Source organism: Gardnerella phocaeensis (assembly GCF_048545075.1).
GTDB lineage: Bacteria > Actinomycetota > Actinomycetes > Actinomycetales > Bifidobacteriaceae > Bifidobacterium > Bifidobacterium vaginale_J.
Window position 1 is genome coordinate 344,718 of sequence record NZ_JBKQXS010000001.1, and the last position, 230,686, is coordinate 575,403.

Annotated in this window: 185 protein-coding genes, 8 tRNA genes, 4 pseudogenes and 1 riboswitch (1 of these 198 running past the window's edge); of the genes and pseudogenes, 144 read left to right on the forward strand and 53 right to left on the reverse strand. The window is 43.0% G+C overall.

Annotation, left to right across the window (positions count from 1 at the left end; genetic code table 11):
• Positions 1–381 precede the first annotated feature (381 nt).
• A riboswitch (M-box (ykoK) riboswitch) is annotated at positions 382–542 on the forward strand.
• A 104-nt stretch (positions 543–646) separates the two neighbouring features.
• The 9 genes from ACJV2T_RS01535 to ACJV2T_RS01575 all read left to right on the forward strand — a co-directional run bounded on the left by ACJV2T_RS01535 (position 647) and on the right by ACJV2T_RS01575 (position 11,229).
• On the forward strand, positions 647–793 hold the full coding sequence (locus ACJV2T_RS01535; protein WP_004574037.1) for a hypothetical protein: 147 nt from the start codon (positions 647–649) through the stop codon (positions 791–793).
• Positions 794–991: 198 nt separating this feature from the next.
• Positions 992–2,740 carry an ABC transporter permease gene (locus ACJV2T_RS01540; RefSeq protein ID WP_415683335.1) on the forward strand — a complete coding sequence of 583 codons (1,749 nt, stop codon included), beginning with the start codon at positions 992–994 and terminating at the stop codon, positions 2,738–2,740.
• An 81-nt stretch (positions 2,741–2,821) separates the two neighbouring features.
• Positions 2,822–4,336, forward strand: coding sequence for an ABC transporter ATP-binding protein (locus tag ACJV2T_RS01545; protein WP_419398936.1), 1,515 nt, complete (start codon positions 2,822–2,824; stop codon positions 4,334–4,336).
• Positions 4,337–4,583: 247 nt separating this feature from the next.
• Positions 4,584–4,949: a 50S ribosomal protein L19 gene (rplS, locus tag ACJV2T_RS01550; protein ID WP_415687960.1), complete on the forward strand. Its 366-nt coding sequence runs from the start codon at positions 4,584–4,586 to the stop codon at positions 4,947–4,949.
• A 28-nt stretch (positions 4,950–4,977) separates the two neighbouring features.
• Entirely contained in the window at positions 4,978–5,766 is a 789-nt protein-coding gene (gene lepB / locus ACJV2T_RS01555) for a signal peptidase I (protein WP_415687961.1), read from the forward strand.
• 80 nt (positions 5,767–5,846) lie between these two features.
• Positions 5,847–6,626, forward strand: coding sequence for a ribonuclease HII (locus ACJV2T_RS01560; protein WP_419398937.1), 780 nt, complete (start codon positions 5,847–5,849; stop codon positions 6,624–6,626).
• A gap of 13 nt (positions 6,627–6,639) precedes the next feature.
• On the forward strand, positions 6,640–7,743 hold the full coding sequence (locus ACJV2T_RS01565) for a LacI family DNA-binding transcriptional regulator (protein WP_419398938.1): 1,104 nt from the start codon (positions 6,640–6,642) through the stop codon (positions 7,741–7,743).
• Between the two features lie 143 nt (positions 7,744–7,886).
• On the forward strand, positions 7,887–10,469 hold the full coding sequence (locus tag ACJV2T_RS01570) for an ABC transporter (protein ID WP_419398939.1): 2,583 nt from the start codon (positions 7,887–7,889) through the stop codon (positions 10,467–10,469).
• Between the two features lie 49 nt (positions 10,470–10,518).
• Positions 10,519–11,229, forward strand: coding sequence for an HNH endonuclease family protein (locus ACJV2T_RS01575; RefSeq protein ID WP_419398940.1), 711 nt, complete (start codon positions 10,519–10,521; stop codon positions 11,227–11,229).
• 87 nt (positions 11,230–11,316) lie between these two features.
• Here ACJV2T_RS01575 and ACJV2T_RS01580 read toward each other — a convergent pair whose 3' ends face one another.
• The 3 genes from ACJV2T_RS01580 to trxA all read right to left on the reverse strand — a co-directional run bounded on the left by ACJV2T_RS01580 (position 11,317) and on the right by trxA (position 14,592).
• Positions 11,317–12,912 carry an MDR family MFS transporter gene (locus tag ACJV2T_RS01580; protein ID WP_419398941.1) on the reverse strand — a complete coding sequence of 532 codons (1,596 nt, stop codon included), beginning with the start codon at positions 12,910–12,912 and terminating at the stop codon, positions 11,317–11,319.
• 170 nt (positions 12,913–13,082) lie between these two features.
• Positions 13,083–14,069, reverse strand: a complete 987-nt coding sequence (locus ACJV2T_RS01585) for an aggregation-promoting factor C-terminal-like domain-containing protein (protein ID WP_419398942.1) — start codon at positions 14,067–14,069, stop codon at positions 13,083–13,085.
• 181 nt (positions 14,070–14,250) lie between these two features.
• Positions 14,251–14,592 carry a thioredoxin gene (trxA, locus tag ACJV2T_RS01590; protein WP_004110313.1) on the reverse strand — a complete coding sequence of 114 codons (342 nt, stop codon included), beginning with the start codon at positions 14,590–14,592 and terminating at the stop codon, positions 14,251–14,253.
• Between the two features lie 106 nt (positions 14,593–14,698).
• On the opposite strand from trxA, the gene serS reads away from it, so the two are divergent.
• Both serS and ACJV2T_RS01600 read left to right on the forward strand, forming a co-directional pair.
• Positions 14,699–15,985, forward strand: a complete 1,287-nt coding sequence (gene serS, locus ACJV2T_RS01595; protein WP_419398943.1) for a serine--tRNA ligase — start codon at positions 14,699–14,701, stop codon at positions 15,983–15,985.
• Positions 15,986–16,220: 235 nt separating this feature from the next.
• Positions 16,221–16,305: transfer RNA gene (locus ACJV2T_RS01600), tRNA-Ser, on the forward strand.
• A gap of 1,054 nt (positions 16,306–17,359) precedes the next feature.
• Here the strand turns inward: ACJV2T_RS01600 and ACJV2T_RS01605 are convergent.
• The 4 genes from ACJV2T_RS01605 to ACJV2T_RS01620 all read right to left on the reverse strand — a co-directional run bounded on the left by ACJV2T_RS01605 (position 17,360) and on the right by ACJV2T_RS01620 (position 22,641).
• Positions 17,360–18,724 carry a hydroxymethylglutaryl-CoA synthase family protein gene (locus ACJV2T_RS01605; protein ID WP_419398944.1) on the reverse strand — a complete coding sequence of 455 codons (1,365 nt, stop codon included), beginning with the start codon at positions 18,722–18,724 and terminating at the stop codon, positions 17,360–17,362.
• Positions 18,725–18,758: 34 nt separating this feature from the next.
• Positions 18,759–20,117 (reverse strand): hydroxymethylglutaryl-CoA reductase, degradative, encoded by a 1,359-nt coding sequence (locus ACJV2T_RS01610; protein ID WP_419398945.1) that lies wholly within the window; start codon positions 20,115–20,117, stop codon positions 18,759–18,761.
• A gap of 128 nt (positions 20,118–20,245) precedes the next feature.
• Positions 20,246–21,508 carry an acetyl-CoA C-acyltransferase gene (locus ACJV2T_RS01615; RefSeq protein WP_419398946.1) on the reverse strand — a complete coding sequence of 421 codons (1,263 nt, stop codon included), beginning with the start codon at positions 21,506–21,508 and terminating at the stop codon, positions 20,246–20,248.
• A 551-nt stretch (positions 21,509–22,059) separates the two neighbouring features.
• Positions 22,060–22,641 carry a xanthine phosphoribosyltransferase gene (locus ACJV2T_RS01620; RefSeq protein WP_004110321.1) on the reverse strand — a complete coding sequence of 194 codons (582 nt, stop codon included), beginning with the start codon at positions 22,639–22,641 and terminating at the stop codon, positions 22,060–22,062.
• Between the two features lie 188 nt (positions 22,642–22,829).
• Between ACJV2T_RS01620 and ACJV2T_RS01625 the strand changes: the two genes are divergently transcribed.
• From ACJV2T_RS01625 to ACJV2T_RS01750, 26 genes are all read left to right on the forward strand, one after another.
• A complete protein-coding gene (locus ACJV2T_RS01625) occupies positions 22,830–25,877 on the forward strand; it encodes an ATP-dependent helicase (protein ID WP_419398947.1) in 3,048 nt (1,015 codons plus the stop codon).
• Positions 25,878–26,019: 142 nt separating this feature from the next.
• Positions 26,020–26,433, forward strand: a complete 414-nt coding sequence (locus tag ACJV2T_RS01630) for a DUF4418 family protein (RefSeq protein ID WP_415689205.1) — start codon at positions 26,020–26,022, stop codon at positions 26,431–26,433.
• A 38-nt stretch (positions 26,434–26,471) separates the two neighbouring features.
• Complete coding sequence (locus ACJV2T_RS01635; RefSeq protein ID WP_419398948.1) at positions 26,472–27,683, forward strand: FtsX-like permease family protein; 1,212 nt, start codon at positions 26,472–26,474, stop codon at positions 27,681–27,683.
• 2 nt (positions 27,684–27,685) lie between these two features.
• A complete protein-coding gene (locus ACJV2T_RS01640) occupies positions 27,686–28,504 on the forward strand; it encodes an ABC transporter ATP-binding protein (protein ID WP_419398949.1) in 819 nt (272 codons plus the stop codon).
• A 257-nt stretch (positions 28,505–28,761) separates the two neighbouring features.
• Positions 28,762–29,388 carry a 30S ribosomal protein S4 gene (gene rpsD / locus ACJV2T_RS01645; protein ID WP_004105277.1) on the forward strand — a complete coding sequence of 209 codons (627 nt, stop codon included), beginning with the start codon at positions 28,762–28,764 and terminating at the stop codon, positions 29,386–29,388.
• 53 nt (positions 29,389–29,441) lie between these two features.
• The gene (locus tag ACJV2T_RS01650) at positions 29,442–29,651 is read left to right on the forward strand and encodes a hypothetical protein (RefSeq protein ID WP_419398950.1); all 210 of its coding nucleotides are present in this window, start codon (positions 29,442–29,444) and stop codon (positions 29,649–29,651) included.
• Between the two features lie 190 nt (positions 29,652–29,841).
• Positions 29,842–30,516, forward strand: coding sequence for a histidine phosphatase family protein (locus ACJV2T_RS01655; protein ID WP_419398951.1), 675 nt, complete (start codon positions 29,842–29,844; stop codon positions 30,514–30,516).
• Positions 30,517–30,663: 147 nt separating this feature from the next.
• Positions 30,664–31,110: a DUF948 domain-containing protein gene (locus ACJV2T_RS01660; protein ID WP_419398952.1), complete on the forward strand. Its 447-nt coding sequence runs from the start codon at positions 30,664–30,666 to the stop codon at positions 31,108–31,110.
• Positions 31,110–31,355: a hypothetical protein gene (locus tag ACJV2T_RS01665; protein ID WP_004105270.1), complete on the forward strand. Its 246-nt coding sequence runs from the start codon at positions 31,110–31,112 to the stop codon at positions 31,353–31,355. Before ACJV2T_RS01660 ends, ACJV2T_RS01665 begins: the two co-directional genes overlap by 1 nt.
• Positions 31,356–31,561: 206 nt before the next feature.
• Positions 31,562–34,246 (forward strand): alanine--tRNA ligase, encoded by a 2,685-nt coding sequence (gene alaS / locus ACJV2T_RS01670; protein ID WP_419398953.1) that lies wholly within the window; start codon positions 31,562–31,564, stop codon positions 34,244–34,246.
• Between the two features lie 55 nt (positions 34,247–34,301).
• Complete coding sequence (ruvX, locus tag ACJV2T_RS01675) at positions 34,302–34,766, forward strand: Holliday junction resolvase RuvX (protein ID WP_419398954.1); 465 nt, start codon at positions 34,302–34,304, stop codon at positions 34,764–34,766.
• Between the two features lie 45 nt (positions 34,767–34,811).
• Entirely contained in the window at positions 34,812–35,990 is a 1,179-nt protein-coding gene (gene mltG, locus ACJV2T_RS01680) for an endolytic transglycosylase MltG (protein WP_419398955.1), read from the forward strand.
• Positions 35,991–36,408: 418 nt separating this feature from the next.
• Positions 36,409–36,915 (forward strand): peptidase A24, encoded by a 507-nt coding sequence (locus ACJV2T_RS01685; RefSeq protein WP_419398956.1) that lies wholly within the window; start codon positions 36,409–36,411, stop codon positions 36,913–36,915.
• Between the two features lie 49 nt (positions 36,916–36,964).
• A complete protein-coding gene (gene aroC, locus ACJV2T_RS01690; RefSeq protein ID WP_419398957.1) occupies positions 36,965–38,152 on the forward strand; it encodes a chorismate synthase in 1,188 nt (395 codons plus the stop codon).
• Positions 38,149–39,831, forward strand: a complete 1,683-nt coding sequence (locus tag ACJV2T_RS01695; protein ID WP_419398958.1) for a bifunctional shikimate kinase/3-dehydroquinate synthase — start codon at positions 38,149–38,151, stop codon at positions 39,829–39,831. Before aroC ends, ACJV2T_RS01695 begins: the two co-directional genes overlap by 4 nt.
• Before the next feature lie 19 nt (positions 39,832–39,850).
• On the forward strand, positions 39,851–40,306 hold the full coding sequence (gene aroQ / locus ACJV2T_RS01700; RefSeq protein WP_076002657.1) for a type II 3-dehydroquinate dehydratase: 456 nt from the start codon (positions 39,851–39,853) through the stop codon (positions 40,304–40,306).
• A 62-nt stretch (positions 40,307–40,368) separates the two neighbouring features.
• Positions 40,369–42,051 carry a CTP synthase gene (locus ACJV2T_RS01705; RefSeq protein WP_415683362.1) on the forward strand — a complete coding sequence of 561 codons (1,683 nt, stop codon included), beginning with the start codon at positions 40,369–40,371 and terminating at the stop codon, positions 42,049–42,051.
• 623 nt (positions 42,052–42,674) lie between these two features.
• Entirely contained in the window at positions 42,675–44,129 is a 1,455-nt protein-coding gene (gene sufB, locus ACJV2T_RS01710; RefSeq protein ID WP_196218527.1) for a Fe-S cluster assembly protein SufB, read from the forward strand.
• The gene (gene sufD, locus ACJV2T_RS01715) at positions 44,129–45,376 is read left to right on the forward strand and encodes a Fe-S cluster assembly protein SufD (protein ID WP_419398959.1); all 1,248 of its coding nucleotides are present in this window, start codon (positions 44,129–44,131) and stop codon (positions 45,374–45,376) included. The genes sufB and sufD overlap by 1 nt, the downstream gene beginning before the upstream one ends.
• Before the next feature lie 9 nt (positions 45,377–45,385).
• A complete protein-coding gene (gene sufC, locus ACJV2T_RS01720) occupies positions 45,386–46,162 on the forward strand; it encodes a Fe-S cluster assembly ATPase SufC (RefSeq protein ID WP_004110671.1) in 777 nt (258 codons plus the stop codon).
• Between the two features lie 66 nt (positions 46,163–46,228).
• The gene (locus tag ACJV2T_RS01725) at positions 46,229–47,560 is read left to right on the forward strand and encodes a SufS family cysteine desulfurase (protein WP_419399080.1); all 1,332 of its coding nucleotides are present in this window, start codon (positions 46,229–46,231) and stop codon (positions 47,558–47,560) included.
• 78 nt (positions 47,561–47,638) lie between these two features.
• On the forward strand, positions 47,639–48,328 hold the full coding sequence (gene sufU, locus ACJV2T_RS01730; protein ID WP_419398960.1) for a Fe-S cluster assembly sulfur transfer protein SufU: 690 nt from the start codon (positions 47,639–47,641) through the stop codon (positions 48,326–48,328).
• Between the two features lie 32 nt (positions 48,329–48,360).
• Positions 48,361–48,834 carry a metal-sulfur cluster assembly factor gene (locus ACJV2T_RS01735; protein WP_064340461.1) on the forward strand — a complete coding sequence of 158 codons (474 nt, stop codon included), beginning with the start codon at positions 48,361–48,363 and terminating at the stop codon, positions 48,832–48,834.
• Between the two features lie 57 nt (positions 48,835–48,891).
• Positions 48,892–49,566: an HAD family hydrolase gene (locus tag ACJV2T_RS01740; RefSeq protein WP_419398961.1), complete on the forward strand. Its 675-nt coding sequence runs from the start codon at positions 48,892–48,894 to the stop codon at positions 49,564–49,566.
• 181 nt (positions 49,567–49,747) lie between these two features.
• The gene (locus tag ACJV2T_RS01745; RefSeq protein ID WP_415687343.1) at positions 49,748–50,371 is read left to right on the forward strand and encodes a type IV toxin-antitoxin system AbiEi family antitoxin domain-containing protein; all 624 of its coding nucleotides are present in this window, start codon (positions 49,748–49,750) and stop codon (positions 50,369–50,371) included.
• Entirely contained in the window at positions 50,364–51,302 is a 939-nt protein-coding gene (locus ACJV2T_RS01750; protein WP_419398962.1) for a nucleotidyl transferase AbiEii/AbiGii toxin family protein, read from the forward strand. Before ACJV2T_RS01745 ends, ACJV2T_RS01750 begins: the two co-directional genes overlap by 8 nt.
• 339 nt (positions 51,303–51,641) lie before the next feature.
• Here ACJV2T_RS01750 and ACJV2T_RS01755 read toward each other — a convergent pair whose 3' ends face one another.
• The 3 genes from ACJV2T_RS01755 to ACJV2T_RS01765 form a co-directional block, all read right to left on the reverse strand.
• Positions 51,642–52,331 carry a DUF4125 family protein gene (locus ACJV2T_RS01755; protein ID WP_419398963.1) on the reverse strand — a complete coding sequence of 230 codons (690 nt, stop codon included), beginning with the start codon at positions 52,329–52,331 and terminating at the stop codon, positions 51,642–51,644.
• On the reverse strand, positions 52,331–54,358 hold the full coding sequence (locus tag ACJV2T_RS01760) for a DUF4037 domain-containing protein (RefSeq protein ID WP_419398964.1): 2,028 nt from the start codon (positions 54,356–54,358) through the stop codon (positions 52,331–52,333). The genes ACJV2T_RS01755 and ACJV2T_RS01760 overlap by 1 nt, the downstream gene beginning before the upstream one ends.
• A gap of 287 nt (positions 54,359–54,645) precedes the next feature.
• Positions 54,646–54,719 (reverse strand) — tRNA-Pro (locus tag ACJV2T_RS01765).
• Positions 54,720–54,992: 273 nt separating this feature from the next.
• On the opposite strand from ACJV2T_RS01765, the gene lysS reads away from it, so the two are divergent.
• Together lysS and ACJV2T_RS01775 are read left to right on the forward strand one after the other, a co-directional pair.
• Positions 54,993–56,690, forward strand: a complete 1,698-nt coding sequence (lysS, locus tag ACJV2T_RS01770) for a lysine--tRNA ligase (protein WP_415683368.1) — start codon at positions 54,993–54,995, stop codon at positions 56,688–56,690.
• 58 nt (positions 56,691–56,748) lie between these two features.
• A complete protein-coding gene (locus ACJV2T_RS01775; RefSeq protein ID WP_004128801.1) occupies positions 56,749–57,489 on the forward strand; it encodes a phosphoglyceromutase in 741 nt (246 codons plus the stop codon).
• Between the two features lie 118 nt (positions 57,490–57,607).
• On the opposite strand, the gene phoU is transcribed toward ACJV2T_RS01775, so the two are convergent.
• Positions 57,608–58,288: a phosphate signaling complex protein PhoU gene (gene phoU / locus ACJV2T_RS01780; RefSeq protein ID WP_415683369.1), complete on the reverse strand. Its 681-nt coding sequence runs from the start codon at positions 58,286–58,288 to the stop codon at positions 57,608–57,610.
• Positions 58,289–58,633: 345 nt separating this feature from the next.
• On the opposite strand from phoU, the gene ACJV2T_RS01785 reads away from it, so the two are divergent.
• Positions 58,634–59,914 carry a sensor histidine kinase gene (locus ACJV2T_RS01785; protein ID WP_419398965.1) on the forward strand — a complete coding sequence of 427 codons (1,281 nt, stop codon included), beginning with the start codon at positions 58,634–58,636 and terminating at the stop codon, positions 59,912–59,914.
• Positions 59,915–60,009: 95 nt separating this feature from the next.
• Here the strand turns inward: ACJV2T_RS01785 and ACJV2T_RS01790 are convergent, their stop codons facing one another.
• The gene (locus ACJV2T_RS01790; RefSeq protein WP_415687357.1) at positions 60,010–60,276 is read right to left on the reverse strand and encodes a DUF2530 domain-containing protein; all 267 of its coding nucleotides are present in this window, start codon (positions 60,274–60,276) and stop codon (positions 60,010–60,012) included.
• Between the two features lie 185 nt (positions 60,277–60,461).
• Here ACJV2T_RS01790 and ACJV2T_RS01795 point away from each other — a divergent pair, with 185 nt between their 5' ends.
• The 3 genes from ACJV2T_RS01795 to ACJV2T_RS01805 all read left to right on the forward strand — a co-directional run bounded on the left by ACJV2T_RS01795 (position 60,462) and on the right by ACJV2T_RS01805 (position 63,697).
• Complete coding sequence (locus tag ACJV2T_RS01795) at positions 60,462–61,613, forward strand: CHAP domain-containing protein (protein WP_419398966.1); 1,152 nt, start codon at positions 60,462–60,464, stop codon at positions 61,611–61,613.
• 188 nt (positions 61,614–61,801) lie between these two features.
• On the forward strand, positions 61,802–62,524 hold the full coding sequence (locus ACJV2T_RS01800; RefSeq protein ID WP_419398967.1) for a C40 family peptidase: 723 nt from the start codon (positions 61,802–61,804) through the stop codon (positions 62,522–62,524).
• Positions 62,525–62,671: 147 nt separating this feature from the next.
• A complete protein-coding gene (locus ACJV2T_RS01805) occupies positions 62,672–63,697 on the forward strand; it encodes a universal stress protein (RefSeq protein WP_004105206.1) in 1,026 nt (341 codons plus the stop codon).
• Positions 63,698–64,209: 512 nt separating this feature from the next.
• Here the strand turns inward: ACJV2T_RS01805 and ACJV2T_RS01810 are convergent.
• Positions 64,210–65,502: a glycosyltransferase gene (locus ACJV2T_RS01810; protein ID WP_472850114.1), complete on the reverse strand. Its 1,293-nt coding sequence runs from the start codon at positions 65,500–65,502 to the stop codon at positions 64,210–64,212.
• A 173-nt stretch (positions 65,503–65,675) separates the two neighbouring features.
• Positions 65,676–66,095: an OsmC family protein gene (locus tag ACJV2T_RS01815; protein ID WP_419398969.1), complete on the reverse strand. Its 420-nt coding sequence runs from the start codon at positions 66,093–66,095 to the stop codon at positions 65,676–65,678.
• 429 nt (positions 66,096–66,524) lie between these two features.
• Between ACJV2T_RS01815 and ACJV2T_RS01820 the strand changes: the two genes are divergently transcribed.
• The 25 genes from ACJV2T_RS01820 to ileS all read left to right on the forward strand — a co-directional run bounded on the left by ACJV2T_RS01820 (position 66,525) and on the right by ileS (position 105,137).
• Positions 66,525–67,397 carry a thymidylate synthase gene (locus tag ACJV2T_RS01820; protein ID WP_004105202.1) on the forward strand — a complete coding sequence of 291 codons (873 nt, stop codon included), beginning with the start codon at positions 66,525–66,527 and terminating at the stop codon, positions 67,395–67,397.
• A 114-nt stretch (positions 67,398–67,511) separates the two neighbouring features.
• Complete coding sequence (locus tag ACJV2T_RS01825; protein ID WP_419398970.1) at positions 67,512–68,177, forward strand: dihydrofolate reductase; 666 nt, start codon at positions 67,512–67,514, stop codon at positions 68,175–68,177.
• A 65-nt stretch (positions 68,178–68,242) separates the two neighbouring features.
• Complete coding sequence (locus tag ACJV2T_RS01830; RefSeq protein ID WP_410294765.1) at positions 68,243–68,791, forward strand: low molecular weight protein-tyrosine-phosphatase; 549 nt, start codon at positions 68,243–68,245, stop codon at positions 68,789–68,791.
• Positions 68,792–69,094: 303 nt separating this feature from the next.
• On the forward strand, positions 69,095–70,462 hold the full coding sequence (locus ACJV2T_RS01835; protein WP_419398971.1) for a dipeptidase: 1,368 nt from the start codon (positions 69,095–69,097) through the stop codon (positions 70,460–70,462).
• A gap of 219 nt (positions 70,463–70,681) precedes the next feature.
• A complete protein-coding gene (locus tag ACJV2T_RS01840; protein WP_419398972.1) occupies positions 70,682–71,320 on the forward strand; it encodes a DUF3043 domain-containing protein in 639 nt (212 codons plus the stop codon).
• A 213-nt stretch (positions 71,321–71,533) separates the two neighbouring features.
• Positions 71,534–72,307 (forward strand): DUF4191 domain-containing protein, encoded by a 774-nt coding sequence (locus tag ACJV2T_RS01845; protein ID WP_419399081.1) that lies wholly within the window; start codon positions 71,534–71,536, stop codon positions 72,305–72,307.
• Between the two features lie 586 nt (positions 72,308–72,893).
• A complete protein-coding gene (locus ACJV2T_RS01850; RefSeq protein ID WP_391496316.1) occupies positions 72,894–73,505 on the forward strand; it encodes an ECF transporter S component in 612 nt (203 codons plus the stop codon).
• A 79-nt stretch (positions 73,506–73,584) separates the two neighbouring features.
• Entirely contained in the window at positions 73,585–76,530 is a 2,946-nt protein-coding gene (locus tag ACJV2T_RS01855) for an ATP-binding cassette domain-containing protein (RefSeq protein WP_419398973.1), read from the forward strand.
• Between the two features lie 983 nt (positions 76,531–77,513).
• Positions 77,514–77,586 (forward strand) — tRNA-Arg (locus tag ACJV2T_RS01860).
• Positions 77,587–78,001: 415 nt separating this feature from the next.
• Positions 78,002–78,256: a DUF4160 domain-containing protein gene (locus ACJV2T_RS01865; RefSeq protein WP_165844139.1), complete on the forward strand. Its 255-nt coding sequence runs from the start codon at positions 78,002–78,004 to the stop codon at positions 78,254–78,256.
• Positions 78,257–78,503: 247 nt separating this feature from the next.
• Positions 78,504–78,944, forward strand: coding sequence for a helix-turn-helix domain-containing protein (locus ACJV2T_RS01870; RefSeq protein WP_415683382.1), 441 nt, complete (start codon positions 78,504–78,506; stop codon positions 78,942–78,944).
• Positions 78,945–79,586: 642 nt separating this feature from the next.
• On the forward strand, positions 79,587–80,642 hold the full coding sequence (locus tag ACJV2T_RS01875; RefSeq protein WP_419398974.1) for an ORF6N domain-containing protein: 1,056 nt from the start codon (positions 79,587–79,589) through the stop codon (positions 80,640–80,642).
• Positions 80,643–81,364: 722 nt separating this feature from the next.
• Entirely contained in the window at positions 81,365–86,407 is a 5,043-nt protein-coding gene (locus ACJV2T_RS01880; protein WP_419398975.1) for a Rib/alpha-like domain-containing protein, read from the forward strand.
• 285 nt (positions 86,408–86,692) lie between these two features.
• Positions 86,693–88,399 (forward strand): SpaH/EbpB family LPXTG-anchored major pilin, encoded by a 1,707-nt coding sequence (locus ACJV2T_RS01885; RefSeq protein WP_419398976.1) that lies wholly within the window; start codon positions 86,693–86,695, stop codon positions 88,397–88,399.
• 422 nt (positions 88,400–88,821) lie between these two features.
• Positions 88,822–89,373 (forward strand): hypothetical protein, encoded by a 552-nt coding sequence (locus ACJV2T_RS01890; protein WP_419398977.1) that lies wholly within the window; start codon positions 88,822–88,824, stop codon positions 89,371–89,373.
• A 675-nt stretch (positions 89,374–90,048) separates the two neighbouring features.
• Positions 90,049–91,176, forward strand: a complete 1,128-nt coding sequence (locus ACJV2T_RS01895) for a class C sortase (RefSeq protein WP_419398978.1) — start codon at positions 90,049–90,051, stop codon at positions 91,174–91,176.
• 698 nt (positions 91,177–91,874) lie between these two features.
• Positions 91,875–94,868: a hypothetical protein gene (locus ACJV2T_RS01900; RefSeq protein ID WP_419398979.1), complete on the forward strand. Its 2,994-nt coding sequence runs from the start codon at positions 91,875–91,877 to the stop codon at positions 94,866–94,868.
• A complete protein-coding gene (locus tag ACJV2T_RS01905) occupies positions 94,865–96,610 on the forward strand; it encodes a SpaH/EbpB family LPXTG-anchored major pilin (protein ID WP_419398980.1) in 1,746 nt (581 codons plus the stop codon). Before ACJV2T_RS01900 ends, ACJV2T_RS01905 begins: the two co-directional genes overlap by 4 nt.
• Positions 96,611–96,703: 93 nt before the next feature.
• The gene (locus tag ACJV2T_RS01910) at positions 96,704–97,756 is read left to right on the forward strand and encodes a class C sortase (protein WP_419398981.1); all 1,053 of its coding nucleotides are present in this window, start codon (positions 96,704–96,706) and stop codon (positions 97,754–97,756) included.
• Positions 97,757–98,729: 973 nt separating this feature from the next.
• Positions 98,730–98,803, forward strand: a tRNA-Lys gene (locus ACJV2T_RS01915).
• Positions 98,804–98,923: 120 nt separating this feature from the next.
• Complete coding sequence (xseA, locus tag ACJV2T_RS01920; RefSeq protein WP_419399082.1) at positions 98,924–100,279, forward strand: exodeoxyribonuclease VII large subunit; 1,356 nt, start codon at positions 98,924–98,926, stop codon at positions 100,277–100,279.
• An 80-nt stretch (positions 100,280–100,359) separates the two neighbouring features.
• Positions 100,360–100,692 (forward strand): exodeoxyribonuclease VII small subunit, encoded by a 333-nt coding sequence (locus ACJV2T_RS01925; protein ID WP_415683393.1) that lies wholly within the window; start codon positions 100,360–100,362, stop codon positions 100,690–100,692.
• Between the two features lie 281 nt (positions 100,693–100,973).
• Positions 100,974–101,046, forward strand: a tRNA-Arg gene (locus ACJV2T_RS01930).
• A 205-nt stretch (positions 101,047–101,251) separates the two neighbouring features.
• Complete coding sequence (locus ACJV2T_RS01935) at positions 101,252–101,392, forward strand: hypothetical protein (RefSeq protein ID WP_419398982.1); 141 nt, start codon at positions 101,252–101,254, stop codon at positions 101,390–101,392.
• A gap of 322 nt (positions 101,393–101,714) precedes the next feature.
• Positions 101,715–105,137: a mupirocin-resistant isoleucine--tRNA ligase gene (ileS, locus tag ACJV2T_RS01940; protein ID WP_419398983.1), complete on the forward strand. Its 3,423-nt coding sequence runs from the start codon at positions 101,715–101,717 to the stop codon at positions 105,135–105,137.
• 92 nt (positions 105,138–105,229) lie between these two features.
• Here ileS and ACJV2T_RS01945 read toward each other — a convergent pair whose 3' ends face one another.
• Positions 105,230–105,433: a hypothetical protein gene (locus ACJV2T_RS01945; RefSeq protein WP_415683395.1), complete on the reverse strand. Its 204-nt coding sequence runs from the start codon at positions 105,431–105,433 to the stop codon at positions 105,230–105,232.
• Between the two features lie 332 nt (positions 105,434–105,765).
• Between ACJV2T_RS01945 and ACJV2T_RS01950 the strand changes: the two genes are divergently transcribed.
• The 5 genes from ACJV2T_RS01950 to murI all read left to right on the forward strand — a co-directional run bounded on the left by ACJV2T_RS01950 (position 105,766) and on the right by murI (position 112,352).
• Entirely contained in the window at positions 105,766–106,698 is a 933-nt protein-coding gene (locus ACJV2T_RS01950) for an ABC transporter permease (RefSeq protein WP_415683396.1), read from the forward strand.
• On the forward strand, positions 106,695–107,885 hold the full coding sequence (locus tag ACJV2T_RS01955; protein WP_415689273.1) for an ABC transporter permease: 1,191 nt from the start codon (positions 106,695–106,697) through the stop codon (positions 107,883–107,885). The genes ACJV2T_RS01950 and ACJV2T_RS01955 overlap by 4 nt, the downstream gene beginning before the upstream one ends.
• Before the next feature lie 172 nt (positions 107,886–108,057).
• Entirely contained in the window at positions 108,058–109,764 is a 1,707-nt protein-coding gene (locus ACJV2T_RS01960) for an ABC transporter substrate-binding protein (protein ID WP_415683398.1), read from the forward strand.
• 6 nt (positions 109,765–109,770) lie between these two features.
• Positions 109,771–111,516 carry a nickel ABC transporter ATP-binding protein NikE gene (nikE, locus tag ACJV2T_RS01965; RefSeq protein WP_419398984.1) on the forward strand — a complete coding sequence of 582 codons (1,746 nt, stop codon included), beginning with the start codon at positions 109,771–109,773 and terminating at the stop codon, positions 111,514–111,516.
• A 62-nt stretch (positions 111,517–111,578) separates the two neighbouring features.
• Entirely contained in the window at positions 111,579–112,352 is a 774-nt protein-coding gene (gene murI, locus ACJV2T_RS01970; protein ID WP_419398985.1) for a glutamate racemase, read from the forward strand.
• A gap of 379 nt (positions 112,353–112,731) precedes the next feature.
• Here the strand turns inward: murI and ACJV2T_RS01975 are convergent, their stop codons facing one another.
• Positions 112,732–113,379: a vitamin K epoxide reductase family protein gene (locus tag ACJV2T_RS01975; RefSeq protein ID WP_419398986.1), complete on the reverse strand. Its 648-nt coding sequence runs from the start codon at positions 113,377–113,379 to the stop codon at positions 112,732–112,734.
• 175 nt (positions 113,380–113,554) lie between these two features.
• Between ACJV2T_RS01975 and ACJV2T_RS01980 the strand changes: the two genes are divergently transcribed.
• A complete protein-coding gene (locus tag ACJV2T_RS01980) occupies positions 113,555–114,412 on the forward strand; it encodes a PHP domain-containing protein (protein WP_415689420.1) in 858 nt (285 codons plus the stop codon).
• Positions 114,413–114,614: 202 nt separating this feature from the next.
• Here the strand turns inward: ACJV2T_RS01980 and ACJV2T_RS01985 are convergent, their stop codons facing one another.
• Both ACJV2T_RS01985 and ACJV2T_RS01990 read right to left on the reverse strand, forming a co-directional pair.
• Positions 114,615–114,833 carry a DUF3107 domain-containing protein gene (locus ACJV2T_RS01985; protein WP_004105154.1) on the reverse strand — a complete coding sequence of 73 codons (219 nt, stop codon included), beginning with the start codon at positions 114,831–114,833 and terminating at the stop codon, positions 114,615–114,617.
• A gap of 120 nt (positions 114,834–114,953) precedes the next feature.
• Complete coding sequence (locus ACJV2T_RS01990) at positions 114,954–116,690, reverse strand: phosphotransferase (RefSeq protein WP_419399083.1); 1,737 nt, start codon at positions 116,688–116,690, stop codon at positions 114,954–114,956.
• A 155-nt stretch (positions 116,691–116,845) separates the two neighbouring features.
• Here ACJV2T_RS01990 and ACJV2T_RS01995 point away from each other — a divergent pair, with 155 nt between their 5' ends.
• Positions 116,846–118,405 carry an ATP-dependent helicase gene (locus ACJV2T_RS01995; RefSeq protein WP_419398987.1) on the forward strand — a complete coding sequence of 520 codons (1,560 nt, stop codon included), beginning with the start codon at positions 116,846–116,848 and terminating at the stop codon, positions 118,403–118,405.
• Positions 118,406–118,613: 208 nt separating this feature from the next.
• Here ACJV2T_RS01995 and ACJV2T_RS02000 read toward each other — a convergent pair whose 3' ends face one another.
• Positions 118,614–120,470 (reverse strand): zinc-dependent metalloprotease, encoded by a 1,857-nt coding sequence (locus tag ACJV2T_RS02000; protein WP_419398988.1) that lies wholly within the window; start codon positions 120,468–120,470, stop codon positions 118,614–118,616.
• Between the two features lie 280 nt (positions 120,471–120,750).
• Between ACJV2T_RS02000 and ACJV2T_RS02005 the strand changes: the two genes are divergently transcribed.
• Positions 120,751–121,638: a YlbL family protein gene (locus ACJV2T_RS02005; RefSeq protein ID WP_419398989.1), complete on the forward strand. Its 888-nt coding sequence runs from the start codon at positions 120,751–120,753 to the stop codon at positions 121,636–121,638.
• 45 nt (positions 121,639–121,683) lie between these two features.
• On the opposite strand, the gene ACJV2T_RS02010 is transcribed toward ACJV2T_RS02005, so the two are convergent.
• Positions 121,684–121,757: transfer RNA gene (locus ACJV2T_RS02010), tRNA-Val, on the reverse strand.
• Between the two features lie 118 nt (positions 121,758–121,875).
• Here ACJV2T_RS02010 and ACJV2T_RS02015 point away from each other — a divergent pair.
• The 3 genes from ACJV2T_RS02015 to ACJV2T_RS02025 are packed head-to-tail and all read left to right on the forward strand — an operon-like array spanning position 121,876 to position 124,967.
• A complete protein-coding gene (locus ACJV2T_RS02015) occupies positions 121,876–123,393 on the forward strand; it encodes a DivIVA domain-containing protein (RefSeq protein WP_419398990.1) in 1,518 nt (505 codons plus the stop codon).
• A gap of 30 nt (positions 123,394–123,423) precedes the next feature.
• On the forward strand, positions 123,424–124,170 hold the full coding sequence (gene recO, locus ACJV2T_RS02020; RefSeq protein ID WP_415683407.1) for a DNA repair protein RecO: 747 nt from the start codon (positions 123,424–123,426) through the stop codon (positions 124,168–124,170).
• A 2-nt stretch (positions 124,171–124,172) separates the two neighbouring features.
• Positions 124,173–124,967, forward strand: coding sequence for an isoprenyl transferase (locus tag ACJV2T_RS02025; protein WP_415683408.1), 795 nt, complete (start codon positions 124,173–124,175; stop codon positions 124,965–124,967).
• Between the two features lie 17 nt (positions 124,968–124,984).
• Here the strand turns inward: ACJV2T_RS02025 and ACJV2T_RS02030 are convergent, their stop codons facing one another.
• Positions 124,985–126,217 carry a M20 family metallopeptidase gene (locus tag ACJV2T_RS02030; RefSeq protein WP_419398991.1) on the reverse strand — a complete coding sequence of 411 codons (1,233 nt, stop codon included), beginning with the start codon at positions 126,215–126,217 and terminating at the stop codon, positions 124,985–124,987.
• 64 nt (positions 126,218–126,281) lie between these two features.
• Positions 126,282–126,647 carry an MTH1187 family thiamine-binding protein gene (locus tag ACJV2T_RS02035; protein ID WP_419398992.1) on the reverse strand — a complete coding sequence of 122 codons (366 nt, stop codon included), beginning with the start codon at positions 126,645–126,647 and terminating at the stop codon, positions 126,282–126,284.
• 730 nt (positions 126,648–127,377) lie between these two features.
• Here ACJV2T_RS02035 and ACJV2T_RS02040 point away from each other — a divergent pair.
• The 8 genes from ACJV2T_RS02040 to ACJV2T_RS02075 all read left to right on the forward strand — a co-directional run bounded on the left by ACJV2T_RS02040 (position 127,378) and on the right by ACJV2T_RS02075 (position 135,379).
• Positions 127,378–128,898, forward strand: a complete 1,521-nt coding sequence (locus ACJV2T_RS02040) for a glycine--tRNA ligase (RefSeq protein WP_415683410.1) — start codon at positions 127,378–127,380, stop codon at positions 128,896–128,898.
• A 69-nt stretch (positions 128,899–128,967) separates the two neighbouring features.
• Positions 128,968–130,122 (forward strand): tRNA dihydrouridine synthase DusB, encoded by a 1,155-nt coding sequence (gene dusB / locus ACJV2T_RS02045; RefSeq protein WP_419398993.1) that lies wholly within the window; start codon positions 128,968–128,970, stop codon positions 130,120–130,122.
• Positions 130,123–130,324: 202 nt separating this feature from the next.
• Positions 130,325–131,536 (forward strand): cell division protein FtsZ, encoded by a 1,212-nt coding sequence (ftsZ, locus tag ACJV2T_RS02050; protein ID WP_116431860.1) that lies wholly within the window; start codon positions 130,325–130,327, stop codon positions 131,534–131,536.
• Between the two features lie 24 nt (positions 131,537–131,560).
• Positions 131,561–132,019 carry a cell division protein SepF gene (locus ACJV2T_RS02055; RefSeq protein ID WP_415683412.1) on the forward strand — a complete coding sequence of 153 codons (459 nt, stop codon included), beginning with the start codon at positions 131,561–131,563 and terminating at the stop codon, positions 132,017–132,019.
• Positions 132,020–132,177: 158 nt separating this feature from the next.
• Positions 132,178–132,996, forward strand: coding sequence for a tRNA (guanosine(46)-N7)-methyltransferase TrmB (gene trmB, locus ACJV2T_RS02060; protein ID WP_419398994.1), 819 nt, complete (start codon positions 132,178–132,180; stop codon positions 132,994–132,996).
• Positions 132,997–133,577: 581 nt separating this feature from the next.
• A tRNA-Glu gene (locus ACJV2T_RS02065) sits at positions 133,578–133,649 on the forward strand.
• 294 nt (positions 133,650–133,943) lie between these two features.
• Positions 133,944–134,624, forward strand: a complete 681-nt coding sequence (locus tag ACJV2T_RS02070) for an ECF transporter S component (protein WP_419398995.1) — start codon at positions 133,944–133,946, stop codon at positions 134,622–134,624.
• 681 nt (positions 134,625–135,305) lie between these two features.
• Positions 135,306–135,379: transfer RNA gene (locus ACJV2T_RS02075), tRNA-Ile, on the forward strand.
• A gap of 80 nt (positions 135,380–135,459) precedes the next feature.
• Here ACJV2T_RS02075 and ACJV2T_RS02080 read toward each other — a convergent pair.
• The gene (locus ACJV2T_RS02080; RefSeq protein ID WP_415683415.1) at positions 135,460–136,362 is read right to left on the reverse strand and encodes a carbohydrate kinase family protein; all 903 of its coding nucleotides are present in this window, start codon (positions 136,360–136,362) and stop codon (positions 135,460–135,462) included.
• Positions 136,363–136,647: 285 nt separating this feature from the next.
• Entirely contained in the window at positions 136,648–138,243 is a 1,596-nt protein-coding gene (locus ACJV2T_RS02085; protein ID WP_419398996.1) for an aminopeptidase P family protein, read from the reverse strand.
• Positions 138,244–138,520: 277 nt separating this feature from the next.
• Here ACJV2T_RS02085 and ACJV2T_RS02090 point away from each other — a divergent pair, with 277 nt between their 5' ends.
• The gene (locus tag ACJV2T_RS02090; RefSeq protein ID WP_415686986.1) at positions 138,521–139,978 is read left to right on the forward strand and encodes a bifunctional folylpolyglutamate synthase/dihydrofolate synthase; all 1,458 of its coding nucleotides are present in this window, start codon (positions 138,521–138,523) and stop codon (positions 139,976–139,978) included.
• An 18-nt stretch (positions 139,979–139,996) separates the two neighbouring features.
• Here the strand turns inward: ACJV2T_RS02090 and ACJV2T_RS02095 are convergent, their stop codons facing one another.
• The 4 genes from ACJV2T_RS02095 to ACJV2T_RS02110 all read right to left on the reverse strand — a co-directional run bounded on the left by ACJV2T_RS02095 (position 139,997) and on the right by ACJV2T_RS02110 (position 144,757).
• Positions 139,997–140,725, reverse strand: coding sequence for an aspartate/glutamate racemase family protein (locus ACJV2T_RS02095; RefSeq protein ID WP_415689305.1), 729 nt, complete (start codon positions 140,723–140,725; stop codon positions 139,997–139,999).
• Positions 140,726–140,761: 36 nt separating this feature from the next.
• Positions 140,762–142,003 carry a carboxylate--amine ligase gene (locus ACJV2T_RS02100; protein ID WP_419398997.1) on the reverse strand — a complete coding sequence of 414 codons (1,242 nt, stop codon included), beginning with the start codon at positions 142,001–142,003 and terminating at the stop codon, positions 140,762–140,764.
• Positions 142,004–142,131: 128 nt separating this feature from the next.
• Positions 142,132–143,952, reverse strand: a complete 1,821-nt coding sequence (locus tag ACJV2T_RS02105) for a UDP-N-acetylmuramoyl-L-alanyl-D-glutamate--2,6-diaminopimelate ligase (protein WP_419398998.1) — start codon at positions 143,950–143,952, stop codon at positions 142,132–142,134.
• A 25-nt stretch (positions 143,953–143,977) separates the two neighbouring features.
• On the reverse strand, positions 143,978–144,757 hold the full coding sequence (locus tag ACJV2T_RS02110; protein ID WP_419399084.1) for an exonuclease domain-containing protein: 780 nt from the start codon (positions 144,755–144,757) through the stop codon (positions 143,978–143,980).
• A gap of 149 nt (positions 144,758–144,906) precedes the next feature.
• Here ACJV2T_RS02110 and ACJV2T_RS02115 point away from each other — a divergent pair, with 149 nt between their 5' ends.
• Positions 144,907–145,593: a sigma-70 family RNA polymerase sigma factor gene (locus ACJV2T_RS02115; protein WP_419398999.1), complete on the forward strand. Its 687-nt coding sequence runs from the start codon at positions 144,907–144,909 to the stop codon at positions 145,591–145,593.
• A gap of 68 nt (positions 145,594–145,661) precedes the next feature.
• Here ACJV2T_RS02115 and ACJV2T_RS02120 read toward each other — a convergent pair whose 3' ends face one another.
• From ACJV2T_RS02120 to ACJV2T_RS02135, 4 genes are all read right to left on the reverse strand, one after another.
• On the reverse strand, positions 145,662–145,736 hold the full coding sequence (locus tag ACJV2T_RS02120) for a 50S ribosomal protein bL37 (protein ID WP_369803150.1): 75 nt from the start codon (positions 145,734–145,736) through the stop codon (positions 145,662–145,664).
• 137 nt (positions 145,737–145,873) lie between these two features.
• A complete protein-coding gene (gene ybaK / locus ACJV2T_RS02125) occupies positions 145,874–146,374 on the reverse strand; it encodes a Cys-tRNA(Pro) deacylase (RefSeq protein WP_004105119.1) in 501 nt (166 codons plus the stop codon).
• A 629-nt stretch (positions 146,375–147,003) separates the two neighbouring features.
• Positions 147,004–148,059 carry a type I glyceraldehyde-3-phosphate dehydrogenase gene (gene gap, locus ACJV2T_RS02130; protein WP_004573912.1) on the reverse strand — a complete coding sequence of 352 codons (1,056 nt, stop codon included), beginning with the start codon at positions 148,057–148,059 and terminating at the stop codon, positions 147,004–147,006.
• Positions 148,060–148,429: 370 nt separating this feature from the next.
• Positions 148,430–149,227: a thiamine diphosphokinase gene (locus tag ACJV2T_RS02135; protein ID WP_415687806.1), complete on the reverse strand. Its 798-nt coding sequence runs from the start codon at positions 149,225–149,227 to the stop codon at positions 148,430–148,432.
• Between the two features lie 299 nt (positions 149,228–149,526).
• Here ACJV2T_RS02135 and asnB point away from each other — a divergent pair, with 299 nt between their 5' ends.
• From asnB to ACJV2T_RS02185, 10 genes are all read left to right on the forward strand, one after another.
• A complete protein-coding gene (gene asnB / locus ACJV2T_RS02140) occupies positions 149,527–151,413 on the forward strand; it encodes an asparagine synthase (glutamine-hydrolyzing) (RefSeq protein ID WP_415683422.1) in 1,887 nt (628 codons plus the stop codon).
• A gap of 253 nt (positions 151,414–151,666) precedes the next feature.
• The gene (gene infC, locus ACJV2T_RS02145) at positions 151,667–152,404 is read left to right on the forward strand and encodes a translation initiation factor IF-3 (RefSeq protein WP_174182727.1); all 738 of its coding nucleotides are present in this window, start codon (positions 151,667–151,669) and stop codon (positions 152,402–152,404) included.
• Entirely contained in the window at positions 152,385–152,579 is a 195-nt protein-coding gene (rpmI, locus tag ACJV2T_RS02150; protein WP_004128670.1) for a 50S ribosomal protein L35, read from the forward strand. Before infC ends, rpmI begins: the two co-directional genes overlap by 20 nt.
• 68 nt (positions 152,580–152,647) lie before the next feature.
• On the forward strand, positions 152,648–153,031 hold the full coding sequence (rplT, locus tag ACJV2T_RS02155) for a 50S ribosomal protein L20 (protein ID WP_004105106.1): 384 nt from the start codon (positions 152,648–152,650) through the stop codon (positions 153,029–153,031).
• 94 nt (positions 153,032–153,125) lie between these two features.
• Positions 153,126–154,085, forward strand: coding sequence for a site-specific tyrosine recombinase XerD (gene xerD / locus ACJV2T_RS02160; RefSeq protein WP_419399000.1), 960 nt, complete (start codon positions 153,126–153,128; stop codon positions 154,083–154,085).
• A 48-nt stretch (positions 154,086–154,133) separates the two neighbouring features.
• Positions 154,134–154,973, forward strand: a complete 840-nt coding sequence (locus ACJV2T_RS02165) for a ParA family protein (protein ID WP_004110398.1) — start codon at positions 154,134–154,136, stop codon at positions 154,971–154,973.
• Positions 154,974–155,694: 721 nt separating this feature from the next.
• Positions 155,695–157,620 (forward strand): translational GTPase TypA, encoded by a 1,926-nt coding sequence (typA, locus tag ACJV2T_RS02170; RefSeq protein ID WP_064621387.1) that lies wholly within the window; start codon positions 155,695–155,697, stop codon positions 157,618–157,620.
• Positions 157,565–158,071, forward strand: a complete 507-nt coding sequence (locus ACJV2T_RS02175; protein ID WP_419399001.1) for an alcohol dehydrogenase — start codon at positions 157,565–157,567, stop codon at positions 158,069–158,071. The genes typA and ACJV2T_RS02175 overlap by 56 nt, the downstream gene beginning before the upstream one ends.
• A 147-nt stretch (positions 158,072–158,218) precedes the next feature.
• Positions 158,219–159,214, forward strand: a complete 996-nt coding sequence (locus ACJV2T_RS02180) for a prephenate dehydratase domain-containing protein (protein WP_419399002.1) — start codon at positions 158,219–158,221, stop codon at positions 159,212–159,214.
• Positions 159,208–160,320 carry a prephenate dehydrogenase gene (locus ACJV2T_RS02185; protein WP_419399003.1) on the forward strand — a complete coding sequence of 371 codons (1,113 nt, stop codon included), beginning with the start codon at positions 159,208–159,210 and terminating at the stop codon, positions 160,318–160,320. The genes ACJV2T_RS02180 and ACJV2T_RS02185 overlap by 7 nt, the downstream gene beginning before the upstream one ends.
• 542 nt (positions 160,321–160,862) lie before the next feature.
• Here ACJV2T_RS02185 and ACJV2T_RS02190 read toward each other — a convergent pair.
• Positions 160,863–161,153, reverse strand: coding sequence for a DUF6725 family protein (locus ACJV2T_RS02190; protein WP_419399004.1), 291 nt, complete (start codon positions 161,151–161,153; stop codon positions 160,863–160,865).
• Positions 161,154–161,238: 85 nt separating this feature from the next.
• Here ACJV2T_RS02190 and ACJV2T_RS02195 point away from each other — a divergent pair, with 85 nt between their 5' ends.
• From ACJV2T_RS02195 to ACJV2T_RS02265, 15 genes and pseudogenes are all read left to right on the forward strand, one after another.
• Positions 161,239–162,207: a tyrosine recombinase XerC gene (locus tag ACJV2T_RS02195; protein WP_415683428.1), complete on the forward strand. Its 969-nt coding sequence runs from the start codon at positions 161,239–161,241 to the stop codon at positions 162,205–162,207.
• A 386-nt stretch (positions 162,208–162,593) separates the two neighbouring features.
• Complete coding sequence (locus ACJV2T_RS02200) at positions 162,594–164,222, forward strand: peptide ABC transporter substrate-binding protein (protein ID WP_419399005.1); 1,629 nt, start codon at positions 162,594–162,596, stop codon at positions 164,220–164,222.
• Between the two features lie 203 nt (positions 164,223–164,425).
• Positions 164,426–165,352 carry an ABC transporter permease gene (locus ACJV2T_RS02205; protein WP_415683430.1) on the forward strand — a complete coding sequence of 309 codons (927 nt, stop codon included), beginning with the start codon at positions 164,426–164,428 and terminating at the stop codon, positions 165,350–165,352.
• A gap of 12 nt (positions 165,353–165,364) precedes the next feature.
• On the forward strand, positions 165,365–166,357 hold the full coding sequence (locus ACJV2T_RS02210) for an ABC transporter permease (protein ID WP_419399006.1): 993 nt from the start codon (positions 165,365–165,367) through the stop codon (positions 166,355–166,357).
• 25 nt (positions 166,358–166,382) lie between these two features.
• Positions 166,383–168,407 (forward strand): dipeptide ABC transporter ATP-binding protein, encoded by a 2,025-nt coding sequence (locus ACJV2T_RS02215; protein ID WP_419399007.1) that lies wholly within the window; start codon positions 166,383–166,385, stop codon positions 168,405–168,407.
• Between the two features lie 179 nt (positions 168,408–168,586).
• On the forward strand, positions 168,587–169,453 hold the full coding sequence (locus ACJV2T_RS02220; RefSeq protein ID WP_415686972.1) for an exodeoxyribonuclease III: 867 nt from the start codon (positions 168,587–168,589) through the stop codon (positions 169,451–169,453).
• Positions 169,454–169,642: 189 nt separating this feature from the next.
• The gene (locus tag ACJV2T_RS02225) at positions 169,643–170,407 is read left to right on the forward strand and encodes a DUF3710 domain-containing protein (RefSeq protein ID WP_415686971.1); all 765 of its coding nucleotides are present in this window, start codon (positions 169,643–169,645) and stop codon (positions 170,405–170,407) included.
• A 24-nt stretch (positions 170,408–170,431) separates the two neighbouring features.
• Entirely contained in the window at positions 170,432–171,301 is an 870-nt protein-coding gene (locus ACJV2T_RS02230) for a DUF3159 domain-containing protein (RefSeq protein WP_419399008.1), read from the forward strand.
• Positions 171,302–171,367: 66 nt separating this feature from the next.
• Positions 171,368–172,783, forward strand: a complete 1,416-nt coding sequence (locus tag ACJV2T_RS02235) for a class I SAM-dependent RNA methyltransferase (protein ID WP_419399009.1) — start codon at positions 171,368–171,370, stop codon at positions 172,781–172,783.
• Positions 172,784–173,185: 402 nt separating this feature from the next.
• Positions 173,186–173,656: a GNAT family N-acetyltransferase gene (locus tag ACJV2T_RS02240; protein ID WP_004111719.1), complete on the forward strand. Its 471-nt coding sequence runs from the start codon at positions 173,186–173,188 to the stop codon at positions 173,654–173,656.
• A 195-nt stretch (positions 173,657–173,851) separates the two neighbouring features.
• Positions 173,852–174,469 (forward strand): SAP domain-containing protein, encoded by a 618-nt coding sequence (locus ACJV2T_RS02245; protein ID WP_004574894.1) that lies wholly within the window; start codon positions 173,852–173,854, stop codon positions 174,467–174,469.
• Between the two features lie 202 nt (positions 174,470–174,671).
• Positions 174,672–175,154, forward strand: a pseudogene (locus ACJV2T_RS02250) (conjugal transfer protein); the annotation flags it as partial.
• A 274-nt stretch (positions 175,155–175,428) separates the two neighbouring features.
• Positions 175,429–175,515 carry a tetracycline resistance determinant leader peptide gene (locus tag ACJV2T_RS02255; protein ID WP_011058339.1) on the forward strand — a complete coding sequence of 29 codons (87 nt, stop codon included), beginning with the start codon at positions 175,429–175,431 and terminating at the stop codon, positions 175,513–175,515.
• A gap of 15 nt (positions 175,516–175,530) precedes the next feature.
• The gene (gene tet(M) / locus ACJV2T_RS02260; RefSeq protein WP_002843300.1) at positions 175,531–177,450 is read left to right on the forward strand and encodes a tetracycline resistance ribosomal protection protein Tet(M); all 1,920 of its coding nucleotides are present in this window, start codon (positions 175,531–175,533) and stop codon (positions 177,448–177,450) included.
• Positions 177,451–177,568: 118 nt separating this feature from the next.
• A complete protein-coding gene (locus ACJV2T_RS02265) occupies positions 177,569–177,736 on the forward strand; it encodes a cysteine-rich KTR domain-containing protein (RefSeq protein WP_000336323.1) in 168 nt (55 codons plus the stop codon).
• 59 nt (positions 177,737–177,795) lie between these two features.
• Here ACJV2T_RS02265 and ACJV2T_RS02270 read toward each other — a convergent pair whose 3' ends face one another.
• Together ACJV2T_RS02270 and ACJV2T_RS02275 are read right to left on the reverse strand one after the other, a co-directional pair.
• Positions 177,796–177,918 (reverse strand): hypothetical protein, encoded by a 123-nt coding sequence (locus ACJV2T_RS02270; protein WP_427876568.1) that lies wholly within the window; start codon positions 177,916–177,918, stop codon positions 177,796–177,798.
• A 112-nt stretch (positions 177,919–178,030) separates the two neighbouring features.
• The gene (locus ACJV2T_RS02275) at positions 178,031–179,212 is read right to left on the reverse strand and encodes an IS256 family transposase (RefSeq protein ID WP_004126753.1); all 1,182 of its coding nucleotides are present in this window, start codon (positions 179,210–179,212) and stop codon (positions 178,031–178,033) included.
• 133 nt (positions 179,213–179,345) lie between these two features.
• On the opposite strand from ACJV2T_RS02275, the gene ACJV2T_RS02280 reads away from it, so the two are divergent.
• Positions 179,346–180,614, forward strand: a complete 1,269-nt coding sequence (locus ACJV2T_RS02280; RefSeq protein WP_419399010.1) for a DNA methyltransferase family protein — start codon at positions 179,346–179,348, stop codon at positions 180,612–180,614.
• A 103-nt stretch (positions 180,615–180,717) separates the two neighbouring features.
• Here ACJV2T_RS02280 and ACJV2T_RS02285 read toward each other — a convergent pair whose 3' ends face one another.
• On the reverse strand, positions 180,718–180,930 hold the full coding sequence (locus ACJV2T_RS02285; protein ID WP_415696784.1) for a helix-turn-helix domain-containing protein: 213 nt from the start codon (positions 180,928–180,930) through the stop codon (positions 180,718–180,720).
• A gap of 497 nt (positions 180,931–181,427) precedes the next feature.
• On the opposite strand from ACJV2T_RS02285, the gene ACJV2T_RS02290 reads away from it, so the two are divergent.
• The 10 genes from ACJV2T_RS02290 to ACJV2T_RS02335 all read left to right on the forward strand — a co-directional run bounded on the left by ACJV2T_RS02290 (position 181,428) and on the right by ACJV2T_RS02335 (position 191,282).
• Positions 181,428–181,607 (forward strand): hypothetical protein, encoded by a 180-nt coding sequence (locus ACJV2T_RS02290; RefSeq protein WP_009994761.1) that lies wholly within the window; start codon positions 181,428–181,430, stop codon positions 181,605–181,607.
• Positions 181,608–181,793: 186 nt separating this feature from the next.
• Positions 181,794–182,072 carry a hypothetical protein gene (locus ACJV2T_RS02295; protein ID WP_419399011.1) on the forward strand — a complete coding sequence of 93 codons (279 nt, stop codon included), beginning with the start codon at positions 181,794–181,796 and terminating at the stop codon, positions 182,070–182,072.
• Between the two features lie 148 nt (positions 182,073–182,220).
• Positions 182,221–182,832: a CadD family cadmium resistance transporter gene (locus ACJV2T_RS02300; protein WP_419399012.1), complete on the forward strand. Its 612-nt coding sequence runs from the start codon at positions 182,221–182,223 to the stop codon at positions 182,830–182,832.
• Between the two features lie 652 nt (positions 182,833–183,484).
• Complete coding sequence (locus ACJV2T_RS02305; protein WP_415686968.1) at positions 183,485–184,186, forward strand: TetR/AcrR family transcriptional regulator; 702 nt, start codon at positions 183,485–183,487, stop codon at positions 184,184–184,186.
• A complete protein-coding gene (locus ACJV2T_RS02310; protein ID WP_419399013.1) occupies positions 184,183–185,928 on the forward strand; it encodes an ABC transporter ATP-binding protein in 1,746 nt (581 codons plus the stop codon). The genes ACJV2T_RS02305 and ACJV2T_RS02310 overlap by 4 nt, the downstream gene beginning before the upstream one ends.
• Complete coding sequence (locus ACJV2T_RS02315) at positions 185,921–187,639, forward strand: ABC transporter ATP-binding protein (RefSeq protein WP_419399014.1); 1,719 nt, start codon at positions 185,921–185,923, stop codon at positions 187,637–187,639. The genes ACJV2T_RS02310 and ACJV2T_RS02315 overlap by 8 nt, the downstream gene beginning before the upstream one ends.
• 68 nt (positions 187,640–187,707) lie before the next feature.
• Complete coding sequence (locus ACJV2T_RS02320) at positions 187,708–188,322, forward strand: MptD family putative ECF transporter S component (protein WP_415683445.1); 615 nt, start codon at positions 187,708–187,710, stop codon at positions 188,320–188,322.
• 2 nt (positions 188,323–188,324) lie between these two features.
• Positions 188,325–189,128, forward strand: coding sequence for an energy-coupling factor transporter transmembrane component T (locus ACJV2T_RS02325; protein ID WP_415686965.1), 804 nt, complete (start codon positions 188,325–188,327; stop codon positions 189,126–189,128).
• Positions 189,107–190,513, forward strand: coding sequence for an ABC transporter ATP-binding protein (locus ACJV2T_RS02330; RefSeq protein WP_419399015.1), 1,407 nt, complete (start codon positions 189,107–189,109; stop codon positions 190,511–190,513). Before ACJV2T_RS02325 ends, ACJV2T_RS02330 begins: the two co-directional genes overlap by 22 nt.
• Before the next feature lie 151 nt (positions 190,514–190,664).
• Complete coding sequence (locus ACJV2T_RS02335) at positions 190,665–191,282, forward strand: hypothetical protein (protein WP_419399016.1); 618 nt, start codon at positions 190,665–190,667, stop codon at positions 191,280–191,282.
• A 178-nt stretch (positions 191,283–191,460) separates the two neighbouring features.
• On the opposite strand, the pseudogene ACJV2T_RS02340 reads toward ACJV2T_RS02335, so the two are convergent.
• Positions 191,461–191,708: pseudogene (locus ACJV2T_RS02340) on the reverse strand (type II toxin-antitoxin system Phd/YefM family antitoxin).
• 115 nt (positions 191,709–191,823) lie between these two features.
• On the opposite strand from ACJV2T_RS02340, the gene ACJV2T_RS02345 reads away from it, so the two are divergent.
• The 3 genes from ACJV2T_RS02345 (at position 191,824) to ACJV2T_RS02355 (ending at position 193,950) form a co-directional block, all read left to right on the forward strand.
• On the forward strand, positions 191,824–192,006 hold the full coding sequence (locus ACJV2T_RS02345) for a hypothetical protein (protein ID WP_415683450.1): 183 nt from the start codon (positions 191,824–191,826) through the stop codon (positions 192,004–192,006).
• A 155-nt stretch (positions 192,007–192,161) separates the two neighbouring features.
• Entirely contained in the window at positions 192,162–193,433 is a 1,272-nt protein-coding gene (locus tag ACJV2T_RS02350; RefSeq protein ID WP_419399017.1) for an ATP-binding protein, read from the forward strand.
• A 220-nt stretch (positions 193,434–193,653) separates the two neighbouring features.
• Positions 193,654–193,950 carry a type II toxin-antitoxin system RelB/DinJ family antitoxin gene (locus tag ACJV2T_RS02355; RefSeq protein WP_019261611.1) on the forward strand — a complete coding sequence of 99 codons (297 nt, stop codon included), beginning with the start codon at positions 193,654–193,656 and terminating at the stop codon, positions 193,948–193,950.
• Positions 193,951–194,332: 382 nt separating this feature from the next.
• On the opposite strand, the gene ACJV2T_RS02360 is transcribed toward ACJV2T_RS02355, so the two are convergent.
• Genes ACJV2T_RS02360 through ACJV2T_RS02370 form a run of 3 tightly spaced genes read right to left on the reverse strand, consistent with a single transcriptional unit; the run spans position 194,333 to position 196,597 of the window.
• Positions 194,333–195,097, reverse strand: a complete 765-nt coding sequence (locus ACJV2T_RS02360; protein ID WP_419399018.1) for an ABC transporter permease — start codon at positions 195,095–195,097, stop codon at positions 194,333–194,335.
• A gap of 13 nt (positions 195,098–195,110) precedes the next feature.
• Positions 195,111–195,836, reverse strand: coding sequence for an ABC transporter permease (locus ACJV2T_RS02365; protein ID WP_119527491.1), 726 nt, complete (start codon positions 195,834–195,836; stop codon positions 195,111–195,113).
• Entirely contained in the window at positions 195,833–196,597 is a 765-nt protein-coding gene (locus ACJV2T_RS02370) for an ABC transporter ATP-binding protein (RefSeq protein WP_419399019.1), read from the reverse strand. The genes ACJV2T_RS02365 and ACJV2T_RS02370 overlap by 4 nt, the downstream gene beginning before the upstream one ends.
• Positions 196,598–196,736: 139 nt before the next feature.
• Between ACJV2T_RS02370 and ACJV2T_RS02375 the strand changes: the two genes are divergently transcribed.
• The 7 genes and pseudogenes from ACJV2T_RS02375 to sstT all read left to right on the forward strand — a co-directional run bounded on the left by ACJV2T_RS02375 (position 196,737) and on the right by sstT (position 203,611).
• Positions 196,737–197,438 carry a response regulator transcription factor gene (locus ACJV2T_RS02375; protein WP_419399020.1) on the forward strand — a complete coding sequence of 234 codons (702 nt, stop codon included), beginning with the start codon at positions 196,737–196,739 and terminating at the stop codon, positions 197,436–197,438.
• Positions 197,439–197,444: 6 nt separating this feature from the next.
• The gene (locus tag ACJV2T_RS02380; RefSeq protein WP_419399021.1) at positions 197,445–198,851 is read left to right on the forward strand and encodes a sensor histidine kinase; all 1,407 of its coding nucleotides are present in this window, start codon (positions 197,445–197,447) and stop codon (positions 198,849–198,851) included.
• A 528-nt stretch (positions 198,852–199,379) separates the two neighbouring features.
• Positions 199,380–200,366 carry a helix-turn-helix domain-containing protein gene (locus ACJV2T_RS02385; protein WP_419399022.1) on the forward strand — a complete coding sequence of 329 codons (987 nt, stop codon included), beginning with the start codon at positions 199,380–199,382 and terminating at the stop codon, positions 200,364–200,366.
• 21 nt (positions 200,367–200,387) lie between these two features.
• A pseudogene (locus tag ACJV2T_RS02390) lies at positions 200,388–200,624 on the forward strand (DUF4097 family beta strand repeat-containing protein); the annotation flags it as partial.
• A 375-nt stretch (positions 200,625–200,999) separates the two neighbouring features.
• On the forward strand, positions 201,000–201,506 hold the full coding sequence (locus ACJV2T_RS02395; protein ID WP_415683457.1) for a GNAT family N-acetyltransferase: 507 nt from the start codon (positions 201,000–201,002) through the stop codon (positions 201,504–201,506).
• 10 nt (positions 201,507–201,516) lie between these two features.
• Positions 201,517–202,130 (forward strand): annotated as a pseudogene (locus ACJV2T_RS02400) (hypothetical protein); the annotation flags it as partial.
• 224 nt (positions 202,131–202,354) lie between these two features.
• Positions 202,355–203,611, forward strand: coding sequence for a serine/threonine transporter SstT (sstT, locus tag ACJV2T_RS02405; RefSeq protein WP_415683458.1), 1,257 nt, complete (start codon positions 202,355–202,357; stop codon positions 203,609–203,611).
• Between the two features lie 196 nt (positions 203,612–203,807).
• Here the strand turns inward: sstT and epsC are convergent, their stop codons facing one another.
• Together epsC and cysK are read right to left on the reverse strand one after the other, a co-directional pair.
• Complete coding sequence (epsC, locus tag ACJV2T_RS02410) at positions 203,808–204,647, reverse strand: serine O-acetyltransferase EpsC (protein ID WP_415683459.1); 840 nt, start codon at positions 204,645–204,647, stop codon at positions 203,808–203,810.
• 115 nt (positions 204,648–204,762) lie between these two features.
• Complete coding sequence (cysK, locus tag ACJV2T_RS02415; protein ID WP_415686957.1) at positions 204,763–205,695, reverse strand: cysteine synthase A; 933 nt, start codon at positions 205,693–205,695, stop codon at positions 204,763–204,765.
• Positions 205,696–206,738: 1,043 nt separating this feature from the next.
• Between cysK and ACJV2T_RS02420 the strand changes: the two genes are divergently transcribed.
• Positions 206,739–208,310, forward strand: coding sequence for an InlB B-repeat-containing protein (locus ACJV2T_RS02420; protein WP_419399023.1), 1,572 nt, complete (start codon positions 206,739–206,741; stop codon positions 208,308–208,310).
• A 167-nt stretch (positions 208,311–208,477) separates the two neighbouring features.
• On the opposite strand, the gene ACJV2T_RS02425 is transcribed toward ACJV2T_RS02420, so the two are convergent.
• Together ACJV2T_RS02425 and ACJV2T_RS02430 are read right to left on the reverse strand one after the other, a co-directional pair.
• Positions 208,478–208,804, reverse strand: a complete 327-nt coding sequence (locus tag ACJV2T_RS02425) for a type II toxin-antitoxin system RelE/ParE family toxin (protein WP_415687772.1) — start codon at positions 208,802–208,804, stop codon at positions 208,478–208,480.
• Positions 208,791–209,063 carry a type II toxin-antitoxin system Phd/YefM family antitoxin gene (locus ACJV2T_RS02430; protein ID WP_415687773.1) on the reverse strand — a complete coding sequence of 91 codons (273 nt, stop codon included), beginning with the start codon at positions 209,061–209,063 and terminating at the stop codon, positions 208,791–208,793. The genes ACJV2T_RS02425 and ACJV2T_RS02430 overlap by 14 nt, the downstream gene beginning before the upstream one ends.
• 404 nt (positions 209,064–209,467) lie before the next feature.
• On the opposite strand from ACJV2T_RS02430, the gene ACJV2T_RS02435 reads away from it, so the two are divergent.
• From ACJV2T_RS02435 to ACJV2T_RS02445, 3 genes are all read left to right on the forward strand, one after another.
• Positions 209,468–209,620 carry a hypothetical protein gene (locus ACJV2T_RS02435; protein ID WP_415683465.1) on the forward strand — a complete coding sequence of 51 codons (153 nt, stop codon included), beginning with the start codon at positions 209,468–209,470 and terminating at the stop codon, positions 209,618–209,620.
• A 20-nt stretch (positions 209,621–209,640) separates the two neighbouring features.
• Positions 209,641–210,627, forward strand: coding sequence for a DUF3137 domain-containing protein (locus tag ACJV2T_RS02440; RefSeq protein WP_415683466.1), 987 nt, complete (start codon positions 209,641–209,643; stop codon positions 210,625–210,627).
• Between the two features lie 80 nt (positions 210,628–210,707).
• Complete coding sequence (locus ACJV2T_RS02445; RefSeq protein WP_419399024.1) at positions 210,708–211,274, forward strand: LemA family protein; 567 nt, start codon at positions 210,708–210,710, stop codon at positions 211,272–211,274.
• A gap of 202 nt (positions 211,275–211,476) precedes the next feature.
• Here the strand turns inward: ACJV2T_RS02445 and ACJV2T_RS02450 are convergent, their stop codons facing one another.
• Complete coding sequence (locus ACJV2T_RS02450) at positions 211,477–213,462, reverse strand: hypothetical protein (protein ID WP_419399025.1); 1,986 nt, start codon at positions 213,460–213,462, stop codon at positions 211,477–211,479.
• A 649-nt stretch (positions 213,463–214,111) separates the two neighbouring features.
• Positions 214,112–215,452, reverse strand: a complete 1,341-nt coding sequence (locus ACJV2T_RS02455) for a Na+/H+ antiporter family protein (protein WP_415687780.1) — start codon at positions 215,450–215,452, stop codon at positions 214,112–214,114.
• Positions 215,453–216,009: 557 nt separating this feature from the next.
• Between ACJV2T_RS02455 and ACJV2T_RS02460 the strand changes: the two genes are divergently transcribed.
• Positions 216,010–216,777, forward strand: a complete 768-nt coding sequence (locus tag ACJV2T_RS02460) for an ATP-binding cassette domain-containing protein (protein WP_415686951.1) — start codon at positions 216,010–216,012, stop codon at positions 216,775–216,777.
• Positions 216,767–218,845 (forward strand): YhgE/Pip family protein, encoded by a 2,079-nt coding sequence (locus ACJV2T_RS02465; protein ID WP_419399085.1) that lies wholly within the window; start codon positions 216,767–216,769, stop codon positions 218,843–218,845. Before ACJV2T_RS02460 ends, ACJV2T_RS02465 begins: the two co-directional genes overlap by 11 nt.
• A gap of 108 nt (positions 218,846–218,953) precedes the next feature.
• Here the strand turns inward: ACJV2T_RS02465 and ACJV2T_RS02470 are convergent, their stop codons facing one another.
• The 3 genes from ACJV2T_RS02470 to ACJV2T_RS02480 form a co-directional block, all read right to left on the reverse strand.
• Complete coding sequence (locus tag ACJV2T_RS02470) at positions 218,954–220,084, reverse strand: 4-hydroxybutyrate dehydrogenase (protein WP_419399026.1); 1,131 nt, start codon at positions 220,082–220,084, stop codon at positions 218,954–218,956.
• A 192-nt stretch (positions 220,085–220,276) separates the two neighbouring features.
• Positions 220,277–221,617, reverse strand: coding sequence for a H2O-forming NADH oxidase (gene nox, locus ACJV2T_RS02475; protein ID WP_415686949.1), 1,341 nt, complete (start codon positions 221,615–221,617; stop codon positions 220,277–220,279).
• 76 nt (positions 221,618–221,693) lie between these two features.
• Positions 221,694–221,906 carry a hypothetical protein gene (locus ACJV2T_RS02480; protein WP_419399027.1) on the reverse strand — a complete coding sequence of 71 codons (213 nt, stop codon included), beginning with the start codon at positions 221,904–221,906 and terminating at the stop codon, positions 221,694–221,696.
• 179 nt (positions 221,907–222,085) lie between these two features.
• On the opposite strand from ACJV2T_RS02480, the gene ACJV2T_RS02485 reads away from it, so the two are divergent.
• Positions 222,086–223,594, forward strand: a complete 1,509-nt coding sequence (locus ACJV2T_RS02485) for a type I restriction-modification system subunit M (RefSeq protein ID WP_419399028.1) — start codon at positions 222,086–222,088, stop codon at positions 223,592–223,594.
• Positions 223,584–224,648: a restriction endonuclease subunit S gene (locus ACJV2T_RS02490; RefSeq protein WP_419399029.1), complete on the forward strand. Its 1,065-nt coding sequence runs from the start codon at positions 223,584–223,586 to the stop codon at positions 224,646–224,648. The genes ACJV2T_RS02485 and ACJV2T_RS02490 overlap by 11 nt, the downstream gene beginning before the upstream one ends.
• On the opposite strand, the gene ACJV2T_RS02495 is transcribed toward ACJV2T_RS02490, so the two are convergent.
• From ACJV2T_RS02495 to ACJV2T_RS02505, 3 genes are all read right to left on the reverse strand, one after another.
• Entirely contained in the window at positions 224,645–225,190 is a 546-nt protein-coding gene (locus ACJV2T_RS02495) for a restriction endonuclease subunit S (protein ID WP_419399030.1), read from the reverse strand. The genes ACJV2T_RS02490 and ACJV2T_RS02495 overlap by 4 nt on opposite strands.
• A 12-nt stretch (positions 225,191–225,202) precedes the next feature.
• The gene (gene xerA / locus ACJV2T_RS02500) at positions 225,203–226,189 is read right to left on the reverse strand and encodes a site-specific tyrosine recombinase/integron integrase (protein WP_419399031.1); all 987 of its coding nucleotides are present in this window, start codon (positions 226,187–226,189) and stop codon (positions 225,203–225,205) included.
• 110 nt (positions 226,190–226,299) lie between these two features.
• Positions 226,300–226,887, reverse strand: a complete 588-nt coding sequence (locus tag ACJV2T_RS02505) for a restriction endonuclease subunit S (RefSeq protein ID WP_419399032.1) — start codon at positions 226,885–226,887, stop codon at positions 226,300–226,302.
• Positions 226,888–227,026: 139 nt separating this feature from the next.
• Here ACJV2T_RS02505 and ACJV2T_RS02510 point away from each other — a divergent pair, with 139 nt between their 5' ends.
• The gene (locus ACJV2T_RS02510) at positions 227,027–230,059 is read left to right on the forward strand and encodes a type I restriction endonuclease subunit R (protein WP_419399033.1); all 3,033 of its coding nucleotides are present in this window, start codon (positions 227,027–227,029) and stop codon (positions 230,057–230,059) included.
• A 314-nt stretch (positions 230,060–230,373) separates the two neighbouring features.
• On the opposite strand, the gene ACJV2T_RS02515 is transcribed toward ACJV2T_RS02510, so the two are convergent.
• Positions 230,374–230,686 carry the 3' portion of a toxin-antitoxin system HicB family antitoxin gene (locus ACJV2T_RS02515; protein WP_415683480.1) on the reverse strand. Its footprint extends 86 nt past the window's final position, so 313 of the gene's 399 nt are visible here — the last part of the coding sequence; its start codon lies off the right edge, out of view — the gene reads right to left on this strand; it ends in the stop codon at positions 230,374–230,376.

Consider the following 230,686-nt stretch of genomic DNA (forward strand, 5'->3'; position numbering starts at 1 on the left):
AAAGCGCTAAATGTGCATGGTGAGCGTATTTCAAATATGAATGCGCTCACCACAATAATCTTGCACTCAACAATGGCATAGAGTGTAGGGCTCTTTGCTCTGGCGGATTTAAGTTTGCTTGTTTTGCTCGCTATGCTGTTTTGCTAAAATTCCTTTTTTCACAGCATTTGCTAGTTCTTGTTTGCTTTTTCTGCTGTTGAGTGTGTTTGGCTTTCGGTTTTGTTTGAGCTACTAGGGGCTCATTCAAAGCCGAAAGCTTTTTTATTGCCTAAAATCCTACTTTTAAATCATAAAGCTGCGCCTTTTGCAGCATTACAATGTGCTTTGCGGCATCGCAATGTGTTTTGATGCATTGACACAAGTGCAGCAATAATTTATAATAAGCACGGTCGGTAGGTAAGGCTACCACGGGGATAAGGGTTGCTGCCGCAACACAGTGGAGACACTGCACGCTGGTTAACAGTCGTTGTCGAATTCAAGGCTTCGACTAATGCAACGCCACCGCCCTGCGAAGCTGAAGCTTGAACGACGTGGCACTCTTAACATGCATTTGTGTGTTTTGATGCGCCTCTGTTATCTTGTAAACCTCCGATTCAATGATGAAGATTTGCGCCGGCAGCGCACTAGCTTAAGGAGGTGATTTGCCGTGAAACATGACAGTAAAAGCCATAATTCTAGTACTCGTACTGATGAAGGCTCCGACACTATTGGCAGTAGTAGTTCGGATGTTCCTCCTGAATATATGAAGCCGGCAATCACCGAATTTAGGTTGCAAAACTTGCGAAATATATAGCTTACGAATACAACTTGCGAAATATAATTTACGAAATACAATTTGCGAAGTTAAAACGTGAGTTCTAGTTATTTGCGCCTGTAACGTAATCAATGGTGATACGGCTACGCAAGAATTTACACAAAAAAAGTTACGCAGGTATTTACGAAAGATTTTACGAAAGAATTTACGAAAATCTAAATATTCGAGGACTTTATTATGACCGTATTTACAACTTCGCGCAAAGAAAGCGCAGGCGCGCAAGTCGACGAGAACACTCGTTTCTGGTCGGATATTATTGTGTGCGTTGGCATTATTGCCGTTTTTGGCGTAACTGCCTTCCTTATTCAGCGCATAAATCAGCCGATTGGTCCAAGTGGCATACCATCTAAGGTTTCCACGGACTTAATCAATCTGCCTTACTACACTTTGCGCTCAGTATTTCGCATGCTGATCGCATTAGTTGCATCTCTTATTTTTACTATTGTTTATGGCTCTCTTGCAGCTCGCAGTCGTAGGCTTAGCAAGGTGCTTATTCCGCTTCTAGATATTTTGCAATCAGTTCCAATTCTTGGCTTCCTTTCGGCAACTGTCACTATTTGGTTGGTGATTTTCCCTGGATCGATGCTTGGTGTTGAAGCTGCTTCGATTTTTGCTATTTTTACGAGTCAAGCATGGAATATGACTTTTTCGTTCCACCGTTCGCTGCTAAGCGAGCCAAAGGAACTGGATGAGGCAGTTCGTAGTTTGCAACTTACGCATTGGCAACGTTTCTGGGTGTTAGACATGCCTAACGCAATGATTCCGCTGCTTTGGAATTGCATGATGTCTGTTGGAGGCGGATGGTTCTTCCTTACAGCTTCGGAAATGATTTCCGTAAATAATCACACTTACGCTCTTCCTGGCATCGGTAGTTTTGTGGCACAAGCTGCTGCCGAAAATAAGCTTGGTCTTATTTGGTGGGCTATTTTGTCGATGGTGATTGTCGTTTTGGCACTTGACTTCTTCTTGTGGAAGCCACTTACAGCTTGGGCTGAGCGTTTCCGCATTACGCAGAGTGCATCTGATAATGAGCGTCACAGTGCTATTTTGACTCTTATTCGTCACTCTCATGCAGATGAAGTTATTAGTAAACTGTTTTTGCCAATTCGCGAGTGGCTTGAAAAAATAACGCGTCCATTCGGTCGCACAGGCTCTAAGTGGCCTCATAAGGCTGCTCAGCATAAGCTTGGTGATTGGGTATTTAACGTTATTATGATAATTATTGTGGCTGCTGGCGCTGCTCATATGCTTTACTTTGTGTATACAACTGCAGGTTTGCATGAGTTTATTACTGCAGGCATGCTTGGTGGCATCACTTTTATGCGCGTTGCTGCGTTGATTTTAATAAGCTCGCTTATTTGGGTTCCTGTTGGTGTTGTAATCGGCATGAATCCTAAGATTTCGCGTATTATGCAGCCTATAGTGCAAATTCTTGCTAGCTTCCCAGCAAACTTCATATTCCCGTTTGCTATGGCTTGGTTTATGGCTTGGCATATTGATCTTGGTTGGGGAAGTATTATTTTGATGGCTCTTGGTACACAATGGTACATTCTGTTCAATGTTATTGCAGGTGCTAGTGCTATTCCTGATGATTTGCGTGAAATGACGCGCAGCTTCCGCTTGGATCGTACTTTGCGATGGAAGACGCTTATTTTGCCGTCTATTTTCGGTTCATGGTGCACTGGCGGTATTACAGCTGCAGGCGGTGCATGGAATGCTTCGATTGTGTCTGAGATTGTGGAATATGGAAAGAACCACATGGAAACTCAGGGTTTGGGCGCATATATTACTAATGCAACCACTTTAGGAGATTCTGCGCGCACTTTAGTTGGCGTAACTGTTATGAGCTTGATTGTTGTTTTAAGCAACCGATTATTCTGGTCGCCAATGCAACGTATTTCCGAAAAACGTTACGTATTGAATTAAATCGACTAACAAATCGACTAATAAAATTTACTAATAAATCGCTTAAAATAACAAAATTTTATGAAAAAGATTGGCAAAATTATGAATACTTTAAAGAGCAACGCAAAAAAAGTGCAATCCTCAATTACAAGCGATATTAGCGACGCAAAGCACATCAGTCAGAGCTTCACTTCTGACAGTGGCACTACTCAGCACGTTTTGCACGATATTTCTTTCACACTTCGCGAAGGTGAAATCGTTGCAATATTGGGACGTTCTGGTGCTGGAAAATCGACTTTCCTACGCACAATGGCTGGTCTTGTGCAGCCAACAGAAGGTACAGTAACGTATCGCGGACGCGAGCTGACAGGCCCAAACCCAGGGGTTGCAATCGTATTTCAAACCTTCGCTCTTATGCCGTGGCTTACAGTACAAGACAATGTGGAACTTGGTTTGCGCGCTAGAGGCGTTAGTAAAGAAAAGCGTACTGAGCTAGCTTTAGCTGCAATTGACGCAATCGGTTTGGACGGCTTTGAAACAGCGTATCCTAAGGAACTTTCCGGCGGTATGCGTCAGCGAGTTGGTATTGCGCGAGCTTTGGTGCTGAGACCGGATGCATTGTTTATGGACGAGCCATTCTCTGCTCTCGACGTGCTTACTGCAGAAAACTTGCGTCAGGAAGTTCTTAAGCTTTGGTCTAGCGAAGAGCGAGATATTAAGTCTGTGCTTATTGTGACGCACAATATTGAAGAAGCTGTGCAAATGGCTGATCGCGTTGTGGTTCTTGGATCTCATCCAGGTCACTTAATTGCTGATGTAAATGTTGATTTGCCTCGTCCTCGAGATAAGCACAGTGCTGAATTTGAAGCGATGGTCGATAATCTGTATGCTATTTTGACTGGTTCTGCTCCAGAAAGTGCTGCAGAGCAAGACACTTCCGAAGATGCTGATTCTCAAGATCAAGCAAATAATGCCACTAATGAAGATGCTGAAGATAACGAAGCTGCGGCAATTGCAGATATGCTTATTCAGCGTCACCATGACGATGAAGATGAAGATAAGCAAAGTGAGGATGAAGCTGAAGCAGGTGAAGCAAAGGCAGAGCCTGTGGCTGTTCGTTTGCTTCCAAACGCTACGCCAGGCGGTATGGCTGGTTTGCTTGACGTGATTTCTGAAAGCCCAGATGGCATTGATTTGGCTGATTTGGCAGCTGATTTGTCGTTTGAGATTGATGATTTGTTCCCACTTGTCGATGCTGGTACGATGCTTAATTTGCTCACTGCAGAAAACGGTCATATTACTATCACATCTGAGGGTGAAGAGTGGCATAATGCCGATATTTTGCACAGTAAGCAAGTTTTTGCTCGTCTTGCGATTGAACATGCGCCTCTTGTGCATGCAATTGATCAAGCTTTGAGTAGGAATCGTAACGGAAAGCTTCGTGGCGAGCTGATTTTGGATTTGTTGCGCAGTAAGCACACGGATGCTTTGGCGCGTCAGCAGTTTGATATTGCAATTAGCTGGGGTCGTTACGGCGAGTTGTTTGATTATGACGCTGATGATGACGAGTTGACTCGTACAGTTGAAACTGCTCCTCTCGATGGAGTTGTGCGCTGAAATAGTGCTAAATAGTGCGGAATTATGCTCAATAATGTCCATTATTGAGCATAAATTTGGTACTTGTATGCTTTCGATAAAGGGATGCCGCATAGTTCTTTTATCTTTTAGGTCTAGTCGCTTCTTATTTAAGATTGCGCGGATCGGAAGCCCCCTAAAAAGCGAACTTTTTGGGGAAAGATTTGCGTAGCACATTTGCTGCTAACGCTTACTATGCGTCGATATGCGGCGGCGATGGAGGAATATTATGGTAAATGCTGTAGAAGCATTTGATGCTAAGCATCTTAAGGCTGCTGAGGAAATCCCAGCTTTCCGTCCTGGCGATACCGTTGACGTCAACGTGAAGATTCAGGAAGGTAATAACTCTCGTATTCAGACCTTTACCGGCGTTGTTATCGCTCGTAAGGGTGCTGGCGTGCGTGAAACTTTCGTAGTTCGTAAGGTGAGCTTCGGAACTGGTGTTGAGCGTCGCTTCCCACTCCATTCTCCAGCTATCGATTCGATTAAGCTGGTTCGTAGCGGTCGCGTTCGTCGCGCTAAGCTTTACTACTTGCGCGCTTTGCGTGGTAAGGCTGCTCGTATTGCTGAGCGTCGCGATAACTCTGCTAAGTAAAATAGAACTTATGTGAAGGGTATTTGTTATGACTGATGACACGCAAATTAGCGATACTCATATCGTTTCAGTAGCGGGTCATGGTATAGATCCTTCACCGGTTCCACCAGAGCCGGAAGGAGATTTACCTTCCGGCTCTCGCATGTTTAAGCGCAAAAATAGAAAAGGTAAGCATTTTGCACATTCTAAGCGTGCTAAAAATGACCGCCTAACTTTGCGCGATGCTATAACATGGTTCGGTATTCCAGTATTAGTAGTGATACTTATTCGTGTATTCCTATTTGGAGCTTACACAATTCCTTCTGGCTCTATGCTAGATACTATTCATATTGGCGATTATGTTATTACGACTAAGCTAACTCCGCGCTTATTCCCATTAAAACGTGGAGATATTGTTGTTTTTGAGGATCCTGCACATTGGTTGAGTGGTGAAAATTCTTCCGGTGCTGTTGGCAAGGATTTAATTAAGCGTCTTATCGGTTTGCCTGGAGATACTGTTGAATGTAAAGGCGCTGGGCAGCCTATTGTTGTGAACGGTGTTCCAATACGAGAATCTTCCTATATTCGTCCTGGTGTTGACCCGAGTGCTTTTCCGTTTAAAGTAAAAGTCAAAGCCGGTCACGTGTTTGTTTTGGGCGATAATCGTTCTAATTCTGCAGATTCACGATACCATCGCAATGATGGCGATGATGGCTTAGTTCCGATTTCCAAAATCGAGGGCGTTGCTGTGTTTAGATCGTGGCCGCTTGATCGAATTGGTCTTTTAGACGAACACCATGATGATTTTAAAGATGTGCCTGATCGTCCTGCAAAATAAAAGTATTAGCGCAATTGTTATCAACGCAATTAGTATTAACGAAATTGTGTTAGCACGACTTGTATCTACTGATTTTAATTATGCCAAATAAATCATCCAATATACCGCTTATTCCATCGTTTAAATATGAGAAAGATCTGCTTTGCGAAGGCTATGATTGGGTTATTGGTCTTGACGAAGTAGGAAGAGGCTCTCTTGCAGGTCCTGTGATGGTAGGAGCTGCAGTTATTGGAATTAAACAAGTAAAAGAAAACTATATGCCTGAAGGCTTAGCTGATTCTAAATTGCTTAGTGAAAAGCGTCGAGAAGAGCTTTATGAACCGTTGCAAAAATGGTGTACAACTTGGGCAGTAGGGTCTTGCACTAATACAGAAATTGATGAGTGGGGTATTAGCTATGCGCTTGGTGTTGCTGCATTAAAAGCAATTTCTAAAGTTGAGGAAGATATTAAAAAGCTAAGTTTTAGCGTAAATGCGAATACGTGTGCGAAGTTGGGTGCGGATTCGGGTGCGAAGTTAGGTGCAAAGTTGGGTGCAAATTCAAACTTTCGTATCGCAGCAATATTGGATGGACCTTGCGATTATATTGACAAAGTCGCAAATACTTTTGACGCTCCTTACGTTCCTGAGCCTGTAAAAGTTCATACTTTAGTAAAAGCAGACAGGGAGTGCGCGAGCGTAGCTGCAGCTGCAGTTTTGGCAAAAGTTACTAGGGATAATCTTATGGTATCTCTTGCTAAAAATCCGCAATATGCAGCCTATGATTGGGCAAGTAATAAGGGTTACGGTTCTTTAGCTCATCGCAATGCCATTAAAAAAGTAGGTCCTAGCGATTTGCATAGACTGTCTTGGCATTTATAAGCGAGGGGTATATATGGCGAAAAATGAAGCAAAACGCGTGTCAATGATCGATGTTGCGCACGCTGCTGGTGTAAGTCATCAAACTGTTTCTCGCGTTATTAATAATTCTCCTGATGTTTCTGCTAGCACGCGAATTAAAGTTCTGCGAGTTATTGAGCAGCTTAGGTATTATCCGAGTAACTCAGCACGCGCATTAGCAACTAAGAAATCGCGTACTTTAGGGCTTATCGTTGGTGCAGAAAATAGAACATCTCGAAACATTATTGCTCCTATAGAAGCGCAAGCAAAATCTCGCGGTCTTTTTCTTTCTGTTAGCATGGTCAACGAAACATTATGTGAACAAAGTGATATTCAAGATTTATGCGAGAGTTTTGAAGAGCAAAATGTCGACGGATTAATAATTGATGCTCCAACAGACGCAATATTTACGTCATTGTGTCGTACGCGTATTCTTAAGCCATGCGTATGCGTTACTGCTACTCATGGTGCAATAAGCGCGCATGAAGGCATGAATATGTTGCGTTCTCATAGCAACGTTGAGTATTCAATGATTGGTATTAATCAATCTCGCGCAATGAACGATATTGTGTCACTTATTGCGCATTATGGACATCGAAATGCCATTTATATAGCAGGTCCTTCGCAATGGAGAGGCGCTGCAACGCGACTCATTGCATGGCGTTCACTTTCAACTGCTCAAGGTATTCATTCGCATATTGTGCAATGTACTTCGTGGAAGTCTTCTGAAAGCTATGCGCGAATGAATCATATGATTGAGAAATTTGGCATAGATGGTATTGCGTTGCCGACTGTTATTGTTGCTTCAAGCGATGAGCAGGCAGTAGGAGTTGTGCGTTCCTTGTATGAGCACGGTTTGAAAATTCCAAATGATATTAGTGTTGTTGGCTTCGGCGATATTCCGGCAATAAGTGATTTTTTCCCACCTCTTACAACTGTAAGTCTAGATATGCAGCAATTAGGGTCGTTGGCAGTGCGTGAAGCTTTGAGATTGATGAATCATGGGCCTGAGCCAGCATTCCCAGATATGTCTCATGGAGTTGGGCAAATACCTGCTAGCTTAAAATTGCGTTCTTCTATTGGTGCCGTATTGAGATAATTTTGCGATGTTGCAAAATGGCTTAAAATCAGCATAATTACGCGGATGCCGGCGTGTTGATGGTGTGTGTGAAGCGTAATCTTAACATCAGTTGGGAGTGTGTGGGTTTTGAATGAATATGGAATAAAGAAAAGGATCGGGAGATGATAAATCGCTGCTTTGCGTTCGTGCCAGGAATTAAGCATCTAGTTGTTTTAAGGTCGGCGTGTCTTGCGATTTCTTATCTTGTAAACATAGCTTTTATCTACGTTTGCGTTGGTATGTTGTCTCCAGTATTAAGACCTGTTCGTTCTACCGGAACTTCTTTAATGAGTTCTGTTGAATTTACGTCTTACATTATTGCTTTAGCTGCGATTATTTTGCTGAAATACGCAGTTTTTTACTGGTCGTGTACTGTTTGTGCAGAAATTGAGTCGCGAATAGCTATGCGTTTGCGTCCTAAAATGTTGCACGCAATGTTATCTCTACGCTCTGTGGATGTTGAAGATTCTAATTACGTTACTTCTTTGCGCGTAAATGAAGATATTTTTGCAATACAAAGTTTTGTTGCTTCTTTAGTTCCACAAATTATTGCAGCTATTCCTGTTCCTGTAGTCGTTTCTGCAGCACTATTTACAGTTAACCCTGCTATAGCTGGTATTTGCGCATTAGCTGCATTGTTTAATGTTGCTTCTCTTATATTCTCGTTGGCTCTAAGCCCAGTATCGTGGCGTTGCGTAAGTGCATTATTTGCATATGTTGTTGCTGGATTTGCAATTGTTGCAACTGTTTGGTTATCTTCTGTTAAAGGTGTAGGTCTTGCTGCAGCTCTGTTAACAATGCCTTTGTTAATGTTAAGCGTCCAACCATTGAGAATTGTTGGTAAGAATATGCATGTAGTTAAACATGCTGTTAATGGTTTGGATCATGTTGAGGCATTGCTGAAAATGGTTACTGATTCTCCTGCTCCAATAGCATTTAGCGACGATGGTTCAACATTATCTTTGCCTGATGGTTCCACAAATGTCGCTTTGCGTATGCGATGCAATATTTCGGAAAATAATGCGAATACTAATGAAGCTCAGCGTTTATCGATAATTGCAAAATCTGGTGAATTGCAAGTTATTCCAAGCAAATATCATCATGTTATGCGTGAGAAAATACTTTCTGGCACAGGTTTTAACAAATCTGCTGACATATTGCTTTCTTATAGCGACCGTTATGATATTCATGAAGATGACGTTTCTCCATTTGTAGTTTCTGAAGTATTTGACGCAAACGATAGTGCATCTTACTTGTCGTTGAATGATGCAAGTTCTGCAGCTTTAGCAGATATTGTTACTATAGTTAGCGAGCGAAGTCATCTATTTTCCACAACATTGCGAGAAAACTTACTTTTGGCTGCTCCAACAGCTACGACTACTGCAATGTGGGATGCATTGCGAGCTGTGCGAATAGATGGTGTTGTTTATGCAGATTACGACGGTCTAGATATGCCGATAGATAGGCTTCTTAATAATCCTGAAGCATCCTATAATCCTGAAGATTTAAAGCGTCGCATTATTCTTGCTAGAGCAATTTTAAGACATACTAGAGTATACGTTTTTGATTATTCTCAATGCGATATTAGCAATAATGAAGCTGAAGAAATTGTTAAAATATTGCGTCGTATAGCGCGTTATGCGAATGTAATAGTTTTAATGCCAAATGATGCTGGCATTAGCTCAAATGACGAAATAGCAACTGTAGAATCGTATCGTCATGTTGCTAATGATAGTTCTAAAAATATTACGCAACTAAATGAATTAAACGAATCGCAGAACTCGCAAAACTCGCAAAACTCGCAAAACGTTGAGCAAACTCAGCAAGATCAGCAAACTCAGCAAGATTCTAATAAAAACAAGCATATTTCTTCTATTGCAAGTATTGCTTACACTTATGAAGTGCGAACAATCTCAAAGTTCAAACGTGCTATTTTTGCTTTTATATCAATGTTTAGTACTGCTCTAAATCTTGTTTCTGCAGTATGTATTCCTGTTGCTATTGTTTCGGCAATGTTTGCTGTTGCAGGACGTCCAATATTTGGTTTTGTAATGCAACAGTGCGTGCTTGTTGCTGTTGCTTGTATGGCAGTTCGTGCATTAACTCTTGTTACAACATTTGCAGGTATAGATATGCATCACGAACGTTGGCATAAAGCGCATATCAGTATGAATGTTGGAATGATATTTGCTGTTGTGCCTCTTATGGTTGTTTTGTACTATTTCGATGCGAATTTGTCTTATGTAGCTATTGCTTCGTGCGTGTTTATTATGTTTATTGTTCCTCGATACTTGCTTATACGCTCTAAGCATATTGCAAATAAAGTGCGCATTGAACAACATGAAGTTGAGAATGAAGTAAGTGATATTGAGCTTGGTATCGATGAAGTACTTGCATTTAGGCAAGGTGAGCATTGCGTTAATCGAATGGTTTCTTCAATGCATAAAGTTTCTCAACAAAGAATGCGTTTGGCTCGTAAAAGTGGAGGCATGTCGGCACTTGTTCTTGCTATATCGTTAATTAGCATTTCTGTAGCAGCACTAGTTGTTTCTCACACTATTCATCCAGTGCCAGCTAATATTCCAGCATGGAGCACGGTTTATGCTGTTATGGCAATGGTTTTGCTTGTAATTATGATTCAGCAAGTTGTAGATGTTGTTTTACAAAGAATACCGTCTGTTATGAGAGTTAAAAGCAGTAACTAACGTTGATTTAAAATATTGAATATGCATAAGTTGGGTTGGGGGACTGAACATGCGTAATCGTTTTAATAAGAGGCAGTTTCTTGCGCTGTTTTGGATGCTGCTGTTTGCTGTTTTATGCGGGATTGTTATTGGCCTGTTGCTTCCTAAAATAAACAGTAGCGTTGGGAAAATTACAGGAGAATATGAAGCAAGCGGAGAAGCTGCGCAAGCATTGAAAAAATTGCGTATATCTAAGCCTTATCGTTACGGGTACGAGCGTCAAGTATTCGGATATCGTACTACTGACGATGACGGTAACGGATGTGACGTTAGGGAAGACGTTTTAGCGCGTGATTTACAAAATGTGAAATACAAGTATGCAAGATCCTGCCAAGTGCGTTCTGGCTTGCTGCATGATCCGTATACTGGCAAAGATATTAACTTCGTGCGTGGGCGAAAAACCAGTGCATTAGTTCAAATAGATCATGTTGTTGCATTACAAAATGCGTGGGAATCTGGAGCGTGGAAATGGAATCGTGCAAAACGATTAAAATTTGGCAACGATATGATGAACCTACTCGCGGTTGAGGGAGCTGCTAATCAAGAAAAAGGTTCCGCGTCCGCAGCTTACTGGCTTCCTTCAAACAAAACCTTCAGGTGCGAATATGTTGCTAGGCAAATAGCTGTTAAATATAAATATGGTTTAACTGTAACTCGCGAAGAAAAGCAAAGTATGCAAAGCGTATTGCATAATTGTTCTGCACAAAAATTACCAAAGTAAGAATTTCGCTCAATTTAGTATTAGTAAAGCACTTGGTAAGCGTTTAGTAAAGCGACTTAGTAAGCTTTAGAAGCGTTTAATAAGTGTTTAGTAATGATTATGAGTGTGATCGTGCATTACGTCGTGATGCTCTGCTGAATGAGGAATATGCAACACGCGCATGCGATCGATAGCTCTACGCGCAAGATTGTGAGCAGAACCCGTGCCTTCGCCCTTGACTCCAAAAATAACGATAAGAGCCATAATTCCTGTAATAATAGCACTAATGCGCAAAGTCCATTGAACTCCGAAAATACTAGCAGCAACATCGGCAGCGTGACCTGTGCCAGAATGGTGAAGAGTTGTCAATACTGTCATTGTAACTACTAAAACAGGTGCTCCAATAGCGCCCCAAAGCTGACGCATAGTATTAGTTACAGCCGAACCGTCGCCAAGCTCTTCCTTACTCAAACAATTAAGCGACCACGTAGTTATTGGCATAAGCAAGAATCCCATGCCAATTTGGCGAGTAAACTGCCAAATGGAAATCCACCAAATCCACGTATCCATATCAATAAGACTCATCATTACAGTGCCAAAAAACAGAATAATAGAGCCTGCCATAGCAACTGGGCGCACTCCAAAGCGATCTAACATACGACCGCCAAAATATTGCGAAATCGCCATGCCGAACGCTCCAGGAAGCAGAATTAAGCCGCTCATAGTTGCTGAAAAACCACGATCCGACTGAATGTAAAGCGGAATAAGCACCATAATTGAGCTGAAAGCAAAAAATGTAAGGCATGCGCAAATAGTGCCCACCATAAAGTAGCGGTTTTTAAGCACATTAAGACCAAGAAGAGGAGTGTGACCGCGCTTTTGCGCTCGCAACTGCCTTATAACAAACCAAGCAATTCCAAAAGCGCCAATAATCATAGGAGCCCAAGATAATGGGTGGGAAATTCCGCATCCTTCAATATTAGTGAATCCAAACATGAGCCCGCCGAAGCCGATAACCGAAAGGCCAACCGAGAAGAAGTCAGCGTGCGCGTTTGGATCGTGTTCTCCAAAATTATGCAAGAAAAATACTGCCAAAACGACTGATATGGCTCCGATAATAGTAAGAGAGCAGAAAATAGAACGCCATCCGTTAATATCAGTTTGCAAACCGCCAATAGTAGGACCGATTGCTGGAGCAATACTCATAGCCATGCCAACGCTTCCCATTGCCATACCTCTGCGAGTAACAGGGTAGACGGAGAATACGGTAATTTGTAAAACAGGCCACATTACGCCAGTGCCAATAGCTTCAAGAGTTCTGCCAACAAGTGCCATCATAAAGTCGCTACTAAGCCATGCAAGTACGGAGCCAAAAGTAAAAAGCGACATGGAAGTGATAACAATTTGGCGAGTAGAAAAGCGTCTTGTTAAAAATGCTGTAAGTGGAACCATAATTGCCATAATCAGCTGGAAAATAGAAGTAAGCCACTGACCAGTTGTGACGCTTATGCCAAATTCTTGAACTATTGTTGGCAATGCTGCAGTAAGTTGTAATTGTGCGAAATTGCCAATAAATGTAATAAACGTAAGAATAGCAAGAGAAATTAAAGCAGGACGTGTAAGACGATTGTTATTGTATGCTTCTTCGCCTGTTAGCGCATGGCTGAGATTTTGGCTTTTATTAGACAGCCATGTTGAGTGCATCAAAATAAAACATCCTTTTTATTCTTAAACGTAGTTTTAAGCGTATTTTAAGCGTAGTTTTAAGCATAGGTGGCAAAAGTCAATCGACTTAAGTCTATTCTCTTATCTATTACAACGAAAAATTGTAAAACTTAATTTGCGCAAAACAATGATATCTAGACTGATTCTAATCAGTAGCTGCGGTAGGAAAGCCAATGATTGTAAGCGCCTTGAATGGAGCCATAACGACCATTGCAATAATTCCAGAACCAGCGGAGCTGAGTTTGATAGTTAGTAGCCCAATCGGCTCCGGCAGAAACCATCTTTGCGCCTGGCAAAGCTTGAGGCAAACCGTAAGCTCCAGAAGGATTCATTGCGTTTACGCGCCAGCCGGATTCATGAGAAATAATAAATACCGTTGCAGTAAAATCAGCTTCACTATAACCGTTAGAAATAAGCCAATCGTGAGCCCATTGTTGCATCTCGCCAGCAGGAACAGTTGTGCCGATAGAAGCAGCTAAGCCAAGTCCTGCAGAAGAGCCACCAGTTCCAACAAGAATAACCTTATCTTTTGGAGCTTTTTTAACATAAGAAGCAAAAATATTAGAGGAAACTATTTTTCCTTTAGCTCGAGTAACTATTTTTGCTGTTTCCATTACGCCGTTAGCGCCTTCACTTTGCACCTTCTCAGTACCTTTTGGAAGTGCAGCAGTTTCCTTTTTAACGACGTTAAACGCGATTGGGTCGTCGGAATTTTCTAATTTTGCGCCTGCGCGATTAATAGTAATAACAGTTGATTCGTTAACTTTAGTTGTAAGAGATGGAGTAACAACATCGTGTGGCTCAAGAGTGATATCTCCTGCATCAAGAACGGATTTTACGTCAGTGAAATTATTGCCCAAAATAGTACGATGGTGACCATTTATAACAACGTTAACATATGAAGTTGCACCATCATGCAACATGCGACGGCTAGCACTACGAGAAACTTGCGAAGAATCGGTTGCCGAATAAGAAGTAACCTGAACAGCGTGACCTTTAGACGAAGCGTAAAAATCTCGCGAGGCAAAACCAAGTATCACCAAAGCAATGAAGCCTAAAATAACCGCGCTAACTTTAGCCCACTGTCGTAAACTGAGTGAACCAAGCGTAACAGTATGCTTACGGTGACTGGCCATAACCCTCCTTATTTCTGCAATTACTCTTCTTGTGTTTGCAAACGTTTTGTACTTGCGAACACTTCGTACTTGCTAACGCTAGCAACGTAAACTAATAAAATATTAGAAACACGCGTTAAAACATATGCGCAAACGTATATGCAAAACCTCACATATTATATCTCGTGGCATAGTCTATGAATTAGGATTCAGAATCATTAGATTCGTAAGATTTAGCTTGTTCAACCAAATCTTCCAAATCAGAAGCTAGTAATGCTCCAGCTTGTCTATAAATAACTTCGCCGCGCTTAATAACCATTACTGTTGGAACAGCTTGGATTTGAGCAGCTGCAGCAATCTCGTTGCTTTTGTCAATATCAACTTTTACGAAAGGAATTTCGGGATATTTTTCGCTGACCTTCTCAAAAATAGGACCAAAAGACCTGCATGGACCGCACCACGTTGCCCAAAAATCGACAACAACTATTTCATTTGTTGAAGCAATCTTCTCAAAATTTTCTGTAGTAGCATGTATTGCTGCCATATTACCCCCTCAATATTTTGCGTATTTGCTCTATTATATGTGTCGCCTTGCATAAAGTTGCCAATAGTGCGCTTATCTGTCGTCTTGCGGCACTAGGCTAGGAGTCATGCTTGATATCCAATTTATTCGTGAACATGCCGACGTAGTTAAGGAATCGCAGCGCAAGCGTGGTGAATCCGTTGAGCTCGTCGATGAAGTATTGCGCAGCGATGACTTGCGCCGTAATGCTCTTAAGGCTTTTGAAGAAGCTCGCGCCGAACAAAAAGCTATTGGTAAGAAGGTTGCAACAGCTAGCGCCGAAGAAAAGGCTGCGCTTATTGCCGAAACTAAAGAATTAGCTTCGAAGGTTGCAGAATACAAGTCTGAATCCGAAAAAGCTACTGCCGACTACACTACAGCAATGTGGAAGCTTTCTAACATCGTTGAAGATGAAGCTCCAGAAGGCGGAGAAGACGACTACGTTGTAGTTAAGAAGGTTGGTACGCCTCGCGATTTTGCAGCTGAAGGTTTTGAGCCAAAGGATCATTTGACTCTTGGAACTGGCGTTGCTGGAATTGATATGCGTCGTGGCGTGAAGGTTGCAGGCTCTCGCTTCTACTTCTTGCGCGGTGCTGTGGCTCGCTTGCAAATCGCAATGCTTACTATGGCTGTCGATCAAGCTGAAGAGCACGGTTTTACGCTTGCGATTACGCCAACTCTTGTGCGTCCGGAAGTTATGCGCGGAACTGGCTTCTTGAATTCTCACGCGGACGAGATTTACCGTTTGCGCGAGCCAGATGATCAGTATTTGGTTGGCACTTCCGAGGTTGCTTTGGCTGGTATGCACGAGGATGAGATTCTTGACTTAAGCAATGGTGCTTTGCGTTATTGCGGTTGGTCGAGCTGCTACCGTCGTGAGGCTGGCGCTGCTGGAAAGGATACTTCCGGTATTATTCGCGTGCATCAGTTCGATAAGGTTGAGATGTTCGTTTATTGCAAGCAGGAAGATTCTCGCGCTGAGCATCAAAAATTGCTCGGTATGGAGCAGGAAATGCTTTCTAAGGTGGAAGTGCCTTACCGCATTATTGATACTGCTGCTGGTGACCTTGGTTCTTCTGCCGCTCGTAAGTTCGATTGCGAAGCTTGGGTTCCAACGCAAGGTCGTTACCGTGAACTTACTTCTACTTCTAACTGCACTGAGTATCAGGCTCGTCGCTTGAATGTGCGCGAACGCATGGAAGATGGCGGAACTCGCCCAGTTAGTACGCTTAACGGCACTTTGGCTACTACTCGCTGGCTTGTGGCTATTTTGGAAAATCATCAGCATGAAGATGGTTCGATTGATATTCCAAAGGCTATGCAGGCTTATATGGGTGGCAAGGAAGTCATTGAGCCTACTAAGTGGGAAGCGTGAGTTTGCTCGTGCATAAACACGGCGTTTGTTTCAAAAAAACCGTTTAATTAACTACAAAGCCCGGGAAATTGCCTGGGCTTTGTTTTTAGTTGATAAGCTTTTTGAATCTGGGTGTTGAGTGTTGTGTTTGTGTGTTGTGTTTGTGTGTTGTGTTTGTGTGTTGCGTTCTATACGTGATGATATGCTTACCACTTGTGCGTTGAAAGCGGCAATTTGATTGCTTTCGTGCACAGATGGATGGGTGTCCGAGCGGTCTAAGGAGACGGTCTTGAAAACCGTTGTAGGGAAACCTACCGCGAGTTCGAATCTCGCCTCATCCGCGAATTAACTAAGCCTAAAGCATGTGAAATTGCTTTAGGCTTTTTTAATTTGCCGAGCTTGCTCAGGGTTGGAAGCACAGTGTGCTTCCAACGCAAGCGAGGTCTTTCTGCGTCAATAAAGACGCAGAAAGTGTGTGCTAGTGTGTTTAACGCAATGTGTCAGGTTTGTGTTGCTGCATTTCGCGCTTGAAGCTTTTTTATTCTGCCGAGCTTTCTCAGGACTGAAAGTGCAGTGCACTTTCAGTGAAAGCTCGGTCTGTCTTCGTCTCTATTGACGAAGACAGGGCAGATTAGTTTGGTTGTTTGTTCTTTAGGCTTTTTTAATTCGCCGAGCTTGCTTGGTGTTGAGCTAGTTTACTTTCTATATTCTTGGCTTTCGTCTATGAGTTTTGACTGGTGTTTTCTGCAAACGGTCTGATGAGCCTCGAAAGTTTTCAGCATCGCAAGTCCCGTCCTTCGGGCGCTCTGGCTGTTAAAGTTGTTTAATGTGTTCGCCTTTCTTTAAAGAATGTAGCTTCTCAGTCCTCTTTTATTGCTCTGCTCGAAAACTTTTGAGGCTCTACCACGCATGTCACAACACAAAACTCATAGACTCGTGCAGAAAGTTACGTAAAGTGCGTGGTTTACTAAGTGCAACTATAGTTGCGCAATTAAGCTGCGGGTGGGTGCGGAGGTAGGAGTTTCTGGTGTGGAGTGTGCAGCAGCAATGACGTTAGTGTTCTTTAAGCGATAAATACTCAGCGTCTGCGGAGCAATAATGCTAAAGTTCACTAAGCAACAAATAGTCGCCGTTAGCAAAGCATAACTGCAAAGTACAGAAACATTTGCAGGGGATTGTTCCGATGGTTTTTAGAGTGCGGAATCGCAAGAAGCGGTAGAAACTTTACAGGCGCGCGCAGTTTATGTCGCCTAGGCGCTAAAAAGCGGCAGAAACTTTACAGCAGCGCGCAGTCTATGTCTCCTACGCGCGGAATAACGGCAGAAACTTTACGTGGGTGTAAAGGAATGGTCGGTTGCGCGCGAGAATCCGATTGAAACGTGCGCGCACTCGCTTTTAGCGCGCGGAATAATGACGCTCTTGAGAAGTGATTGCGTCAAGGAAGAAGTTAGCACCTTCGCGGCAAGACGTGCTACTTTCGAAATCTTCCGGAGCGTAAGGCGCAACGCTTTCAAACATCTCCTCGTAGTCAGCAACGCTTAAACGCACACGCGAATCGAGCATATCCGCATGCTCGCGCGCAAACAGCGCATCTCTAAATCCTGGCGCAATCGTGCCGCTGAAAAATTCACCAACAGCGCCGGAACCGTAAGAAAATAGACCGATCTTATCGCCGCTTTTAAGTGCAGTAAGATCACTATTTTCGCAAGTAAATTCGTCTAACTCAAGTAAAGACAGCAATCCCAAATACAGGGAACCCGTATAGATGTTTCCTACGCGACGGCTGTACTTCGTGCTGGTTTCGTAGCGCGAAAGTAAGCGATTGCGCGACGACTCGCTTAGGTTGCTATTATCGCAAGAATTATCGCAAGAATCAGCGCAAGAATTAGCGCAAGTATTATCGTAAGTATTATCGCAAGAATCAGAGCAAGAATCCATCGCAGCCTTAAGCGCCTTCAAACCCATTTTCGTATACGGCAAATGGAAGCACAATCCGGCAAAATCGTTGAAATTACAACCGTTTTGCGCACAATACTTTTGCCACACGTCGCAGAAAAATTGTATGTACTGCTCAGTCGAAAACTTTCCGCGAGCAAGCGCAGTGTCCTGGTAAACAGGTCGCCAAAAGTCCTGAATATCAGCGGATTTCACAACGCTATCGTCGTTAATTTTAAGCACGTGCGGATTCGCGCTCACAAGCATTGCCACAGCACCTGCACCCTGCGTTACTTCGCCAGGTGTAGCAAGACCGTAGCGCGCAATATCGGCTGCAATAACAAGCACTTGCGGATTTTTTTCGGCGTGCGCGCGCACGTAGTCACATGCAATCATCAAAGCTGCGGTGCCGCCGTAACAAGCTTCTTTTACTTCAATAGAGCGCACCCACGGCGTGAGTTTTAGCAGATTTTGAACGTACAGAGCACTCGATTTACTTGCGTCGACGCCGCTTTCTGTGCCGACGATTAGCATTTTGAGGCGATTGCTATCGATGTGGGGTAGCAGTGGTAGCGCAGCTTGCGCGGCGAGAGTGACGATGTCTTGGTGATTTGGTGGCACAGATTGTTCGCTTTGACCGATTCCGATTGTGAATTTGTTAGGGTCGATTCCGCGGTGTTCCGCCAGTTTTTCGAGGTTTAGGTAATAGTGCGGCGTTGCGAAGGAGATGCGGTCGATGCCGACGGCAAGGGGAGTGGTTGCTGATGTGGTTGCGGAGGTTGTGGTTGCTGCAGCTTCTGATGTTTCGGTATTTTGTGTGTTCATTTGTCCTAAAACCCCTAAATTTTCTTAATTTTTCTTAATTTTTACTTGATTCTCGTAACTTTTGAAGTAATTGCGTAACTTTTTCTGTAGTTCTTTCTGCAGGGCTAAGTTGCAAAATATTATGCGCGATTTCCGCGATTTCCGCATCTTTGGCACCTGCTGCAATTGCCAGATTTGACGACTGCAATGCCATGTGACCTGCTTGAATTCCAGGGCCTGCTAGTGCGCGAAGAGCCGCAAGATTTTGCACCAAACCGAGAGCTGCAAGCGTATTTCTAAAGTCGTTTGCGTGTTTGTATTTGCCGATTTTGATTGCGAGTTTTGCCATTGGAAGCGATGAGATTGAGCCGCCGACAATGCCGATTTGTAGCGGAATTTCAATACTGCCGTGGAGTATGGTCTTTCCGTTTAAAGTTTCGGTGTTCCACTTTGACAGTGGTAGGTAGCGACCGGAGCGCGCCGCCCACGCGTGTGCTGCCGATTCTAGCGCTCGCGTATCATTTCCGGACGCGAGCGCGGCTCCTGCAATGCCGTTTAGGATTCCTTTGTTGTGCGTGGCGGCGCGCGCAGGGTCGCTGGCGGCAAGCGCGCTCAATGCCGCGATTCGGCGCGCAAGGCGCTTTCCTTCGCGCTCTCGCTCAGAGTCTTCCAGCCGCCTGGATGCCAGTGCTTCAACCGGTATATGCACTTCTGCTGTGGTGGCAACGCGGCTGGTGTTTGTGAGTATTGCAACCAGCGCCTGCACGCCGAGCCAGCTTTCCAGCTGGGCTTTGACGGCTTCGCCCATAGTGTTCACTGTGTTTGCGCCCATTGCGTCGCATGTGTCTACGTCAATCTCGAGCTTTGCGAAGCCGTGCAAAGCTGAATCGCGGCATTTTCGCGCGCCGCCACCCCTTTTACTCATTGATGGGTGTGACTCGTTTGCAATGCGCAACAGCTCTGCAACCTTTGCACAATCCTCAACAATCTCGTGCAAGCGCGCCGCCACGCTCCCGTCAGCGTCCTCAAAAGCTATTTGCGCTGTAGTCACGTATTGTGGGGAGTTTGCTACAATTCCGTATACAACACCAGTCTCCGCAGCATATCCAACACCAGTTTCCGCCGCAATCCTCGCCCCATTGCACGCAGCAGCAATCACGGATGGCTCCTCAGTTGCAACCAGCACGTCACGCACTTCGCCGTTCACAATCAGCCCACGCACAACGCCAACCGGCAGCGTATACTTTCCAATTTGATGCTCAATCATATGATTTGCAACGTCTGCAGGAATTGTAGTATCAGAACTTTCCGCAAACTGTTTAAGCAAAAATGCCGCTTCAGCCTCGTTAATTGCGCCCTCATTTTGCAAGGTTTTTATGCGATTTTCTACGCTTAATTCACGAAAAGCAGTCATCGAAATCACCTCATGATTTGTAGACTACGAATGCTTTTGATCGCTTCGCGTTCTAACTTGATCGCTTCGCATTCTAGCTTGATCGCTTTGCATTCTGACTTGGTTGTTTGCATTCTGACTTTATAGTTTTAGATTCTGGCTTGATCGCTTCGCATTCTAACTTGCATCGCAACGCCGATTCCGCCGCCAACGCACAGCGCAGCAACTCCATTCAACTTATTGCTATCTCGCAAAGCGTATATAAGCGTCGTCAAAATCCTAGCTCCGCTAGCGCCAAGCGGATGACCGAGCGCAATCGCCCCACCTCTTACATTCAGCTTTGACTCGTCAATATGAAGTTGCTCCGAAACAGCAATGCTTTGCGCTGCAAACGCTTCGTTTATTTCGAATAAGTCAATGTCGTCAACGTTGCTGCCGGTCGCATTTAACATGCGTTCCATCACGTGCTTTGGAGCATATCCCATTAAATCTGGGTCGATTCCGCCTTCTGCGAATCCCACAATTTGCGCAAGATATTCAATTCCGTGCGCTTGCGCGTAATCTTTGCTCATAAGCACTAGAGCTGCAGCTCCGTCGTTAATTCCGCTTGCGTTTCCGGCAGTTACAGTCGATTCGTGCTTGCAAACTTCGTGCTTGCAAACTTCGTTCTCGCCAACTTCGCAAGTCGCGTCCGCAGTTTCTCCCGACGCTTTAAAAAGCGTGCGCAATTTCGACAACTGCTCTAAGGATGTATCTTCGCGAGGATGCTCGTCGCGAGTTATAACAGTTCCGTTTGCAAGCGTTACCGGCACAATTTCAGAAGCAAAATCGCCTCTTTTAATAGCGGCAACAGCTTTTTGGTGAGATTTAAGTGCAAAAATATCTTGTGCTTCGCGAGTAATGCCAAATTTTGCTGCAACATTTTCTGCAGTAACGCCCATTGCGTCGCCAGTAAAAGCGTCGTTTAAGCCATCTCGTTGCAAACCGTCAATAAGCGCAAAATTCCCGTATTTGTGTCCGCTAAATCGCGAATTAGTTGCGTAAAACGGTACGTTGCTCATGCTTTCAGTGCCGCCTGCAACAACAACTTGCGCATCTCCCATAACGATTGCGGATTGTGCTAAGCGCACTGCTTTTAAACCGGATCCGCATACTTCGTTAATCGTCATTGCGCAGCTAGAAGTATCTAAGCCTGCTTTTAACGCAATTTGGCGAGCAACGTTTTGTCCGCTGCCTGCTTGTAATACGTTTCCAAAAATAGCTTGATCCACGTCGTGTGAACTAATTCCAGCGCGTTCTATTGCTGCTTTTGCTGCGATTGTTCCTAAATCAACTGAGGAAAGCGAAGATAAGCTGCCGCCGAATTTGCCAATAGGCGTACGTACAGCGCTTGCAATCACCACTTCAGTCATATGTTTAGCCACCTAATCAATTGTTTGTTGCAATACGTGTTGAAGTATACCAACCGGACTACTTTATCGTATTTTTCGACAAAATTACCATTTGCGAAAAATTTTTCTCGTTTCCTTCACAATTAGACTTACTTCAGTGAGTTTGCGCTCCCGAATCCGGCATAGACTTTACAGCTGTGTAAAGAAACTGTCGCCTACGCGCCTTAATCCGGCAAAAACTTTACAGTCGCGTAAAATTTCGGTCGGCTACGCGCCTTGATCCGGCATAGACTTTACAGCGGCGTAAAGGAACGGTCGTTTGCGCGTCTTAACCCGACCAAAACTTTACAGTCGTGTAAAATAAAGGTCGCGAAACAGCGAACAAGCGGCAGAAACTTTACAGTCGTGTAAAGAAACTCGCGCCACGGCAAGTAAGAGCGGAGCGCTGTCATCACGGCTAATCGCAGTTCGGCTGAGCTTGCACGGAAAGTCCACTGGACTTTCCGCCTGAGCAAGCTCACGCTCCGAGTTGCTTTCGCGCGCGCAATGCTGCGCGAAAGCAGGTCGGAGCGCTACTTACGGAACGAAATCGACCCGTCAACAGGATCCATCGCGTCAACAATCGCCAGCGAATCCAAATCATATCCGGCTTCACGAAGCGCATCTCCACCACCTTGGAAGCCCTTTTCGATAGCGATTCCAATGCCGGCAACGCTAGCTCCAGCATGATTGCAAATGTCGATTAATCCTTGTAAAGCTTTGCCGTTCGCCAAAAAATCATCCAAAATAAGCACGCGATCTTCCGCACTCAAATACTTACGCGACACAATCACCGGAAACTCGCGCTGCTTTGTAAAAGAAAATACCGTAGATACGTATTGGTCGCCATCGAGATTAATTGACTGAGCTTTCTTCGCAAAAACTACAGGAACTCCGCCAAAATGACGTGCTGCAACACATGCAATTCCAATACCAGAAGCCTCAATCGTAAGAATCTTAGTAATATTTGCGTCGCGGAAATGCTCAGCCCAAGCGGCTCCCATATGATCAAATAAATTCACATCGCACTGGTGGTTCAAAAAAGCGTCTACTTTTAAGACATTGCCTGGTTTTACGATACCATCTTGGAGAATGCGTTCTTCCAATTCTTGCACGATGTGCCCCTTCTTACGAACAATTACATTGCAGTACGCTCAAGCATACCCAAGTTCGTGACACAATACGAGTAAAAACGACTGCAGCATGTGGTAAACCTGATTAAATACGTGCGCAATTAAAACGTGGGGGCGTTTTATTGCTGAGCTAAAACGTAGGTAATTGGCGGCATTAATGGAGTACAAGTATGAGCGTAAGTATGGGCGCAAGTATGAATGCAAATATGAGTGCAAAAGATAGCGATTACGGATATGTAAGTGATTTGTTGGGGAATCCAGTTGATTCGTTCGATTCTGACGATAGTTTTTACGAAAATGTTGCGGATGCGAATGATTATGCCAACTACAGTTACGACGAGTATGCTGACGCTTACGCTAAAGAGCCTGATTTTGCACAGCAAGAATATGCGTCTGATCAAGAAGAAGTGCCTCCTCAAGAAGAAGTGCCTCTTCAAGAATCACAAGAATCACAAGAATCTCAAGAATCCCAAGAATCCCAAGAATCCCAAGAATCCCAAGAATATTCCCAAAATTCCGCACATTCTAGAGTTGCAGTTGACGCGCAAAAACTACTCGACGGTTTAAATCCGCAACAATCTCAAGCAGTCCAATACGACGGACCGGCACTTCTTATTGGAGCAGGAGCTGGAAGCGGCAAAACGCGAGTTCTTACGCGAAGAATAGCTTGGATATTAAGCCAAAAAGGTGCCTGGCCAAGCCAAATTCTTGCTATCACTTTTACAAACAAAGCAGCTGCCGAAATGCGTGAACGTTTAAGCAAACTTATTGGTAGCGAAGCAACTACTATGTGGGTTTCGACATTCCATTCTGCATGTGTGAAAATACTTCGCAGATCAGGACAGTATATTGGCTTAAAATCAGGCTTTTCTATTTACGATACTTCCGATTGCGAGCGATTAGTAAAAATTATTGCAACAGAGCTTAACGTCGATATTAAGCGTTTTACGCCACGTAGCATTTTGGGCAAAATTTCGGATTGCAAAAATAGTTTAATCACTTGGCGTGAGCAACTAGACATGTATGCTAACGATTACAAGCCGGGTGTTGCAGGTCAACAAATTGCGCACGCTGGCAATTCTGAAGCTGTTTACGCAACTATTTATGCGGAATATCAGCATCGTTTATCTCAAGCAAATGCGGTTGATTTTGACGATTTAATTATGCGAACTGTGCAACTCATGCGAGAAGTACCAGAAGCTGCGCAATATTACCGCCATAAGTTCCGCTATATTCTCGTAGACGAGTATCAGGATACGAATCACGCTCAATACGAGCTTATTCGCGAGCTTGCTGGAGTGGATGTAAAGCAAAATAGTGCGTATGCAAAGCAAAATAACGCTCCTGCAACTCAGCAAAATAACACTCCTGCATCAATCACAGTTGTAGGCGACTCCGACCAGTCGATTTACGCTTTCCGTGGAGCAGATATTCGCAATATTCAAGACTTTGAAAAAGATTTTCCAAACGCAACAACTATTATGCTTGAGCAAAATTATCGCTCTACGCAAACTATTTTGGATGCTGCAAACGCAGTTATTTCGCATAATCAAGGACGAAAGCCTAAAAAATTGTGGACGGCATTAGGTAAGGGCGCTCCAATTACCGGTTATGCAGCAGACAGCGCTCAACAGGAAGCAGTTTGGGTTGCTGGGGAAATAGCGCGATTAGCAGGTGAAGAGGGCGTTGCTTATTCGGATATGGCGATTATGTATCGCGCTAATGCACAGTCTCGTTCGCTGGAAGATGCGCTCGTTAAAGCAGGTCTTCCGTATCAGCTTGTTGGCGGCACGAAGTTTTACGAGCGTCGCGAAGTAAAAGATGCGCTCGCATACTTGCAATCTATGGCAAACCCGGATGACGATGTGAATATGCGTCGAATTTTGAATGTGCCTAAGCGTGGGCTTGGAGCGCGTGCGGAGGCTTTGCTAACGCTTTACGCCCAAACACAAGGAGTTAGCTTCTGGCAAGCTTTGGAGCATTTGGAATCAATCGAAGGCATGCCAACTCGCACTGCAACCAAGCTTAAAGAGTTCCGCGAGCTTATGCACAACTTAATTACGTGTATGCAAAACAATGACTCGAAACCTTCTAAAGTTATTGACAGCATACTGAACGACAGTGGTTTGTTGGAGGATTTGCAACGTTCTGAAGATCCTCAAGATGCCGCTCGCGTGGATAATTTGTCGCAATTGCAGTCGGTTGCAGCTGAGTATGAGCAGAATACGCCGGATGCTAGTGTTGCTGGTTTCCTTGAAACGACGGCGCTTGTGGCTGATTCAGATCAATTGCCGGATGAAAATGAGGACACTGGTAAAGTTACGTTGATGACGCTTCACACAGCTAAGGGCTTGGAGTATCCGGTTGTGTTCCTAACTGGCATGGAGCAGGGAACTTTTCCGCATTCTCGCGCTTTGGAAGACGATGGCGAGCTTTGCGAAGAGCGTCGTCTTGCTTATGTTGGTATTACGCGAGCTAAGCAGCGTTTGTATGTTACTCGTGCTGCTGTTCGTGCGCAATGGGGGCAGGCTCAAGATATGCTTCCAAGCCAGTTTTTGGATGAGATTCCAGATAATTTGATTGATTGGAAGCGCAGAGAGTCTGATGTTGAGCGTTGGGGCGCTTCGTCTAGGCGCGGCGATGATTTCGATAGCGATTTTGATGGTGATTTTGGTGGCGATTTTGGTGGCGATTTTGATAGTGATTTCGGCGGCTGGGATGACGATTATAGCGATGCGTTTAGTGAAAAAACAACTTATGGTGGAAGCAGCTACAGTTCTGAAAAATCGCATGGCTCTAAGTCTTACGGAAGAAATAAATCGTATGGCTCGAGTTCTTACGGATCTTCTTACGGAAAGTCTTATAGCAAGTCTTATGGCTCTTCTTATGGCTCTTCTTACGGTTCTTCTTACAGCTCGTCTTATTCTAAATCGAATTGGTCTAAGTCAAGTGCAGTAAAAACGCGCAAAGTTACCGCAAAATCTGCTGCTTCAACAAGCGCAACAAAAGTTGGTTCAACTTCCTCAGTTATGAATAAAGACAATCATCTAAATATTCAAGACTTCCAAGTTGGCGACAAAATTACTCACGATACTTACGGATTAGGAACCGTGCTAGCAACGCAAGATAAGGGCAGAAACTCAATTATTACAGTCGATTTCGGCTCCGATGGAGTAAAGCGACTAATGCTTAGAGTTGCACCAATCGAGAAATTGTAAAATCTTCTATTTATGCACTTTAATGTAAGATAAATTTTTAACAAGGACGTGGCATTCGCGGGTGTGGGTGCCGAGAGGCGTGTTGCATTAACGAAAATGTGACACTAGAAAATAAAAACATACATTTAATGAGGTATAAATTATGAAAAACAAATTATTCGCATCAATTCCTGCAATTATTTTCGGCTTGCTTATTGCCGTTGCACCATTGACGTTTGCAAAGCCATGCTCAACCGGAGGCATGCACAAAATGCATATGATGATGCAACCTATGGCATGCTACTACACAGGTCGTGCAGCCGTTGGAATTGGCTTAGTTATTGCAGTACTTGGAATTATTGCGCTATTTGTTAAAGAAAATGTTCGCATTGGTTTAAATATTGCTGTAGTTGTGAACGCTTTGCTTATGCTTGCTGTTACAACATTCCTTATTGGCGTGTGCAAGAGTCCAATGATGCATTGTGCATCCGTTATGCGCCCAACGCTGATTGTTCTGTCTGTGCTCGCGTTGGTGTTTGCAGCTGCTTCCGTGTATTTGGATAATAAAGAAGACTAATAGTTCAAATAGTTCGAAAAGCTTAATAAAGCAAAATTATGCGCACTATTACGCTAAAGCGATTGCCGCTGGAAAATCTTAAACGCAAGCCATTGCGCACTGCTGCACTTATTGTTGTATCTGCGTGCTTGTCTGCAATATTTTTCGGCGGCTCGCTGATTTCTATGAATCTTGAACGCGGCTTGAACAGTATGCGAGAACGCATGGGAGCCGATATTATGGTTATCCCTCAAGGCACGCACACTAAAGCAGAAGCGTTGCTTACAAACAGTGGTTCAAGCACTTTTTACTTCACTAACGATATTGAGAATTTAGTAAGACGCTCTCCGGGTGTGCAAAAGGCGAGTGCACAAACGTATATTTCTTCGCTTTCTGCAGGATGTTGCGCTGAAAAATTGCAAATTATTGGTTTTGATCCCGATTCTGATTTTGTTATAGGTCCTTGGATTTATTCTCAACATAAGCAGAAGTTACAAAAAGGCGAGATGATTGCTGGCGCAAATGTAATCGTGTCTTATATGAATACTGTTCGTCTTTTTGGACACCAATGGCCTGTAGCTGCGCAGCTTGCAAAAACCGGCACAAGCATTGATAATTCAGTGTTTGTGCGACGTGAAAGTGTGTCGCAAGTAGTTGAGTATTCAACGAAAGTAGGGCACACCGCTATTCCAAAAGAGTATGCTAAAAAAGCAGTTTCTGCAGTACTTGTAAAAGTACAAAAAGGTTACAGCGCGCAAGAAGTTGCAAAAAATATTCGCAAAACAACTGGTCTTTCAAGCATTGGCATAGTTTTTCCGGGCGGAATTACAGCAACTACGCAAGCTAATCTTGGTGTTTTTACTCGCACGTTGACTTTTATAATTGCTGCGTGCTGGCTAGTTGGATTGCTAGTTTTAGTTGCAGTATTTTCAACATCTGTAAACGAGCGCAAAAAAGAGTTTGCTTCTCTTCGCATACTTGGCACAACAAGAAATATGCTTTTAGGCGTTGTCGTTAGGGAATCTGCGATACTTGGCTTAGTTGGTGGAGTATTGGGTGTTGCGTCTGCAAGTCTTATATTGTTCCCTTACAGTTCTCTTATTTCTGAACAATTGCAGCTTCCGTATTTGGAAGTGACTGCTCTACCAGTAGCAGTGCTTATGTTAGTGTCTGTGCTACTTGCGCTTGTTGCAGTTGTTGTAGCTTCAGCGCTTACCACATTGCGTATTGCTATGCGTGAAACGTATTTGACACTTAGGTCAGGTGAGTAAGTATGGAAGATAAGAGTCAAAAATTGCCAAGTAATGAGTTTGATATTTTACCTGTTGTTGAGCTTACTCGTGTAACTCGCGAATTTATGCGCAGAAAGCACAAATTTTTTGCAGTAAATAACGTGAGTTTTGCGCTAAATAGCGGCGATTTTGTGGCAATCGTTGGAAAGTCAGGTAACGGAAAATCTACTTTACTAAATTTGATTGCTGGGTTATTGAAGCCAACGCATGGAAGCGTAAAAGTTTGCGGCGAAGAGATTTCTGAACACACTTTTAGTGATGCAAAAATGTCTCGTTTGCGCGCATGCGATATAGGTTTTGTGACGCAATCGCAGACGCTTTTGCAAAATCTTACTGTGCATGACAACATACTTTTACCTGTGCAAATTGCAGCTAGTGCTTGTGAAGTAAGTAAGTCTGAAGTAAGTAAGTCTGAAGTAAGTAAGGCTGAAGTAAGTAAGGCTGCTAAAAGCAAGTCTGCTGAAAGTAAGTCTGAAATAAGCGAAGATTTAAACGAGACTCGCGCGTTAGAACTTTGCAAGCAATTGCATATTGAAGATTTACTGTGGTGCTACCCAAATGAGCTTTCGGGCGGTGAAATGCGTCGCGTAATGATTGTGCGCGCGCTAATAAACAATCCGAAGCTTCTTATTCTTGACGAGCCTACTGGCGATTTGGATTTAGAGCATACTCGCATAGTGGTGAAAATGTTGCGCGAAGCTGCAAAAAATGGTGTAGCAGTGCTCATGGTAACTCACGATGTTGAGGCTGCTCGCTGCGCGGATCGCACATACACAATGGATGCTGGCTCCCTTCGCTAATTTATTCTTACGGGTGTGTAGAATTAGAAACGATGCCTATTTTGTGTAAGCATCATCTGGAGCCTTAGCCCATCAGTGGGTCGGCGCGCGGTAGTTATGGCGTTATTTCAACGTTTTAATACTTGCGCGTTCGTGTGTTAGCACGAAGAAGCACTGGAGAGGCCGGCTCAGCGTGAATAATTTTTAGGAGATTTTGCGATCGACGAAAAACTTGGTTCACGTTCCGTTCAGATAACGACAGAATTAAAGGATTAGTTATGACTAATATTCAGCGTTCTCGCCGTCAGGTGCGTCTTTCTCGCGCCCTCGGCATCGCTTTGACCCCAAAGGCTCAGCGTATCTTCGAGAAGCGTCCATATGCTCCAGGTGAGCACGGTCGCACTCGTCGTCGCACCGAGTCCGATTACGCAGTACGTCTTCGCGAGAAGCAGCGTCTTCGCGCTCAGTACGGCATCTCCGAGAAGCAGCTTCGTGCTGCTTACGAGAAGGGTACGCACACTGCAGGCCAGACCGGTGACGCAATGCTCACCGATTTGGAAACTCGTCTTGATGCTTTGGTTTTGCGCGCAGGCTTTGCTCGCACCACCGCCCAGGCTCGTCAGTTTGTTGTACATCGTCATATTTTGGTTGATGGCAATCTTGTCGATCGCCCATCTTACCGTGTGAAGCCAGGTCAGACCATTCAGGTTCGTGCCAAGAGCCAGACCATGGTTCCATTCCAGATGGCTGCAGAAGGCGTTCATCGCGACGTTTTGCCAGCAGTTCCTGGTTACCTCGATGTGAATCTTGCCTCTTTGAAGGCTACTTTGACTCGTAAGCCGGAAGTCGATCAGATTCCAGTTGAAGTCAACATTCAGTACGTCGTCGAATACTACGCTCGTTAATTCGCCGATTTAATTCTTAAGGACATACCGCTTGACCCCTGTTGCGCATTCGCGTGGCAGGGGTCAATGCGTTGCGCGACGACCTGCTTGAGCGCAGCACAGCGCGCGCGAAAGCAACTCGGAGCGGAAACTCGCTTAGGTTGGAAGTCCAGTGGACTTCCAACGCGAGTTTCATAGCGAGCGCATATAGTGCGAGCGTTGGCTGGTTTATGGAACATTTGCCGGAATTTTACCTCGGTTTTGTGGACTTGGGCGGTGCATAAGTCCACAAATGCGCGCGCGCTGTCTCGTGTTTGTGTACTTGCAGTGGGTGTAAGTCCACAAATGCGCGCGCTGTCTCGTGTTTGTGTACTTGCAGTGGGTGTAAGTCCACAAATGCGCGCATTTTGTCGATTTCATCGGTTGGTTTGGTGTTTTCGACAGTTATGTACCGCTTAGTGCAATAATGGAGCTATGTTGCTGCATCTTTATTTAGTGCGTCACGGACAGACGCTATTTAATCGTTACAATCGTTTGCAAGGCTGGTCAAATTCTCCGCTTACTGAAAAAGGTTTGAAAGACGCGGACACGGCCGCAAAAAAGCTAGAAAATATTGCTTTTGCTGCAGCTTACTGCTCGGATACTACGCGTGCACAAATCACAGCACAACGTATTCTCGACGCAAATGAAGCTGCCGGTAACGCGCGCCCGACGCTTATAAGTGACATGCATTTTCGCGAGCAATGCTACGGCTATTTTGAAGGTCAAGATATGCAAATGGCTTGGTGGGCTGCAGGAGCACCTCACGGAGCTCACACTTATAACGAAATCGTTGAAAAATTTGGTCTTGCAGCCACTCGTGACATGCTTAAAGAAGCGGATCCTTTCCACGATGCCGAGTCAGATATCGAATATTGGACGCGCGTAGAAGAAGGTTTTGCGTTAATTGCTTCAAATTCTTCGTTTAACGACGGAGATAATGTTTTGCAAATTTCGCATGGCAACACTTTGCTAAGTCTTATGCACCGTTTTGCGCCTGCAGGCTACGATTTAAGCGAACGCCCCCAAAACGGAAGCGTAACCAGACTTGATTTTGACACTACCAAACCTATTGATAATGCCATTACTATTCGAGGCTATAACGAGTAGATTCTACTTTTTAACTTTGTTATATGCGTCTTTACCGTTCGTTAATCTTAAGTCATTGCGAAGGGTTTTAGTACGTAGTTTGATTTGCTGTTGTATGGCTTTTGATACTGCGAAATCTCAGGCAAAATGGTATAGAAAGAGGTTACGATGAGCGTTGGAGACATAGCTGCTATTATTGCTGCGATTGCGTTTGCCGTGCTTTCTGGCTTTTTGATTTATCCGTTAATCAGATTAGGCAGGTTGTTTGATCAGATTGCGAAAACAATTAAAGAGTCGGGCGAGCATGCAATGCCGGCAATCGATGAGTCTGTTACAACTATTAAGCAAGTTAATAAGACTCTTGACGACGTAAACGCTGTTTCAGGAGCTACTCGCACAACCGTTACAAATATTAGTGCTCTAACAGATTTGTATGGTTCTTTCCTTGGAAAACCGCTCGTAAAAATTGCAGCTGCCGGTTACGCTCTAAAAGATACTGTTTCTTCTTTCTTCAATAAGCCGACTGTGCCAACAGACAAGAATAGTGCCAATCGTAACGCTTCAAAAGAATCCTCTGACAAGAATGCAACTAAGAATGCAAGCAGGGGGGAGTAATGTTCAAGCGTTTATTTTGGATGTTTGTTGGCATTGTAATTGGTGTTCTTACAGTTACGAAGGCTCGTGCATATGTTAAAGCAAAAATGCCGTCTTCTGCTAGTCGTTTTATATTTGATGAGGAACCGAAAAATATCACATTGCGCACAGTAATGGGATTGTTTAAAGATTTCAATACTAGCCGTAAAGAGCATGAAGCTGAGCTTAATTCTCGTTATGCTAATCGTAGAAATAGGGAATTTTAAATAAAAAACGAGTTTTTCATAATTTCGTTACTTTGCTAAGTTTAGTTAAGTTAAGTATTGAAGTACTATATTGAATGTTTGCATGATTGCGTCGTGCGTCATGCGGCACGATTTCGTGTGAGCGTTGCATGTGGCTTTTGTTTGTGACGGTTATTTGTGACGGTTTGCGTGGGTCTTGCTAAAAATTACACAAGGAGTTCGTACGTATGCGCACAGCAGAAATTGCAAAGCGTTATCTTGACTATTTTGCCAAGAATGGTCATATGGTTGTTCCTTCGGCTTCTCTTATTTCGCCGAACCCAACAACATTGTTTACTATTGCCGGCATGGTGCCGTTTATTCCTTACTTGCTTGGTGAGCAGACGCCTCCTTCGCGTCGTATGGCTTCGAATCAGAAGTGCGTTCGCACTCTAGATATTGACGAAGTTGGTAAGACTACTCGTCACGGAACCTTCTTCCAGATGGTTGGTAACTTCTCGTTTGGCGATTATTTTAAGGAAGAAGCTATTCACTACGCTTGGGAGCTTTTGACAACTCCTCAAGATAAGGGCGGCTACGGTTTTGACCCTGAAAAGCTTTGGGTTACTACTTATACTGACGATGATGAAGCCCGCGCAATTTGGAAGAACGAAGGCTTCGACCCAGAGCATATGCAAGTTTTCGGTATGGAAGATAACTTCTGGACTACCGGCGGCCCTGGTCCTGGCGGTCCATGCTCCGAAATCTACGTGGATCGCGGTCCTAAGTATGGTCGCGATGGAGGTCCGGCTGCTGACGAATCTCGCTTTATTGAGATTTGGGATTTGGTTTTCGAAAATTACCAGGTAGATAACGTCAAATCTAAGACTGATTTGCATATTGCTGGCGAACTCGATCAAAAGAATATTGATACTGGCGCTGGTTTGGAGCGTTTGGCTTACCTTATGCAAGGTAAGGAAAATATTTACGAAACTGACGAAGTTTACCCAGTTATTGAAGCTGCAGAAAAGCTTAGCGGCGTAAAGTACGGCGATAATAATGATGCTGACGTGCGTTTCCGCGTTGTAGCAGATCACGTGCGTTCTGCTTTGATGATTATGAGCGATGGCGTGCGCCCAAGTAATGTTGGCCGCGGCTATGTGCTTCGTCGTCTTCTTCGCAGAACTGTTCGCGCAATGCGCATGCTCGGCGTTCAAGATCCAGTTTTGCCAACGCTGTTCCCAGTTTCTAAAGCTGCTATGGAACCAAGCTATCCAGAGCTTAACGATACTTTCCATGAGGTTAGCGAAGCGGCTTACGGTGAAGAGGACGCATTCCGTCGCACTCTTGAAAAGGGCACGACTATTCTCGACTTGGCTGTTGAAAAAGCTAAGAAAGAGCACAAGGATGACCCTATGGTTGGCGGCGCAGACGCGTTTACTTTGCACGATACTTACGGCTTCCCAATTGAGCTTACTCTTGAGATGGCAGCCGAGCAGGGTGTTAAGGTCGACGAAACTAAGTTCCGCGAGCTTATGAGCGAGCAGAAAGGTCGCGCTCGCGCTGATGCTTTGAAGAAGCGTCATAACGTGGATGTTAGCGTTTACGACGATATTAAGAAGGCACTCGAAAAGCCAATCGACTTCCTCGGTTACACTGACTTCTCAAGTCGTTCAAACGTTTTGGCAATTGTTGAAGCAGGCAAGGGTTCTGTTAAAAGCGTTACTGCTCCTGCAAACGTTGAGGTTATTCTCGATCGCACGCCATTCTATGCTGAGCGCGGCGGTCAGATTGCAGATCAAGGTGAGATTATTTCCGACGACGGCGCAATTTTGGAAGTCGACGATGTTCAGCGTCCAATCAAGGATTTGATTGTTCACAGCTGCCGACTTACTGAAGGTACCTTGAGCGTTGGTGCTCCAGTGAACACGAATATTGATCAGGTTCGCAGGGCTGCGTTGGCGCGTTCTCACACCGCTACTCACACTCTTCACAAGGCTTTGCGCGAAGAGCTTGGTCCACAGGCAACTCAGCGCGGTTCTGTAGTTGATCCAGATCGTTTGCGCTTCGACTTCCAGTGGCCAAAGGCTGTCGATAAGGATGCGCTTTCTCGCGTTGAAGCTCGCGTAAATGAGCGTATTCGCGACGACTTGCAGGTTGTTCCTAAGGAAATGCCAATCGACGACGCTTTTAAGCTTGGAGCAATGCACTTGTTCGGCGAAAAGTACGGCGACGTTGTGCGCGTTGTTGAAATCGGCGACGGTTGGAGCCGTGAGCTTTGCGGCGGTACTCATGCTAAGAGCACCGGAAAGATTGGTATGGTAACTATTCTTTCCGAGTCTTCTATTGGCTCTGGTGTGCGCAGAATCGACGCTCTTTGCGGTGAAGCTGCGTACGAGTATGGCGCTCGTGAACACACTTTGGTTGCGCAATTAGCGGATATGGTTAACGCGCGTCCAGACGAGTTAGCTGAACGTTTGGAATCTTTGCTTAACAAGATGAAGGATTCTGATCGTAAGCTTGCATCTGTTTACGAAGCTCAATTAAATGAAGCTGTACCAACATTAGTTGATGAAGCAAAGAATAGTAGCGAAAAAGTTAAGTTGGCTCTTAAGAATGTTGGCAACTTTGGCTCATTTGATGCTTTGCGTAAGACAGTTCTAGATATTCGCGCTCGTTTAGGTGAAGATGCTCCAGTGGTTGTTGCACTTGCTGGTGTTAATGAGGACGATCGACCAATGATCGCAGTCGCTACAAACGAAGCTGCTCGCGGTCTTGGTGCTAAGGCTGGCGACTTGGTTCGTACTGCTTCCAAGGTGCTTGGTGGCGGCGGTGGCGGCAAACCAGACTTCGCTCAAGGCGGTGGTACAGACGCTTCTAAGCTTGATGAAGCTCTCGAAGCTGCGAAATCAGAAGTAGCTAAGCTCGCCTAGTGCGTGTCTTACAGCTTAAAAAATTTACGAATCTATACCAAAAGCAACACGAAACATGGTGTGGTTAGGTATTGATTTAGGTGACGCAAGGGTCGGACTTGCACTTTCCGACCCTGGTCTCACTTTTGCGCATCCTATTGGTAATGTGCAAGTGTTTGGGGATTCCTTCCGTGCTATAGATGAAGTGCTTGAAGTTATTGAAAATAACAATGTAGAAAAAGTTGTTATAGGCTTGCCTTTGCAACTCGATGGCACTGAAGGAAAATCTGCTAAAAAAGCTCTGCGCTGGGGAAAGAATCTAATAAAACGCATGCAAATATTGCATGACGAAAAAGATTGGGCGTTGGATTATATGCCAGAAGTAGTTTGGAAAGATGAGCGTTTAACAACAGTAAGTGCTCATCGCCAGCTTTTGCAAGCGGATCTTTCTACTAAAAAGCATCGCCCAATGGTAGATCAGCAGTCTGCAGTGCTGATTTTGCAGTCTGCTCTCGATTCAAAATATGCGCAACAAAACTAGTAAAAGTAAATAAATAAGAGTTAGAAAGTAGAAAAGGAGTGTCAAATGTCTGACAGTTTTGATGAGTTCTTTGACAATCATGCACAATGGACTGAACATGATGATTCTCCTTCTTCTGCTTCTAACGGTTCAGATTCGTCAGGAAAATCTCGCAAACGAGCAAAAGCGCGTCTTGCTGCAAAGAAACGTAAACGTCGAGCAAAAGCAGTTTTAGCTATATTGATTGTGTTCGTGCTATGTGTTGTTGGTTACGTTGGATACAGTGCTGTGCGTGCGTGGCGCTTGTCTCAGAACAGTGAAGCTGTTGCAGATTGGCCAGGCCCTGGTTATGGATCTGTTGAGTTTACAGTCGATACTGGCGAAGGCGCTATTAATGTTGCTGAAAAACTAGTGAAAGCGAATGTCGTTAAATCGCAAGCTGCATTCACTTCAGCTGTTTCTGCAAATAATAAAATTTTGTATCCTGGCGTTTACTCACTGAAAAAACATATGGCTGCTATTGATGTAGTTGATATTCTTTCAGATCAAACAAAAGCAGGCGGATTCCTTGATGTTCGTGCAGGGGATCACGCAGCAGACGTTTTGCAAAAAGCTTCAACATTATCTGGAATAAGTTTAGATAAATTCAAGGCTGCGTTAGCTGATGGTGCCGCAGGAATTTTGCCTGCTGAAGCAAACGGTAGCGTTGAAGGCTGGCTAGAGCCTGGAGTTTATAACGTAAAAGCTATGAAAAGTGCGGATGCTATTCTTTCCGCAATGGTAAAAAAGCGTATCGAAAAACTTGATTCTCTTGGAATTCCTAAAGGCAAAGATAGAGAAAAAGCTTTAATTATGGCGTCTATTGCCGAAGCTGAAGTGAATAATCGCGAATATTATGGCAAAGTTATTCGCGTAATACTGAATCGTTTGGCAAAAGATATGCCGTTAGGAATGGATTCTACTGTTGGCTACGGCGCTGGAGTAGAGCCTATTAAACTTACGCAAGCAATGCTTGACGATGCAAATAATCCGTATAATACGCGTATTCATAAGGGTTTGACACCTACGCCTATTGGTATTGCTGGAGACAACGCTTTGCTTGCAACCATTAAGCCTCAAGACGGTCCGTGGCTTTACTTCGTCACCACGAATTTGAAGACTGGTGAGACGAAGTTTGCGGATAACAAAGACGACTTTTTGAAATTCCGCGACGAGTACAAGCGCAACAATCCTGAAGGCAACTAAACTAAAGCTTGTTTTTGTTTTCCTTGATGTTGCGCGAGTTTTGGGGGATTTCTTTCCTCGCACGTCCCGTCCTTCGTCGCTTTGGCTGTTAGAGGTTTTGCTGTCTGCTTTGTTCTTAAAAGAATGTTGCTTCCTCAGTCCTCTTTTATTGCTCGTAGAGAAATCCCCCAAACTCTGCGTGTTTAATCGTTAATAACCGTGTCTATCGCAGAGATTTTTCGATTTTTCTTCTTCGCTTGGCGAATCAGCAGCCTGCGGCTCTGACGTTCGCCTCGCTCAGTGCGAAAAATCTCAAATCTCTACCACACTAATATCCACACGACTGAATGATGCAAAATTAAACTATTAAAATATAGCTTTTAACCACATAGATGTTTTGGGGTTGTAACAGTTTTGTAGGTTTTCGTAATCTGCTTTAATGAAGCAAATAATTATTACGATAATATCGGCGCTACCAACGCTTGTGTGCTTAATTTCAGTTTGCGCAACCGACATAAAAAGTCGCGTAGTGCCAAGACTTTGGGTTGTTATTGCAGGAATTTTTCAATCTTTTGCGAATCTTATATATTCGATTATCTTGTTTAGAAATATTGGCGTGCTGATTTTTGGCTGGATTTCTTGCGTAATTATTTTTGTAATTTACTGGAGTATGCGAAAAATTTCCGCAAAAAATGCTATTGGTTTCGGAGATGTTACGAGCGCGTCAATGATTGCACAAGCCTTGGTATTATTCGGCTTTGACTGCTTAATTTACTGGTTTGCTTTAGTTGGAGCAGTTGGCTTATTTTGGCTTTTACTATGGAAAATTTACTGCAAAATCTGCTCGCCAACAAACGTATTAATACCATTCGTACCAGTAGAAGCAATATCTGCAATACTCGCAGCATTGCTGTCAATAACAACCCGCTCAATACTTGGTAGTTAGTAGAGTAGAGTATTTAGACGCGTAAATTACTTGAGAATGGAGGAATGGCATGCTTAGATGGCAAACGGCAGGGGAGTCGCACGGTGAAGCGTTAGTAGCCATGATTGAAGGTTTGCCGGCTGGCGTGCATATTACTAGCAACGATGTGGTTTCGGCACTTGCTCGTCGTCGCCTTGGTTATGGTCGTGGCGCGCGCATGAAGTTTGAGCAAGACAAAGTGCGTCTTTTAACTGGAGTTCGCCACGGCGTAACGCTTGGTTCTCCGGTTGCTGTAGAAATCGCAAATACAGAGTGGCCAAAGTGGACTGAAGTAATGAGTGCAGATCCTTTGGATCACGAGGTTGAGCAAGTTGGCAGAAATGCTCCTTTGAGCCGTCCTCGCCCAGGTCATGCGGATTTAACAGGCATGCGCAAGTACGGTTTTAATGATGCTCGCGAAGTTTTGGAGCGCTCGAGTGCTAGGGAAACAGCTTCTCGTGTGGCTTTGGGTGCTATTGCTGATGCGTTTTTGCAGCAAGCTTTGGGTGTGCGCACTGTTGCGCATGTTATCGGCATCGGCGGCGAATACACTAACAAAAGTTTAGCTTTACCAACACCAGACGATGTTGCTGCTCTGGATGCTTCTCCAGTTCGCACTCTCGACAAAGATGCGCAAGAGCGAATGATGGCTCGCATCGACGAAGCAAAAGCAAATGCAGATACGCTCGGTGGAGTAGTGGAAGTACTTGCTTACGGCATGCCTGCAGGAGTTGGCACATACGTTGAGTCGGATCGTCGCTTGGATGCAGCTCTCGCGAGCGCGATTATGGGAATTCAGGCTATTAAAGGCGTGGAAATTGGAGACGGTTTTGCAGAAGCAGATCGCCCCGGATCAGCCGCGCACGACGAAATGGTAACAGACGAAAACGGGAAAATTAAGCGTCTTACTAATCGAGCTGGCGGAATTGAAGGCGGAATGTCGAACGGCGAAATTATTCGCGTGCGTGCTGCAATGAAGCCAATTCCGTCTATTCCACGCGCTTTGCGCACAGTTGATGTGCTTACTGGCGAAGCTGCTCAAGCTATTAATCAGCGCTCCGATTTCACTGCTGTGCCAGCTGCTTCCGTAGTTGCAGAAGCGATGGTAAGGCTTACTTTAGCTAAGTATGCTTTGGAAAAATTCGGCGGAGATTCTTTGCAAGAAACGCGCCGAAATGTGGAGTCTTACATAGCTTCCTGGCCGGAGAATATGAAATGAGCAGCACTAAACTTCCGCTAGCCGTTATTATTGGCATGCCTGCTGCTGGAAAAACGCGCGTTGGCCGCGAAGTTGCGCATCTTATGAATCTGCCTTTTTATGATACAGATGACATGATCGAGTGCGATATTGATATGTCAATACCGCAATATTTCGAAGAATATGGTCAGGATGCTTTTCGCGAAATAGAAGCTCGCATAGTGCGAGAAGCAATTTTAGGAGATACGCCTACAGAAGATTCTACAAAAGGAATAGTTTCGCTTGGTGGCGGTGCGCCTATGCGTGAAGAAACTCAAAAAGTTTTGCGTGAGTATATGCGTAGGGGCGGTCGCGTTGTGTATTTGCAAGCAAATGCTAAAGAGGCTATTGAGCGCGCAAGCTGGAATAATAATCGTCCTATGTTTTCTGGAGAAGACGCGCAAAAGCGTTGGATGGAATTATTTGAGCAGAGAGACCCTGTTTTTAGAGCGGTATCGAATATACACATGCAAACAAAAGGTTCGACTCCGTATATGGCTGCAGAAAAATTAAGGAGCATGATTATGCAACGTATTGTGCACGTAACAGGTGAAGGAATTGAACCATACGATGTGCGAATTGGCGACGGTGCAATGCAACTTCTGCCGCAAATGCTTGGAACTAAGCCGGTTAAAGTGGCGTTAGTTCACACGCAACCTGTTCAGCGTCATAGCGACAAAGCTCGAACTATTTTGCGCCAAGCTGGTTACGAAGTTTTCGACATGCTAATTCCGGATGCAGAAGCTGGAAAAACTATTAAAGTTGCAAGCGGATTGTGGGCTAACCTGGCAGAAGCTGGTTTTACTCGTTCGGATGCAATTGTTGGTTTAGGCGGAGGAGCAGCAACGGATGTCGCTGGCTTTGTTGCTGCAACTTGGATGCGTGGAATTCGCTATGTAAACTGCCCTACTTCGCTTCTTGCGATGGTTGACGCGTCTACTGGCGGTAAAACTGGTATTAATACGGATGCTGGAAAGAATCTAGTCGGCAGCTTTTACACTCCAGCTGGCGTTTTAGCAGATACTTCTACGCTTGCAACTCTTCCAAACGATATTCTTATTGAAGGCTTGGGTGAGGTTGCAAAATCTGGTTTTATTCGCGATGGCGAAATTTTGAAGATTCTTAGCGATGCCAATAACGCGAGGCTTTTGCGTGAATTTAATGGTGATGATTTAGAAAATAATAACGAACTTCACGAACTGCTTGTGGAGCTTATTGAACGAACAGTTAAAGTAAAGGCGTATCACGTATCGAGCGATTTAAAAGAGCAGGGTTTGCGCGAGTTTTTGAACTACGGGCATACGCTTGGTCACGCTATTGAGCAGATTGAGCACTTCCGTTGGCGTCACGGAAACGCTGTAGCTGTTGGCATGGTTTTTGCAGCGGAGCTTGCGCAAATTTTAGGATATTTGGATGCGGGAGACGTTGCGTATCATCGTTCGCTTTTAGATTCGCTTGGATTGCCAACTTCGTGGCAGTGCGCAAAAGACACTGATGCTGCTTTTGAGTGTGTGCTTAACCTTATGCATCGCGACAAAAAAGCGCGCGGCAACATGCTACGTTTCGTAATTTTAGATGGTATTTCGAATCCTATGCATTTAGACAATCCGCCTATTGAAGCTGTTCGTGAAGCTTTTGAGCGCGTTTATAAGCAAAATTAATTAATCTTGCGAGGTAAAAATGGAAAATCAGCATACAAAAAAAGTGCTTGTTGTAAACGGACCGAATTTAGGTCGTTTAGGCGTGCGCCAGCCGGATGTGTACGGTAGTGAGAACTTTGAAACTTTGCGCGAGAAATGCGAAAAGTGGGGAGCGGAGCTTGGGTTTGAAGTAGAAGTGCGCCAAAGTGACGACGAAGCGCAAATGGTTCACTGGATGCATGAAGCTGCGGATACTCATACGCCTGTTGTTATGAATCCTGCTGCTTTTACGCACTACAGTTACGCGCTCGCGGACGCTGCTCACATGGTTTTGGATGCTGGAGTTCCGCTTATGGAAGTGCATATTTCTAATCCTGCTGCGCGCGATGCTTTTCGTAAAATTAGCGTAATTAGTCCTGTTGCAACCGGCACTATTACAGGCATGGGATTGTACGGATATAAGCTAGCTTTGGAAGCCGTTGCGCATCTTGTTTGATTTTGTTCGATTTTTTGCGAATCAACACCCAGCGTCGAGGCTCGAAGATACTATGGAGTTCCATGGTTAGAAGACAACATGGTAACTCTCAGGAGCATATTACAAAGCATATTTTTGTCACTGGTGGCGTAGTTTCGTCCCTCGGAAAAGGCCTTACAGCATCATCTTTAGGCCGACTTTTACGCAGTCGCGGATTGCATGTATTACAACAAAAACTCGACCCTTATATCAATGTTGACCCGGGTACAATGAACCCATTCCAGCATGGTGAAGTCTATGTTACGGAAGACGGCGCAGAAACAGATCTCGATATTGGTCATTACGAGCGATTCCTCGATGTTTTCTTAAGCCAGAAAGCGAATGTAACGACAGGTCAGATTTATCAATCTGTGCTTCGTAAGGAGCGCGCTGGCGAATATTTGGGTCAGTGCGTGCAAGTTATTCCGCATATTACTGGCGAGATTAAGTCGCGTATGCGCGCGCAAGCTTCCGACGATGTAGATGTGATTATTACGGAAATCGGCGGCACAGTTGGCGATATTGAATCCCAGCCATTCTTGGAGGCTGCTCGCGAAGTTCGTCGCGATTTAGGTCCTGAAAACTGCATGTTTGTGCACGTTTCTTTGGTACCTTATATTGCTGCAGCGCACGAGTTGAAGACTAAGCCGACTCAGCATTCTGTGATGATGCTGCGTCAGCTTGGTATTTCTCCAGACGCGCTTGTTTTGCGCTCTGATCGTCCGCTTAATCAGGCTATTAAAGACAAGATTTCGCTTATGTGTGATGTTGATGCTGAAGGCGTTGTGAACTGCGTTGACGCTCCAAGCATTTACGATGTGCCGAAGATTTTGTTCAACGAGGGCTTGGATGCTTACGTTGTTCGTGAGCTTGAGCTTCCATTCCACGATGTTGATTGGAACGAGTGGGAAGATTTGCTTGAGCGCGTGCATCATCCAAAGCATGAGCTGAACATTGCAATCGTTGGCAAGTATATTGATTTGCCGGATGCTTACCTTTCCGTTACCGAAGCTATTAAGGCCGGCGGTTTTGCAAACTGGGCTAAGGTGAACGTGCGTTGGGTTGCTGCCGACAAGTGCGAAACTCAAGAAGGCGCTGCTGCAGCTCTTGACCAAATGGACGGCATGGTTATTCCAGGCGGCTTCGGCATTCGCGGTATTGAAGGTAAGATCGGAGCTTTGCGTTACGCTCGCGAGCACGGTTTGCCAACGCTTGGCCTTTGCCTTGGCTTGCAGTCCATGGTTATTGAGTACGCTCGTCACGTGCTTGGACTCGAGGATGCTAATTCCACTGAATTCGAGAAGGATTGTGGCGATCCAGTAATCGCAACTATGGAAGAGCAGAAGGATATCGTGGCTGGTAAGGGAGATATGGGTCACACAATGCGACTCGGCTCTTACCCTGCAACGCTTGAAGAAGGCTCTATTGTTGCTGAGCTTTACGGCTCTACGCATGTTACTGAGCGTCACCGTCACCGTTATGAAGTGAACGTGGCTTATAAGGATCGTTTGCGTGAAGCCGGCTTGCGTATTAGCGGTCAAAGCCCAGATGGTAACTTGACTGAGTTTGTGGAGCTTCCAAAGGAAGTTCACCCATTCTACGTGGCAACTCAAGCTCATCCAGAGTTTAAGTCTCGCCCAACTAAGCCTCATCCTCTGTTTGCTGGATTGGTTGCGGCTGCTTTGGAACATCAGGAAGCTGCTGCTAGTAGTAAGGCTGATAAGTAAGGCTTAAGTAAGGCTTAAGTAAGGCTTAAGTAAGAATTAAGAAAGCTTAAGTAAGGCTTAAGTAAGAATTAAGAAAGCTTAAGTAGTGCTTAAGTAAGAATTAAGTAAATAGAAATAAGCGGTAAGACTTGGTTTTCCTAAGTTTTACCGCTTTTTCATTCGCAAACGACCTTTTCTTTACACGCGCGTAAAGTTTCTGCCGTTTTTTGGTGTGTAGCCGACTTTTTCTTTACACGCGCGTAAAGTTTCTGCCGTTTTTTGGCGAGAATACGACCTTTTCTTGACAACGCTGTAAAGTTTCTGCCGTTTTGTTTTATTAGATTGTGATAAACATTACGTTTTGCTCATAACACGGCTATACCAAGAAATCGCATTACGCGGTAACCTTAGATAGGTGATAATTGAGTGGGGAGAGTGCAAAAGTAGCGCTTGGGGAGCAGCTTTTGCCAATTGATACGTACCGCGCGCAGGTGTGCGTTAAGTATGGAGGTGTTACAGGCTTTATGAGCGATACTAGCAATATGAGTGATGCTGGCAATATGAGCAATACTGGCGTTACTGGCGATACAAGCGTTGCAGCAAACGATGGCAATCCCGCAAAAAATAAAGCTGCAGACGTTGAAATGAGCCAGTATGTGGCAGATCGCGCTCGCGTAAACGAAGAGAAAATTCGTCAAGACGAGCAGATTGTTGCTGAATTTGGCGATTACAATTACGGCTGGCATGATTCGGATGCTGCAGGCGAAGCTGCGAAGAAGGGTATTGACGAGTCGGTTGTTCGCGCAATTTCCGCTGACAAGCACGAGCCGGAGTGGATGCTAAATCTTCGTTTGCAAGGTTACCGTGCGTTTTTGCAAAAGCCGATGCCGGATTGGGGCGTTGATTTAAGCGGTTTTGACGCGGATGATTTTAAATACTACGTGCGTCCGGTTCACGATCAAGCGAAAACTTGGGACGATTTGCCGGAAGATATTCGCAAAACTTACGATCGCTTAGGCATTCCGGAAGCTGAGAAAAAGCGCTTGGTTTCAGGTGTTGCAGCACAGTACGAGTCGGAAGTTATTTACAATTCGATTCGTGAGGACTTGGCAGCTCAAGGCGTGATTTTTGTTGATACTGATACAGCAGTGCAAAAGTATCCTGAGCTTGTAAAAAAGTATTTCGCAACTGTGATTCCTGTTGACGACAACAAGTTTGCGGCTCTTAACACAGCGGCTTGGAGTGGCGGCTCGTTCGTGTACGTGCCAAAAGGCGTGCATGTGGATATTCCGCTTCAGGCTTACTTCCGCATTAATACGCCAAACATGGGCCAGTTTGAGCGCACGCTTATTATTGCAGACGAAGGCTCTTACGTGCATTACGTTGAGGGTTGCACGGCTCCAATTTATTCCACGGACTCTCTTCACGCTGCAAACGTTGAAATTGTTGTGGAAAAGCATGCGCGCGTGCGATACACAACAGTGCAAAACTGGTCAAATAACGTGTACAACTTGGTAACTCAGCGAGCTTACGTGCGCGAAGGTGGCACAATGGAGTGGGTTGACGGCAACATCGGCTCTAAAGCTACTATGAAGTATCCTGCTTGCATTCTCGCAGAGCCGTACGCAAAAGCAGAAACTATGTCTTTGAGCTTTGCTGGTCGCGGTCAGTATCAAGATACGGGTGCGAAAATGATTCACTTGGCTCCGCATACGAGTTCCACGATTGTTGCTAAGTCGATTTCGCGTGGCGGCGGACGTTCAGCTTACCGCGGTCTTGTGAAGATTATTAAGGGCGCGAAGGGCTCTAGTTCGTCTGTTGTGTGCGACGCTTTGCTTGTTGACGATTTTTCGAGGTCGGATACTTATCCGCATGTTGATGTGCGCGAAGACGACGTTTCGATGGCTCACGAGGCCACTGTTTCCAAGGTTTCTGAGGATCAGCTTTTCTATTTGATGAGTCGCGGACTTGAAGAAAAAGAGGCTATGGGCATGATTGTGCGCGGCTTCGTGGAGCCGATTAGTCGCGAGCTGCCAATGGAGTACGCGCTTGAGTTGAATCGCTTAGTTGAGTTGCAAATGGAAGGATCCGTGGGCTGATGAGCGAAGATTTAAATAAGAATTTAGGCAATAAAATGACGGAAAAAGAAATTAGTATTCCTGTAGCAGACCCTAATGATCCGTACGCGGTTCCTGCAGCAATGCCTTCTAGTGCCGATAAATCCGTGCGCTCGTTCAATGTGGAAGATTTTGCGATTCCAACTCGCAAGCAGGAAGATTGGCGATACACTCCAGTTGAGCGAATCTCCGAGTTTTTCGAGCGTTTCGAGCCTTCTAATAGTATCCAAGTAACGCTTGAAGGCATTGGTGGAGCTGCGTTGGATGATTCTTACGTTGGAAGCGACGGTTCTGTAAGTTTGCAAGTAAAGCTGCAAAACGAGGCGCCTCATACCGACATGAAGCCGTCTGATCGCGCGGCTGCAGTTGCGTGGAATGCAGCGAAACAAGCGCACGTGCTTCACATATCTGGCGAAATCAAAAAGCCAATCGTGCTGAAAATTCAGGGCGATAATGTTAATACGCTTGACGCATTGCACTTAATAATCGAAGCGGATTCTCGCTCGAATGCTGACATTATTATCGAACATACCGGTTGCGCAAAACTTGCTGAAGGCGTGGAAATTATTCTCGGAAAACACGCGCACGTTTCTACTACATTTATTCAAGAGTGGGATTTGGGAAGCAAACACGTTGGAAATCAGCGTATTCACGTGGGTGAGGGTGCTTCGCTTCGCCACACGATGGTCACTCTTGGCGGAGATGTTGTGCGCATTCGCATGGATCAAGATTTTGGAGGCGAGCAGGGCGATTTGAACATGCTCGGCATGTATTTTGTGGATCCAGGCGAGCATGTTGAGCACCGCACGATGGTTGTGCACAACTATCCGGAATGCAAGTCGCGAGTGGTGTACAAGGGTGCCTTGGAAGGGAAGGGCGCGCATTCAACTTGGGTTGGAAACGCGCTTATTAAGCCGGAAGCTCCTGGCACAGATTCGTACGAGTTGAACCGTAATTTGGTGCTCACTCCTGGCGCAATCGCCGATTCTGAGCCGAATTTGGAAATTGAAAACGGAAATATTATTGGTGCCGGTCACGCAAGTTCAGTCGGTAGATTTGACGACGAAGAGCTTTTCTACTTGCAATCGCGCGGAATTAGCGAGATTGAGGCAAGGAAGCTTGTTGTGCGCGGATTCTTTAACGAGCTTATTGAAGAAATTGGCGTTCCGGAAATTGTTGATCACTTAATGAAGGCTATTGAGCGCCGTCTTGCAAGAACGGAAGAATAGGAGAAAATCATGTCAACTTTGGAAATTAAGGATTTGTACGCTTCTGTAGAAACAAAAGAAGGTCGCAAGCAAATCTTAAAAGGCGTAAATCTTACAGTTAATTCTGGCGAAACTCACGCAATCATGGGTCCTAACGGATCTGGAAAGTCTACTCTTGCATACACTTTGGCAGGACACCCAAAGTATGAAGTCGATTCGGGTCAAGTTCTTCTCGACGGCGAAGATATTTTGAAAATGACTCCTGACGAGCGCGCGAAAGCCGGATTATTCCTCGCAATGCAATACCCAGTAGAGGTACCGGGCGTATCTATGACGAACTTCCTTCGCACTGCAAAAACTGAAGTTGAAGGCAAAGCTCCATCTTTAAGAAGCTGGGTGAAAGAACTTAGCGAGGCTATGAAAAAGCTTCGAATGGATCCAAAATTTGCGTCGCGTTCCGTAAACGAAGGCTTCTCCGGCGGCGAAAAGAAGCGCGCGGAAGTTTTGCAACTAGAGCTTTTGAAACCAAAGTTTGCAATTTTGGACGAAACTGATTCCGGTTTGGATGTTGATGCTCTTCGAATCGTGTCGGAAGGCGTGAATCGCGCCAAAGAAAACACCGGTTTGGGCATTATGATGGTCACGCATTACACGCGAATCCTCAAGTATATTAAGCCGGATATTGTGCACGTTTTTGCGCAAGGTCACTTTGTAAAGACTGCAGGACCGGAGCTTGCGGACGAGCTGGAAGAAGAAGGCTACGACAAGTATTTGCCGGAAGGCGCAACTGAGTCGGCACTGGCTTAAGTGCGGCTATAAAGTAATAGTTTTAAATAACGGTTTAATATGACTACAGTGACTACAGAAAATATTATGCGAGAATTTAGCGATTTGCGCTCGCAGTTTCCGATTTTAAGTCGCACAGTTCACGGCACTTCGCTTCACGATACTGTGCACGGAAAACCCTTGATTTACTTGGATTCTGCAGCTACTTCGCAAAAGCCGCAAATTGTAATCGACGCCGAAAAAGAGTTTTACGAAACAATTAACGCTGGTGTGCACAGGGGAGCGCACGAGTTGGCTGCACTTTCGACTGTTGCGTTTGAACAAGCGCGTGCGAAAGTTGCGCGGCTTGTTGGAGCTTGCGCGGACGCTGGCAGTGAGGAAATTGTTGTTGCTCCGGGCGCGACCGGTGCGCTTAATCTTCTCGCAACTGCTATTGGTAACGCTAGTGCGAAGGCGAAAATTTGCAAAAAAGACAGCGATGATTCTGCTGATTTCCGCAAAAATTTCGCGCTTCGTGAAGGCGACTCAATAGTCGTATCTCGTGCGGATCACCATTCTGTTTTGCTTCCATTCCAGGAACTGGCTCTTCGCACTGGAGCGGAGCTTCGCTGGATTGACGTAACCGAAGACGGTCGTGTGCGCGCGGACGCGGATTATTTGCGGACGATTATTGACGAGCGCACGAAAATCGTTGCAGTTACGCATATTAGCAACGTTACTGGCGCTATTACGAACGTTTCGTCGATTTGCAAGCGCGCTCACGAAGTTGGTGCGATTTTTGTGCTCGACGCATGCCAGTCAGTTCCACATATTCCAGTTGATTTTCACGCGTTAGGCGTTGATTTTGCGGCATTTAGTGCGCATAAAATGTACGGTCCTACGGGAGTTGGATTCTTGTATGGTCGCCGCGAGCTTTTGAACGCGCTTCCACCTGCCAATTTTGGCGGTTCAATGGTGGAGCTTGCGTGGCTTAACAAGCCGGCGCAATACATGGATGCTCCTTACCGTTTTGAGGCTGGAACTCAGCCTGTTGCGCAAATGGTTGCTGCCGGAGTTGCAGCAGATTGGCTGCGCGCGTTGGATATGAGCCGAGTTGCAGAGCATGAGCAGGAAATTGCTGCAGAATTGCTAAAATTGCAAGATGTTCCAGGTGTTCGCGTTTTGGGTCCGACTGATTTGAGTCAGCGAATTGGCACGGTTGCTTTTGAAGTTGAGGGTGTGCATCCGCACGATGTTGGACAGTTTTTGGACGCTCAAGGCATTGCGATTCGCGTCGGGCATCATTGCGCTCAGCCGATTCACCGTCATTTTGGCGTGTATGCTTCGAATCGCGCTTCTGTTGGCGTTTACAACACAGTTGACGAGGCTCGCGCGCTTGTTGAAGCAGTCTCGCACGTTCGCGCCTACTTTGGCGCATAATATTGTTAGCGAGCGAGTTGGAGAGTTAGCGAGTTAGCCAAGCGAATCAGTGAGTTAGGAAGTAGGTAAGGAGTGCGTATGTTTGATATGGGTTTTGGTGCGGGCGCTGGTTTTGGTGCAGGTGATGCGGCTGGTGACGGCTTAGAAAGCATGTATCAAGAAGTAATTTTGGATGCTGCGCGAAATCCGCATGGCAAAACTCATTTCGAAAGCACGGACGCGCTCGCACAAGCGGAATTGCAGGAAGAATCTCAAGAATCTGCTGAAAATACAGAATCTGCAAAATCTCAAGAATCTGCAGAAAATACAAAATCTGCTGAAATTACCTTAAATAATGCTCACGAAAGTTGTGCTGTTACATCTGACGAAAACTCTGCTTTAGGTCAATCGCACCAATTCAATCCAACTTGCGGCGACGAAGTTACCATGCGCGTGGAGCTTTCGCGCAACGCGAATAATGACGAAACGCCAATAGTATCAAGTATTAAGTGGGATGGTCACGGCTGCTCTATTTCTCAAGCAAGTCTTTCAATGATGGTTGATCTAGTTGAAGGAAAATCGGTTGACGAAGCCTTGCGATTAGACTCGCTTTTCCACAAACTTATGGAATCTCGCGGCGCAGGTTTTGAAAACGAAGAGGACGAAGATGCGCTGGAAGATGCAATGGTTTTGCAAGGCGTATCGCGCTACCCAATGCGAATTAAGTGCGCGCTTTTGGCGTGGGAAGGCTTAAAAGACAGCATTGCAAAGGCTATGAAAGAACTATAAAATTTTTATGTAACGTAAAAGCAAGGAATATTATGGCAGAAAATCAATCGGCATCTGAGGTGACGCATGAAACGCATCCTGCGAATTTAAGCGCGAATGACATTGGCCGAGTTACAGAAGATGATATTTTAGACGCTTTACACGATGTTGTGGATCCTGAGCTTGGCATTGACGTGGTTGATTTGGGCTTGGTTTACGGCATTGAAATTGACGAGCTTGGGCGCGCAATTATTACTATGACGCTTACCACTCCTGCATGTCCGTTAACTGAATTGATTGAGGATGAGTGTGCGAATGCGCTCGCAGGCTTGGTGGAAGAGTTTCGTATTGATTGGACGTGGAAGCCGCGTTGGAGCGTTGAAAACATTAATGAGGACGGTCGCGCGCAGCTTGAGGCGCTTGGCTACAATCTCAACAGTTTGCAAGCGAGTTTTGCTGCAGGAATGTACGGTTCTGGCGTAGTTGGCGATGCGTCGATGAGTGCTGGTATTCCGCCAACTGTGTGAGTATTTGGTTTGCGTGCTGTTTTGTTTTGAGAGCAACGTATTGCACAAGTGGGAATTATGGGCGCTGAAATAAAAGCAGTTAGTGCAAGCGGTATCTGTGATATTCGCGAAATAAGTGATGTGCGCAATGATGTGCGCGAAATAAGTGATGTGCGCAAAAATAGTATCCGCGAATATGCTTTGCGCGGAATAACTGACGTTGTTTTCGACTTGCAATTGCTTGTAGATTGGGATGCGCGCCGCACTCTGGCTGCAGATTATCCGGATTTTATTGGGGAAGTGCTCTTTAGTTTCGAGCCGGAATGGGGTTTTGAGTTTCACGAGTCATTGCGCGAGGCTGGGTGGAGCTGCAAGCAGGCTTTGGATTCGTTTGATGAGCATCACGGGCCGGCAGTTACATGGCTGTATCGCTTGTATTTTGAGCGTTTCGAGCGCGGTTTCGCCGGCGAGCGCGCGGATGCTTCGGCTGTGGCGCGCGAGTTGATTGCGAGCGGCGTGCGCGTGTGGGCGCTTGGTAACGCTTCTTGCGATTGGCTAAACTGTGCACGCAAAACTTGCCCAATACTCGGCGAGCTTAACGGCGTTTGTGCATCTTACGAATCGCATTTGCGCAAACCCGACGTAATGCTTTACCGCGCGTTTTTGCAACAAACCGGTCTTTCCGCTGCTTCCGCGCTTTTTCTCGAAAGTGACTCTCGCGCAGCTTCTGCAGCGTCGTTGCTTTATTCTTAATCTGCGTCCTAATCGGCATTTTAATCTGCGCGCATTCTGCTGAATCTAAATTATCGCTATGAGTCTGTAGCTAACTTTTTACTTGTATTCGTGCGTTATTTATATAATAATAAAGCACAAAAGCAAGTTTTTTAATAAGCTTTTGTTATTCGTAAGATGGTTTTTAATAGGTTGGTATGTGATGGTAAAAGTAACAGCAAATCAAAAGATAACAAATATTAGTGCGATTAAAGGAATAGTTAAGAAAAATAACGGTATCATCACAGCAAAAGAAGTTTCTTCCGCAGGAATTGACTCTTGGTATCTAACTAGCATGGTCAAAAATAATGATTTGGAAAGAATTGCGCGCGGTGTGTATTTTGATAGCAATTCAAATAATTATGATGAACTTTATTTTTTCCAACTTCGCAATAAAGCTTGCATATATTCTTACCAAACTGCCTTGTATTTGCATAATCTTACAGATCGCATGCCGTTTATAAACGAAGTTACGGTATGTCAGGGTTATAACACATGGCGTATAAAAAATGATGTTGAAGTGCATCAAATTAGGAAAGAATGGTATAAAATTGGCGTTACAAGGGTGCGTACAATTATTGGTAATTATGTGATGTCTTGTGATATGGAGCGCACTATTTGCGATTTGGTTAGAAATCGTAGGCGTCAGGATTCAGAGATATTTGGTAAGGCTTTGCGTGCGTATGTGAGGAATCCTAATAAAAACGTACATAGATTGCGCGAATATGCCAAACAATTTGGTATTCTTCGGCAAGTTGACGATATTTTGGAGATTCTCGATGAATAACAGTAGTAATAAAAGTACTGCAATTAGAGATAGCGTTACGCAGCGTTTGCGTAACAAGTCGCAAGAACTTAGCTTAGATTACAACACTTTGTTAAGTAGATATTTCTTTGATGAGTTTTTGAAGTTGCTTGCAAAAAGTGAGTATAAAAATAATTTCGTCTTGAAAGGCGGAATGCTTCTGAGTTTTGTGCTTGGAATTGATAATAGATCAACCAAAGACATTGATTTTTTGATTAATGGTTTGAAAATGGAGGATTCTTATTTATTTAATGTTATTAAAAGTGTTACAACTTATGATGAAAACCATGATGGTATGTGGTTTGAAATCAACGACTCTACCGATTCTATTAGGCCTGAAGATGAATATGGTGGATATCGTTTTCATATAATCGGTCATTTAGATAAAATTAGGTTTCCTTTTTCGGTTGATATAGCTACTGGAGATCCAATGTATCCAGAAGTTAAAGTGGGAAAATATTCTACTGTTCTCGGAGACGATATAGATTTGCAAATGTATCCACTTGAATCAGTATTGGCTGAAAAATTGCAAACTATTCTCTCTAAGGCAGAAAGTAATACAAGAAGTAAAGACTTTTATGATATTTACGCAATTATGAACTCGCTGAATGCGTCTAATAACGGGAATTGTGGAGTTGCTATTGCGTATTTAACTGATTGTGAGTTTGTGAATCAAATTAATGAAAGTATTGATTTTAGTGTATTAAAAGTTGCCATGTCGCTTACTTGCAAACATAGGAATACGTATTTTTCAAAAGTAAAAGCACGTGAAATACTTGAATACATCTCATGTGATAGTGCTGTAATCGATAGATGGAATAGATATGCTAAGAAGCATCAGTACGCGAAAAGTGTAAATTTTGAGGATGTTATTTCCTCTATCTTAAAATTAATAAATCTTATGCTTGATTAGGTTTTAGCTTTGATTTTTGTAACTTGTAATTGTGCGTTATTTATGAAAATATAACGCACAAAAGCAAGTTTTTTATAAGCAAGATAGTTAGCAAGTGTTAAGTCATGCAATCGGAGACACTCGTGCAGTATGGAATCTGCACCAGTGTCTTAAAACTGCCGATTAGGGACACTAGCGCAGTATGGAATCTGCACGCGTGTCCGAAGAACGCAATTAAGAGGCTCTAGCGCAGAAATCGTACTGCACGCGTGTCTGAAAACAGACAGAATCAGCACTGCCTTCGTTATTAGAAACGAAGGCAGACCTCGCTTGCGTTGAAAGTCCACTGGACTTTCAACCCTAAGCAAGCTCGGCCGCTTCGAGCGAATCGTATCCATACATGTGCACAGTATTCGCAATAATCATTTGCGTAAGATTTAGATTTTCCGCGCGCAAGTTATGTACAAAACGCTGGTATTTAGCGAAAGTTGCGTCAGAATACGTGCTTAATTCGCCTCGCAAATACGTTTCAAAAGACGTATTTTCTGCTGTATCCTCGCTAGTTTTAAGTACGCGCATCGCAAAACCCAAATTCGGGTAGCGCTCGCGAAAATCCGCAGCCCACTCAACTTGCGTTAAAATAATCTGCTCCTGCGCGCTTTTTCTAGGCTCCAAAATCGGCTTAATATAAGGCTTAATCGTGCGCTCAAAAATTTCCGGCGCAGTAGACTCCATCATTCGCGCATACTTTTCCGTAATCAAATTGCCGCCGTCGCTGTTTGCACGCTCAAGATCCTGCTTATAAGACTCCTGCAAATCCAGCGGCCACGCCAAAAACTGACTCATGCGCATAATGCGAAAAGTTGGCCAGTTTCCTTGGCAATTCGCGCGTCCGCCTTCGTTTTCTGTAAGCTGGAACTGATCCCACTCGAGTTGGGTGATTTCTTCCGCAAGTTTTTGCGTTTTCGGCTTTTCTGCTTTCGGATTTTGCGTTTTCGTATTTTCTTCTTCCGTATTTTGCGCTTTTTGATTTACTGATAAATCGCACATCATAAGCTCCTCAAACATGCTGCGCGCGAGTGAATATGCGCTTCAATGTACGGCCGCTGCCATTCCAAAAAAGTTTCGTCGCAATCGCTTAAGCCTTGATATTGCAACTCTCGCACAATATCCTCGCAAATGCTGTCAATTATTTGCGTAACTTGCTTTTGCGCAAGTCCAGCTCCTTTGCCGCCTTCGCCAAAACCGTCTCCGCCGGAACCGTCGCCACCAAAGCATGCAGCGGAAGAAAGTCGCATTACCGACTCAAGTTTGCTGCATACTTCCGGAAGCCTAGATGCCATGCGATTGCTGAGCTTGCGCAATGCTGCAAACTGCCACTTGTAGTAAGGCAAGTAGCCTGCGGTTACAGGATTGTTGAGCAGAAAAACGAGTGAAGCGGTCGCGCGCACGAATTCGTTGATAGAAAGCCATGCTGCGGAAGCGTCTTTTCGCGCGATCATGCGTGGGAAATTGTATTGGCCGGCTTGCGAAATCATGCCAAGTCTTCTGGAGATTAGTGAGATTCGCACGTCGTCCGGCATGAGTTTGAAGCTTTGGCGCGCTTTTGAGAACTCGCCAAGAGGATCCGCGAAAATTTTGCCATTCGTCGCTGCTGCAAGCGTTGACTCGCTTAATGATAGCCATAAGTGCGGCTCGTTTTGGCTTGGAGCAGTGGGGAAGCTGGTTAGATTTTCGAAAAATTCGCTTATGTGAAATACTCCGACGCGTTTGCTGATTTCGCATGATTTTGCGCGCGGCGTTTCTTTGCGGGATCCAAAACCGGCGTATCTCTGCGGAAGTGCGTCGTAAGCGTTTTGCAAATCCGCGCCGATTTCCGCGTAATCTTCGTCAGTAAGCCACAAGCAGAAGCCTGGTCCAAAATCGTGATCGCGCGAAATCTTGTCGTCAAAACCGTAACATTCCGAGCCGTGACCAACTAATCCGGCTGCAATGCGATTTTTGTATTTCGCGAATTTTGGCTGATCGAGTAGTGCTTTTCCGTAAGTTTGCCAATATGATTGCGCTAATTGCATGCCGGTTTTTATGTTTTGAGTTGCTGGGTTATTGTTTGCTGCGTGTTGGGTTTCTGTTTGTTGGGTTGCTGATTCTTGAATTTCTATAGATTCTTCCGTAACTTTTTCTGCCAACTCGCGCGTCTGCTGCAAATTTTCCGACGTAATCGCGTAAGATTCGCTATCTTTTCCGTAGCATCTTGCAATCAAATCAAGCGCTTTACTATAACTTTCCTCCGCCTGAGCGTACTCGCCGCGCGCGCACTGCACTTGCGCAAAACCAGCCAAAGCAGAAGCGTAATGCGGCTGATTTTCGTTATTTCCTGCGATGTACATGCGAACGCTGATCGAAGCATGTTCAAAAGCAGAGTCAAGAGTTGCGGATTTGCTGTTCGGGCTGGTGTTAGGATGCGAGCACTCCTTCGTGCACTCCTTCGTGCACTCCTTCGTACACTCCTGCAAAATCGCAAGCGCAAGATTCGTGTGCGTGGCTGCAATATCGATATCGCGCTCAGGATCAGTGCTCGTATTTTGCAAAATTTCAAGCGCCTGATTGAGCTCCTCAATTGCATCATGCGTGCGACCGGTTTCGCTGTAAAGCATCGAAAGATTGTTGTGAAGCGCGGCAAGCTTGCGATTTTTGGCACCAAGAGTCGTTGCGGATTCGTTAAGAGCCTGAGTGTAAATTTTTTCTGCGCGATTGTAGTCGCCAGCCGCGCGGAGGCTAGTAGCAGCGTTAATTAGCGTGGTTGTGCCAGCTTCGGTGCCAGCTAGTTGCATTTTGTTTGCAAGATTTAGAGCGCGATTGATGATTGGCTGATTTTTTGCGTGTTCTCCGCGCGAACGGTAAAAGCCCATGAGTTCGTTGAGAATAGACAGTTGCAGGGGATTGGTTTGCGCGATTCCGGAATTTACCTGCGTTTCGGCAAGTTTTCGCAAAAGATACGTTTCGATCGTGTCTGCACTTGCGTGATTCGCGAACATTTCGTCAAGCTCGTTATAAAATTGCGCAGCGTCCTCCATCAAAGCCCCCTTGCTATTGCGCTTGTTCACAATCAATCGACTTCAACTTTACAGCCATGTAAAGAAACTGCCGCTTTCACGCCAAATTGCGGCAGAAACTTTACGAGAGTGTAAAGAAAAGGTCGGTTACGCGCGAAAAAACGGCAGAAACTTTACGCACGTGTAAAGAAACTGCCGTTTTCACGTCTTAATCCGGCAGAAACTTTACAGCCGTGTATAGGAAATGTCGAAATTGCGTGTGCGTGTGCGTGTGCGTTGAGGGGGGGCATAATGCCAAAAATCAAAAGTCGGGCTGGCGGGATTTGAACCCGCGGCCTCTTCGTCCCGAACGAAGCGCGCTACCAAACTGCGCTACAGCCCGATGCTGAAACTCGCGAAACGTATGCGCATAAAAGTTCCAACAACGTCCGTAATGTTACAGGTTGGCTAATACAAATTATTGTAAAGCGTGTGCAAGTCGCGCAAAGCAAGCCGCGCAAAGTAAGTCTCGCGCAAGCATATTGCGTACAAGCTGCGGAATCCCTTCGTAAACATATTACAAATTATCGCTACAGCTTTTGTGTAAACATATTACAAATTAGCACTGCAAGCCGCGTACAAAACCTGTATTACCTACTGGCTACAATTAGCGTTTATGACTGACACCAATACTGCAATGTCTGCAGCGCAAAATGCCGCAGAATCTGCCGCTAAAAATGCAGCAGAAAACGAAGCAACAGATACCGTCAATGAAATTGACACTGTTGAACATGCCGAAATGTTACTCGCTCAAGACGAGGCAATCGCCAAGCGCGTAAACGAAGGCGCAAGCCTGGATGAAGCAATCGACCCAAGCAATAAAGAATTTGGTCCACAAGCTCATCCTGAGCAGGTACAGATGCGCGTTGCTAAGCGCGCAATGATGCTTAAGGAGGGCGTGCAGCCTTATCCTGTGCATCTTAACGTTACTGATACTATCGAGCAGGTTCGTAAGCAGTTCGATGGCAAGCTTGAAGCTGGCGAAGAAACCGATACCGAGGTTGGTATTGCAGGTCGCGTGCTTTTCTTGCGTAACGCTGGCGGCTTGTGCTTCGTTAAGCTTTCTGCCGGTGACGGTACTACGATTCAGGCGATGGTTTCTAAGAAGGAAATTGGCGAAGAATCCATTAAAAGCTTCAAGCAGATGGTGGATTTGGGAGATCACTTGTACGTGCGCGGTCGCGTGATTTCTTCCAAGACCGGCGAGCTTTCCGTATTCGCAACCGAGTGGGCGATTGCAGCTAAGGCTTTGCAGCCGCTTCCAGCTTTGCACAAGGAATTAAGCGACGACACTCGTACGCGCAAGCCTTATATTGGCATGATTGCGGACGAGAAGATTCGCGATATGGTTCGCAGGCGTTCGCGCGCTGTGGCTTCGCTTCGCCGCACTTTCGAAACCCACGACTTCTTGGAAGTCGAAACTCCAATGTTGCAAACGGTTCACGGTGGCGCTGCTGCTCGTCCGTTCACAACTCACATGAACGCTTTCGACATTGACCTTTACTTGCGCATTGCGCCTGAACTTTTCTTGAAGCGCTGCTTGGTTGGTGGCATCGACCGCGTGTTCGAAATCAACCGCGATTTTAGAAACGAAGGCGTGGACGCAACTCACGCTCCAGAGTTTACAATGCTTGAGGCTTACCAGGCTTACGGCACTTACGATACGATTGGCGATCTTACTAAGGAGCTGATTCAGAAGGCTGCTATTGACGCTTTCGGTTCCACTAAAGTGACTTTGCTTAATGGCGAAGAGTACGATTTTGGCGGCGAGTGGAAGCAGATTACCATGTACGGCTCGCTTTCTGAGGCTTTAGGTGAGGAGATTACTCCGGAAACTTCCGTTGAGCATTTGGGCGCGATTGCGGACAAGCTTGGAGTTGAGCGCGACGAAGTTGAGAATCACGGCAAGTTGGTTGAGCACTTGTGGGAGCACTTCTACGAGGATAAGCTTTACGCGCCAACGTTTGTGCGCGACTTCCCAGTGGAGACCAGCCCGCTTGTTAAGGGTCACCGCACTAAGCCTGGAATGGTTGAAAAGTGGGATTTGTACGTGCGCGGCTTTGAGCTTGCAACCGGCTACTCCGAGCTTAACGATCCTGTTGTGCAGCGCGAGCGCTTTGTTGCTCAAGCTAAGGATGCTTTGGCTGGAGACGTTGAGGCAATGGATATTGACGAGGACTTCATTGAGGCTCTCGGCGTCGGCATGCCTCCTGCTGGCGGCATGGGAATGGGTATTGATCGCTTGCTGATCGCTCTTACGGGCGCAACTATTCGCGAGACGATTACGTTCCCACTCGTGAAGCCACTTCGCTAGTTGACTCAAAGTCAAAGTTAATGTGTGTAGTCGTACGAAACGAATAGACTAGGTAATTATGACATACAAATTAGTATTGCTCCGACATGGTCAGAGCGCATGGAATAAGACCAATCAGTTCACTGGTTGGGTTGATGTACCGCTGACTGAGCAGGGTGTTGAGGAAGCTAAGCATGGTGGCGAGCTTCTTAAAGAGAAGAACGTTCTTCCAGACATCGTGTTCACTTCTTTGCTTCGTCGCGCTATCAACACCGCGAATTACGCGCTTGATGCAGCCGACCGCCTTTGGATTCCAGTTCGTCGCAGCTGGCGTTTGAACGAGCGTCACTATGGTGCTTTGCAAGGTAAGAACAAGTCTGAGATTCGTCAGGAATATGGCGATGAGAAGTTCATGATTTGGCGTCGTTCTTACGCAACTCCACCTCCTGAGATCGATCCAAACGATGAGTATTCTCAGACGAATGATCCTCGTTACGCAGGTGATCCAGTTCCAGAAACTGAAGCTTTGGCAAACGTTGTGACTCGCGTAACTCCTTACTGGGAGTCGGATATTATTCCAGAGCTTAAGTCCGGCAAGACTGTAATGATTGCTGCTCACGGCAACAGCTTGCGCGCAATCGTTAAGATGCTCGACGGTTTGAGCGAGGAAGAGATTTCCAAGGTGAACATTCCAACCGCTATTCCTCTGCTTTACGAGTTGGATGAGAACTTCAAGCCAATCAAGCCTCGCGGTGAGTATTTGGATCCAGAAGCTGCTGCTGCCGGTGCTGCCGCTGTGGCTGCTCAGGGTCAGAAGTGAGATTCTAATTCGCTGGCTTTGGTTTGCTTAAGTTAGCTTTTAAAATAAAAGTAGGTTTGCAATTAATTTGCAGACCTACTTTTTTAATCAACTACTTTCGCTACTTAATCCATGCGCTTTACGCTACAACCGTGTCTTTATCTGGCTCCGGCTTCTTGGACGGATCGAATCCGGAAACAATAAACACAATTTGCCTTGCGACGGCAACGCAATGATCCCCAATTCGCTCAATAAAGCGGCTAAGCAGAACGACATCAATCAACTGCCTGCGCGTACCCTTCCAATTTTCGCCTTCTACCAGCTCAAAAATCTTCTCGTGCAATTTGTCGAGCGCATCGTCGCCAGCAATAATAGTTTCCGCCATTTGCACATCGCGATTTGCAACCATAGTTGTTAAGCGGCCTGACAGTTCGCGCAAGAAATCAACCATTGCAACAATAGTTTCGCGTCCTTCTTGCGCAATAGCAGATTCAGGCCAGGTTCGTCTAGTAATTTGAGCGATATGACTTGTTAAATCTCCCATGCGTTCAAACGTTGCAGCTAATCGCATTGTAGCTACAACTTCGCGCAAGTCCGTTGCAACTGGGTTTTGGCGCGCAAGCAAAGTCAAGCATTGGTCAATAGTGCTTGCTTCTAAGGCGTCTAAGTCTGCGTCTTTATCGATAACAGTTTGAGCAGCTTCCAAATCCGCGTTTAAAAGCGCGCTTCCAGCATCGTTCATAGCTTTTGCTACAAGTTCTGCCATGCGTTCGAGGTTTGAAGCAATCGCCTTCATTTCTTCGTTGAAAATTACTCGCATGGTGCGTCCTTTCTCAGTGCTGTGAGTTTATTCGAACGCCTAGTTTGCACATCGCTATAAGTCAGGCATCCTATGTAATTATAGACGACGCTGGTAACGAAGCGACCGAAACTTTACAGCGGTGTAAAGAAACTGCCGTTTTTTCGCGCGCAAACGACCTTTTCTTTACACGAGCGTAAAGTTTCTGCCGTTTTCTCGCTTTAATCCGACCGAAACTTTACAGCGGTGTAAAGTTTCTGTCGTTTTTTGGCGCGTAGCCGACCTTTACTTTACAGCCGTGTAAAGTTTATGCCGCTTTTTAGTTGCATAGTTACAAAAGCGCGCAAAGTATGAGATTATAGGAGTATGCCTCAAGGTTCTTCTGCGGTTGTGATCGTTGTATTTGTTGCTTTCGGCGTGCTTGCGTTGTGCGTTGTGCTTTCGTTGTGTGTGTTGATGTCGGATTGGTTTTCTACAGTTTTGCGTCTTTTTAAGCGAGCGTTTAATTATATTCGTGGCGCAAAGTATGGCGCAAAGTATGGCGAAACCGACGACATAACCGACGACATCAGCGACAACCCAAGCGACAACGCAAGTGATGACATCAGCGACGACGCGTCCCAAGTTTTGGCAATGCTCGACATGCCAACTGTTGTAATTGATGCCAACAATGACGTAATTCGCGCAAGCTCCGAGGCTTATTTGCTGGGTGTCGTTAGCGATGATTCGTTATGCCAGCCTCGCGTTCTTCAAGCTGTTAATTCCGTGCGAGCTTCTGGCGGATTCGAGCGCTTCTCTTTGGTTACTTCGACCCCTGAGCGTTATGTGTCAATAACTGCAAATCCTCAAGAGTCAACCACTGTTTCGCGCCCTAATTGGCTTACTGTTACGGCTGGAAGCATTGGAGGCGGTATCGTAGTTGTAATTATTGAGGATACGAGTGCAGCTCACCGTTTTGCGCAAACTCGCGATGACTTTATTTCCAACGTTTCTGAGCAGTTAATGCAATCTACTCGCAACTTAACTCAGCTTACGAAAGTTTTGCAAAACGAACAGGTATCTGCGCAAAAAATTAAAGATATTGCGCAAATTGCCGGTAAATCTTCTAAGAAACTTGAGCACATGCTTGAAGATTTGTTGTGGCTGGTTCGCGCTCAAAATCCTATTGACCTAGATTCTGCGCAAGTATTTTCTTTGAATGATGTTTTGTCGTATGTGCAAAATCAAGTTGCTGCGTTTGCTAAGGATTGTTGCGTACGTGTTGTGTCAAAAGTCGATTCGCGCTTATGCGTGCGCGGTGAAATTTCGCAAATTCAAGCTGCAGTACGGAAATTAGTTGAGAATGCAATTACGTATTCTCCAAAAAATTCTACGGTTTCGCTATCTGCGTCGCTATCTACAGATGGTCAATACGTTGTGATCCGTGTTGTAGATCGCGGAGTTGGCATTGATTTGCAAGATCAGTCGCGAATTTTTGAACGATTCTATCGTGCGAATAATCAAAATAGTCAAAGCCAGGATGGCGTTGGTTTAGGGCTTGCAATTGCTAAGCATGTGGCACTTACGCACCACGGAAATATTACGCTTTGGAGTATGCCGGGGCAGGGTACTACCGTAAGTTTTGCGCTACCGATTGCAAGTAAATAAGCAGCAGGTAAGTAAGTAGCAAGTAGCAAGTAAATAATTCAGCAGGTAAGTAAGTAGTAAGTAGCAAGTTAGCAAATCAGCAAATCAGCAATAAACTATTTTCCTAAGCGCCTGTAGTCCCATCGGTCAAAATGTTCCCAAATTAATAGCAGAATGCCAATAATTGTTCCCGATGCGCAAAACAACACAGGAAACCAAGTCGTAATATGCAATAACGCAACGATAAGCGCAATTATTGTTGCGACTAACCACGCAATCGTTCCTATAGAAAAAACCTTTCGCAAATCAACGCGCAGCGGTTTTGGTGCTGCTTTTCGTGCATCAGGATTAACTATAGGTGCAAATTTCATACTTCCAACCATACAACTTACCGAAGTCTAAGTGTGACAATGGCAGCTTAAGCGCGAAAATTAGCGGATTTAGGCTGTATGTGTTTCTTACATCCTAACCACGTTGTAACCTTTCACATAGAAGATTGAAAGAAAGTCAGTTGGGGGTGTAGCGTTTGTGCGCTGCGTTCCACGTTTAACGTAAGAAAGTGATTAGTATGAGACATGCTGCACATGGTGCCACAAAAGCAAAGAGGCGTGGTGATTCGCCGCTTTCGCTGTTTGTAGCTCAGCATGGAGCGCATGGTGTTCATGGTGCGCATAGTGTGCGCGGTATGCGTTCTGTTCAAGCTAATCGTGTTAGTGAGCGTTTGGCTGCGGTTGCTACTAGCAATGGTGCTGTTGTAGAACTTCCGGAAGCTGTTTCTGAGCGTTTGCAGGAGCTTGTTCCTCAAAGCAGACGTGCGCTTAGGTTGTCTAAACTTGCTAATGAGCGTCGTCGCAATTTAATACTTTCGGCTTCTCTTGTTGCAATGGTTGGTACTGTTGCAGCTACTATGGCTTTAACTAAGGTTAATAGTTTTGATGCTCGCGCTTCTGAATTTGAGCCGTCTATGACTGCAGTTGGCGACGCATCTTCAACTGTTTCGCGTTCTAGCCAGCGCGAGTCGCTTGATCCTATGGCGACTATTAATAACGCTGTTGACTCTATTGAGAATGCTGCTAAAAAATCGCATACGGACTCTGCTGATGCTGCAAATAGCGCGAATGAAAATAGTCCTGCTCGCTCGGATTCGAAGCATGAAAACTTAGCCAATAAGGTTGCTAATTCAGTACAACCTGGCACTTTTTCTACTGTATCTTCAAAGTCTGATTCGTGGAATTTAGGTTCTGATTCAGGCTTTAATATTGCGGAAATGTCGCGTTCTGCTGCGAATAATCCTAAAGTTGCTTTGTTGATGGATAAAGACTTTGACGTTTTGCCGAAGGGCTTTAATCCAAATCACGCAACTGGGGATACCGGTAACGCGTATGAGTTCAGCCAATGCACGTGGTGGGTGTATATTCGCCGCCATCAGTTAGGTTTGCCTGTTGGCTCGCATTTTGGCAACGGAAATATGTGGGCTGATTCTGCGCGCAGTCTTGGCTATTGGGTAGATAATTCCGCTCGTCACGTTGGCGATATTATGGTGTTCCGTTCAGGTCAGGCTGGTTCTGATCCGTTCTACGGGCACGTTGCAGTTGTTGAAAAAATTAATTCAGACGGTTCTATTGAAACTTCTGAATGTGGCGCTTCTTACCAAGGACGAACTTTCTCGCGCAAGTTTGACGCTAAGGAAGTTTCTCAATATCAGTTTATTCATTACTAAAGCTGCATTGCTGAAGCTGAATTATCAAAGCGTATTACTGAAGCTGCATTACTAAAGCTAATTATCAAGGCGCATTACTGAAGCTTTGTTACTAAAGCTGCTTTGTTTGTTACTAAAATCAGTTTGTTTACTACTGGCGTTGCTAATTTCTTTCGTATGTAATACCCCGATGATATACTGCAAAAAGTATGCTAAAACAAAGTAGAATTTTCTCAGTTTTTGTATCAGCTGTCGCAGCAGCTTCAATGCTTACTGTTATGGCGCCATTCGCCATGGCAGAGTCTTCGCATGAGCTTTCCGAGTCAGCTGTCACTTCTACGCGCGCATTTCCAAAGGTGACGAATGTGCGTCGCGATATTTTAACTGAATCCACTTCTACTGATGTCGATGCAAATTCTCATTGGGGTGGCATAGAAAGCTTGAATGTGCCTCAAACTAAGACTCCTAGCGAACAAGCTGCTGAAGTGGCACGCCGTGCTTTTGCTGGAAATGCTGCTGCAAGCCGTTCTGGTTTCCGCAGTGGTGTTGAGCAGGTTCCTCTTGCTTCTGTAGTTCCTCCTGACGATAAGTCTGTTGCTTCTCTTTTGAATTTTGCTACTCAATTCTTAGGCAAAGTACCGTATCGCAGCGGTGGCAATACTCCTGCTGGATGGGATTGCTCTGGTTTTGTGCAGTATGTTTTTGCTAGTGTTGGTGTTTCTTTGCCTCGTACTTCTGGAGCGCAGGCGACTGTCGGAACTCCAATCCCAAGTTTGGCTCAAGCGCAGCCTGGAGACATTATCGCGAATGCGCAGCATGCTTCTATTTATGTTGGTAACGGCATGGTAATTAATTCGCAGCTTGCTGGCACTAAGTACGATCCTATCCGCTACGTGTTCCCAGGCTCATACTCTATTCGTCGCGTTCTGTAGTTTCTGTAGTTTCTGTAGCTTCTGTGGCTTCTGTAGTCATATATCGCAAAACTGCCAACACTCAATCTAAAATTACGCTACAATAGTATTTACAAGTTGTGCGCGAGTGACGCTGCTGTCGCGAGTGCAAGTATGAGGAGGTTGGCAATGATCCCAGAAAAAGCTGTATTGGTTGGAGTTGACGGCTCACACGCGAGCTATAAAGCGGTTTGGTGGGCTGCAAATTACGCAAAGCATGCTGGGTTGCAATTGCAAATTGTTTGCGCTTATTCGTTGCCAAGTTATGCTGCTGTTTCTTTTGATGCCACTTACACTGCGATTGGTGACGATAATGCAGCTCATCACGATGCGCAAGAAATTCTATCTAAAGCAAAAGCTGTTGCTCTTGAGCAGGGTGTTGACGCGACTACGCTAATTGTTACGGGCGATCCTTCTTCGGTTTTCGTGGAGCTTTCTCGTAACTATCAGCTTATTGTGATTGGTAATCGTGGCAAAGGTGGCTTGGCAGAGCGTTTGCTCGGCACAACTAGTTCTTCGCTTCCAGCTTATGCGTATTGCCCAATTGTGGTTGTGCCTTACACTGACGATGACGGTCAGCGTATTCACTTGAATAACACGATTACGCGTGTGGCTGTTGGTTCTGACGAGTCAAAGTGGGGACTTAAAGCTCTTGAAATTGCGGCTGATTTGGCGGATAGCTGGCATGCTGAGCTTGATGTTATTTCCGCAGTGCCAAGAGTGCAAGGTGCTGAGGGTGATACCGCTGTTATGGGCTCGTATATGGAGGATCTTGAGGAGCGCGTGAAGCCAATTTTGCAGCGTTTGCCGGATTTGCAAATTCATCGAACTGTTGTGCCTGGTTCTGCTGTTGAAGCTTTGACTCAAGCTAGTTTGAATCATGATCTTGTGGTTGTTGGTTCTCGCGGTCGCGGTGGCTTTACCGGTTTGCTGCTTGGCTCGATTAGTCAGGGATTGTTGCAGCATTCTTCGAGGCCTGTGTACGTTGTGCCGCGCAAGTATGTGGAATTTAGTGCAGCTCAGGTTGCGGCAGCGCAAAAGCAGCATTCTGAAGCGTCTATTGACGATATTTCCGGAGTGCATGAGGTTGATGTGCCGAAGGCTGGTAAAGAAGCTGCTAAGGAGATTGAGCAAACAATCGATCCGCTGCGATAACGCTACGTCTGCCTGGGATAACGCTCGCGTTGCTGCGCTTGCTGTGCTGCGCTCAAGCATGTCGTCGCGCGCGCAGTCGCTCATCCGCACTAGTAACGAAAAACGGCAGAAACTGTGCGCGTGTGTAAAATAAAGGTCGTCTACGCACTAAAAAACGACCAAAACTGTGCAGCCGTGTACAGTTTATGCCGCGAGCGCAAGAAAATCCGACCAAAACTTTGCAACGGTGTAAAGGAAAAGTCGTTTGCACGCTAAAAAACGACCAAAACTGTGCAGCCGTGTACAGTTTATGCCGCGAGCGCAAGAAAATCCGACAGAAACTGTGCAGCCGTGTAAAGTTTATGCCGCGAGCGCAAGAAAATCCGACCAAAACTTTACAACGGTGTAAAGGAAAAGTCGTTTGCACGCTAAAAAACGACCAAAACTTTACAGCTGTGTACAGTTTATGCCGTCTACGCGTTGTGCTGAGCTCAAGCACGTCGTCGTGCCAGCGTTTGGAGCGCGCAAGTCATCTAGTTTTGCGGCTCTTGCGGCTCTTTCGTCTCTTGCGACTTCGCTTCAGTATTCTCGCGCTTTTTCAGCATAAAACGCGCGCGCCTGGCATCTCGCTTAGCTTTCTTTTCAGCGAGCTTTTCCTTGTTCATCTCAATTGCGCGCTTGTAAATCTTAAGCAGCTCAAGCGCTTGGCTCTTAAAATCGTTATTCTTCGAATACTCGAGCACGTTCGCCTTAAGCTGAGCCTGCTCAGCCTCACTCATATTCAAAACTTTACTAAAAACAGCCTTAAAATCTTCCTTAGTATCCCACTGATACCCGTTTTGACCGCTAATAATCTGCTTCTCATTCGGCACATCATGCTTTACAAGCGCAAACAGACCGGAAGCCATTGCCTCTAACATCGAAAGTGAGTGCATTTCGGAAAGTGAAGCGGTTGTGTAGTAGTCCATTGCGTGCAAATACTTTGGAATTTCCGTGTGAGCAATAGGTCCAAGCAAGCAAATTCTGTCGTCAAAACCATTATCTGCCACGCGCTTGCGCAACGATTCCAAATCAGGACCGCCGCCAATAACAAATAAGCGCGCCTTTTCGCGAGGAAAATCGCAATACATAAAGTTGTCAATTAATTCTGAAATATTTTTTTCAGCGCCGATTCTACCAACGAAAACAAACAGCTTAGTAGAGTCAGAAACGCCATATTTTTCGCGGAAAGCTTTGCGGAATGCAAGTCGCTCAGGCGTTGGTAGGAACTTTTTATATTCCACAGCGTTATTCAGCACAATCACTTTTTTATCAACCTTTTGACGGTCAATATATGCCTGTGCTTTAGGAGACATGCTCGTAATAATTGTGGCATTTTTCGAGAATCGCATAAAATATTTCGCCGAAATATTGCGAGAGAACTCAGTAAAATGCTTTAAGCCAATGTAAAACAGGAATTTATCGTATTCTGTGTGAAGCGTGTAAATAACGGGAATGTGCTCTTTTTTTGCTACTTCCAAGCCGATTTCGCCAATGCCAAATTCGTTTTGAATATGAATAACATCCGGCTTAAATTTAAGAGGAAGTTGCTTTCGCATGTGACCAATCGGAAGCGCAACGCGGTATTTGTAAAGCTTTTTAAGCAATATTCCCGGAACGTAAACAACTCCATCTTCAAGCTTGGTTTTGCGCTGTTTTTCGGAGCCGACCGTGACTACTAGCACTTCATGCCCAAGCTCTTCATACATCTTTTTGAGCATGTAAGACTGTGTTGCGACGCCATTTATGTACGGTGGATACGTTTCGGTAAAAATAGCGATTTTCAAAGTTTCCTCCGGTTGCATACATGCATGCGTAGCGTCATTATTGCGCAAATATCTTGTGTACTCAATTGTGCCACACGTGGTGAATTTTAGTGTGATTTTAGTGTGATTTTAGTGCAAGTTTAGTGCAATTTTAGTGCAAGTTTAGTGCGATTTTTCGCGACTTTTGGCTTATTCTAGCTGCGAACCGTAACGTTTACGCTAACTTGCGCGCCTTTTTCGAGAGTATGTTTAACAGTACAACCCCTGGAAATGTGGCGTTCCATGCGCTCTTTTAGTGCGGACACATCTTCCTGGCTGAGTGCAGGTTTTGCGCAAGTTGCGTCAAGAGTGACGTCTTCTTGAAAACGCAAGTACGTGCCTTCTTCCGCGTCGTACGTGCCGTTTACTACAACTCGCGCTCCAGCGCCCTCGCCAATAGCGTGTTCTGCAGCGTACTGGCTGCTAAGAGCTGTGCAACCAGCTAAAGCGATTTGCATTAATTCAACTGGGTTGAACATGCCTTCGCCGTGACCAAACTTCAAGCTCACACCGTCGTCGCTGTGTGCTTCCCAAGTGCCGTCCTCATTGCGCTCTACCCATAATCTTCTAGACATTTTTGCTCCTTTGCTGTAGTCGTATTTGTTCATGTTATCGTAAGGATTGTAACTTTGCGCTCGATTGTCGCGCTTACAGGTCGTGTAAGTAAACAAAGTCGGGGAGGTGTTCTTGGTTTTGTGGATTTACAGGTCGTGTAAGTAAACAAAGTTGGGGAGGTGTTCTTGGTTTTGTGGATTTACAGGTCGTGTAAGTAAACAAAGTTGGGGAGGTGTTCTTGGTTTTGTGGATTTAGGTACCAGATAGGTAAACAAAGTCGGGGACGTGTTCTTGGTTTTGTGGACTTAGAGGTCGTGTAAGTAAACAAAGTCGGGGAAGATTTTACGCTACGTAACGCTCAATCGTTGAAGCTAGCGTTTTGCGTGGTAAGCATATGGTTTTACGAGCGCGATTCTTTAAATTTATTAGCGCTTTGTTAACATGGCAGCATGGCTTTAACAGAAGAAGAACTTGCCGCAATTCGCGCGCGCGTACCACAAAAACCGCTTTCCAGCATCCCAACTCCTTACGAGGATTTAGTGCGAAAAATCCTTACGGAAGGCACTTTAAAATCTGATCGCACAGGCACTGGCACAATCTCGCTTTTTGGTCAGCAAATCCGCTTCGACATTAGCAAATATTTCCCGCTTATCACCACGAAAACCGTGTTTTTCAAAGGACTTGCGTACGAGTTGCTTTGGTTCCTTAAGGGTTCGAGTAACGTGCGTTGGTTGCAGGAAAATGGCGTTCACATCTGGGACGAGTGGGCGGATGAAAATGGCGATTTGGGCCCTGTTTACGGCGTGCAATGGAGGAGTTGGCCGGCGCCGACCGCGGAAAATCCAAATCGCACAATCGATCAAATCGCAAACGTTCTGGATCTTATGAAGAATCACCCAGATTCTCGTCGCATGATTGTTAGCGCTTGGAATCCTGCGGAAGTTGAACATATGGCGTTGCCGCCTTGCCACTCGCTTTTCCAGTTCTACGTTGCCGACGGCAAGCTCTCGTGCCAGCTTTACCAGCGTTCTTGCGATATGTTCCTCGGCGTGCCGTTTAATATTGCGTCTTACTCGCTTTTGACGATGATGATGGCTCAGCAGGCAGGTTTGGAGCCGGGTGAGTTCGTGTGGACGGGCGGCGATTGCCATATTTACGATAATCACGTTGAGCAGGTGCTTGAGCAGCTTTCGCGCGAGCCATACCCGTATCCGCAGCTTGAAATTCGTAAGGCGGATTCGATTTTTGACTACGATTACAGCGATTTTAAGGTGGTTGATTACAAGCATCATCCGACGATTAAAGCGCCTGTTGCGGTGTGATTGGTTGCGGTGTGATTGGTTGCGGTGTGATTGGTTGCGTATTTGTTTAGCGGTTTCGGCTTTATTTGGCTTGTTATAGAGGATTTTGCTTGATTTAGCGTGTGAGGTGCGTATATGGCAAACAGCGTGTCGCATAATTTCCCTGTGCGACTGATTTGGGGCGAGGCTTTTGGTTTGGACGGCAAGCCCGGCGCGATGGGCGTAAACGGAGGCATGCCGTGGCGACTTTCGCCGGATTTGCGCTATTTTAAGGCGATGACTATCGGCTGCCCTGTGATTATGGGTCGTGGCACGTGGGATGCGATGCCGCCGAAGTTCCGTCCGCTGCCTGGGCGTGAAAATATTGTTGTTACGCATAATCCTGATTTTGTGGCGGATGGTGCGCGTAGTTTTACTAGCATTGACGCGGCTTTGAATTATGCGCGCGAATGGCTGGAAAATAGGGAAGCGCTGGAAAATAGGGAAACGCTTGAAAATCAGGAAAGCGCATCTCAAGACGCATCTCAAGACTTGCCGCAAGACGGACGCGCAATCTGGGTTCTTGGCGGCGCTGCGATTTTGCGCGAAATGCTCGCGAATTATCATGCGGACGCAGCTTACGTAACGCAAATCGATGCGAAAGTTGCAGCGGACACGTTTGCTCCGAACATTCATGCATTGGTTGATGCAGGAAAATGGCATGTTGCGCGCGAAGGCGAGTTTGAGGAAGCGCCGCTGAAGGTTGGTAGCGAAAGCAATCCTGCGCGATACCGGTTTATGGTATATGAGCCTGCGCAGTAAACAAGAAACCGCAAAGTAAACGAGAATCGCAAAATAAACGAAAATCGCAAAGTAAACGAGGAAATATGACTGAAGAATCAAGCAAAATCAAGGTCGACGCGCGTCACCCATATACCGTTATGACGGTTTGCACAGGCAATATTTGTCGCTCGCCAATGGCGGAAATCGTGTTGCGCAACGAGTTTCAATTGAGGGGATTGGGCGACGTCGTTGCCGTGCGTTCCAGCGGTGTAAGCGACGAAGAGTACGGAAATCCGATTGACCGCCGCGCGCAAAGGGAATTAACTAAGCGCGGATACAGGCTTCCTGCTTCGCATTTTGCGCATCGAATTGAAGCGGATGAGATTGCGGAAACGAACCTGTTTTTGCCGATGACGGCTTCGCATATGCGTTCGCTTTTGCGTTTGCTGCCGCCACAAAAGCGCGAACTTGTGCACATGTACCGCGCGTTTGATCCGTCGCTTCCTAAGCCGCAGCCGGGTCGCGAGATGTTGCTCGACTTGGCAGATCCGTGGTACGGAGGTCCTCGCGAATTTGAGGTTGCGATGGATCAGGTTGAGCAGTGCGCGCCTTATATCGTCGATTGGGTTGCCGCGCGCATTGAGAGGGCTTGAAAGCGGCAGAAACTTTACGTGCGTGTGCAGTTTATGTCGTTTGCGCGTCAAATAGCGGCAGAAACTTTACGTGCGTGCGCAGTTTATGTCGTTTGCGCGTCAAATAGCGGCAGAAACTTTACGTGCGTGCGCAGTTTATGTCGTTTGCGCGCGAAAAAGCGGCAGAAACTTTACGCGAGTGTAAAGAAACTGTCTCGCAAGCTGAACAAAGTAGGTCGTCACGTTTGCGAATATAGTTTAAATTTGTAGGTATAGTTTTACAGGCATCAATTACCGCTCTGTTACTTTTAGTTTGGAGGATTTATGGCAGGTTTGGCTGTCGAAGACGTGCGCGCTCGCGTGCAGGACGCTTGGAATGACGTAGTTTCCGTGCTGAATAAGAAGATTTCGCTGGCTGCGGTGTCGGCTAAGGGCATTGCTGGCGAGCATATGCAAAAGTCCGCGCAATACGTGGCTGGGGTATTGCGTGAGGTTGGTATTGACGCGCGCGTCGAGCAGTCCACGAATCCGGACGGCACTCCAGGAGCTTTCGAAGTGGTCGGTTCGCGCATCGTAAACCCAAGCGCGCCAACGGTTTTGCTCTACGCGCATCACGATGTGCAGCCAGTGCCGGACCCATCCGAGTGGGAAACCAACCCATTTGAAGGCACAGAGCGCGACGGTCGCCTCTACGGACGCGGCTCAGCCGACGACGGCGGCGGAATCGCAATTCACTACGGAGCTTTGCGCGCGCTAAGCGACGATTTGCGCGTAAATATTAAGGTTTTCATCGAAGGCGAAGAAGAGATGGGCTCGCCAAGCTTCATCCCGTTCATTGAATCGCATAAAGACGAGTTCGAATCCGACGTAATCATCGTGGCTGATTCGGGTAACTGGTCCGCCGAAATCCCAAGTCTTACAACGAGTTTGCGCGGAAATACAGACGTAGACGTAAAGGTTAAAGTGCTCGGCCATCAAGTGCATTCCGGACAGTTTGGTGGTCCGATTTTGGACGCTTACACGCTCGCTTCCATGCTTATTGCCTCGCTTTACAACGAAGCTGGCGATTTGGCAGTTCCAGGAATTGAAGCTCAGGAGCCGGTTGGCGGTTTGCAGCGCGATTTGGACGAAGCGCAAGTGCGTGCCGACGCTTCCGTGGTCGATTCTTATAAGCTTGCAGGCACCGGTTCACTCGCCGCGCGCATGTGGACTAAGCCAAGCTTGACGGTAATCGGCATGGACGCGCATCCTGTTGAGGGCAGTTTTAATGTGATTGCGCACGAAACTAAGTTGCGTCTTTCGCTTCGTACCGCGCCTTCGCAGCGTCCGGAAGAAGCGCAAAAAGCTTTGTGCGACTTCTTGGTATCTCACGCGCCTTTTGGTGCAGAAGTTACTGCAGAGCCGATTGATAACGGCATGGGCTGGGCAATGGATCCGGATGCTGTTGCAACGAAGGATGCGCTCGCTTCTATGCGTGATGCTTTTGGCGTGGAGCCGGTAAATAAGGGCGAGGGTGGTTCGATTCCGTTTATTCCGGAACTTCAGCGCATCTTCCCGAAGGCGCAGGTGCTGGTGACGGGTCCGGAAGATCCTAAGTCCAATGCGCACAGTCCGAACGAGTCAATTTCGCTTTCTGGTTTGCGCGGAAATATTGTGACGGAAGCGCTGCTTTTGGATCGATTGGGCGAGTAATTCTGGCTAATTTTGCGCGAAGGCGGCATAAACTTTGCAACGCTGTAAAGTTTCTGCCGCTTTTTGCTGCGTAGCCGGCTTTTTCTTTACACAGCCGCACAGTTTTTGCCGCTTTTGTGGTGATTCCCGATCGAAACTTTACGTTACTGTAAACTTTTTGCCGTTTCTGCCGTTTCCGCCGCGTCTGCATGCGTCTAGTCTGTTGAGTAATCTGCAAACATGACATGGAATCCATTTGCAAAGAAAACTGCCAATAACGAGGGCACATCTACTCCTTCGTTGCAAAAGAAAGTAGCGGATGCAGAATCGTCTGTAGCGACGAAATCTCGCGAAAAGAACGCGCCGACTCCTAAGCGCAACGCTGCTCAGGCGCAAAAGCTTCGCCCGCTAGTGCCGGCAGATCGCAAGGAAAGTGCAAAACGCGCGCGCGCTCGTCTTCGCGAATCCGAGAATTTGCAATACAACGCAATGCGCACTGGCGATTTGGCGCATATGCCAAAAATTGAGCAGCTTCCGTGGCGTGTGTATATTCGCGATTACGTGGATGCTCGAATTAATATTGGCGAGTTTTTCATACCAGTTGCAGTGCTGATTATGATTTGCTTGTTTGCGCTATCTAATTTTGTGATTGTTTATTTTGTTTTCGCAGTGTTCTTGTACGCGTATTTGTTTGCATCTGTAATTGACATGTTTGTTATGTGGCGTAAGTTGCGCAAGGAGCTGATTCGTCGTTTTGGCGATGTGGCTGTGTCGCGCAAATCGCGTTCCGGCATGTACGCATTCAGCCGTGCTATGCAGCTTCGTCGCTGGCGTTTGCCTAAGCCGAGTAGCGCAAAGCGTGGTAACTGGCCGAAGTAAGTGCAAAAGTAACTGCACAAGTAAGTGCGCAAGTAATTGCACAAGTAAGTGCGCAAGTAATTGCACAAGTAATTGCAAATTTATTAATATTTGCACAAGCTACTATTATTATTTGAGATACTCAAAATAACGCGAATATCATGGGGTAAACGCATGGCACAAGATAAAGCACAAAGCAAATCGCAAGGCGCATCTCAGGGCGCGACGCAAGGCATGAAGCAGCCTAAGAAAAAGCAGGGCATGTTCTCGCAGATCATACGTATTTATAAGTACACGCATTCTGACGATAAGCAGCTGCCTTTGTTCCTGTCTTGCGCGTTTGCTGCGCCGATTTTGGTTGCTGTAATTCTTGGAATTGTATCTCGTTGGTCCATTTTGATGTGGATTATGATGCTTATTACAGCGGCGATGCTTGGTTTGCTGCTGTTTACTGTTGTGCTTACGAAGCGCGCAGATAAAGTTGGTTACGCAAAGTTGGAAGGTCGCCCGGGTGCGGCTGCCGGCATTATTTCTGCGATTAATAAGGGCGGCTTTACTTTTCCGCAGCAGCCTGTGTGGGTGGATGCGCGCACGAAGGATGCGCTTTGGCGCGGCACTGGTTTTAACGGAATTTTCCTCGTTGGTGAGGGTAATTACGAGCGTTTAATGCATGCTATGGATCGACAGGAGCACGCTATTAAAAGCGTTACTGCCGGATCTAATATACCTGTATACCGTATTGCTGTTGGTAATGGCGAAAATCAGGTGAAGCTTAAAGAATTGCGCGGAAAGGTGTTGCGCTCGAAGACGCTACAGCCTGTGAAGCACAAGTTCTCGTTGTTCGATAAAATTCATCCGAACCGCCGATTCTTCCTTACTAAGACGGAGCTTGCGATTTTGAATGAGCGTTTGCGCACGTTGCAAAGCAAGAGTGGATTTGGCATTCCGAAGGGCATCGATCCAACGCGTCCGCAGCGTATCAGCCGTCGTGCAATGCGCGGTAAGTAAATTATTCTTGCGACGGATTGGCGACAGTTACTTTACGTAAATGTGAAGGAACTGTCGCTTTTTGATGAGATTTCGACATTTTCTGTACGTGGCTGTAAAGTTTTGGTCGGAATCTGGCTGGGAAGCGGCATAAACTGTACACCGCTGTAAAGTTTTGGTCGGATTTTCTTGCGCTCGCGGCATAAATTTTACACGTCTGCACAGTTTCTGCCGTTTTTTAGCGCGTAGGCGACTTTTTCTTTACATGCGCGTAAAGTTTCTGCCGGGATTGCGCACGTAGGCGGCATAAACTGTACACCGCTGTAAAGGAACTGTCGTGCGTAAACAATTAGTCTCGTTGCTGCGTGCGTCTACGCGCTGCCGTACAATCGTCAATCGACACGGGTGCTCTGTGTTCTCGCTTATGTAAGCGTGAACATTCAGAGCTGAGAGAAAACCGCTTGAACGTGAATCCGGGTAATACCGGCGCACGGAGGTCTGTTTTTCCCGTGCCTGGAGAGGTTGTTGCAAGGTTTCGTTGTAACGCAAGGTATTGCATTGCGCACAATGTAACGCATTGCAACACGTAACAAGAAAGGCACATTTTATGTCAGAAGAATTAAAAGAGAAAGCTAAGATTAATTGGCGCTGGACCGTCGCTGATATTACTGTTACGGTAGTTATTGGCGTTGCTTCCGGTGTAATTTTCTGGCTTGGCTATTTTACTCATCATTTCCTCGATGTTCCATTTGCTGCAGTTCCTGGTTTGAATTGCTTGTACTATGGTTTGTTCTATTTCCCTGCCTGCTTGGCTGCGCTTATTGTTCGCAAGCCTGGAGCTGCGTTCTTAGGCGAGTTTGTTGCTGCACTTACCGAATTTCTTATTGGTACCAGCTGGGGTGCAACTGGAGTTTTGATTCCAGGTTTAGTTCAGGGTATTTTTGGTGAGATTATTTTCCTCTTCTTCCTATATCGCGTTTGGAATGTTTGGGTTGCTACTCTTGATGGTGCGTTCACGGCATTTGGTGGCACTGTGATTTCCTACATTCTTTGGGGTGAAGGTGCGTCAATCTTTAGCAATTACATGATTATCAGCACAATTTCTGGACTCATCTCTGGTGCGATTATTTCGGGCTTGTTGATGTGGTATTTGTATAAGGCAATTTGCTCAACTGGCGCGTTGGATCGTTTTGCATCTGGTCGCGTAGCTCGTGCTTAGTTGCAAATTTGCTAAATAGCGAAATTAAAAATTAAATATATTAAAAATTAAAATCTATCATTGCCATAAAGGATTTACTATGCCTGATGCTACTCAATCGCAAGAATCTGAAACTTTCCTTCCAACAGATTTAAGTGATCGCAAGAGTATCAGCAACGCTAGTAACGCTAGTGATTCTAGTAATAACGTTAGTAACGCTACTAACGCAAGTAACGCTGAACTTCGTTTTGAAAACTGGGGTTATCGTCATGCTTCCCGTCGCGCTTTTGCTGTGCGCGGGTTGGACCTCACGATTAAGGCGGGGCAGCGCGTGTTGCTGCTTGGCGCATCAGGCATAGGTAAGTCCACGATTTTAAGCGGCGCGGCAGGTCTTATTGGCAATGATTTTGTGGCGAAAAATAGCGAAGATAGCGCGAAAGATAGCTCGAAAGATAGCGCAAAAAACAGCGCAAATAGCGTAGAAAATAGCGAAAACAGCGCAAATAGCGCAAAATCCCAGCAAACCACTCTCGTCGAAGATGCCGATGGTGGCGTGAGCGAGGGTTGCGTTTTGGTTGACGGCGTGCCGGTTCGACGTGCGCGCGGTCGTGTTGGTTTGGTTTTGCAAGATCCGGATGCACAGGCGATTTTCCAGCGTTTGGGGGATAACGTTGCGTTTGGTCCGGAAAATATGAACGTTCCGCGAGGCGAGATTTGGGATCGCGTGCGCAAAAGTCTTAAAGAAGTTGGGTTGGATGGCTTGCAATTGCATCGCTCGACTTCGCATTTAAGCGGCGGTCAGATGCAGCGTTTGGCGCTTGCTGGCGCGCTCGCTATGCAGCCGAGTGTGCTGCTTTTGGATGAGCCGACTGCGAATTTGGATCCGGATGGCACGCAGCAGATTGTGGGTGCTGTGCGCGCGGTTTTGGATTCGACGCATGCCACGATGGTGCTTGTGGAGCATCACGCGGAGCCGTGGATAGAAATGATCGACCGCGTGGTTGTTCTTGGGCTTGAGAATGATGAAGCTGCGAACAAAAAAGCTGCGAACGAAAAAACTGCGAACAACGAAACTTCTCGCGACGAAACATCTAACGACGAAAGCGTTCACAGCGAAACCGTTCACGACGACGATATTGCGCGCGCGGCTTCTTCGCGCACGGTGATTGTGGCGGACGGTACGCCAGACGAGGTGTTTAATCGCACTGATTTGGACTTTGAGGATCTTGGAATCTGGCTTCCTGAGCGTTACAAGCGCAACGCAAAGTCTTCCGAAAAATCTTCCGTAACTACAAAATCTTCCGGAAATGCGGAATCTCCTGAAAATTCTTCCGCAAGTAATTCTTCCGCAAGTAAATCTTCCGAAAGTAATTCTTCCGCAAACGCGAAATCTTCTGAAAAATATTACGAAAACTGCGATCCAGCAGAAGGCTACGGAGAAGTGCTACTTTCCACGAAAGACCTCGCAATCAGCCATAATAGCGAGCCGATTGCGCGTCACATCAATCTTGAGTTTAGAGCCGGGCAGATTACGGCTTTGGTCGGCTCGAACGGTGCTGGAAAGTCAACGCTTTCGCTCACTTTGGCTGGTCTTTTGCCGGCAGTAAGCGGTGAGGTTGTGGCGAGTGATGCTCTTGCTCAAGGCGCGAACGGCACGGATCCAATGAAGTGGAAGTCGCCTGATTTGGCGAAGCGCATTTCGTACGTTTTTCAGAATCCGGAGCATCAGTTTGCGTGCGGTTCGGTGTTGGATGAGGTTATGTTGGGGCCGCTTCGCACGGGTGTTTCGCCGGATGAGGCGCGCGCGAAGGCTCAGGAGTTGCTGAAGCGATTCCGTTTGGCGCGCTATGCGAACGCGAATCCATACACGCTTTCGGGAGGCGAAAAGCGCCGTCTGACTGTTGCGGCGTCGCTTGCTGCGGCTCCGCGTGTGTTGATTTTGGATGAGCCAACTTTTGGGCAGGACCGCAAAACTTGGTTGCAAATTATTCGCTTGATTGCAAGCCTTCGCAGCGAGGGTGTGAGCATTATTGTGGTGACGCACGACCGTGAGCTGGTTGAGGCGTTGGGTGCGCGCTTGGTTGAGCTTGTGCCGGATGCGAAAGCTGAAGATGCTGGTTCTGGAGCGAGTGCTGCTGAAGTGAGTACTGCTGAAGCTGCTGAAGTGGAATCTACCGAAGCGAAATCTTCCGAAGCGCTTTCCGCAACTACCGGCGCAACAGACATTTCGCGTATCAAAGTGAGCGCTGTAAACAATCGCGACGAGGAAGCGAAACTTTCAAGCAAATCGCCACTTCTCGCGTCAATTAATCCAGTATTTCGCATTTTTGGAGCGTTCGCGGCTTCGATTCCGCTGCTTTTTACGCTTGATTGCGTTTCTGCTTCGGCCGCGTTGCTGTTGGAATTTGTGATTTTTGCGTGCATTAAGCTTCCGCCATGGCGTGTGATTCGCCTTTCGTGGCCTGTGTGGGTGGGCGCGCCGACTTCCGCGCTCACTGTGTTGCTATACGGCAAAAGTGGCGGAAATACTTGGTTCCAGTGGTGGCTGATGCATGCTACGGATCGTTCAGCTATGCTGGCTGTTGCAACTTCGCTTAGGATTTTGGCGATTGGTGTGCCGTCGATTGTGATGGTGATTGGGCTTGATGCTACGGATTTGGCGGATGCTTTCAGTCAGGTGCTACATTTGCCGGATCGATTCGTGTACGGCGGTTTGGCTGGAATTAGGCTGTTTGGCGTGCTGCAGGATGATTGGGCGGCGCTGACTGCGTCGAGGCGTTCGCGCGGTTTGGGTGATGAGCATCGCGTGAGGGCGTTCTTCCCGCAGTCGTTTGCGTTGCTTGTGCTTTCGATTCGACGTTCGACGACGCTCGCTACTGCTATGGAAGCGCGCGGTTTTGGGGGAGTTGGTGCGCGTTCGCACGCTCGCGTGAGTCGTGTGCGTGCGCGCGACTGGTGGATTTTTGCTGTGTGCGCGATTGTGCCTTCGGTTGCTGTTGCGGCTGCGCTTTACTTCGGCGCCTTTGCCTTCCTCGGCGGTGCGTGAGTTTTTCTGTTCGCGCGATGGCTGTTTTTGCTGTGTGCGCGATGGCTGCTTTTGATAGCAGCTTTTGCTAGCGGCTTTTGCTAGCGGCTTTTGCTAGCGGCTTTTGCTAGCGGCGCGTTATTTCCTTTACTCCGCTGTAAAGTTTCTGCCGCTTTTTGCCGCGTAGCCGACCGAAACTTTACACCTCTGCACAGTTTCTGTCGCCATTCCGTCATTTCGCGACCTTTACTTTACTCCGCTGTACAGTTTCTGTCGCTTCTTCCGGCTCCGCACTTTCTGTCCGTGCCTTCTGTCCGCATTCGTGTACAGTTTCTGCCGCTTTTTGGCGCGTATCCGGCTTTTTCTTTACTCCGCTGTAAAGTTTCTGCCGCCTTTTGGCGCGTACTCGACCGAAACTTTACTCCCGTGTAAACTTTCTGCCGCTTTTTGCCGCGTAGCCGGCTTTTTCTTTACACCTCTGCACAGTTTCTGTCGCTTCTTCCTGCTCCGCACTTTCTGTTCGCTCCGCTGTAAACTTTCTGCCGTTTTATCGCGCGTAGTCGACTTTTTCTTTACACGGCTGCACAGTTTCTGTCGCTTTTTGTCTCGCATCCCCGGTCACAATCTAGTTTCTAAAGCACAACCATACTAACCTGCCCTGCCTTCGTCTTTATTTACGAAGGCAGACCTCGCTTGCGTTGAAAGCACACTGTGCTTTCAACCCTGAGCAAGCTCGGCGCTCCGAGTTGCTTTCGCGCGCTACGCTCTAAGCGCGAAAGCAGGTCGTCAGCGCACACAACCACAACCAAATTCCCAATGTGCCCACATGTGAGTCTGCCCTGCCTTCGTCTTTATTTACGAAGGCAGACCTCGCTTGCGTTGAAAGCACACTGTGCTTTCAACCCTAAGCAAGCTCGGCGCTCCGAGTTGCTTTCGCGCGCGCTGTGCTGCGCTCAAGCAGGTCGTCTCGCATCCTCACTAGCGTGTATACTTTCTCGAGTTGCGGGCTTGTAGCTCAGTGGATAGAGCGTCTGCCTCCGGAGCAGAAGGTCGTGGGTTCGAATCCCATTAAGCCCACTTTTGATTTTCTTGCGTATTGCGCTCGCGACATAAACTTTACATGGCTGCACAGTTTCTGCCGGGATTGTGCGCGTAGGCGGCATAAATTTTACACCACTGTAAAGTTTTGGTCGGATTTTGGCTGGGAAGCGGCATAAACTGCGCGCGGCTGTAAAGTTTTGGTCGGAATTTGGCTGGGAAGCGGCATAAACTGTGCGCTGTTGAGTAGTTTTGGTTGCGTCTCGCACCTCCCGTCTCGCACTTCGCCCTTAGCACCTAGCATCACGCACTAAACTTAGCAAGCACTATTTTCGCTTGTTGGCGTGCGTTAAATATCACTGTATCGTGATATAATTACCGGTATGATTTAATGCTTATAAAATAAATCAGAAAGAAACTAGAAATAAATCAGAAAAAGAAAGAGGGGGTGAATGTGCCTGTAATTTCAAGGTTTTATGGGATTGTTATACGAATGTATTTTGCCAGCGCAGAACATAATCCGCCGCATATTCATGCTATTTATGGCAATTATGTTGCTGCTCTAGATATTCAGTTATGCAAAGTCATTGATGGATATTTGCCAAAGCGCGCAGAGTGCATGGTGATTGAGTGGATAAAATTTCACAAAGATGAGTTGATTACTATGTGGAACACTCAAGAATTTAAGAAAATAGAACCGCTGAGTTAATACGCTAGTACGCTAGTACGTTTAAGTTTTTAAGCGCTTTAAGCAGATTAATCAGAAGAATTAGTGCATTAGCGCGTTAGTAGGGTAGCGCGTTAGTAGTGTTGGCAAAGACTGAGCGTTTTGCAATAGCGTTTTGCAATAGCGTTTTGCAATAGCGTTTTGCAATAGTGAGTTTTTGCAATAGTGAGTTTTTGTAATAGTGAGTTTTTGTAATAGTGAGTTTTGCAAATGTGACAAAGGAGAGATTATGAAGTTTCATAAGATTAAAGATGTAAAAGCGTGCGCAAATATGCGTCTTCGTGTGCAGTTTGTAAACGGAACTTTTAAAGAATACAATGTGCGTAATCTGCTGAGCAAGTTTCCAACGTTTAAAGCGTTGGAAGATCCAGAGTTGTTTAATAAAGTTGTTGTAGATGTTGGCGGATATGGCATTGTTTGGAATGATGATTTAGATGTTTCGTGCGACGAGTTGTGGAACAATGGTAAGCAGATTAAAACGCCGTTTGACAATTTAATGTCTTTTGCGGACGCGAGCGATTTGTGGAATTTAAGCGAGTCGACTCTTAGAAAAGCGGTGTTGTATAAGAAGCTTATTAAGGGCGTTGATGCGCAAAAGTACGGCAAGCAGTGGGTTGTTACTCGTAGCGCAATGGTTAGAGAGTATGGGAATCAGGTTGGTGCTGATTGAGTTGTGTTCGCACCTTCTGTCCGCATTCGTGCACAGTTTCTGCCGGGATTGCGCGCGTAGGCGGCTTTTCTTTTACACGGCTGCACAGTTTTTGCCGGATTAAGGCGCGTAGGCGGCATTTCCTTTACATAGCAGCACAGTTTCTGCCGTTTTAGCGCGAGTAGGCGACCATTTCTTTACGCCGCTGTAAAGTTTTGGTCGGAATTTGGCTGGGAAGCGGCATAAACTGCGCGTGTGTGTAAAGTTTTTGTCGCTTTTTGGCGCGTAGCCGGCTTTTCCTTTACGCCGCTGCACAGTTTTGGTCGGAATTTGGCTGGGAAGCGGCATAAACTGCGCGCGGTTGAGTCGTTTCAGTCGCGCCTGTATACTCGTTGCTTTTCCTGTAGTGTTTTGTAGAATAGTTGCATATGCGCTGATGCGTTTAAACGATGCGTTTATATGTGATTTGCGTGATTTTAGTAATCGTGATTTTAGTAACTTAGTGATTTGTTTCTGTGATTTTTTTTTTCTGTGATTTTGCAGTGTTACTTGTGATTTGTTTCTGTGATTTGTTGCATTACTTGCGATTTATGGGTCTTGTGTTAGAAGTTACGTTTTTGTTGCGCTGCGCTAGGTTTTACATACATTTTTAGGAGGTGTTTTATGGTAGAGCAGAATAAAAATTTAATTATCGCGAACGCTAGAAGTGTGCCAGCTAAAGCGCTTATAGATGCTAGAAGCGTACCATCTAAGACGCTTATAGATGCTAAAACGATAAAAGAGAAGATCTATAACATTCGCAATCAAAAAGTCATGCTTGACGCGGATTTAGCTGAAATATATGGATACAGTACAAGAGCGTTCAATCAACAAGTAAAAAATAACATAGAAAAGTTTGATGATGATTTTATGTTTCAATTAAACAAATCTGAGTTGGTATATTTGCAATCAAATTTTTTGACCGCAAATATTAGTTCTAAAAGCAGGTCACTTCCATATGCTTTTACTGAGCAAGGTGTTTATATGCTCATGACGGTGTTAAGAGGCGGACTTGCCATAATTCAGTCGAAAGCGCTTATTAGAACCTTTAAGCAAATGAAGGATTATATTGTTGAAAATAAGGATTTTATTGGTGCGAATGAGTTAGCGCAGCTGGCGATTCAAACGAATCAGAATACTAAGGATATAGCGGAAATAAAATCTCAAATGGCAACGAAGGAAGATTTTAATAAGGTAATGGATAATTTTATTAATCCAGATTCGTATAAACATTTTCTTCTTATGGACGGCAATAAAATAGAAGCGGATCTTGCGTATTGCAAAATATATAAGTCAGCTAAGAAAAGCATTTACGTTGTTGATAATTATATTGGTCTTAAAACGTTGGAACTCTTGCGGTTTGCTGGTGAAGGGGTGGGAATAGTAGTTTTTAGTGATAATTCTAGGAATAAGAATATGCTTACGGAAAGCATGTTGGGAGATTTTGTAAGCGATTATCCTGGTGTTGATTTGAAGTTTAAGACTGCTGGCAGAAAGTATCACGATAGGTATGTGGTTATAGATTATGGAACTGATGATGAGGCTGTTTACGTCTGTGGCGCTTCGTCGAAAGATGCTGGCGGCAAAATTTCGACTATTACGCGGATAGAGTCTTTGAATTTGCGCTTGTATCATGCGATGTTTGATGAGTTGCTGAAGAATCCTGAGTTGGAGTTTTAGGGTTTTGTGTACGCGACGACCTGCTTGAGCGCTGCACAGTATATATAGCAGCACGGTATATAGTGACGAATTGCACACAGTATATATATAGAGACGAAATATACGGCAGCACAGCATGCAGCGACGAATCGCTGCGCAGCACACGGCAATCGCAGCACGCAGCGCACAGCCAGCGCAGCACACAGCCAGCACAGCATACAGTAGCGAATCTCACACAACACACAGCGACGAAGTGCGCGCACATAGACAGCACAGCATATAGCGGTGCGATGCATGCGCTATAACAACATGTAGTGCTTTGGGTTGGGGAAGTGAGCAGTTTTTAGACACGCCGAAGACGCGATTTCGTCGTTTTTGCGTCGGAAATTATTCATTATAAATGCGTTTTGCAGTAGATTTTTTAGCGAGATTCGTGAATTATAGAAATTTTTTATATGTGCGATTATAACTCGTGTTTTACTTGAAATCATTCATGGGGGGGGGGTATAACTGTTAGAGGTTTTCAGCAAATATGCTTGCATATGGGGCATACAGGTATGTTATACTGGCTATCTGTGCTTGGCTCAGTTAGTTGCATTCGTAGTAGCGAGTGCGCAAGGTTTTTGATTTGCCATACATCGGCATCGTATGCAGGCTGAGTGTTTGAAGCTTAACACTTAGAGAGTTGGAATTTGAGATATACTGCGGCTTGTGCAGCAGTTGAGGATTAGGAAGGCGAGAAAATGTTACCAGCAAAGTTCCGTGGATTCGCATCACGCGTGGGTCGTCTTGCGTCGCGCGCTTTGGCTTGGCATAAGACCAGCGAGCGCGATGGCGCCACCGCTCGCACTTCCGGCAACGTCACCATCGCTCGCACCGCTCACACTTCTCGCACCTTCCGTCGCGCGCTCTTCGCAATGCTCGTATCAGCCGCCACGCTTTTCGCGACTTTTGTTGTGCTGCCTGTAAAAGAAGCTAACGCAACTCAGGCTTGGTGGGATTACGCTGGCAATGGATATTTTACTGATGGTGACTATTGGGTTGGTGATGCTGTTCGTGATGTTTCTATTAGCTATCCTAATATTCAATACAATCAGTGGGATAGTGATTATGGCAAAAGTGGAACTAAAATCAGTTGGGATATTACCTTCAATGCGAATGGTATGGGATTAAATTCTTTATCTTTCAATGTGCCTCCTAAAGGAAATGCAAAGTCAGATGGTTCGCCGTGGGATGGTAGGCCAGATTTGACAGTTTTTCTTCCAAAAGGTCTTAGGGATGGTGATGCTTCGCATCAAAGTTCAGTTCGCGTAACTCGCACTGCTATTAAGAGAAAATTTGTATATAATGAAAAAGAAAAAAAGGGCCATTGGGAATTTGAAAGAGAAGTAAAATATAATAGTCAAAGACCAAGTGAATTTACTAATATTGCTAAGCATAATTATACCTACGCTGATGGCGATTATTATTTTAATGAGGCTTGGAAATACTCGTTAGGTAGAGAAAAACTTGGTAAAAGCGATGATGCTACCTGTGGAGACCCCGAAATTAGAAAGAAATACGGTTTTTGTGAGATTCGCAAGTGGCGAGGCAATCCGAATAATTCGAATGATCCCAGCAATAAATTTGGTCGCGTATTTCTTGATTGGGCTCAGGGTGATACAACTTTCTCTTATGAGTGGCATATAGAAGCATTTGTTGAAGATGGTGTTAATCCAGAAACCTTACCTATTATTGCTGGTTGGGATTCTAATAAAACTGGTGTAGGTGCAGGTTATTGGGGGAATAGTGAACGTAACAAGTGGGCTGCTATGGGTCCATTTGATACTGATGGTGATGGTATTCCTGATTACGTTGAGCATCAAGTAAAAATGAATCCTACAAATGGTGATGAGATCTCATACCCTCAATACAATAGTTCGGATGATAAAAAGTATGGGCAAGATAATATTCCTATTACTACATATCATCGCCCTGTTACAGTGAAACCGTTTGCAAGAACCGGTGAGTGGGGAGGTGATTCTTCGCATGGCAGTTTTGAATACGATGGTGGTACGACTACTAATTTGCCTACCAATCTTGGCATAAAATATGAGCTTACCAACAAAATTCCTAATGGTGTAAAAGTAGTTAGTTCTCCATCTAAGATGCCTGAAGGCTCTGTGTATATTGATAGCAGAACTGGTCATGTAACTTATAACCCTAGAAAAGAAGATAAGGGTAAAGTTCTTGAATTTGGTACAAAAATTACTTATCCTGATCCTTCTCGATACCCGTATAACTGTAAGTATTATGATCGCGGCTCTTTCGTTACGGAGCAGCACCCAACTAAAATCAAGGTTGTTTCGCAAGCCTCGCTGTACAACCCTGTTTACACTCCAGTTGATTTGACAGAAAAAACCGGTGACGATCAGGCTCGTGTAATGCCAATTGTTTACGCATCTGTTAAGAGCGTGCGTGATAATTCTAAGAAGAATGCGGATATTATTCAGACTGGTGATCTCCCTAACGATGCTACTTTTGAGCTTAAGCAGTATGTAAGTGGTAATAATAGGAGCGATCCTTTTCTTGATTGGAGCAGTATTGAGAATAAGGATTTACATAGCGGCAAAGTTCGTTTTTATTCCAACAAGTGGAGAGAAGGCGGTCAGTATCATTCACCAGTGATAGTGACTTATGCTGACGGATCTAAATCTACAGATTCAGATGCTGGTAATGCTGATAAGAGTGGCGATTTCAAAAAAAGCGTTATTTACGCTACTGTTAACGTAAAACGTCCAAATCCTTCAAATCCTTACATTGTTATGAATATTCATAATGGTGTAGGCGGTAATAATTTAGGAGATAATGGAACAGTTTACGCTGATATAAATTCTCCGCTTAATCCAGGCTTGTGGATTGATTCGTGGTCTAGATATAAAACTGGTCAAATTTCTTTGAAATCCTTGTGCTGGAAGGAAACTATAGGCAAGGGCGGTAAAGTAGAAAAGAAGGATTACACCTTTAGTAATGTCGGAGAAGATAGTACTAACTCTTTTAGCGGATTAACTTTTAAGCAAACTGAGAAATGGGCTCATGCTAGTGACAAAGATCAGCAGTGCTGGATTAATGGTAAATCTTGCAACCGTCAGAGCCAATTATACGATGATGACCAATACACTATTGAGCGTTCTCGTGGAGAAATTAAAGGAAGTCCTAATAAGGGTGGTAAGTACGTTTGCCGAGTATTTGCGTTGAGCGATGGCAGCGATGCTAAGAAAAAATTCGACGATTTTGTAAAAGCAAACAAACATGATTTTACTTTGCCAGTTAATAGTAAAAATATTGAATGGGTTTCTAAAGACGTTAATATTGTTATTCGTTCACTAGCGCATAAGTATAACCCACGTTACACAAAGGTTGAAGTGCAAGCTGGCGGTAAAGCAAAGTCTGATGCTCCAGAAAGCCATCGTGGTGCTAACGGTGTAAATAAAGACGATAGCAGTCAGAATGATTTGGTGAAGGATGGTACTTCTTTGCCAAAAGGCACATGGTTTGAGCTTAAAAAGTACTCTAAGCATAAGAAATCAGAAGATAAGCTTTACTGGTCTAATTTCGAAGGAAAAGACAGTAATAAAAAGAAGGATGATAATAAGCCAGAAGATACTGATACTGACACTAAGTATGGTCAAGTTACTTTTACGCCGCTTAAAACTACTCCTACTATTGACTATCTTGTTCCTGTAATTGTACATTATTCAGACGGTTCAACTTCAGAAGATGATGATTCTGGTAACAGAGGTATGCCAGTGTACGCTCCTGTGAGCGTGGTAAGTAAGCCAGTTACAGGAAAAGACTTGAAGTTAAATGTTTACTCAGATAGGCAATTGAGCAGACATATTTCTGATAATGATAGTGAAGGTATGCGTTTCCGTAAAGATGAAGTGTTAGGCGACGCTACTGGTAACACTAAGCCAATGTTCTTTGACTCATGGTCAAGTACTAAGCAAGGCAAAATCTATCAGCATATGCTTTGTTACGAGATAAACCAGAAAACTGGCGCGCGTGAAAATTATAAGTTTGATGAAGTTAATGGTTTAAAGCTTGCTGGTAGAAAAGGCAACAAGGATAACGGAGACTTTGAAGATGGGAAGCCTTCTCAGTGGACTAGGTCAGAAAAGACGCGTCAGCAGTGCAATAAAGACAATAGTTGTAATAGTGATCTTTACCTTTATGGCGACGAGTATGACACGACTGAGCGTACTCGCGGTTGGTTGCATGGAACGGTTGCGAAAAATGGTGATTTTGTTTGCACCGTGTACGCTATTAAAGACCTTGAAAATAAAGGTAAACATGGTGGATTACAAACTAAGTTTGAAAAAGCTGTAAAAGGTTTTGTAAAGAATCAGTCTGGTAGGACTTTAGAAAGCGTTATTAATGGAGTTTTGACTAATAAGGAAGATAGTAAAAATCCTCAAAACAATACTATGAGGCATGTTGATTGGGAGTCTGTAACATTCCCAATTCATGTGCATAGTGACGCTCACTATTACAACCCAAAGTATGTTCCTGTTACTGTAAAAGCGGGCAATAAGGTTACTACCGAAAAACCTAAAAGTGTTAAGCCAGAAACTGGTGTAACGGCTGGTGGTATTACAGATTCAGGTCAAATGTATAAGGATATGAAGGTTGGTGACTTGCCACAAGGCACCAAATTCAAACTTAAGCAATATACAAATGACGATAAACATAAAGTCATTCCATGGTCATTTATGAAAGAGTCTTCTGGAATTGGTTATAGCAACTCCGGCGAGGTGACCTTCTATCCAGATGTGACCATTAGTGCTAAAGATTATGAGACTCCAGTGGTTGTTACATACCCTGATGGTTCAACGTCGGAAGATGAGGATGCTGGAAATCAGGGCAAGCCTGTGTATGCGAAGGTTACAGTCAAAGGCTTAGATCAAAGTAATCTTCTGCTTAAATTGTACAAAGATAAGGATCCGCAAACTGGCGAGCCGATGAATGGTGAGTTGAAAGATAGGCTGTATGTTATGAATGGCATATCGTTGCTTAGAAAGCCGTTCATTCGCACTTGGAGTTTGACTAGCAAGAATAAGCTTAACCTTCGTATGCTGTGCCACAAAGATGGTGCAAGTGGTAATTGGACCAGCGATGAAAATCAAAGTGTTGTTTATATTCCTGGCAATGGTAGTAGGTCTACTCAATGGAGCTTTGCTAACGAAGCACAGCAAATGAATTGTCGCGAACGAGGGAATTGCAATGCTGCACATACACTTTATGGATTCATTAATGACCAGAGTGATGTGAATAGTGTTAAGAACGCAATCGCTAGAACAGAAGATATTGTTGACGGCACTCCAAAACAAACTGGCGACTATAATTGCACAGTGTTTACGCTGGATGATGCTGCGCTGAAGAGATTCAATGCTCTTGCTTCCGATAATACGTTTATGAGCAATCCTTCTAATAAGGATGCTAGTAACTTAATGAGTAATAATTCTTTGAAGCAGGGAACCAATTGGGATAGACTCACGTTCAAGATTACTGTTGTCGACAAATTCTCGCTGCCAAAGACCGGCGGAATGAACTGGAACGTGCTGCTTGGTGCGTTTGCTGTGATTGGCACGGGCGTGATGGCGGCTGGGTTCTTCCTTGAGCAAACCAAGTGGGGGCGCGCGATGCTTGATGCGTTGCTGCGTAAGACACTGCTTAAAGATTTTATCTGCAAAACTGCCAAAAAGCTTCGCGCTTTAAGGCAACGTAGCGAAAGGTGGCGATGCTGATGAAAATTTTCTGCAGCTTAAAAACTGCAGTATCAACGTTCCATGTGCTGGCAATGGCATTACGCGTTACGTAGTGATGGTACACAGTGACGTTACACAGTGACGGTACTTATGCCGGAGCATGGTTCGGATTTAATCTTGCTGCGCGCGGCGCAAATCGTAGCCGCCGACAGAGTTCATGCGGCTTTGCGATGACTCCGCCGACCGTGCGCAACACAAAATAAAACAATAAACGTATTTTCCTCAAAACCTGCCCACAAGGGCACTGATATAAAGGAGAAGAAAGTGAATAAATTCACTAAACAATGCGTGGCGGCATTCGCCTCGCTCGCAATGGCTGGCACGCTGTGCGTCGCCGGCGCCGTGGTGGCAAACAACTCTGCTTGGGCTGATAGTACGCCAAGTGTTGATACTACTTTCAATACAAAAGGTGCAGCTGGTTTGACCACCGATTCGCAAGCTGGTGATTACAAATCAGCTCCATGGATGACTGATGCTCCAAAATCTGGTTCCATCACCATCTACAAGTGGAAGTCTGAAACCGATGGCAACGGTAACCAGAAGAAGGAAACTGCTGTTAAGGATGCTGAATTTACTATTAAGAAGGTTAAGTCTGTAAACAGCAAAGACCTTGATTTGACCAAGTATGACTCTTGGGTAGAGGTTGCTAAGGCAGCTGGTGATCTTAATAAGAATGCTGGTACTGTAGCTTTCGATGATACATTTGGTACAAATGGTAAATTAAGTGGCTCTACAAACGCTAATGGTGTTTTAAGGTTTAAGGATCTTCCACTTGGTTTGTATCAGATTCAGGAAACCAAGGCTCCTGCAGGTTATTCTGCTGCGGAAACTAAGCCATTCTATATGACTTTGCCAATGATTCAGCAGGTTACTACTGGTGGCAATAAAGAGACCAAGTACAACTATGCTCCGTTCGTTGATCCTAAGAACGTTGATATCGCTGATAGCGTTAAGAAGACTAAGGATACAACGAAGACTGTAGGTGCTGGAGATGAAATTTCCTACACCATTACTGCAGACCTCGATAAGGTTAAGGCTAAGTCTACTGATGCAAATCTTGTTGCAGATGAATTCAAGGGCTATAGCGTCTTCGATCTTGCGCCAGCTAATTACTTTGTAAGCTATGAGAATGTTGTAAAGACGGTTAAGGCAGGAGACACTACGCTTACACCGAATACAGATTACACAGTTGGAGCACCTACTGATGTTGAAGGTAAGAAGAAGATTGAAATTACGTTCACTGGTTCTGGTCGTAAAGCGCTCGCTACTGCCGCAAATGCAAGTGTTGGCAAGGCTGCAAAGGTAACTGTTGATTTGACGTTCAAACTTGCTGATACAGCTAAACTTGCTACGAACTCTGTTACCAATGAGGGTGGTATGGTGCCATCTCATGGTACCGGAACAACTCCAAGCGAAGTTAAGACTAAAACTAATCCAAAGGTAGATTTCGCTACATTCCAAATTAAGAAGGTTTCTTCTAAGGATGGCAGTGTATTGCCTGGCGCAAAGTTTATGTTGTTCGCAAAGAAGGATGAGGCTACAGCTTGCACCAATGCAATTAAGGCAGGCACAACTGGTGAGGACCTTAACAAAGTTTGCAAGGCGAAAGCTTCCGTTGGTTTTGGTGAGAAGGAAACTTCATCAGATAATGCTACGAAGGGCTTAACTGAAGCTTATTCCGTTAAGCGTGGTGAAGTATTCTATGCAGTGGAAACTGTTGCTCCAACTGGATACATTCGTAACCCTAATGTTCATGATATCACTGTTGATGCAAGTAAAACTACTGACACTTTCTCTGTTGAGAACCTTCCAGATTCAGGCAATGACGGTAAGAGCTGGCTCTTCAACCTTCCAAAGACCGGTGCTGCAGGCGTGATTATCTTCGCGTTGGCTGGCATGTGCTTGGTTGCTGTTGGCATGTTCATCTTCTTGCGCAACCGCAAGAAGGATGAAGAGCAGCAGGCTGCCTGATTCCAAGCAATTCTTAGGAATTGCAATCCGCTAGGCGATTGAGTTTAGGTGCGCATGTTGTTTGCGCGTCGGGACTTTAATCGCCTGGCTTATAACTGAAAACTTAGCAGGCTGCGCTGTGTTCGCGCTAGCCGGCGTGATGCGTGCGTTGCTCGCTTGTGATGCTCACTTGCGGCGTTTGCTGTGGCGTGTGCTGTGGCGCGATGCTTCGGCGTTTATTTCGGCGCGATGCGCGTTGTGTGCGTTTGTGGCGTTTCGCTGCGTGCGTTGTGCGATTGGAGTTTCGCGTTGCTTGCGTTGCTCGCTTGTGCTATGCGCGAGTATCCCTCTTCTTCGCACAGCGCAGTCTGCTGTATTCATTCTTTCCATTCAGAAAGAACATTAATCAATAACAATTAGCCCTTTACAGAGAAGAAGTTGCAATGTTAAACAAAAATGCGGATAAAGAAAAAATTTCTTGCATTGTAAAAAAAATTAGAAAATATCGTGTCAAGAAGATAAATCCAATCCTAGAGAATAAAGAATATACTGAAGAAGAAAAAAAAGAAAAATTAGTGGATCAACTTCGAACTGTAAGATTCAGTTATAATATATGGGATAGTTTCTCTTCAAAATTTGTTCTTTCGTTCCTTTTAGGACTTATTGGATTGTTAGTTGGGCAAGCGAAAAATATATCGGTTGATGGGAACGTTAATATTCTTAAAATATTTGGTATTGATTTTTGTAGTGTGAGTAATAGAATTGGGGATGTTGAACCTAATAAAGCAATTTTATTATTCATTGGTGGTTTCTTCCTAGTCATTCTATTATGTCAAGGGTTGTTCGTTTATGTAGCAAATATATATTATGAGGAAATGGAAGTTGTTAAAGCTGAACTTGAGAAAATAAATAATCTGGCTCAATCAAATCCTGAGAAAATAAGCATACGTATTTACAATCGTAACTTAGTGCGGCGTAGTAATTTCGGCAGGTAGTATTGCGCTAAGCTGAGTACCTGCAAGCGTCGCTTCTGAAGCTTTGCATCAATGCTTTGCAAACATTGCTAATGTAGCTTTGCATCAATGCTTTGCTAAGGTCGATTATGTAGCTTTGCAGTTGTGCTTCTGCTAACAATGATTACTTATTGATTAGTGAAGTTTAACAGTATTGCTCTGCAGACGTTGAGTATTTATCGCTTAGAGAACACTAGCGTCCGTGCTGCCGCACACACCACACCAGACGCACCTACCACACCAAAAACACTAGCGGTTTTACTAGTAGTGGGAGATAGGAATTGCTTGGTCGGAACAAATATTCGTGAGGTGAGATTTGAGATTTTTCGCACTGAGCGCGGCGAACGTCAGAGCCGCAGGCTGCTGATTCGCCAAGCGAAGAAGAAAAATCGAAAAATCTCTGCGATAAGATGAGGTTATTAATGGTTAGCACGCAGAGTTTGGGGGATTTCTCTACGAGCACTAAAAGAGGACTGAGAAGCTACATTCTTTAAAGAAAGGCGAACACACTAAACGCCTTTAACAGCCAGAGCGCACGAAGGACGGGACGTGCGAGGAGAGAAATCTCCCGAAACTCGCGCCACAGTAAAGAGAAACACACAAAACTCGCGCCGCATAAAATAAAATTACGTACATAAACATACAAACGGAGGAAGCATGAAATTAAACAGTGCCGTTACGAAAGTATATGCTTTCCTCAACAAAATCGCCCTCAATACGCCCATCGTAAGCAAGCTTTTCAAGAATCGCACTTCCGAAACTAGCGCTGCTGAAACTACCGTAATCGAAACCGTTACATCCGAAACTAATCCTGCAGATCAAAACTCTTCTACGCAACCTTCTGCAAGCAATCACAAATCCAATCACAAATCTAAGCAAAAATCTAAGCTCCGCCGCATCGTCGAGCCAATCGCATTCGTGCTGGCAGGCATTTTGTGCTTCAGTTACCCTGTTGTTTCAACGCTTTGGAATAATCGTGTGTCGAAGGAAATTTCTAACGCGTACGACAAGTATAACCACGATCAGGCTGGTGACGTGCGCCGCGCTCACATTCGTGCCGCGAAGCTTTACAATAAAACTCGCAAGAATATGCTTACCACGGATCCGTATAGTCCGGATGGTCAAAAGGACGTAACTAACACGCCTGAATACAAGCGTTATCTTAAGGCGCTTGAGGAGCCTATGGGTATTATCGGCATCGTAAAAATTCCGAAGATTGGTGTAAAACTTCCTATTTATCACGGTAGTTCGCAGGAAGTTTTGGCGCACGGCGCTGGTCATTTGTACGGCACGGATTTGCCGGTTGGCGGCAAGAACCGTCACACAGTTATTACCGCGCACACGGGTCTTGCGGATGCAACCATGTTCGACGATTTGGTGAATTTGAAGAAGGGTGACTACTTCTACCTCGACGTGCAAGGCGAAACTTTGCGATACAAAGTGTTCCGCATCAACGTTGTGGATCCGCACGATATCAGTTTGTTGCAGCGCGAAAAGGGGCGCGACTTGGCGACGCTGCTAACGTGTACCCCGTATGGCGTGAACTCGCATAGGCTTTTGGTGACGGGGTATCGTGTGCTGCCGGACCCTGTGAAGCCACCGGAGGACCACGTGCAATGGCCGCTTTGGATGACGCTATTTGTGATTGCAATGGTGTTCTCATTGATTGTTTTGTCCACGATGATTGTTGCTGCAACGTCTAAGCGAGGGCGACAGTTCGACATTCGCGGCAAGCATTTGCTGGTACTTTCGCGCAAAATGCTGCGTAAATTGCGCCGCGAGTAACGCGACGACTGTGCGGTGAGCGCAGTATTGTGCGCGAAAAAACGACCAAAACTTTACAGCGGCGCGCAGTTTATGCCGCTTACGTGAGTAATACCGGCAGAAACTTTACGTGCGTGTAAAGAAAAAGTCGGTTGCGTGCGAAATACCGGCAGAAACTTTACAGCGGCGCGCAGTTTATGCCGCCTACGTGAGCAATACCGGCAGAAACTTTACAGCGGCGCGCAGTTTATGCCGCCTACGTGAGCAATACCGGCAGAAACTTTACAGCGGCGCGCAGTTTATGCCGCTTACGTGAGTAATACCGGCAGAAACTTTACGTGCGTGTAAAGAAAAAGTCGGTTGCGTGCGAAAAAACGGCAGAAACTTTACAGCGGCGCGCAGTTTATGCCGCTTCCCAACTAGATTCCAACCAAAACTTTACGCGCGCGCTAAATCGCAGCGCTCAAGCAAATCGTCGCGCTCGCTGTATGCTCACTATACAAAAATCCACTATTTTGCGAATGTTATTTTGCGAATTGTATTCGAATGTTATTTTTCTATGGTTGCGCATGGACTTGCAAAATGCCTAGGGGGGGGGGTATAGTTGCAAGCACTGTGTCTGCAATTAAGAGAGGTTTTTGCAGCGTTGTGTGGTTTTTGATTTTGTAATGATGACTACGCAAATTTTGAGAGTTTGAATTTAACGAAGGTGATTAGAGATGTTTCCGCAACGTAGTCGTAACAATCTTTCTAAGATTATGCGCGTAATTTGCGGTTTCACGTCCTGCGTGCTGACTCTCGCAACTCTCGCGATTGTGCCTGTTGCTTCGTCGAGTGCATCAACCGAAGAAACAACTAAGACTTCGAAAAGTGCTGATTCTGTGAAGGATACCGGTGCTGCGGAGCAAGGGGATAAGAAGGCTGAGCCTAAGACTGAGCAGCAGCAACCTGGTAGTAAGTCTGAGAAACATACTTCTGTAACGACTAATACAAATCCTCAAAACGAAGCTTCCGATAAAGATAAAAAGGCTAATCAAAACAGTAAAAGTAAAGAAGCTAAAGACGCTGCTGAATCTGCGCAAACTGAAAATCACGAAAACAGAAGCCCTGCCGACAATACCGAAAACAGCGCGCAATACTATAATCCTGCATATCCAATGGATTATCCGAATGTATTTGCTGGTAATTTGTCTACAAGTGCAAAGAATAAGTCTGGTACGCCTAAAAGCAGGAAAATACGTAAAAATAAAAATGTTAGAGTTGGATATCTTCCTGCTGGCACGCGGTTCGAACTTATAAAAGCAAATCCTAGTGATAAAGAAGACGCGTACGACTGGGCTAACTTTGAAGGTGAGCAATGTGCTGCGTCAGGCGATAATACGTCTGGTAATAACGCGTCGAGCAATAATGCATCTGGCAATAATAAACAGTGCAAGAAAACGAAAGCTATTCCAGAAGGTGTTTCAACTCCATCAAAATATGGTGTAATCACATTTAGGCCAAGTAGGTGGACCAAAGATGGGAATTATAAAGTGCACGTACTTGTGCACTATCCTGATGGCACTACTTCCGATGATGCAAATGCTGGAAATAGTAAAGGTGGTAAGCCTTCTCCAGTTTATGCAAATGTAGTTGTCACGCGATTTGATCCTCACGATAGTGATTTGCAACTTTCAATAATTAGCAAAGACAAAGAAGATTTGAAATATGGACAGTCCGATAACTCAGATTTAGTGTTAATGGCTGGTCAAAAGGTTGAAAAAACTACTTTTGATTCTTCTGCGCATCTTGGCATAGGCAATATTAATCAGCGTGTGATTTGCTATGAAAAGAATTCTGATGGCAAGCCTGTCGATGGAAAATACGAATCTGGTGGAATTAACGGGCTTACGTTAGATGAAAAAGACGTAAAAGTTTGGAAGCATGCCAGTTACGATCAGCAAAAGAAGTGCTTTGACGATCCTGCTAACGGCTGCAAGATGGCTGACTTCCTTTATGACGATTACGTCTACAACGAGTATGTTAAAACACATCCGAATTTTGAGCCTAAGAGTGTAAACGAGCGCACAGTAGGGCAGTTTAAGGGAACTGTAAATAAAACCGGTGATTTTGTGTGCAAAGTTTATGCTTTAAGAAATTCTGTTAAAGATGACGGCGTGCAAGACAAGCAAGATGATGCTTTAGTAAAGAAGTTTGATCAAATAGCTGCAGAAAAACACAATAAGATTGATGAAATTGATTCTGCGCTAAAGCAAGATGCTTTATTTAAGTCTGGAATTACTTGGGAAGCTAAAACTTTGAACATTACTGTTCGCAGAATGTCTTATTATTATCAGCCTTATTACGGTGATGGAATTGATACGCTACCTGGTAAAACTCAAGCTTCTATTGTACCGCTTAACCAGTGCGGAGTTGGCAAAAATTGCAGTAAGCAATTAGCTAGGACTCGTCATCTTCCTGACGGAACTTGGTTTGAAATAGCAAATTATCCTAAGTCGACTGAAGAATTACCTGATTGGGCTTCGTTTATTGACGATGAAGATGACAGTGATCAAAGTAACAAGCCTAGCGAAGCTGGGGGTAAAGTCGGAAAAGATAGTAGTGATGGTTCCGGCGCAGTGTATGGAAAAATTACTGTAAGAATGAGCACTTGGATTAAAACAGGGTATTACTATGTGCCAGTGGTTGCGCATTATCCTGATGGCTCTTCTTCAAAGGATGAAGATTCCAGTAACGAAGGCAAGCCTATCTATTTGAAAGTCTCAGTCAACAATTCTCCACGGATTAATAATGATGATTTAAAGTTACGTGTGACGACCGAAAAAGCTTCAGCTGATGGTGAGTCTGACTCGCAAAATGACGATTATGGTGATGTAGATCCAGACCAGGGCATCACAATGATGCGCGGAATGCGCTTTTTGAATCCGTATATTGATGCGTGGTCATTGCGTGAAGTGGGTAAGAAAATTTCGTTAAAAGTTTTGTGCACTAAGGTGAGCAAAGCTGGCAAAGCTAGCAAAGACGGCACTGCTAACGCTAGTGGCTCTAGTGGTGCGAGTGTTTGGTCTAGTAATGTTGATGGTTTGACTGCTCCTACGGAGAATCAAATTCATAAATGGGATCATATTAAAACTGTTGCTGAACTTAAAGGTTGTGAGAAGAACCCAGCTTCGTGCGATGCAAAACGTACCCTATTTAGGCGAGATGTTGAAGCTAGTGATTGGGATGTGTATAACCCGTTCTATGCAGTCGAACGCACGGATTCGATTATTGGCGGTGCGCCTAAAGAAACAGGCGATTACCAGTGCGTTGTGTATGCGTTGAAGCCGACGGCGCTCAAAAAATATGAAGATGCTGTTGCTGCAGCAGGCGGAGAAAGTAAAGCAAAAAACGGCGATACTCTTCTTAATGGCATCACTGGTCTCGAAAAAGGCAAGGACTGGACGATGACCGCGGTCAAAATTCACGTTGTTGAGCCTTTTAGACTGCCAAAGACGGGATTCGCAGGCTGGAACATGATTCTTAGCGTTGCTACAACGATTTTCACAAGTCTTATGGTTCTTGCGTTTGCTCTCGACCAAACACAGTGGGGGCGCGCATTTATGAAAAATTTTGTGTACCAAAATTCTGCTCAAAAGGTCAGTGAAATAGCTGTTCAAAAGGGCACTGAAGTATCTGCTCGCAAGGGCACTGAAATAAAGGAGAAGAAATGAATAATTTCACAAAACGATGCGTCGCCGCATTCGCCTCGCTCGCAATGGCTGGGACGCTGTGTGCGGCGGGTGCTGTGACAGTGTCCAGCGTTGCGTGGGCTAGCAAGCCTGTGGTGAATCCGAGTGGTGGTAGTCAGCCTAAAGGCGGTAAGACTGGTTTTGATACTCCATCACAAGATGCAGTGCTTAAGTCAGCGCCATGGGAGCTTGAAGATATTGATAAGAATGCAACTTATTCCCTCACTATTTTCAAGTGGAAGTACGAGGTTGACTCAACCACCAAAAAGCAGAAGAAGTCAACTCCTGTTCCTGGTGCAGAATTCACTGTAAAAAAGGTGACGAAGATCGACGGTAAGGATATCGATTTAACTCATTACGCAGATTGGGTTAAGGTTGCCAATAATATTGATGGTCTTAATAAAGGCACTGCTACTGGAATAACCACTGAAGCTGTTACTGGTGGTACAAAAAATACTGATGATAATGGTGTTGCGAAATTCGATCTTAAAATCGGTCTGTATCAAGTTACAGAATCAAATCCTCCAAAGGGCTTCTCCGCAGCCGAATCCAAGCCATTCTATATGACAATCCCAAGGATTGAGAAGGATAAACAAACCAACGCAGTGGTCTACAACTATGCTCCATACGCTGATCCAAAGAACAAGGATTTGAGCAACAGCGTTAAGAAGACTGCGGATACTTCTAAGACTGTTGGCGCTGGCGATAAGATTTCCTACACCATTAGCGCTGAGCTTGACAAGATGAAGGCAGCGGATGCTGATGCTACAGCTCTTACTGCCGATGATTTTAAAGGCTATTCTGTAGTAGATCTCGCTCCTGCAAATGCTTTTACTACATACGATGCTAGCGTTGTCACGAGAGTTATCGTTGGTACGGATGAAGAGAATAAAACTAATACTGAATTGAAGAATGAAGATTCAACAAAGTATTATGAAGTCGGTACAGTTACGGATGTTGCTGCAGTGACTTCTGGCAATAACCAAGACGTTGCTCGCAAGAAGATTCCTATTACTTTCACTGAAGAAGGTAGGAAGAAGCTTGCTAAAGCTGCAAACGACAACGCTGGTAATGTAGTAAAGGTATTTGTTACTTTAGAGTTCACTCTTGCTGGTTCGGATGTTCTTGGCAGCAGCACTGTTGCTAACAAGGGTGGCTTAATTCCTTCGCACACAACTGGTAATCCAGACGTTGTTGAAGGTAAAAAGTACAAGGAAGTGAAGTTCTCAAAGTTCAAGATTAAGAAGGTTTCTTCTACGGATCAAAGTCCTCTTGAGGGTGGAAAGTTTGTGATATTTGCCAATAAAACCGATGCACAAGCTTGCGCTACAGCAGTTAAAACAAATACCGATGTAGACTCTAAGTGTGGTACTAGTAGTCCTCGCTCAGCTTTTGGAGAAAAAACATCAGCAAAAACCAGTGGTTTGACTGAAGAATATTCTGTAAAGCGTGATGAAGATTTCTACATCGTAGAAACTGCTGCTCCAGACGGATACATCCGTAATCCTGATGTTGTTACAACTAAGGCAACTATCGCTGATGCAGAATTCACATTCCAGAATCTTCCTACCAAGGATAAAGGCTTCTGGTTCAACCTTCCAAAGACCGGTGCTGCTGGCGTAATCATCTTCGCAGTTATCGGCATGTGCTTCGTTGGTTCCGGATTCTTTGTGTACATGCGTCGTCGCAAGAAGGAAGAGGAGCAGGCTAAGCTCCGCGCTTAGTTAATCCCTTTCTTTAAGCATTAACGAAAATGGGGAGTCGGGCGCGCGTTAACTAACGCTTTCCCGGCTCCTTGTTTATTTATTGGAGGAATCATGAAGCTAGCTGATTTTACAGAGTCTGCTCGCGCGCTATTTAAACGGCTGACTCGTATGCGCGCTAATAAGTCCTCCAAAAGTGCGCATGATTCCGCAAGTGCGCAAAATACGCAATCATCACAAGAGCAATCTTCCCCAAAACCAATGTCCACACTTCGCAAGCTGACTGAGCCGATTGCGCTTGTTACTATTGGCATTTTGTGTTTCAGCTATCCTGTGGTTTCTACTTTGGTCAACAATCATGCTGCCAAGGAACTCTCAATCGAGTACGACAAATTAAATAAGGAAAAGCCTAAAGAAAATCGCGCGGAAATTTTGCGAAAAGCGCGTGAATACAACGCTCGCCACAAGGCGATTATTAGCGCGGACCCGTATAACGGCAATAACGACTACATGGACACTCCCGAATATAAAGAGTACGAAAAAGTGCTTAGCGAGCCGATGGGGATTATGGGCATTGTGAAAATACCGAAAATTGGCGTGAGACTGCCGATTTACCACGGAACTACTCAAGATACTCTCGCAATGGGTGCGGGGCATTTGTACGGCACGGATTTGCCGGTGGGTGGCAAAAGCAGGCACACGGTTGTTACGGCGCATACGGGTATGCCGGATGCCACGATGTTTGACGATTTAAACACGCTGAAAAAAGGCGACTACTTCTATTTTGATGTGCAAGGCAAAACTCTTCGGTACAAAGTGTTTCGCATAAATGTGGTGGAGCCGAACGATATTCGCTTGCTGCGGCGCGAGAAGGGGCGCGACTTGGCGACGCTGATTACGTGTACGCCGTACGGAATTAACACGCACAGGCTGCTCGTGACGGGGTATCGCGTGCTGCCGGATCCTGCAAACGTGCCGGGTGACCATATGCAGTGGCCGTTGTGGATGACGCTGTTTGTGATATCGATGGTGATGTCTGCGGTGTTGATGGCGATGATGCTGGTTGCGTCGTTGCGAAAGAAGAATGGTGTGAGTAGTGTGCAAGGCAGGCATTTGCTGGCGGTTTCGCGCAAGATGTTGCGTAAGTTGCGCAAACGACCTGCCTGAGCGCATATCGTCGCGTGCTTGCGTGGTTTTGGCTTGCGAATTTCTTGCGTGGCTGTGTGAGATAGGAATTTCTTTTAGCCGTGGCGCGAGTTTTGGGGGATTTCTTTCCTCGCGGGCGCGACGATCTGCTTTCGCGCAGCATTGCGCGCGCGAAAGCAACTCGGAGCGTGAGCTTGCTCAAGTTGAAAGCACGGTGTGCTTTCAACGCAAGCTCAGTAGCGAACGCGCTTTGCGCGTGAGCGTTCCTTCGTCGCTTTATTCTTAAACTTTTTTAACGATAAGCTCGCGTTTTATTACGCTCGCTTACGAAACTCGCGTTGGAAGTCCACTGGACTTCCAACTTTAGCGAGTTTCCGCATTGAAGTGCCTTCGCGCGCTACGCTTTAAGCGCTCCGGCAAGTCAATGCGCAGTCCTCTTTTATTGCTCGTAAAGAAATCCCCCAAACTCTGCGTGATAATTCGTTAATAACCGTGTCTATCGCAGAGATTTTTCGATTTTTCTTCTTCGCTTGGCGAATCAGCAGCCTGCGGCTCTGACGTTCGCCGCGCTCAGTGCGAAAAATCTCAAATCTCTACCACACTGGTATTCGTACCTCTCAAGCAACACCCACCCATCGCTACTAGTAAAACCGCTAGTGTTCTTTGGTGTGGTAGGAGTGCTTGGTATGGCGTGTGCAGCAGCGTGAATGCTAGTGTTCGTTAATCAACAGGAATCAGTGTCTGCAAAGCATTGGTGCAAAGCTTCTTTGGTCGTCAGATTGTGCTTTCTTAAGAAATAAAGAAAGCACAATCGTTTGCGCTCCGACGTTGAAAGCACACCGTGCTTTCAACATTGAGTCGTCGCTACCGCATTGTGTCGCTTTTCGCGCTACGCTTGAGCGAAAAGCGAGTCAATGCGACACGCCGGCTTGCGCTCGAGCTCATTCTGAGTATAGTAGTTACTCGGTTCGCGAAACGAACCAAGATAACCAACGCCCCTTTAGCTCAGTTGGTTAGAGCAGCTGACTCTTAATCAGCGTGTCCAGGGTTCGAATCCCTGAGGGGGCACAAGCAAAACCCAAGCTTTACAGCTTGGGTTTTTTCGTATCTAATCTCTCCGCTACGCACATGCAACAGCGCGCGTTTGTCCCTCTTTGCAGTCAAGCTGGAAACATGACCTCGTCAAATATGATGCCGCAATTATTTCAGGATGATGCCCTGCTTGAACAGCCGCAACAACAACCACTGCTTACGCAGCAGCAACCGCTTACTCCGCAGCAAGCTCAGCCGCGCCAGCTCCCTCTAAAAGCTGCCGACACGACTGCAGAAAACCCGTGGCCTGTTGCAATCTTAAGCCAAAAGTTCCACAGCGCCGTAGAACGATGGCCAGCAGCGTGGATTGAGGGCCAAATCGTCGAAATCAACATGCGCCGCGCGTCTTCCGGTTACATCACTCTTCGCGACAGCAATGAAGAAGTGTCGATTTCCGTAATGGGCTTCAGCAATTTCGTGCAGCAGGCGCGCGAACTTCGCCAGGGCGACCGCGTAGTCGTTCACGGCAAGGCGGATATTTGGGTGAAAGCCACGCGTTTGAGCTTCGTTGCAGACGAAATCCGCCGCGTCGGTGCCGGTGACTTAAAAGCGCAAATTGACGAGTTGCGAAAAAAGCTTAAGGGCGAGGGCTTATTTGACGCTGAAAATAAGGTTCCGCTGCCGGAATTTCCTAAGTGCATCGGACTCGTGTGCGCTCCTCAAGCTCGCGCGGAGGGCGATGTTATTACGAACGTGAATTTGCGCTGGCCTGTTACGCGCTTCAAAGTTATTCACGCGCACGTGCAAGGCGTGCAGTGCCCGGCGGATATTATTGCCGCAATCAAGCAGCTCGACGCGGACCCAGAAGTTGACGTTATTATTATTGCTCGCGGCGGTGGCAGCTTTGAGGATTTGATTGGTTTTTCGGACGAAGGCGTGGTTCGCGCTACTGCTGCGTGCGTGACGCCGATTGTGTCTGCAATCGGTCACGAGGACGATTGGACGCTGATTGATTTGGCTGCGGACATGCGCGCTTCGACTCCTACGGATGCTGCAAAGCGCGTTGTTCCGGACGTTCGCGAGCAGTGGCAGCTTATTGATAACGCGTTGCAAACTATGCGCATGCGAATTTCTGCGCGCGTCGACAATGAGATCCGCCTCGTTGAGGGTTATGCGAATCGCCCGAGCCTTACGCGCCCGAGCACTATGCTTGAGCCGCACGAGCGCTTGGTTGAGCAGGCTGTTGAGCGAATGCGTCACGGTTTGGTGAGACTTCTTGACGACGCGAGCTTGACTGTTGAGAAGGCTCACGCGAGCTTGACTGCGTTGAGTCCGCAATCGACTTTGAATCGCGGGTATGCTGTTGTGCAGCTCAGCGGTGGGCGAGTGCTTGACGACGCGGCTTTAGCGAAAGTTGGCGACGATATGACAGTTACGCTTAAAAGCGGCGTGGTGCTTGGCAAGGTGACTGGAACAAAAGTAGCTGGAACGAAAGTAGCTGGCACAAAGTAGCTGCCGGAAAGCCGAGTAAAAAGTCAAGTAAGTAATTTTTTAGATATTTTAGATATTTTAGATACAACGAAAGGTTAGATATGAGCGAGAAAGTAACGAAAAAAGCGGAAGAAGTAGCGGCAGAAAGTAACGAAAGTGCAGAATTTGCAAGCACGCTTACGAAGGAAGAGCGCGCTGCGATTGAGGCGATGCCGTACGAAGAGGCTCGCGAAAAGCTGGTTCAGGCGGTTCAGGCACTGGAAGCTGGCGGTTTGACGCTGGATCAGTCCATGCGTCAGTGGGAGATTGGCGAGGCGCTGGCAAAACGCGCGCAGGGTTTGCTTGCCACTGTTCGCGCCAAGTTGGACGCGGCGCAGGCGGAGCAGTCGGCGACGGCGGCTACAGCCGGCACGCAGTCGAATCTTGAGGATTAAGCGCGTAGCCGACTTTTTCTTTACACTCGCGTAAAATTTTTGCCGTTTTTTGCCGGTTTCCCGACCGAAACTTTACGCGCCTGTAAAGTTTTTGCCGTTTTATCGCCTTAATCCAACCGAAACTTTACACGGCTGCGCAGTTTCTGCCGTTTTTTCGCGCGCAAACGACTTTTTCTTTACGCGCCTGTAAAGTTTCTGCCGTTCCGATCAGTCGCCTAGCCTAAATTGTTGCTCGCATAATTGTGCGCGAATCACGCCATGGTGTATAATTGCCATTTGTTGCCTCGGTAGCTCAGTGGATAGAGCACCACTCTCCTAAAGTGGGTGTCGTCAGTTCGATTCTGATCCGGGGCACTTTTATGTGTGGATGTTGTGCAGTTTATATTTGTGCAATGGTGTTGTGTGCTGTGTGTAGTTTGCCTATTTTTTTGTTGACAAACATTAGTTTCTTTTGTAAAATCGAAATGTGATGAAGCCAGGCAGTGTCTGGTTCGCAAAGAGCCAATCAAGTAATTGATTGGCTCTTTGCGCATCTAATAGCGGGGGATTGGTGGGGATTATGGTTATTTATAAACCGAACGAAGCAACGCTTAAGGCTATGAATCACGCTAATCAAATTATAGATGGCAAAATTTCTGAAGATGGCATTGTTTTTAGCAATGCTAATGAAGCTAAAGCATTTTTGGATAATATGTCATGAAAATTATTCGCGAGTCGCGAGATCCTTCCTAATGTTAGGGGATAGTGTTAGATTATTTCTAACTTAAGCGATGATCCGTTATCGGCGGGGAGTTTTCGGAAGAACGGCGAGGATTTGTAAGGTTCTCGCTTATTAGAACCGACGGGGTTGGCCCGTACAGCCAAACACGAGAGGCTATGAGAATAGTTCGATTGCGTTACGCACTTGCGTTACGCATTGCGCTACACGTTACGTAATCATCTTATAGCAAGCGAGGTGGTACCGCGGCAGTAACTGTCGTCCTCGCAGGGAAATATTCACCCTGTTGAGCGAGGAGAGCACAGTGAGCGAATCCACTAATCCAGCAGCAAACGCGTCCGAAAATACGTCCGAAAATACGTTCGCAAATCACGTATACCCAAAGGTAAGTGTTTCAACATCAACGCAAGAAACCGCCGGCGCGCAAGTTGCACCAAATCCTTCCTTCCCAAAGCTTGAAGAATCAGTTCTCCAATACTGGGATGCAAACAACACTTTCCGCAAGTCAATCGAATACCGCCCGTCCGGCAAAGGTAGCCAAAACGAGTTCGTGTTCTTCGATGGCCCTCCATTCGCAAACGGTCTTCCTCACTACGGCCACCTGCTCACAGGCTACGCAAAAGACGTCGTTCCGCGCTATCAGACTATGCGCGGCCGCAAAGTAAACCGCGTTTTTGGTTGGGATACTCACGGTCTTCCTGCAGAGTTGGAAGCGCAGAAGGAGCTCGGCATCGAGTCGGTTGAGCAAATCGAAAAAATGGGCATCGCAAAGTTCAACGATGCTTGCCGTGCCAGCGTTTTGAAGTACACGAAAGAGTGGCAAAACTACGTGCATCGTCAGGCTCGCTGGGTTGATTTCGAGCGCGGCTACAAAACGCTGAACATTCCATACATGGAATCCGTAATGTGGGCATTTAAGCAGCTTTACGATAAGGGCTTGGCTTACAAGGGCTATCGCGTGCTTCCGTACTGCCCGAAGGACCAAACTCCACTCAGCGCGCACGAGCTTCGTATGGATGCGGACGTTTACCAGAATCGCCAGGATACAACCGTTTCCGTCGCTGTCAAGCTTCGCGACGAAGCCGACGCTTACGCAGTATTCTGGACCACTACTCCTTGGACTGTGCCAACCAACTTCGCAATCGTAGTTGGCGCAGACATCGACTACGTGGAAGTTCGCCCAACTGAAGGCAAGTTTGCTGGCAAAAAGTTCTATATCGGTAAGCCTTTGCTCGGCTCCTACACTAAGGAACTTGGCGAAAACTACGAAGTTGTGCGCGAACTTAAGGGCGCGGAGATGGCTGGTTGGCGCTACTACCCAGTATTCCCATACTTTGCAAGCGAATCTGCGCTCGCAGAGGGTGGCACTCCTGGTCCTAACGCTTTTACGATTTTCACAGCAGATTATGTCGATACCGCTGAAGGTACTGGTCTCGTTCACCAGGCTCCTTACGGCGAGGACGATATGAACACGCTTAACGCGCACGAAATTCGCAGCGTTGACGTGCTCGACGCAGGCTGCAAGTTTACAAGCGACTGCCCAGATTACGAAGGCTTGTACGTTTTTGATGCCAACTTGCCAATTTTGCGCAACTTGCGTGCAGGAGACGGTCCGCTTGCTCAAATGCCGGAAGATCAGCGCGCGTTGCTATTCCAAGAAAAAAGCTACGTGCACAGCTATCCTCACTGCTGGCGTTGCGCAACTCCGCTTATTTACAAGCCTGTTTCTAGCTGGTTTGTGTCTGTTACGAAGATTAAGAAGCGCTTGCTTGAACTTAATCAGGAGATTAATTGGATTCCTGGAAACGTTAAGGACGGCCAGTTTGGTAAGTGGCTTTCTAACGCGCGCGACTGGTCGATTAGCCGTAACCGCTTCTGGGGCTCGCCAATTCCAGTGTGGGTGAGTGACGATCCAAAGTATCCTCGCGTAGACGTGTACGGTTCGTTGGAAGAGCTTAAGGCTGATTTTGGCGACTATCCTCGCGATGACGACGGCAATGTGAATATGCACCGCCCGTATATCGATCGCCTTACTCGTCCAAATCCAGACGATCCTACTGGAAAGTCGCAAATGCACCGTATTACGGATGTTCTCGACTGCTGGTTTGAGTCCGGTTCCATGCCTTTCGCACAATTCCATTATCCGTTCGAAAATAAGGAATTCTTCGAAGAGCACTTCCCATGCGATTACATCGTTGAATATATTGGTCAGACTCGCGGCTGGTTCTACACGCTTCACATTATGGCTACGGCGCTTTTCGACCGCCCAGCCTTTAAGAACGTGATTTGCCACGGCATTGTGCTTGGTTCCGACGGCCAGAAGATGAGTAAGCATTTGCGCAATTACCCGGATGTGAACGGCGTTTTCAACGAGTACGGTTCGGACGCAATGCGCTGGTTCCTTATGTCTTCGCCAATTTTGCGCGGTGGCAATTTGATTGTTACTGCAGACGGCATTAGGGATACGGTTCGTCAAGTTATGCTTCCTGTTTGGAGCTCGTATTACTTCTTCACTTTGTATGCGAACGCTGCAAACGGTGGTAAGGGTTACGATGCTCGTCGCCTTCGCGCGGATGAGGTTGCAGGACTTTGCAACATGGATCGTTATTTGCTTGCTCGCACGCGTTTGCTTGTTGAGCGCGTAGAAAAGTGCTTGAACGAGTTTGCGATTAGCGATGCTTGCGCAGCAGTTGGCGATTTTATTGACGTGCTTACGAATTGGTATATTCGCGGCAGCCGTGACCGCTTCTGGAATGAAGATGAGACTGCTTTCAACACGCTTTACACTGTGTTGGAAGTGTTCATGCGCACTATTGCTTCTCTTGCTCCTATGGAAGCTGAGGCTGTTTGGCGCGGTCTTACCGGTGGCGAATCCGTGCATTTGGCTGATTGGCCTTATTTGGTGGAGCCTGAAATGCTTTCGGATGGCGAGAAGAACCCTAAAGCTGGCGAAGTAACCGAGCTTGGTGCTGTTCTTGCGCATGACGACGCTTTGGTTGCTGCTATGGATAAGGTTCGCGAGGTTGTTTCTTCTGCGCTTTCGCTTCGTAAGGCGGAGCAGTTGCGCGTGCGCCAGCCGTTGGCAAACTTGACAGTTGTTGCAGAAAATACTGCTGCTGTAGAGCCTTACGAGCAGGTGCTCGAGCGCGAGCTTAACGTGAAGAATGTAACATTCTGCACTTTGGAAGACGCAAGTAACCACGGTTTGAAGATTGTTCACGAGCTTAAGGTGAACGCGCGCGCTGCTGGTCCTCGTCTGGGTAAGCAAGTGCAGTTTGCTATTAAGTCTTCTAAGAGTGGCGATTGGCGAGTTGACGAATCTGGCGCTCCTGTTGTTCAGACTCCAAACGGCGAAGTTGCGCTTGTTGAAGGCGAATATGAACTTGTAAATCGCGTTGAATCTTCGGATGCTCAAGCGGCTGCGAATACGGCTTCTGCTGCAATGCCAACTGGCGGTTTCGTTATGCTTGACACTGCTTTGACTAGCGATTTGCTTGCTGAAGGTTACGCTCGCGACGTTATTCGCGCTGTTCAGGATGCGCGTAAGGAGAACGGTTTGGATATTAGTGACCGAATCGCTTTGACTTTGAGCGTGCCAGCTTCGGACGTTGCTAAAGTTGAGCAGTTCCGCGATTTGATTGCGGAGGAGACTTTGGCTACGAGCTTCGAGGTTGTTGAGGCTGATTCTAACGCAACTGAGCTTAGCGTAACTCTTAAGCGTGCGTAAAACACAACTAACAGCTAATTAACTAAACAAAACGTGCCGGCGTACAATTCAATACGTCGGCACGTTTTTGTTTTATCTCTAGTTTTATTTGACTACCGTGTTGTAGCTACTCTAAAGAATTTCATTATTCTCAATATCCATTCAGGCATAATAAAAGTGACGTGCTTTTGTTCGTTCGAGTGGTTCTCTATAATTGGATGCTCTAAATCAAAGTATTCAAGTACGTCTTCACCGTTATCGAATTTTCTATCAATTTCTTTTCCGCTTATCTCTTTACTTTTTGTGGTGTTTTTCATAATATTGTTCCTCCTTCTTTCGTGATCTTCTTACAGAAATAATACGAATTCATATTCAAAATTCGTCTTCATTTTTTATAAGCTATTTTAACCTAAAAGTATTAATCTGAAGCTATTTTTTGATTAAGTAAGCGTAATCGGCGCTCTTGCATCGGTTTGCTTTTTCACGCTACGCTTTGAGTGAAAAAGCAAGGCGATGCGACACCCCGTTTTCTATGGGTTCCTATAGTGTCGATAAGACAACAATACAAATTTTTACTCGATTTGTATTTTGCGTTAATTTATATTGCATGATATTCAAAAAGAAAGTGCAGGTGACGAAATGAGTAAAGATGAGAAGGGTCGGTGTATTTCGTTCACGCTATAAGCGTGATTCATCTAGCGTCACCGTTCCTACTGGAAATAATTCTGGCATTATTGCAGGAAGTATAATTATTGCAATATTCGTGATTTTGGCAATTTTCGCCGATGCTTTTACTGCAATCACTGGCAATAATCCTTATGATGAGCATCCAGAATATTTAGATTTTAATTCTGTTCCAAAAGGCTTTGGTGGAATTAGTTTCCAGCATTGGTTTGGTGTTACGCCACTTCGTGGTCTTGATATTTTTGCAATTGTGGCTCATGGCGCTCGCGTATCTCTTGGAATTGGTATCGCTTCTACCATAATATCGCTATTTCTTGGCATCATAATCGGCATGATTGCAGGGTATTTCAGTGGTTTTGCTGATGCTTTGCTTTCGCGCACAATGGACGTGTTCTTCGGATTCCCGTTCTTGATTTTTGCGATTGCTTTATCTGCTGTTGTGCCACAAGATTTTCCGCGTCCACTTTTGCTAATACTTGTTTTAGGATTTTTTGGTTGGCCAAGTATTGCTCGTTTAGTTCGTGCTCAAACTCTTACGCTTAAATCCCGCAATTTTGCAGTTGCATCTCGCGTAATGGGAGCTGGTACGTGGCATGTTCTTCGTGAACAAATAATGCCAAATATGATGCCGTTGTTGCTCGTAAATATAACGTTCCTTATTCCTGGACGAATTGGAGCTGAAGCTGCGTTGTCTTTCCTTGGCGTTGGTATGAATCCGCCTTCTCCTTCGTGGGGTCGCGCTATTGCAGAAGCTGTGCAATGGGTTTTAGTTGACCCATGGTATTTACTTTTCCCTGGAATTGCACTGTTCTTGCTAACTTTCGGTTTTAATCTTGTTGGTGACGGTTTGGCCAGTGCTCTTCAGCCGCGAGCTTCCAAAAAGGCGGTGACGGAATGAGTAACAAGCAAAATACTCAAAATACTCAAAATACGCAGAATGCGCAAAGCGCGCAACAAAATATAATCAATACGCAGAAAATGAGCAGTAATCAATCTGCTGCCAATTCGCGAATAATCGGCAAGATTTTCGATTTTCTTGTTTTTATTGGCAAGCGTTCAGCAAGCTCGGTACTTGTTTTAACACTGATTGCAGTTGTATTATTCCTTATTTTCTTTATGCTTCCAGCGAATCCTGCGCAACTAGCTTGCGGAAAGCCGTGCACTCCTGAGCGTTTGGCTCGAGTTTCCGCATTTATGGGCACGGACGCGCCTTGGTATGAGCAGCTTGGAAACTATATTCGTGGCATATTTTTTGGACGAGAATTTGGAACTAATTCTGCATTCTCAGGAATTTCAGCAGCTGGTGCTGCCGGTGCTGCTGGTGCTGCTGCTGGTGCCGGTGCTGCAATTATCTGCTCGTCTCCATGCTTAGGCTGGTCATTCACACTTAACGAACCAGTCACAGATCTTATTATGAGCCGTTTTGCCGTGACAGCTTCTTTGGCGATTGGCGCTGCATTACTTTGGGTAATTATTGGTGTAGTAACCGGAGTGATTTCTGCTTCTAAAGAAGGATCGCTTTTTGATCGTGCATTTAGAGCGCTTTCTTCAGTGGGGATTTCGTCTCCTGCTTACCTGATTGGTATGCTTGCAATACTTGCTTTTGCAGTGTATTTGCCGATTTTCCCTACAGGCGGTTATGTGAATTTTTCGGATGATCCTTTAGGTTGGCTGCAGCATTTGCTACTTCCGTGGATTGTTTTGGCGCTTCTTAACGCCGCTTATTATACGCGACTTACTCGTGCTCATATGCTTGACGAGTTGCAACAGGATTATATGCGCACTGCTTTGGCTAAGGGTATGCCGCGAACGAAAGTTATAACTCGTCACGCTCTGCCTAACGTAATGCTTCCTGTGCTAACAATGTTTGGCTTGGATCTAGGCGGTTTGCTTGGCGGTGCTGTGATTACTGAGAGAGTTTTCTCTATGCAAGGGTTGGGTTCGTTACTTCTTGATTCTGTTAAAAATCTTGATTTGCAAGTGCTGGTTGGTGTGACGCTTTTTGCGGCTGCGCTTGTGATTGTTGCGAATCTTATTGTTGACATCTGTTATCGCTTCGTCGATCCTCGTGCCGCAGTCTGTTAGTGCTTTTCGAGTGCAATTGTTAGTGGGAGAGTCCTAGGCGCTTGCGTTTGCTTGATGCTGATTGTGTCAGCTCGCTCACTTTTTTCAAGTTAAAAAACGTTAAATAGCGTATGCGCGAGTTTTAAAGAATTAAATTTTAAATAGAAAAGATTAAAGAAATAAGGGGATTATTATGTTCATTTTCAAAAATACGATTTCAAAGAAAATTCTTGCTTCAACAGCAGCTTTTTCACTACTTACAATTTCGCTACTTTCACTTTCAGCTTGCACAAATTACAACTCTGGGAAAACCAGTATTACGAACGCTTCCGTGCTAAATTCTAATCCTAAAAAAGGCGGAACTCTTACAATATTTACGTCAAATACGAATATGAATTTCGATCCAGCGCGCAGTCAGGGTTTGCCAATTACGTCAAATAATTTCATCTTTCGCGCGCTTACTACTTGGAAAGTAAATCCGGATTTAAGCAAGCAAACGCGCGTAGTTCCAGATTTGGCAACGGATACTGGCACAACAAGTGACGGCGGAAAAACTTGGAAGTACACTCTTAAAAAGGGTGTTAAGTATGAAGATGGAACCGAAATCACTTCGCACGATATTAAATTTGGCATTGAGCGCTCGTTTGCAGATTCGTTAAGCGGTGGTTTTGGATATCACAAAACTCTTCTTGTTGGAGCTGAAAACTATAGAGGACCATTCGACGGAAAGTCGCTTGATTCGATTGAAACTCCAGATAATCAAACGATTATTTTCCATTTGAAAGCACCTTTTGCAGATTGGCCGTGGGTGACATCTTTGGCTGCATTTGTGCCGGTTCCAACTAGTTCAGGCGATGCTCAGACATATAGTAAAAAGCCGAAATCTTCAGGGCCATACAGGATTGTGCAAAACGAAGTTGGAAAGCAAGTTGTAATGCAACGCAATAAGTATTGGGATCCCAAGCTTGACAGCACTCGCACAGCTGCTACAGATGAAATCGTGTGGAAACTTGGTTCGGATACTACTGTTTCAGCTCAGTCTATGATTCAAGGAAATACGGATACAAAAACCGCATTTTTGGCTGATTTTGTGCCGCCTGCTCAGCTTGCGCAAGCTCAAGCGCATCCTCAATCTCGCAAGTTGCTAACTACTAGTAGTGATGGTGCTCTTGAATATTTGGCTATTAATACGCGCAGAATAACGGATATCAATATTCGAAAAGCGATTCAGTATGCTGTTGATAAGCAGTCGTATCGCACTGCGAAGGGCGGCGAAATTGCTGGAGGTTTTGCTACTACGCTTATTACGCCTGGTATTTCTGGCCGAAAGCAGTTTAATTTGTATTCTGAAGATCCTCGCGGGAACGTTGAGAAAGCTAAACAACTGTTGAAAAAATCAGGTAAAACTGATATTAAGTTGAGCCTTATTGCGCGTCCGGATCAAACGCAAGTGGCGTCTTCTGTGCAATCAAGCTTAAAGCGAGCTGGTATTAAAGTGACGATTAAAACTGTTGACGCAGTAAACTTTACGGACGCAATTACGTCAAATTCCGGAGATTACGATTTGGCTTTGGCTTCGTGGCAGCCTGATTTTCCTTCTGCTTTTGCCAATTTGGGACCGCTTTTTGATTCTTCGCAAATTGGCGGCGGTAACTGGAATATTTCTCGTTATTCGAATCCTAAAGTAGATTCTTTAATTCGCGAAGCTGTGCAAACTGTTGACGAGAATTCGGCGCATAAGCTGTGGCAAAAGGCGGATCGCGCTATTATGGAAGATTCTCCTGTTGTTCCGCTTATTTACTCGCATAACACGTTTATTCATGGAAGCAGTGTTGAGAATTTCTACATCGGAAGTTTTCCTGCTTACCCTAATTATGCAGCTGTGTCTTTGAATAGGTGATTGAAGATGACGAATTTGGATGCGCAAGCTTCATATGCTCAAGCTTTGGATAATGCTGTTTCAGATGCTCAATCTTCTGATGTACAAGCTTCGGATGCGCAAGCTTCAGATGCGCGTAAAAAAATTGTTATAAGCGTTGAAGATTTGTCGGTTTCGATTGATGGTAGGCAAATTACGCGCAATGTTTCTATGCAATTGCGCGCCGGAATGGTTTCTGCGTTAGTGGGCGAGTCCGGTTCTGGAAAGTCACTTACTGCGCTTGCGCTTATAGGATTGCTTGAGAATAATGCGCGTGTTGAAGGGAATGCGGCGCTTTTTAACGCTTCGGATACTAACGAATCTTTTATAAATTTGCTTAGCGAAGATGCCCCATATGAGCATATTCGCGGTGGCATGATTGGCATGATTTTTCAGGAGCCGTCCAGTGCGTTTAATCCTGTGAAAACAATTGGCAAGCAAATAGAAGAAGCGCTAATATATCATCCTGAAAAAGCAGGAAAACTTAGCCAAAGAGAGCGTAAGAAGCGTGTAATTTCGCAGCTTCTCGAGGTTGAGTTGAGTGATGCTGAGCGCGTGTATCGTTCTTATTCGCATGAGCTTTCTGGCGGCCAACTTCAGCGTGCGATGATTGCGATGGCTTTAATAAATCGTCCACAAGTTTTGATTGCAGACGAGCCTACAACAGCGCTCGACATCACAACGCAACGAGATATTTTACGTCTTATACGTAATTTGTCGGAGAAATTACATCTTGCTGTGTTAATTATTACGCATGATATGAGTGTTGTGCGCGCGCTCGCGGATGAAATGTATGTAATGCAAGGCGGGAATATTGTGGAATCTGGCGAAGTTCAGCATATTTTTGCGAATCCTAAGCACGAATATACGCGAACTTTGCTGGATTCTGTTCCGAAATTTGATATGCAATATGCTTCAAGTGGTGATTCTTATGAAAGTATAGAAGAAGTAGCGAAAGCGATTGCTAAGAATATTTCTAATAATATTGCTGAAAATATTTCTAAGAATATTTCTGAATCTCCAGAATCTGAATCTCCAGTAGTTGAAGTTCAAGGCGTAAGTGTGAAGTATTCGCATGCTCGTTTTAGCAAAGATTCAAATAAGCTCGCTCTCAGTGACGCAAACTTGCGCATTAACTCTGGCTCTACACTAGCTTTAGTTGGGGAGTCTGGGGCTGGAAAAACCACTATTGCAAAGCTTATTTCTGGGCAAATCAAACCAAATTCTGGATTAGTGCTACTTAATGGAGAAAACTTAAACAGATTAAACAGTAAAGCTCGCCGCCAAGCATTATCGCGAATTGGATACGTTTTTCAAGATTCAGGTTCCGCACTAAATCCGCGTAAAACCATTGGTTGGAGTATTGCAGAACCATTACTTTTACACACGAATCTTGATGCCAATGAGCGTTTAGAGCGCGTTGAAGAAATGCTTAATCAAGTACAAGTGCCAGTCGAATTCGCAAACCGTTTTCCTCACGAGCTTTCCGGAGGCCAAAGACAGCGCGTAGGTATTGCGCGAGCGTTGATTTTGCAGCCTTCTCTGCTTATTGCGGATGAGCCAACTTCTGCGCTTGACGTAACAGTGCAACGTCGTGTACTTAACTTATTACATGATTTGCAACAAAAATACCGTTACGCATGCTTGTTTATTACTCATGATGTTGGCGTTGTGCAGGAAGTTGCTAGCGAAGTTGCCATAATTAGAAATGGCAGCGTTCAATATATTTCGTAGTATGTTTTCCTAGTATGTTGAGGCTCGCCATTACGATAGTAAGCGTTTTTAGGAGGTAGCTTATGGCATCGTCGGCAGCAATTGGTGTGTTTGATTCGGGGCTTGGAGGCATTTCCGTAGCTTGTCAGTTGCATGCTGCTCTGCCGCATGAGCGAATTGTTTATTTCGGCGACTCTGCAAACGCGCCATACGGCATTAAAACTCCTGAAGAAGTTAAAAAGCTAAGCTTTGCAATTGTCGAGCATTTTATTCGCCTAAATGTAAAAGCTGTCGTAATTGCCTGTAATACCGCCACTTCCGCAGCTGTGAACGATTTGCGCGCGCATTACAATATACCTATCATAGGTATGGAGCCGGCGCTTAAATTAGCTTGTGATTTGGGCAAAGGTGAGCCTCAGCGCGTAATCGTAGCTGCAACTCCTCTTACTCTTCGCGAGCGCAAGTTTGCGGATTTGCTGCAACGTTTTTCGCAAAATAACACGATTTTTTCGCAGCCTTGCCCCGATTTAGTGCGTATTGTTGAGCGTGGGGAGCTTAATAATCGTGATGTAGTTTTTGCTGCTCTTCACAAGTATTTCGACGAGTATGATTTAGACAGTATTGATTCGGTTGTGCTTGGTTGCACTCATTTTGTGTTTTATAGGGATTATTTCCGCGAGTTTTTGCCTGAGCGCACGAATATTGTTGACGGCAACGAAGGAACTATTAATCATTTGCGCAAAATATTGGAACTTAATAATGAGCTTGCAAGCGATTCTCAAGAAGGCAGCATAACTCTTACTAATTCGGATACAAGCTTGCGTATGCAAGAACTTGCGAAGAGCTTGTGCAATTAATCTTATAGTTTATATTGCAATTTGCTTAATGTGGTGCGAGTTTCGGGGGATTTCTCTCCTCGCACGTCCCGTCCTTCGTCGCTTTGGCTGTTAGAGGTTTTGTTGTCTGCTTTGTTCTTAAGGAATGTTGCTTCCTCAGTCCTCTTTTAGTGCTCGTAAAGAAATTCCCCAAACTCTGCGTGTTTAATCTTTAATAACCTCGTTTTATCGCAGAGATTTTTCGATTTTTCTTCTTCGCTTGGCGAATCAGCAGCCTGCGGCTCTGACGTTCGCCGCGCTCTGTGCGAAAAATCTCAAATCTCTACCACACGAATATCCACACAACTGAATGTCAACGTAATCAATCTGTAAAATAAACTATAAATTAATGACTAGCTTATCAAAAAATAACTTTAGAATATTGGCACAAAATCAAAGTAAGCAATGCCGCAACCCAAAGCACGTCTATTAGCAAGTCGTATCGCAAACGGTAGTAGCTTTCAACCAAGCGGAAACGCTTAACAAGCAACTTTTGCGAACTTACGCTTGCGTGAGTCAACGATATAAATTGCATTGTTGTGGAGAACATAAGCACAATGCACCACGGGCATAACGCGTGAATTACGAACATAGATTGCGAAAACAGCCAGTAAGCATAGGCGAGCGCGCATAATCCGCCAAGCCAAGTGCAAATTGCGAACCATCGCGGCACGCGTACGCGAATCATTCCAATAACTGCGAGCGTTACGAATACGCTTTCTGCAGCAATTCCAAAGAATGCATTTGGGAAGCTTAATTCGCCAAATTTCACAATTTCTGCCTGCCAAGTTTGCGCAACTCTAGAGCAGGATACTACGGTGTTGAAGTCGCAACTGAGCAGCTTATTAGGTTTGCGCGCTAAAGCAAGAGTTTCAGCAGAAAGTATAAGCGAAGTTACGAGCGCTACCGCAGAGAAAAATAGCATAACGCCATATGTCCATACTGCAGAGTGCCTCCATCCGCTAAGTGTTGTTTCATAGTCTTCTTTAGCGGCGTCAGTTTGCTCCATTGCTGCTCCTAAAATTTACTAATTGCGAACAATGCTAATAATAACAAATAATAGCAAATAATTATGTGTGTATATTCATTTCTCGTTACATGGCACAGTTTACGATGATTATATGACCGCAATAAGCAACAACCAGCGCGACGCATCAAATCATGCTAGCGATAGCAACTCCAGCATGATGAGTTTTGCGCGCGAACGCTGGGATTTGCACTGTCATACTGTTTATTCAGACGGCACTGCAACTCCAGAAGATTTAATTACGCAAGCTAAAATCGTCGGTTTGCAAGGTGTTGCTATTACTGACCACGATACAACTGCAGGATGGCATGATTTTCAAGAGGCTGCTAAGGCTTCGAATATGCCAGTATTATTTGGTTCGGAGATTACTGCGCAAGACTCAAGCGTGTTTGTGCACATGCTCGCATACCAGTACAATCCGCAAAATAGCATGATTGTGAGCATGTTTGAGCTTACTAGGAAGCGTCGTTTTGATCGCACAAAGCGTATGGTTGAACGTATATCGTGCGATTTTCCAATTACTTGGGATGACGTTTTGGCTCAAGCGAAGCTCGGTGACTTAACTACAATCGGGCGGCCGCATATCGCTGATGCTTTAGTAAAAGCTGGCGTGTATAAAACGCGTTCTGAAGCTTTTGCTGGGCCTATTTCTCCGTGCAGCCCGTACTATATACCAACTCCTTCTCCGAATGTTCGTGAAGTTATTGAGGCTGTTAAAGATGCTGGAGGAGTTGTTGTTATTGCGCATCCTGCTGATCCTACGCGTAACCGCGTGCTTCTTTCGGACGATCAAATTATATCGTTTGCTAAAGCTGGTCTTGACGGTTTAGAAGTGTATCATCGCGGAAATTCTAAAGCGCAACGTGAAAGACTGCTTTCTTTAGCGAGTAAGTGCGATTTGCTTGTGACGGGCGGCTCGGATTGGCATGGCTATGGTAAGCCAAATCGCTTGGGCGAAGAAACAACAAGCCGCGAAGTAGTATCGGAAATACTCTTGCGCGGCTATAAGCTCTAAAATGTTGCTGTAAAGTTTTTGCCGTTTTTTCGCACGTAGCCGGCTTTTTCTTTACACACGTGTAAAGTTTCTGCCGTTTTATCGCCTTAATCCGACCAAAACTTTACACACGTGTAAAGTTTCTGCCGTTTTTTAGCGCGTAGCCGGCTTTTTCTTTACGCTCGCGTAAAGTTTCTGCCGCTTTTAGCGGAATTTTGCTATTTTAGTTGAGTGCGCCGAAGCCTACTGAATGCTTTGGCGTATCGCCGATTAGCGCATAAGACAGCGACGAAGCTGAGACCATAATAGTGCGCCCATTTACGTCCGTAAACTCAAGCATATCCTTGGAATCGTTAATCACTTTGCGCACTTCTTCTGCACTTTGGTTGGTTTCAAAATCGATGGAATCAGAAACGTTTTTTACTCCTAAAACAACTCGCATGCATGCTCCTTTTGCTTTATTTTTTATGCTATTTATCGTTTTAATTAGTACTTAGTATCTACTTCAGCGTTTACTTCAGTATTTACTTCATTTAATATTTAGCATTTTTGTGTATTTATTTTAGTCTAAGTCTGCTTGTGCGTCGCGCATCGCTCGTTCTTCACGCTCTAGCAGAGGGATGATTACGGTTTCTGGTTTATCGTAATCTTCTCGCGTATTTTTTTGTGCATCTTCAGAAAGTTTTGAGTCCGAAGAAGTATTTGAGTCCGAAGAAGTCTCGTTTGCGCTATCAACCTTACTATCGCTTTCAGCTATAGCTTCATCCTTACTCTCAGCAACCTCAGCGCCACCAGCGTTACTAACGTTTTCAGGCTTATCATTAGCATCGCTATCAGCAGATTTACTCATTGCAGTTTGCACAATAGTTTCCGCGGTTTCGTGTGCTGTTTGAGTTTCTACATGAGTAATTACTTGAGTTGCTGTGTCGTCAGCGAGTTGTGCTGCTTTTTCAGCTTCCTCAGCGTTAGCTGCGTGTGTGCCAGCATACTGAACTTTGCGCTCATGAGTATCGTCGCTTATAGTTTTGTTGCTATCGTAAGTTTCGTCTTGAGCGTTATTTAATTCAGTATTTCCTTCTGAAGTAATGTCTCGCTCATTAGTTTCGTCGCTATTTCCAGCGTTTAGTTGATTTTCAGCAGAATTATTCTTAGAAATTTGGCGACTTTGCGTATTGTCATTTTCAAGAAGCGTTCCGACTGTAATAGTCGAGGCAGGATTTCCTGCAGCGCGACCAGTTTTAGCAGCTTGTGCATTGCTAATACGACTAAGCTCGTGCGCTAAACGCTCAACTTGAGCCTTAAAACGCATAATACTGGTGTTATCTGCACGTTGCAAAGCTTGAACAAAATCGCCAACTTGTTCCATTTGCAGCCACAAGTTTGCGCGAAGCATAATCAAACTATCTAAACGAGAACCCATAATTCTACCGTATGCAGAAAGCACTGCGTTTCGGCGCTGCTCGTTAAGTTTTGCAAAAATCCAAGCCAAATCGCGCGCAGGATCGTTAATTTGCATTCTTTGCCAATTTGTTACAGCAGTAATCGTTGAGCCGGCAAACAAAATGTCGCCATCCATAAAACCGCCGTGTACTGGGCAAGTTTCAAATGACCACAATCCTTCAGTTTCCAACACTCTCGACCAACTGTCAGTAATTTCGGTTGGAATATGACCGGCTTGACGAAGTCTTTTAATCCAACCGGTTAACTGTGCTCGAATCTGACCAGTAGTAAAAGCAGGGTATTTTCCGCGCGTCACAAAAGTAGGACGCAAGCGATGAATAGCGCCGATTGCAGTTCCAACATTTGCGCAATCGTCGGTAGTGAGAAGACGCAAGTCGCGAGCGCTACCTTCAAGATGCTCGCAAACAAGCACAGTGTCTTCATCGTTGTCGTTGGCAATAATGCTTGACATTCGTGTAGATTGCTGTTGCGTAGGTTGCTGCTGCGCGTATTGCTGTTGTGCATATTGCTGAGTGCCAGCAACTGTAGAATTTCCAGCGCTTACATTATTTGCAACATTTCCAGCGTTATTATTGGCATCTTCGCGTTTTCCTGGCATAAACGTGAGCATAGTGTCGTAGGCGAATCCCAAAGCTGCCAAATCTTTACTGTGCTCAAGAGTCCATGCTGCACGAGCTCGGTCACGCAAACGCTTGCGACCTTTACTATCTGCACTGATAAAAACGTCGTAAAGTTTACCGGAAATATCTTGCACAACGGCGTGAGAAATTCCAGCCGCGGTATCAGTGGCATTAACTTGCTCACTTTGGCGTGTTCCTGCAAACTGTACTTCGGGCATGGCTGCAGATGCCAGTGCTGCCAACTTGAATCTACTGAGTTGTGTCACACTCCCACAGTAATACAAAGCACCGAAATTTTGCCAATTTTTTGTAAGTTATACACATATTTTTATTCTTGTTGCGTAAGCGTTGTTATTGCTGCAACAATAGAATTATGAATTCTTCACCAGAAACTTCGCAAGTGACTTCGCAAGTGACTTCTAAAACTTCGCAAGTAACTTCTCCAGAAGCACTTTTAGACGGGTTGGATGATTCGCAACGCGAAGCTGCTACCGCGCTAGAAGGGCCTGTGCGCATTATAGCTTGTGCAGGAGCTGGTAAAACGCGCACTATTACGCGCAGAATTGCGTATGCTTGCGCTAGTGGTAAGTGGGATCCTGAAAGAGTTTTGGCAGTTACTTTTTCTGTAAAAGCAGCTGCGGAAATGAGATCGCGTATTGAGGCTCTTGGTGTAAGTAATGTTGGATGCGTCTCAACATTTCATTCTGCGGCTTTGCAACAAATTCGCAGCGTGTGGAACGACGTCTGTTCCGCACAATTTCCGTCAATTATGAATGATTCTCAGCAAATCATAGCTTCTGCGCTTAAGCGTTATCCGGATTTTGCGGACATGACTTTGTTGCAAACTCGCGATATCTTGGCAGAAATTAATTGGGCGAAAGTTTCGCTTATTGCGCCTGACGATTACTTGCGTGTGTGCGCTTCTACGCACCGTTTGCCTCCTGCAGGTTTAGAGCCGCAGCAATTTGTCGATATATATGAAGCTTACGAAACCGAAAAAAATGCGCATAATTGCATAGATTTTAACGATATTCTTCTACTTTGCTGCCATATTTTACGAAATTTTCCGGAAGCTGCGAACCGTATTAAGCAATCAATCGGATGGATCACAGTTGACGAGTATCAGGATGTGTCTCCTTTACAGCACGAATTGTTGCGATTATGGATGGGGCAAAACCGCGATATTTGCGTAGTGGGCGATCCTGCGCAAACAATCTACTCGTTTGCAGGTGCGAATAGTTACTATTTGCTTTCATTTCCGCAAGAATTTGCTCCTCTTGGTGCAGATATTAGTTTGAATACTGACTACCGCTCCACAGAACGCATCGTAGGTCTTGCTAATAGAGTGCTTGCTGCTTCTGCGTATAAAAAGGATTACGTAAAAGTTAAAGCTGCAACGAAAGGTGGCGTTCGCGTTAGTCAGCAAGTTTTTGCCACCGATGTTGAAGAAGCTTTGGGCGTGGTTGAGCAAATTGCAAAACTTGTAAAAAGCGGTGCTGCGCATCTTGGGGAGTGCGCAATACTAACGAGAACCAATGCTCAACAACAAGTAGTTTGTAAAGCGTTAAAAGCAGCAAAACTGCCGTATCGCGTGAGAAAAGACGTGGGGTGGCAGCGAAATGTTTTAGAGGATGCGCAAAGCTACGGTTCTCAAGGTATTTCTGACGTTTTTGCATCTTCTAATATTTCAACTGTTACTGTTTCAACTATTCATGCTGTTAAAGGTTTAGAGTTTGCGCATGTCTACGTAATTGGCTGTTCTGAAGGGCTTATTCCTTTTGGCTCTACGGCTGATGACAGTGCTTTGGAAGAAGAGCGCAGACTTATGTACGTTGCAATAACTCGCGCAGAAAAGACTTTGCATCTTTCTTACGCTTCTAGAAAAGACAGTGGAACTGGCATGAATCGCGTGCCTAGCCGCTTTCTTGCTTAATCTCGCGGCATAAATTTTACGCTCGTGTAAAGTTTCTGCCGTTTTTTGGCGCGTAGCCGACCGTTTCTTTACGCGGCTGCACAGTTTCTGCCGGATTGAGTTGCGTAGCCGACCTTTCCTTTACATGGCTGCACAGTTTATGCCGTTTTGTGCGTTGAGGTCGATTATTTAGCTGGATTGTTGTTGGATCAGGAGTTTTACAGGAGTTTTATTCGCCGTCAGCACCAGTTTCTTCGGAATTACCGGTTTCGTTACCGGTTTCGTTACCAGATTCGTTACCAGTTTCGTCGGAATTACCGGTTTCGTTATCGGTTTCGCTGTTTTGCTTCTTTTGGCGCGCATCCTCTTCCAAAAGCTTGCTAAGTTCAGCATCCCAATCATTTGTGCCTAAATCGTCTTCTGTTAATTTTTCAAACGATTTTTCGATAGGCTTATTTTCGATAGCATTAGCAGTATTTTTGTTACTTTCGTGACTGTCTGCACTTTCGTGACTGTCTGCATTTTCGTGACTGTCGCTAGTTTCACTAGTTTTTTCAGTTACTTCGCTAGATTGATTAGACTGAGCTTCTGTTGCATTTTTTGCAGCAGTTTTCGTTGCATCCTCCGCATCGATTTCTTTCGTAACTTCGTCACCTGCGTTACCAGCACCGCCACCTGCGTTACCAGCGTTACCAGTATCGTTACCAGCGCCGTCACCAGCATTACCAGCATTACCAGCTTTACTTTCAGCACCAGCATCCTTCGTAACTTCGCTAGCTTCCGGCAAAGTTGGCAACAAATCTGGATGACTCCACAAGCTATCTCGCTCTTCAATACCGCGCTCGCGAGTCAACTTTTCCCACAATTGCGATGCTTCACGCATACGGCGAGGTCGCAAATGCAAACCAAGTAACGATTCAAACGTCACTTCTGCAGGTCCTCCTGCAGCTCGCTCGCGACGCATCATCTCTCGCAACTGCTCAATGTGCACAATATGAGCCATTCCAGACTGCCATGTAACGCAATCAACCCAACCTTCAACAAGCGCAAGTAGAGTTTCCAAACTATGCAAAGCTTGACGCTGCTCTTCAGAATCATTGCTGCCAATATTTTGCAAATTAACAGCTCCCGAAATTGCTTCCGGATTCATTGTTTCCACGTCGCGAAGCTGTTCTTCCATAGCTTCTAAATCAATGCTTATTCCGTTTGCGTACTTAATAATCAGCGCTTCAAATCGTGGCATAAGCCATGGCACGGATGCAAATAATCTTGCGTGTGCAGCTTCTCGCAAAGCCAAATAATTCATGACCTCTGTAATATCCAACTCCCACACTTTTGCATACTCAATGCAGTTGTATGGAATTAATCCGCCTGCAGGATTTTGTAAAAGCGCAAGACCTTGATCAAAACTGCCGTGCACTTCGTGCGAAAGTGCTCCAGCTGCTTGACCCAGTTGCATAGCAAACGAAGTGTTTCCAAGCAGTTTCATTAGTTGCGCTGGATTATTCATTCCTTCAGGCAGCGGAATCGGCACAACTCCTGCAAATAATCCTTTTACTTCAGCATCATCCACATCACGGAATCGCTCTTCAATAACAGAAGTGAGTGCTTCGTTTACTGATTTTGCAACAGGATTAGCGAATTTAACCCAAGCTTCAAGCGTTTTTTCTACCCAATCAGCTCTAGACAATACTTCTGGCGTTCCAGGAGCAGGATTGAAATTGCACGTTATATCTAGCCACAAGTTCGCTTGGCTTAAAGCTCTTCGTGTGGCATCTGCTACGTCTGCATTTACATTTCCTTGATCGCCATTAGCGTGCTGTAAAGCAATAGATTGCGCTAACTTGCGATTAATTGGCCCTTCTTCAAGTGTTGCTTCCATTTCGTACGGATTATTAAGACCACCTGCGCTGAAAGCTTGCATCATTCCGCGAACTTCGTCTGGTTTAGGAAGCTTATCTGGATTCTGATTTAAGAGTTGTTCGCGTAGCTCAAAAGGAAGCTGATCAAGCTGTTTCCATGCTTCTTCTCCTTGTATTGGCCCAAAGCATTCAATGAGCCATTGGTGAATTGCATCGTCATTCATGAGCGTATCCTTCTCGTGCCACGTGTTGCATAATTTACAGTTTTTATTTTTATACGTTTCGTATCTGCATGTATTTATACGTATTTTATAAGTATTTATACGTATTTTACACGTCTTTATATGCGAGTTTAGCGCATCTTCTTAATAAAAATATTTTTTAATACAAATATTCTACTCGATAATATGGTTTTATGCGCTACAACTTGCACGCAAATATATTTTAAAGCAAAACTATATAGGTCTTGTGTCATGTATATAGGGCTTGTGTCATGATACAAGCATGTTTCGCTTTTCTACAGGTACTAATGTATTCCGTGCGTGTTTTAGATTCTTGCGCTCGCTGCTTCACGCTTTAGTTTCGTACATTACTTCGCATTCTTTGCGATATTTTGCAGGATTCTTTACAGTAATTGTTGCGATTTTTGCGTTGTCGCTTCCAAGCGCATACGTTGTAGAAGAGCCTGGTCCAACGCAGGATGTTTTAGGATCCCTATCAAATACTCCTGTGATTGATATGTCTGGTTCTCGAGTAAAAGAGAATCATGATACTGGTAAGTTATTGTTGATTACTGTAAATGTTTCTGGTGTTCCTGGATATGAGGTTTCAACATTTTATTCATTGATTTCATGGATGGATCCTCATAAAAGTTTGTTGCCTCGTGAAGCTATTGTGCCGGTAGGGCAGAGCGCTGAAGAGTATGAGAAGGAATCAACTAACGAGATGGATGATTCGCAAAGCCTTGCTCAAAATGTTGCGTTACAGTACGCGTCTAAGCATCTTGGAATTAAAAAAGAAGATGTAAAAGTTCGTTTACATATTGAAGATATTGGTGGACCGTCTGCCGGAATGATGTACACTCTAGGAATTCTTGACAAGCTTACTCCTGAACAAGAAACTGGTGGTAAGACGATAGCTGGAACTGGAACTATTGAAAAATCGCAAAAAATTGGCGAAATTGGCGGTATTCAGTTAAAGATGATTGCAGCTAAAAGAGATGGAGCTACTTGGTTCTTAGCGCCTTACGATAATTGCAATGAAGTTGTTGGGCATGTGCCACAAGGTTTGCGCGTTGTAAGTGTAAAAACATTGGATGATGCTTACAAAGCGTTAAAAGCTATTGGTTCTGGTCGTGGGGCAGATAAATTGCCAAGTTGCAATGTGAAATAAAATTACAAACCAAATAAAAAATAGAAAATAAACAAAAGCAGAAAGTGGGCGATGAGGGACTCGAACCCCCGACATCCACCGTGTAAAGGTGGCGCTCTAGCCAGCTGAGCTAATCGCCCGTTCGCAACAAATTAAAAACATACATGATGGTGTGTACGAATGCAACGTGTGGCGCGCGTCGTAACAATCGCGTACAGTATACTGAATAAGAACATGTGCTCAGGAGGTCGATATTCGATGGCTCAGAAACCTGATACCGCTCGTAATGCTTCAGCAATGGAGCGTGTGGGTAAGCGTAAGTTAGGATATAACGTTGCGCAGGTGAATGCTTTTCTAGAGCGCGCTCACACTTTGTATGAAAGCGATGAAGCTCGACTCACTCAGAAAGATATTCAAGAGGTTTCTTTTGACTTGGAGCGTAATGGTTACGTTATTGGTCAAGTTGATGCTGCGTTGTCGCGTTTGGAACGTGCTGTAGTAGATAAGTGCACTGAGCAAGAATTGGCGCAATGCGGGCGAGTTGCATGGAAAGCTCGTGTGGAAGCGCTTTATCGTAAACTTTTGCAACATGCTCAAAGAGATTATCGCGATCGTTTTGATCGTGGTTCTTCGCGTCATCCGTCTTATGCGCGTAAACAAGTGGATATTATGGTCGATCAAGCGTTAGATAAGATTGCTCTTATGCTTGGTCATGAGCTTGAGTGGGAAACCGACAAAGAGACATTGCAAGATATTGATTCTGCTTATGTTTCTAATGTGATTTTTACACAAAAAAATGGTAAGCACGGTTATGATGAGCGCCAAGTTGACTACTATTTAAACGCTTGCGTGCGTTTGCTTAGCAGCTTGGAATCTTTTGAGCGTGTAGAACAGTATGTTGATGCGGATAATAGTAGTTCCTCATACTCTCGAGCAGAATCTGAATCTTATTCTGCTCCTGCTTCTATTCCACCTTCCGTTCCACCTTCTGTTATTCCTGTAACTAAAGCTGAAGAGCCTGCTAAATCTTCAGAATCTACGGAATCTTATAACCATTATGAAGAGCCTGTTCCATCATTTGCTCCTTCAATAAAGCCTGCATCTGACTTCAGTGCTGCTTCTGCATCTGCCGCTGCTTCTGCTTCTGCATCTGCATCTTCTGCTTCTTCAATATTCAAACCTGTTGAGGATGCTGTGGAAGATGAAGACACTGCAGATAGATTGCCTAAGATTGCACCTCGCTCAGTACCTAGCGTGCCAAATCATGATAAACAAAGCATTTTTGCTCCTGTAGATTATGCTAATCAAGATTCTAATGATTCGTTTGAAGCGTTAAATAAGTCTGAGCGCGCAATATTTACACCTCATGCTGCTGCAAGTAAGCCTTCTAATGTTCTTAACGATGCTGATAGCAATGACGAGCTTTTGCAAAGTGCTACAGTAATGCGAAACTCTTCTGAAGCTTCTGTGCTACCTCCTTCTTTCACTCCTGCAGCTCGTAATCGCAATAATTCACCTGCACCTATGCCTGCACCGGCTCCTGCTCCTTCTGAGTCAATTCCATCATTTGCTCCCCAAGATTCTGCACAGCATTCGTCGCAGCATTCCTCGCTTAATATTCCGGAGTTGCATGTTTCTAATTTGCAGCCGAGTAAGCCATTGAGTTTAGATATTCCAGATTTGTCATTCCCAATTATTGGCCATATTGATGAATCTACTAATTTCGGTAGCTCTTCTCAAAGCGACGACGATTCGGAAAATAACGATCGTAATTAATCTAACTATTAAAAAGATATAGTTTGATTTATGCCATTGTATCGCGATGAAGCTGTTGTGCTTCGTACTTTTCCTTTAGGTGAAGCGGATAGGATTGTTGTGCTTCTTACTAAGCGGCATGGCAAAGTTCGTGCTGTTGCAAAGGGAGTTCGTAGGCTTAAATCGCGTTTTGGCGGTCGTCTTGAGCCGCTTATGCGTGTCGATTTGCTTCTTGCGCAAGGTAAATCTTTGGATGTAGTCTCGCAGGCAGTTTCTATTGCTGCTTATGCTGGCGAAATTTGTGCAGATTATACGTCCTATGAGTATGCAAACGTCATGCTTGAAGTTGTGGATTTGCTTGTTTCTAACGAATATACAGATGAATACAGGCGTGAATATCAAGATACGCTAGGGCAGTATCGTCTACTTACTGCGGCTTTACTTTCATTATCTAAGCATAAGCATTCTCCTGATGCTATTGGCATGTCGTATATATTGCGAGCATTGTCATTAGCTGGGTGGTCTCCGCGACTACAAGCTTGTGTTGTATGTGGCAAAAACGAAGATTTATGCTATTTTTCGCCTTGCGCAGGTGGAATGATGTGTGCAAGCGATCACACTCCAGATTCAATAGTTTGTGCTAATTCGACGCGTTTGCAATTGTGTGCGCTTGCGCAAGGAAACTGGTCTGTTCTTGACGGAGTGTCGGTTGATTCTTCTACTATGCGCTGCGTTCAGCAATGGGCTGAATATTATCTTGAGCGACCTATTCGTTCGATGGGGTTGTTACATTCGTAAGTATGGCTTTTGAAAACGTGGATTATAAGTCGCTTGATATTCCAGCGGCTCCTTTTAGTGACCCTTCTCGCATACCAGATTTTCCTAAGGGCAAAGTGCCTCGTCATGTCGGTGTGATTATGGACGGAAACGGACGCTGGGCAAAAGAGCGCGGAATGATTCGAACCGAAGGTCACAAAGCTGCAGAACCGGTAGTTTTTGACGTTATTGCAGGAGCTATAGAAGCAGGAGTTCGCTACTTAAGCTTATACACTTTTTCTACCGAAAATTGGAAGCGCTCTCCGCAAGAAGTGCGCTTTTTAATGGGATTTTCTAGGGAAATTATCCATAGGCGAGTTGCGCAAATGAACGAGTGGGGAGTGCGCGTTCGTTGGTCAGGAAGGCGCCCTCGTTTGTGGAAGTCTGTTATTGACGAGTTGGAAAAAGCGCAAGAAATCACCAAAAATAATAAAACTATTGACGTTGTTTTTTGCATAAATTACGGCGGTCGTGCAGAAATTGCGGATGCTTGCGCGCAAATTGCGAAAGAAATTCGAGACGGCAAAATTAAGGGCGATCGCGTAAGTGAAAAAATGATTGCTGAGCACTTGTATAATCCGGATATTCCAGATTGCGATTTGGTGATTCGCACTTCCGGCGAGCAGCGCACCAGCAACTTTTTGCCGTGGCAAGCATCCTACGCGGAACTTGATTTTGTGCCGGAACTATTCCCGGATTACGGCCGCGAAGCGCTGTGGAGATCGATTGACCGTTATGCGCATCGTGACCGCAGATTTGGTGGCGTAAAAAACGCCTAGTATCTCACTAAGATTTGTTACTTTTCGCTAGTGAGCCAAGCGCAAGCTGCCACAACTGCAGCTTCTAATCCGCGATTAAGAGTGGGCTGCAAATCTGGGGCGAATGCCGGATTGTGATTTCCAGGAGCATTCTGCATATCCGCAAAACCACCTAAGCCCCAGTAAGCGTAAGGAGTTTTAAAAGCGTTCGCGACTATAGAAAAATCTTCCGAAGCAGAAGCGCGCGAAATATCTACAGAATCTTCTCCAAAGTATTCATCAAAAGCTTTACGCACGCGCAAAGATGCATTCTGATCATTATTTGTAAGCGGATAGCGATCATAATACGTAAACTCTGGTTCTTTAGGACATCTTGCAAGCTCGCACTCTCCACGCACAATTCGTTCAATAGCATTGTGCACAAATTTTTGAGTATCTTCGCTATAAGTTCTTGTGTTAATTAAAAGCTCGGCATCATCAGGAATAATATTCGACTTACTTCCTGCATTAAGCGCGCCAACTGTAACAATTGCGTAATCTTTAGCTGCAAGTTCGCGAGAAACAATCGTCTGCAATTTAAGCACAATTGATGAAGCAACAACCACTGGGTCAACGCTCAACTCAGGCATAGAACCATGTGAACCTTTACCAAAAATGTGCACGCGAATCGAAGCTGCAGTAGTTAAGAACGCGCCCGAACGAATACCGACTGTTCCTGCAGGAATAGTGCCCAACACATGCTGACCAAGGTAAACGTCGGGCTTTGCAATCATACTCGTAATGCCATTTTCCACCAAGTCTTTTGCGCCTTGAGCTGTTTCTTCTCCAGGCTGAAAAACGCCAATGTACGTTCCTTTCCAAGCATTTTTATGCTCATTAAAAGCCTTCAAGGCACCAAGTAGGCTGGAAATATGAAAATCGTGACCGCAAGCGTGTGAAACTCCAACCGTTTTGCCATTTTCGTCTTGCGTGCTAACTGTTGAAGTGTAATCTTTTCCTGAATTTTCTTTAATTGGAAGCGCATCGATATCCGCTCTCATAGCAACAACAGGACCTTCGCCGTTTTTAATCTCTGCCACAACGCCTGTTTTTCCAACTCGCTTTGTTTCAATCCCAGCTTCGCTAAGAATATCAATAATTGTTTGAGCTGTATGATCTTCTTTCATTGACAGTTCAGGATGTTGATGAAAGTATTTGTATTGTTTTTCTCGTTCTCTTTGGGTTTCATCTAAATCGGATAATATTTTCTGAACTGCCGTAAGTTGCAGCATAAATTCCTGCTTTCTTTTGTTTTATTATAACTTTTGCGAGTTTTGAGATTATTTGATTTTAACTTTATTCTTCTTTATTTCGTTCGTCGAGAATCTTGTCTACAAGATCGACTTTTGCGTCAAGTTGATTGCTAAAACCAGGGCGAATATCTAATTTTAGGATTACCCCAGTGCGGTATCCTTTGCTGACTAGTGCCATCGTAGCGTCTTTCACAACGCGCATAACGTCATCAAATTCGCCCTCAATATTCGTGAACATTGCGTTAGTTTCGTTTTTTAATCCAGAATCGCGAATTACTTGCACTGCATCCGCCACGTACTCGCTCAGCTCTTCTCCGACTCCGCTTGGAAAGATGCAGAGCGCCGCAACCGTGTTAGTTTTGTGAGCGTTTGCGTGGTCGTTTGTATTCTCGTTATTATTTTCACTCATAGTAACAATTCCTTTAAAATCTTAATCTTACGCAAATTTAGCAAAATGTAACGCAAAACAATGCGTCACCAAACTTATAATTTATATTACCTCTTGATTGTTCCGTTATTCAGTCATGTGGATATTCGTGTGGTAGAGATTTGAGATTTTTCGCACTTATTGGATGCTTGCACGTTTATGAAGTTTTGCAGTTGCGCTTTGCAGGAGCTGATTCCTGTTGATTAGCGAACACTAGCGTTATTGCTGCTGCACACACTACACCAGGCACACAAACCACGCACCACACCGCAGCTTAATTGCGCGACTTTAGTTGCACTTAGTAAACCACGCACTTTTCGTAACAAACTCAACGAGTCTATGAGTTTTGTGTTGTGACTAATGTTGTAGAGACTCAAAAGTTTTCGGGCAGAGCAATAAAAGAGGACTGAGGAAGCAACATTCTTTAAGAACAAAGCAGACAGTAAAACCTTTAACAGCTAAAGCGACGAAGGACGGGACTTGCGATGCTGAAAACTTTCGAGGCTCATCAGACCGACTATAGAAAACATTAATCAAAACTCATAGACGATACTAAAGAATCTCGAAAAGAAAATCGCAAATAAAGAAATCTCACAAAACTCGCGCCACATTAAACGAATTGCAATATTTGATAATTCTACAAGCGTCACAGGGTTTTTCTATAATAGCAACGTTTTCACCCGAATTTTCTAGTTTTACGAAAAGGTGTATTGTGGCTGTTTCAAAGCTTGATGAAGTCGTGTCCTTGGCTAAGCGTCGAGGATTTGTGTTCCCAGCCGGCGAAATTTACGGTGGCACGCGTTCTGCGTGGGATTACGGCCCGCTTGGCGTTGCGTTAAAAGATAATATCAAGCGCGAATGGTGGCGCTACATGGTTACCACGCGTGGAGATGTTGTTGGTGTGGATACTTCCGTTATTCTGCCTTCACAGGTGTGGGTTGCTTCCGGTCACGTTTCCGTGTTTAACGATCCTTTGATTGAGTGCTTGAATTGCCATAAGCGTCATCGTGCAGATAAGTTGGAAGAGTCTTATGCTGAAAAGCATGGCGACAAAATGCCAGAAAATGGCTTAAAAGACATTGCTTGCCCAGATTGTGGTACTCGCGGAAACTGGACTGAGCCACGCGACTTCAACATGATGCTTCGCACGCATTTAGGACCGGTTGAAGACGAAAATAGCTTGCATTATTTGCGTCCAGAAACAGCTCAGGGCATTTTCGTCGATTTTAAGAACGTCATGACTTCTACTCGTCAAAAACCACCTTTCGGTATTGCAAATATTGGTAAGTCTTTCCGTAACGAAATTACGCCTGGAAACTTCATCTTCCGCACTCGCGAGTTTGAGCAGATGGAAATGGAGTTCTTCGTAGAGCCTGGAACCGACGAAGCTTGGCACCAGTATTGGATTGACACTCGCGTGCGTTGGTATGTGGATTTGGGCGTTAAGCCAGAAAACTTGCGCATGTATGAGCATCCTAAGGAGAAGCTCAGCCACTATTCCAAGCGCACTGTCGATATTGAATACAAATTCGGCTTCCAAGGTTCGGATTGGGGAGAGCTCGAGGGTATTGCAAACCGTACTGACTACGATTTGTCTGCTCATGCTAAGCATTCCGGCGAGGATTTGAGCTACTTCAACCAGGCTACTGGCGAAAAGTATGTGCCTTACGTTATTGAGCCTGCGGCTGGTCTTACGCGCTCGCTTATGGCGTTCTTGGTTGATGCTTACGACGTTGACGAAGCTCCAAACACTAAGGGCGGAGTTGACAAGCGCACTGTTCTTCGACTTGATCCTCGTTTGGCTCCTGTTAAAGCTGCAGTTTTGCCTTTGAGCAAGAAGCCAGAATTGCAAGCTGTTGCTCAAGATTTGGCTGCAGATTTGCGTCAGCATGATTGGGTTATCGATTACGACGAAGCCGGTGCTATTGGTCGTCGCTACCGTCGCGAGGATGAAATTGGTACTCCTTTGTGCGTAACAGTCGACTTCGATACTTTGGAAGATCATGCTGTTACAATTCGCGAGCGCGACACAATGCAACAAGAGCGTGTTTCCTTGGACAAGGTTGCAGATTACGTTGCTAGCCGCATTAACGAAAAGCGCGTTAAGTATCCGCAAGGTCCTGTTGAAATCGTTGGTACTCGTGCAGCTGACGGTGCTACGGATATTGCTAAAGAAGCAGGCAAAGACGAGTCTGAGCCTGTTAAAATCGCGACTGCTGGCGGATTGTACTAATACGCATTTAAGTAGCGCTTAAGCATTAATAAACAAAATTATTATTGAAGTGAACGGAGTTAAAGCAATATGAATTTTTCTATAAAACCAGTGGATTTAGGGAAAGTTCATATTGCAACTCCTGTTGTTCTGTCTCCAATGGCAGGAATCACTAACTGGCCATTTCGCGTAATCTGCCGCGAATTTGGTCCGGACGGGCTTTATGTAGCAGAAATGATTACAGCGCGAGCTCTAGTTGCACGAAATCCAAAAGCTCTTAGACTTTGCCGTTTTGCTCCTAGTGAAAAAGTGCGCTCTTTGCAACTTTATGGTGTAAATCCTTCTATTGTAGAGCAAGCAGCTCGAATTGTTGTCGACGAAAACATGGCTGACCACGTTGACTTAAACTTCGGCTGCCCAGTTCCAAAAGTGACGCGACGCGGCGGCGGTTCTGCTCTTCCTTGGAAAACTGATTTGTTGCAAGAAATTTTGCATCGCGTTGTTTCTATTTGTGAGCCAGCAGGAATTCCTGTTACAGCTAAATTCCGCGTTGGAATTGACGAGAATCATGAAACCTTTATTCAAGCTGGTCATATTGCGCAAGAAGAAGGATGCGCTGCTGTAACTTTGCACGCTCGCACAACTGCAGAATATTACGGCGGTCATTCAGACTGGACGCGTATTGGCGAGCTTGTAGAAGCACTCGATATTCCAGTTTTTGGCAATGGTGATATTTGGGGTGCGGAAGATGCGCTCGCAATGTTTAAGGAAACTGGTTGCGCTGGCGTTGCTATCGGTCGAGGATGCCAGGGTCGCCCGTGGTTGTTTGCTGATATTCGCAATGCTTGCGAAGGTAGCGATAATCGTGTGAATCCTACTTTGGCAGAAGTTGGTTCTGTTATTTTGCGTCACTTGAATCTTTTAGTTGAGTTTTATGATGGTGACGAGCGTATGGCTGTTCACGACTTGCGTAAGCATATTGCTTGGTATTTAAAGGGCTTTCCTGTTGGCGGTGGCACTCGTAAAGCGTTTATGGAGTGCGAGTCGATTGAGGATGTTCAACGTAATCTCGATATGCTTGACGGTTCTCTTCGTTTGCCAGAAAAAGTGTTAGACACGCCGCGTGGGCGAGTTAGATTTGCTAAAAAAGTTCATTTGCCGTATGGATGGTTAGATTCTCGTACAACTAGTCACGAAGAGCGAGAGGCGTTATTTGGTGACGATCCAATGGATGCAAGTTACTAGTGTTTTCTAGGGCTTTCGTCATTTTTTCGCACTGATTATTTCGAGAATATTCTATTAAAATCACCTTGTGCTCATATTTGCATATAGCACGGTGTATTATCAAAGCAGTGACATTTTTTCAGTTTATTGTGAAAACGTCGTCAGTATCGAGCGTTTTGCGCTAAAATATTGTGTAAACGTGCGTGAGTGACAGGAGATAACGGTGAGCGAGATTGCCCAGACTGACAATTTCAACGACAAAACCATCATCAAGGTAGTCGGCGTCGGTGGTGCCGGCGGTAACGCCGTCAATCGGATGATCAGCGAGGGCCTACAGAATGTAGAGTTTGTGGCCATTAATACTGACGCTAAAGATTTACTGCGTTCTGATGCTGATGTAAAGATTTCATTATCTGATGCTTCGAGCCGAGGCTTGGGTGCTGGTGCTGACCCTGAAAAGGGTGCTAAGGCTGCGCAGGATCATCAATCAGACATTGAAGAGGCACTCAAGGGTGCTGACATGGTGTTTGTTACCTGCGGCGAAGGCGGCGGCACGGGTACTGGTGCAAGCCCTATTGTGGCTCGTGCAGCTCATCAGCAAGGTGCTTTGACTATTGCTGTTGTGACACGTCCATTCGGTTTTGAAGGACCGCAACGTGCTGCATCTGCAAAACTTGGTATCGAGAATCTTCGCAAAGAAGTTGACGCGTTGATTGTTATTCCAAACGATCGTCTTTTGGAAATTTCTGATCGTACTATTGGAATTATTGAAGCATTTAAGACTGCAGATACTGCATTGCTCGCAGGTGTGCAAGGCATTACTGATTTAATTACCATGAATTCTTACATTCATGTTGATTTCTCTGATGTTACAGCTGTTCTTCGCGGAGCAGGTACCGCATTGTTCGGTATTGGTGCTGCAAAGGGCGAGGATCGTGCAACTCAGGCAGCTGAAATTGCTATTAGCTCCCCATTGCTGGAAGAAAGCATTGAGGGTGCTCATGGTGCTTTGATTAATATCGCAGGTCCAAGTGATTTGAAGCTTCAGGAAGCTTCTGCTGCAACTGAACTTGTTCGTAAAGCTATTCATCCAGAAGCTCAAATTATTTGGGGTCTTTCTTTGGATGATTCTTACGGCGATGAGGTTCGAGTTACGGTTATTGCTGCTGGATTTGATTCCCATCCTAAGGCGGAGGAGTCCTCAGCTAAAGCTGGTCAGTTTGTTGATATGCAAGCAGATGTTAAGCCTGTAGCTCCTGCACAGTCTACGTCATCTTTCAAAGAGGAAGCTCAAGCTGCTCCACAAGTAGAACAACCTGCTTCCATGCCTTCTATGTTTGAGCCTGCAATGAATCAGCAATATTCTCCTTCTGCAGCTCCTGTACAGCAGCCTGCTGAACCTGACGAACTAGATATTCCTGATTTTCTGCGTTAAGCGTAACGAGAGGAGGGTTGCTTCATGGCTGGCTTTATGAAGAACGTGATGTCATACGTTGGTATGGCAGATGTGCCTGAAGACGATGATTATGCTGAATCTGATGTTCAAGAAACGTCATTCGATAATGATCGCTCGGTAACTCCTGCTGTGTCGCAACGTGGCAATGATTTGCGTGGTGGTTCTGCTCGTGCGAATGCTAGTCGTATGAGTCGTATTACTACAATTCATCCTAAGTCTTACGATGATGCGCAAATGGTTGGTCGTGCTTTGCGAGACGGTGTTCCAGTGGTTTTGAACCTTACTGGTGTAACTGAATCAGTTGCGTATCGTATTGTTGATTTTTCTGCTGGAGTTGTGTTTGGCGTTCGTGGATCTATTGAGCGCGTAACTCCTAGAGTATTTTTGCTAAGCCCAGCACAAGTGAATATCAAAGTAGAGGACGCTCCGAACGGCAATACTGCGCGTGACTTGTTCTCCTAAAAATTGTATTTGCTAAAGAATTAATTAAGCAGCGTTTGTTTAACAACTTTCGCTGCTTTTTTATACTCTTTGGTAGCATAAAAGCGATGCGTACGAGCATGACTAAAATCATGCGAATTAAACTAAAGGCGTGTAGCCCAAATAACGAAAGTAATCTCATGAGCACTGAAAATGAAAACGAAAACACTACGCAAGCCAAGCAACGCACTGTATTGTCGTTTGTGCGTCGTTCTGGGCGCTTAGATGCGCGTTTACAGCACGCTCAGGAGCGTTACGCAAGTCAGTACCTATTAGACGTTACTGAAGCGCCTGGCTCATTTAGATTGCGCGAAAATTTGCGAATTACCTCTGATTGGATTAAAGATAAGTGGGGCAATGATGATCCGCTTATTGTTGAAATTGGTTCCGGACAAGGCGAAAACATTGTTGCTGCAGCAGAACGTTTGCCGGAAACTAACTTTTTGGCGCTTGAAGTTTATGATCCAGGTGTTGCTCACACAATGCTTCTTGCTGGAAATCAAGGTTTGACTAATCTTCGTATTGCGCAAATTAACGCTCCTGATTTCTTCGCTGCTTGCGACTGTGGAGTTTTAGAAGAAGTTTGGACTTTCTTCCCGGATCCATGGCCTAAAATGCGCCACCATAAGCGTCGTATTGTGCAACCAGAGCTTGCCTCTACAATCCATCAGGCGTTGCGTAAAGAGGGCGTTTGGCGCATTGCTACAGATATTGAGGATTACGCTTTGCACGTGCACGAAGTTATGGATTCTCGCAATGATTTCGCGAACATTGGCGAATTAAAAGTAAGTCTTCCAATTGAACACGTTGGAAAAGGTACAGCTGACACCGCTGCAGCTCTTCCGCACGCAGATTTTAGTGAGTCTGAGCGCTTTGACGGTCGCGTTCTTACGAATTTTGAGCGCAAAGGCTTAGAAGCTGGTCGCACGATTCACGACTTCACTTACCTAGCTCAATAACACTCTGCCGTCGCTGTTCTCGTATCTTTGAATCAGTGCTCTGCAGACGTTGATTTCCTACTGTCCAAAGAACGCTAACATCCGTGCTGCTGCACGCGTCGCACCAGAAAATCTCAATCTACGCACCCCACCGCAGCTTATTTGCGTAATTTCTTTTATTTTGATTAGTTTGCTGTGAGCAATAGGAATTGCTTGGTCGAGCAATATAAAAGCGGAACGATAGTAATAATCTTGTTGATGAATACTATTTTTGAAAGAAAGTAACTAAAAAACTAAACTTAACTACGCAACCGCTAAGTCCAAATAAGGTATAAGAGCGTAGCGCTGTCCTCACGGCTAATTGCCATTCGGCTGAGCTTGCGTTGAAAGCACACCGTGCTTTCAACTTGAGCAAGCTCACGCTCCGAGTTGATTTCGCGCGCACAATGCTGCGCTCAATCATGTCGTCACGCTAGTAATTCCCATTGCTCACATTTCGCTAAGAAAAAGAAACACACAGCAATTAAGCCGTACTTAACCTCAACACGCCGTAAGTTGCGCGACTCTTTTTTGAGTGTTAATATCATATGGTTTGGTTCGAAGCCCCCTTCGTCTAACGGTTAGGACACCAGACTTTCAATCTGACAACAAGAGTTCGACTCTCTTAGGGGGTACAAATTACAACGCCGCTGGTTTTTCAGCGGCGTTTTCGTTTTTTGTATTTCTGTTTTTTGTATTTCTGTTTTTGCTGCTTGCCTCTATTTTTCGTATTGTTGCGCAGCAATCAGTCTTTCATATTTTTTATAAATCGGTATAACTTCTGACAATGTATTAAATATCACAAAATGTATGTTGTGCTTTTTAGAGATGATACACTTTCTCATTGGTGCTTCTGCCCGGGCTGCGTAGGTCAGGAAGTATTCAATTAAGTAATTTACAATGCGCAGCAGCTTAAAAAAGGATTTCCTATGAGCGATATTTTCAATACAAATAATGATGGATTAGAATCGTCTAATTGTGTAACAGATAAAGTAGATAGTAATGCTGCTTCTAGTATTAATAGGGTTGTAAGCATGCGTTGGCGTGTTGCAGATATCGCATTAGGTGCTGCTCTTGCTGCTGTTTTTGGCGTTATTTTGTATGGCTATGGCTTGGTGTTTATTCCTTTGATTCGTACTTTGAATTCAGCTGTTCTTCCTGGTTTTGCAAGCATAACGCATGGTGTTTGGTATTTGTCTGGAACTCTTGCAGTTTTGCTTATTCGTAAGCCGGGTTCTGCAGTGTATGTAAACGTTGTTGCAGCATTTGTACAGGTGCTTCTTGGAACTCCGTTTAATATGCGGGATACGCTTATTTCCGCACTTTTGCAGGGTGTGTTTGCGGAGATTCCGTTCTTAATTTTCCGTTTGCGAAAGTTTAATTTGACTTTAAGCATTGCATCTGGATTGTTGGTAGCGTTTGAGTATGGAATTTTCTTAACATTTACTAAGTATCAAGCTAAGGCTTCAAGTTATATTACTATTCATATGATTAATGAGCTTATTAGTGGATTGTTGCTTTCTGGAGTGCTTGTGTGGTTTGTGTATTTGGCTTTGCGCAAAACTGGTGCTCTTGATAACTTTGCTTCTGGACGCTCTGACCGAGCTTGAAATCATCGGGATTTCAAGCTCCTTCAGAGCGTCGAGCTTGCTCAGGTTGAAAGCACGGTGTGCTTTCGACGCAAGCGAGGTCTGCCTTCGTCAGTAAAGACGAAGGCAGGGCAGGTTAGTATGGCTGTGCTTTAGAAACTAGGTTGTTCTTTATACGCAAGCCGAAACCGCCGAAAACACCAAATCAACCGATATTTTCGACATTTTCTATTGACTGCAAACACGCGCGTAAAGTTTCTGCCGTTTTTTCGCTCGTAGCCGACTTTTCCTTTACACGCCTGTAAAATTTCTGCCGGCATTGCTCACGTAAACGGCATAAACTGCGCGCGGCTGTAAAGTTTCTGTCTCCATTCCGTCATTTCGCGACTTTTACTTTACACCTCTGCACAGTTTCTGCCGGGATTGCGCGCGTAGGCGGCTTTTTCTTTACACGCGCGTAAAGTTTCTGCCGTTTTTTGTTACTGGTGCAGATTAGTGACTGCGTTAGTAACGACCTGCTTTAGCGCTGCGATTTAGCGCGCGAAAGCAACTCGGAGCGTCGAGCTTGCTTAGGTTGAAAGCACGGTGTGCTTTCGACGCAAGCGAGGTCTGCCTTCGTTAGCAAGGTCAAAAATTCGACTCACTGAGTTGGCGACGTTTATGGGTATGTGCTAATCTAGTCGTTGCTAACTTTGTTAGCGTGGGGCTTTAGCTCAGTCGGTTAGAGCAGCGGACTCATAATCCGTCGGTCCAGGGTTCAAGCCCCTGAGGCCCCACAAGATATAATAATGCCACTTCATTATGGTTTATGAAGTGGCATTTTTGTATCTTATAATTTAAATTTTTATTTTTTGTTTTATTTGTTATTTTCTACCATTGACAAGTAATCTGGTATTTGCTTTGGATACTTAGGCCATGCTCCTTCTTGAGTGCACACGAATGCTGCAGTATTAACAGCTGCGCGATGCGCCTCTTGCAAGCTTTCTCCCTTAAGAATATGCGCTGCAAATGTTCCTGAGAACGAGTCTCCAGCACCAACTGTGTCAAGAACCTCAACGTGTGGCGTTGGGATAGTAGAGCTTTCTCCGGTATTTGTAGTAATCGTGCTAAAAGTAGAGCCGCCTGTAAGAATCACATAATCTAGTCCGTAACGAGCTTGGAACCACTTGCAAGCTTCCTCGTCTGAAGTGTCGCGAATATTGAACATATCGCGCAATAAGAATAGTTCCGAATCGTTAAGCTTAAATACTGTTGCTTCTTGAAGTAATGTGTCAATAAGATCCTTAGAGTAGTGATCGCTTCTAATGTTAATATCGAAGAACTTCATTGCTCCAGGCTTAGTATGCTTTAACAATTGCAAAATTGTGTCGTGAGTTTCTTGAGAACGTAAGCTTAGAGTGCCAAAGCATACTGCATCTGCTCGTTCTACTAAATCAATGAGTTCTCGAGTGTAAAGAATATGATCCCATGCTATATTTCGCAGAATAGTGTACTCTGGTATTCCATTTTTTAGCGTTACTTCAACAGTGCTTGTTGGCCAAGCGTTGCGTTGAATAATTGAAGCGATGCCAGCTTTGTTCACTTTGTCAATCAGCTCATCGCCGAGTTGGTCTTGACCAACAGCGCTAATCATGCAACTTTGCGCCCCGTGACACTGTGCATGATATGCAAAATTTGCTGGTGCTCCTCCAACACGTTTTCCATGTGGGAGCAAATCCCATAAAAGTTCGCCGAGTGAAAGAACAATTGGCTTAGTCATAATATTCCTTTCGCGCGCGTCAGTGCAGCAAGTTTGTAGAGCTATACTTTTACTAAATATCTTCTCGCTTCTTCAAAAGCATTTTGATGCAAATTTTGCTTGTAAAAATGCTACATAAACAATTATGGTGCGCCCTTTCGATAAGTAACATGCGCAATGCGTGTTACGTTTCTATAGAGCGCACCATAAGTGCAATATTGTGTACGTTTAACTTAGCTTATGCTGGCGTACTATATTTATTATTATTCTTTTTTATTATATTTTTCTATTATTTTGATTTATTGCTTAATGCTGAAAAATATCACTTTTGTGAGCTTGTTCAGCCATCCATGCTTCTACGTCATCGATTTGCTTTGGAATGTCAATAGAAAGCCATTCTGGACCGTTTTCAGTCATTAGCACATCGTCTTCAATACGAATTCCAATTCCGCGCATTTCTTCAGGAAGCATCAAATCGTTAGATGCAAAGTATAATCCTGGCTCAATAGTGAATATCATTCCTGGAGTAATTTTTGCGCCCTGATAAGACTCGTAGCGTGCTTGCGCACAATCGTGTACGTCCAAACCAAGATGATGAGCAACACCGCAAGCGTGCCAACGACGATGCTGTTGACCTTCTGGCGAAAGTGATTCTTCAACGCTAACTTTCAAAATTCCCCATTCGTGCAAGTGTTCAGCTAGAACGCGCATGCAAGCATGGTGAATATCTGAGTAGGTTGCACCTGGCTTAGCTGCTTCAAAACCGGCTTGCTGAGCGTCAAGAACACACTGGTAAAGCTTCTTTTGTAAGTCAGTGAATTTGCCATTAGTTGGGAAAGTGCGTGTAATGTCAGCAGTGTAGAGGCTGTTAACTTCAACGCCGGCATCAATAAGTAGCAATTCTCCGCTGGAAACAACGCCAGTGTTGCGCATCCAGTGCAAAATTGGCGCGTGCTTGCCGGAAGCAACAATCGTGTCGTATCCTACTTCGTTTCCTTCCTCGCGAGCAACAGAATTAAAAGCACCCTCAATCATTCGCTCGGAATGCTCATGACCTAAAGCATTAGGCAAACGCGTAAGCATGCGGTCAAAACCAAGTTTTGTGGCTGCAATAGCTTTGCGCATTTCGCGAATTTCATAGTCGTCCTTAAGCATTCGTGCTTCTGCAGCGAATTCGTGCAATTTGTCGTCTGCGCAAGTGTTTGCATCTTCATCAGTAAATCCACTTGCCTCGCGCATTGTTTCAACTTTTGCAGTAAGCTCAGGATCGGTTTCTCGAACAATTCGCACGCGAATGCCTTCGCCATTAGCGTCGTCGCTTACGTTCTTTGCAATAGCGTCGTCAAGTTCTGCAATATCGCGCGTTTCAATGCCGGTCATTGCTTTAAGTTCTTTTAAGCCTGCACGAGGACCAACCCAATATTCTCCATAGTGAGGATCCCTGTAAAATGCTGAAGTGCTGTTATCTGCGCGTGGAGCTACAAAAAGTTCAGGCACATGCGTTTTTCCAGCCTTAGCTTCTTCGCTGTCTTTTTCAACCGGTTCCATAACAAGCACAGCACCAGCTTCGTAATCTTGACCTAAGCCAGTGTAGTAAGCAAAAGTAGTGTCTGGACGGAAAGCATAATCGCAATCGTTATTACGCACCTTTGGTTGTCCTGCAGGAATAACTAAACGTTCGCCTGGGAAACGCTTCGAAAGAGCCTCTAAACGAGCTGGAATGTACTTGCTAGATTCAAGAGCCTTAACTTCTGGCTCCTGGTTATCCCAGTTATTCGTCATAAAATCTTTAAAAGAATCACTGTTTGGACGAAGTGAGCGGTTATTTACGCGATCTTCTGCCTTTTGCGTGCCGTCAGCTTTTAGCTCTTCGCCGTGCTCAGTTGGCGTATATTCTGCCATTATGAGACTCCTTAATTTTTGCTTGTTAATTTTTGCTTGCGCAAATTATACAAATAGTAAATAAACAGTCAATAAACTAACATAGTCTTATTTAGTGTTTTATGCGAGTTTTTTAGTGCAAAATAGCAAGATTTTATACGCAATTTACAAAGTGCGTTTAAACTCTTTTGTTATGTGAATATTGTCACAACATATTTATATGCGTGTGTTGTTGGTATCAACTAATCTAGATAGTTGGAAAATGAGTAAGCGAGCGTAAAAATTAGGGGGAGTAGTTATGTCTATTGAAAATCCAAATCGCAATAATGAGCGAATTGTTGATATTGAACGCAATATTATGAGCCGAGCTCCAGAGCATAATAAAACTAATCTCGACTTGGATCGCATGCGTCTTATTCTCGATATTTTAGGTCATCCAGAGCAGTCTATGCGTGTTATTCACATAACTGGCACGAACGGCAAAGGTTCTACTGCTCGAATGGCTGAGTCAATTTGTCGAGCATACGGTTTGCGAACTGGATTATATACTTCTCCACATTTGGAGCGCGTAAACGAGCGCATTATGATTGACGGACAGGAAATTAGTGACGATCAGTTCGTCGATGTGTGGGATCAAATGAAAGACATTATCGACATGGTTGACGCTCGCATGGAGGCTGACGGTAAGCCGAAAATGAGCTTTTTTGAAGTGCTTACAGCCATGGCAATTTGGGCTTTTGCGGATGCTCCTGTTGACGTTGCTGTTATGGAAGTTGGCATGGGTGGCGAATGGGATGCCACTAATGTTATGAACGCTGATGCTGCAATTATTGGTCCGGTTGATATGGATCACATGCAATGGCTTGGAAACACTGTTGAAGAGATTGCGCGCACGAAAGCTGGAATTATAAAGCCTAATTGCACGGTTATTTTGGGTCCTCAGCCGCATGAAGCTAAGGTTTTGCCAATTATTAAGGAAGTTGCGGAGCGCAACCATGCTACATTATTGCGCGATTCTTCTTATGGTGACGGCGAGCTTGAAGTTGTGTCTCGTACTCCTGCAGTTGGCGGACAGGTTGTTACGTTGCGTACGCCTCTTGGCACTTATGAGGATGTTCCGGTTGACAAGTTTGGCAAGCATCAGGCTCATAATGCTTTGGCAGCTCTTGCTGCTGCGGAGGTTGTGTTGCCTGTAAATGGTGCTTTGGATGGCGATTTAGTTGCAGAGGCTTTAAGCCAGGTTAAGGTTCCTGGCCGTATTGAGCAGGTTCGTACTTCGCCTACGATCATTATTGACGGTGGACATAACGTGAATGCTGCCGAATCTCTTCGCGAAACTATTGAAGAAAACTATCATTTTGAGCAGCTTATTGGCGTTGTAGCAATGATGGCAGATAAGCAAGTTGAAGAATACTTAGGTGTTCTTGAGCCTATTTTGACGAAGATTATTGTTACGCGTAATTCTTGGCGTGACCGTGTAATGGATCCAGAAGAACTCGAAAAGATTGCTGTAGGCGTATTTGGCGAGGATCGCGTAATTCGTGTTGACGAGCTTCCGGATGCTATTCAAACTGCTGTTGATTTAGTTGATGAAGACGATGAGCTTGGTGTGGGCTATGGTCACGGAGTGCTTATTTGCGGCAGTTTCGTCACTGCAGGAGACGCGCGCACAATGCTTGTTGAGCACGTGAATCCGGATTTAAAAAAGCCGAAGGATCAGCGCGTAGCAATCCACCCAAATATTGACGAGTCCTGAAAATTAAGCAATCTTTTGCTACTTAATTCGCAAAAATTTAGCTTTTTCTACAGTATTTTTTACGAGTACTGCTTGAGCGTCAACTAACGGTATTTGCGGAAGAGGGAAAGCTTCATTAAGTACGCTTAATTCTGTGCAACCTAAAATAAGTGCGTCGCAACTGCACGTTCCTGCAGGGTCAAGCATGTCGCTTAAAACGGACTCGTAACGGCGCAAATTAAGATCGCCTGTGCCTTTTACATCATCATAAATAAGTGATGTAATGCGTTTTTGCAAATCGTCGTCTGGTGCTACGAATGTGTATCCCGCTTCTTCTATAGCGCGCTGATACACTCCAGCTTTACGTGACCCTGCAGTACCTAAGAATCCAATACGGTTACATTTAGACTTTGGGTAACGTTTAGAAACTTCAGCTACAGCACCACGCGGCATATGCATAATTGGCACATCGGTGAGTGCTTGGAACTTATCGTAAAAGTAATGCGCAGTATTGCATGTGAGCACAATAAATGAAGCGCCCATCGCAGTTGCTTTAGCTATGTCGTCTGCAAGAGTAGGGAATGGGCTTTCGGATGATTCGCCAACAATATATGCTGTTCTGTCTGGCACAGAAGCATCATTGAACACCACATAATCTAAAAACTCTTGATCGCTATGCGCATGCGTTTCTTTATTAAGTAAACGAATATAGCTTTCTGTTGCAAGTGTGCCCATGCCGCCAAGTACAGCAAAAAACGGACGTTTCATTGTCTCATATTCCCTTTCAAAGTTACGTAATAATTTTCACGCTTTGTTGCGGAAAAATTCTGCGTAACGTCTTGTGTAAATTGAAAACATATGACGAATCATCAACCAGCGTAGCAGATTCATATCTTTTTTATATTCTAGCGTAGTGCCCCAATCGCCACGACGAATCATATTAAGACCGCGCTTCTTTTCATCGCCTTCTGCCACATAATTGCAAAATATCGATCGCGGAATCTCCATCCACAGCTTTTCTCCACGGCCGAACACAGTATTTCCGTCAAAAGGCTTATGATCAATTAAATCTTCAACAAAATATTTAGCAATATTAAATCCGTTTAAAGTGACGAAATAGCTTGAGCGTCCTTGGCGTAAATTGATTTCAAAAAGCTTATACTTTCCGTCTCTTTCATCGTATTTCATATCAAAATTAGCTACGCCAACGTAATGTATATCTTCCAAAAATGCTTTAATATTTTGGAAAACTTCCTCATTGTAGTCTGGAATAATAGCTGCATAATTTCCGATTGCTTCTGGAGTTGGATCCTCCAGAAGAGGGTGTCCTAGAAACATCATGCGCACATGATGGTCGCTATCAACGTATGCATTCAGCACACGCATGCGGCTGTCGTCTCCAGGAATAAAGTCTTGCAAAATCATTTCGTCATCGTAGCCAGCTTTGTACGAGCGTTGAATAAGGGTATCAAGTTCTTGCGGAGTATTGATAATAAAAGCTTTTTTGCGTCCCTCAAAATCAATATCAAGCCATTTAGTGCTATTCGCTGGTTTCATAGCAATAGGGAAGCTGAATGGCAAATCTTCATAAGCATGCGCTGCTACTTCTTGAGCGTTTACAACTTTAGTTTTTGGATGAGGAAGATTGTATTTTTCACAAGTTTTATAGAATGAGCTTTTAAGACTAAGCTGGCGATTGAGCGAATTTGGCAATGTGTGGAAAGCAAAATATTCGTGCAATTCATCACCGCATTGGCTTAAAAGATTCGCGTATACGTCGCCGCAAGGAATAAGCAGAAGTTTGGTATTAGGATGTTCCTCATGCCATGATTTAGCAAAATCAAGCATTGTATTGCGGAATGTAGGAAGTTCTCCAAAGCCTGGAACAATTCTCACATCTACAATTTTGCTAAATTTCGTAGGTGAAAGTTGGAAGTGCGCAAAAGCAATTGAAGTAATGCCATATTCTTCATGGAATGCTCGAGCCATGCCGTATGCGTTTATATCGCTACCAAGTAACACAGGTTGAAATCGTTGATTCTTCATTTGTATCTTCTTCATTTGTTTTAGTTTGTTATTTAGTTTGTCTTAGTTTGTTAGCTAGCTTGTTATTTAGTTTATGTAGTAATTGCGTTTATTTTATTCGTATATTTTCATACTTTCGCATAAGCGTATTACAGACCAAAAAGACGCTTTATTACGAATGAATCACCCTCATACGGCACATGCTTTCGTTTGTTTTTAATCCAACGTTCATCGCCCTTACCAATAGCAAGAAGAATGTTTAATCTTCCATTTTTTTGTTCGCTGTTTGCAGCATCGTTGTAAGCATATTCTATTGCTTCAGCTCTGTCGATAATAATGCGTGAAGAAACATTCGTGTTCGTAACATAACTTTGCATATCCTCGCAAATATGCATTACGTCTTCAGTATCAGTATCTTCAGTAGTGAAAATAAACTGTTCTATGCGGTTTTGCGCTGCTTCAACAATCTCTTTACGGCGGTCGACAGCTTTATCTCCTGTGGAACCAGTTATTAGCGTAATTCGAGGATTAAATTTGCCGTAGCGTTCTTCTACAAAGTCAAGAACTGATTTTGTAGAAATGTAGTTATGCGCATAGTCGACAACTGCAATCATGTTTGAGTGCGTGTCTTTGAAAACTTCCATGCGTCCAGAAATTTTCACGTTCTCAATAGCGTGTAGTGCGTGTAAATCAGTATCTTGATTAATTCCCAATTCTCCTGCAATAGCGATCGCAGCTAAAGCATTTTCGTAGTTAAAATCTCCTGCAATAGACAATGCGAATTCGTCAATAGGGCAGTAGTGCACGTCTTCTTCGTAGTCGCTATCTTCATAGTCGTCGTCTTCGTAGTCGTCGTCTTCGCTTGAGTCTCGCATAGCGATGCAATGTGATTCACTATTTTCTACTGGCATTGCAATGTAGTCAGGAGTAAGTAATTCCGTGTAATCTTCATCGTTAGCAGGAGCGCAATAATTTATGCGATCGTCGTCAAGATCATCGAAATTGTCATTTTCGCAAGCATCGCCTTCTATTTCATCTCTTTTAATGCGCGCAAAAGTTGTTACGAGCACATTGTTGCGTTCTGCATCTTGTAAAAGAAGATCTGCGTGATCTGTATCAGAATTTAGTACTAAACGCTTAGTATTTGCAATAATTTGTCGTTTGCAATACAAGTAATCTTCAAAAGTTGGGTGCTCAATAGGACTAATGTGGTCTGGGCTAATGTTTAAGAATGCTGCAACATCGAATTTAAGACCGTATACGCGATTCACCTTATAAGCTTGCGAAGAAACTTCCATAACAAGATACTTCATGCCGTTATCTACAGCTTCGCGCATCATTTTGAAAGCATCAAAACTTTCAGGAGTAGTTAAATTAGATTCAACGTAATTTTTTCCGTCTACGCAATTATCTACTGAAGAAAACAGTGCTGTTTTACCGTGCGAATGGGAGTTTAGAATAGCGTGAGTAAAGTAGGCTGTAGTTGTTTTGCCTTTAGTTCCAGTAATTCCAACAATAGTGAGTTTTTCTTGTGGATTTCCAAAGAATGCTGCTGCAAGCACGCTCATTGCTTTTTTAGCATCCGTAACAATTAAACCAACAGCTTTTGTGTATTGCGCGTAGCTTTGTTCAGCAACATATGCAGCAAGTCCTTTGTTGTCTGCATCTAAAAGATATTCCGACTTAAAATTGCCTTTAATAAACAGAAGTGTTCCAGGTTTAATATCGCGAGTATCGTAAGTTGCGTTAGTAAAGCACTCATCTGCATCAATATTTGGGAAATAATACGGATTTAAAGACCATATTTCATTACGAGAGTGAGTAGAGTCTACAGTTTTTTCTTTAGTATTAGCACTATTAGCACTATTAGTATCTTCTGCTTTACAATATTGAATCATTTCGCGCAACAAACCATAGTGCTGCAAAATTTCACTTGCGCTTGCTAATGACAACGTGTTATGCATGATCATAATTTACTTCTTTTCACCAAATGTTTTATAGCCATGTTCCAGTAATAGGCTCACGTCCGTGAGATTGCAGCCATTGATTGAAGCTATCTCGCCAATTAATATAAGCTTCGCGCTGCCAATCCATCATAGTGTTCAGCCTCATGCAACTTACTGACTCATATAGTTTGCTCATTGGAGCAATCAAATCAAGAGCTGCAACTGTGTCTGCTGTAGCATCGTGGAAATCTCCGATTGGTTCAACTCCGTAAAATTGAGATGTAATAGTGAGAGTACGCTTGCCGGATCTTCTAGAAACAGCTCTATCGATAACAAGAGGATCAACAGTAAGAATGTCATTAGCGTTTAGTGCATGTATTGAACAAGTTGGGCGTTCTTCTAGCGCAGTAAGATGCCAACGCTTCAAGTCGTGACGTAACATTGAAATATCAAATGGAGCGTTATAAGCAAGTAGTGGAATATTCTTAGCTTGAGCCATGCTTACTGCGCGCGCAAGGAATTCAAGTTCTTCTTCAGGCTCTCCGCCGTGTTCTTTGAGGTATTCGTCTGTGAAACCATTTACTTCGCTTGCCTTAGGATTCATAGGCTTATGAGGGTTAATTAACCAAGTGGATACCACATCTCCAGCGTGAGCTAGTTCAGGATTGCGTAATACTAGAGTTGCAGAAACAATGGCATCTTTACCAATATTTGCACCTGTAGTTTCAGTGTCGAAACCAAGTAACCATGATTCAGCAAGTAATGTATTCTCATCTTGCTTAGGTGCTAAATCTAAAGCATTTAACAATTCTTGAATATGAGTTGGCATAGTCACAATACTACCGCAATGTCACGCAATGTCACACTATGCCGCGCTGCGTTATTGTGCTGCGATGTGTTATCATCTCGCGTTGCGCTACACTATGCAACACGATAAATCAGTAGCTATATGTGCAAAGTAAAAGTATTATTGACTATATGAGTGAGCAAATCGAGAAGACAAATGTTATGTGCTCTAAAAGCGTAAGAGCTAAAAAACAAAGTGCAAAAAATTGTAATGCTCGCTTATTTAGTGATCGTTTAGTAAATACTAAGCAAAGTTCTGCAATAGAAAGTCGACGCAAAAGATTTGAACAACTTGTATCTACTTGCGTTGATCCTTTATACACTCAAGCTATGCGTCTTACGCAAAATGCGCAGGATGCGCAAGATTTAGTGCAAGATACTTTTGAGCGCGCTCTTAAATCTTTTGAAACTTTTCAGCCTGGCACAAATTTTGATGCCTGGATTAACAGGATTGAACGAAATTTGTATTTTAATCAGTACGCGAAAGCAAAACGAAGCCCTAAACGTGCTAACGATGAAACTGGTGACTACAATGATTGGGATATTTATGAAGCTTCTAATCATTGCGCAAAAGGAATGCTTTCTGCTGAACAAGAATATTTAGAAGGGTTTGCTCCACAAGAGATTATTGCGGCGCTTAGTAAGTTGCCGCCTGAGCGCAGAAAAGTTTTTATTGAAGCCGCTATTCGAGGTAAATCTTATAAACAAATTGCGCAAGAAGAAGGCGTAAAAATAGGAACCGTTATGAGCAGACTTAACCGCGCTCGCATGCAACTTAAACGTGAGCTTTCTGATTATTCTGATTATTCTTGTGAATAAAAGTATGCTAAAACGAAAAAGCCCACGATTTACGTGGGCTTTACAGTATGTATAAGCGAATTTATAGCTTAAGCATTTGGCCTTTTGCCATGATTCGCTGCTTTTTTACGACGCGCCTTGCGCTTGCGGCCACGCATACCCATAATGCACTCCTTAACGATTAATGAACAACCTTAGGGATTATCGCACGTTGCCAAGACGTTATATTTGCCAACGTACTAATATCGTGCGAGTAATCACTTTTTGGTAGCAATATTTGCAGTAATAAAGCTTATGTTGCTTATGCTGCTATATCAGCTACAGTTGCGTTTAATAATGTTACGATATCTTGAGGATTAAGAACTACGTCCAATCCTCGTTTTCCTCCAGAAACAAGAATCTCATCAAATTGCATTACGCTACTATCTAGTACTGTTTCATGATGAGTTTTTTGTCCGAATGGTGAAATTCCGCCAACTACGTAGCCGCTTTCTCGTTGCGCAACTTCTGGGCTTGTCATACTTGCTTTCTTTGCGTGTACTGCTCCTGCAATTGCTTTCATATTGAGACGTCCATTTACTGGAACAATTCCAACCACTCGCTTTTCACCAGTGTCAACCATAAGAGTTTTGCAAACTTGAGCTGCGCTTACGCCTAGCTTCTCAGCGGCTTCAATTCCATAGCCGTCGTCCATGTGATCAGCGTCATGCTCGTATTGCGCTATGCGGAAGGTGATGCCTGCGTTTTCGAGTTGTGCAATAGCAGGAGTTGCTTTTCCGGTTTCTGCATGTTTTTTACTCATTTTGTTACCGTGCCTTATATTCAACTATCAAATTGTGTTACATGATATGCTATACCGACTGTTGACTTAATGTATATTAAACATATTGTTGCGCGAGTTTTGGGTCTGGCGTTTGGCTTGCGGGTCTCTGGAGTGACTGTGAGTGGTGGGTGTTACTTGTCTCGCAGCGCTCCGCTCTTATACCTTATTTGGACTTAAAGGTTGCGTAGTTAAGTTTAGTTTTTTTAGTTACTTTCTTTCAAAAATAGTATTCGTCAACGAGATTATTACTATCGTTCCGCTTTTATATTGCTCGACCAAGCAACACCCACCGCTCACTCGTAAATTCACCCACCATTGTTTTTTGGTGTGGTAGGAAGAGTGCCTGGAGTGGCACATGCAGTAGCACGGACGCTAGTGTTCGCTAATCAACAGGAATCAACGTCTGCAGAGCGCAACTGCAAAACTTCATGAACGTACAAGCATTCAATCAGTGCGAAAAATCTCAAATCTCACCTCGCTAATATCCACACGACTGAATATGACGCTAAAAATAAATATAAACCCCTTGTGAGCTTAGAAAGCAGCACAAGGGGTTTTAATATTAAATATTCGCACAATCAGCTATTGCTGATCGATGCTTAGCGAAATCACTCGGAGATTTCAGCGAAGTAAAGAAGGGTGCGAATCATGTTGGAGGTGAAGCCGTACTCGTTGTCGTAGAAGGTAACGGTACGAGCCAAAGTTACACCGTCAACAGTGTTCACATCGGTCTGAGTTGGATCGAAAACGCCACCGTGGGTGTCGCCGATGATATCAGAAGACACGATGCTGTCTGCATTGTAACCGAAGTACTCGCAGTTTTCGAAAGCCTTCTTGAAAGCGTCGTTAATTTCTTCAGTGGTTGCTGGCTTCTCAAGAACAGTAGTCAACTCGGTAACAGAGCCGTCTGGAACCTGAATACGCTGTGCGTGACCCTGGAGCTTGCCGTTAACTTCTGGAACAACCTTGCCGATTGCCTTAGCAGCGCCGGTGGAGTGCTCAATGGTGTTGCAAGCTGCGGAACGGTTGTTGCGTGGCTTGGAGCCGCGTGGGCCGTCGAGAATCATCTGAGTGCCGGTGTAGGCGTGAATTGTGGTCATGAAGCCGGACTTGATTCCCCAGTTGTCTTGAAGCAACTTCACCATTGCAGCCATGGAGTTGGTGGTGCAAGAGCCAGCGGAAACAATGTTGTCAGAAGCCTTCAAGATTTCGTGGTTAACGCCGAACACAACTGTTGGAGTGGTTTCGTCCTTAGCAGGAGCAGAAATAAGAACCTTCTTAGCGCCTGCGTTCAAGTGAGCCTGGGACTTTTCTGCAGAAGTGTAGAAACCGGTGCATTCGAGAACGAATTCAACGCCATCGTTCTTAACCCATGGAATGTTATTTGCGTCTTTTTCGGCGTAAACCTTATAAGTCTTGCCATCTACAACGATTGCGTCTTCGGTGGAGGTTACCTCAACTGGGGTGCCGTCATCGTGGCGGAATGTGCCGTGGGTGCTGTCATACTTGAGCAAGTAGGCGAGCATCGATGGGGTGGTCAGATCGTTGATGGCTGCGACTTCGATGTCACCTGCTTGACCGCCGCGAGCTTGAAGCTCAAAAATACGACGGAATGCGAGACGACCGATACGACCGAAACCATTAATACCAATCTTGACTGTCATGTGGTTCTCCCTTGAGTGAGACCTCGTGCGCAACGTTTAAGCCGCGCTATTTTCGCGATGAAAACTCACGCATTTAGGTCATCGTTATTTGAATTAACGGTGTTCATTTTAGTGTGCGGTATGTACGAAGAGTTGTAATATAGCTCACTTTTATTGCAATAATGCATTGTGAAAACAGTGAGCGTTAACATGCTGTGTTTTATGAGTGTTTTTGTGAATTTTTTGATAGTTTCCAGTTGCGTTTTTGCATAACATTTTACGAATCAATATTGTTCAATTGAACAACGCATGTAATTTTAAAAAGAAAAAAGCTGACGAGTTTTAAAGTAAAAGATTCTCGTCAGCCATTTGTGCAAACTAAAGTTTTCGCCTATTCGTTATACGTCATTGCTTCAGCAGCTGCAGTAGTCGAATATGTTGGAGTAGTCTCGCTTTCAAGAGGAACTGCTAATGCTTCCGATATAGAAGTATCAACTTCGCCTAAATCTCCAATTGGTCTTTTAAACCAGCTCACCTGTGGCAATGGAGTGTTAATAGGGAAGGTTACAATAAGTGTTCCTTCATGAACGTCAATATGAGCCGGCGTATCATTTAATAATTCGTTACTTAAACCTTGTACAGCATCTCCATGCATGGTTGCGTGTTTAAGCTGATACTTTAATCCAACTTCATTTACATCATTAGAAACTGGAGTATGAGAAAAAACGGAAACTATGCGCAAATCATCTCCAGATGATGCTGGAAAATCAAGAGATCCATCATGTATTGCTGTAACAATTTGACCGTCGCCGTACAAGAATCCAATTCCACCGCGACGCGCTAAACGAACCATAAGTTGAATATTAGAAATAGTATGGTCAACTCGACCACCTAATCCGCCAAAAATATGAAATTCTCGAGCGCCTTTAGCCCAACCGACTTTCAACGCAGAAAGTAAGTCCGGATCATCTTTTTCTGCAGGCAATCTAGTAATAACTGCATCAGTAGGGAGTTTTAATCTAACAGAGTCAAAATCGCCGATGAGTGCATCCACATGCAAACCTAATTTACATGCATGATCCCAGCCTCCATCAGCTGCAATTGTTAAAGCGCGATCTGGCACATGCTCACGCGTATGATCGTAATAATCTCCTGCTGCTAATACTACGCAGCGTTGCAAAGGTTCCATAGCAACATAATAACGCTGCATTTGTACTGATGGCATACATTTATAACAAGAGTTTATAAGCGTAGCGTCAACCAACATTTGACTATGTTTTATGCCATTTTTTGGATTTGATATTAGCGTATTTGATTGCTTTTATTTCGGCAAATACAGGAATTTTTAGACTAATACTCGCTTAACATAAAGTGCTTGGTGTAATATTGCATGGCAAGTTAGATTTTCCAAGTTATTATGGATTTTCGTTAATTATTTGCTAGTAGACTAACGTAATGCTGTGTTGTATATTCTACGAGGAGAAATAAATGTGCGGAATTGCAGGGTTCATTAATGACACCCCAATTAACGTCAAAAGCCAAATTGTAAAAGATATGACAGATGTGATTGCGCATCGTGGTCCTGACGAGTATGGAACTATGATTGACGAACACGCAGCACTCGGTTTTCGTCGACTTAGCATTATAGATCTTCACGGTGGATCCCAACCTATGTACAACGAGGATGGGAATCTTGCAGTTACTTTCAATGGCGAGATTTATAACTACAAGCCACTTCGCGAAGAACTTATTAAAGCTGGTCACACTTTCCACACTGATTGCGACACAGAAGTATTAGTGCACGGCTACGAAGAGTGGGGTAAAGGCTTACTTAATCGCTTACGCGGAATGTTTGCATTCGTTATTTGGAACAAGAGTACTCAAGAATTGTTCGGCGCTCGCGATCATTTTGGTATTAAGCCTTTTTATTATGCGCAAATGAACGGTACTTTTATGTACGGATCCGAAATTAAATCTTTACTGCGCCATCCAGATTTTAAGAAGGAACTTAACGAAAATGCGCTTAAGCCGTTTATGACATTCCAATATCCTGCAATTAACGAAACTTTCTTCAAAGGCGTTTTTAAGCTGCGTGAAGGTAATTGCTTTACGTATAAGAATGGCGAAATGAAGATTGAGCAATATTACGATCCTAATTTCAAAGAAACAAAGCAACGCTTGAATGAATTAGTTGATTCTATCGATAAAACAGTTTGTGATTCTGTTAAAGCTCACCAAATTGCGGATGTTGAAGTTGGTTCGTTCCTTTCTTCTGGAGTTGATTCAAGTTATGTTGCCGCTGTTGCGCGCCCTGAACACACATACTCTATTGGTTTTGCCGGTGGAAGATACAATGAATCCAAACAAGCAAGCGAATTGGCAAAAATTATTGGCTTAAACAATAAATCTGAAATTATTGACGCTGCTGACGCATTCCGTTATTTCCCACAAATTCAGTGGTATTTGGACGAGCCTGATTCTAACTTCTCTTGCGTCCCATTATTCTTCCTTGCAAAATTAGCTTCGCAAGATTTACGCGTTGTGCTAAGCGGTGAGGGAGCAGATGAATTATTTGCAGGATACATTGATTATGGTGTTCATACGCGTTCTAAACTTATTAAAGTTGTGACTCGCATGCTTGCAAAGTTGCCAAAAAAGTTGCGTTACGCGATTGGTCGAGCTGCAAAGGGTAAGCATTTCCACGGAGCTTGGCATTTGTACGCTAATTTAGCTCCAGCTGAGGAGCATTTTATCGGTCAGTCAAAGGTTTTCAATGAGGAAGATGCTGTAAAACTTTTGAAGCCTGAGTATCGCAAAGGTCCTAGCGTTCGCAGCATTGTCGATGCTATTTACAATAGAATTGCTGGTAAGGGACTTTCTGAAGTGAAGAAAAAGCAATATCTTGATATGCATCAATGGATGCCAGGAGATATTTTGCTTAAGGCAGATAAAATGACTATGGCTCATTCTTTGGAGCTTCGCGTGCCTTTGCTTGATCGCGTGCTCATGGATGTTGCAGAAAAAGTTCCTACTAAATACTTAATTACTGACGAAAATACGAAGTTTGCTTTCCGACAAGCTGCGTCCCGTCATTTGCCAAAAGCTTGGTATGACAGAGAAAAGCTCGGTTTCCCTGTGCCGGTTAAGGATTGGTTGCGCGAGGAACGTTTTTATAAGATTGTGCGTAAGACGTTTGAAAGTGACGACGCTGCTAAATTCTTCGATAGAGATGCTTTACTTCGTATGATTGACGATAATTATGCAAAGAAAAATGACGATCGTCGTAAGATTTGGACAGTTTACACATTCCTGACTTGGTATGATGTGTACTTTAATCACGATGGATTGAAGCCTGAGCCAATGCAGTTAGCGTAGAAATCGCATAGTTCTAGCTTTGATTTGTGGCAGTCAAAACGCGTTTCGTGTGTTGACTGCCTTTTTGTCAAGGCTTCTAGTAGAATAGACATTCGGCTTGAGTAATCAAGAAAGTGGGATGTCCCCACCTGGAAGCCTACTGTGGTTTCGGGTTCATGACTTCGGTCACGTAAGTTAGCTTCTTGTGCTGCTTGCTGCGCTGTTTATAGCGTTTTATTGATATGAAGTAGTGAATCTTAAGCTCTTGGACTTCTTGGTGTATTGCATCTTACAAGTATTTAGAAGGATTGGAGTCATCATTAGCGACGAACCACGCATTAACGAGGAAATTCGAGTCCCTCAGGTGCGCCTTATTGGTCCAAAGGGCGAGCAAGTGGGAGTTATCGCAACCTCTGTCGCGTTAAACCTTGCAAGGGAAGCTAACCTCGATCTTGTCGAAGTTGCACCTACTGCTAAGCCTCCAGTAGCCAAGCTTATTGACTACGGTAAGTACAAGTACAACGAAAAGATTAAGGCTCGTGAAGCACGTCGTAATCAGACTGTCGCAGAGGTTAAGGAAATTCGTTTCCGCCTCAAGATCGACGATCACGATTTCGATGTGAAGAAAGGTCATGTGCTTCGTTTCTTGAACGGCGGAGACAAGGTAAAAGTAACTATTATGTTGCGTGGCCGTGAGCAATCTCGTCCAGTTGGTGGCGTTGAATTGTTGCGCCGACTTGCAGATGAGGTCTCTGAAAGTGGCACAGTAGAGTTTGCGCCAAAGCAAGAAGGTCGAAATATTATTATGACTCTTGCTCCAAAAGGCAAGAAAATTCATACACAGTCTGAGCAGCGTCGTCGTGGCGCTGAATCTCGCGCTGAGCGTCAAGCTCGTCAGGCTGCTCGTCTTGCGGCTAAGCAAGAGGTTCAGTCACAAGCTGCAGCTGCAGTAAATGCTATGCAATCCGATCAACATCACAAGGAGGGCAGCAATGCCGAAGATGAAAACTAATTCCGCAGCGTCCAAGCGCGTTCGTCTTACCGGTACCGGTAAGGTGATGCACGATGGTAGCGCCATGCGCCACAACTTGGAGCACAAGTCGGCTCGTAAGCGTCGTGCTCTTTCTGAAGATAAAGTATTGGCTACTGCGCAGAGCAAGAAGCTTAAGGGCTTGCTCGTTAAGTAAGTAACAAGTAAGAATTGCTTGTAAACGAATACGCAATCGAAAATTTTTAAGAAAGCTGAGGAATACTTATGGCACGAGTAAAGCGCGCAGTAAACGCTCACAAGAAGCGTCGCGTTGTTCTTGAGAGGGCTTCTGGCTACCGCGGTCAGCGCTCCCGTCTTTATCGCAAGGCAAAGGAACAGCTGCTCCACTCATTTACTTATAACTTCCGCGACCGCAAGGCTCGCAAGGGTGATTTCCGCAAGTTGTGGATTCAGCGCATTAACGCAGCAGTTCGCGCTGAAGGCATCACTTACAATCGCTTCATTCAGGGCTTGCACTTGGCAGGCATCGAATTGGATCGTCGCGCTCTTGCTGAGCTCGCAGTTTCCGATATTGAAGCTTTCAAGGCTGTTGTCGAAGCTGCTAAGGCTGCATTGCCAGCTGATGTAAACGCTCCAGTTGAAGCCTGATTTTGCTTTAATAGAGTTTTATTTTAAGCCCACCAATTTAGGTGGGCTTTTTCTTTTAAATCAACAAATTTACTTATTAGCTATAATTGTTTTTATGCGCTCAAATCTTGATTCTGACAATAAGAAAAATAATATTCCTGAAGAGTTTGCACTTTATATTCAACGCTTTATTGCGCATATTGATATTGAGCGTGGTCTTTCTAAAAAAACAGTATCTGCGTACGCTTCAGATTTGCAAGATTACACATGCTGGCTTTACGACGAACGAAAAATAAAAGATATTACTACTATTTCTCAACTAGATATTGAATCATACATTCGAACTTTGAATGAATTAGGGTTGGGGACTAGAACAGTTGCGCGTCGACTTGCGAGTATTCACGAATGGCATCGCTTTATGCTTGCTCATGGCGACATACAAGCTGACGTTTCAGCGCAAGTAAAAGCTCCAAAACAAGCCGAGTATTTGCCGGATGTTTTAAGTATTGAAGAAGTAAATAGAGTTATTGAAGCTGCAGGGAATTTTGGAAGTTCCGATGCTATTTCGATTAGAGATACTGCGCTTCTCGAGTTTTTATACGCTACTGGAGCGCGAATTTCGGAAGCAGTTGGCGTAAAATTTGAAGATATTGATTTAAACGAGTCTGTTGTAAAACTTACTGGTAAAGGCTCTAAGCAGCGTTTAGTTCCGATTGGTGGGTGTGCTGTTCGTGCTCTTCGTAACTATATGGAGAAATCTCGCCCAGAATTAGCGTTAAAGGGTAAACGTGAATTGCACACAATCTTCTTAAATAAGAGAGGTAATGCACTTTCTCGCCAATCAGCATGGGGAATAGTAACGCAAGCTGGCGAGCGCGCAAAACTTGACAAACCATTGCATCCGCATACGTTGCGGCATTCTCTTGCAACGCATCTTATTGCAGGTGGCGCTGATGTGCGCACAGTTCAAGAGTTGCTTGGACATGCTTCAGTTACAACAACTCAAATTTATACGCATATTAGTCCCGACGCATTAGTTGAAGCTTACGTAATGAGCCATCCTCGAGCTAAATAATTTTATGCTCAGAGTTTCGTGAGTATACCTGTTGATAAAGTGGGGAACATGCCTACTGATTTACTTGGACGCGAATACGAGACTTTTCATGCGCCAGAGCCGTTAACTTCACACGGTCCTGCTCGCATTATTGCAATGTGCAACCAGAAAGGTGGAGTTGGTAAAACTACAAGCTCCATTAATATTGCTGGCGCACTAAGTCAGTATGGTCGTCGCGTTTTGATTGTTGATTTCGATCCGCAAGGTGCAGCAACAGTTGGACTTGGAATTAACGCAAATGCGCTTGATAATACAGTTTATACGGCATTATTTGATTCGTCTGTAGACGTTCACGATGTAATTCGTCATACTGAAACAGAAAATATTGATATTATTCCTGCAAATATTGATTTATCTGCAGCTGAAGTTCAGTTAGTAACCGAAGTAGGACGAGAGCAGATATTAGCAGGCGTATTGCGCAAAGTGCGCGACGAATACGATGTTATTATAGTCGATTGCCAGCCTTCTCTCGGCTTGCTTACTGTAAATGCGTTAACAGCAGCTGATGGCGTGATTATTCCACTTGCTGCAGAATTCTTTGCTCTTCGAGGCGTTGCTCTTCTTATGCAATCAATTGAGAAGGTACAGTCTCGTATTAATCCAAATCTTAAAGTATTTGGAGTTCTTGTCACTATGTATACTCGCACGCTTCATAGTGAGGAAGTGTTGCAGCGCATTTATGAAGCTTTCCAAGATCGCGTTTTGCACTCTGTGATTTCGCGTTCTATTAAACTGCCAGATTCTACTGTTGCTGCAGTTCCTATCACTATTTTTGCTCCTGAACACAAGACTGCAAAAGAGTATCGCGAAGTTGCGCGTGAGCTTATTGCTAAAGGTGTTGTTGCTTAAGTTTTTACGGCTTGATTTGCGCGAGTTTTGGGGGATTTCTTTATTTGCGATTTTATTTTACGCAAAGGTGAGTGATAGGAATTACTTGTCTCGCAGCGCTCCGCTCGTGTTTACTGTTGCGCGAGTTTTGGGGGATTTCTTTCCTCGCACGTCCCGTCCTTCAGTCGCTTTGGCTGTTAAAGACTCTCATGCATACTTTGTTCTCTACGAACGTTGCTCCATCAGTCCTCTTTTAGTGCTCGTAAAGAAATCCCCCAAACTCTGCGTGCTAGCCCCTAATAACCGTGTCTATCGCAGAGATTTTTCGATTTTTCTTCTTCGCTTGGCGAATCAGCAGCCTGCGGCTCTGACGTTCGCCGCGCTCAGTGCGAAAAATCTCAAATCTCTACCACACGAATATCCCTGAAATTAAAGTCGCGCAAATAAGCTGCGGGTGGGTGCGTGGTTTGTAGATTTATTTGTTCTGGTCTCGGCGGAGCATGATTGTTAATGTTCAGTAATCGACGGTAGTCATAGTCAGCAATACGATTGCAAAGCTTCTTATTCAGTGTGTTATTTGTAAAACTGTCTGCGCTCGCTAGTAAAATCGGTGCGGTTTGGCAGTTTACCTATTTGGGTGCTTGTCAATAATGTATATAGCTGCTGTTTTAGCTGATATTTATAGCTTAAGCGGTTGCATGTTAATAATTACTTAAACGCGAAGAAATGGAAGAGGTTTGTGATGACTGTTCGCGGTGATATTCGAAATGTGGCAATTGTGGCGCACGTAGACCACGGTAAGACCACTCTGGTAAACGCCATGCTTCAGCAGTCGCACGTATTTTCTGAGCGCGAAGAAGTTCCAGATCGCGTTATGGATTCCAATGATTTGGAACGCGAAAAGGGCATTACTATTCTTGCTAAGAACACTGCCGTTCAGTACACAGGTCCATTAGCTGAAAAGTATGGCCATCCAGAAGGTATCACTATTAACGTTATTGATACTCCAGGTCACGCTGATTTCGGTGGTGAGGTCGAGCGTGGTATCTCTATGGTTGATGGCGTTGTTTTGTTGGTTGACGCTTCTGAAGGTCCTCTTCCACAGACTCGCTTTGTGCTTCGTAAAGCTTTGGAAGCTAAGCTTCCTGTTATTTTGTGCGTAAATAAGGTAGATCGTCCAGATGCTCGTATTGAAGAAGTTGTTGGCGAATCTACAGATTTGCTTCTTGGCTTGGCTCAGGATGTTGTCGAGGAAGGTATTGACCTCGATCTCGACGCTTTGCTTGATTTGCCAGTGATTTATTGCGCTGCTAAAGCTGGTTATGCTTCTGTTAATCAGCCTGAAAATGGTGGTTTGCCAGATAACGATAATTTGGAGCCATTGTTTGATTCTATTATTTCGAACATTCCAGCTCCTGAATACGAAGAAGGCGCTCCTCTTCAGGCGCATGTTGCAAACATTGATTCCTCTGACTTCTTGGGTCGTCTCGGTTTAGTGCGAATTTACAACGGAACTTTGGAAAAGGGCAAGACTTACGGTCTTTCTCGCGTCGACGGTTCCATTGAAAACTTCCGTGTTTCTGAGCTTCTTCGCACTCAAGGTTTGGAGCGCACTCCTGTAGCTTCTGCAGGTCCTGGCGACATTGTTGCTGTTGCTGGCGTAAACGACATTATGATTGGCGAAACTATCGTTGACCAAAACGATCCAAAGCCGCTTCCATTAATTCATGTCGACGATCCTGCAATTTCTATGACTTTCGGAGTAAACGATTCTCCTCTTGCTGGAACTGAAGGCAAGGATCATAAGCTTACTGCTCGTATGATTAAGGATCGTTTGGATCGCGAGCTTATTGGTAACGTTTCTATTAAGGTTATTCCAACTGAGCGTCCAGATGCTTGGGAAGTTCAAGGTCGTGGCGAGCTTGCTTTGGCTGTGCTAGCTGAGCAGATGCGTCGCGAAGGCTACGAGCTTACAGTTGGTCGTCCTCAGGTTGTTACCAAGACTATTGATGGTCAAATTAATGAGCCTATGGAAAGCACTACGATTGACGTCCCAGAAGAGTACATGGGTACCGTCACTCAGCTTATGGCTGATCGCAAGGGTCGCATGGATTCTATGAGCAACCACGGTTCTGGTTGGGTTCGTTTGCAATTTACTGTTCCTTCGCGTGGCCTTATCGGTTTCCGCACTGCTTTGCTTTCTGCTACTCGCGGAACTGGTATTGCAAGCTCTATTTCCGCCGGTTATGCTCCATGGGCTGGTCAGATTGTGACTCGTCAGAATGGTTCCATGGTTTGCGACCGTAAGGGTGTTGCAACTCCTTATGCTATGCAGCGTTTGCAAGCTCGTGGCGTCTTCTTCGTTGACCCACAAAGCCCGGTTTACGAAGGACAAATCGTTGGTATTAACAACAAACCAGACGAGTTGGATGTAAATATTACGCTTGCTAAGCACATGACTAACATGCGTTCTTCAACTGCTGACGTGCTTGAAACTTTAACTCCACCAATCAAGATGAGCTTGGAAGAGTCTCTTGACTTCGCTAACGAAGATGAGTGCGTGGAAGTTACGCCTGAAGCAATTCGCGTGCGCAAAATTATTTTGAGCCGAGATGAGTGGTACAAGTGGCGTGCTAAGCAGCGTCGTCAAAACAACAACGCTGCGTGATAATCGCAATATACCAATTAGTAATGAAACGTTAGGTTTTATTATGTCGTCGAAACCGTGGTCGCATCGCTTGCCTTCTTGGGGCAGGTATGCGACCACGTGTGTTTCTGCAGTAATATGCGCGTTGATTGGTACTTTTGCTCATCGCTGCGGTTCAATGGATAACATTCCTTACGGATTCGTATTATCTATGCTTTTGCTGTTTTTGTCTGCTTGGTGTGCAAGATCTCGTAGTGGTTGGAGTGGATTACTTATTCACGCAATAGTTTTCTCCGCGTTTGCTTGGATTCTCGCATTAGGTTTTATTGGCAGTGCAATTCTAGTACCTGTTGGTTTCACAATACCGTTGCCATGGTGTTCGCAATATGTGGGATATTTGTGGCTTTACGGCGTTCTTGTTGCTCACGTAGTTTTGCTTTGTATGCCTCAGCGTTGGTTTGTTGTTGAATAGTAAAATAAGTGAAGAATTTGCAATAATTTAAGCGCGACTTCGCTGTGAATTTTGCATACAAAGAAGTATTAATCAGTATTAAGTAGTATTTTTTACAGTAGTCTTGCTTACAATATTCTTAACTGCAACAGTTTTTAAGGAATACTTATGAATAGTAGTAACAGTAAGTTCTCACGTAAATTATGCTATTTAGGGCCGGAAGGTTCTTTTACTCACCAAGCAGCTTTAAAAGTTCAACAGCAGTTACAATCATTTGATAATTTGCAACTTATTCCAACTGCTTGCGAGAATGTTCTTAGTATTGCTAGTGAAATTGAAGAGAATCATCATTGGGGTGTTATTGCGTGGGAAAACAATATTGAAGGCGTTGTAATACCTAATTTAGATTTACTAATTGATGCAAAGAATATGGTTGGTATTGCTCGCGTTGGCGTCGATATTAGTTTTGATGCTGTTGTTTGCAAATCAGATTCAATCTATAACTGTTCTACTATTGTTGCTCACCCGCACGCGTTAGCACAATGCCGTAAGTTTGCTCAAGAACGCGGATTGAAAGAAAAAACTGCGTCTTCAAATGCTGCTGCTTGTAGGGATTTAGTTCCTGGCGAAGTTGCTTTATGCCCTAGAATTTGTGCTGATTTATACAATAGGCAGATTGTGAGCGAAGGCGTTGAAGATTTTTCTGGCGCGCGCACTGAGTTTTTAGTGCTAGCTCCTCGAGATGAGGCTTTAAATTTTGTTAATACTCAGCGCGAAAATTTTTCATCTTTTTCATCAATTATCGCGTTTATTCCGCGTTGCACAGGTGCTGGCGTGTTGGCAAATTTGCTTGATGTTGTGCGCGATCACGGTCTTAACATGACTTCTTTTATGTCTAGGCCAATTAAAGGTCAAGGCGGTTTATACAGTTTTATTGCCACTGTTGATGCTGCTCCTTGGGATTCTATGTGTAAAGATATGATTCAAGAGGTTGTTGAACATGGCGATTGGGTTCGAGCTTTAGCAGTGTATCCTTCCGATAAGCGCAATAATCCGGTGATGAATGATTGGATGTTGCCTAATGGTGGAGTGTGTGTTGAGCCTTCAGTTGATGCTTTGCGTAATTTGAACGTATTGCGTGCAGAAAGAGAATTATTATGGTAGAAGATGCTGAGTTTTCTCAAAAATTTTCTGTCGGTATTGTAGGTCTTGGTCTTATTGGCGGATCTCTTGCAAAACGACTTGCTAAATTGCCGGAATGTAGAGTGTACGCTTGGAATCGTCATCATGATCCGTACGAAGAAGCTAAAAGTTTAGGAATTACTTGCGTAGAAAAAGTGCAAGATTTAGCAAAACTTCGCCCAAATGTTCTGATTTTGTGCAATGCTTTGTTTGCTATGCCAAGTATTTTGCAGGAAATCGCACCTTATATTGACAAATCTCGCACAACTATCAGCGATGTTGGCAGCGTAAAAACTTTAGTTCGAGAGCAAGTAAAAGACGCAGGTTTGCAAGATTGCTACGTTGGTGCGCATCCGATGGCTGGAAGTGAGTTTACTGGTTGGAAAGCTTCTAGTGATGAGCTTTTAAATGGTGCTTTGTGGGCTTTAACTGTTGATGATTCTACTGAGTTTTGGCGAGTTCGCAATGTTTTGCAAATGATTGTTTCGCTATGCAAGAATCGCGCAATAGTTTTGGATGATGCAACGCACGATAATTCTGCAGCTCTTATTTCTCACATGCCTCACGTTGTTGCAACTGCTCTTGCAAATGTTTTGTGCGAACAACCTAATCGTGCAATCGCTTTGCAACTATCTGCCGGTTCTTGGCGAGATATGACGCGAGTTGCTCTTACGGATCCGCAACGCACGCGCGCTATGGTAAGCGAAAATCGGCATAATACTGCGAAATTATTGCGTTCCGTAATTTCTGAGCTAACTTTTGCTGCAAATATGTTAGATAATGATGTTGAAACCGCGGATGCTTTAGAGCAAGAGTTTTTTGCTAAAGCTCAATCGTGGAGAGAATATAAATACCAGCAGCGCAACTCGTCTAAAACTAGTACGCAACAAAGCGACGATGCGAAGCAAAATGATGATGCCAATAGCAGATTATGGAAGTATGATTCCAGAAGCAATTGGCAGAAAGATTTGCTGGATTCTGCGCGCTTAGGTGAGTCTATTGTTGAACTTTCCGGATCCAATACCGACGAATCTTCGCAACTCTTATTGCGTTCAGATGCTTCTCTACCATACAACTCCCATAAGTAATGCGTAAAATTTAACATCTTATAATATTCGTGTGGTAGAGATTTGAGATTTTTCGCACTGATTGGATGCTTGCCCGTTTATGAAGTTTTGCAGTTGTGCTCTGCAGACGCTGATTCTCTATTGCATAGAGAACGCTAGCACTCATGCTGCTGCACACACCACACCAAACAGACAAACCACGCACCCATCCGCAGCTTAATTGCGCGACTTTAGTTGCACTTAGTAAACCACGCACTTTACGTAACTTTCTGCACGAGTCTATGAGTTTTGTGTTGTTGATTAGCGTGTTGAGAGGCTGGAAAAATTGTGTTCAGTGCTAAAAGAGGACTGAGGAAGCAACATTGTTAAAAGATAGGCGAACACAATAAAATGCTTTAACAGTTAAAGCGACGAAGGACGGGACGCACGCAAACACAAATTTTCCAGCCTCGTCAAAACCAAAAAACTAAACCAGTTACAAAACTCATAGACGATACTAAAGAATATCGAAAATAAAATTGCGAGGAAAGAAATCCCACAAAACTCGCGCCACATCAAACAACTTACACGCTAAGAGGTTTTTGAAATTTGCGTTCTGGGATTGGCTTTAATCGGTAAATAGTTTTGGCATCAATGAACATTTCTTCGGCAGCTCTAGTGCCGTTTGCTGCAGGATCTCGAAGTAAATGAAGCATTACCCCGTCCCACTCGAGTACGTGCCCAATTGCATCATGATACTCGATTTTTTGCGTTCCATCGTTATTGTTTTCTATAATTTTGTATGTTCTTACTACTATGCGCGCGCCTGCAGGTATTTGCTGCGGTAGTGTAGTTGATTTTGTACGTGTGTTCATAAACAAGCTCCTTGTTGTATTATGCATGTGACGGGCGCGTATAGCAAACGTTTTGTTTTGAGCTTTTATGGAAGGTGAGTTAAGTATGAGAAACAATAAATCTGTTTCTGAAAATTTCTTAGCCTTACCTTCTAAATATATGAGTTTAATAGATGATTATATTGATTATGTTCGCGCTAATAAGGGCTTGGGGGAGCGCACGCAGCGAGCTTACAAAAGCGATATTTTGCAATGTTTAGCATGGTGTAATCGGCACGGATTCAATAATATTTCGGATCTTACTACGGATGATTTGCGTTCATGGATGGCTGATGAGTCGAGAAGTCATGCGCGTTCAAGCTTGGCTCGCAAAGTAGTTGCGGTGCGTGGTTTTTTTGCGTGGTGTCAGCATGTTGAATACATAAAAAGTGATCCTGCAGAAATTTTAATGACGCCAAAAATTAAGAATATGCTGCCATCTGTCTTGGATGAATATCAAGCAGAATCATTAATGAATAATGTTGATTCTAAAGCTAATGTTTCATCTTCGTGTACCAAAAATCAGAAAGCTGTAGAACTTCGTAATGCTGCAATTCTGGAGCTTTTATATGCGACTGGTATTCGTGTTGGCGAGCTTACTAGTTTAAATATTCAGGATATTAATTTTTCCTCACACACTATAAAAGTTACTGGTAAGGGAAATAAGCAGCGCGTTGTTCCTTTTGGGGTTCCTGCTTATAAAGCTTTATCTGCTTGGATTTCTAAAGATGGACGAGAAATTTTATTGCGAAATTCTGTTGAAGAAGCAGTATTTCTTGGTGCTCGCGGAAAGCGTATTGATCAGCGTTTGGTAAGGCAGATTGTGCATGACGAGGCTAAAAGTGCGCATGTTCCGGATATATCTCCTCATGCTTTGCGGCATAGTGCTGCTACGCATATGTTGAATGGTGGAGCAGATTTGCGCGAAGTGCAGGAATTATTGGGTCATTCATCGCTTAATACTACTCAGCGTTACACTCATGTTTCTATTGAATCTTTAAAACGTAAGTATTCTCAAGCTTTTCCGCGTGCATGATAGTCAATGTTTTTAGATATTTAATTATTCATGTTTAACATGTTTTTTACATAATAAATATTTTATTTACATTTATGTAATATATATGTACATGTAAAAAACAATAAATTTTACTGTTTGTATAATAAAATTTTCGATATTCATAATTAATTTTAGAATAAAATAATTAATTATTAGGAATATAGAATATTTTTTCTCATTTTTCTTTTGCTATTGCGTTGTTTGTAAAAATATGTATCATTGAATTTTAATCAATGAAGAGGCCTCGTAATTGGCTTGCAAGAATCCATCTGGCAATAAAAACCGGGTGGATTCTTACGTTTTAGCCTGTTCCTGACTTTTTCGTGATATGACAATCCTGCCTACCAGACGTTAGGAGAAAATATATGAAGAATAAGGCTTTAGCTTTTGCTGCTGCTGCCTGCTCGCTGGCAATGTTACTTGGTGGCTGTGGCTCTTCCGCTAAGAATGCAAAAACAAACGGTGGCAAGGTTATTATTACCGTTTCAAATTCTGAGCCGCAGAACGAATTAGTTCCTGGAAACATTAACGAAAACGCTGGCGCTCGTCCTGGCATGTTGATTAATTCCACGTTGGTAACTTTCGATGAAAAGGGTAATCCTGTAAATGAGGATGCTGAAAGCATTACTCCAAATGCTGATGCCACCCAGTACACCGTTAAGGTTAAGAAGGGAAAGAAGTTCAGCGATGGTACTCCTATTACCGCTGAGAGCTTCACTAAAGCTTGGAGCTTCGTTGCTAACGCTAAGAACGCTCAGAAGTGCGCTTCCTTCTTCCAGACTATTAAGGGTTATGAGGATTTGCAGAAGAAAGACACCAAGGGTGACGAGCAGCTTTCTGGTTTGAAGGTTGTTGATAAGAATACTTTTACTGTTGATTTGGAACAGCCAGATTCTGTATTCCCAATTAAGGTTGGTTACTTGGCATTCGCTCCACTTCCAGAATCCTTCTACAAGAATCCAAAGGCTTATGGCGAAAAGCCAGTTTCTTCTGGTCCATACTTGTTCAAGTCTTGGGATCACAACAAGCAGATTGAAGTTGTGAAGAACCCAGATTACGAGGGTCCACGTAAGGCTCAGAATGATGGTGTTACTTTCAAGGTTTACACAGATGGCAACGCTGCATACCGCGACGTTCAGGCTGGAAATCTCGATATGACCGATAACATTCCAGATACGCAAACTAAGACTTTCCAGAAGGATACAACTGTTAAGGCTTACAACCGTCCAGGTTCTGTAATTCAGCAGTTCACTATTTCTTCAAGCCTCCCACACTTCGATGTGAATACTGAAGAGGGTAAGCTTCGTCGTCAAGCTATTTCTATGGCTATAGATCGTAAGGTAATCATAGACAAGATTCTTAATGGCACTGCTTCTCCTGCAAACGAATTTACTTCTCCATTGACTCCAGGCTATAAGGCTGATCTTAAGGGTCATGAGAACACTGAATTTAATGCAAAGAAAGCTAAGGAACTTTGGGCTAAGGCAGATAAGATTTCCAAGTATGATGGATCTCTTACTTTCTCCTACAATGCTGATGGAAACGCAAAGTCCGTGTTCGATGCTGTTGTGAATTCTTTGAAGAACAACTTGGGAATCAAGGCTGAAACTACTCCAATTCCTACATTCCAGGAGTTCCGTAATGCTTGCTCCAAGCGTCAGATTAAGGGTGCATGGCGTTCAGGCTGGATGCCAGATTATCCAAGTGCAGAGAACTACTTGACTCAGCAGTTTGCATCCGTTGCAGCTGATGGCAATGGTTCCAACGATGGTGATTATAAGAATCCAAAGTTTGACGATTTGCTTAAGAAGGCTGCATCTGCTAAGCCAGCAGAAGCTACTAAGCTCTATCAGCAAGCAAACGAAATCCTTCTTGATGAACTTCCATCAATCCCATTGTTCTACTCGAACGCTAAGGCTGTGATGGTTCCAACTTTGAAGGGCTTCACAATGGATTGGCAGAATATGGCACTGTACTATCAGCTTCACAAATAAGTTGGTAATCAATCGAGAAAACAGAATAGCGTTACATGCTCTTTAGAAAATTAGTAAGTAACGCTATTTGATTCCTCTCAATAATTTAATATCGCTTATTGCGAGATTGCTGCTCCAGTTGAAGTAAGATTAAGTAAAGCCACTTTAGCTGGAGCGGCACTTTGTTGTTTTTTGAGTAAGTTTAACAATTCAAGGAGAATTCGATGGGTAAGTACATTCTGCGTCGTATTTTGCAGATGATTCCTGTTGTTCTCGGCACAACATTATTAGTTTATGCTTTAGTATTTGCTTTGCCTGGAGATCCAGTAAAAGCAATGTTTGGCGAGAAACCTGTTAATCCTGCAGTTGCTGCACAAATACGAGCCGAGTATAACTTAGATAAACCATTTATTGTTCAATATTTATTATTCTTAAAGAATGCTCTTACCCTCGATTTTGGTAATACTTTTGCAGGTCAACCAGTTATCGATGAAATTGGTCGTGCATTCCCAGTTACTATTCAACTAGCAATTATGGCATTTGCTTTCGAAGCAATATTTGGTGTCGTATTTGGTATAATTTCAGGTTTGAAGAAAGGCAAGTGGTACGACAGTGTAATTTTGGTTGTATCGCTTCTTCTTATTTCTGTTCCAACATTTGTTACAGGTTTCGTTGGACAGTACTTATTCGGTGTTAAATGGCGCATATTACCAGTTACAGCTAGTAACGATCCTGGATTCTTCGATTTGCTTCTTCCTGCAATGGTTCTTGGTTCTGTGTCTATGGCATATATTATTCGACTTACAAGGTCTGAAATTTCTTCAAATATTGCTCTCGACTATGTGCGTACAGCTCGCGCAAAGGGCTTAAAAGAAAGTTCTGTAATTGTTCGCCATATTTTGCGAAACTCGCTTATTCCTGTTGTTACCTTCTTAGGTCAGGATTTGGGTGCTCTTATGGGCGGCGCAATGATTTCGGAAACAATTTTCAATATTCATGGCATTGGATTCATCACATATCAAGGAATTCTAAAGGGAGAAGGAAACCTTGTTGTTTCCATCGTAACGCTTTTGACATTGATATTCGTATTTAGCAATTTCCTTGTTGATATGTTGTACGCGGCTCTTGATCCGCGCATTCGTTACGCGTGAGGTGAGCAAACTATGGAAGATGATTTGATGAAAAATGATTTGATTGCAAATGATGCTTCGAATTGCAATACATTGCCGGGACAAGAACGCTACGTTGCATCATTAGACGATACTCCTATTCAAGCAGTAGATTCCGTAGACGAATCCGCTGCTGCAACAAGTATGTGGGCAGATACTTGGAGAACTTTGCGCAGAAATCCATTGTTTATTGTTTCTGCAGTTTTGATTATTGCAATTATTTTTGTTGCGTTCTTCCCAAGTACTCTTACAAAGCAAAATCCTAATTATTGTGTTTTGGAACATTCACTTGAGCCAGCTTCATCTGCGCACCCATTTGGTTTGGATATGCAAGGATGCGATATTTACGCTCGAGTTGTTTATGGCACTCGTACATCGTTGAGTGTTGGTTTGCTTGCAACGATTTTGGTTGTACTTGTTGGTTCTTTAATTGGTGCACTAGCAGGATTCTTCGGAGGCTGGGTTGATACTATTCTCAGCCGAATAACTGATATCTTTTTGGCTTTGCCAATGCTTCTTGGTGCAATCGTAGTTTTACAAATGTTCCGCACATCTAAGTCAATTTGGAAAATCGTACTTGTTATGGTGCTTTTTGGATGGGTTGGTGTAGCTCGAATTGCAAGAAGCGCAGTTATGGAATCAAAGAATCTTGAGTTTAATACAGCTTCTACTGCTTTAGGATCTACTCCAACACGTAACCTTTTCAAACATATTATCCCAAACTCTTTGGCTCCAATCATTGTTGTTGGAACAACTTCGCTTGGAACATATATTGTGTTGGAAGCAACATTAAGCTTCCTGGGAATTGGTTTGCCAACTACTACGGTCAGCTGGGGTGGAGATATTTCTACCGCTAGAGATGTTCTTACAACAAACCCAGAAGTCTTGTTCTATCCGTCTATTGCGCTCGCAATTACAGTACTCGCTTTTATTATGATGGGCGACGCTGTTAAGGATGCATTGGATCCAAAGAGCCGCAAGGCGTGAAATCATCGTGAAGGAATAGAAACTCATGAATACTACACGTAAAGATATCGACATTCGCGCCATGCAATTAGAGCAAGGGCCGTTGTTGGAAGTGAAAAATCTTCAGGTAGATTTCACAACAGACTCAAAAAAAGCTGTTCACGCTGTTAGAGATGCTAGCTTCTGTGTTTACCCAGGACAGTGGGTTGCAATCGTAGGTGAATCTGGTTCAGGAAAATCTACTTCTGCAATGGCAGTTCTTGGTTTGCTTCCTGGAACTGGTCATGTTACAGGCGGATCTATTAAGCTCAAAGGTAAAGAAATTAGCAAATTAAAGCCAAAAGAATATGCTGCATTGCGCGGTAATACCATGGGCTTAGTTCCACAAGATCCTATGAGCAACTTGAATCCTGTGTGGCGTATTGGTACACAGGTTAAAGAAGCATTAATCGCAAATGGTGTTGACGTTGATCATGAGAGTCGCTCTTCATTGGCTGAGGCTCTTGCAGGCGATTCTGTTAAAGTCAAAAATAACGATGATGAAACATTCCTTGGCTCTAAAGAATTACCAGAATTGATTGAAGCTACTAAAAATGCTTTGAAAGAAGTTGGACTTGATGAGAATAACAATTCTGAAAAGTTCAATGAAGCCATGGAATACTACAAAAAAGAGTGGGTTCCAGGTTCTGAAACTCGTTGGCGCGTAGCAGACGATTTAATCAAGTATGGTGTGAATGACGACAAAGCTTGGGAAATTGCCAAGAAGTATGTTGTTGGCGCAACTATTGAAGATCGTATTGCTGGTTTGCTTGACGAAGCTGGTTTGCCAGATGCTGCAACTCGAGCTCGTCAGTTCCCGCACGAGTTTTCCGGTGGTATGCGTCAGCGCGCTTTGATTGCTATCGGTTTGGCTTGCCGACCAGACTTGCTTATTGCAGATGAGCCGACTTCCGCTTTGGATGTTACTGTGCAAAAGCGTATTCTTGACCATTTGCACACACTAACTGATTCGCTCGGAACTTCTGTTCTGTTCATTACACACGATTTGGGCCTTGCTGCTGCTCGTGCACAGCACGTTGTTGTTATGTATAAGGGTCGTGTTGTTGAATCTGGTCCATCGTTGGAAGTTTTGCAGCATCCTCAGCATCCGTATACAAAGAGACTTGTTGCTGCTGCTCCATCTTTGGCATCTCAGCGAATCATCTCAGTGAAAGAGCATGGTGGTAATGCTGATAGCCTTCTTGAGCATCATGTAGTAGGTGAGCAAACTCTCGAAAAAAGCGAGCACATTATTACTGTGGATCACTTAACTCGTGAGTTTAAGCTTCCTCGTAAGAAGGAACTATTTAAAGCCGTTGACGACGTTTCGTTCTCAATTAAGCGCGGAACTACTTTGGCAATCGTGGGTGAATCTGGTTCTGGTAAGTCTACTGTTGCAAATATGGTTTTGCGTTTGCTTGATCCAACAAGTGGAACAGTGACTTACGAAGGTAAGAATATTGCTGATTTGAAGGGTGCGGATTTGCTTGACTTCCGCCGTCATGTACAGCCAGTATTCCAGAATCCTTATGGATCTCTTGACCCAATGTATTCTATTTATCGCTCTATTGAGGAGCCGTTGCGCATTCATAAGATTGGCGATAAGAAGAGCAGGCAGAATCGAGTTCGCGAACTTTTGGATATGGTTCAAATGCCTGCTTCTGTTATGACTCGCTTCCCGAATGAGCTTTCAGGCGGTCAGCGTCAGCGCATTGCAATTGCGCGAGCTATGGCATTGAATCCTGACGTAATCGTTTGCGATGAAGCTGTATCTGCTTTGGATGTGCTTGTTCAGGATCAGGTTCTTCGTTTGCTTAACGACTTGCAAGCCGAACGTGGTTTGAGCTATTTGTTCATTACTCACGATTTGGCTGTGGTTCGCCAGATTGCAGACGAAGTTGTTGTTATGCAGCATGGAAAGCTTGTTGAGCACGCTACAACAGACGAAGTATTCGATCATCCACAAATGGAATACACTCGTGACTTGCTCGATGCAATTCCAGGTGGAAATTTGAAGCTTGGCTTAGATTAAATAGTACAAGCTGATAAAAAGGTGCAGGTTTTATAGAATCTGCACCTTTTTTATTTTTCTATTAATTCAGTATTTATTTGTGAGAAATCCATAGATCGTGATCTGTGTTGGTTGTGTGATCTGTGTTGGTTGTTGAGTGACTGTGCTGTTTGTGTTGTGTGCATATTAGAGTTGATTACATGATTACAATTACGACTTCGAATTTAAACGGTATTCGTGCAGCTGAGCGCAAAGGTATGCTTAACTGGTCTGACGCGCATACTCCAGACGTGTGGTGCATGCAAGAAGTGCGCGCTCCGCAGGATGCAATCGACCCAATTATGACAAAAATTGAAATGGGGTATCGTGCGTCTGAAAATATCGCAAATCCTATAGAAAACGATAATTTTACTTATACTAACGAAGTTTGCCGTGTAAAAGGTCGAGCTGGAGTAGCTCTAGTTACGTCTCTTCCTGTAGTTGAAAAACGTTACGGTTTGCCTGGCTTAAGCGAGGATGTTGATTCTGGGCGGTGGATTGAAACTGACGTGCGTACCCCCGAAGGGTATGAAATTACTATTGCTTCTGTGTATGTTCATGCTGGAAATGTGGACGATCCGCAGAAAATGCAACAAAAATTCCGCTTTTTAGACACAATGCTTACTCGCTTGGGGGAGCTTCGAAATATTGCTGCAAATGGCGGAAATCAGGCGATTTTGTGCGGCGATTTTAATATTGCGCATACGCCGTTAGATATTAAAAATGCTAAGGCTAATGAAAAAAGTGCAGGATTCTTGCCAGAGGAACGTGCGTATATTGATCGCTGGATTAACGAGTATGAGTTTGTTGACGTTATGCGCATGCTTGCAGGAGATATTCAAGGACCATACACTTGGTGGAGTCAGCGCGGTAAGGCCTTCGACAATAACGTTGGATGGAGATTAGACTACCAGTTCGCAACTCCTGAGATTGCGGAAAGCGCTCGCGGATTTGTAATTGATCGTGCTGAAAGCTATGATGCGCGATGGTCTGATCACGCACCGTTAAGTATAAAGTATGATGTGTGAAGCGATATGTGTGAATCGTGGATATTAATATGCGCAATATGAAATAGCTAGGCAATCTCACGCGTATCTGCATGTAGCGTATGTGCGAATTTTTCAGTGCTTTGCTTGTGATATTCTAGTGAAGTTGAGCAATTTACAATAAGTAAAAATGCATTGTTGTAGATTTGTTGTTTTAAGAAATGAGGAATAATGGGTTGGTTATTTGGCCGACATGAAGAAGAAAAATCTTCAAAAGTTGAAGACGAAATCGTAGAAGAAAAAACTGGTCCATGGGATTTCAATGATGAAGATGCTCCTGATTTTAGCGATTATCTAGATTTTGGCTCAATCTATATTCCATATTTTCAAGGCATTGAATTGCGAGTAAAAAAACAGCGTGAAACATCGCAAGTTCTTGGTATGACAGTAACTTATGGTTCTTCAAGCGTAGAAGTTGAAGCTTTTGCTGCGCCTAAAACATCTGGTATCTGGCTAGAAGTATGCAAAGATTTGCTTGACGGAAATAGTCAAGCATGTACAGTACAAGGTGAATTTGGTACTGAGCTACTGTTGCCTGTAAAAGTTGGAGAAAAAACTATTACAACACGTATTGTTGGTGTTGATGGTCCTAGGTGGATGCTTCGTGGCGTATTCTCTGGACCTGCAGCAACAGAGCTTGCAGATAATAATAACGAAACAAAACAATTAGATGAATGGTTTAAGGGGATTGTTGTAAATCGTGGTGAAGAGCCGCTTGCGCCTCGCGATTTTATTCCTATGCATGATCCAATAACTAGAGAAGAAAAAGAAGCTGCTTTAAATGCAGAAAATAGCGGTAAAGATGGGGAAAATAATACGTCTGATGAAGATGCTAATAATGCCCTAAAAAAAGACGATAAACCATTAGGTTACGACCAACAAGTAGAAGTAAAAACTACGCTTACACGCGGTCCAATGTTTGCTGAAATTAGATAATGCAAGTAGTAGAAAGTTAATTGAATGGATTCACAAGAATCTTTACAGAAATCCGAAGAAGAGTTTTCTTCGCAAGAGTTTTCAAATGAAGTAAAACTCAACGATTCTGCGCAAACCAACGATTCTGCGCAAACCAACAATTTTGCGCAAACCAAAAAACGCTCAGGATTAGCGACATTGGCTTCAATCGGAGCAGAAGGATCTACATTTTCTGTAATTGATTCAATAGGTGGAGTTCGAGGCGTAATCGAATCCATGCTTCCAGGCTTGCTATTTGTTATTTGCTTCGTTGTAACGCGTAACGTGCAAACAACGGTTATTGTGGCAGCTGTGATTGCTGTTTTGCAAGTTGTGATTCGTCTTATTCAAAGGCAATCGCTTATGGGAGCAATTAGTGGACTTTTTTCCATTGGAATCTGCCTTGTTTGGGTGTGGACGAGTCACCAAGCGCGCGACTACTATATGATGGGCTTTATTACAAACGCTGTTTATGGTGTGCTTCTTGCGATTTCGCTGATTGTGCGCGTGCCTGCTTTAGGGCTTGTGATTGAGTCGATTCGCAAAATGCCTACAGAAAACTTTGGATCGTGGCTTCACGAATGGCTCGATTATAAGCCGCTTAAGCGAGCGTATATGTATGTTACTGGATTGTGGATTGCTGTTTTTGCGCTGAGACTTGTTTTGCAAGTGCCACTATATTTGACGAATCACGTTGTGTGGCTAGGTACCGTTCGCTTGATTATGGGATTGCCATTCTGGGCGCTCGCAATTTGGGTTTCTTACTTGATTATTGCAACGCCGTTTATGCGTCTACATCATAAAAATCATGAAGAGAAGCAGAGCGGAGAAAAGCAAAGTGAAGTAAATTCTAGCGAAGAAAATCAGCTTAACTAAAATCAGCTTAACTAAAATTGGCATTAGAAAATCAGCTTAACAAAGCGCAAAATTAAGAGGTAGTTTATGCAAGTGACGATGCGAATCGAGCGATATGCGGATCAGGGCAGATGCGTAGGTCATCTTGACGGGCGTGTTGTATTCGTGCGGTTTGCGCTGCCTGGTGAGCTGGTTGTTGTGCGTATGGATGAGCCGATGCGTGCAAAAGCGCACTTTTTCACCGGTGAAGTTGTGGAAGTTTTGGAGCCTAGTGCTGATCGTGTGGAGCCGCACTGGAAGCTCGCTGGCCCTTTGGCTCAGGGCGGCGGAGTTGGCGGAGCAGATTTAATTCACGTTTCTTTGCCTGGGCAGATTCGTTGGAAGGCGTCCGTAATTGCCAATCAATTCCAGCGTTTAGCGCATATGGATGTTGAAGAAGGCAATGTTAACGTTGAGCGCATGCCGGGGGATGAGGAGCTTAACGGATTTAATTGGCGTACGCGCATGGAGTTGGTTGCGGATGATGAAGGGCGATTGTCTATGCGAAAGCGTGAGTCGCATGATCGCATTGCTATTGATACTATGCCACTTGCGTCGCGCGCGGTTTTGGCTGTTGCGGATTCTTTAGATTTGTGGAATCGAGAATTTGAGCCAAATTCGCAAATTCGTCTTGCTGTTCCAGAGCCTCGGGTTGAGGGTTTGGACTTTAATGATAAGTCTGCGCTCCTTAGTGCGATTGGCGAAAATTATGCGCTTATAGTAAATGATGAGTTGGTTGCAGGCTCGGCTTTGCTGCGAGAGCGCGTGCGAGTTGCGGTTGATGGTGATTCATCGCGTATGCGTACTTTTGATTACGATGTTGACGCGCGTGGTTTTTGGCAGATTCATCGCGCAGCTCCAGAGCATTTGGTGAACTACGTTTTGGGATTAGTTCGTTCTGCGCTTGGTGGGCGCACTAAGAATACGGTTTTGTGGGATTTGTATTCTGGTTCGGGTTTGTTTACGATTCCGCTTGCTACTTTGGCTAATGTTGGCGGAGATTCTTATGGTGCTGCGGGTGCTGCTGGCGCTTTTGGTTCTGCAGAACCAGCTCGCGTGCTTAGCATTGAGGGTGCGCCGATTGCTGTAAAGAATGCAAGGCGAAACATTGGGCGCGCAGGTCTTAGCAGGGATGTTGTTGAAGCGCTTGAAGGCGATGTTGCGCAAACGCTTGAATCGCAGGTGTTTAAGGCGAGTAAGTCGTCTAAGATTGTGCGCCGATTTGCGCATCCAGATGTTGTTGTGTTGGATCCTCCGCGCGCTGGTGCTAAAGCTCAAGTTTGTAAGCAGATTGCGAAGTCTGGAGTAAGAAGCGTTGTGTATGTTGCTTGCGATCCGACTAGTCTTGCTCGCGATGTTGGTACGTTTAAGGAGCTTGGCTACAGTGTTCAGTCTTTGCGCGCGTTCGACATATATCCCAACACTCATCACGTGGAGACTGTCGTATTGATGTCAAGGGCTTAATAGGTGGGTGCAATTTTGCCCTTGTGTAGCAGGGGTTTGCGAGAGTTATCGTTAAAAGGTTTAATGCTTGCCTGTTTTAATCTGAGTTCTCGCGGTTTTTGAGCGTGATTTGGCTGTATGAGGGAAGATGTCGACGCTTTGGGGTCGAGTGCACAGGATGTTAACGTTAAAAAGTGCACCCACTTTGCACCCAGCTGGTGAAGTGGGGAATGTCAATCAACGTTGAAGCTCTAACCCTGCTATCGCGCGATTAGCAAAGCTAATCGATGCGAAGCAGAGGTAGGTCTCATGTCAAGAATCTCCAAGAGAAGCGACCGAATAGGAAGCTTCGATTGGAAAGATTCGACGGCGGAGGCTCTAGTATTGATGACAAGAATAAATTAGAGTTTGTGGAGGACTGGATTGAATATAAAAGTAAAAGAAATTGAGAATAAACTAGAAAAGGAATCTGTATCGAGAGAAGTATTGTATGATCTTCAAGAATGGTTTGGAATGCCAGAAAGTACAGAAGAATATATTCAAGATTCACAGGAAAAGCCTTTTCTTGCTTGTTATATTAATGATAAACTTGTTGGGTTTATTGTGTTAAACGCAACCAGCAAGGATTGTGCAGAGATTTTTGTGATGGGTATAAAAAAGAAATTCCATAGAATGGGAGTTGGCTCGGTACTTAACAAAGCATACGAAGCTATGGCAAGGAAGATGGGTTACACATACTCACAGGTAAAAACTGTTCAGATGGGACACTACAAAGAATATGATATTACAAATCATTTTTATATCGCGATGGGATATAAAGAATTGGAATGTTTTCCAACTTTATGGGATGAGTGGAATCCGTGTCAAATATATATTAAATATCTAGGAGTGTGAGAACTCTAAGTTTATTTGCTTGAAACCTTTTAACGATAGGCAGAGATAATTGTTAAAAGGTTCATGGATATGTTTCTGCATACGAACATGTCGATAAGACATACCTAGTGTTTACTCGTTTAATGTGAAAGCTGCGGCGGAGGCTCTAGTATTGATGACAAACGAATAGAAAAAAAGAGAATTGAGGGAAAGTGTATGTTAGAAAGTAGACCTGAATTTAAAGATATAAAATCATTTGAAGAATTCAACAAATATTATTGGTATCGAGAGGAGTTATCAAAAGTTTGTAAGTCTCTTGGATTAGAATATAGAGGAACAAAAAAGGAACTGAATTATATTATAGAAGAATATTTTAAGGGAAATAAAATAAAAAAATCTTCAAGGAATAAAAATAAAAAGATAACTGATAATATAACATTAAATACTCCATTACTAGAATGTGGATTTTCATTCAATCAAAAATTTAGAGACTATTTTTCAGAGCAAACTGGAATTAAGCCATTTAAATTTAATGCGAATATGGCAGAAGCTTGGCGAAAAGTAAAAAGAAAGAACGACAAAAATTTTACAATTAAAAATATGCTTGATGTATATAATGGAGACTCTGATTACGCAAAATATGATAATACTACTAACCAATGGAACCAGTTTGTAAAAGATTTTAACTTAGATGAACGTAGTGATAAATTTTCTAATAAGATGAAAGTTGCTGCAATTCTTTGGAACGAAGTGAGAGAATCTAACCAAAGTAAAGTATATTCAAAAGAGCTTTTAAGCAAATATGCAGATAAAATAAAAGGATATTGTAAATGAGTAAATTCTACATTATATAATGTGCATTATATATCAAAAATATAAAACTAGATATGTTTCCAAATACGTACTAGTATAAAAAACCTATGATATGTTTACCAATACGAGGAAAACATTAAAAAAAGTCAATGATATGTTCGCGAAAACGAAAAAATGAACTTTTTATCCATAGTGTTGACTCCAGGCAACTGGCGACAATGAGTTTAATGTAACCTACAGTGTAGACCAGCTCATTACAGAGGGAGAAAATACAAAGACCGTCCACTCTGCTTATATAGTGAGTGTCTATGTAGATGGTTCTGGAAATATGGTACTGGTTAAGAATCCGACCATTACCAACATACCTAAGAAATCAAGTTATAAACCAAAAGCCATTGAAAGTGAGGGGACGGTTGATTCCATTACAACCAATGAAATCAATGAGTTTTTAACGACGTTCTTCAAGCTCTATCCTACAGCGACAGCCAGTGAACTTTCCTACTATGTGAATGACGGGATATTAAAACCAATCGGAAAAGAGTACATCTTTCAAGAACTGGTAAATCCTATTCACAATCGTAAGGATAATCAAGTCACGGTATCGCTGACAGTGGAGTATATCGACCAGCAGACCAAAGCAACGCAGGTATCTCAATTTGATTTGGTACTTGAAAAGAACGGGAGTAATTGGAAGATTATAGAATAACAAATATTGGTACATTATTACAGCTATTTTGTAATCACGTACTCTCTTTGATAAAAAATTGGAGATTCCTTTACAAATATGCTCTTACGTGCTATTATTTAAGTATTTATTTAAAAGGAGTTAATAAATATGCGGCAAGGTATTCTTAAATAAACTGTCAATTTGATAGTGGGAACAAATAATTGGATGTCCTTTTTTAGGAGGGCTTAGTTTTTTGTACCCAGTTTAAGAATACCTTTATCATGTGATTCTAAAGTATCCAGAGAATATCTGTATGCTTTGTATACCTATGGTTATGCATAAAAATCCCAGTGATAAAAGTATTTATCACTGGGATTTTTATGCCCTTTTGGGTTTTTGAATGGAGGAAAATCACATGAAAATTATTAATATTGGAGTTTTAGCTCATGTTGATGCAGGAAAAACTACCTTAACAGAAAGCTTATTATATAACAGTGGAGCGATTACAGAATTAGGAAGCGTGGACAAAGGTACAACGAGGACGGATAATACGCTTTTAGAACGTCAGAGAGGAATTACAATTCAGACAGGAATAACCTCTTTTCAGTGGGAAAATACGAAGGTGAACATCATAGACACGCCAGGACATATGGATTTCTTAGCAGAAGTATATCGTTCATTATCAGTTTTAGATGGGGCAATTCTACTGATTTCTGCAAAAGATGGCGTACAAGCACAAACTCGTATATTATTTCATGCACTTAGGAAAATGGGGATTCCCACAATCTTTTTTATCAATAAGATTGACCAAAATGGAATTGATTTATCAACGGTTTATCAGGATATTAAAGAGAAACTTTCTGCCGAAATTGTAATCAAACAGAAGGTAGAACTGTATCCTAATATGTGTGTGACGAACTTTACCGAATCTGAACAATGGGATACGGTAATAGAGGGAAACGATGACCTTTTAGAGAAATATATGTCCGGTAAATCATTAGAAGCATTGGAACTCGAACAAGAGGAAAGCATAAGATTTCAGAATTGTTCCCTGTTCCCTGTTTATCACGGAAGTGCAAAAAACAATATAGGGATTGATAACCTTATAGAAGTGATTACGAATAAATTTTATTCATCAACACATCGAGGTCAGTCTGAACTTTGCGGAAAAGTTTTCAAAATTGAGTATTCGGAAAAAAGACAGCGTCTTGCATATATACGTCTTTATAGTGGCGTACTGCATTTGCGAGATTCGGTTAGAATATCGGAAAAGGAAAAAATAAAAATTACAGAAATGTATACTTCAATAAATGGTGAATTATGTAAAATCGATAAGGCTTATTCTGGAGAAATTGTTATTTTGCAAAATGAGTTTTTGAAGTTAAATAGTGTTCTTGGAGATACAAAACTATTGCCACAGAGAAAAAAGATTGAAAATCCGCACCCTCTACTACAAACAACTGTTGAACCGAGTAAACCTGAACAGAGAGAAATGTTGCTTGATGCCCTTTTGGAAATCTCAGATAGTGATCCGCTTCTACGATATTACGTGGATTCTACGACACATGAAATTATACTTTCTTTCTTAGGGAAAGTACAAATGGAAGTGATTAGTGCACTGTTGCAAGAAAAGTATCATGTGGAGATAGAACTAAAAGAGCCTACAGTCATTTATATGGAGAGACCGTTAAAAAATGCAGAATATACCATTCACATCGAAGTGCCGCCAAATCCTTTCTGGGCTTCCATTGGTTTATCTGTATCACCGCTTCCGTTGGGAAGTGGAATGCAGTATGAGAGCTCGGTTTCTCTTGGATACTTAAATCAATCATTTCAAAATGCAGTTATGGAAGGGATACGCTATGGTTGCGAACAAGGATTATATGGTTGGAATGTGACGGACTGTAAAATCTGTTTTAAGTATGGCTTATACTATAGCCCTGTTAGTACCCCAGCAGATTTTCGGATGCTTGCTCCTATTGTATTGGAACAAGTCTTAAAAAAAGCTGGAACAGAATTGTTAGAGCCATATCTTAGTTTTAAAATTTATGCGCCACAGGAATATCTTTCACGAGCATACAACGATGCTCCTAAATATTGTGCGAACATCGTAGACACTCAATTGAAAAATAATGAGGTCATTCTTAGTGGAGAAATCCCTGCTCGGTGTATTCAAGAATATCGTAGTGATTTAACTTTCTTTACAAATGGACGTAGTGTTTGTTTAACAGAGTTAAAAGGGTACCATGTTACTACCGGTGAACCTGTTTGCCAGCCCCGTCGTCCAAATAGTCGGATAGATAAAGTACGATATATGTTCAATAAAATAACTTAGTGTATTTTATGTTGTTATATAAATATGGTTTCTTGTTAAATAAGATGAAATATTTTTTAATAAAGATTTGAATTAAAGTGTAAAGGAGGAGATAGTTATTATAAACTACAAGTGGATATTGTGTCCTGTATGTGGAAATAAAACACGATTAAAGATAAGGGAAGATACTGAATTAAAAAAATTCCCCCTCTATTGTCCGAAATGCAGACAAGAAAATTTAATTGAAATAAAGCAGTTCAAAGTAACTGTGATTACAGAGCCAGACGCAAAGACGCAGAGCCGATAAAATGAGATTAATACAATCTCATTTTATCGGCTCTTTCCGTTATGTATGGATTCTTTTAATTAGTCTTCGATGTTTCTTGCTTCGTTGATACCGCTGGCTAAAGATTCCATTAAGGATAGTTCTTTGTCTGTAAAGCTATCCATGTATTTCTCTATCTGTAATCGTCGGGTGCTTTTTACCAAGTTATTAGCAGGTAAGAAAAATTCGGCAGTGTCAAGAATTTTGTGTAAACTCCACTAGTTGTCAATCAAGCTATCAATCCAATAATATTTGCTTTTCTACGAAAAGCAAATATTATTGGATTTCGAATTTTTCGTGCAGGTCATAAGACGCTAATCCAAATCCTCTATGAATTCTTTCTTTAGATAATTCATTTTGTTCAATACAAAATACTCCTAGATAACGATTTAAACTATCCTCTGCTGGAAACTGTTCCTTTGCTTTTAATCGTTTTTTTAGTTGCTTATTGAGACTTTCAATTAAATTAGTCGTATAAATACTTTGACGAATTTGTTTAGGGAAGTCAAAAAAGACTAATAAATCGTCATAAACTGAATCAATACTTGCACAGACTTTAGGATAACGTTTGTGTATGTTTTCTAGAAATTCGTTTAATTTTTTCTCTGCATCTTCTTTATTGTTTGATTGATAAACTTTCTTAAGTGAATCTACTAATTCTCTTTTATCTTCAACTCTTACCTTCTTTTGTAATTGTCGGATTAAATGAACCCAACAAGTTTGATATTTTGCGTTAGGAAACACGCTTAAAAGAGCAGTCTTAACCCCACTAAGTCCATCTGTAATAAATAGTAAAACTTCTTGTAATCCTCTTTGTTTCAATGATTCCAACATTTCTTTATAGTGTTCAGCAGATTCAGTAGGATAGATTGCATAATCAAGAATTTCTTTACTGCCTTCTGGAGTAATTCCTACTAAAAAGTGAACAGCTTCCTTTTGAACAGTAGCTCTTCTTAAATGAACATACGTTGCATCAGCATAAATCACTGCATAACGAGATTGAACTTTTCTTTGATGAAATTCTTTAACAGAGTCTTCAACTTGTTTTGTAATATTTGTTACGGTAGTAGGGCTATAGTGATGACCGTAAATATCTTCGATACACTCTGCAATTTCACGGTTAGTAAAGCCTTTAGAATAAAGTTTAATAATAACCTCTTCTAATTTTTCGGAATTTCTTTTATAAGCTTTAATAATTTTTTGCTCGAATTCTCCGTTACGATCTCGTGGAATATGGATATTTAAAATACCATATTCTGAATAAATTTTACGATTATAGCCACCATTTCTTGAATTTCCGGTGTTATATCCCTCTACAGAATGTTTAGGGTAGTTTAAATGCTCTGTTAATTCAACTTGAAGTAATTGATTAATCCCATTTTCAATCGCTTCTTTTAATAAGTGATTAATATTGTCACCTTGTAATAGTCTTTTTGTCAATTCTGTGTTAAAATCCATTTAGAAGTCACTCCTTTGTTAATTTGTTTTGGTAGATTAATTATACAACTAGTGGCTTCTTTTTTTATACTCTTTTTTTAATCAAAAAATCAGACATTTAGTTTCTGGTGAAGCGATTACGTTCGTTGGTCAGATGCCATTAGAAGGTGTCTTTTTAGAATTGCTGATTGAGCTTCTTAAGCCTGGAACAACGTTAGCTTGCGTATTTCCTAAGACACATTTAATGGCGCGTGGTTTAGAAGCAAAAACTATAAGAAAATTATTATTAAATAAGTTTGGACTCCGTCTGGTTTTTACATATCCAGGAGACGAAATTTTTGATGGTGTAACAAAAGATACTTGTGTCCTTGTTGGCAAAGTGAAAACTTCATCTGAGTACATAAAAGTTATTTCAAGTTATGACACTATTCCTAATATTGATATTCACAGATTTGTGCAAACTCTCTCAGATGATATGACATATAACTTTTCTCCAATGATGCCAGGAATTGTTGCGAGAAAGATTTCAGTACAGGGAATGATTGCTGACATTGAGGATGGATGGAGAACACTTAATAGTGAAATGTCTGATGCAGTCGCCTTTGTAAAAGATAATTTTAAGAATTCAAGTCAATTTCTAGAGTTATCTATCTCTAATTACATAATTAAAAGAGGGCACGCGGGGAACGAGGGCGGCAGCGATATTATATTTTTTGACGCTCGTAGTGAATTATATAACAAATTTGAAAATAAAAATATCAGCTTTTCGATTGGAATGCGTAATGCTAAATTGGATACAATAGATATTGGAACAGGAGATAACTATTTTCTGGATATTTCCAATAACTCTGACCAGGTCATAGATGCAATTATTGACACATATAACAAATTACCTGAAAGAAAAGGCAAACAGCAGCGTGGGAGAAAAACAAAGCAGGAATGGAAGAAGATATTAGCCAAAGAGAGCAAAGGAGAATTTGGCGCAAATTCTGTATTGATTCCAAGGGGCATCAGAGCAACGGGGAAAATTTATCTATCAAAAAATCCTGTATTTGTGTCTACAAATTTTGTTGTTTGTACGTTGCCTTCATTGAGCGAAGCAATCATGCTATCCACTTGGATGAGCACAATTTTTTATCAATTAATATGTGAAGTATCATCTAAAGATCAAGAGGGAATGAGAAAAATGGAGATTTGCGATATAGAAAAAACATTCATTCCAGTTTTTGACAACATTAAAAAAGAAACGAAAGATGCGTTGTTTAAAGAGTATTCTTCAATAAGATTTTTAAAATTGATTGACCCACAAATACGACGAGTAGATAGAATATGGGCAAATGAATTGTTTGGAGAAAACTCAGACACTATGTTAGATAATGCACGAAGAATGCTTGAATATCTCGCAAAGAGAAGGAACGCTTGATTTTTTATTCATTTAATGAATTAACTATTATACTGCCCCATTTATTAGAATGGGGCAGTAGTACTGAGTGTTATAAACAATTAATAATAAATTTTGGCAGTATTTATTCTTCTACGTTTTCCATGATGTCTTCCAGTTTACAGTCCAATGCTTCGCAAATTTTGATGAGAACTTCAGTGGTGACGTTTTCACCTTTGCCAAGTTTTGCAATAGTTGATGAGCTGATTTTTGCAGCATTTTGCAAATCAGCCCTGTTCATGTTTTTATCTATTAGTAGTTTCCATAGTCGGTTAAGAAAATAAAAGTTTACAAGGATAGGTTCAGCGTAACTGTTAAGTCAGAGATTAGTGTGGATGTTGAAAGGGCATCGTAAAAGCCAAAAGACTGTGAGCATTTGAAATGTTACAAAAGTCAGCCTAGGGGTAATCCTCTCTAGGCTGTTTTTATGCTCAAGAATCAAGCTATTAAGCCAATCTTAAACCTTTTAACGATAGCTTTTCCTATCGTTAAAATGTGCACCCAGTATCCATAGTGTGCACTCAAAAAAGTGTAGCTATACTTGGAGTTCTCTCAATCCATACAGAATCAGTGGCGTTCCTTTACAAATCGCACTGAATCAAGATATCGTTTTGATGATTTCTACTGTGCTTGCATCCTGTTGTGGCGTTTTCGTCCTTGTGTAGCAAGGCTTAGCGAGGGCTATCGTTAAAAGTGCACACACTTTGCACCCACCCTGTGAAGTGGGAAAATATAGCTCAAAAGGTAAAATGAAACCTGATTATTAGTATGTGCATGAGGAGGTGTTTAAGGATAATGGACAAGCTCGTTCGTTTTTGCCGTGAAGTAGCGACATTCGGCTTGACGGTTGCCTTAATCGCGATGCTGGTTGCCTTAATATGGGATGGCACACTTGCTATTAGAATTGGTTTTACCTCTTTTGTTATTGGTGTCACAGTGATCTCGCTTAAGACTGTCCTTCGAAAGACTGATTGAATTTTGTTTGGTTCAAGTCAATAGTTGAATATCTCACGTTGGGTGACTATTACTGATTTCTGTCAGTAATAGTCACTTCTTTTTATGAATCTTAAAGTCAGGCTCAATGTCCGTCCTGTTTAGCCGGTGATTAGTTAGGGTAATCGTTAAAAGATTAACAACTGTATCAATGAAAATGCACGGAAATTGCAGAACCAGGATGAGTATGAGAAAAAATATACGAGTCTAGTAAACAGGTTTAATACCGTAGAATCAAGGCTTAAAAAAGTCAAAGCTATCATTGTTGAAAAGCAAATGAGGCATGATGGAGTTGAATATTTTATCGAGGACTTGAAAAAACAGGACTTGTTAACAGTGTTCGATGAAAACGTCTGGCTTAGCATGGTTGACCATCTAACTGTGCATCACGATGGAAAGGTTGATCTTACTTTCCTTGATGGGAGCAAAACGGAACTAAAGTGTTAAGCTTACAGGAAAAGTGTAAGGTAAAATAAAAGTATATCAGCAAGTCGCTGACGTGCTTTTTTGCTGTTAAAAGAGTTACGGGTTGAGTATCAATGGAGAGAAGAGGGTGCGTCTGTCTAAAAAATTTAACATTTTGAAAGGAGAAATAATGGAAACAATAGTATCCGCTTTATTAGTTTTTGTTTCTACATCCATTGACTACTTAGTTGTTTTGACTATTTTATTCGCTAGTCAAGGAAAGAAAGGTTTGAAATCAATTTATGTAGGGCAGTATTTAGGTACAGGACTGCTTGTACTGGCTAGTCTTATTGCCGCTTACTTTTTAAATTTTATTCCACAAGATTGGATTATCGGACTCCTTGGTCTAATTCCGCTAGGTCTTGGTATAAGAGCAATTTTTGTGGATGAAGATATTGATGAAGAAGATATCGAGGGGAAAATTACCGGAAATGGATCAAAAATCTTAGCATTTACAAGTTTAACAGTGGCAATGGGTGGAGATAATTTAGGAATTTATATCCCCTATTTTACAGGAAAGAGTTTGATTGAGATTGGTATAAGTTTAGTAATATTTGCCTTAGGGATTTTGATTCTATGCAAATTATCTCAAAATCTCGCCTCAATTTCTGCTATCGGAGAGACTGTGGAAAAGTACGAAAAAATAATTGTACCTGTCGTGTTTATTGGACTCGGTCTCTATATGTTGATTGAAAATGGAACGATTAATTATTTCATAGGTCAAGTCCTAACTTTGGTGTAAATTCATTTCCTTCCCTTTATCTGCTATTTTTATGTTCAAACTCAAACGAGAAAAATAAGTGGTGCTTCCCACCGTCACGGCGCTTCACCGTGCTATAAGATGCAGGAGGCTGATTAAGTGGGTGCATTTTAGTCCTTGTGTAACAGGGCTTAGCGAGGGCTATCGTTAAAAGGTTTAATGCGAAGCGGCTTTAAGCTGGGTTTTCGCGGTTTTTGAGCGCAGTTTGTCTGTATTAGGGAACATGTCTACGCTCTGGTGTCGAGTGCACAGGATGTTAACGTTAAAAAGTGCACACACTTTGCACCCACCTTGCACCGGTCAAGTCCTAAAAGTGGTGTAAATTCCGTTTTCATTTGCTGCGCCGCAACGCATTGCTGTAGGCGCACCCGCGCATCTCTTATCCCGCACCAAGAAGTACTTGAAAGTAAGGCATTCCTAGTTTATACTATTTATATCGACGCAACCGTCGATATAACCGTGCGGTGGCGTGTAACGCGCAGGAACGGCAAAAATGATGCCGGCATGGGAGAAAAACAGCTTAATATGTGGGTTATGTAGCGCTGACAAACTAACGTACGTGTTGGTACGTATGTACGTGATGCGATAGCGTGCCGTTCTGACGCTGTACGCTCCAACAGCGGGGAGGTGTCCTATGGTTCGTAATAAGCGCCTGAGCTTTGATGAGCGCAAACAGCAAATCAAGCGTGTAGCAGCACGTATTTTTGTGGAAAAGGGCTTTGGAAATACCACAATGGAAGATCTGATTAAAGAAACGGGTCTTTCAAAAGGCGGCCTGTATCACTACTACAAAAATACAACCGGCATACTGTATGACATCATGCTTGACGGCATTGCATACCGCAACAACGTTATTGCGCAATCGATAGCAGACGGCAGGCAGTGGAGCATGGAATTTCTTGCCGAAGAAATGGCAAAAAAGGCTGTTGACGCGAACGAACTGATGCCCGTTTACGTTGAATTGCTACTGGCTAAAAAGAGAAACTCCCGGCTTGAAGAAGTATATAAGCAACTTGAGCGCACAACATTGGAAATGTTTAAGACCCAAAACATCGAAACAGAAACGCTCAATATCGCTCCAAATCGAGTTGCGTTTATGGCATTTTTTATAAATGCAATTATTCTTTCTGCAAACGTATTGAAAGCACACGAGCTTGTACAAGACAATCAAGACCTTATAAAAGACATCATTTTACGTATTCTGGAGCAAAGTGATTCTGAAAACATCACGTCACAAGCAGAACGTGCGCACGCGCAGCAACAGTGCAAGCCGCGTCCGCACGCAAACACGCACCGCTGCACAACGCCTTTCCCATCAACAAAGGAACGCTTATGAACACATACCGAAAACTGTTCGCATACATTCCCCAGCTTAAAGGCTTGGCAATACTGGCAGTTATTATATCGGGCGCATCATGCGTCCTTATTACTGGCGGATACTACACCATCTATCGTTTTTTGCACGCGCTTATCGTTGACAGCAACCTGCAGCGCGCGCAAAGTTTTGCGTTCGTGATTGTGCTGTTGTTGCTGGCAGGAAGCATATTTCTAGGAATTTCTGCGCTCATAGCGCATCACGTGGGCTTCAGCTTAGAAACCGCGCTGCGCAAACGCGGCGTTGAAGGGCTGAACACAGCAAGCTTCAGGTTTTTTGATACCCATTCATCAGGCACTATTCGTAAAACCATCGATGATAACGCAGCGCTGACGCACACGATTGTAGCGCACATCATCCCAGATGCCACCAAGGCGTTCCTGATGCCCATTTTTATCATTGTTATAAGTTTCTTGGTGAGCATACGCGTTGGATTATGCGTTACCATCCTTACTCTTGTTACGGGAGCAATTCTGGCCAGCATGATGGGCGGCAGCCAATTTATGAAAATATATCAGGACGCACTTGACAAGCTATCAGCGGAAACGGTCGAATACATTCGCGGAATTGCCGTCATTAAAATTTTCGGCGTATCCATCAGTTCGATGAAAAAGCTGTTCACGCTTATTCACGCCTACTCCGACTACGCGTACCAATATTCGAGGCATTGTAAAAAAAGTTACGTTTTATATCAGTTGCTGTTCTTTGGCGTGGCGGCAATTCTTGTTATTCCGATTGTCTTTTGTTTGCCTGAACTGGGTAGCCCTTCTATCCTTGCGCTCGATTTAATAATGGTGCTGTTCTTGTCGGGCGTGATGTTTTCCGCATTCATGGGCGTTATGTACATTGGCATGTTTGCGTTCCAAGGCAACTACGCGGTTGATTCGCTTGAAGCGCTGTACAAACAAATGGCTGATGAATCTATGCATTTTGGAAACGAAACGCATTTTGCGAATCACTCCATCGAGTTTAAGGACGTGTCATTTTCCTACGGCGACAAACACGTTCTTCAAAATTTGTCGTTCACGCTTGAGGAAAACAAGATATATGCGCTGGTGGGTGAGTCGGGCTCGGGCAAGTCGACCATTGCGAAGCTTATTTGCGCGTACTACCCGCTTGATTCGGGCGCGGTGCTCATTGGCGGAAAACCACTTTCCTCCTACACGCAAGAGGCGCTCATTCGCGAAATTGCCTTCGTGTTTCAGGACGCCAAACTGTTCAATGACACGCTTTTCAACAACGTTCACTGTGCTAAGCGCGATGCATCGCATGAAGAAGTAATGGCGGCGCTGTCGGCAGCGGGGCTTGATAGCGTCATCGACAAGCTGGAGAAACGCGAAAATACGCTTATTGGAACGAAAGGCGTGTACCTGTCGGGTGGCGAAACGCAGCGCGTTGCTATTGCGCGCGCCATCTTGAAAAACGCGCCCATCGTCATTATGGATGAAGCGTCGGCTTCTGTTGACGCCGATAACGAATACGAACTGCAAAAAGCGTTCAAGAAGCTGATGCGCGGCAAAACGGTAATCATGATTGCGCATCGCTTGTCGTCCATCACGGGCGTTGACGAAATTTTGCTTGCTGAACAGGGAAAAATCGTCGAACGCGGCTCACGCGCGCATCTTATTGCGCAAAACGGAAAGTATAAACGGCTTTACACGCTCTATACTCAGGCGAACGAATGGAGAGTAAGCAATGAATAAGTTTCTGAAACGCAGCTTCGCCCTAACTGACCAGGGAGTTCACGGAGCTCTGAAGGCGGGCATGTTCAGCTTCTTGGTATTTGTTATAACGATGTTCCCGGCAATGTTACTGTTGCTGTTGGTTGATCAACTGCTGTTGCACCACGTGCACGACACGCTTATTTACGTGCTGTTTTCGCTGATCACGCTTATTGTAATGGCAGTGTTGCTAAGCTTTGAATATGAAGCGCAATACAACGAAACCTACAAGGAAGCGGCGAACTTGCGCATCGAAATTGCGCAGAAGCTCTCGCAGCTTGAGATGTCGTATTTCTCGAAGCACGACCTTGCCGATCTTGCGCAAAGCATTATGGCCGATGTAGCGGCAATCGAGCACGCAGGCAGTCACGCCATTCCCACAGCACTTGGGTTTTGCCTATTCTTGCCCCTTATTACGATACTGATGCTTATCGGCAACTGGAAAATGGCGCTGCTTGCTATTGTGCCAACCTTGGTGTCGTTTGGGCTGATTGTGCTGGGGAAAAACTACGCACGCGCGCAGTTCAACAAACATTACGTGCGCCTGCGCGAAAATTCGCAAGCGTTTCAAGAGCGCATCGAGATGTCGAAAGAAATTACCGCGTTCAACTTAACAGAGCACGTCAAAAGCAGTTTATACGCGCGACTTGAAGATACGCAGCGCGTGCATTGGAAAACCGAACGCAATGCGGCGTTCCTGATAATGGGCTCGGGAATTTTTGGCCACTTCTCGCTTGCATTTACGATTGTGGGCGGCATTTTCCTTATGCAAACGGGAGAAATTTCAATATTGTACCTGATAGGCTACATGCTTGCTGCCATGAAAATCAAAGAAGCGGTCGATGCGAACATGATGTTTTTCATGGAAATTTTCTACATCAATTCGGCAGTAGAACGCATCAACGAAATCCGCAACGCAAAGGCGCTCGGCGGGCGCGATGTAAGCTTTTCGTCCTTCGATATGAGCATCGAGCACCTGAATTTTTCCTACGATGCCAACAAACCGGTGCTCAAAGACGTTAGCTTTACGGTGCCGCAAGGCAGCGTGTGCGCGTTGGTGGGTGAGTCGGGCTGTGGCAAAACGACGCTGTTGCACCTGATAGCGCGCCTGTACGACTTCGATTCGGGCAGCATTTCAATTGGCGGCGTGAACATTAAAGACGCGTCGGCTGAAAGTTTGTATCGCAACGTATCAATTGTGTTTCAAGATGTCGTGCTGTTCAACACAAGCGTTCTTGAAAACATTCGCATTGGGCGTGAAGGTGCAAGCGATGAGGAAGTAAAGCGTGCCGCGCAGCTTGCGCAGTGCGACTTTATTGACAAGTTGCCCGAGGGTTTTGATACGCTCATCGGGGAAAATGGCCAGCAGCTTTCGGGCGGTGAACGCCAGCGCATCTCCATTGCACGCGCGTTTTTGAAAAATGCACCAATTCTGATTTTGGACGAAATTGCGTCGAGCTTAGATGTTGACAACGAGCGAAAAATTCAAGAATCCCTCAATAAGCTGATGAAAAACAAAACCGTCATCATCATTTCGCATCGCATGAAGTCGATTCAGAACGCAGCGCGCATTGTGGTGCTGAAAGAGGGCCACGTTGAAGCGTGCGGCACGCATAGCGAGCTGCTTCGTTCCAGTTCAAGTTACCAAAAGCTGCTCGAGAAAACACAGGCAGCAGATGAGTTCGTATATTGAGGCGGCGCGCACCACAGCGCCACGCGCGGCAGATGGGTTCGTGCGATTCGTATAGTAAGGAGATTGTTATGAAACAACAGAACAATAGTACAACAAAACAACAGCGTAAATCGCTTATGCTGAAAGATTTAGTTCTTATTGGCATTTTCGCTGTGATTTACCTTGTCATTATCATGGCATGCGACTGTATGGGGATTGTGCCGATAATGTATTTGATCTACCCTACCATTGCCGCCATTATTGCTGGGCCATTGGTGCTGCTATTTATGGCGAAAGAACAAAAGATGTTTGCGTTTGCAATTTTTGGCATTATACCGCCCGCTCTCACGTTCTTGCTGGGCAACACGTACGTTGTTTTGGTGATTGTCATTATCACGACCCTTCTTGCCGAAGTGCTGCGCAAAATTGGCAACTACTCCAGCTTCACCTGGAACACGCTGGCATATGCAGTGTATTCGCTATGGATACCTGGCGTATTAAGCCAGATGATTTTCGTGCGCGAGCGTTTTCTTGAACTGTGTAAGCCGATGGGAGATGCTTATATAGCGCAGCTTGTTCAAATTCTTACATGGCAAAGCATGATTTTAGTAACTATCGGGACAATCGTGGGAGCGATTATCGGGGCGCTTATCGGTAAAAAGCTCTTAAAGAAGCACTTTGTAAAAGCCGGAATTGTTGCGTAACAATGGCTGTTCACATGCATATATCAACCAAGAACGAAAGTACCAGCGCCACGTCGTGCGAAGCGAACGCGCAGAAGAACGCGCAAGCAGCCGCAGAAATCGTCAATTCATTTTGTGACTCGCACGCGCACCCGTTCAATCCAAACCCCATCAGCAAATGCGTGGTGCTGGTGCTGGCAGGGCTGTGCGTCTTTAAGCACCTCCCTACCGAAATTCCGCTGTTTATTACGCTGCTGGTATTTCTGTATCTGAACGGCTACCGCGCAACCGTGCTGAAAGCGCTAATTGTTTACACGCTGCTTAGTTTTGTGCCGAATTTTGACGCGCTTTCGAGTCTGCCTGATGTGCTGAAGATGTTCTTGTGTTTCGGCTTGGTGATAAAATTGTTCATGCTGCCGTATTTAGCGGGAAAGCTCCTGGTGAAAGGTTCAAGCGTAAGCGCCATCCTGTCCTCGCTTTACCTGCTGAAAGTGCCGCAATGCGTCTCAATTCCCCTTGCGGTGATGTTTCGCTTTTTCCCAGCGTTCAAAGAAGAAAGCGCCGCCATTACCACCGCTATGCGCATTCGCAACATTTCTAAACGCCACCTAGCACGCTATTTAGAGTACGTATTCGTGCCGCTGATGATTGTGTCGTGCAACCTTGCTGACGACATTACCAAAGCCGCAGAGTGCAAAGCCATATCCAACCCCGGCACCAAAACGCGCTACACCACCATTCGCTTTCGCGTTGTTGATTTTTTGTATATGGGCATTGTTGCGGCACTAATTGCAGGAGGAATTGCATGCTTACACTGCGCGATCTAAGCGTGTTTTACGATGAAAACCAGGTGGTTCATTCTATCAACCTTAACGTATCGCCAGGTGAATGCGTTGTTTTGACGGGCGAAAGCGGAAGCGGCAAATCAAGCATCATAAATGCCATAAACGGATTAGGCATGCGCTACGATAATGCGCGCATCGAAGGCACCATCGCCCTTGATGGCGACGTGCTTGCTCAAAAGCAAATCTACGAAATTGCAATGCTTGTATCATCAGTATTTCAAAATCCCAAAACGCATTTTTTCAACGTCGATACAACGCAAGAGCTGCTGTTTTTCCTGGAAAACACTGGAGTGTCTAAAAAGGATATGCAGGAGCGGTTGCAAGAGTTACTTTCTCTTTTTCCGATTGCTCACTTGCTTAACAGAAGCATTTTTGAACTTTCAGGTGGCGAAAAACAAATTTTATGCCTGGCAAGCTCCTATATTGCAGGTTGCAAGCTTATACTGCTTGATGAGCCTACATCAAATTTAGACCATACCTATATTGAAATACTTGCTAATATGCTTCGGCGTTTAAAAGAACAGGGTATTACGTTGCTTATTGCTGAGCATCGCTTGTATTACCTACGCGAAATACTTGATAGGCTTATTCATATTGAAAAGGGAGAAATAAAACACTGTTATACACAAAGTGAATTTATTCGCTTGAGTACAGATGAGTTGCATGCGCGCGGGCTGCGAAGCAATATTGACGAGGCACTCTCGTTGCCTGAATTGCCACCATACACAATAGAAAATTGTCCAACACTACGTATAGACAATCTCAAATTAAGCTTTGCCAACCAATGCAATCTTCATGTAGGCAATCTTGCCTTTCAAACGAACTATATTTATGGCATTGTTGGAAAAAATGGTTGTGGTAAATCAAGCTTTATTAAAAGCCTTATTGGTGTTATGAAACAATCAAAAGAAACAGTGTTTTACCAGGATAAACAGTGTAATAAACGAAAGAGGATTTCGCTATCATCACTAGTAATGCAAGATGTAAACAGCCAGCTTTTTAGCGAATCAGTTGAACATGAGCTCACACTTACACAAAAAAACATATCGGAAGTTTCCCTAGACTCTATATTAGAGCAACTTAACATCCGTGAATTCAAAGATGTGCATCCCATGAGTTTATCTGGGGGTCAAAAACAGCGTGTTGCTATTGCTACCAGCATGGTTGATGGAGCGGCGCTCATGTATTTTGATGAACCAACCAGTGGCATGGATTATAAGAACATGCTTGCCATATCGCACTGCATTCAATCGCTTAAAAACCAAAAACGCATTATTTTTATCGTTTCGCATGATGTGGAATTTCTTAATATCACGTGCTATTATATTCTAAATATAGAGCGTTTCTCTACACGGCAATTGCAGTGAAACTATATCGGAGGAATAAAAGAACTCAGGGAGCGTTACAAGCAAAATAATGAAATAAAAGATGGTGTATTAAACGCACTTGTTGACTGTTAAAACTTTTATTCGTAAGTATAATTAAGATAGATAATTCGCTAACAAGGGAGTTGTTCAAGTGGTGAATAGTAGGAAGTTTGTAGCAAAAACGAAAGATGTTAGCTTAACGGTTAGAAGGGCTGATTCTTTTAGTATTAGTTGTGTTAATTGTGAAAAAGACGTGTTTGGGATTGATGAAAATCAAGATGGTATAAAACTTGTTCAAACAGAAAAAGTGTCGGCTTTTTACTGGTTGCATTGGCTTGCTAAAGGCAGTCCTGAGGTAATTATTTCGTTGCCGGAGAGTGTTGATTTTTGTGAGATTGAAGCTGAGTCTAATCAAGTACTAGTAACAGATATTAAAGCTGACAAGATTTATGCGGAAGTTCATAACGGCAGGGTGGAAGCAAGGAATGTTCAGGCGAATGATGTTTTTCTAAAGTGTCTTAATGGTTCTGCTGTGGCGAATAATGTTAAGGTTGTTGCTTCTTGCATGGTGGATACGTTAAATGGTACGAGTGTTTTAGAAGGAGAAATTACCAAAGGCGCATGTCTTGAAGTAGATTGTGAGAATGGTATTAGCGAGGTTTCTGATAAGAATAAGGTCAATCTTGGTTGTAATAATCTTGGGCGCAAAACAGATGGATGTGCTCACTATGCCGTGCACTGTTTGAATGGAAAAGCTGTAGTGAAGTAATACTGTTGTGGTGTTTTATGTTCGCTACTTTGATCAATCGCACGAAATAGAGTTTGGCATATTCTAAAAATTCTTCGGAATGTTGGAGTATTAGGCTTGGTGGTTTTTAATCCAAGTGTAAAGGTCATTTTCATTTGCTTTGCCTGATGCAACTTTGAGAACAATATCGATCAGTTCTTCATTTGGCAAGTTCCTCATAGACTTTTTGTTCTTTTTGATGAACATGTTGGATAAAGCCATAACTTCATCGTCTGCTGGAACAGTAACTTTTTCAGTTTTGGCTTTTGGGAATTCTAAAATTACGTAGCGAGGAGCGTTGTTTTTCAAAATAACAGCTGATCCGTATGTGTCAACAAGTCGCGCAACTTTAGAAAAGTTTTGATTTGCTTCGGAAATAGAAACAAGCGTGTCTGTATTTACATTCATATCAAGAACCTCCATTTTTGTGAGAATTATAGCATATATTTTAGGATAAATAAATCCTAAGTATTTTAGAGTTATTTTATAAATGACGTATAGCCTATGTGTGCTCTAGTTGCTTATGTTTTGGGGAACAAACCGTCACAATAATCATAAAAAAGTTTCCCTACATCATTTGATTTCTCATGGTAGGGGCTTGTTGGTTATTCCAGAAAATAAGGTTCCTGAGTTTAAGAAGCTGCTTGTTTGGGATTATACCGAATATGCAAACTATAGAATAGTGATTGTCCAAATGTATGAATGAAAGTTCGCCAAATACTTGAATGAAAGTTCGCCAAATACTTGAATGAAAGTTCGCCAAATACTTGAATGAAAGTTCGCCAAATACTTGAATGAAAATTGGACAAATACTTGAATGGCTGATAAAGTTTACCTAACGAATAGGCATCGGAGGAGATTATGAAGGAGTATTTACCCAGAATTGCAGATAAATTGTTAGAAGAACGATTAGACGCAAAGGGAGCAGTTTTAATTGAAGGGCCTAAATGGTGCGGAAAGACTACAACGGCAAAACAAAAGGCTAAGAGTTTTATATCTATGGATCTTCCTGATATGACGAAACAATATCAACAAATGGCAGAACTTTCTCCTAGTACTCTACTTGAAGGAGAAGCTCCAAGGCTGATAGATGAATGGCAAATAGCGCCTAATATATGGAATGCAGTGCGATATGAGGTTGACAACAGGGATGAGTTTGGCCAATTTATATTAACGGGTTCTGCGGTGCCTAATGAATTTGATGACTCTATGCATACAGGCATAGGTAGAATCTCTAGGCTTTTGATGCGACCTATGAGTTTGTATGAATCAAAAGACTCAAGCGGTGAAGTTTCTCTTAGAGATTTATTTGAAGATAAAAATATTTCGTCTATTAATGAAACCAGTCTTGAAAAAATAGCCTTTTTAATATGTAGAGGCGGATGGCCGAAAGCAATTGGTTTAGACGAAAAACCGTCTTTATTTCAAGCGATAGATTATTATGAATCCGTTGTTTCTACAGATATTAGTAGAGTCGATTCGATAAAAAGAGATAAAGAAAAAGCAAAAAGACTACTTAAATCTTACGCAAGGCATGTGGGCTCGCAAAGCTCGCTAGAAACGATAAGGCAAGATATGTTGGTCAATCAAGAGGATACATTTGATCAAGTGACTCTTTATTCTTATCTTGATGCACTAAGAAAAATGTTCGTGATAGAAGACTCGCCTGCATGGAATCCAAATTTAAGATCTAAAGCGTCCATACGCACAACGGATACTAGATATTTTTCAGACCCATCCATTGCAACTGCTGCTTTAGGAATTGGGCCAAAAGATTTATTAGATGATTTAAAAACTATGGGATTTTTATTTGAAAATTTATGTGTTCGTGACTTAAGAATTTATACGGATTATTTAGAGGGAACAGTTTATCATTATAGAGATAGGAATGGTTTAGAATGTGATGCGGTAATTCATTTAAGAAATGGGTCTTATGGTCTAGTTGAGATTAAGCTCGGTGGAGATAAGTTGATTGAGGATGGTGCAAAAACTTTAAAGGATTTAGCATCTAAAATAGACACTGAAAACATGCCTAAACCTTCATTTATGGCAGTTTTATGTGCCAAAGCGCCTTTTGCTTACAAAAGAAATGATGGTGTTTGCGTAATACCTATTGCTGCTCTAAGACCTTAATGTTTTTATGTTCACACATATGAGACTACTGGTCTTACAAGAATCCATTGTATAAAGTGGATTTTCTTATTCTAAGCGCAGTCAACAGAGGCTCCATACCATTTCTTTTCTTCGCCATATTTTCTATAAGTGTATATATCAGTCAAAAAATCCCATTCGTGCAATTGTATTGCAATATGCGACACAGTATTTTATGATGTGTGTATGGAGGTTGGTTGATATGGCAGTTACTAAAACAGCGAATGTGAATGTGAGAATACAAGAAAATATTAAGCAGCAGGCGGAGCAGATTTTGGAAACTATTGGAATTTCTAGGGCTACTGCTATTGACATGTTTTATCGTCAAATCATTCTTAATAAGGGTATTCCGTTTTCGCTTACTATTCCGAAGTCGCTTCCGGCACAAGATGATATGGATGAGAAAACGTTTAACGCGTTGATGGCTAAAGGTTATGATCAGGCGGTTCGTGGTGATAGTTATCCGATAGATGATGTTTTTGAAGAGCTTGAACGATGATTAGCAACCGTGGTGTGAGCTTGGTTTTAGAAGAATACGCTTAAAAAATTATTACGTTTATTTTTGTGTTGATGAGAGTAGAAAAGAAGTTCAAATACTCGCGGTTATCTACGTGAGAAGAGACCAGACTAAACAACTGGAAGAATTGTAATGTAACGCGCTATCAAGCCAATCTTAAACTTTTTAACGATAGCTTTTCCTATCGTTAAAAAGTGCACCCACTATCCATAGTGTGCACTCAAAAAAGTGTATAAATACTACGAGTGCTCTCAATCTACATTGAGAGCACTGTAAATGATGTCAAGCGCAGATTAGCTGGGTGCGCTTTTGCTAATCACATCTGCATTTGTTATTTCTCTGCATTGTTATTTAGTATCTTTTGTTATCTCATTTCTTTTTTACCAAATTGTGTTATTGCAATCAAAAATACAAACACAGATATTGCAATTGCACATGGCAAAAATGGTATAAGATTAAAGCCGTTTCCTAATCCTGTTGATGTAACTGCATGTAGAGAGCGGGAAACCATATATCCGCTGTAACAATAAGGATAAACTATCCAAAGTGGAGTATTTGCTATTAATACGCCAGGAATTACAAGAAGTATATTTAATCCAATGGATAACATTGACTTTTCAAAAAGTACAGTAATCGCCCACATGACTATTACGCTTGGAATCATAGTCAAAAACAGATCTAAACACCATTTTAGCAGATGCATAATTGGGAGCGTTTCTGTAACTCCTGTGCTACTGGTTGCAAACAATCCTGCTATAACGAATACAGCAAAAAATACGACCATTTCCATAAGCAAATAAAATAGCAGTACGCAAAATTTTGCAGCAGAAATCGCGTATCTGCTAACAGGCAGTGCCAGCATTTTTAGTATTCCGTTATTGCTTGTTTCTCGTCCTGCAATCATCACGCAGATAACAATCATACTAAACGGAAGCAGATAATATGAGTAGACTAATGCGCTTTGAATAAACATAGCAGCCCATGCGTTTGTACATTCTGGAGTGAAGTAGCTATGAAGGCTTGCTACACCAGATCCAACCACAAGTAATGGCGCAATAAAAATCAAAGGAATAATTTTACTACGCTTTACTTTCTTAAATTCGATTCTAAAAAGTTCAAAAAATCTCATTTTCATAATCTCCTTATTCATAGTGCAGGTTCTTAGCCGCCCACAATCCAGAACATAAAAACAGAAGTGTTTCAACTATGGATACGATTACGACCGTAGTATTAGGTTGCGCGCTCATGGCAACTGCTGGTTTTAGCATAACTATAAAAGGTGATGCCATAAAAAGCACAATGTCTGAAGAAGCCAATGCCATGCCGCTTAAAAATCCTGCTACACCAATTCCAAGCGTTACCCACATGTTTTCAAATCGTGATGATACAAAAATCATAAAGGACAATACAGGCATTGACGTAATAAATGAATATGCAGCAAAAGATATAAGAGTACTTACATTAAACGTGCCTTGTGGCAAATCTGTTACACCGATTTTTGCAAGTGCTAAATTTTGTATGCAAATAGCGATTAGTAATAGAACAGTCAGCAGCATAAATTTGCATAGGTACATAGCAGGAACGCTCATAGGCAGCATATGCATCCTTTTTACTGCATTTCCCTTAAATTCCATGTTGTAGATAATGCATGCTGCGACTATTATGCCGAACATGTTTAATACCATAATCATGCCGTAAAGCTGTGTGAGAAGAATATCCATAGGAGCTAAAGGCAGGTTTAATAATGTATTTTTTCGTACAATAAAATTCACAAAAGCGTACGCTGCTCCCATAACTCCAATAGCAATCATAAGAGCTATAAAGCCAGTTCTCTTGCATTTTTTTAGTTCGATTACAAGCGTTTTCATAGTCGTGCACTCTGCTTCCTGATCTTATTGTCTTCATCAATCATGGATAGGAACATATCTTCCAAATTGTCGGAAGCAAAACCAGATCGTAATGCATGCTGTCGTAGTTCATCTAAACTACCTTCAAATAACAAGTGTCCGTGATTAAGTATTCCAATATCATCTGCAATAAGCTCAATTTCGGATAGCATATGAGAAGAAATAAGAATCGTGCAATCGTAAAGATCTGGCAGTGACTTAATCAGATTTCGGATTTCATGTATGCCAGATGGATCGAGTCCATTTGTTGGCTCATCTAAAATCAAAATAGGTGGTCTACCAAGCAATGCTCCAGCAAGACCAAGCCTTTGCTTCATGCCAAGCGAATATTTTTTTGCAAGACGGTCTGCAAACTCAGAAAGACCTACTAATTCTAATGCGTCATCAACTGCACTCTTAGGTAGTTCTAAAATGCGACGTATAATGTCAAGATTTTCTCTACCTGTTAGATTTGCATAGAAAGATGGTGATTCAATAAATGAGCCTATTTCTTTCAAAATAGGTATGCGATCGGCAGGAAACTGTTTTCCGTCGATTGTAAATGCACCTTTTGTTGGAGCTGTAAGCCCTAGGAGCATTTTCATTGTTGTAGATTTTCCAGCTCCATTTGGCCCAAGAAAGCCGTAAATGCTACCTTTGCGAATATGAAGTGAAACATCATTAACAGCAATAAATGACTTATATTTTTTTGTTAAATGTTCTGTTGTAATAATATTGTTCATGGCAATATCTCCTTTCGGGATTTATGATATTGCGTCAACCTTTCTACAACATTCTCTTCACCTTACATCTACCTTACATTTTTATGCGAGGTCAAAAAATGAACATTCACATGGCATAATATATGTTAGGGGGTTCTCCATGAATCGGAATGATTATTTATTGAACAAGCATCTGCTACTTGTTGATGATGAGCAGGAACTTCTAGATATGGTTGTATCCATATTAAACGAATACGGTTTTTATAATATAACGACTGCAAAAAGTATAAAAGATGCAGTAGAGTCAACACAAAAATTACGTCCAGAATTAGCAATCCTTGATGTTATGCTCCCCGACGGTAATGGGTTTGAGTTAATGAAGCAGATAAAACAATATAGTGATTGTCCTATTTTATTCCTTACTGCTTGCGGTGAAGATGAAGATAAGTTTAAGGGATTTGACTTAGGAGCAGACGATTATATTGTAAAGCCGTTTCTTCCAAAAGAGCTAACGTTTCGCATTATGGCAATTTTAAGACGAAGCTACAAGAGCGAAAATCCCATTGTTAAACTGAAAAATAGTCAGATTGATTTTTCTTCTGCCCAAGTAATAAAAAATAACGAACATATTCCACTCACAGCCAAAGAATATGATTTACTTTCTGCACTTTATAGAAATGCTGGATGCATTGTAACAATTGACGCGTTATGTGAAGCTGCATGGGGAGCTAATCCTTTTGGATATGAAAATTCTTTAATGGCACATATACGTCGTATCAGAGAAAAAATAGAACTCAATCCATCGCAACCTGTTTCTTTAATAACAGTTAAAGGCTTAGGATATAAGCTGATTGTGGAGTAAAGCAGAATGAAAAGCATACCAAAACTAATACAACGCTTTATAAGTATTTTTCTACTAAGCTCTGTGCTTATAGTATTAATGAATATTATTGCGTTTATTGTACTTATAGGGAATTACGCACCCGATAAAGAGATATCTCCTTATAGCATAGCAAAAGAGACGGGAGAAGCATTACAATTATCCGCAAGTGGGGATTATGCATTATCCAAAAATATGTCTTCCAAATTGACAAATTCTGGCGCATGGGCAATTCTGATTGATAATAATACGTTGAAAGTCGTATGGAAAACAGAAAATGTTCCTGCGGGTATTCCAAACGACTATACTTTGTCTGATATAGCTAATTTGAGCGTTGGTTACATTGATGGTTATCCAACTTACACTGGCAAAAATAAGGATGGAGTTGTAGTAGTCGGATTTCCGCACAACAGCTTTTGGAAACATACGCGACCAAGTTGGAACTACAGTTTAATCTCAAATTTTCCGCAGATTGTTTTAAGCGTATTATTTATCAACATTTTGCTGATTCTTGGAATTTATTTAATAGCTAATATAAAACTACTAAAATCAATTAATCCGATTACAAAAGGGATACAACGTTTATCTAGTGGAGAAAGCGTGCATATTCCAGAAACAGGAGCGCTTTCAGAAATTTCATCTAACATAAATTCTGCTTCCGATATTTTGCAAATACAAAAAGAACAATTGAGAAAAAAGGAGACTGCAAGAGCAAATTGGATAGCTGGGGTTTCGCATGATATTCGTACGCCGTTATCTATGGTTATGGGATATGCGGGACAGTTAGAAAATTCTCTACATATTTCGCAAGAAGATCGTAAAAAAGCGACGATGATTATTAAACAAAGTGCCAGAATGAAGAATTTGATTAATGACCTTAATCTGGCTTCAAAACTTGAATACAATATGCAACCAATTATGAAAAAAGAAGAAAATGTTGTTGCTGTTGTTAGGCAAGTTGTTGTGGACTTTATAAATATGAGTATGCAAGATGAGTTTTCGATTAAATGGGAAACGGACGCAGAATTGACTGTTTGCAATATTAATGTAGACAAAGATTTATTAAAACGAGCAATATCTAATCTTATTCAGAACAGCATATCTCATAATGAAAATGGGTGTACGATTTATGTATCCGTTGCTGCAAATAATAATAATAATTGTATTATTTGTGTTGAAGATAACGGTATAGGTGTTTCAGATGAAAAAATCGAAAAGCTTAATCATGAACCGCACTATATGATTTGTGATACAAGTACTGCAGAGCAACGGCATGGTTTGGGTTTGCTGATTGTTCAGCAGATTATTAACTCTCATAACGGAACGGTTGATATAAGTAAAAGCAAACATGGTGGGCTTAAGGTCTCTCTAACGATACCGCAGGCTTACATATGAATCAATCTTGTGTAACATGCATGAACGACCGTTTAATTTAATATATTGCCCTTTTACATTTCCTTGATAGAAGAGCTGAATTAAACCATTTATAAGCCGTAACAGCGTTGTTTTTTCGCTAGCCAAACCCTTAAATTGTGGGATATAGGCAAACAGTTTGCGGTATGTGTTCATTAGAGCTCCTTTTTGGAATTAGCCCTTTTGGGTGGCAAACTTCGCCGCCTAGAGAATTTGCAAAAATGCGCAAATCTCTGACGCAAAGTGTCTCGAATAGAAAGCCGATGGCGAACTTTCGTTCCGACGATTGGCGAACTTTCGTTCCGACGATTGGCGGCATCAGTGAAGATGATTAGAAAGCGCGGTGCAAACATGAGAGAAAACGAATTGGCGGTCGGTTGCGCTCATTTGTCGGCAGAAATTGCGCTTTTAAAGGCAATTGCCAACTGCACTTGCTACTACGCAACTGCTGTTTCAGCTATAATTTCACCATAATCATGATGAATTCTAGTTTGAAATGGAGATGTTTTTATGATTTTAGCAGATAAAATATTGGAACTGCGTAAACAAAACGGTTGGTCGCAGGAAGAATTGGCGGACAAATTGGGCGTCAGTCGCCAAGCTGTTTCCAAATGGGAAGGCGCACAAAGTATCCCAGATATGGAACGGATAATTGCATTGAGCCGTTTGTTTGGTGTTAGTACAGATCTTCTGGTAAAAGATGAAATTGATGTTATGGGGAAGAACGTCAATGCAGATGAAAATGCCTGCCAGGAAGAAGCCGGCGTTCGCATGCGAGTAATTGAGTTGGAAGAAGCCTCTGCTTATATTGCTCACAGAATATCATTTGCCGCCTATGTTGCTCTAGGCGTTCTTCTTTGTATTCTGGCGGCAATCCCGTTGGTTGGCAGTGATCTTTTGCTTTCTCACACAGTAAATGCGCAAGTCGGTAAAACTATGGGCTTAGCATTCAGTGTTGCGATTATTACCGTAGCTGTAGCTATTTTTATTATTCAGAGTTTCCATGGAAAGCGTTATCAATATTTGGAAAAAGAGGACTTTGAAACGGCTTACGGCGTTGACAGTGTGCTCAAAGAACGCTTGGAACGTTTCATGCCGTCGTATGTGCTACGGACGGTCAGCGGTGTCGTTTTATGCATGGCTGCCTTTATTTTTCTTATAATTTCGGATATAGCGCCGAAATTTTATCAACTTTCATCCGGCTTTTTTGTAGTTATCGCTATTGCCTTAGTTGCAGCAGCTGTTTATTTATTCGTACAGGCGAATATTGTCCGCTCGTCCTATTGCCGTTTGCTGCAACCGAAGAAAAAGATTGTCTATCCTGCAAAGATTAGCTTATTCCTCCAAGCTTACTGGCTTATAATTGTCTGCATTTATTTAGCCTACAGTTTCATCACGTCCGATTGGGGAAAAAGTTGGATTGTTTGGCCGTTGGCTGCATTGACTTACGGAGTAATAGAAGTAGTGCTCAAAGCGTGGAGGCTAGGAAAGAAATAAGTGACTTTCAGCGTCGATTTTGTGGCGAATAATGTTAAGGCTGTTGCTTCTTGCATGGTGGATACGTTAAATGGTACGAGTGTTTTAGAAGGAGAAGTACCTAAGGATGCATGTCTTGAAGTAGTTTGTGAGGATGGTATTAGCGAGGTTTCTGATAAGAATAAAGCTAATCTTGGTTGTAATAATCTTGGGCGCAAAACAGATGGATATGCTCACTATGCTGTGCACTGCTTGAATGGAAAAGCTGTAGTGAAGTAAGCTGCTTTAGGTTCGCTTCTCGCGTTTTTTAGATGCAATTTTGCTATTTTGCTGTCGAGTAGTTGTGCGATTTAGTTGCTTATATTTTGGGGAACAAAACGGTGTAAAAATAATAAAAAAGTTCCCTACATTATTTGATTATTGGGGAATAACCCTATTTTTCTAGTAAAAGCTGTGATTTATGGAAAAGAAAAATTTTATGGATGCGAAAACCCTATACTAATTGGAAAAATAAAAAATTTTTCTTTAATAAAGCTTGTATGTGTGGTTTTTTTTAATAGTAATACTATTAAAGCTAAACAGACTATTATGGATTCTAATTTTAATAGAATTGCATTCTTATTAGAATTGCATATTAAAAAATAAGGAGCACGTATGCGACTAATTAGACCAGATAGTAAATATATCCAAGGTTATATAGAGGCAAATGAAGAAGATGAAATTTTTAGGCCGAATGCTGAAAGACGTTTTATAAACCCTGAGACAATTGTAGAGAGTTCTTATAACTATGAACATGGTATAAATTTGCCTGAAAATTATGTTAAAGCTACTACATTTTGGCTGATAGATAATGAAAAATTTATTGGTGAAATTAATATTAGGCATGAATTAAATTCTTTTTTAATTAACTATGGTGGTCACATAGGGTACGAAGTTAGGCAATCTGAATGTATGAAGGGCTATGGAACAAAAATGCTTTCTATGGCACTTACATATTGTAAAGAGACTTTGAGTCTACATAAAATTTTGATTACATGCGATGATGACAATATCGGATCAATAAAAGTTATAGAAAATAATGGTGGAATTTTAGAAAACAAAGTGAAAAATAGCTTATCAAGAGGAAACGTTACAACAAGAAGGTATTGGATTAATATATAGAGGAGAGATGATGAGTGAGACGAATGTAAGGCCAGTGCTTTTCAAGCATGCTTTTTGGGGTCATGTGATTACAGAAACTGTTGCTAGCATTTGCACGCTGATTATTGCGTTGCTCGTACAACAGTTCATAGGGCGCCGCGTACTAGGTTGGGAAACTGTGGTCATACTCGCGTTGAGTGTTGTGGTGTTTTCGCTGCTAAGTACAGCGTATCTGCAGTGGGATAGGCATCGTAGACCGGATGACGGGTCTGGTGATTTGCTTATTGGAATCATCGATTTTGTGCTCAGGCTGCTGGTGACTTCTGGTATTGCTTTATTGCTTGTTTCAAATACTACACTGCTAAGCATTATTATTGGCGCAGCGGTTACTAGTGTGTTGCTGTTTGTTTTTGAAAAGCCTTGGAAGCCAGGTATGACGGATGCGCAATTACAGGAAGCTTCACAGAAAGCTGTTGAGCTTGGCGTTCAAATGCTTGAAGAAGAACGCGTAAAGCGCGAGAGGTAAGCAACATGATTGCATTACAGCATGCGAGCGCAGGTAAAACAGACACTTCTAGAGGTGTGTCTTTAACGTTCTCCTCGTTAATTGTTGTTGGTATTGTTACCACGTACGTTCTGACCTTATTTTACAAAATAGTTGCCAAACACTAGCTATGCAGATTAGACGATTAATGACGATTAATAAGGACTATTTTTAAGCAAAAAGCATTGCTAAAATGCTAAAACTTAACGATTTGCATATATATGCATCCTTATGTATAATCTTTAAAAAATAAAAATCTTGCAAGTGCTAATACACGTAAAAGAGTATAAAACATTCTGCACAAATTACTATACAGGAGACTCTCATGCACAAGATTATTCAAAAATGGAATAACATTGACCTTATTTTACGCATTGTAATTGGTCTTTTTCTCGGTGCTGCGCTTGGTATTTTTGTGCCAGCTCAAGTCTATGTGCTAGATCTTATGGGAAAACTTTTCGTCAGTGCGCTTAAATCTGTTGCGCCAATTTTGGTATTTTGCCTAGTTATTGGTGCGCTTGCGCAAGCAAAAAGTGTTGGCAATATGAAATTGGTAATAGGGCTGTATGCGCTATCTACGTTTACTGCAAGCCTTGTAGCTGTATGTGCGGCTATGATTTTCCCTGTTGATTTTACTTTTGCTCATGTTGCAGCAGCGTCTTCTCCGTCTCCTCAAGGAATTGGTGAGGTGCTTAATTCACTTGTGCTAAATATTGTTGTTAATCCTGTAGACGCTCTCGTTAAAGGTAACTTTATTGGTATCCTCTTCTGGGCAATTGCTTTCGGTGTTGCGTTACGTTTAGCTGAGCCTTCTACTAAAGCATTTTTCGATAACGTTTCATCTGCTATTGGAAAAATTGTCCACTGGATTATTAACGCAGCGCCTTTTGGCATTATGGGTCTTGTCTATACAACAGTTGCAAGTAACGGTCTTCGTATTTTTAGCGAGTATGGTTTCGTTATTGCTTTGTTAGTAGGCACTATGGCTGTTGTTGCTTTGATTCTTAATCCTATTTTGGTTTTCGTGCTTACTGGCAAGAATCCGTATCCTCTTGTTTTTAGGACTTTGCGCGATTCGGGTGTTACAGCGTTCTTCATGCGTTCTTCTGCTGCAAATATTCCTGTGAATATGAATTTGTGCGAAAAGCTTGGATTTAACAAAGACAATTACTCTGTTTCAATACCGCTTGGTTCAACTATTAATATGAGTGGAGCTGCTATAACTATTTCTATCATGTCTTTGTGCGCTGCTCACACGCTTGGTATTAGCGTTGATATTCCAACTGCTGTGATTCTTTCTGTGCTTTCTGCAGTTTCTGCTGCAGGCGCATCCGGTGTAGCTGGTGGTTCGCTTTTGCTTATACCTCTTGCATGCTCGTCGTTTGGTATTTCAAACGATATCGCTATGCAAGTAGTTGCTATTGGTCTTATTATTGGCGTTATTCAGGATTCTTGCGAAACTGCACTTAACTCTTCCACGGATGTTCTCTTTACTGCGGTTGGCGAATATCGCATGTGGCAGCGTGCAGGTCTTAAGTTTACGATGGGCAAGGATCATGAGCCAGTGCAGCTTAAAAAGTAGCTGTTGCTAGTGTTGCTAGCTTTTGCTAGTTTTTGCTAAGTATTCTTGTTAGTGCGCGTTCTGACGTTCTTACGTTTTTATGAGCGCGCACTTTTATTATATTTGGATGCTTATTATATTTGGATGCTTATTGTAAATGAATCTAACAGACGTGCAAATAAAATAGTAGAAGTGAAATCAGTATTTTTAGCGTGCATTAGGCTTTAGGGAAGTGGTAGGTTGTGTTTGCAGGAATGCTGCGGTTGATCCACGCATTTGCTGCGATTATACTTCCGCTTCCGATTGTTGTTTCGCCGCCAAGAATAGTAGCATTTGCGTAAATTACTACGTTGTCGCCAATATTTGGGTGCCGCTTTCCGCCTTTTATAGGATTTCCGTCCTCGTCTAGCGCAAAGCTTTTTGCACCAAGCGTTACTCCTTGGTAAAGCTTAACGTGTTCACCGATTACAGTTGTTTCGCCGATTACAATGCCAGTTCCGTGATCAATGCAAAAATATGCACCAATTTTTGCTCCTGGATGAATGTCAATTCCGGTTTTTCTGTGAGCATATTCGCTCATAAGTCTAGGAATTAGCGGCACGTTAAGCTCGTAGAGTGCGTGAGCTGTGCGGTGAATAAGCATTGCATAAAACCCGGGATATGCGAGCGTAACTTCTACTTTGCTTTTGCAAGCAGGATCGCCTTCGTATATTGCTTGAATATCTGTTAAAAGTAACTTTTTAATTGCAGGAAGCGTGCTTATAAATTGATTGCAAGTTTCTCGAATTTTAACTGTGTCGTTTGTGTAGCATTGAAGTTCGTGGAATATAATGCGTTCTATAGTGTCTAACGCATTTGAGGTAACAGTATTTAAAGTAGCATTGAGTTGCGTAGTATCGTTGCTTACATTGTGAGCATGCAACTCAGGCAAAAGTAATACCTGAGTCGCATGTATGAGCGCAATAATATTTCGGTAATTAGGTATGAATGTAGCTTGCCTTATATCAGAATCATGAATTGAGTTGAGTTTGTTTATAAGGTCAAGGCGATCATTCATGCATTTCTCCTATTATTCTCTTGCTTGTTTTATTAGAGTGTTAGAATGTGCGCTTATAAATCTACTAAACGCGCACTTTCAAAACATCATTTATTATTATCATTATTGCATAGCATTATTCTGCAAACAAAGGCGTTGACAAGTATCGGTCGCCTGAATCTGGAAGTATTGCAACAATGGTTTTGCCCGCATTTTCTTCTCTTTTTGCTTCTTGAATTGCTGTCCAAACCGCAGCTCCAGAAGAAATGCCTACTAGCACGCCTTCTTTTTTGCTTATAAGCTTGCCGCTTTCAATTGCGTCTTCATTTGTTACATGAGCAATGCGATCGTAAATGTTTTGGTTGAGAACATCTGGCACGAATCCTGCGCCGATTCCTTGAATCTTGTGTGCTCCTGGTTTGCCGCCTGCAAGCACAGGAGAGTCGGCTGGCTCAACTGCAATTACTTCAAGATGCGGATTTTGTTCCTTTAAATATGTGCCAGTACCGGTGATTGTACCGCCTGTTCCAACGCCTGCAATCAGAATATCCACGTTTCCGTCAGTGTCTTGCCAAATTTCTGGACCGGTTGTGTTGTAGTGTGCGTGCACGTTTGCTTGATTGGTAAACTGTCCCGGAGTCCACGCGTTTGGCGTGTTTTCAACGATTTCTTTCGCTTTTGCAATAGCGCCTTTCATTCCTTCTGCAGCAGGAGTGAGTACGAGTTCTGCTCCGTATGCTTTCATAAGTTTTCGGCGTTCAATAGACATGCTTTCTGGCATCACAATAATGCTTTTGTATCCTTTTGTTTGTGCAATCATTGCAAGGCCAATGCCAGTGTTTCCGGAAGTTGGCTCAACAATTACTGAGCCTGGCTTGAGAGTTCCTGCGGTTTCTGCTTCTTCAATCATCTGCTTTGCGATGCGGTCTTTTACGGAACCTGCTGGGTTGAAGTATTCGAGTTTTACTAGGATTTTTGCTGTTAGATTGTACTCTTTTTCAATGTGAGTAAGTTCCAGAAGTGGAGTGTGGCCTACGAGTTCTTGCACGGACTTGTAGATGTTAGACATAATATTTCCCCTTACTTGTTTGTTGTCTTACTTGTTTGTTTTTTGTTGTTTGTTTTGTTTAATTTGTTTAATTTTGTTTATTTTTAATTTTTAAAAAATAATTTTATTAATAAAGCGACTTCTGCTTATTGGTTGTTTCTAAAAATGCCATTTATTCGTTTTAATATTTAATCCGTATTAAATTGTTATATTTTCAAGATTTTATATTCGAATTTTGGCATAAAAAAAAAGAAACAGCGCGCTGTTTCTTGAATCGTAATTTGCTGTGTTTTAACGTAAATGCTTTTAACACAGGCTAGATGTTATGCATATTTAATGCTTGCAAACATCATTTCGATTAAGAAATGCGCAACAACATACGTTATAACAACAACAATTTGTCATCATATTTGTATGATACATGTGCACTCCTTTACTCGTCGAAATGGTGATAAGTGATGACTATAGCGAATGGATTTTAGTTTGTCAAACTTGATTTGTGTTTGTCATACCTTGATATGTACACCTTTTCTGCGCGAGTGTCTGATTTTGCTTGTTTTGGGACACTGGTGCAGTTGGTGTTATGTGCGAGTGTCTCTGTTTGGCGTAAGTAGTCATTAAGCGCGAATTTGCGGCGATTGGGTACTTTAGGATTTGGTAGTGTGTTTTGAGTTTATTGATGCAGTACATAGCACTGGAATTTGCCAAGTTTGTTTGTTATAATTCCGCATGTTAATTCGGTAACGGAGGTTGACAAACTGAGATTATGAAAAATATAATCCTCGACAGACAGACAGACAGACAGACAGACAGACAGACAGACAGACAGACAGACAGACAGACAGACAGACAGACAGACAGACAGACAGACAGACAGACAGCGTGATGCTGTCTTTTTTGTGACATAATTTTTTATAATTTTCACTACTTTATGCCTTATTTATTTTGCATTGAAATAGGTGAGTGGTTCTGCATATTTATATGCATTTTAGCGTGATTTACTCTATATAAATTTTCGAAATTAATAAAAATTATTATTGCGATAATTGTTAGTTTGGTTTGAAATGAAAATGAATAATAAAAGAATAAAAAAAGTTATTAGTTTAGTAGTCGCTTTTGTAGCTACGATTGGACTTTTTGCAGGGGCAGTGACCGCACAGGCTGCTGGTACAGTAACTGCAGACGTAAAGAAATATCCGTTTTTACTTGATATGGACATTGCCCAAGATCCTGGGTTTGGTCACATTCATCCAGGTGCTACAGGGCAACTCGAATCAAATATTGAAAGCATGTGGAAAAATCTTCCGATAACCGTCGAGGATGAAAAGGGAAATAAAACCACAGTACCCAACAAGCTAGAATCTAACTTTCAGCGTTTTGTTGGCAATTTTGCAGAAGGGCAAAAACTAACAATAACGATTGATACAAAGGGTATTCCTGAAGGCTATCATATTTCTCATGATATGGATCGCGCATATATTCCAGCAAAAGGCTACTCTAAATTCACCGTTACGTATAAACTCGACGATGGTAAGACCATACCTCTGCGAATTTCGTTTGGAAAATTGAACGTGAAATTCGATCTTAAGGGCGGAAATATTGGCGGTAAAACAGATCCAATCGTCAATACAGTAAAAACAGATAATACGGTTGATTTTCCAGATAACCCAACAAAAAAGGATTTGGTGTTTGGAGGGTGGTATACCGAGCTTCCTAATATTAAAGCTTACCAACAGCGTGGCATTGTAGGCAAACGCTACTACTGGAATAAGAAGTCACTGTTCTCGGATTACAACTGCGATTTGGTGCAGTGGAATGATAAGCAATTAGATCCTTTGGGTGACTATCAATTTTTACTTCGCGCACAGTGGAATGCAAAAGTTTCGTTTGATGCAAACGGCGGAGCGTTTCGCAATGGAAAACAAAAAATAAGTGCTTTAAGACGGCAAGGTTTGAAGGTTAAACTATTAAATGCTCCTACGCGCGAAGATTATCAGTTCTTAAACTGGGTGGATGCTGCTGGTAAAGCCTACAAGCCTGATGATATGTATGCGTTGAATGCTAATACTGCGTTTACTGCTCAGTGGGAGCAGATTCGAAGCATTGTTACATTCAAGGATGGCGATAAGACTCAAACGGTAAAGGTGGAAACTGGTAAGGCTATTGATTCTGATGCGTTAACTGATCAGTCAATGCCTAAGAATCCAACTAAAGATGGCTACACGTTTAAAGAGTGGAATACTAAGGCGGATGGTAAAGGTACTGCGTTTACTGGTAAAACCACAGTAAATAGTGATACGACTGTATATGCCATTTTTACGAAGAATCCTGTGTCTGAGCCAACGCAACATCCTACTTCAAATCCGATTCCGTCAGCATCTTTTGAGTCTGAATCAGGCTCGGAGAGTCCGGTTACAGTTCCTGAATCTCAAACTCCTGAATCTGTGAATAAGATAGAACATGAATCTGTGAAATCGCCTGTTGTTGAGCATAAGGCTGAAAAGCATGTTCCAGATATGCCTAAGTCTGGTGAGTCAGCTTCGGTTGTTGCATTTATTTCGGCTTTAGTCTTTGCGATTGCTGGTTTTGTGGTTGTGAGAATGAGGAGAATGTTTGAAGCAAAATCCGGAAGATAACTAGCGTTTACTTGTGAAAGTTGAAGTTTACGCGCTTTTATAAGACTTCGTAAAGTCTTATAAAGTAAACGCAAGGCGGCCTTGACTAGTTGATAGTTAAGGCCGTTTTTTATTTACTACCGATCTTGTATATCTCACTGACATGTGCGTATCTCAATAACTTTAACTTACAATATGTCAACCCAGTTTTGTATAGCATGAAGTATTCTATGCACCATAACTGTTTTGTTTTCTTCGCAAATTTTATAGAAGATTACATATTTTTTAACGAAACATCTTCTAAAGTTTTTGCTACTTAGGTAATCATCGTTCACCAATCGGTATCGATATGGCATTGTGGATAGGCTTGAAACAGTGGCTTCTACGTTATCGAGGAATTCGGATGCTGTAATTGGGGAGTCTAGATTGTGCGCAATGTAATGAACTATGTCTTGCAAATCTTTGTGGTAACTTTGCGAAACGATTATTGCGTATTTTTGGTTATTTTTCGCCATTGTTGAGTTCTTCTCTTAAGCTTCGCATTGATTCTTCAAAAGATAATGTGCGATTGTTGTTAAAATCAGACTCGCTTTGAGATAGTGACCTGTATAGTTCATATTTGCTCATGAACTTGTTGAATAAGTCGATGCTCATTACTGCTAAGTCTCCGCGACCGTTTTTTGTAATGAAAACTGGCTCTTTTGTTTCGTGGCAGAATGTTGATATCTCGTTGTAGTTATTGCGTAAATCTGTGCTTGACTTAATAGTTGGCATCGTGTGAGTCCTTTGAGATGATTGTTATTTTATTGCTTTTGCTTTGGCTTTTGGTTATTTTATTATTTTTTTTTGAATTAGCTTATCTAGTTTTACTTTATGTACACAAATAAATTATCAAACTAGTTTAATGTAATCTAAAGATATTATATGATTATTTCTTTAGATTATTGCCTTTATAGTTTCGATTTTCATGATTTTAGTAGCCAATCGTTGCAAAATTGCAGTGATTGGGTAGTTTTTCGGCGATATGACCTGCTTTTGCGCTATATTTAATGAATTACGCTGTTACTTGCAATGCTTTCTTTGCTTTAAAATTTTGCAAAATAAATCTTAGTAAAAATCTGTTTTTATTTAATGATTTTGTGTAATTTAGATTGTATAGAGTTAGAGAAAAGGCATATATGGAACAGTTTAATCAGCATGACTCGAATGATCGAGATGACTATGAATATAATGATCAGAATCAGCCAATCCCAAACAATGATACTGTAAATTCAAATGCCTACAACGTTGTGCATAGCGATTCGCAAAATATGTCAAAGTATTCCGAGTGATTTTATAAAAGGGAGATGACATGAATGTAAAATATGGTAGCGTATTTACAAATCCAGAAGTTTTAAACAGACTCGCGCAAATAGAACAATCTCCCCAAATACAAGGAAAATTAAGTGCTTTAAAAGAAGGCGTAAAAAATAACTCTTTTGATCCAGTTCGTTTAATTCCATTAATACCGGTAGTAATGGTTTTAGGCACTTTGTATAACTATTTCCCAAATATTGATTACTCTCGTTACAAATATTATTTGCTAATAGTAGGTGTTTTTGTTGTTTGCTTTGCAGGTAAGTTTTTTGTAAATAATAAGGTTGATGTAGACGCGCTATACGATGATAATGTTTTAACGCCGATTTTGAATGCGATTCTGCCTGGAACAGTATTAAACAATTCCGAAGGAATTGACAGCAGCATTTTTAATAATCTTCTGCCAATATCTAGTAGGTATTATTCAAGTAAACACATAATTTTTGGCGATGAATTTAAAACTGAATTTTCAAATATGCAAGCAATCCACTTTTCTAGAAGTGAAAGTGGAAAAACTGTTAAAAAAACGGATTTTATTGGGCAAGTCTTGTTAATAAACTCAAAAACCAACATAAATGGCCACATTAGAATCGTCCCCGTTACTGGAAAGAACTTTATGGGACAAAAATTAAATGGATACTATGGTAAAAAAACGAAAGAGGAGAGCGAAGCTCAAACAGAATCCATTGAATTTAATAACTCCTATTCAATCTTTTCTACAGACGATTTTTATACAAAGCTTGTATTAGATCCAAGTTTTATAGAAGCATTGAATAATTTGCAAAAAAGAATGAGAGTTTGCATATATCTAGATAGCGAGCATATTATTGCAGCCTTTGATTCTGGTAGGTATTTATTTGGTGCTCCAGGAAAATCTGGAGTAGAAAACTTATCTTTAATAAGAGAATATGCAAAATTTAGAGATATTTTGGCTGAGTATTACGAAATAATTAACGTAATTAGAGATAAATTACAAAAGTAAAAATTACAAAAGTAAAAACTAGTAAATTGCAATACTAGCGAACTAAAAAAGTAGAAAATACTAGAACTAAAGGAGACGTTATGGGTGACGTTATGGATGAGAACACTGTGCTAATTTGTATTGCAATAGTGCTTGTAGTGCTTATTGCTTGGTTTATTGGCAATTTAAATAGATTAAGAAAATATAGGGTGATTATAGAAGAGTCACAGAAAAACGTTGACATTGCGATTGCCAAAAGATACGACACGATTTGCCAAATGCTTAAAGTTGCGCAGTCGTTTGCAAAGTATGAAAAAACGACATTAGTGGATTTGGTTAGTTTAAGAGAGGGATTGGGTTCAGCGGATTCTAGTTCGGCAATAAAAAACCAGAATCATGCAATAGGGAAGATTTATGCTTTGGCGGAAGCTTATCCGGAATTAAAGTCTTCTGAACAATTTTTGAACTTGCAGGAAGAAATAAATGACGAAAATGAGCAGCTGGCGGCGGCAAAAAGAATTGTTAATAGTAATATCAGTACTCTTAATCAAAATATCGTTACCTTCCCAGTCTCGCTTATTGCAAGCCTAAGCGGAATAAAGCAGATGGATTTTCTTAGCGAGGATGATTTAAGCAATAAGAAGAATATCGATAACATATTGGGTTAGTGAAAATGTTTAGCTAGATAGCATATCTCAAGTGGCCAATCGTTGTAAATTTGCAGCGATTGGCTACTTTGCGATTGGTTGATTTGTGATTGGTTGATTGGTGCTTAAAAATAAACGCCAGGGAGTTTATTTCAACTCGACTGGCGTTTATTAGTTAGATGCGTTTATTAGTTTTATTTGCGTTATTCGCTAGTTGCGTTTTTTACTTGCTGTGTTTGCCAATGCGCGTGCGTTTAAGCGAAAGTGCGCCGAAGGCTGACAGCAAGAACGCTAATCCAGCACCTGCAATGTTTGATGTTTCAGAGCCTGTGCTAGCAAGTGGTTCATGCGTTTGTGGAGTTTGTGCTTCTTCAGCAGTCTCTTCTTGCACTGGCTTTGGTTCTTGTTCTGGCTCCGGCTCTGTCACTTCTTCCGGCTCTGGTGCAGGAATTATAGGCACTGGAATAGGCTCAGGCTCCGGCTCTGGAGTCGGAACAGGAGTTGGAACAGGAGTTGGTTTCGGTTCTGGCTTTGGTTCCGGCTTAGGCGGTTCGGGTTTCGGTGCTGGCTGTGGCTGTGGCTGTGGTTCCGGTTGTGGTTGTGGCTGTGGCTGTGGCTGTGGTTTAGGTCTCGTCACTGTTAATTCCGTCTTACTTATTCCCATAGTTTCCGTAAACGTACCGGGTACATGACAAGTCTCTATCCTATAAACAGGAATTGTGCGACTTGTTTCGCCTTCCTTCCAGTCTGTAATGTTAGGAATGCCGCTAATACTATTCGTAACAAAATCGAACGTTAAGCCGCTGAGACCATCTCCACCAATCGTTACCGTATGAAGGTTCCCACGTGTATCGTTATACGTTCTCGAGCCGATTGTGGTTGCGGTAACCGCATTAAAAATTTCTTGATATTTTTTGTATTTGAAGAACCATGGCGTTTCTTTAATACCATCTACAACCGTAGGTGTTGTTTCGTTAGCCTTTATAGTTTTGAGCGTGATATTGGTATATTTCCTTGCAACAACCTCTGTATTTTCCTCATTAAATGGGATAGTACACGGTTCTGCGATTAGCACGTTATTAATAGGATCATATTTGATATAGTTGCTATATGCTGCTGCTTTATACATATCAGCACTGGTTACTTGCCAGCGTATATATTCTTCAGCCTTATCAGTTGCAAGTCCTTCAGCCAATTTGTTAGTGCTATCAGTAAATTGCGGCGGTTGCTTCTTCGTAGGGTCTAGAACTGGAGTTTGTTGTGGCTTACTCACTGTCCATTCAAACTGGCTTAAACTCATGGTGTCTGAGCCATCATTGCCCTTATGGATTGTTGCCATATAGATAGTAAGTGTACGAGTTGTTTCGCCATCATTCCAATCTGTGATGGTAGGAGTGCCAGTGATGCCTTGTTTTCCAAAGTCGTATTTCAGACCAGTTAGACCCTTGCCGCCGATTCTTTGTTCAACGTTGTTAAAATTATACGAACCGATTGTCGTTTGATTAATTTCGTCCCAGATATCCGCATACTGCTGATACTTGAAGAACCACGGGGTTTCTTTAATACCCTCTACAACTTTAGGTTCCGTTTCTCCGACCTTTAAGGTTTTGATCGTGATATTGTTGTATTTTCTTGCAACAACACCTTTCTTCTCATTCTTGAATGGATCCGTGCTTACAGTTGTAGTCAACACTTTTGTATCGGGATTGTAATTGAGGTAATTACCGTACGCCGTCATTTGTTCTGAACTAGAGTTGGTGGAGTTGTTTATTGCTCGCCAGCGAACATAATTACCGCTTGCATCGGTTGCTAGTGCTGCAGATAGTTCATTCCTATCAAACGTAAATGTCTTTGGCTCAATCTTATGATTCTCCGAGCCTGCAGTTTTAAATGTTGGAACAATCTCTTCTTGTAGTTGCTGCCCGTTCTTGCTATACATACGAAGTCCCGTAACGCGAATAGTAGCGTTAGGATGTTCGCGCGCTGCACTCGTGCGCCATTTGAACGTGTAGCTATAATCTGCTGAGCGCGTTACCCAAGAATCATACGCTAGTTCATATTTATCGCCGTTTTTATATTCGACGTGTATGGCTTCCATGTAGTCCTTACAATCGCCGTACTTTGTCGATTGATTTAATGTGATTTCTTCGTCTCCGCGCATGAACTTTGGCTTAATGGTAACTGCTACACCTGGCTCTACCTCTGTCATTTGTGGATATGAAACAGTTTCTTCCTGAGAGTCTGCTTTTTCTGTTGTAGCTTCTGTTTCCGTAGTCTTAGTAGTTGTAGTAGATGGAGTTACACTGCGGTATTCTGCACTGCTGGTTTTATTTCCGAGAGATTTATTATCTTCTGTTTTATCGTTGCTAGTTTTATTTTCGTTAGCTTTATTATTGCCAGTTTTGGCGTTATTCTCTAAATCATTTTGATTAGTGAGATTTGCAGGGGGGGGGTAGTTGTTTTTATGTTATTTGCATCAGTGCCAGCAGCGTAAGCGGTTTGGCTCATGCATACTGCGCAAGCTGCCGTTGCAATACCCATCATTGTCGAAGTCAGAATAATTTTCGCTGCCTTATTCATAAAACACCCAACTCTCTAATCAACTACCTAATCAACCATCTAACTAGATACCTAAATAAATTTATTTTATTTTGTTTCGAAATATACAATAAATGTATAATAAATTCGAAATTTGCATATTACATTATAATGTTTTTGATAAAGAATAAAAGTGTTTATCGATAATTTTATCAATAAACACTTTTATGTTTCGAAATGCTTAATCTCTATTAAATATTCAACTAAATATTTAGCTAAATAATACGAGATGTTTAGTAGCTAATATCAGAAATAATCTGCTAAATAAACTGCGAAATAACAATGCCGGCAGCCATAAGCGGAATATTGAAAATAAGGAATGTTGGAACGCAAGTATCCCAAATGTGACTGTGCTGACCGTCTGCGTTTAAGCCGGAAGTAGGTCCAAGCGTAGTATCGGAAGCAGGGGAGCCTGCGTCTCCGAGAGCTGCAGCGGAAGACATAAGAAGAATCGTTGCAGGAGTGCTGAAACCAATGCTCTGGCAAAGTGGCACGAACAAAACCGCAAGAATAGGAACCGTGCCAAACGAAGTGCCAATTCCCATAGTCACAAGCAAGCCAATAAGCGTAATAACAAATGCGGCAACAAGTTTGTTCTGTCCCATAGAAGCTACGCCAAAGTTTACAAGCTCCTCAACTCCGCCTGTAGCTTGGATCACGTTAGCATATCCGCCCGCAATGAGCATCACAAACGCAATAAGACCCATGAGTTTTACGCCGCCAGTAAGCTGATTGTCAATGTCGTTCCACTTTATTGCTCCAAAAATAATCATGGTTGCAAGACCTGCAATAGACGAAAGCGAAAGATCCTTACTAATAACTTGCACTACTACAACAACAATAATTGCGAGAATAGTCACATAATGGCGTAAATTAAGAGGTCCGACAACAGCGTCGGCTGCGCGAGTGTCAGTTTCTGTAGTTTTGTATTCGCGAGGTTTTCTGTAAAGCACAAAAACTGCAAAAAGTAGTGATGCAAACATAGCAAGACCTAAATACCAGTTCACAGCACTAACGTCTGCAACACTAACCTTCATGCCGTTTTTAGAAAGATTCGTAGCGATAACAGTTTGGAAAATAAGACCAAAGCCAAACGGAATAGCAATATACGGAACTTCAAGACCAAAAGCAGTGCAGCAGGCAGCTGCTCGGCGGTCAATCTTAAGTTTGTTCATAACTTGCAAAATCGGCGGAATAAGAATAGGAATGTAAGCAATATGAACCGGCACAATATTTTGAGACATGCATGCAATAATAGTTAGTACCGCAAGTAGAGCGTACTTTTTCATGCCAATGATTGAGCTAATTTTTTTAGAAATAATTTGAGCTAAGCCTGTTGCAGTAATTGCTTCCGCAAAAGTACCAAGCAAAATGTAGGCGAGTGCAGTTTGTGCGTTGGTGGAGAAACCGTCGCAAAGCAAAGCCATAATTGTGTGATTTCCGTCACCGAAAAGAGGAAGATGACCGGCAATGCCACCTGCAATGCAAGCTACTATCATTGATAGCAAAACATTAAGTTTTGCAAGACTAAGCGCGCATAGCACTACAACCGACACAATAACCGGATTAAATATAATATTTAAAATTTGCAAACCTAGCATGCCGTTCACCCCTTTAAATGCTTGAATTTTAATATATTGTTTGAAGCAATACGTTTTATTTCGTATTGCTTATGCTTGTATTTTTGCATATGTATTCCTACATATGTATTTCTTACATTTAGTAATTAAGGACAATATTGCATGGAAGTGATTACAACATGTTTCTTAATTAAATATAAAATATAAACAATTAAATAAAAAAATTAGATTAACTCAACAATTGTTTACCCAAAAGAGTACTCTAAAACATTAGTGGTGAAGAATTAATAATAATCACCAAATGTCCGGTTTTGCACCGTTTTATGCAACATTGCAACGTGAGTTTACCGCTTAAAAATGGCGATAAAGCAATGTGAAAATTAAAAATTGTTTTGCTAATTGTGAAAATCCAAAAATAAACAATAAACAACAAACAAAAACAACAAAAAACTAAAAAATTGAAAATTGAAAATTGAAAATTGAAAATAGTTATTTAGAGTAAGGAGGAATGCCTGGCGCTCTAAGCGGAATTTAGATACTGCGTTGTGTCTAAGCAATAAGCGTCAAACATACAAATTATGCAAGAGGAACAAATGCTTTTAGAAGCTAAAGAATTAGGTTTACAAAGATTTAGAAGAACACCATTTTGGGATGTGTCGCTAAAAGTTGCACCTCATCAAATCGTTGCAATATCAGGCGAACACGGCTCTGGAAAATCAGCTTTGCTACTTGCACTGTCTGGTTATATGAAATTTACGAACGGAACTCTTACTATTGCGGACGCAACTCTTCCTAACGATTTCCACGAATCTCGGCAATACGTGGGATTGGGATTATTCAACGGAATTAACGAATTCTACAAAACGCAAACAATAGAAGAAGTTCTTATGAGCGAGTTGAAACTCGCATCGCGCTCGCCTCTATTTTTGAAGCAATACAAAAATGATGTAAAAAATCGCGAAGCGTTACAGCAGTACGCTTACAACGTGCTAGCTCAATGGAAAGTATTTTCTCCTCACGAAACAGCAATAGGAGAGTTAACTCCATGTGAGCGCATGCGTTTGGCAATTGCGCTTGCTTTGTTAAAAAAGCCGTGGTTGCTATTTGTTGATGGAATTGAAACGGAGCTTACTAGCGAACAAAGTGAATGCTTACTTTCTGATATTCGCGCGTACGTTAGTAAAAATTACTGCTCTTGCCTTGTTGGAGTTTTGCAAAGTGAGTTAGAAAAGCAAGCGGATCAAGTCTTAAGACTAAGCCCAAATCATGGTGGAGTAGAAAATTCTCATATTGATTCGCAGCTTGGTACAAGTGAAGCAAATGGTGGTGAAAACAATGCGCGTTAATACTCTTGCTCTTGCATTTCGTGAGCTTAACAATACATTGAAAGGAAAAGCTCGAAAGCTTGTTATTGGAACCGTAGCTTTGATTCCACTTTTATACGGATCGCTTTATTTATGGGCATTTACTAATCCTTATAAGACTTTAAATACTGTGCCTGTAGCTGTTGTTGTTGAAGACAATGGCGCTATGATTAATGGCAAAATGCGAAACATTGGAAACGAAATCAAAACTCGTTTAAAGAATCAAAAAGACGGTAGTGAAGGTTTCCAATGGAATTTTGTAAATAGTGATGAAGCAAACAAAGGTCTTAAAAATGGCAATTATTTTATGGTAGCAACTATTCCAGCTTCCTTCAGTAAGTGCATTGCTTCCGCGCAATACGATACTCCAACTAAAGCAAAACTTCACGTAAAGTACGATCAAGCAAGCAATATGCTGGCTTCACAAATTGGTAAAACTGCTTTCCGCACTATGCGTACTGAAATTAGCGAGGCGATTGCTCAAGAGTATTGGGAGAATATGTTTGCGAAAGTTAATTCTGCTTCTGATTCTCTTGGTGATGCAGTAAATGGTGCTGGTGCTTTGCATGAAGGCTCACAATCTTTGCAAACTGGAATAAATAAGCTTGCAAATGGATCTAATCAACTTTCACAATCTTTGCGAAAACTTCAAGGCGGATTAAGTGAGCTCCAAAAAGGAGCAAATACTCTTTCTAAAGCAAACGCTAGAAGTAAAGCAGGCGCGCAATATCTTGCACAAAAAACGCAAGATTTAGCAAACGGAGCTCAACAATTAAGTGAAGGAACTCAAAAACTATCAGCAGCAACAAGCGAATTCTACAATGGTGCGCAAAAGCTTTCTGCTTCTAGCAGTGAATTAGAAGAACACGTTAAAGCTGGAAACGCTGAAACAAAAGCACAAATTACTGGTCTTCTTATGAAAGCGCAAGATCCTAGGGTCACTAAGGAAGACGTGCTTGTTAGCTTACAAGGTTTAGCTGGAGGATTAAGTGAAAATTCTGATCTTCTAGAAACAAATCTTTCTGCTTTAAGCGCTGGAGCAGACAAGCTTTCTGCTGGAAGTTTGCAAATCAAGGGCGGAGCTGACGCAATATCTCAAGGTATTGAAGCTGTTAATACTGGATCAAATAAGCTTGCTGCTGGAGCGAATAGTCTTGCTGAAGGTTTGGCTCAAGTAAGTAACGGTAGCGAGAAACTAAATAATGGTGTGAATGCAGCGTCTCAAGGTTCAGCGAAAATAGTGAACGGTTCTGATCAGCTTAATTCCGGAGCTAAGAAGCTATCGGATAATACTCCAAAGCTGGTTGAAGGCGCAAAAAAGTTGCATGACGGGCTTAAGAATTCTCAAAAGTCTGGAAAAATCAACAATATTGTGCAAAAAAGTAAGATGATGAGTGCGCCTGTTTCTTTGGAAGAACACGAGTATTCTCACGTTGAAAATTACGGAACAGGTTTCGCTCCTTACTTTATTTCCATAGGCCTTTGGGTCGGCGCTCTTATGGCAACCTTTGTTTTGAGAGTTATGGATAGGCGAGCGATACTAAACGGCATGAATCCGCTTAAGAGCGCGCTTATTAGCTTGACGCCGTTTGTGCTTATGGGCGTTGTGCAAGCTGTAATTCTTATGGGCGTAGTGCACGTTGTGTTAAAGCTGCAAATTGACAACGTTCTTGCGTTCTACGGTCTTGGAATTATTGCATCCATAATGTTTATGGCAATAATGCAAATGATTATGGTGATTTTCCACATACCAGGGCGAATAGTTGCAATTGTGCTTCTTATGTTGCAAATCACAAGCTCTGCAGGAACGTTCCCAGTACAAATGACGCCGGCATTCTTTAGGGCGGTTCATCCATATTTGCCTATGACGTACTCGATTATGGGGTTGCGTCAAGCAATGTCTGGAAAGAACAGTGGTGAAATAGTTTCAGGCATTGGAATGCTTGTGCTTTTCGGCGTTATTGCGATTGCTATAACAAGTATTGCCTTCCGCATGAAGCGTACTGTAAAAATGTTTGATTTGCATCCTGTAATAACGCTTGATGCATAAGTGTTAATGTAGGCGCGATAATTAAAATCCCCGCAGCTTTTGTTGGTTGCGGGGATTTTTTAGTGAATCTAGTTTAATTTAGTTACTTTATAAATACGTTATCTGACTTTAGAAAGTAGACGCGTAGACTTCGGCAATTGCAGATTCGTCCATGTGCATGTATGAATTCTTCAAAAGTCGCTGCTGCTCTTTAACAACGCTCGAAGCCCAGCTTTGAATCATATCCTCGGTCATGCCATACTCGTGAAGCTTGTGCTTAGGAAGAATCGTGTTAAGAACTTCGTCGAGCTTGTCTAATACGTCCGCTTTTTGGCATTCAAGAATATTTGCCATGAAGTCGAAAAGCTTAGAAAGCTCAGTGTTTTCTGCACTATTCTCGTTGGAGTCATGCTTAGCATAGTAGCGCAAAACGCTTGTAAGAAGAGCAGCATTTGTTTCGCCGTGAGCCACGTGGAAAGTGCCGCCAAGCGGATAAGCCATCGCGTGAACGCAACCGCAACCAGCGTTACCAAACGCAATGCCAGCGTAAAGGCTTGCCGAAACCAAATCGCTTACAACTTGGCTTTTTGCGCTGCTGCCTTCCTTCACAACTCGCATATAACTTTGCAAAATAAGTCCGCAAGCCTTGTAGCTAAACATTTTTGTAAGCTCGGTTGCAATAGGAGAAAGTGCGGACTCAATCGAATGTGTAAGAGCGTCAATAGAGCTGGTTGCAAAAACGTAATCCGGCAGGCTCTTTAACAATTCCGGAATAAGAACCGCGTCAGTAGCGTAGCAAGCGTCGTTTGCCAAACCCTTCTTGGTATTGCGCTTAGTAAGCGAGAACACGGCAACGTTCGTAACTTCGGAGCCAGTGCCGCAAGTAGTTGGAACAAGAATAAGATCCGCGCCTTTTTGTGCAGGAATCTTGCCGTCAACTAAGTCTTCAAGCGGGCTTGTTTGCTTCAACGCACAAACCTTCGAAATATCCAAAACAGTGCCGCCACCAATGCCAATCACGCGCTTTGGAGTGGTGTGAATGTCACTAACGATTGCATCAACCATTGCGTCGCTCGGCTCGCCCTTGCCGTATTTCTCTTGGAAAATCACGTCGCAATCAAGATTCAAATCGCCAAAATAAGGCTCCCAAATGTACTGGTTTGTAATAACCAAATCACCCTTACCAAGCTTGAATTCTTGCGCAAAGTCGCGTGCTTGCTCGAACTTATGAATAGTTGGTTTAATAGAAAGCTGCTTCATCCTAGACTCCTTTGTTTTAATCTGCATGTCTTACGCTAATATGCGCGTCGTGTGCGCGCTTTTGTGCGCGGATGATTAAAAAACCAAGCAACTGCTCCATTATAGAACAGATTGCTTGGTTTAATAAATGCGATTTAAGCTAATAGCAGAAGCTAATTGCACAGATTAATCATCAAAAATTACAGATACTAATCATCCCTTCAACAAAGCCGTGTAAGCAGCCATCGTAATGTAGTTGTATGGCTGGTTGAAGTGAGGCATGAAGAAGATGTCGCACAAAGCAAGTTCCTTAATCGTTACTTTCTTTTGAATAGCCAGCGAGAACAGGTGAATTGCGGCAGACATATCGTAGTTAGAAGCCAACTGACAACCAACAATAACCTTCGTATCCTTCTTGTAAACGATGCGAATCTTCACCTTTGGATTCTCAACTTCCATAAACGCAGGCTTTTGAGTATCCTCAAAATCAACGTAATCAACGTCCATGCCTTCTTTTTGAGCGGCAGTCAAGCTCAAGCCTGTGCAAACAAGCTTGTAATCGTAAATCATCATTGCGCTAGAACCTTGCACGCCCTCGGTTTCTACAGGAGTTCCGCAAACGTTGTGACCTGCAATCAAGCCGCTTCGAACGGCATTAGTAGCGAGCGCAATGTAGTTTACGCGGTCTCGAGCGTTGTCGTAGATTGTAGCGCAGTCGCCAATTGCGTACACGTCTGGATCGGAAGTTTGCTGCTTCTTGTCAACAAGGAAAGCGCCGTTAGCATACTGCTTTAAGTGATCTTTGCCAAGCGCAACGTTTGGATGGAAGCCGATAGCGCAAATCACCATGTCTGCATCGTAAGTGCCTTTGCTTGTTTTAACAGCTTTTACTTCAGTTTCGCCAACAATTTCTTCAACAGTTTGACCAAGTTCAAACTTAATGCCTTTATCTTCCATAATTTGCTTCAAATTATCGGAAAACTCTGGGTCAAAGTATCCGTTAAGAATATGGTCTTCCATGTCAATAAGAGTTACGTTCTTGCCAAGTCGCTTAAAAGCTTCCGCAAGTTCCACGCCAATGTAGCCTCCGCCGAGAACCACGACGTTACGGAAATCGCGCTCTTGTAGCTTAGCGATAACAGTTTGAGCATTCTGGAAAAGCTTTACCATTTGCACGTTTTCCAAGTCAATGCCCTTAATGCGAGGCTTGTTTGGAAGGCTGCCGGTAGCAAGAACCAGCTTGTCGTAAGAATCGTGAATAACAGTGCCGTCTTTAAGTTCGACTGTTACTTCTTTCTTTGCGTAATCAATGTCTAAAACTTTACTTTCAAGATTTACCTTAGCGCCTTTTTTAACGAAATCTTCTGGCTTCTGATAGAACAGTCCGTCGCTGCTTTGAATTTGCTTGCCAATCCACAAAGCCATGCCGCAACCAAGGAAGGAAATATTACTATTCTGATCGTAAATTGTAAGCTCGTTTCCTGGGTAGCTCAAAATGGTGTTAGCGCAGGCAGTGCCGGCGTGATTTGCGCCAATCTGAATGATCTTCGTCATCGGTAATCTCTTTTCGTCGTTGAATCTAGTTTTAATTTTGTTTATTTCTGTTGAATTCTGCTGAAATTAATTTAATTTAGTTTAATTTAATTCCGCTAAATTCTGTTGAAATTATTGTATGTGCTTCAACTGCTTTGTTTAATTCACGCTGCGGCGCGAATGCACATCCAATGCACAATACTATTACACGAATGCGAGTCTTACCAATTTTGATTTTGTGCGTGTTGTGGTGGAGTTTTTGTGAGTGATATTTTTTAGCTTTATTTGTTTTAGTCATATTTGATTTCATATTATGCTGATTTTTAAAAGTTTCACAAGAGTATAAGTGGTGTTACATGTGGTGTCAATGTCTACGTTGGTTTATGATATCTAGATTTAATTAGTAAATCGTTAATTGATGTAAACTTAATACTAGATTTATTCTGTAGATGATTAAGCTTTGCAAGTAGATAGGTGGTTGGTATATAGATGGCTGATAAAAATGCGGCGAATATAGGTTTTGAAAAGCAATTATGGGATGCTGCATGCGTGTTATGGGGGCATATTCCAGCTGCTGAATATCGCAAAGTAATTATTGGCTTAATTTTTTTGAGGTACGTTTCTACTGCATTCGAGAAGCGTTATAAAGAACTTGTAGAAGAAAATGATGGTTTTGAAAACGATCGTGATGAGTATCTTGCTGATAATATTTTTTATGTTCCAGAAAATGCAAGATGGAATGTGATTGCTTCTGCTGCTCATACTCCTGAAATTGGTAAAGTCATCGATAATGCAATGGATGCTATTGAGCGAGAAAATAAGAGTCTTAAGAACGTATTGCCAAAAAATTATGCAAATCCTGATTTGGATAAGCAAGTTCTTGGCGACGTTGTCGATATTTTTACAAATAGCATTGATATGAGCGGTAATGGACTTGATGAAGACATTATTGGAAGAACTTATGAGTATTGCATAGCTCAATTTGCTGCTGTAGAAGGTAAAGATGGTGGAGAATTCTATACGCCTTCCAGCATAGTAAAAACTTTGGTTTCCGTGTTAAAGCCGTTCGATAATTGCCGCGTGTATGATTGCTGCTGCGGTAGTGGTGGCATGTTTGTTCAGTCTGAGAAGTTTATTGAGGCTCACAGTCATCGTCGTGGAACTATTTCTGTTTATGGACAAGAAGCTAATCCAGACACTTGGAAAATGGCTAAAATCAATATGGCTATTCGTGGTATTGATGCAGATTTAGGACCGTATCAGGCAGATACTTTTACTAATGATTTGCATCCTACTTTGAAAGCCGATTTTATTCTTGCTAACCCTCCTTTCAATTATCACCCGTGGAATCAAGAAAAACTACTTGATGATGTGCGTTGGAAGTATGGAGTTCCTCCTGCAGGAAACGCTAATTACGCTTGGATTCAGCATATGATTCATCATCTTGCTCCAAACGGGAAAATTGGTCTTGTTCTTGCTAATGGTGCTTTGTCTACATCGACTACTTCAGAATTCGACATACGAAAGAAAATTATTGAAGATGATTTAGTAGAAGGCATTATTGCTATGCCGACTCAGCTTTTCTACAGCGTTACTATACCAGTTACATTGTGGTTTATTACTAAGAATAAGAGGCAGACTGGTAAAACTGTTTTTATTGATGCCAGAAATATGGGTCATATGATTGACCGTAAGCATAGGGATCTTTCAGATGAAGATATACAAAAATTATCCAACACGTTTGAAGCTTTTCAAAATGGAACTTTGGAGGATGTTAAAGGTTTTTGCAAAGTAGCAACAACAGAAGATATAGCTAATCAAGATTACATTCTTACTCCAGGAAGATATGTTGGCATTGAAGAGCAGGACGATGACGGAGAGCCATTTGAAGAGAAGATGACGAGGCTTACTTCTGAACTTTCAGAAATGTTTGCAAAATCGCATGAATTAGAAGCTGAAATCAAGAAAAATTTGGGGGCAATTGGGTATGAAATTTGATGTTTTTTCATTGGGAGAAATTGCCAAAATCAGATACGGAAAGAACCAAAAAAATGTTCAATCAGATAATGGTGATATTCCTATCTATGGAACTGGTGGATTAATGGGATATGCTTCGCGTTATCTATATAATTATCCATCTGTATTAATAGGGCGAAAAGGAACAATTGGCAAAGTAAGTTATGTTGAACATCCATTTTGGACTATTGATACATTGTTCTACACTGAGATTAATGAAAATATTGTTATACCAAAGTTTTTGTACTATCTTATGTCTTTGATTGATTTAAATGCTTATGACGAGGGTACAACAATACCAAGTTTACGTACTGAGACATTGAATCGTCTTGAATTGAGAATTCCAAGTATTGATTATCAAAAAAAGATTTTAAGTATTCTTGATCCAATCTATATGAAAATACAAGCTAATTCAGCTATAAATAAGAATTTAGAGGAGCAAGCTCAGGCTATTTTCAAATCGTGGTTCATTGATTATGAACCTTATAATAGAATAGTTCCCAATGATTGGGTTGAATACAAGTTGAGCGATTTCTTGCCTGTAATTACTGGCAAGAAAAATGCCAATGTATCTTCATCAATCGGGACATATCCATTTTTCAGCTGTTCTCAAGATATTACTTGGACGGATGAATACTCTTTTGAAGGTAATGCAATTCTTGTAGCTGGAAATGGAGATTTCAATGTAAAGTTCTACAACGGAAAATTTGAAGCATACCAGCGCACATATGTTTTGATTCCAAGCAACCCAAAATTTTCTGCTTGGTTATTCTATGCAGTAAAACATAATCTTAAGAAAATCACGGCAACTGCTCGTGGCTCAGTTATAAAATTTATAACAAAAGGTAGCCTTGAAAACTTTTCATTTTATGCCCCATTAAACCTTGATAATTTTTCTGTAATAGATCAATTTACTGCAATAAATAATATAATTGCCTCAAATCGTAAAGAAAACACCTATTTATCGTACCTAAAAGACACTCTTTTGCCAAAATTAATGTCTGGAGAACTTGATGTATCAAATCTCGACATTTAGAAAGCTAAATTCTTATTTATAGCTCTATTATTTTCAATTTTGGAATCGATTGAAGATAGGAGTGATGATATTTTTCGTTGATCTTGTATGTTTTCTGGAACATTTACCTCTACATGTTTCATTGCACTGCCAGATATTTCTTTGAACGTTGTTCCGCTACCAAGATTACTTATTTTATTTTTGTTATATTTAAGCAAGTAATACAGAAATAAATAATCGGTATTTTCATTTGGTATTACACTTTTGAATCCTTGATTTGTACACATTTCATTTGCAGCAATTGCCACGTAACCTATTGGTGCACGAGAAGAAAAAAGAATAGAATTTTTAGGCATTAATTGTGTTGAGCAACTGGAAAGTCCTTTATTGGTTATATTGCGTTTTCCTTTGGAAATATATCTTCCAGAAAATCCCGCTAAATCTTTTGGTGTAATCCAAGCAATGTTACCATTTTCATAATTTTCTGGTTTATTAGTAGACGGTGTAGCTCCTCCTACAACTGTGCCAAGATCTGATATTGTACAAGTTTTCCATTCAGTCATAATCTCGCCGTCCTATCCTATATATTTTCTATGTGCTATTTTAACATTACTTTGTTTTACCATAGCGTATTGAAGCGTAGTATCAATGCGTTGGTGTCCCAATAATTTTTGTAGTTGTTCAATTGGCATGCCTTTGTCTATTGCAATTGTTGCGAGCGTTCTTCTAAATTTATGAGGATGCACTTTAGGTATGTTTAATTTTCTACCCATGTTACGAAGCCGTTGCTCTATTCCACTAATCTGTAATCGTTTATAAGGGGCTTTAAGGCACACGAATAATGCTTTATTGTCGTCAGTTCTTTTGCTTAAATATTGTTGTAAATGCAGCTTTGTTCGAGCATCAAAATACACGAGTCTTTCTTTGTTGCCTTTGCCAAACACCACACATTCTCTTTCTGTAAAATCTATATCGTCACGATTAAGTAGAGCTAATTCGCCTACTCGCATACCAGTTGAAGAAAGAATATCAATCATTGCTAGATCGCGTATCTCTTTGCAATTGTCTCTCATTTTCTCTAGGTCTTCATCTGTATAGGTTTCTTTTATGCTACTTGCTGTTTTTACTTTATGTATGCGTCTAACTGGGCTTTTAATAATATGATCTTCATCTTCTAGCCAAGCAAAAAAGCTTGATAATATCCTACGAATATTGTCTATTGTTACTCTGCTGGATTGGTTTCTATTTTGATATTCAGTCAAATATGTTCTTAAATCTTCAGTAATAATATGTTGAACGTTTTTGCCAATCGAAGCAATCATTAATTCAATAGTAGTTTGGTAATACTTTAATGTTTTTTCTGAGCAACCTTCTACACGTTTAGCTGCTATAAATTTTTCAAGCAAAGTAGTGCTGTTGTCTTCATTTTTGGTTGTATCTGAGCAACTTACTTCGTAGCAAAAAAGTATTCGTTCCATAACTTGGTGTAGATGCTTTAGTTGCGAATTGTCAAGATAAGGCAACATTTGCTGCATAATAGTTGACATAAGTTCTTGCTTCATTAGTATCTCCTTTGCATAGTTTGCTTTAGAGAACGATACTATTAAATAATTTATTGATTTGTTTTGGGTGAAGTTTTGCGTAACTCATCTATAAATAAGAATTTAGCTTTCTAAATGTCGAGATTTGATACATCAAGTTCTCCAGACATTAATCGTGGTAACAGAGTATCACGAGTGACAACAAGTCTATCGTTTTGAGCTCGAAGATTACGAATCTGTGCAAAAATCGGTTGTATGACCGAGTTAAAATCACTCAATTCTGCCTCTGATGGTATAACGATAGGCATTTTGCTCAAATTGGTTTGGCTAATCTTTGGCTGAACAGCTCCAGTAATAATTGATTTGACATTGGTCAAGCTGAAAAGTAAATAAAGCGTTTCAACAGTAAAGCCGTTTTTACCCGTAATAATATGTGCATGATTGTTCACCCAGAACTTTCCTTCCACATATTGCAGAATCGGAAAGCCATTGTTGTCTACAACAGTTCCATCTTCGCCAAGAAGTAGATAGATTCCGTCAAAAAGGTACCTATCAACATAGTCCATTACTGAAGTAGCTCCATAATACGGATAAAGCTTTGTGAGGGTGGCTCGTTCACGACTTGAAAGTGGTATGCGTTTGGAATCGTGTAGTTCTATGATTTCCGAAACTTCACCAAGATGCCAATCTGGAGGTATCTCACCATTGAGGGAATGCAAATCAACAAAACGATCCTTATAAAGAGCTTGTGCCTGCTGAAGTAAATTCTTATTTATCTAAATAAATCGGGTTATATAGTGCAAAACTTACCTAATAGTAGGATAATAATAGAAATCCTAATACGAGGGAGTGTGAAGCATGTCAGAATCCTATACTGAAGCAGATTATGAAAATTCTATAATAGAGCTTTTTCAAAATATGGGTTACAGGTATGTATATGCTCCAGACTTAGAACGTGATTTTCATAGTCCTTTATACGAAGAAGAGCTTAATGATGCTCTGTTTAGGCTGAATCCTCGTGCATCAAAACATGCGATATCAGAAGCGTTGCGCAAAATCAAGAACTTTGAGAATGCAGAGCTTGTGCAAAAGAATGAATTGTTCATGAATTATTTGCAAAATGGTGTTGAAGTAAAATATTTTGAAGATGGTGAAGAGCATTCAGATATTATTTACCTTGCAGACTACGAAAATAAGAATAATAACTCTTTTGTTGTAGCTAATCAGTGGACATATATTGAAAATAGCAATAAGCGACCTGATGTTATTTTGTTCCTTAATGGATTGCCAGTAGTCTTAATGGAACTGAAATCTCCTTCTAGAGAAAACACTGATGCTTCAGAAGGTTATTTGCAAATTAGGAACTACATGCAAGAAATTCCTTCCATGTTCATATACAACTGCATTTGCGTTATAAGTGATCAGCTTACGAGTAAGGCTGGCACTATTACTTCCAAAGAAGATCGTTTTATGTGTTGGAAATCTAAAGATGGAAGCTATGAAAATACGCAATATGCACAATTCGATACTTTCTTTGAAGGCATGTTTACTAAAGAACGCTTGCTTGATATTATAAAAAACTTTATTTGCTTTTCAGAAAATGGTAGTGAATTAATAAAGATTTTAGCTGGCTACCACCAATATTTTGCTGTTAAAAAAGCTATTGAATCAACTAAACGTGCGTCGGAAACAGATAGAAAGGGCGGTGTTTTTTGGCATACACAAGGAAGTGGAAAATCATTGTCTATGGTGTTTTATGCACACTTGCTTCAACGTACTTTGAACAGTCCAACAATAGTTGTTATTACTGATAGAAATGATTTAGACGATCAGTTATATTCTCAGTTTGCTAAGTGCAAGGATTTTCTTAGGCAGGAGCCTAAGCATGCTGAAAGTCGTAATAATTTGAAGAGTTTGCTTGAAGGAAGAAAAGCAAACGGAATTATCTTCACTACTATGCAAAAGTTTGAAGAATCTTCTGAACCATTGTCAGATCGCAAAAACATTGTTGTTATGGCTGATGAAGCGCATCGTAGCCAATATGGTCTTTCTGAAAAAGTAAACAGTGAAGGTGAAATTAAAGTAGGCAATGCGCGAGTTATAAGGGATGCTCTACCTAACGCAACTTTCATAGGGTTTACTGGAACACCTATTGAAGCTAAAGATAGGAATACTCGCGAAGTGTTCGGTGATTATATTGATGTTTATGATATGACTCAAGCTGTTGAGGATGGTGCTACAACTCCAGTTTACTATGAGAGTAGAGTTGTAAAACTTAAGCTTGATGAATCAACTTTGCGCATGATTGATAATGAGTATGACGCAATGGCTGATTATGCTGATTCTGAAGTTATTGAGAAAAGTAAGAGAGAAGTTGCAACTCTTGATGCAATTCTTGGTAATGATTCAACAATAGACTCACTTGTTAAAGACATTATTAATCATTATGAGAATTATCGCGAAAATCTTTTAACAGGCAAGGCAATGATTGTTGCGTATTCTCGTGAAATTGCAATAAAAATTTATAATAAGATTCTTGAATTAAGACCTCAATGGGATAAAAAAGTCAAAGTTGTGATGACTGAAAGCAACAAAGATCCTGAAGAGTGGAGAACAATTATAGGCAATAAAAGTCATCGTAAGGTTCTTGCAGAAGAATTCAAAGATGACAATAGCGATATGAAGATTGCGATAGTTGTTGACATGTGGCTTACTGGCTTCGACGTGCAATCGCTATCAACTATGTATATTTATAAACCAATGCAGGGCTATAACCTTATGCAAACTATTGCGCGCGTAAACAGAGTATTTGCAGGTAAAGAAGGTGGCTTAATAGTAGATTATGTAGGCATTATTTCTGCTTTGAAGCAGGCTATGAAAGACTATACCGTAAGAGATAAAGAAAATTATGGGGATATGGATATATCTCATTCTGCTTATCCTAAATTCTTAGAAAAATTGTCGATTTGCAAAGATCTTTTTTATGGATACGATTATTCAAAATTTGTTAATGGAACTAATTTAGAAAGATCAAAAGCTGTTTCTGGAGCAGTCAATTTTATACTCGATGTAAGTAAAGAGAAAGAATTAAAGAATTTTGTAAAAGAAGCGCTTCTATTGCATCAAGCATTATCTTTATGCTCGTCAATTGTTGAGCGTGATTTAAGAGTTGAAGCAGCATTTTTTGAGTCTGTACGCGTTATTCTATCTCGTATAAGTGATAGCGGAGCTAACAGGAAAATTTCTCTTCAAGAGATGAATAGCAGAATTAACAATCTTCTTAAAAATAGTATTAAAAGTGAGGGTGTTATAAATCTTTTCTCCGACATTAAGAAAGGTTTTTCAATCTTTGATCCTGAATTTATGAGTGAAGTCTCAAAAATGAAGGAAAAGAATATTGCTGTAAAGATTTTGGAAAGTCTTATTTCGGAACAGGTTCGCATATACAGAAAGACAAATGTTGTAAAATCTGAAAAGTTTAGCGAAATAATGCAAAGTATTATGAATAAATACATTAATGGCATGATTACCAACGAAAAGGTCATAGAAGAGTTATGTGATATGGCTAAACAGATTATGCATGAAAAAAATATTGGTAAAGAACTTGGTCTTACTGATGAAGAACTTGCTTTTTATGATGCCTTAACGAAGCCGCAAGCTATAAAAGATTTTTATGAGAATGATCAGCTTGTTGCCATTACAAAAGAGCTTACAGAAACATTACGTAAAAATCGCACTGTTGATTGGCAAAAGAAAGAAACGGTACGCGCTAGAATGCGATCTTGTGTTAAGCATCTTCTAATGAGGTATAAATACCCTAGCGATTTAGAGCATGCAATTGAAACTGTTATGAAGCAGTGTGAACAGTTGCCCGATAGAACAGATTTGTAGTGCGGCAAAGGTCTGTGCGTGTTGTGTGGGGAGTTGTGTGGTTATTTCACAATATGACTATCACTAATCTTTTTACGAACATGAATTACGTAGTAGAATCCTGAAGTTTGTATACAGTTTATATACAGTGACATTCACATATGTACAGTTTTTTGTGATACGTATTAATGTTTTAATAAAGTGATATTCGTATGAAGGGGTATTGAAATTGCGCTGCAAGTAATCACTGATGATTGCAAGTGATTGTAGATAAATCGCCAGCAAATCCTTAATTTGTAAGTAATTGCTTATGAATTAGTATAGGTATTTATTCTCTACGCTCGCTCAAGCACGCGTTCAATAGCGTTATTTTGCGAAAGAAGATACACGCAATACTGGTTCATGCTTATGCCTTCGGCTTGAGATTGCTCAGCCAATTGCCTGTGTAATTCTTTAGGGAGACGCAGTTTGAATTGACCAGAATAGTCATTCAGCTCATGGTAAGACGGCTCTTTTATGTTGATTTTGCTTTCAAGAGCTGCTTCAATCCAAGCGTGTTTAGCGTCCTGTGCATTTGCTGCTGCTTCCTGTTCGGACTCTCCCGAACTTATGCATCCTGGCAAATCAGGGTAGTAGGACACAAATCCG

What these genes read in the sequence shown, in the direction of transcription:
- ACJV2T_RS02230 (WP_419399008.1), top strand. Translation starts at nt 170,432, where the DNA reads ATGGATTCACAAGAATCTTTACAGAAATCCGAAGAAGAGTTTTCTTCG.
- ACJV2T_RS02450 (WP_419399025.1), bottom strand. Translation starts at nt 213,462, where the DNA reads ATGACAGAGGTAGAGCCAGGTGTAGCAGTTACCATTAAGCCAAAGTTC.
- rplS (WP_415687960.1), top strand. Translation starts at nt 4,584, where the DNA reads ATGGTAAATGCTGTAGAAGCATTTGATGCTAAGCATCTTAAGGCTGCT.
- lysS (WP_415683368.1), top strand. Translation starts at nt 54,993, where the DNA reads ATGACTGACACCAATACTGCAATGTCTGCAGCGCAAAATGCCGCAGAA.
- sufB (WP_196218527.1), top strand. Translation starts at nt 42,675, where the DNA reads ATGAGCCAGTATGTGGCAGATCGCGCTCGCGTAAACGAAGAGAAAATT.
- ACJV2T_RS01980 (WP_415689420.1), top strand. Translation starts at nt 113,555, where the DNA reads ATGATGAGTTTTGCGCGCGAACGCTGGGATTTGCACTGTCATACTGTT.
- ACJV2T_RS01905 (WP_419398980.1), top strand. Translation starts at nt 94,865, where the DNA reads ATGAATAATTTCACAAAACGATGCGTCGCCGCATTCGCCTCGCTCGCA.
- xerD (WP_419399000.1), top strand. Translation starts at nt 153,126, where the DNA reads ATGCGCTCAAATCTTGATTCTGACAATAAGAAAAATAATATTCCTGAA.
- ACJV2T_RS01805 (WP_004105206.1), top strand. Translation starts at nt 62,672, where the DNA reads ATGATCCCAGAAAAAGCTGTATTGGTTGGAGTTGACGGCTCACACGCG.
- ACJV2T_RS01880 (WP_419398975.1), top strand. Translation starts at nt 81,365, where the DNA reads ATGTTACCAGCAAAGTTCCGTGGATTCGCATCACGCGTGGGTCGTCTT.
- ACJV2T_RS02200 (WP_419399005.1), top strand. Translation starts at nt 162,594, where the DNA reads ATGAAGAATAAGGCTTTAGCTTTTGCTGCTGCTGCCTGCTCGCTGGCA.
- ACJV2T_RS02355 (WP_019261611.1), top strand. Translation starts at nt 193,654, where the DNA reads ATGGCAGTTACTAAAACAGCGAATGTGAATGTGAGAATACAAGAAAAT.
- ACJV2T_RS01850 (WP_391496316.1), top strand. Translation starts at nt 72,894, where the DNA reads ATGTCAGAAGAATTAAAAGAGAAAGCTAAGATTAATTGGCGCTGGACC.
- ACJV2T_RS02325 (WP_415686965.1), top strand. Translation starts at nt 188,325, where the DNA reads ATGGCTGTTCACATGCATATATCAACCAAGAACGAAAGTACCAGCGCC.
- nikE (WP_419398984.1), top strand. Translation starts at nt 109,771, where the DNA reads ATGACGAATTTGGATGCGCAAGCTTCATATGCTCAAGCTTTGGATAAT.
- rpmI (WP_004128670.1), top strand. Translation starts at nt 152,385, where the DNA reads ATGCCGAAGATGAAAACTAATTCCGCAGCGTCCAAGCGCGTTCGTCTT.
- ACJV2T_RS02435 (WP_415683465.1), top strand. Translation starts at nt 209,468, where the DNA reads ATGGAACAGTTTAATCAGCATGACTCGAATGATCGAGATGACTATGAA.
- ACJV2T_RS01785 (WP_419398965.1), top strand. Translation starts at nt 58,634, where the DNA reads ATGCCTCAAGGTTCTTCTGCGGTTGTGATCGTTGTATTTGTTGCTTTC.
- ACJV2T_RS02000 (WP_419398988.1), bottom strand. Translation starts at nt 120,470, where the DNA reads ATGAATGACGATGCAATTCACCAATGGCTCATTGAATGCTTTGGGCCA.
- ACJV2T_RS02290 (WP_009994761.1), top strand. Translation starts at nt 181,428, where the DNA reads ATGGACAAGCTCGTTCGTTTTTGCCGTGAAGTAGCGACATTCGGCTTG.
- ACJV2T_RS02080 (WP_415683415.1), bottom strand. Translation starts at nt 136,362, where the DNA reads ATGACTAAGCCAATTGTTCTTTCACTCGGCGAACTTTTATGGGATTTG.
- ACJV2T_RS01685 (WP_419398956.1), top strand. Translation starts at nt 36,409, where the DNA reads ATGAAGCAAATAATTATTACGATAATATCGGCGCTACCAACGCTTGTG.
- ACJV2T_RS02460 (WP_415686951.1), top strand. Translation starts at nt 216,010, where the DNA reads ATGCAAGAGGAACAAATGCTTTTAGAAGCTAAAGAATTAGGTTTACAA.
- ruvX (WP_419398954.1), top strand. Translation starts at nt 34,302, where the DNA reads ATGGTGTGGTTAGGTATTGATTTAGGTGACGCAAGGGTCGGACTTGCA.
- ACJV2T_RS02205 (WP_415683430.1), top strand. Translation starts at nt 164,426, where the DNA reads ATGGGTAAGTACATTCTGCGTCGTATTTTGCAGATGATTCCTGTTGTT.
- ACJV2T_RS02215 (WP_419399007.1), top strand. Translation starts at nt 166,383, where the DNA reads ATGAATACTACACGTAAAGATATCGACATTCGCGCCATGCAATTAGAG.
- ACJV2T_RS02095 (WP_415689305.1), bottom strand. Translation starts at nt 140,725, where the DNA reads ATGAAACGTCCGTTTTTTGCTGTACTTGGCGGCATGGGCACACTTGCA.
- ACJV2T_RS01655 (WP_419398951.1), top strand. Translation starts at nt 29,842, where the DNA reads ATGTTGCTGCATCTTTATTTAGTGCGTCACGGACAGACGCTATTTAAT.
- ACJV2T_RS01840 (WP_419398972.1), top strand. Translation starts at nt 70,682, where the DNA reads ATGACATGGAATCCATTTGCAAAGAAAACTGCCAATAACGAGGGCACA.
- ACJV2T_RS02360 (WP_419399018.1), bottom strand. Translation starts at nt 195,097, where the DNA reads ATGAGATTTTTTGAACTTTTTAGAATCGAATTTAAGAAAGTAAAGCGT.
- ACJV2T_RS02345 (WP_415683450.1), top strand. Translation starts at nt 191,824, where the DNA reads ATGTTTTGGGGAACAAACCGTCACAATAATCATAAAAAAGTTTCCCTA.
- sufD (WP_419398959.1), top strand. Translation starts at nt 44,129, where the DNA reads ATGAGCGAAGATTTAAATAAGAATTTAGGCAATAAAATGACGGAAAAA.
- ACJV2T_RS02220 (WP_415686972.1), top strand. Translation starts at nt 168,587, where the DNA reads ATGATTACAATTACGACTTCGAATTTAAACGGTATTCGTGCAGCTGAG.
- xseA (WP_419399082.1), top strand. Translation starts at nt 98,924, where the DNA reads ATGATGCCGCAATTATTTCAGGATGATGCCCTGCTTGAACAGCCGCAA.
- recO (WP_415683407.1), top strand. Translation starts at nt 123,424, where the DNA reads ATGCCATTGTATCGCGATGAAGCTGTTGTGCTTCGTACTTTTCCTTTA.
- ACJV2T_RS01925 (WP_415683393.1), top strand. Translation starts at nt 100,360, where the DNA reads ATGAGCGAGAAAGTAACGAAAAAAGCGGAAGAAGTAGCGGCAGAAAGT.
- ACJV2T_RS01605 (WP_419398944.1), bottom strand. Translation starts at nt 18,724, where the DNA reads ATGAACACACAAAATACCGAAACATCAGAAGCTGCAGCAACCACAACC.
- ACJV2T_RS02245 (WP_004574894.1), top strand. Translation starts at nt 173,852, where the DNA reads ATGTTAGAAAGTAGACCTGAATTTAAAGATATAAAATCATTTGAAGAA.
- ACJV2T_RS02480 (WP_419399027.1), bottom strand. Translation starts at nt 221,906, where the DNA reads ATGAAATCAAATATGACTAAAACAAATAAAGCTAAAAAATATCACTCA.
- serS (WP_419398943.1), top strand. Translation starts at nt 14,699, where the DNA reads ATGCTTGATATCCAATTTATTCGTGAACATGCCGACGTAGTTAAGGAA.
- ACJV2T_RS02135 (WP_415687806.1), bottom strand. Translation starts at nt 149,227, where the DNA reads ATGGAACCTTTGCAACGCTGCGTAGTATTAGCAGCAGGAGATTATTAC.
- sstT (WP_415683458.1), top strand. Translation starts at nt 202,355, where the DNA reads ATGCACAAGATTATTCAAAAATGGAATAACATTGACCTTATTTTACGC.
- ACJV2T_RS01560 (WP_419398937.1), top strand. Translation starts at nt 5,847, where the DNA reads ATGCCAAATAAATCATCCAATATACCGCTTATTCCATCGTTTAAATAT.
- ACJV2T_RS02320 (WP_415683445.1), top strand. Translation starts at nt 187,708, where the DNA reads ATGAAACAACAGAACAATAGTACAACAAAACAACAGCGTAAATCGCTT.
- rplT (WP_004105106.1), top strand. Translation starts at nt 152,648, where the DNA reads ATGGCACGAGTAAAGCGCGCAGTAAACGCTCACAAGAAGCGTCGCGTT.
- ACJV2T_RS02380 (WP_419399021.1), top strand. Translation starts at nt 197,445, where the DNA reads ATGAAAAGCATACCAAAACTAATACAACGCTTTATAAGTATTTTTCTA.
- ACJV2T_RS01665 (WP_004105270.1), top strand. Translation starts at nt 31,110, where the DNA reads ATGTTCAAGCGTTTATTTTGGATGTTTGTTGGCATTGTAATTGGTGTT.
- ACJV2T_RS02305 (WP_415686968.1), top strand. Translation starts at nt 183,485, where the DNA reads ATGGTTCGTAATAAGCGCCTGAGCTTTGATGAGCGCAAACAGCAAATC.
- ACJV2T_RS01945 (WP_415683395.1), bottom strand. Translation starts at nt 105,433, where the DNA reads ATGAAAAACACCACAAAAAGTAAAGAGATAAGCGGAAAAGAAATTGAT.
- ACJV2T_RS01625 (WP_419398947.1), top strand. Translation starts at nt 22,830, where the DNA reads ATGAGCGTAAGTATGGGCGCAAGTATGAATGCAAATATGAGTGCAAAA.
- ACJV2T_RS01875 (WP_419398974.1), top strand. Translation starts at nt 79,587, where the DNA reads ATGGTAGAGCAGAATAAAAATTTAATTATCGCGAACGCTAGAAGTGTG.
- ACJV2T_RS01890 (WP_419398977.1), top strand. Translation starts at nt 88,822, where the DNA reads ATGTTAAACAAAAATGCGGATAAAGAAAAAATTTCTTGCATTGTAAAA.
- ACJV2T_RS01985 (WP_004105154.1), bottom strand. Translation starts at nt 114,833, where the DNA reads ATGCGAGTTGTTTTAGGAGTAAAAAACGTTTCTGATTCCATCGATTTT.
- dusB (WP_419398993.1), top strand. Translation starts at nt 128,968, where the DNA reads ATGAATTTTTCTATAAAACCAGTGGATTTAGGGAAAGTTCATATTGCA.
- sufC (WP_004110671.1), top strand. Translation starts at nt 45,386, where the DNA reads ATGTCAACTTTGGAAATTAAGGATTTGTACGCTTCTGTAGAAACAAAA.
- ACJV2T_RS01640 (WP_419398949.1), top strand. Translation starts at nt 27,686, where the DNA reads ATGGAAGATAAGAGTCAAAAATTGCCAAGTAATGAGTTTGATATTTTA.
- ACJV2T_RS01660 (WP_419398952.1), top strand. Translation starts at nt 30,664, where the DNA reads ATGAGCGTTGGAGACATAGCTGCTATTATTGCTGCGATTGCGTTTGCC.
- ACJV2T_RS01610 (WP_419398945.1), bottom strand. Translation starts at nt 20,117, where the DNA reads ATGACTGCTTTTCGTGAATTAAGCGTAGAAAATCGCATAAAAACCTTG.
- ACJV2T_RS02445 (WP_419399024.1), top strand. Translation starts at nt 210,708, where the DNA reads ATGGGTGACGTTATGGATGAGAACACTGTGCTAATTTGTATTGCAATA.
- ACJV2T_RS02385 (WP_419399022.1), top strand. Translation starts at nt 199,380, where the DNA reads ATGATTTTAGCAGATAAAATATTGGAACTGCGTAAACAAAACGGTTGG.
- ACJV2T_RS02420 (WP_419399023.1), top strand. Translation starts at nt 206,739, where the DNA reads ATGAAAATGAATAATAAAAGAATAAAAAAAGTTATTAGTTTAGTAGTC.
- ACJV2T_RS02035 (WP_419398992.1), bottom strand. Translation starts at nt 126,647, where the DNA reads ATGAGTGAAAATAATAACGAGAATACAAACGACCACGCAAACGCTCAC.
- ACJV2T_RS02310 (WP_419399013.1), top strand. Translation starts at nt 184,183, where the DNA reads ATGAACACATACCGAAAACTGTTCGCATACATTCCCCAGCTTAAAGGC.
- ACJV2T_RS01755 (WP_419398963.1), bottom strand. Translation starts at nt 52,331, where the DNA reads ATGTGCGATTTATCAGTAAATCAAAAAGCGCAAAATACGGAAGAAGAA.
- ACJV2T_RS02280 (WP_419399010.1), top strand. Translation starts at nt 179,346, where the DNA reads ATGCCATTAGAAGGTGTCTTTTTAGAATTGCTGATTGAGCTTCTTAAG.
- ACJV2T_RS01635 (WP_419398948.1), top strand. Translation starts at nt 26,472, where the DNA reads ATGCGCACTATTACGCTAAAGCGATTGCCGCTGGAAAATCTTAAACGC.
- ACJV2T_RS02275 (WP_004126753.1), bottom strand. Translation starts at nt 179,212, where the DNA reads ATGGATTTTAACACAGAATTGACAAAAAGACTATTACAAGGTGACAAT.
- lepB (WP_415687961.1), top strand. Translation starts at nt 4,978, where the DNA reads ATGACTGATGACACGCAAATTAGCGATACTCATATCGTTTCAGTAGCG.
- ACJV2T_RS01565 (WP_419398938.1), top strand. Translation starts at nt 6,640, where the DNA reads ATGGCGAAAAATGAAGCAAAACGCGTGTCAATGATCGATGTTGCGCAC.
- xerA (WP_419399031.1), bottom strand. Translation starts at nt 226,189, where the DNA reads ATGAAGCAAGAACTTATGTCAACTATTATGCAGCAAATGTTGCCTTAT.
- ACJV2T_RS02375 (WP_419399020.1), top strand. Translation starts at nt 196,737, where the DNA reads ATGAATCGGAATGATTATTTATTGAACAAGCATCTGCTACTTGTTGAT.
- ACJV2T_RS02510 (WP_419399033.1), top strand. Translation starts at nt 227,027, where the DNA reads ATGTCAGAATCCTATACTGAAGCAGATTATGAAAATTCTATAATAGAG.
- ACJV2T_RS02085 (WP_419398996.1), bottom strand. Translation starts at nt 138,243, where the DNA reads ATGGCAGAATATACGCCAACTGAGCACGGCGAAGAGCTAAAAGCTGAC.
- asnB (WP_415683422.1), top strand. Translation starts at nt 149,527, where the DNA reads ATGTGCGGAATTGCAGGGTTCATTAATGACACCCCAATTAACGTCAAA.
- ACJV2T_RS02165 (WP_004110398.1), top strand. Translation starts at nt 154,134, where the DNA reads ATGCCTACTGATTTACTTGGACGCGAATACGAGACTTTTCATGCGCCA.
- ACJV2T_RS01820 (WP_004105202.1), top strand. Translation starts at nt 66,525, where the DNA reads ATGGCTTTAACAGAAGAAGAACTTGCCGCAATTCGCGCGCGCGTACCA.
- nox (WP_415686949.1), bottom strand. Translation starts at nt 221,617, where the DNA reads ATGACGAAGATCATTCAGATTGGCGCAAATCACGCCGGCACTGCCTGC.
- aroC (WP_419398957.1), top strand. Translation starts at nt 36,965, where the DNA reads ATGCTTAGATGGCAAACGGCAGGGGAGTCGCACGGTGAAGCGTTAGTA.
- cysK (WP_415686957.1), bottom strand. Translation starts at nt 205,695, where the DNA reads ATGTCTAACATCTACAAGTCCGTGCAAGAACTCGTAGGCCACACTCCA.
- ACJV2T_RS02030 (WP_419398991.1), bottom strand. Translation starts at nt 126,217, where the DNA reads ATGCTGCAACTTACGGCAGTTCAGAAAATATTATCCGATTTAGATGAA.
- ACJV2T_RS01790 (WP_415687357.1), bottom strand. Translation starts at nt 60,276, where the DNA reads ATGGTTGGAAGTATGAAATTTGCACCTATAGTTAATCCTGATGCACGA.
- ACJV2T_RS01800 (WP_419398967.1), top strand. Translation starts at nt 61,802, where the DNA reads ATGCTAAAACAAAGTAGAATTTTCTCAGTTTTTGTATCAGCTGTCGCA.
- ACJV2T_RS02105 (WP_419398998.1), bottom strand. Translation starts at nt 143,952, where the DNA reads ATGATCATGCATAACACGTTGTCATTAGCAAGCGCAAGTGAAATTTTG.
- ACJV2T_RS02025 (WP_415683408.1), top strand. Translation starts at nt 124,173, where the DNA reads ATGGCTTTTGAAAACGTGGATTATAAGTCGCTTGATATTCCAGCGGCT.
- ACJV2T_RS01745 (WP_415687343.1), top strand. Translation starts at nt 49,748, where the DNA reads ATGGTAAAAGTAACAGCAAATCAAAAGATAACAAATATTAGTGCGATT.
- ACJV2T_RS01695 (WP_419398958.1), top strand. Translation starts at nt 38,149, where the DNA reads ATGAGCAGCACTAAACTTCCGCTAGCCGTTATTATTGGCATGCCTGCT.
- ACJV2T_RS02370 (WP_419399019.1), bottom strand. Translation starts at nt 196,597, where the DNA reads ATGAACAATATTATTACAACAGAACATTTAACAAAAAAATATAAGTCA.
- typA (WP_064621387.1), top strand. Translation starts at nt 155,695, where the DNA reads ATGACTGTTCGCGGTGATATTCGAAATGTGGCAATTGTGGCGCACGTA.
- ACJV2T_RS02425 (WP_415687772.1), bottom strand. Translation starts at nt 208,804, where the DNA reads ATGGCGAAAAATAACCAAAAATACGCAATAATCGTTTCGCAAAGTTAC.
- ACJV2T_RS02470 (WP_419399026.1), bottom strand. Translation starts at nt 220,084, where the DNA reads ATGAAGCAGCTTTCTATTAAACCAACTATTCATAAGTTCGAGCAAGCA.
- ACJV2T_RS01870 (WP_415683382.1), top strand. Translation starts at nt 78,504, where the DNA reads ATGAAGTTTCATAAGATTAAAGATGTAAAAGCGTGCGCAAATATGCGT.
- ACJV2T_RS01585 (WP_419398942.1), bottom strand. Translation starts at nt 14,069, where the DNA reads ATGGCCAGTCACCGTAAGCATACTGTTACGCTTGGTTCACTCAGTTTA.
- ACJV2T_RS02430 (WP_415687773.1), bottom strand. Translation starts at nt 209,063, where the DNA reads ATGCCAACTATTAAGTCAAGCACAGATTTACGCAATAACTACAACGAG.
- ACJV2T_RS01630 (WP_415689205.1), top strand. Translation starts at nt 26,020, where the DNA reads ATGAAAAACAAATTATTCGCATCAATTCCTGCAATTATTTTCGGCTTG.
- ACJV2T_RS02330 (WP_419399015.1), top strand. Translation starts at nt 189,107, where the DNA reads ATGCTTACACTGCGCGATCTAAGCGTGTTTTACGATGAAAACCAGGTG.
- ACJV2T_RS01895 (WP_419398978.1), top strand. Translation starts at nt 90,049, where the DNA reads ATGAAATTAAACAGTGCCGTTACGAAAGTATATGCTTTCCTCAACAAA.
- ACJV2T_RS01615 (WP_419398946.1), bottom strand. Translation starts at nt 21,508, where the DNA reads ATGACTGAAGTGGTGATTGCAAGCGCTGTACGTACGCCTATTGGCAAA.
- alaS (WP_419398953.1), top strand. Translation starts at nt 31,562, where the DNA reads ATGCGCACAGCAGAAATTGCAAAGCGTTATCTTGACTATTTTGCCAAG.
- trmB (WP_419398994.1), top strand. Translation starts at nt 132,178, where the DNA reads ATGAGCACTGAAAATGAAAACGAAAACACTACGCAAGCCAAGCAACGC.
- ACJV2T_RS01570 (WP_419398939.1), top strand. Translation starts at nt 7,887, where the DNA reads ATGATAAATCGCTGCTTTGCGTTCGTGCCAGGAATTAAGCATCTAGTT.
- ACJV2T_RS01950 (WP_415683396.1), top strand. Translation starts at nt 105,766, where the DNA reads ATGAGAAGGGTCGGTGTATTTCGTTCACGCTATAAGCGTGATTCATCT.
- ACJV2T_RS02015 (WP_419398990.1), top strand. Translation starts at nt 121,876, where the DNA reads ATGGCTCAGAAACCTGATACCGCTCGTAATGCTTCAGCAATGGAGCGT.
- ACJV2T_RS01540 (WP_415683335.1), top strand. Translation starts at nt 992, where the DNA reads ATGACCGTATTTACAACTTCGCGCAAAGAAAGCGCAGGCGCGCAAGTC.
- ACJV2T_RS01900 (WP_419398979.1), top strand. Translation starts at nt 91,875, where the DNA reads ATGTTTCCGCAACGTAGTCGTAACAATCTTTCTAAGATTATGCGCGTA.
- ACJV2T_RS02210 (WP_419399006.1), top strand. Translation starts at nt 165,365, where the DNA reads ATGGAAGATGATTTGATGAAAAATGATTTGATTGCAAATGATGCTTCG.
- epsC (WP_415683459.1), bottom strand. Translation starts at nt 204,647, where the DNA reads ATGAATGATCGCCTTGACCTTATAAACAAACTCAACTCAATTCATGAT.
- ACJV2T_RS02395 (WP_415683457.1), top strand. Translation starts at nt 201,000, where the DNA reads ATGCGACTAATTAGACCAGATAGTAAATATATCCAAGGTTATATAGAG.
- aroQ (WP_076002657.1), top strand. Translation starts at nt 39,851, where the DNA reads ATGGAAAATCAGCATACAAAAAAAGTGCTTGTTGTAAACGGACCGAAT.
- ACJV2T_RS02495 (WP_419399030.1), bottom strand. Translation starts at nt 225,190, where the DNA reads ATGACTGAATGGAAAACTTGTACAATATCAGATCTTGGCACAGTTGTA.
- ACJV2T_RS02110 (WP_419399084.1), bottom strand. Translation starts at nt 144,757, where the DNA reads ATGCCAACTCATATTCAAGAATTGTTAAATGCTTTAGATTTAGCACCT.
- ACJV2T_RS01910 (WP_419398981.1), top strand. Translation starts at nt 96,704, where the DNA reads ATGAAGCTAGCTGATTTTACAGAGTCTGCTCGCGCGCTATTTAAACGG.
- ACJV2T_RS02070 (WP_419398995.1), top strand. Translation starts at nt 133,944, where the DNA reads ATGAGCGATATTTTCAATACAAATAATGATGGATTAGAATCGTCTAAT.
- ACJV2T_RS01845 (WP_419399081.1), top strand. Translation starts at nt 71,534, where the DNA reads ATGAAGCAGCCTAAGAAAAAGCAGGGCATGTTCTCGCAGATCATACGT.
- ACJV2T_RS02225 (WP_415686971.1), top strand. Translation starts at nt 169,643, where the DNA reads ATGGGTTGGTTATTTGGCCGACATGAAGAAGAAAAATCTTCAAAAGTT.
- ACJV2T_RS02255 (WP_011058339.1), top strand. Translation starts at nt 175,429, where the DNA reads ATGCTTTGTATACCTATGGTTATGCATAAAAATCCCAGTGATAAAAGT.
- ACJV2T_RS01735 (WP_064340461.1), top strand. Translation starts at nt 48,361, where the DNA reads ATGGCAGAAAATCAATCGGCATCTGAGGTGACGCATGAAACGCATCCT.
- ACJV2T_RS02350 (WP_419399017.1), top strand. Translation starts at nt 192,162, where the DNA reads ATGAAGGAGTATTTACCCAGAATTGCAGATAAATTGTTAGAAGAACGA.
- ACJV2T_RS02440 (WP_415683466.1), top strand. Translation starts at nt 209,641, where the DNA reads ATGAATGTAAAATATGGTAGCGTATTTACAAATCCAGAAGTTTTAAAC.
- ybaK (WP_004105119.1), bottom strand. Translation starts at nt 146,374, where the DNA reads ATGAGTAAAAAACATGCAGAAACCGGAAAAGCAACTCCTGCTATTGCA.
- ACJV2T_RS02455 (WP_415687780.1), bottom strand. Translation starts at nt 215,452, where the DNA reads ATGCTAGGTTTGCAAATTTTAAATATTATATTTAATCCGGTTATTGTG.
- ACJV2T_RS02465 (WP_419399085.1), top strand. Translation starts at nt 216,767, where the DNA reads ATGCGCGTTAATACTCTTGCTCTTGCATTTCGTGAGCTTAACAATACA.
- ACJV2T_RS01575 (WP_419398940.1), top strand. Translation starts at nt 10,519, where the DNA reads ATGCGTAATCGTTTTAATAAGAGGCAGTTTCTTGCGCTGTTTTGGATG.
- trxA (WP_004110313.1), bottom strand. Translation starts at nt 14,592, where the DNA reads ATGGCAGCAATACATGCTACTACAGAAAATTTTGAGAAGATTGCTTCA.
- mltG (WP_419398955.1), top strand. Translation starts at nt 34,812, where the DNA reads ATGTCTGACAGTTTTGATGAGTTCTTTGACAATCATGCACAATGGACT.
- ACJV2T_RS02055 (WP_415683412.1), top strand. Translation starts at nt 131,561, where the DNA reads ATGGCTGGCTTTATGAAGAACGTGATGTCATACGTTGGTATGGCAGAT.
- ACJV2T_RS02175 (WP_419399001.1), top strand. Translation starts at nt 157,565, where the DNA reads ATGAGTGGTACAAGTGGCGTGCTAAGCAGCGTCGTCAAAACAACAACG.
- ACJV2T_RS01855 (WP_419398973.1), top strand. Translation starts at nt 73,585, where the DNA reads ATGCCTGATGCTACTCAATCGCAAGAATCTGAAACTTTCCTTCCAACA.
- ACJV2T_RS02365 (WP_119527491.1), bottom strand. Translation starts at nt 195,836, where the DNA reads ATGAAAACGCTTGTAATCGAACTAAAAAAATGCAAGAGAACTGGCTTT.
- ACJV2T_RS01955 (WP_415689273.1), top strand. Translation starts at nt 106,695, where the DNA reads ATGAGTAACAAGCAAAATACTCAAAATACTCAAAATACGCAGAATGCG.
- ACJV2T_RS02300 (WP_419399012.1), top strand. Translation starts at nt 182,221, where the DNA reads ATGGAAACAATAGTATCCGCTTTATTAGTTTTTGTTTCTACATCCATT.
- ACJV2T_RS02100 (WP_419398997.1), bottom strand. Translation starts at nt 142,003, where the DNA reads ATGAAGAATCAACGATTTCAACCTGTGTTACTTGGTAGCGATATAAAC.
- ACJV2T_RS01995 (WP_419398987.1), top strand. Translation starts at nt 116,846, where the DNA reads ATGAATTCTTCACCAGAAACTTCGCAAGTGACTTCGCAAGTGACTTCT.
- ACJV2T_RS02195 (WP_415683428.1), top strand. Translation starts at nt 161,239, where the DNA reads ATGAGAAACAATAAATCTGTTTCTGAAAATTTCTTAGCCTTACCTTCT.
- ACJV2T_RS02490 (WP_419399029.1), top strand. Translation starts at nt 223,584, where the DNA reads ATGAAATTTGATGTTTTTTCATTGGGAGAAATTGCCAAAATCAGATAC.
- ACJV2T_RS01750 (WP_419398962.1), top strand. Translation starts at nt 50,364, where the DNA reads ATGAATAACAGTAGTAATAAAAGTACTGCAATTAGAGATAGCGTTACG.
- ACJV2T_RS02090 (WP_415686986.1), top strand. Translation starts at nt 138,521, where the DNA reads ATGTCTATTGAAAATCCAAATCGCAATAATGAGCGAATTGTTGATATT.
- ACJV2T_RS02235 (WP_419399009.1), top strand. Translation starts at nt 171,368, where the DNA reads ATGCAAGTGACGATGCGAATCGAGCGATATGCGGATCAGGGCAGATGC.
- ACJV2T_RS01795 (WP_419398966.1), top strand. Translation starts at nt 60,462, where the DNA reads ATGAGACATGCTGCACATGGTGCCACAAAAGCAAAGAGGCGTGGTGAT.
- murI (WP_419398985.1), top strand. Translation starts at nt 111,579, where the DNA reads ATGGCATCGTCGGCAGCAATTGGTGTGTTTGATTCGGGGCTTGGAGGC.
- ACJV2T_RS02190 (WP_419399004.1), bottom strand. Translation starts at nt 161,153, where the DNA reads ATGAACACACGTACAAAATCAACTACACTACCGCAGCAAATACCTGCA.
- gap (WP_004573912.1), bottom strand. Translation starts at nt 148,059, where the DNA reads ATGACAGTCAAGATTGGTATTAATGGTTTCGGTCGTATCGGTCGTCTC.
- ACJV2T_RS01760 (WP_419398964.1), bottom strand. Translation starts at nt 54,358, where the DNA reads ATGGAGGACGCTGCGCAATTTTATAACGAGCTTGACGAAATGTTCGCG.
- ACJV2T_RS01545 (WP_419398936.1), top strand. Translation starts at nt 2,822, where the DNA reads ATGAATACTTTAAAGAGCAACGCAAAAAAAGTGCAATCCTCAATTACA.
- ACJV2T_RS01935 (WP_419398982.1), top strand. Translation starts at nt 101,252, where the DNA reads ATGGTTATTTATAAACCGAACGAAGCAACGCTTAAGGCTATGAATCAC.
- ACJV2T_RS01740 (WP_419398961.1), top strand. Translation starts at nt 48,892, where the DNA reads ATGGGCGCTGAAATAAAAGCAGTTAGTGCAAGCGGTATCTGTGATATT.
- ACJV2T_RS02115 (WP_419398999.1), top strand. Translation starts at nt 144,907, where the DNA reads ATGAGTGAGCAAATCGAGAAGACAAATGTTATGTGCTCTAAAAGCGTA.
- ACJV2T_RS01825 (WP_419398970.1), top strand. Translation starts at nt 67,512, where the DNA reads ATGGCAAACAGCGTGTCGCATAATTTCCCTGTGCGACTGATTTGGGGC.
- ACJV2T_RS02005 (WP_419398989.1), top strand. Translation starts at nt 120,751, where the DNA reads ATGTTTCGCTTTTCTACAGGTACTAATGTATTCCGTGCGTGTTTTAGA.
- ACJV2T_RS02315 (WP_419399014.1), top strand. Translation starts at nt 185,921, where the DNA reads ATGAATAAGTTTCTGAAACGCAGCTTCGCCCTAACTGACCAGGGAGTT.
- rpsD (WP_004105277.1), top strand. Translation starts at nt 28,762, where the DNA reads ATGACTAATATTCAGCGTTCTCGCCGTCAGGTGCGTCTTTCTCGCGCC.
- ACJV2T_RS01835 (WP_419398971.1), top strand. Translation starts at nt 69,095, where the DNA reads ATGGCAGGTTTGGCTGTCGAAGACGTGCGCGCTCGCGTGCAGGACGCT.
- ACJV2T_RS01975 (WP_419398986.1), bottom strand. Translation starts at nt 113,379, where the DNA reads ATGGAGCAAACTGACGCCGCTAAAGAAGACTATGAAACAACACTTAGC.
- ACJV2T_RS01725 (WP_419399080.1), top strand. Translation starts at nt 46,229, where the DNA reads ATGCGAGAATTTAGCGATTTGCGCTCGCAGTTTCCGATTTTAAGTCGC.
- phoU (WP_415683369.1), bottom strand. Translation starts at nt 58,288, where the DNA reads ATGCGAGTAATTTTCAACGAAGAAATGAAGGCGATTGCTTCAAACCTC.
- ACJV2T_RS01775 (WP_004128801.1), top strand. Translation starts at nt 56,749, where the DNA reads ATGACATACAAATTAGTATTGCTCCGACATGGTCAGAGCGCATGGAAT.
- ACJV2T_RS01830 (WP_410294765.1), top strand. Translation starts at nt 68,243, where the DNA reads ATGACTGAAGAATCAAGCAAAATCAAGGTCGACGCGCGTCACCCATAT.
- ACJV2T_RS02485 (WP_419399028.1), top strand. Translation starts at nt 222,086, where the DNA reads ATGGCTGATAAAAATGCGGCGAATATAGGTTTTGAAAAGCAATTATGG.
- sufU (WP_419398960.1), top strand. Translation starts at nt 47,639, where the DNA reads ATGTTTGATATGGGTTTTGGTGCGGGCGCTGGTTTTGGTGCAGGTGAT.
- ACJV2T_RS01960 (WP_415683398.1), top strand. Translation starts at nt 108,058, where the DNA reads ATGTTCATTTTCAAAAATACGATTTCAAAGAAAATTCTTGCTTCAACA.
- ACJV2T_RS01815 (WP_419398969.1), bottom strand. Translation starts at nt 66,095, where the DNA reads ATGTCTAGAAGATTATGGGTAGAGCGCAATGAGGACGGCACTTGGGAA.
- ACJV2T_RS01580 (WP_419398941.1), bottom strand. Translation starts at nt 12,912, where the DNA reads ATGCACTCAACATGGCTGTCTAATAAAAGCCAAAATCTCAGCCATGCG.
- ACJV2T_RS02185 (WP_419399003.1), top strand. Translation starts at nt 159,208, where the DNA reads ATGGTAGAAGATGCTGAGTTTTCTCAAAAATTTTCTGTCGGTATTGTA.
- ACJV2T_RS01990 (WP_419399083.1), bottom strand. Translation starts at nt 116,690, where the DNA reads ATGCCCGAAGTACAGTTTGCAGGAACACGCCAAAGTGAGCAAGTTAAT.
- ACJV2T_RS01705 (WP_415683362.1), top strand. Translation starts at nt 40,369, where the DNA reads ATGGTTAGAAGACAACATGGTAACTCTCAGGAGCATATTACAAAGCAT.
- ACJV2T_RS02180 (WP_419399002.1), top strand. Translation starts at nt 158,219, where the DNA reads ATGAATAGTAGTAACAGTAAGTTCTCACGTAAATTATGCTATTTAGGG.